This window comes from Spirosoma flavus (assembly GCF_054778555.1).
Window position 1 is genome coordinate 230,686 of sequence record NZ_BAAGZL010000006.1, and the last position, 172,223, is coordinate 402,908.

Here is a 172,223-nt window from a genome sequence, read left to right on the forward strand (position 1 = left end):
TTTTTCTTTGTGGACGCAACAAAGCTGTTTATGAGGCCATTGAGCAATTAGAAATGCCGTACCCCAGGCTGGTTTTTGGGTATCTTAAGGAAACGCCTATCCATTACCTCCACCTGGCCGATTTCGCCATCGGCAAACCCGGAGCGATGACCATTACTGAAGCCCTCATCACACAGACGCCCCTTATTGCCATTAAAAGCCGGGGAATGCGGCCCGTTCAGCGTGGCAACGAATCCTGGCTCACCGATCATCAGACGGGTATTCTCGTTGATGATGCAAAACAAATCGTACCAGCGATTAAAGAAATTTTACATTCTGCTACGTATCGACAAAGAGCCGCTGCCGAAACTCATCAGGCAGTTTTTGAAGTCGTTGATTTCCTTGGCACTCTAGTTAATTCAAGCGTCTCAAATAACGTAGCAATGTAATTGGCAATCAGAGCACTACGTAATAGTTTACCCAAATAGGAAATGACAAAGGCACCTACCCATAAAAAGATACCCAAAGGCCCCAGTGCCCGAGAAGCGAAGCGAATCATTCGAGCGGAACCTCAGAAAGGGTGGCTTGAGCTGGTGCTGCGATATGGCAAGAATTTCACGTATCAGGGTAGCCTGGTAACCAGCGACCCGGTAGTTGTTGAAACGCTGCTCATGCAACGAGTACATACGCAGCAGCGCTCTGGGGCCTATAAACTGGCATCCTGGCTAATTCCTGGTGCGCCAGGCGTATTATTTATGGATGGCGAGCAGTGGCATAAGCACGTTCATGCCGTTATGCCCGTTTTTACAAAAGCCCACATAGATGCTTATCCGGGTCTCATGCACGAAACTGTGGTCCAGTACATAACTCAGTGGCGGGATGGCCAAAAGCTGGAAGACTTGTACACGTGCATTACCAAACTGGGTTTACAAGTTGTGTTGCAGGTGGGCTACGGGCTAGACCCTGACAGTGAGCTAACCCAACGTTTTGGCCAGGAATTGATGGACTATAAACTCCAGACCATGACATCTCGAAACCGGCTTGAAGAGTTTGGTTTTTCGCTTGACCAACTCCAGCGAATTCCTGGTTTTGCCTGGCAGAGACTCATGCTGAAACGACGGGTCGATCGGCTAAATACGCATGTCCAGAACATCCTTGATGAACGACAACGCACTAATTATCAGGGACAGGACTGGATCAGTCTGCTTCACAAAGCGGGTTTTCCATTGAATCAGGTTACCGATGAATTGAACCACATTTATGGAGCATTCAATGCCATAGATTACGTTATTACCTGCGGATTGTATGAACTTAGCCGACAGCCTGAGTGGGTCCATACACTACGTACTGAATTGAAGGAAGTGCTAGCGGGTCGCTCCTATCCAACACGAGACGATTTTGCCAAACTGCCAAATACGATCAATTTCATGAAAGAAGTGTTTCGCTTTTACCCAGTCGGCACCGCCGTTCTGCGCAAAACCGGCAAGTCATTAGACGTAGCGGGTGCCGAATGGCCACAGCATCGGGAAGTCATGATTTTCTTACAAGCACTTCATTTTCACCCTGATTTTTGGAATAAACCGGAAATATTTGATCCCAGCCGTTGGGAAAAACCATTACGCGAGCCACGCGCTTACATCCCATTTCTCATGGGTCCCCGCCAGTGTATTGGTCGCCATCTGGCCGAGTTACATTTTGTTGTTACGTTGAATGCCATTCTACAGTATTTCACGCTTCAAATTCTCCAGACTGACATCGCACTTGTTCCTTATTTGATACCACGCTTTGCGCAACCTATGCCAACAATTGTGCATTCGCTAACGTAGTGCCGTATCAGATGGGCATCTATACGTCCAAATATGAAATTATCCTATCTATGTTGTACCCAAAAAAATGGGCTACGCTTATCTCAGCATAACCCATTCACAATAAGGTACCAGGAGCGGGAATCGAACCCGCACGGCCCGTAAGGACCACAGGATTTTAAGTCCGGCGCGTCTACCTGTTCCGCCATCCCGGCAATCCACGCCCGATCAAGCTGGACGTCTACAAAAAAAGCACCGGGGACGGTGCCTTTTCGTGGAGCGAAAGACGGGGTTCGAACCCGCGACCTCGACCTTGGCAAGGTCGCGCTCTACCAGCTGAGCTACTTTCGCGTTACCAATTCAACCTGTATCAGCGAATTGTGGATGCAAATTTAGGGCGTTTTTATGGTTTGTCAAGCCTTACGACTAAAAAAATTTACAGATAGCCCTCCTCGCGTTACGTTGTGGACTTATGAGTGCGTCAGAAAAATCAACAGTAAAAAATAACTGTTCAGGCAAATGCCTGATAACCACATCATAGTCATAGTTGAGCGATAGCTCGCCTTGGCTGCATCATGATATACCTTCCAGAACCACTGGAGAAAATAAATAACTGCAGGTGACAGAAACAGCAAATAGAGATAGAAGTAAAAGCTTCCTTCAAAATAAAAATAGAAGGCAATGAGTGATAATAGGTACGTAATGATGGCACATACGAACGTGCCGCGCACACCCAGCAGCAGACTGAATGTCCGGTCGCCACGCCGAGAGTCTTCCTCGTGTTGGTAAACCTGCGTAACTGGGTAAAGAGCCATCAGATTTAACGTACCTAGTAAACCACCAAAGAGTAAATTCGGCTGCGTGAAGGATGAGAGCGCTAAATTATTAATTGCGAGATAACTCATAATATACGTAATACCGCCCTGCAGCGCACTGATAAGCAACCAGCTCAGAATTGGGTATTTTTTTAAACGAACGCCATCGTAACTGTATGCTTTCGTAGTGAAACCATAAATGAGCAAGTAAACAACAAATGGCCAACCGACGAACGCTCCTAAGATCAACGCCACAATATCGAGTGCCCAGGAAACCCAGTATAGGGTTTTGGTTACCGGGGGTGGTGTTTCTAAACCACCAATGCTTCCCTCATCTTTGTCATAATAACTATTGTAAGCATTACTAGCTGGATAAAGTAACAAATGAATAATTAGTAGCGAAGCAATCGTACGCCCAATATCGGGTGAAGGCGACTGACTGACCGCAAACCAGAAAATAGGAAGCAGAAAAAAAGAGAATGGCACCCGAAGATGCAACCAAACCGTGCGTGCAGTCATGGCGTATATAGCTGAGGAGTGAGCAAATTACATAACTTTCGGAATAAGCCGTTGTTATACATAGTTACCGGTCTTCACTGATCGGCAACTATAAACTTATTGCCCAGAAAACCCACGAAATGCAGCATCCTTCGCGTAGTTTTATTAACAGTATCGGAACCGCCGTACCTGATTACGCATGCACGCAGGATCAGGCTGCCGAATTTATGATTGATGTGCTTCAGCTAGGCGAACAGGATAGTCGTCGAATTCGGGCACTTTATCGACATACGCGAATTGACAAACGGCACACGGTATTGCCCGATTATACGCGACCAAGAGAGGAGTTTACATTCTATTCGAATACGCCCGGACTTGAACCTTTTCCCACAGTCCGCCAACGGATGGAGGTTTATCGACAGGAAGCCGTTCCCCTTGCGCTACGTTCCATTCACGATTGTTTTAACCGGTATCCTGATTTCGACCCGCAAACCATTACGCACCTCATTACAGTGAGCTGTACAGGCTTGTACGCGCCAGGCCCAGATATTGAATTAATTGAAGCTTTAGGTTTACCCAGATCGACCCAACGACTTGCCATTAATTTCATGGGTTGTTACGGCGCCTTTAACGGATTAAAAACAGCCGACGCCATTGTCCGTGCTAATTCTGATGCTAAAGTGTTAGTTGTCTGCGTAGAGTTGTGCAGTATTCATTTTCAGAAGAAAACCGATACAGATTACTTATTGTCAAACGCCTTATTTGCCGATGGGTCTGCCGCCGTGTTGGTTGAGAGTCGGCCCCGGCGCGACCAGTCGTTTTCGCTACGTTCTTTTTATTGTGATCTGCTACCCGAAGGCAAAGAGGCTATGGCTTGGCAAGTGAGCGATTTCGGCTTTGAAATGACATTAACGGCTCAGGTACCCATATTTATTCAACAAGGTATTAAACAGTTGATGAATCGGTTACTAACTCAGAGTCACCTTTCAACCGACGATGTTGGCTATTACGCTCTCCATCCGGGTGGTCGACGTATTCTGGAAGTAATTGAAGATCAATTAGGTATCAATCCTTTCGACAATCGCTTCGCCTATGACGTGCTACGTCAAAATGGCAACATGTCGTCGGCAACAGTGCTATTTGTTCTGAAAGAAATTTGGAATGAATTAGCCGCTGGACAAACCGATTTTAAACCTGATCAACCAAATATTCTGAGTTGCGCATTTGGCCCCGGATTAACCCTTGAATCCATGATTCTGGAAGTGATGATGGCTAGTCAACCCCTGATCGAGCCCGTCAGGGTTGAATCGATTCAGACCAAAGCTATTTCAGAATTTTCCAATGCATGAGCCCAACTTTTGTGAGAAAGTAAAAGATTGAGGTACGTAGCACACCTAGTCCGTAAATCGAACTCCGGCGAAAGTTTATGGACGAAGCTTCTTCAAAGTATTTTGTGGGGCAGGTTACTTCAGCAATTTCGAAGTGCTTGAAAAAAATCTGGGCAATCATTTCATTGTCGAAAATGAAATCGTCGGAGTTGTGCGTAAAATCCAGACTACGTAGCACTTCACCCGAAAAAGCCCGGTAGCCCGTATGGTATTCTGAAAGTTTCTGATTCATCAGCAAGTTCTGTACGAATGTCAGAAACCGGTTTGCAATGTATTTATACATCGGCATCCCACCTTTCAGCGCCCCTTTGCCTAATATTCTGGATGCAAATACAACCGGATATAAGCCGTTTCCAATGATTGTAATCATGGCTGGTAGCAACATAGGCGTATATTGATAATCAGGGTGAAGCATCACCACAATGTCGGCACCGAGTTCGAGGGCTTTTGCGTAGCAAGTCTTCTGGTTTCCACCATAACCCCGATTTTGATCATGCCGAATTACGTGCCGAATACCCAACTGGCGGGCAATTTCGACCGTATTATCGGGGCTGGCGTCATCCACTAAAATAACTTCATCAACCAAATCAAGCGGAATTTCACGGTACGTCCGCTCCAGAGTCAGGGCTGCCCGGTAGGCGGGCATTACTACAACTACTTTTTTGTTGTTAAACATAGTTCAAAAGTAAGGAGTCGATAGCATTAGGCCAATAATTTTAGCCCTTTGGGTCAGTTCCTTCCAACGATTGGACGTAGATTTGCCAGTTAATCAAACCAATACCTGAGTAATCATTGTTTCTCAGGCAATTATTTCTGTATTATCTCAAACTTCAACTGACGTAATTACAGGTCAACATCCATGCCACTACGTTACCGATACGTATGTTGTTGTCTGTAATTCGTAAATATCATCATGCTGTCCAGCGAAACAGTTTTTTTTCTTGCATTTGCTACGTTCGTGCTCTTCATTATGGCGTTAGACCTTGGCGCCTTTTCGAGAAAAAGTCAGAGCCACGTAGTCGAATTTAAAGAAGCAGCCATCTGGAGTGCCATTTGGGTTGCTCTATCGATTGCCTTCTATTTCTTTCTTAAAAACTACGGCTACCTCGTTCACGGTATAGATACCTTTGCCCGGCTTCAGGAGGTCCGCACCAAATACGCAGAACATGTCCAATTAATACCCGGCAATTTTGCGGCCAGTTTAGCACGCTTCCAGAATAATATGTCGCTTGAATACATCACTGGCTACCTCGTCGAGTATTCGCTTTCCGCCGACAATATTTTCGTTTTCATATTGATTTTCAATTCGTTTGGCTTACAGCAACGCTATTATAAGAAGGTATTAGTCTGGGGAATTTTGGGGGCAATTGTCCTCCGATTTATTTTTATTTTCGTTGGTTCCGCCCTGATTCAGCGTTTCGAATGGATTCTATATTTATTCGGTGCGTTTCTGATATATACCGGCATTCAACTCTTTTTCCAGAAGGAAGAAGACGAAAAAATCGAACCATCCAAGCATCCAGTTGTTCGCTTTGCCAGCAAATACCTCAATATTTATCGACGTAACGTAACAGATAATTTCTTTGTCCGTCGGAAAGCGGATAACAAGCTGTTCGTAACTCCCTTATTTGTCATCGTGATTGTGGTGTCGTTCACCGACCTTGTTTTTGCGGTTGACTCTATACCAGCTATTTTTTCGATCACAAAAGACCCATACATCGTCTTTTTCTCGAACGTTTTCGCCATCATGGGACTTCGTTCGATGTTCTTCTTCCTGTCGAGCATCATGAGCAAATTCCGATTCCTGAAAGTCGGTTTAGCTGTGTTGTTGACCTTCATTGGCGCGAAAATGCTCACAGAACACTGGCTGGCGGAATATGGCTTTAAACCGGTTTACTCGCTCTACATCATCGTTGGTATCTTGGCTATCAGCGTTCTAGCATCCTGGCTCATTCCTGAAAAGAAGGCGGAAATGTAGTAGAGCGCGAGGGGCTTAGCATTAACGTAGCATAATACGTTGGCACTGAGCGTTCGAATGCGGCTCCATTTTCTGCTTGTAGACTGGTCGTCACTACGTTCACTGATAACGAACGTAGTGACCAAATTCCATGAACGTACCAGTCGTTACGTTGCTAGGTAAGATTAGCCGGTACGATTTCGTTTACATAGGATAGAATCGTAGATTCCACCCATGTTATCTGTCAACGTACTACGCACGTTTCGCCGTCGATTAACCAACCTAAGTAGCCGAAATCGTTCGCTGTTGCTCACCAGTTTACCTACCGGTCAGTTTCTGGACCTGCACGAAACCGATTTCCTGCTCAACAAGCCCTCATTTAGTCTCATTGCCGACCTGATTTCCCGTAAATCGTCGGTGCCTTTGTGCGAAGTTATTGACCCAAGGCAGGAACGTAGCAACGAAGTCAGTCGGAAACTTCGACGTATCGACCGGACAGCCCGATTTATTGAAGAAGAGCGCGGCACCGAAGATTTATACGTTGGATGGCCCTTCGTGAAAGGTAAATTTCTGGATGATACGGTCATTCATGGACCATTACTGTTTTTTCCTGTACAAATTGAGCAACAGGGTAAATTCTGGAAACTTGCCCGCCGAGGTGATGAGCTAGCCTTTCTGAATCCGACGCTGGCATTGGCGTATGGTCAGTTTAATCAGGTGAAGCTACCTGATGAAATCATAGAGAAAACGCTGGACGATTTCGACCGCGATCCGCTTGCCTTTCGTACACAACTCTACGAATGGCTTAAAACAACTCCGCTTGAAATCAATTTCAATCAGGATTTATTCACGGACAAACTTCTGTTTTTCAACAAACAGTCTAGCAAAGACCTCGCCCAACTCGAACGTACCGGAGAACTAAAACTCTATCCAGAAGCTGTTTTGGGCATTTTCCCCCAGGCCGGCTCATTTCTGGTGCCAGATTATGATAAGTTGATAGCAGAGCAGGAAGAAGCAAAGAGGGCAGAGAATGAAGATGCAGAAGGGTTTGAGCATGTAGTTGCTGATGAAGACTTTTCCACTATTCCTACCCTAAGCCCTATATCCCCTACCCCGCGCCCTCTACCTGAAAAATTCATCCATACACCTTTACCTATGGATGCGTCACAGGAAGCGGCTGTGCGGGCAGTAAAAGCCGGCAATTCATTAGTGGTTCAGGGCCCACCGGGTACAGGCAAGTCACAACTGATTGCGAACATCATGGCCGATGCAGCGGCTTCGGGAAAACGTGTGCTGTTGGTTTGTCAGAAACGTGCCGCCCTCGACGTAGTACAGGAGCGACTTCAGCAAGTAGGCATGGGCGCTTTTCTGGCTCTGATTCACGATTTTCAGGATGACCGGCGCGAGTTATACACCCAGATCGCAGGCCAGATTAACCAGATCGATACGTATCGCCAGCAGAATAATAGTTTAAATGCAGTGTTACTCGAACGCGATTTCGACGTAGAGAGCCGCCGAATTGACGATACAGTGAATGAATTACAGGCATTTAAAGACGCTCTTTTTGACACTAGTATCAGTGGCGTTTCGGCGAAAGAACTGTATTTGACCATTGATCCGTCCATAAAAGCAATTTCGCTGGAAGATAGTTATCCACACTTCCACTTAACTAATGTGGATAACTTTGTCCGACACCTTACGGATTATGCTGCTTATCAACAGCGTTTAGGAACAGACCACCTTTGGAATAACCGAGTGGATTTTGCGTCGTTTACAAACGCTGATTTAGTTAGAGTTGAACAAGCTATTACGCAATGGCAGCAGCTTCGCAATCGAGCAAACGAGCAAACGAGCCAGCTGTTAGGGCAGCCATCATCGCTTAATCGACTAACTGACTGGCAAGTACACGACTGGGATTTAACTGCGTTACTAACATTGCTTGAAGTACCCGATGCTTCTACACTTTGGGCCGTTGTCCAGTTATTACGTAAATCGCCAAATCATCCGGCGATGACTATAGATGAAGCAAAATTAGAACGACTTGCCGAAGCCTGGACCGATGCGTTGACACCACCCGGCCCCGAGCCGTCGTTGCTCACATCTGATTTACGTGCATTCAAAATGTTACTGACTGATGCACTTATAGCCCGCTCATCGTGGATAACCTGGAATTGGTGGCAACTAACCAACGCCGGGAAAGCGCAGTTACAGTCGGTGGCGTCAGCTAACGGCCTAACGTTATCTCAAATCGATTTGCAAATGCTGGAGCAACGTATCGAAAAACGTATTCGTCTGGAAGCCATTCGGCATGAGGTCAGTACGTTGCTATCTGGTTTACCGCTACCGGAAACGCCGGAAAGCCTACGTCTGCTACGTCAGGCGCAACATTTAACCGATCGTTTAAGTACTATAAATCCACTACAACAGCTGCCCGAACGTTGCTGGCAAACGCATGAGCAGTTCTCGGAATCGGTTAAAACGATGTTGGCGCTGGCACTCGACGTATCACAATTGCAAAGTGCTACGCAGACGTATCTGACGCCAGACCAGGTAAGCAACATCTGGGAGGATGACGGATTTGCTGTCAAGGCTCGTCAAATACTACGTCGCGATTTTGATTTGATGGTTGAATCAGATCGTTTGCTGGAAGGATTTTCGGACGTAGAGAAAACCGTTGTCGACCGGTTAAAACAGCAGGATTCTACAAACTGGGTCGATGTATTTCAAACAAGTCTCCGACAGGTTTGGCTCGACCATATCGAAAACACGTACCCCATGCTACGTAGCGTATCGTCGCTAAAAATGAGTCAATGGGAACAGACGTTACAGCAAAGCGTTGACCGAAAGCAATCGCTCAGTCGTGATATTCTTCTGGTAAAACTTCGTGAACAGACGTATCGAAACCTGACGCTCAATCGCCTGAACAACGTAGTGACGTATCGTGATTTGCTCCATCAGACCACTAAGAAACGTAACATCTGGCCAGTACGTAAGTTGATGGAATCGTTTGCGGATGAGGTATTTAAGCTAGTTCCATGCTGGCTGGCTTCTCCAGAATCGGTATCGGCCATGTTTCCGCTACGTGCGGATTTGTTCGATCTGGTCATTTTTGACGAAGCGTCGCAGTGTTTTGCCGAAAACGGAGTTCCTGCAATGGCTCGTGGAAAACAGGTCGTTATAACCGGCGATAATCAGCAATTGCGTCCGAGCGATCTGTACCGAACCCGTCTGGATGATACGGAGCAGGAAGAAGAAACGCCGGTCGCATTAGAAGTTGAATCGTTGCTGGAATTAGCCGCTCAACAATTGCCGCAAGTTTCGCTAACGGAACACTACCGTAGCCATTCACTTGACCTTATTACGTTCTCCAACGAGCATTTTTACGGCAGCAAACTTTCCTTGCTCCCCCATTTTGACGACATTAATCGAAACGAACCTGCCATCCGCTATCTGAACGTAAAAGGAATTTGGCAACAGAACACCAATCCTGTTGAGGCTGAAGCGATTCTTCAACTCCTCGACCAATTAACTACTGAAATGCCGGGTCGGTCGGTTGGCATTGTTACGTTCAACTACCCGCAGCAGCAGCTTATTCAGGATATGCTGGAGAGTAACATGGCAACTAAGTCTTTTTCAGAGGAAAGCTCTTCAGCAACACCGCCGAATTTGTTTGTCAAGAACATTGAAAACGTTCAGGGTGATGAGCGCGACGTGATTATTTTCTCGATTGGATACGCTCCTGATGAGCGAGGGAAAGTATCTACGCAATTTGGTAGTTTGAACGCACGGGGTGGCGAGAACCGTTTGAACGTAGCAATCACCCGCGCCCGTGAACGCGTGTATGTAGTTACGAGCCTATGGCCAGAACAATTGAACGTAGCGGAGACTGCTAATATTGGTCCCAAATTACTGAAATCGTATCTGACCTACGCGCTTAACGTAGCACAGCAGCAATTCCAGCCAACGCCACATTCCCAACAGATTTTGCCTTCGGATGCGTTGTTGAAAAACAAATTAGCGGCTCGGCATCCGAATTGGCGTCCTGAATTACCTTTCGCTGATTTAACTGTCAAAGTTGACGCTACGTATGAATCGCTTATTCTGACCGATGATGATGCTTATTATCAGCAATCACCAAAACAGGCTCATGCTTATTTGCCTACGGCTTTGCAATCTCGTAAGTGGATATTTGAGCGTAAGTGGAGCCGGGAATTTTGGCGAGCTATTGAATAACAAATACAAAAAAGCCTGGGGAAACCCAGGCTTTCTATTACTCTTTCATCATCTGTACGAACTGATCGAACAGGTAGTGCGAGTCGTGCGGCCCAGGCGAAGATTCGGGGTGATACTGTACCGAAAACGCTGGTTTATCTTTTCGGCGGATCCCTTCAATTGTTTTATCGTTGAGGTTAATGTGCGTTAGCTCAACGTTTGAGTGATCCATTACTTCATCAGCTTTCACCGCAAACCCGTGGTTCTGCGACGTTACTTCGCAGTGTCCTGTAATCAGATTTTTAACTGGATGGTTCAGCCCACGGTGCCCATTGTGCATTTTATAGGTCGAAATGCCACTTGCCAGCGACAGAATCTGGTGGCCGAGGCAAATCCCAAATAAAGGCTTATCGGTATCTAACGCCTGCTTAACTGTCTCCACAGCGTAAGGCATGGCGGCCGGGTCACCGGGGCCGTTAGCGATGAAATAACCGTTCGGTTTCCAGGCAGCTAATTCTTCATGTGGCGTTCGGGCTGGGAATACTTTGCAGAATACACCCCGCTGATTGAAGTTGCTCAGAATGCTACGTTTCACGCCCAAATCCAGCACTGCTACCCGCAAATTCGCTTCAGGATCGCCCTGCTCATAGGATTCTTTGGTAGAAACTTCCGACGACAGCTCCAGGCCAGCCATATCGGGCACTTTGTTCAATTCAGCTAGTAATACGGCTGGATCAAGAATTTCAGATGAAATGATACAGTTCATTACACCTTTCGAGCGAATGTAACGTACCAACTGCCGTGTATCGACACCATGAATCCCAACAATATTTGCCCGCTCGAAATACTCCTGTAAGGAACCGTCGGCCGTATAGCGAGAGTGAATGTTCGAGAAGAAATTGCATACCATCGCCCGGATTTTAACACTACCCGATTCTTGCTCGCCATTATTTAGGACGCCGTAATTACCAATATGTGATGTGGTATTGATAATAACTTGACCATAATAAGAAGGGTCGGTATAAATTTCCTGATAGCCGGTCATACCGGTGTTAAAGCAAATCTCACCTCCAGCCGTACCAATTTTCCCGAGTGCCAGACCTCGATAAACCGTTCCATCTTGTAAAACCAGTAATGCTTCAGGTTGCTTTGTATGTTTCATCTATTCGTTTTGGCTTGAAAGACTAAAAAAAAGGGCTAACCGGTGCGGTTAACCCATTTCTATATGACGTGTCAGTTGGTCACTTTATTATTCTTTACCACCTTTTAAACGGTCCTGCAACTCCGTTAGTTCGTCCCATTTGCCATCACGGGCTAGAGCCGCCTGCTCGTTCCAGGTTGTTGCATCATGTACGTTGAACCGAGGACCAGCTTCCGTCAACACTTGTTGAACAGTTTCGTCCTGTGCATCGGCCAACTGTGCAAAGGTAGTAATACCTGCGTTGTTGAGCAACTCTGCGATTTTCGGACCAATACCTTCAATCTTGGTCAGATCGTCGTTAGCTGACGTAGTAGCTGCAGGAGTTTCTTCTACTTCGGCAGATTCAACGGCTGGAGCAGCTTCTTCCGCAACCTCAGTCGTTGCAGCAGGTGCCTCAGTCGACGTAGCAACCTGACGTGCACCACTTCCGCGACGGCTCCGGCGCGTTTTCGTAGTAGCCGCTTCTTTCTCAGCTACAGCAGCAACTAGCAATTCGTTGAAGTCAACCAATTCAATCAGGCACGTATCAGCGTTGTCGCCCAAACGATTACCTAATTTAATGATACGTGTATAACCACCTGGACGGCTGGCAATTTTATCAGCTACCGTACCGAATAATTCTTTGATGGTTTCTTTGTTATGCAGCGACTGGAACACAACCCGACGATTCTGAAACGTATCATCTTTCGCCCGTGTCAGGATTGGCTCTACGAACTTGCGGAGTTCCTTCGCTTTGGCAACTGTCGTTTCGATACGCTTGTGCATAATCAGCGACGTAGCCAGGTTCTGGAGCATCGCTTCGCGGTGCGAATGTGTCCGACCTAAGTGATTATCTTTTTTACCGTGTCTCATTGTTATCTTGGCTTAGGGTTACAGGCATGGGGCTCGGGGTTGTCTGTCCCAATGCCCTAAGCCCTATTCCCATCGCGGCTTTTAGTCTTCGTCTAATCTGTACTTCGAGACGTCCATACCGAACGTCAGATTTTTTTCTGCCACCAGTTGCTCTAATTCGGTTAATGATTTCTTTCCGAAGTTGCGGAATTTCATCATATCCGAAATTTCTAACCGAACCAGGTCACCCAATGTCCGAACATCAGCCGACTTAAGACAGTTGTAGGCACGTACTGAAAGGTCGAGGTCGGCCAACGACGTTTTCAGCAGTTTGCGCATATGCAGTACTTCTTCGTCAACAACATTTTCTTCTTCCGGCTTGGTCGTTTCGAATGTCATCGTTTGATCTGAGAACAGCATGAAGTGCTGAATCAGGATATAAGCTGCACCTTTCAGTGCATCTTCCGGGTGGATCGAACCATCCGTTTCGATATCCAGCAACAGCCGTTCAAAGTCCGTCTTCTGCTCAACCCGCGTGTTTTCAACGCTATATTTCACGTTTTTGATCGGCGTATAAATAGCATCGATCGGGATATGACCAAACGGAAGTTCGTTGGCACGTGGTTCATCGGCAGGAACGTAGCCGCGACCTTTTTCAACGAAAATTTCCATTTCCAAATCCCGCGTATCGTCAATATGACAGATTTCCAGTTCAGGGTTCAGCACCTCAAACGATGGCGAGAATTTAGATATATCACCAGCTTTTAAAACTGATTGCTTCTTAATGTTGACGGTAATTTTGTTGTCAACCATGTCCGAAATCTTCTTGAACCGGATCATTTTCAGGTTCAGAATAATTTCAGTCACGTCTTCAACAACACCCTCGATGGAAGAAAATTCGTGTAACACACCGGGGAATTTTACGCTTGTAATAGCATAGCCTTCCAACGAGGAAAGCAAAATGCGACGTAGCGCATTCCCAATGGTTACACCGTATCCTTTTTCAAGGGGTTTAAATTCAAACACCCCGTGAAAGTCGTCAGCTTTCTCCACTACGACTTTGTCGGGCATCTGGAACGCTAATATTGACATACGTTTCGTATTTTTACAGCAGTTCTCTGCCTTGGCGTGAAGACTATAAACAAGTTTTCCGCTTATCGTTTACCGTTTCCTATTAGATATATCGAGTATCAATCGCAACCCGGAATGCTAAGAGAAAACGGTAATCAATAAACTATCTATTACTTCGAATACAATTCGACGATGGCCTGCTCGTTGAAGTTCTCCGGGATTTGATCGCGCTCAGGGTAGCTGATAAATTTACCCGTCAGTTGTTGCGCATCCCATTCAACCCAATTATACCGTTTCGTATTACGAGCTGCTACGCTGGTTGTAATTGCTTCCAGCGATTTCGATTTTTCCCGAACGCTGATCAGTTGACCTGGTTTGAGGGAATATGAAGGAATGTTAACTACTTCGCCATCAACAACAATGTGTTTGTGAGCTACTAGCTGGCGAGCAGAACGACGTGATGAAGCAATACCCAGACGATAAACGGTGTTATCTAAGCGGGCTTCGCATAATTTTAGCAGGTTTTCACCAGTGATACCTTCACGAACCTGTGCTCTGTGGAATAAAGCGCGGAACTGACGTTCCAGGATGCCGTAGGTATATTTTACTTTCTGCTTTTCTGTTAACTGGAGCGCATATTCGGACTGTTTCCGTTTGCGGCCCCGACCGTGCATACCCGGTCCGTAATTTTTTTTCTGGAGCGCTTTGCTCGGTCCCATCACGGGTTCGCCGAACTTCCGCGAAATTTTGGCTTTTGGCCCTGTGTAACGTGCCATTCTTTAATGAATGAATAATTGTGAAACATTGGACAGACACAACCAAATGTCGCCTGCCCCTATTCATGTCATCCGTGTTATACGCGACGACGTTTTGGCGGCCGGCATCCATTGTGCGGCAGCGGGGTAATATCACGGATAGTCGTTACTTCGATACCCGAGTTCTGAATGGTACGGATAGCCGATTCACGACCAGATCCTGGACCTTTCACAAACACCTCTGCTTTGCGCATTCCCAGGTCATGGGCAACAGTAGCACAGTTTTGTGCAGCCGTTTGAGCAGCATATGGTGTATTTTTCTTCGAGCCACGGAAGCCCATTTTACCAGCCGAAGCCCAGGAAATTACCTGACCATTCATGTTGGTAATTGAAATAATGATGTTATTGAACGTAGCCCGGATATGTACCTGGCCAGTAGGTTCAACAACTACCACCCGCTTTTTCGCTTTGTCTTTGCGTTTTGCTTGAGCCATTGTTTTAGGTAATCGTCAATGTGTCACCGGTTAACATTACTTGCCGTCTACTTATGAGATGACCACAAATGCTTCGTATGACGATGAGCGACCGATTAATTATTTCGTTACTTTTTTCTTGTTAGCAACAGTTTTACGTTTACCTTTCCGGGTACGTGAGTTGTTTTTCGTATGCTGACCGCGAACAGGCAACCCTTTCCGGTGACGCAGACCACGATAGCAACCGATGTCCATCAGACGTTTGATGCTCAACTGAACTTCCGAACGTAGCTGACCTTCAACTTTGTATTCGTTTGAGATGGCGTTACGAACAGCGCTGGCTTCTTCGTCTGACCATTCGCTGGCTTTTTTGTCGACACTAATACCTGCGTCGGTCAAGATTTTTTTCGCCCGGCTCCGGCCAATGCCAAAGATGTATGTCAGCGCGATTTCACCACGCTTCTTGTCTGGAATATCAACACCTGCAATACGTGCCATGCTTAGCCTTGTCTTTGTTTATAACGGGGATTCTTTTTGTTGATCACGTACAGCTTCCCTTTCCGCCGGATCACTTTGCAGTCTTCGCTGCGCTTCTTGATTGACGCTTTAACTTTCATGATAAAAGTTTACAGTTTACTGTCTCCAGTTTTCTGTTTACACTTCCCAGTTGATCTTTAATAACTGAAAACGGTAAACATTAAACAGAAAACTTATTTGTATCGATACACAATCCTGGCCTTACTTAAATCGTAAGGCGACATTTCCAATTTCACGCGATCTCCTGGTAGAATTTTAATGTAATTCATCCGCATTTTACCAGAGATGTGAGCAATTACTTCATGCTTGTTAGCGAGTTCAACCCGGAACATAGCATTCGATAATGCCTCCAAAATAATACCGTCTTGCTCTATAGAATTCTGCTTTGCCATATTCGCTTTATGCTACCACTAATTCCTGAGATTCAACCATCAGGCTCGTATTTGCGGTAACTGCTTCAATGTATTCGAAGGTGGTCAGAATTTCAGCTTTCCCTTTCCGGACTGCTACCGTATGCTCAAAGTGAGCCGATGGTTTTCTGTCTACAGTCCGAATTGTCCAGCCATCCCGTTCCTGTACTACTCCTTTTTTGCCAAAGTTGATCATGGGCTCAATCGCCAGAATCATTCCTTCCTGCAATTTTGGTCCCTGTCCTCTCTTACCGTAATTGGGTACTTCAGGTGCCTCATGTAAGTTCTGGCCCACGCCATGACCCACTAATTCCCGCACCACCGAATAACCAAACTTTTCGGTATATGTCTGGATTGCGTAACCAATATCACCCACCCGATTCCCTTCGATAGCTTTCTCTACACCAACGTACAGAGATTCTTTTGTCCGGGCTAATAGTCGACGTACTGCTGGTGCTACGTCGCCGATTGGATACGTATAAGCGCTATCGCTATGAAACCCATTCAGTTTAACACCGCAGTCAATCGAGACAATATCACCATCGCGGAGTTCGTAACGGCTTGGAATGCCATGCACAACCACATCATTAATGGAAATACAGAGTGAGGCAGGAAACTTGTTGTACCCTAAGAAAGAAGGAGAACCACCATTATCCTTAATAAACGTTTCGGCAACGGTATCTAGTTCCTTAGTGGTAACGCCTGGCCGGATAAGTTTAGCCACCTCAGCATGGGCTTTTCCAAGCACCTGCGCACTGGCTTTAATCAGAGCGATTTCTTCATCGCTTCTGAAATAAATCATCTTATCCTTTTTGTCAGAACCACTCATTTCGGTTAAGCTGCTACTGTTTCGTTGGTGCGTCCCTGCACTCTACCCGACTTCATCAACCCTTCGTAGCGACGCATTAACAGATAGCTTTCAACCTGTTGCAACGTATCAAGAACTACACCAACCATGATCAACAGCGATGTACCGCCGAAGAACTGTGCGAAACCACTGGTCATACCAAGTAGGTTTGCAATAGCAGGCAGAATAGCTACGATTGCCAGCATAACAGCACCAGGCAACGTAATACGGTCAAGTACCGTACCGATATATTCTGATGTCTGAATGCCAGGTTTTACGCCAGGGATGAATCCACCGCTACGTTTCATATCATCTGCTATTTGAACCGGGTTAACCGAAATAGCGGTGTAGAAGAACGTAAAGATGATGATCAGCAAGCCAAATAATACGTTATACTGCCAAGTCGTATAGCTCTGGAAAGCATTCTGAATGCTAGCGGCAAAATCGCTTTTCTCAGAAAACAACCCTGCTACGTAGGTCGGGATGAACATCAGCGCTTGCGCGAAAATGATAGGCATTACACCAGCTGCATTCAGTTTTAGAGGCAGATACTGCCGCTGACCGCCTACAACTTTGTTACCAATCACTTGCTTCGCATACTGAATTGGAATCCGACGAACGGCCTGTGTCAGTACAACTGCTCCCATTACTACGAAATATAGTGCTACTAACTCCAGAACGAAAAGCAGAATTCCGCTTGATCCACGCGACTGTTGTTCACCGATGATAGCGCCTGGAAGCCGGGAAACGATACCGATCATGATGATCATGGAGATACCATTTCCAATGCCTTTATCCGTGATACGTTCGCCCAGCCACATACAGAAGATGGTACCCGACGTCAGGATAAATACAGAAGCTATTGTAAATAAACCACGGTCGATCAGCAGAGCTTCCGCCGGAATCGTCGTGTTTACATACGTAATGGCTTGTACAGCTGTTACGCCGATTGTCAGCACACGCGTAATCTGGTTCAGTCGCTTACGGCCCGATTCACCTTCCTTTTGCATTTTCTGGAAGTAAGGTAAGGCTAACGTAAGGAGCTGAATAGCAATCGATGCCGAGATATACGGCATAATACCCAACGCAAAGATTGACGCTTTACTGAATGCTCCTCCTAAAAAGGTATCGAGCAAGCCAAGTAATCCTCCCGTGCTGATGTTTAACTTGTTTGGGTCAACGCCCGGCAATACAATTGCCGAACCAAGCCGAAACGCAGTGATAAACAACAGCGTGTTGAGGATTCGACTCCGCAACTCGTCAATTGCAAAAATATTCTTAAACGTGGTGATGAGTCGGTTCATAAAAATAGGTCAGCTGATGCCTTACTCACTACTTAATTCGCTGCTTCCTCGTTCGCTTCTTTTGTTGGCACAATTGCCTTACCGCCTGCTTTTTCAATAGCATCTTTCGCACTTGTCGAGAAAGCATGCGCATGAACTTCAATAGCAGACGTCAATTCGCCCCGGCTCAATACTTTCACCAGGTCTTTTTTACTCACCAAACCATGTTGACGCAGGAATTCCAGATCAACTACGGTTGCCTTGGTTTCATCAACCAGAGCCTGGATACTATCCAGATTTAGAGGTTTGTACTCGACGCGGTTAATATTTTTGAAGCCGAATTTTGGCACACGACGTTGAAGCGGCATCTGACCACCTTCGAAGTGTGTTTTACGACTGTAACCTGAGCGCGATTGCGCTCCTTTGTGACCACGCGTAGACGTACCGCCCATGCCTGATCCTTGCCCGCGTCCGACTCGCTTGCGCTCTCTGACGGAACCTTTTGCCGGTCTAAGGTTGCTTAAATTCATTGGTTTATTTGTAAAAAGTGATTCTTTTGGCTTCTCCTGGCAGCTCTAACGTAGCGTCAAAACGGCCCGAAAACCAAAAGAATCGCAAAGGTACTTAAATTTCTTCAACTTTCACCAGGTGCTGCACCTTATTAATCGCACCTTTCAGCGCATCGTTGTATTCCAACTCAATGCTGCGATTAATTTTGCCCAGGCCTAACGCCTTGATAGCATTCTTTTGCGCTAACGGCCGCTTAATGGTGCTGCGGACTTGCGTGATACGTACTCGTGCCATGTCAGTTGCTCCTTTATATTAACCGTTAAATACTTTAGCCAGGCTTACCTGACGCTGGAAAGCTACCTGATGCGGTAAACGCATTTTGAGCAGAGCGTCTAACGTAGCTTTTACTACGTTGTGTGGGTTCGACGAACCTTTCGATTTTGCAAGGATGTCGTGTACGCCAGCCGATTCAAGAACGGCACGCATAGCACCACCAGCAATCACACCCGTACCGGGAGCAGCTGGCTTCAGCAGTACAAAACCACCGCTGAATTTACCTTCCATTTCGTGGGGAACCGTGCGCTTCAGAAGCGGAATCTGTACCAGATTTTTCTTGGCATCTTCCACACCTTTAGCAATAGCGTCGGTTACTTCATTGGCTTTACCCAATCCGTACCCAACTACACCGTTTCCGTCGCCGACGACCACAATCGCCGAGAAACTGAACCGGCGACCACCTTTTACCACCTTCGCTACGCGGTTGATGGCTACAACCTTTTCTTTCAGGTCGGCTTCGTTGAATTTTGTCGGTCTTGCTGAATTGATGTTCATCGCTTAGAACTTAAGGCCACCCTCGCGGGCTGCATCGGCCAGTGCTTTTACTTTACCGTGATATAAGTAGCCGTTACGATCGAACACAGCCGCGCTGATGTTCTGAGCAACTGCTTTCTCGGCCAGGCGCTGGCCCACTTTTTTCGCCGTATCCAGGGTGTTTCCTTCAACTTCGCTTTTCAGCTCAACTGATGAAGCAGCGGCCAGCGTGCGGCCTGCTACGTCGTCGATAAGTTGTGCGTAAATCGCTTTGTTCGAACGGAAAACCGACAGGCGCGGACGCTCAGCCGTACCCGAAACTTTAGCCCGGATACCAAACTTAATCCGCTGTCTTCTTTCTTGTTTATTCGTTGCCATCTTATTTGATTCCGACCAAATAGGCGTTTTATTGTTCCAAGTTTCTAGTTCAACGTTTTAAGCCATGGCTTAAAACGTTGAACTAGAACCAAATTATTTCTTAGACGAAGTTTTACCTGCTTTCCGGCGAACTTGCTCACCAACGAAGCGGATACCTTTGCCTTTGTAAGGCTCAACTTTCCGCAACGAACGAATTTTAGCCGCTACGTCGCCAAGAAGTTGTTTATCAATACCTTCCAGATATACTTTAGGGTTTTGTCCTTTCTCGGTAACAGCCGTTACTTTAATTTCTTGCGGAACTGCTACATACACATTGTGCGAGTAGCCTAGTTGCAGTTCAAGAACGTTATTCGTAACAGCCGCTTTATAACCAACCCCAATGATTTCGAGGTTTAGTTTGTAGCCTTCGCTAACACCCGTTACCATGTTGTTCACCAGCGAACGGTATAGACCGTGCATGGCTTTATGACGCTTCTGATCAGTTGGGCGTGCTACCTGAATCTGTCCCTCTTCGATTGCTACCGAAATGTCCGGGTCAACCGACTGGGTCAGGGTGCCTTTAGGCCCTTTTACCGTCACGACGTTTTGATTGTCGACAGACAACGTTACGTTGCTGGGTAGGGCGATGGGTTTCTTACCTATACGTGACATCGTTCAATTCGGATTAATAGACGTAACACAATACCTCTCCACCCACGTTCAGCGTCTTCGCTTCCTTATCGGTCATTACCCCTTTCGATGTCGAAAGGATAGCAACGCCTAATCCATTCAGGATACGTGGCAGGTTGTCAGCACCCCGATACTGTCGCAGACCTGGGCGGCTGATACGTTGCAGATCAACGATAGCCGACTGCTTCGTTGTTGGATTGTACTTCAGAGCGATTTTGATAGAGCCCTGTGGAGTGCTATCGTCGAACTTGTAGTTCTGGATATACCCTTTATCGTACAAAACTTTGGTAATTTCTTTCTTTATGTTTGAAGCAGGGATTTCCACAACCCGGTGCCGAGCACGGATAGCGTTTCTGACACGTGTCAGGTAATCTGCTATTGGATCTGTATTCATTCTTAGCGTTGCGTTACTTGCAAACCCCTGCTTTTCAAAAGAGTTCGCAAAATTACGGAAACTGAATTACAAATAGAAATGGAATCTGGAATTACCAGCTTGCCTTGGTTACACCTGGGATTTTACCTGCCGATGCCATCTCACGGAACGTTACCCGCGAAATACCAAACTTGCGCATGTAGCCCCGAGGACGTCCCGTAAGTTTGCAACGATTGTGCAGACGTACTGGCGATGCATTTTTAGGCAGCTTGTCCAGGCCGATATAGTCACCGGCTTCTTTTAAAGCCTTACGTTTCGCAGCGTATTTGGCAACTAGCGCTTCACGCTTCCGTTCCCGTGCTTTGATTGATTCTTTTGCCATTGTCTTAGCCTTTGTGTCGGTTATTATTTACCACTTTTAGCAAACGGCATTCCCATTGCTTTCAGTAGCTCGTAGCTTTCGTTGTCGGTATTAGCGGTCGTTACGAACGTAATGTCCATACCTGAAATACGGGCTACTTTGTCGATGCTGATTTCTGGGAAGATAATCTGCTCCTGCACGCCGAACGTATAGTTACCACGTCCATCGAATCCTTTGTCGCTGATACCTTTGAAGTCACGAACTCGTGGCAGCGATACCGATGTCAACCGGTCCAGGAATTCATACATCCGCTCACCACGTAGCGTTACCTTCGCACCGATCGGCATTTTCTCCCGCAGTTTGAAGTTCGAAACAGCCTTTTTCGACAGCGTCGGAACGGCTTTCTGGCCCGTGATCATCGTCAATTCTTCGACGCCTACGTCAACCAGTTTCTTATCAGCGACAGCAGCTCCAATTCCTTTGTTGATGACAATTTTGCTCAGACGCGGCACTTGCATGATCGACTTATACTGAAACTTGTCCTTCAACTGAGGAACAACTTCGCTCAAATATTTTTCTTTCAGTCTTGGCGTTGCCATTTTCTTAGACCTTTATTATTTACGGACGTCAGGGATGAAATTGCCGGTCTTTTTCGAGAACCGTTGTAATTTACCCTTATCATTCAACTTACGACCCGTGCGGGTTGGTTCGCCGGTAGCAGGATCAACCAGTTTCAGATTGCTGATATGGATTGAACCCTCCGTTTTCACCAGACTCCCCTGCGGATTAGAGGCCGTTGGTTTCAGGTGTTTTGTAATCATTGCAACACCTTCTACACGAGCGCGGTCTTTTTCAACGATTACTTCCGTTACCACGCCACGCTGGCCTTTCGAGTTACCGCCAATCACCAGAACAGTATCACCTGTTTTGATGTGGAATTTATGTTTCGGTAGCGTTATTTTCTTTTCCATTGCTTAAAGTACCTCCGGGGCTAACGATACAATTTTCATGAATTGCTTTTCGCGCAATTCGCGGGCTACAGGCCCAAAAATCCGGGTACCACGTGGCTCATCGTTGTTGTTGAGCAACACGGCGGCATTGTCTTCAAAGCGAATGTACGACCCATCTTTCCGACGTACCTCTTTCTTTGTCCGAACAACAACGGCTTTCGAAACCGTACCTTTTTTCATGCTGCTGGACGACAGCGCCTGTTTCACCGTTACGACGATTTTATCACCGACCGATGCATACCGTTTGCCTGTACCGCCCAGAACGCGGATAACGAGTACTTCTTTCGCACCGCTGTTATCTGCTACACCTAATCTTGATTCTTGCTGTACCATGGCTTACTTCGCTTTTTCGATGATTTCGACTAACCGCCAACGTTTATTCTTGCTCAATGGGCGGGTTTCCATTACGCGAACGGTGTCGCCAATACCACACTCATTGTTTTCATCATGAACCGTAAGTTTCTTCGTTTTCGTCTGAAACTTGTGGTACAACGGGTGCTTCACTTTACGGTCGATAGATACCGTAATCGTTTTCTGCATTTTATTGCTGGTCACCCGTCCGATACGCTCTTTCCGAGCGTTACGTTCCGAAGCCGGAGTAGCTTCGCTCGTTGCGGGAGCGGCTGCTTTCGGCTGTTCTGTTGTAGCTGCTGCCGCTGGCGTTGCTGCTGCCTCTTCCTGCGGTGCTGGTGCTTGTTGCTCTTCCATCGTCGTTCTTATTAGGCTTGCCGCGATTTCGCTGTCAGTTCTGTGTGTAGGCGAGCAATCCGTTTACGGCTCTCGCGGATGCGCATTGGGTTCTCGATTGGAGATACAGCGTGCGCAAAGTTCAGTTTCTGCAGTCGGTCCTGCTCAGCACCTATTTCAGTACGTAGTTGGTCGGCCGACAATCCTTTTAAATCTTCTTTTTTCATCTTGTTCGTCGCTTAGGATCTTATTCCTCGCCTTGCTCCTGATAATCACGCCGAACCACAAACTTGGTCCGAACAGGCAGTTTCTGAGCTGCCAGACGTAGTGCTTCCATACCCGTTTCGAGCGGAACACCCGTTGCTTCGAACATAATCGTGCCGGGCTTTACAACGGCTACCCAATACTCGGGAGCACCTTTACCTTTACCCATCCGTACTTCGGCTGGCTTTTTCGTAATTGGCTTATCAGGGAAAATACGAATCCAAACCTGGCCTTCCCGTTTCATTGCACGGGTTACGGAAATACGAGCGGCTTCAATCTGACGGGCAGTGATACGTCCTGGCTCCAGCGATTTGATACCGAACGTACCGAAAGCGATTTCATGTCCGCGCGATGCGATACCTGGAATCCTTCCTTTATGTTGTTTGCGGAATCTTGTTCTTTTTGGCTGTAACATAGCTCTAAAAGTTGTAGTCGATAGTGGTTAGTCGATAGTCGATAGAACTGCTAAAGACCGTTAACTGACGACTGTTGACTAAAATTATCGTCTTGGTCCTCCACCGCGATTACCACCCTGGCCACCGCCACCGCGATTACCACCCTGGCCACCGCCACCGCGATTACCGCCCTGGCCACCACCGCCACGGTTGTTACCGCCACGGTCGTTACGATCACCCCGGCCACGACCACCACGGTCGTTACCTTCACGGTCGCCACGAGGTCCACGACGATCACCACGATCGTTCGAAGAAGCGCTACGTTCGCCAGCTTGCGCCTGGCTCATCATAGCTGCTGGAGACAGATCACGTTTGCCGTATACTTCACCTTTGAAAATCCACACCTTGATGCCGATTTTACCATATACGGTTTGTGCTTCCGAGATAGCGTAATCGATGTCGGCACGTAGCGTATGAAGGGGTACACGACCTTCTTTGTATTGCTCTGAACGGGCAATCTCAGCACCACCTAATCGACCAGAGACTTTCACTTTGATACCTTGAGCACCAACGCGAAGCGCCGACTGAATGGCTTGCTTCATTGCACGACGGAACGAAATCCGCGCTTGCAACTGCTGAGCGATAGCTTCGCCAACCAGTTTAGCGTCAACTTCAGGCCGTTTGATTTCGAAGATGTTGATTTGAACGTCTTTGCCCGTTACTTTCTTCAACTCTTCTTTGATCTTATCGACTTCGCCACCGCCTTTACCGATAACGATACCCGGACGAGCCGTGTGAATTGTCAACGTAACGCGCTTCAGCGTCCGTTCGATAACTACCCGAGCAATGGCTCCTTTCGGAATACGGGCTGCTACGTATTTTCGGATTTTCTCGTCTTCAACGAGTTTGTCCGAAAACTCTTTGCCGCCGTACCAGCTCGACTCCCAGCCCCGAACAATACCAAGTCGCAGGCCAACTGGATTTATTTTTTGTCCCATTTCTTTTTATTGTTCGTTTTCAGGGGTTTCTGCTTCTGCCGAAGTTAGTGCGGTTTGCGCTGCGCTATCAACCACGATGGTGATGTGGTTTGAGCGTTTCCGAATCCGGTGACCACGTCCCTGTGGAGCAGGGCGCAGGCGTTTCAGCATCGGACCGCCATCGACAAAAATTGTTTTTACGTAGAGGTTAGCGTCTTCGATACGCTCGTCCTCATTCTTTTGCTGCCAGTTAGCAACTGCCGATAGCAGAACTTTCTGCAGTATGGCGGCACCTGCCTGTGGCTGGTATTTCAACAAACCCAACGCCCGGCTAACGCGCTGACCACGAATCAGGTCGGCGATCAACCGCATCTTACGGGGCGACGTGGGCACATCTCTAAGTCTTGCTACTGCTTCCATTTAAAATGAGAGTTGTAGAGTTGTAGAGTTATAGGGTTGTATAGTTTGTGTTCGCCTAAGCCAACTTTATAACTTTAAAACCTTACAACTTTATAACTCAAGTTTATCGTTTGCCCTTGTCTTTCTTTGCGGTGTGCCCACGGAAGTTGCGCGTTGGCGAGAATTCGCCAAGTTTGTGACCTACCATGTTTTCCGTTACGTATACCGGGATGAACTTGTTTCCGTTGTGAACGGCGAAGGTGTGGCCTACAAAATCCGGCGAAATCATCGAACGACGCGACCAGGTTTTGATGACCGATTTCTTGCCCGAGTCATTTTGCGCCTGCACTTTGTTGTCTAGGCGAAAATCGATATATGGGCCTTTTTTAAGTGAACGTGCCATTTTTGTCTGTTACTTTTTGCGTCGGCTAATAATCATTTTCTCAGATGGCTTATTCCGGTTACGGGTCTTCTGACCTTTCGCGTACTGGCCATTGCGCGAACGTGGGTGACCACCCGACGCCCGGCCTTCACCACCACCCATCGGGTGATCGACTGGGTTCATAACAACACCACGAACGCGGGGGCGGATACCCAACCAACGATTCCGGCCTGCTTTACCCACTACTACGTTCATATGGTCGGGGTTCGAGACCGAACCAACCGTTGCCATGCCAGCGCTCAGTACACGACGGGTTTCACCAGAAGGCAAACGCAGGATTGCGTATTTGTCTTCACGGCCAACCAATTGTGCATACGTACCAGCCGAACGAGCCATCGAACCACCTTTACCAGGCGTCAGCTCAATGTTGTGGATGATTGTACCAAGTGGCATTTCTGACATTGGCAGTGCATTTCCTACGTCAGGCGTAGAACCGGTACCTGACTGGATTTTCTGACCAACTACGATACCTTGTGGGGCAATGATGTAGCGTTTTTCGCCATCAGCGTATTGCACCAACGAGATGCGGGCTGAACGGTTTGGATCGTATTCTACAGTCAAAACTTCGGCAGCTTGGCCGACTTTGTCGCGCTTAAAGTCAATAATACGGTAATGCCGCTTATGACCTCCTCCAATGTAGCGCATAGTGCGGTGACCTTCGTTGTTACGGCCACCGGTTTTTCTCAGGGGCTCCAGCAGACTTTTTTCTGGCTTGGAGGCTGTCAGTTCCGCGAAATCGGGTGCCACGCGAAAACGTGTACTCGGCGTAACTGGTCTTAGTTTTTTAACTCCCATGACTGAATTATTGTAGAGCAATGCTCGGTTTACAGGTCTGCGTAGATATCAATTACTTCGCCCTCTGCCACCGTTACGATTGCTTTTTTCGTGGTTGGGGTCTTGCCCGATACAACACGTCCGTTAATGTTTTTGCTACGTTTCTTTCCGTATACCCGGAACGTATTCACAGCTTCTACGTTAACGCCGTACATTTTCTCGACGGCTTTGCCGATTTCGAGTTTGTTTGCATTCAATGTAACCTCAAAAGCATACTTCCCTTGCTTGTTAAGGCCCGTCATTTTTTCAGTGACGATTGGTCGTTTCAGTACGCTCATGATTATTGTTGAAACAAAGTTTGAATGGTTGACAGCGCTTCTTCGCTGATGAGCAGTTGATCGGCATTCATCAGATCGTAGGTGTTAACCTGTGCAGCTGTCGTTACTTTCGCTTTCTGTACGTTCCGGCCCGACAATACTACGTTCGTATTTACGTCTGGCAGAATCAACAGCGTTTTGCGGCCCGTTACGTTCAGATCGTTCAGGAATTGAACGTAATCTTTCGTGCGAGGAGCATCAAAAGCGATGTTGTCGATAACCGAAATGTTGTTCGACTGCGCTTTTACGGCATAAGCCGACTGGCGAGCCAGCGATTTCACTTTTTTGTTCAGTTTGAAGCTATAGTCGCGGGGGCGAGGTCCGAAGATGGTACCACCACCAACAAATACGGGCGACTTTGCACTACCGGAACGAGCACCGCCCGTACCTTTTTGCTTCTTCAATTTGCGGGTCGAGTGTGCATTCTCTGCGCGCTCTTTCGCTTTGTGGGTTCCTTGACGCTGGTTAGCCAAGTACTGTTTCACGTCGAGGTAAATCGCGTGCTGGTTTGGCGTGATGCCGAAAACCTCATCCGAAAGGGTGACCTTCTTACCTGTGTCTTCGCCCTTGCTGTTATATACGATTACTTCCATGACCTACTTCTCGATAATAACGTATGAATTTTTGGCACCCGGAACTGAACCGCTAACGACGAGCAGGTTTTGCTCGGGCAGAATACGTAGCACACGCAGGTTTTGAACCTTTACGCGATTGCCACCCATCCGACCGGCCATACGAAGACCTTTGAACACGCGAGAGGGGAACGAACATGCGCCGATCGAACCTGGGTGACGACCCCGGTTATGCTGACCGTGCGTTTGACCGCCTACACCACCGAATCCGTGACGTTTCACAACGCCCTGGAAACCACGACCTTTTGCTGTTCCGACTACGTCAACGAAGTCAGCTTCAGTAAAGATGTCGGCTACCGTGAGGGTTTCGCCCAGATTCAGCTCTTGTTCGAATTCTTTGAATTCAACCAGTTTGCGTTTAGGCGTAGTACCGGCCTTTTTGAAGTGGCCCAACTCCGGCTTGTTGCTGTGCTTTTCTTTCTTTTCGCCATAACCCAGCTGCACAGCTTTGTAGCCATCTTTCTCGACGCTACGTACTTGAGTTACGACACAGGGACCCGTTTCAATCACTGTACATGCCAGAGCCTGCCCGTCCGCATTGTACACGCTGGTCATCCCGATTTTCTTGCCAATTAAACCAGACATTTGTGTTTGTTTAAAGTAAGCAGGTAAATTTTAGGTACTCATTCCAAACCCAGACCTGCTGTCTGAATCGGGCCGCAAAAGTAGGAAATCTTTCGGACGATTCCTATATCTGCTTTACAATCAGACTCGAAAACAACATAAAAAAAGGTCGGGCGCGCTGCACCTGACCTTTCACCGACAAATAATACCTCAACAAAGAGAAGGCTTATTTGCCAAAAGTCAGATGTGGTTTCCGCAGCAGCAGACCTTCACCCTCGTATGTCGTTAACTCGCGTTTCGAGTTTGGGAGTGCAAAATTAGAGAATTCCCGACAGAAATGAAAATTATTTTAAGAAGTTTTTTAGACTAATGGATTCGCTCAATAATAGTTGCTACGCCCATTCCGCCCCCGACACAAAGCGTAACCAAACCAACCTCTTTATCAGACCGTTCTAACTCGTCAATCAACGTAGCAGATAAGATAGCACCGGTTGCCCCTAACGGATGGCCCAAGGCAATAGAACCACCATTTACGTTCAATTTGCTGTGATCTACGCCGAACTCGTCCATAAATAGAATAGGTACGGCGGCAAAGGCTTCGTTAACTTCGAATAAATCAATATCGGAAATCTGCATACCAGCGCGTTTCAGCACTTTTTGCGTAGCGGGAATTGACCCTGTTAGCATAATGGTAGGCTCCGAACCAACCATAGCAAACGCTTTGATACGTGCCCGAGGTTTCAAACCCGCTTTTTCACCGAACTCTTTGTTACCAATTAATATAGCTGCCGCTCCATCAACAATCTGCGAGGAATTACCAGCGTGGTGAACGTGATTGATGGCTCCGAACTGAGCGTATTTCAACAGAGCGAGTCCATCCAAACTCATTTTGCCCATCGCTTCAAAAGCGGGTTTGAGTTTACCAAGACTTTCGACAGTAGTATCAGGACGAACACCTTCGTCGCGGTCGAGCAACGTAACGCCGAGTTCATCCAGCACAGGAACAAGTGTACGACCGAAACGATTATTTGCTTGTGAATCAACTGCCCGCCGATACGATTCAGCCGCGAAACGGTCTACGTCTAAACGCGAATAGCCATACTTAGTGGCAATGAGGTCGGCAGATATTCCTTGCGGTACGATATTATGTCGGGCGACAATCTGCGGATTCATAAACAAAGCGCCCCCATCCGAACCCATCGGTACCCGCGACATCGATTCTACTCCACCAGCCACAATTGCATCGACCTGCCCCGACATGATGTAGGCGCTAGCCATATTAATTGCTTCCAATCCAGAAGAACAGAAACGATTCAGTTGAACACCTGCCACCGATTCAGCATAACCCGCTTCGAGGGCCGCTGTACGGGCAATATCAGCTCCCTGTTCGCCAATAGGCGTAACGCAGCCCATTATTACGTCATCCACCAGCGACGTATCAAGTTCGTTACGTCCCTGAAGGGAACGTAGCACGCTGGTAAGTAGCTGAATGGGCTGTACGTCGTGGAGAGAGCCATCGCTTTTTCCGCGTCCCCTGGGGGTACGTACTGCATCATAAATCAAAGCCTCTTGCATAATCTAAATAGTCAGGATTTGCTTCTCAAAACATGAAAGAGTAAAACTACAGATAAAGATTCTCAGATAAATTTCTTTACTGAAATGCAAAAGCGGATGGCTGATAAGGCGCATCCGCTTTTTGAGTAACGTAGCTGATCGGCTGCATTACATTAATTCAAAACGCCCATTCGACCCGCCTGAAAATCGTTGAAGGCTTCAATCAATTCTTCACGGCTATTCATCACAAAGGGGCCATAAGCTGCTAAAGGCTCTAGAATGGGGTCGCCAGCCAGAATCAGTAGTTTAGCGCCTGTTGTGGTTGAAATTGATACGGAATCGCCATCGTCGTTCAACAAAGCGATTTGCCCCCTGTTCAGTTTTTCGCCAAACAACGTAGCAGAACCAGCCAGTACGTATATCATTGCGTTGTATTCAGCCGGAATTGAAAGTGTCTCGGTCTGACTTTCGGTTAAAGTCAAATCTGCTACTATGACTGGGCTAAACGTATTAGCCGGACCTTTGTTACCAGCCAGTTCACCTGCGATTACCCGTAACAAGCCGCCACCTGGCAACGTAACAGTCGGAATACGCGACGAAGCGATATCCTGATAGCGAGGAGGACTCATTTTGTCTTTAGCGGGTAGGTTGACCCACAGCTGCACAAAATCCAGTTGGCCGCCCCGACGCGAAAATTCCTTTTCGTGTTTCTCTTCGTGAATAATACCTGAGGCAGCTGTCATCCATTGAACGTCGCCCGCGAAGAGTTTGCCATAGTTACCCGCCGAATCCCGGTGTTCCAGCGCGCCTTCATAAACAATCGTAACGGTTTCGAAACCCCGGTGCGGATGTTCGTCGACACCTCTAGGCCGCTCAGATGGCTTCACCTGCATAGGACCGTGATGATCAAGCAGCAAAAACGGGTTAAACGGACGAGACTCTTGAGGATGAAAAGAATTCAAACCAATAAAACCGTCGCCTACACTGCTAGGCGTTGCGGTACGTATGTCAGAGATAGTGCGTTGTGCGTTCATAATTCATGTATCTACATGTAATTTCAAAACGAATCAACGTAGCAACAAGTTCATTTATAAATAATGCCCTGTATATCAATATAAAGTACAAAAGTCAGGAGTATTTAGAGCATCAGGAAAGTACCTGTTCTTTGGGGCAAAAAAACGTGGTACGTCCGCCTACAACTGATCGCTCAATACGTGTATTGCAACGAGGACAAAATTTATGCGCTTCTACGTCGTCATAAGGCGAATCGTCCCATTCGCGGACGTGGATGAGAAAGCTTATTGGAAAGTCGCGGTACGTTGCTTCGTAGCGAATAGCGGTTTCAAGGACGAGCCGAATCGCTGCGTGCAACTGGCTCATTTGCGCATCCGTCAACGTATCGGCTCGCTGTTCAGGATGTAAGTATGCCTGAAACAGTACTTCATCAACAATCCAGTTACCTAATCCTGCTATTACACTTTGGTCAAGTAAAACGGGTTTTATCAGTGCTTTCTTGCGACGAATACGATCCGTCAATTCCTCCAGCGAAATTTCCAGTCCGTCTTTGCCGATTTTCTTACGTTGCAAAAACGTATTAATATCGTCGATTAGACCGACTCGCTCAAACTTACGGGGACATAAAAAGCCGAGATTAAATCCATTAGCGAACTCAAATACAATTCGGGCAAATCGAGGGCGATGAAGTGAACTATGGTAATACTCCAAATCGCCGGTCATCCCAAAATGCATATGTACAATTACATCCGACTGGTCAGTTAATACAAACAGATTCTTACCAACTCGTTGTGTGCCCGTAAATTGGCGACCAACTAGCGTAGTGAGCAACGTAGCATAACTCGTGGTTAAGAGATTATTGTCCTCAACCTCAATATGGTTAATCGGCTGATAAAGAGAGGATGTCTCGAGGTATTGACGTCTAATTTCGACCTCAGGTAGTTCTGGCATCGGTGACAAATATTTGGAGCATAACTACGCGTGGATACAGGTTGTTATGCTACTAAATTTAATCTACCGGATGAATAGATTGTCATCTGTAAAATTTAAAAATTTATTTTATGGTCTATATTATTGATAATCAATGCCGATTTTTGGGCTACTTGAGGGGGTCAAAAAAAACCTTTTTTTAATCACATTAGTTCTTTGCTACAATACCACCGGTTTAACCAGCGTTCCGATAAATAGTGCAGGTTATCCTGCTCAGTTCATTCACTATTATAACGTTCAATGTAACAACCTCTACACAACCGCGAAAGCGGCTTCTTTTACAAGTTTGTGCATGTTAAATTGTTAAACTGAAAAATTGAAATGGAAAATAATTCGCAAAAACCAAAAACAAGTGGTGCTCTTCTAGCGGCTTTAATCATTATGACAGGTTTAGCCGGTGTATCGAGTTATCTGTATTTCGATCAGAAGAAGGTAGCAGAAAATCAAGAAGTAACGATTTCCGAACGTGTTGAAGAACTTTCAACGACACGCGTAAAATTAGATTCGATTTCTACAGCGCTAGACGCTAAAATTGCTGAAGTTCAGAAGCTGGGTGGTGATGTTACCGAACTCACCAAAATGAAAGAGCAACTGGAAACGGATAAAGCAGCTTTGAAACGGGGTAACCGGGTTTCCATCGCTAAATACGAAGCTAAAATCAAGCAGTATGAAGCGTTCCTGGTTGAAAAAGATACGCTTATTGCGAATCTTCAACGCGAGAACGTAACGCTGGCTACGAACGTAAAAACGTTGGACGAAGAAAATTCTACGTTAAAAGTGAAAGGCCAGCAATTCCGTGATTCGATCACAACGGTGGTATCGGACGTGCAAACGAAAAACGAGGACTTGTCCAATAAGGTTACTCGGGCTGCTGCTCTGAAAGCTCAGAATGTTAAAGTGTTTGCAGTTAATGCAAAAGGTAAAGTAAAAGAAGACGATTCATACAAAGCGAAACGTCTAGACAAAATCAAGCTGGTTTATACGCTGTTGGATAACCCGCTGACCAAAGAAGAGCCAAAAGATGTATTTGTTCGGGTTCTTGACCCATCAGGTGCTGTTGTTTCTGATATGGCTAACGGCTCAGGAACGTTTACGGTTGATGGTAATGAAACCATTTATACCACGAAGCAAACTGTAAACTATACCGCTAATGGACAAAACGTTGAACTGTTGTATAGCCGTGGTATTCCCTACAAACCAGGTAAATACACCGTAGAACTTTATTCAGAAGGTTTCCGGATCGGTTCTGGCGAGTTTGCAGTACGCTAATCCAATTGCATGAATCCTAAAAAGGGCGGCCTTTCCAACGAAGGGCCGCCCTTTTGTTTAGCTACGTAACACAAGCAGAAACCTGAAGACAATACCTTGGGTTACCGCCTACGTATTACTCTTTTAAACCCGTAAAATTGAGTAAATTCTGCCCATTGGACTGATAATTCAGACGTAGCAGTTTTCCCTGTTTCTCCATGCCATTGTTAGTAAATACCCGGTCCGTTTGCAACGTACCAATGTCCATATTTCCTGATCGTAAAACCAAGCCTTCATTCTGACGAATGACAGCAACATGACTAAGCGACAGATTAACTTTAGGAAAAGAATTCTTTGTATATATAATCGTTACGTTGCTGTCTGTTTCCGCCTTTATCTGAATATAAGCCAACTGCCCAGCCGGAACTGCTACGTTAGCAGGATCAAGAAAAAAATTTGTTTGATACGTACCAGTAATTTCCTTGGCTGCTGTTACAGGCGAAGGCTGTATATCACCTTCCTGCTGACAGGCAGACAACGTACCTAAAAAGGCACAAAACAGCAGTTGTTTTTTCATACTCCACTCTCGTTTTGCTGATTAGACCCGACTGATGTTGAAACAGTTGGAGCCTCCTCCGCTTTTTTCTCACTTTCATTGATATCAGGCTGAGCCTGGTCAACCCACACCTTCATGTCATTAAGATTCATGGGGCCAAACTGGGTCGTAAATGCTACGTCGGCGGCATCGCGTCCGTAAGCTACCGTAATTCGGTTACCACGGGGCTGTTCCTGCGTAGCATCGAACGTAAACCAGCGTCCATCAACATACGCTTCAAACCAGGCGTGCAAATCCATTGGATCGAGTTGATATAAATACCCAACGACCATGCGGGCCGGTATATTCAGTGATCGACAGAGCGAAATTCCTAGATGGGTAAAATCACGGCATACACCGACTCGTTTATTGGCCGTATCAACCGCCGACGTACTGGCATCACTAGTACCGTATTCGTATTTTACGTTGGTGTGTATCCACTTGCGAATGGCTTCGGCCTGGTCGTAGCCCGGCTCAGCACCTTCCGTAATTTGCTCTGCTAAATCGCCCAATTGGTCCGACTGGCAATAACGACTGGGCAACGTATAGTGTAGTACGTCGTCGGGAAGTTCCTGAACCGGCGTATACGGAGCGCCTGGAGAAACATCAATTAAATCGGCGGTTTGAACGGTAGCTGAAAAATGGATGGAAAAAGGACCTTCGGGAGCCAAAACGCGCTGACACAAATTTCCGTAGATATCGGTAAATTCGGTGACGTTGACGGCAGGCGTAATTTGATATTCTTCGCGGATAATCCACTGTCCAGCACCAGAGCGCGGACGTAGCATGAGTACTAAAGGAGTAGGACTTTGAACATCGAACGACAGTTCACAGCCAGCATTGAGTTGCATAATTTATGAGTTAATGAGGTGAATAAGGTTGTATTAATCCATTAACTCAACGAGTAACTATTGGTTGAAGTATTTGCCAATTTTAGCAAAAAAGCTCGTTATTTCTTCACAATAACAAACTCAACCCGACGGTTTTGCTGGCGTCCTTCTTCAGTATCGTTCGTAACAACGGGCTTAGTTTCGCCAAAACCTTTACTAGCTATACGGTCGGGTTCGATGCCTTTACTGATAAAATACTCCCGAACGGCATCAGCGCGGTCTTGTGAGAGTTTATTGTTGATTTCGTTCGAACCCGTATTATCCGTATGCCCACGCACCTCAATGGTCATCTTGGGTGCTTCGTTCAAGGTAGTTACCAAACGATCAAGTTCAGGACCCGATTCAGGTCTTAATTCCGATTTTCCGGTATCGAAGAAAATGTTGTTAAGACGTACTACGCTACCTGGTACAATGGGAACCATTTTAAGTTGTTTCCCAGAGATTTCCTGATAACCTTTTTGTTTGGTCAGGTCTATATTATCACCCTCGGCAATAAAATCTTTAGCGATAGCACGCATGGTGTATTTCTGCCCATAGGGTAGCACAATTTTATATTCACCCGTAACGGGATCTGACGTAGCTTCACCAACTTCGACACCGTCAGGTAAAGTTTGGTAGATGATACGTGCTTCAACTGGTTTACCCGTTACCTGATCAATTACTTTCCCACTAATCAGCGCTACCGGGTCAGGGCGTGTTACGTCGGTATTTTTTGCTACGTCATCGCCACTACCCAGTTTGCCCGGTTCGTTTGACGGACGGTCGTCAGTAAGTTTGACACGGACAATATCTCCTATGCCAATTGTATTTTTAAACGTAGTAAGATAGGCATAATCGCCCGAAGCTGCCAGCGTATAGTAAGCGTCGTAGCCATCTGTATTCACTTTTGGACCCAGATTAGTCGGTTTCGACCAATGTTTCCAGGTTTTGTCTACTCGTTTGCAAACGTAAATATCGTTACTCCCCATACCACCTTCCCGATCACTCGAAAAATACAACGTAGCACCATCAGGGGCCAGAAAAGGCGTAGTTTCAGTAAATTTTGTATTTACTTCAGGTCCGAGGCTCATAGGCTTAGTCCATGAACCATCTTTTTCACGGAAACTAACGTAGATATCGTCTTCTTTACTATTTTTCTTCTCACTGAAAGCCATCAGAAGTACTTTCCCATCGGCCGACATAAAGCCACAGTCAAACTGTCCCTTACACATATTGACATAGCCAGGAATGTCAATTTTCTGCGGTGGTGACCAGCCATTAGCCGTTTTTTTACTAAGCGAAAACCCGCGTGTTTCGTAGTTACCGTTGTTGTATTGCCCCTTAACAAGCATGGTGTTGCCATCCGGGGTAATACTATAAGCACAGTTATAATCTTCTTTATTCAGGGGGAAACCCATGCGCCGGGCAGGTCCCCATTTGCCGCTCGCTGCGTCAAGGTCAGAAAACCAGATATCCTGGCTGTTTTTAGGGCCATGTGTATTATTCGGGTGGCTAATACGGGCGAAATACAACGTTTTCCCATCAGGGGCAATAATAGGATTAACTTCGTTATATTCAGAATTGACCTGATTACCAAGATTTTCGACACTCGGCTTAGTCGTTACAACAGAGTCGGGCCGGGGTAAATTTGGACTTACCAAAGCACCTAACTCCGGCTGCTTTACGGCTGTCGTCGCATCAGGTTTAGACTGTGCTCCAACCGTCAGAGAAAGTAGCGAAAAAATCAGGCTGGCGGCTATGACACCATTCATTTTCATACGGTAAGGTAACAGCGCGTGGAGTTTTATGTATTAAACGAGGAAAGTGAGAGGTTTTGTATGATTTATGCCCCTGCTACGTAGTAAGCATTCAGTCACTATCAACATTCACGCCACTACGCGCAGTTTTGCGAAACTTAATAGTAATGTTTTCTCACCTACCCCTGCCGTTTCAAACTGTATGGTCGCCTTCCGGTCAGTGCCATTCGTATCTACTTGTTTCACCGTACCAAAGCCAAACTTAGCGTGCTCAACGCGCTGGCCAGCAGCCAGATCAGCCGTGCTAGTTGGCGCAAAATCAGGCGAGGGCATATGAGCTGCGGCTGTTTGTGGGTTTTGCGTGCGTCCTGTTCGTTGTGCCAGTGAACGTACAAACGACATAGAACCAGTTGACGTACTTTCGCTCCGGTCGCGTTCGGGTTTGTCAAAATCCAGACGGCTGGGGGCCGAACGTAGCTTTGAGAGCTTTAGATACCGTTGGTCCATTTCCATCAGGAAACGGCTTGGTTCACACATTTTCAGCCGGCCATAGTGATAGCGGGTTTCGGCGTAAGACATCGTCAGGCGTTTTTCGGCGCGGGTAATCGCTACGTAGAACAACCGTCGTTCTTCTTCCAGGTCGTTCCGACTTTCGAGCATCATCTGGCTAGGAAACAGGTCTTCCTCCATCCCAACAATATGAATATTCTTGAATTCCAAACCTTTAGCTGCGTGGATGGTCATCAGTGTTACTTTATCATTGTCGCCATCATCTTCTTTTTCGTCAGCCGTAGTCAGTAACGAAACCGACTGTAAAAACGCGCCAAGACTTTTATCTTCGTTATCCGGGTTATCAACAAATTCTTTAATGGCGTTTAGCAATTCCTGTACGTTCTCATAACGCGCCAGCCCTTCTACCGTTTTGTCTTCGTAAAGCTCCTTCAGCAAACCCGATGTCTTAGCAATGTGCGAAGCCACTTCAAAGGCGTCTTTTTGATCGAGCAAAAGTTTGAAACTCTTAATCAAATCGGCAAATCCCTCGATGGCAATAGCCGCTCGTCCCGTTACGTGCTTGTTGATTTCGGCAACGATTTCCCAGATAGAATCTTGGTTTTCAGCAGCAATTACACTGATTTTAGCTACAGTGGTGTCGCCAATACCTCGTTTGGGAAGGTTAATGATACGTTTAAAAGCTTCTTCGTCCTGCTGGTTTACAGTGAAACGCAGGTAAGCAATCAAATCCTTGATTTCCTTGCGCTGATAGAACGAAAGGCCACCGATAATCCGGTATTTGATACTCATTTTGCGCAAGGCTTCTTCAAAAGACCGCGATTGCGCGTTGGTTCGATACAGAATGGCAAAGTCATTGTTAGTCAGCGACTCATTCATTTTTGTCTCGAAAATCGCCGAAGCCACCAATCGACCTTCTTCGTTATCGGATGAAGCTTTAATAACCTCGATAAGCGGGCCGTCTTCATTATCCGTAAAGACGTGCTTCTCCAGTTGGTTTTTATTACGTGCAATAATCGAATTGGCCGCTTCGACAATGGTTTTGGTGGAACGGTAATTCTGCTCAAGCTTCACGATTTTGACGTTTTCCTTGCCGTAATCGCGCTGGAAATTCAGGATATTTTCGATGTTGGCACCCCGGAAGGCGTAGATACTCTGTGCATCGTCGCCTACCACGCAGATATTCTCGTGAACGGCCGCCAGCTTGCGGGTAATGAGGTACTGTGATACGTTGGTATCCTGAAACTCATCGACCATTACGTGCTGAAACTTGTGCTGGTACTTGTTCAGGATATCCAGATGATCGCGAAACAATACGTTCGTATTGAACAGCAAATCGTCGAAATCCATCGCATTGGCCGCAAAGCAACGCATGGCGTATTGCTTATAGAGTTTGCCAATGTGCGGCATACGGGCCGATTCGTCATCGGCCTGAATGATGGCGTTGTTGAGATAATCGTCCGGACCAATCAGCCGATTTTTCGCGCCAGAAATTCGCCCGAATACGTGGTTGACTCGATAAACCTTATCATCGAGCCCCATTTCTTTAATGATGCTACGTAGCAGCGATTTCGAATCGTCGGTATCGTAAATCGAGAAGTTGCTGCTATAGCCAATCGCTTTGGCTTCAATACGTAGTATTTTGGCAAACACCGAGTGGAACGTACCCATCCAGATGTTACGGGCTTCCATGCCCACCACTTTTTCAATACGGTGGCGCATTTCACCAGCGGCTTTGTTGGTGAACGTCAGGGCCAGAATGCGAAAGGGATCTACGCCGTTTTCAATCAGGTAAGCAATCCGATACGTTAAAACGCGGGTCTTTCCGGAACCGGCTCCCGCAATAATCATCAGCGGACCATTTCCGTGCATCACGGCCTCCCGCTGGGGTTCATTTAAACCAGAAATATAATCAACCATTCAGCTCGTCTCTATCCTTCTATAACACTCAAAAGTACAAAATAATTTGGTTAGAGATGGTCGAAAATAGAGTCAGGTGACTGGCAGTTGGGGTGACTTTAGCGATTAAATATGGTTAAATCATCGGTCCCAAATCGACACCCAACAGTTCGGAAAACGACGAAACTGTGGCTGCTCCACCATCGCCTTTACGGTAGCAGAGCCACTTATAGGTCTTGTAGTTATAAACGAAACCCTCCTGGATTCCGTAATCGTCTTCTTCAATCAATCGGATCACTTTACGTAAGTCACTACTCATGCTTCGGTTGTTGCAAACCTCAATAATGATACGGGTCTGTTCCGTTGACTGTTCATATAATATGACATCCGGAACCGGGTAGCCCGTCCCCTCGGCCAACGGTGTTTCAGGAAGCGGCTCTAGAACAATACTCTTTTGACGATAATACAGCAGGCCTAATTCGAAGGTCAGCTTACTGATAATGCGCTGATGGTCAAGTGGAGAGTTCGTGCCGTCATCATGAACTAAAAAAGGTGAAGAATCAGGTGTCTCGTGCATAGTTAGTTGAGCACTATATTGAGTGCGTAATGTAAAGAAAAACAACACTTTAAACCAGCGAAGCATATGAACGCCGACTTTTTCTACATTATTGTGCAACATTCATAAAATTCCTGCATCTTTCTTTCAGTTACAACCTAAACCACCCCGAGTTGCTGAATCTGTTGGACTCGAACCGAAACGCCGGACCTACGTACCCGGACCGCCATGCTGATCTGGTCAAACGCTGCCAACAGGGCGAGCGACGAGCGCAGTATGAGCTGTATCAGCAGTACGTTAAGGCGATGTATAACGTTTGCCTGCGGATTCTAAATCATGAAGCCGAAGCCGAAGACGTTCTACAGGAAGCTTTCATGGATGCCTTTACGCACATCGGATCGTTTCGGGGGCAGAGCACGTTTGGGGCGTGGCTCAAACAAATTGTAGTTAACCGGGCGATTAACCATTTGCGAGGCAGGCGGTTAGAGTTGGTAGATATGGAATCGCATCGGCTGGGCGAAGATGATGGGCCGGACTTTGCCGATACGGAGCCGTATGACGAAGAAGGGGTTCAGTTTGAAGTCGAACGGGTTCGACAGGCTATGCAAAAGCTTCCGGAGGGGTATCGGGTCGTGCTGTCGTTGTATCTGTTTGAAGGATACGATCATGAAGAAATCGGGAACGTATTACACATCAGCGAAACAACATCACGAACACAATATTTACGAGGAAAGAAACGATTACTTGAATTACTAAACTAATAACGAATGCATGAATCTATAAGTGAACGAATAAATCCTGTTTGCAGGATCAGCCGTTGCATCAATGATTTATGACTTCGCGTAGTAGATAGTACCTATGAAAAAAGATAATCTTGAACGCTTCGTCCGCGATAACCGGGAAGCATTCGACGACAAGGAGCCTTCTGGCAACCTCTGGCGAAAAATTGAAGCTGGACTGGACAATTCTGGTCACGATGGAGGGGCAGATGGTATGAATGGACCAACCAATCCAATCGTGCCTTTTCGGAAAATTCATACCAATGTAAGTCGTTCAGATCGACGGTCATCCGGTTGGCTGGGAAGTCGACAGATTGGCTGGCCTATCCTGGACTGGCGGATAGCGGCATCTATCGCCGTACTGTTACTGGCAGGGGCTTTTCTGTACATGAACCGACAATACGGCGTTACGCAGCAACCCGAAATTGTAGCGGCTTATCCGACGTATGCGAAAGAAGTGGTTCAATACACGAAACTTATCGACGACAAACGGGCGGAGTTGAAGCAAATGACTGAAGATAACCCCGCGCTGTATAAAGAATTCGCAACAGACCTCGACCGACTCGAAAATTCGTACCGTTCGCTCAAAGCCGATTTACCCCAAAACCCGAATCAGGAAGTCCTGATTCAGGCCATGATTCAGAATTTGCAACTTCAGATAAACCTGCTCAATGAGCAGCTACGTGTTATCCAACGCATAAAACAGCAAACCAATGAGACTACTCCTGTATAGCCTGTTGCTCTGCCTTTGCCCACTGCTTACGAAGGCAGAAGAGCAGATAGGCATCGGCGACATAGAAAAGAAAAAGACCATTATCAAGCTTTTTGATGTGGAGCCTAGCGATAATCTGGTTGTCGATAATCAGTTTGGTCAGGTAACCGTTGGCTTGTGGGATAAGTCTGAAATTCGGGTTCAGATTACAATTGTTGCCAATTCCGACTCTGAGGAAAAAGTGCAGAATTTTGTGGATGCCGTTTCCATAGAGGAAAAACGAACAGACAACCAGATCATGGTACGTACCAACTTCAACCAGAGTTCTATGTCGAACTGGAGTTTGGGTAAATGGAAAAACGGTGGCGAGCGAAATTTTGTAAAGATCAATTACGAAGTAATGATGCCTCGCCAAAATGCGCTTACCGTCCGCAATAAGTTTGGTAATACGCACATCCCTGCGTTTCAGGCTAAGCTCACTGTGTACAGCCGCTACGGCAATTTTAAAGCTGATGACCTGACCAGCCGCCAGAACGACATCGACGTAGCATACGGAAAAGCTGACATTGGCAATCTGGGCCAAGGGAAGGTAGACGTTAAATATGGCGACCTCGAATTAACAAAAGCGAACGTACTGGTGCTGACCAATAAATTTGGCAAAATGACCATCGGCGATGTGGGCAAGCTCGAAGCCGACATCAACTACTCCGGCGCCAAAATCGGTACGATACGGGAATCGGGTAACATTAAACTCGAATTTTCGGGCGGTTTTCAGATTGGCCAGCTTCCCAAAACTGCCGAAAACGTAGATATTCAGGCAGCTTACTCATCAGTAGCCCTACCGCTCGCTACGGATAACGACTGCGATTTCGACGTAAAGGTTAGCTACGGAAATTTCAACTATCCGACGAGCTCAACGATGCATTTTAAATCACAACCGGGCGAAAACGATAACCGAGGCCCACGTCTAACCAAACAATACGTTGGAAAAGTTGGTAGCGGCTCGGGCACGAAAGTGCGCGTTGTAGCGAAATTTGGAAATGTAAACTTCAGGTAGTCAGAACCGGGATTTAGCAGATTTAAGGATTAACGGGATTTTGTAAATAAGCGCTCCGAAGAAGCGAAAAGCAAAATCCCGTTAATCCTTAAATCAGCTAAATCCCGGTTCAGACAACATCTCAATTACCGCCTTATGCTGCGGGAAATCTTTCAATAATACGTTCTGATCACCCATTTCAAAGTCTGCAAAATCAAATCCGGGCGCTACGGTGCATCCCACTAATGAGAACGTAGCATCGATCAACGTAGCGTTTTTGGCGGGCATCGAGCCAAACCAACTCCCGGCTGGAACAACAGCCTGAAAAACTTCACCCTGCGCCAGATTACTGCCCAAACGTATCACCGTCAACGTAGCGTCGGGAGTAATAACGAAAACTTCCAGTGGCCTACCTGCATAGAAATGCCAAATTTCATCGGATTTGATGCGATGCAGTGCCGAATAATGGTGGCTCTCAAGCAGGAAGTAGATAGCTGTTCCAAATGAGCGATCCCCACCAAACCGAGCGGGCAAATCCGAAGCTGCCACTATTTCTGTCGCGCGATACGTCTCCGCAAAATAACCGCCCTCCGGATGAGGTTGGAGGTTAAGTGCATTTATGTAATCCGTTGAAGTCATAGGCTTTAACTAGAAATGAGTGAAAGCACGTAGTAAGCAGTCGCACTTTCACTCATTCACTGTTTCAATATCTAATTACGCGTTCGCTTTTACGACAATCGTGAATTCTTTGGCTTTGAGCGAAGCTCCACCAATCAGGCCGCCATCTACGTCGGGTTGCGCAAAAAGCTCAGCGGCATTTTTCTCATTGGCGCTACCACCGTATAAAATCGTGGTATCCTGCGCTACTTCGTCGCCGTATTGACTGGCAATGTGCTGACGAAGTTCAAAATGCATATCCTGCGCCTGCGCCGACGAAGCCGTTAAGCCCGTACCGATAGCCCAGATTGGTTCATAAGCAATCACTACGTTGGCAAACGACTCAGCGGAAAGATGAAACAGGCTTTCCGTGATCTGATCTTTCACGAAACCGATGTAGTCACCGTTTTCACGCAAATCGCGCGATTCACCACAGCAAAAAATTGGCTTCACGCCGTTTTCCAGGGCGATATTTACTTTTTCGGCTAATTGTGCGTTGGTTTCTTCAAAATATTGCCGCCGTTCACTGTGGCCAAGAATAACGTATTCAACCCCGATTGAACGTAGCATAGGCGCTGAAATTTCGCCAGTATACGCACCCGACGCTTTTTCATGGCAGTTCTGAGCTCCAATTGACATTCGCTCATAGGCCAGAACCGATTGTACCGCTAACGGTAAATATAAGGCTGGAGGACAAAGGACGACTTCAACCTCGCCCGTAACTTCGTCGTTAATCAACGCGATTACTTCCGACAGAAGCGTTTGAGCTTCTTCTGCCGTTTTATTCATTTTCCAGTTACCAGCAACAATTTTTTTACGCATGACAAATTAGTAAGGTGTTCAAAATCAATTTTTTAAGCTAACTTCGTTTGGACAGACAACGTTATTTCCGGGCGAAATTAGGGCTTTTCAGCCGAACGATTTTTGCTGTTGGACTAAAATTTGTCAGTACAATAGCTCAAAACCGATATTATTTTATAGAGTTCTGAAAGAGAGTTAATTACTAACCTAAACCTCTGCTTAGGGGACAACCTGAATTATCCGAACAAACCACAAACCTTAAATAAAAATCTTGTGTTATTCGGATAAAAAATACGTAATTTCAATGCTACAATCGCTGATGGAGGATGAAGACGCTGGTATGGGTAATCGGACTTTTATGTACTTTTCTGACGGCGCAGGCGGACAGTCCTAAAAAGACGCCTGATAAAGAACGTTACGGTTTTTTCATTGCCAACAACCGCAACTGGACGCGAATCCCGTTTCAGCTTCACTCAAATCTTATTATTGTACCCGTTCGGGTCAATGAATCGGATACGTTGCATTTCATTCTCGACACGGGCGTTAGCAACACTATTATTACTGACCCAACGGCCTTTCGTAAGCAGTTGTTAACAGTTGGACGAAAAGTTAAACTGTCTGGAGCTGGTGAGGGTGGTAGTTTGACAGCCTCGGTCGCCATTGAAAATAACTTAAACATGGGCGGATTGAGAGCCGCTCATCACAATCTGGTTATTCTGGATGAGGACGTATTGAAACTGTCGGAATACGTGGGCACACCGGTTCATGGTATTTTTGGCTACGAGATTTTCGCCAACTTCGTCGTGAACGTCGATTTTCAGCGTCGTGAACTTACGATTACCAAGCCCGATAAATACAAATATCGCAAAGGCAAGGGCGACCGCTATCCCATTACTATTCAGAACACAAAAGCCTATACCGACGCTTTTTCGGTGTTTGACGGCGAAAAAACGATGCCGCTACGTGTGGTGCTAGACACGGGAGCCGGTCATGCCCTACTTCTTGACCGATCACGTAGCACGGCGGCTATGCCTTTGCCTGCCAAAAACATTCGGGCACAATTGGGCCGGGGGTTGAATGGCATTATCAATGGTTGTATGGGACGTATCCAGAAGGTTCGGTTTGGCCGATACGAGCTTGATAACATTCTGGCTTCGTTTCCTGATAGTATGGCATTTGGCATGAAATTGATCGATATGCCTGAGCGTCAGGGGAATGTAGGCTGCGAATTGCTACGTCGATTTAATGTTACGTTTAACTACCCTGACCAGTACGTTGTGATGAAGCCCATCAAGCGACTCATGCGCGAAAGTTTTGAACACGACATGAGTGGCGTGGAGCTGAAGGCGAAGGGCGAACGGTATCGAAATTACTACGTTGATAAAGTCCTCGAAAATTCACCGGCTGCAATGGCTGGCCTGGAAGAGGGTGATGAAGTGATGTTCGTTAACAATAATTCCGTTAACGAAATGACAATCAGCGACATCTACAAAATTCTTCAAAAGGGCGAAGGCCGAGAAGTATCCATGTTGGTACGACGTAACGGTCGTCTCATCGTTGCCAGCTTCGTGCTCAAGCGGCTTATTTAGGATGAGGGGTAAGAACAGAGATACGTATCAACCACAATCCTATGCCGTTCAATCCATGCGTTCGAGTTTGAAACGGAACGTAGTACCTTTGTCAACCTTACTCATTACGGTAATTTTGGCTTTGTGAGCGTTGAGAATGTGTTTCACAATAGCCAGCCCCAACCCAGTGCCGCCCCGATCTTTGGAACGGCTTTTTTCGACCCGGTAGAACCGTTCAAAAATCCGACTTAAGTGTTCGGGAGGAATGCCGGGACCGTCGTCACGTACCGATACGACTACGTGTTTTTTATCTTCTTCAAGGCTGACCGTAACGCGCCCATTTTCGTTGCCATATTTCACCGCATTTTCAATTAAGTTGGTCATTACCTGATTGATACGTTGCGGATCAGCTTTTACCCATACAGGGCCGCCCGGCGTCGATTTGAGCTGGAGCGATGTGCGTTTGCTGCTGGAAATTTTCTCCAGTTGTTCGAAAACCTCCTGTGTTACGTGCGTGAGGTTAATACGTTCGAAACTCATTTTTACCTCACCAGTCTCCAGCTGCGATAGAGCCACCAGGTCTTTCACAAGTGCGTCGAGTCCATCGAGGCTGCGAGCGGCTTTCGCCAGAAATTTATCCCGTACGTGCTCATCGTCGATAGCCCCGTCGATGAGGGTATGAATGAATCCCTGCGCGGCAAAAATGGGTGTTTTTAATTCGTGTGATACGTCGGCCAGAAACTCCCGCCGAAACTGTTCCAGCCGTTTCAATTCATCAATTTCCTTCTGTTTCCGAGCGACATACACGAAAATCTCATCGTTCAGCTTCTTAAACGGATTGCTGTTTTTAATGATCGATTTACGGGTAATCGTAAAATCGCGGATGCGGAGTTTATGGATGGTTTTATACATTTTGTTCACCTCCCGAAAAACGAGGAGTTCAATGGCATAAAACACCAGAAAAAACGAAATAACGAACGACGAAATCCCCACAACAAACACCATCGTACTCGTAACGCCCTCCACAAACGTCAGAAACGTAATGGTAAGCGCCGAAATGAGGCTAGCCAGCAAAAGAGCAATAATGCGCGGACTGAGGGACATTTATTGTGAAGTTGTAATGTTATGAAGTTATAAAGTTATAGGGTTATCGAGTTGCAAAGTTGCGTATCCACGCCGGGGCCGACGCGCTCATAAACTTTACAACCCGATAACCCTATAACCGCTCCGGCGGCCCGGTTTATAACTTACTCCGTCCCGTCGGTAAACATATAGCCTACACCTTTGAGGGTTCGGATGTGAGTGTCGCCGATTTTCTCACGGAGCTTACGGATGTGTACGTCGACGGTACGTTCCAAAACATATATATCAGCGCCCCATATTTTCTGAAGCAGTTCTTCGCGACTACAAACTTTGTTGGGATGCTGAGCCAGAAAGAAAAGCAGTTCAAATTCTTTCTTGGGCAGGATTACCGACTTGCTGTTCTGCGTAACTGAGTAATTCTTACGGTTGATAATCAGATCGGCAATGGCAATTTGTTCGCCGGGATCGGCTTTCTGGGCTTCACGACGGAAGAGAGCGTTGATGCGGCTCATCAGCGCACGGGGCTTGATGGGCTTGGTCAGGTAATCGTCAGCTCCTACGTCGAAAGCAGCTACCTCTGAGTATTCTTCTGAACGAGCCGTCAGGTAGAGAATATAGGTTTGACGTAGTTCCGGGATTTCGCGGAGCTGCCGACCCGTTTCGATACCATCCATGAGCGGCATCATAATGTCGAGTAGCACCAGTTCGGGCAAATAGGTCCGGGCTATTTCTACAGCTTTACGACCATCTGTGGCGGTTTTCACATCGTACCCCTCTTTGATGAGGTTGTACTCGAGCAGTTCTACGATGTCAGCGTCGTCGTCGACGACTAAAATGCGATGTTGGGGTTGAGCAGCTTTAGCAGCACTCATACGAAGTGTAGTTGGTGAAAATATCTTGGCTTGTTAGTAAGTTGCCAGTACGTTGGTTGACACGAAGTTACGTGGCTTAGCCACAACGTTACCAATCGAGCATGCATCCTTAACAAAAACTTAACAACAATTCAGCAAAAAGAAGATTCTGTTTCATCCTGGAAATGAGTTTGTTCAGGTTTACATTTTTCCGAACAACAGGGCACCAAATCCGTTGTTTATACTTTCTGACCTGCCTTCGTTAAGGACCGTTTAAACTCTAAGATACAAGACTAAAATGAGTGTTTTGTTATAGTAATCACAAATGTTTAAACAGGTTCTTAATTCAGATTACAGCTAAAGATACTACCCTCATTACACACTCCTATGAACCGTCATTTACCAGAGGTTGAACTTCCTGCTTACGCAAAACTTGTCTGCGTGCTCCTTTCATTGGTCATTATTGTTTACGGGCTCCACGCGCTTGAGGGTCTGTTAGTACCTTTAGTCTTTGCCATCTTATTTTCGGTCTTACTATTTCCGCTGGCAAGGCGGCTCGAAAACTGGAAAGTACCGCGCGTTGTTGCCATTGTCATTTGTCTGTTACTGACCTTAACGGTGTTGACGGGGTTATTTTACGCCATTTCCATCCAGATCAGCAGTTTTGTTGAAGTAGTTCCAAAATTCACTCAACGTGGGAGAGAGTACATTAAAAGTTTACAAACGTTTGCCGACGAACGATTAAATATCGACCGCCAACGGCAAATTGATGAAGTAGGTAAATACCTGGATCAGGCAATTTCGGAAGCGGGGAACATCATTACTACTACGTTACTGACCACCACCAACATCATCAGCAACTTGTTGTTAATTCTGCTGTTTGCTTTTTTCTTTCTGCTCTACCGCGATTTTTTTCGATCCTTTTTTTACAAAGTCTTCAGCGACACGCGCCGGTCGGTTATCGATACGATTATGAGCGGTATTTATAACGTAGTGAAAGACTACATGGCTGGTTTGGTGCTGGTTATTCTGATCATCGGTACGCTAATGACCGTTGGGCTGCTGATTCTGGGAGTCGATTATGCGGTTTTCTTTGGCTTTTTTGGCGCCTGTTTGGTGTTGATACCCTATTTCGGGCTTTCGCTCGGTTCGCTGATTCCGGCGGCCTACACGCTCGTCACGCAGGACAATCCAATCAAAGCGCTGGGCGTTGTTGGCGTTTTTCTGTTTGTACAGGCGCTCGAAGGCAATTTCATTACGCCCTACATCATCGGGTCAAAAGTGAGTATCAACCCATTGGCGGTCATTATCGTGCTGATTATCTGGGAGAACGTCTGGGGACTGGCGGGTCTGGTGCTGGCTTTACCGATGACGGCCATTTTAAAAGTCATCTTCGACGCCTTAGATGATTTCAAGCCCTATGGTTTTCTGCTTGGTGAAGCCGAAAAACCGCGTCCGCCCATAAAAAACCTCCACGAGTTGGCCGAACAATTACCGAAACGGGTGAAAAAAGTAGGTAAAACGGAAGAGAAAACGTAGCGAGTTATGCGTAACGTAGTGCTACGTTGAAAAGATGGGTAAATGCATACGTTCAAGCCCTTTTGATGTATGCTAATCAGTGTGTTGAGTCAGTGTTACGTAGGCCATTAATTGAAGTGATGGCCTACGTAACACCGACTCAACACATTGCCAATCCTAACTCTTTCACAGCATGATACCTCAGGTTAATCGTCGGGATTTCCTGAAACAGAGTAGCGCGGCTGCGCTCAGTATGGCTCTGTTTCCCAGCATGAATCGCAAAGTCGCGCCCAGCGACAAAGTACGTGTGGCGCACATCGGCATAAACGGCATGGGAACGAATCACCTGAACTGGTTTGCCAAACTGCCCGAAGTCGACGTAGTCGGTTTGTGCGACCTCGACCAGACTCACCTCGACAAAGCCCTTTCTACGTTAAAAGGAATTCACCCCGACACTACCGCAAAAACCTACACCGATTTCCGCTACCTGCTCGACCGCAAAGACATCGACGCCATTACCTGTGCTACCCCCGACCACTGGCACGCGCAAGTAGCGATCATGGCGTTTCAGGCCGGCAAGGATGTTTATGGCGAAAAGCCGCTCTCCTACAGCGTTCGCGAAGGGCAGAAAATGCTGAAGGCACTTAACCGCTACGACCGGATTTTTCAGTTAGGAACCCAAATCCATGCGGGTGACAATTATCACCGGGTCGTCGAAATTATTCAGTCAGGCGCCATTGGTAAAGTGCATACGGTACGTCTCTGGAAAACCGGTTTTCCGCCTGTACTTGGCCCGGCTACTTACCAGACGCCACCCGCTACGTTAAACTGGGATATGTGGCAGGGTCCCGCGCCGGTTTCGCTCTACACACCCGAACGGTGTCATTTTACGTACCGCTATTTTCTGGATTATTCGGGCGGCATATTCCAGGATTTCTGGTGCCACATTGCCGACGTAGTGTGGTGGTCGATCAACCCAACTGGACTCAAGCGAATAACCGCCAAAGGCGAAGCGCCCGAAGGCATTGGCGACGCGCCAAAATGGATTGACATCGATTACGAATTCGATGGCTTAAAACTGCACTGGACCAGCACGCCACCCAACGTAGCCGGTGCCGAAAAGCGAGGTATCGGGGCTTTTTTCGAGGGCGATAAAGGTACGTTGTTATGCGACTATAACACCCGTGAAATTACGATCAACGGGGTGGTGATGAACGACGTAGCAGAGGTGCCCATTACGTTGGTGCGGTCGCCGGGGCACCAGCAGAATTTTATCGACTCCGTAAAATCGCGCAAGCAGCCCGAATCGAATCTGGCTTACGCCCGGCAAATGACGATGCCCATGCACCTCGGCCTGATTTCGTACCGGCTGGGCCAATCGCTGGAATGGAACCCACGCAAAGAAAAATTCAGGCATAATTCGGAAGCCAACGCCCTCCTCTCGCGGACGTATCGAAAGGAATGGAATTTGATGTAGTGATTATAAAAACGAATTAATTTTCAGGACACTTACCCTGCTACGTAGTTACTTCTTAAAAAGGCTGGTCCAGGCCGCTACCGTCCGCCGTAGCGGCCTGGACCAGACAAATCAACATAGTAACTATGAGCAATTCATCGAAAGACATCGACCAACGTAGCATTGATACCATCCGGCTCCTGTCGGTCGATGCGGTTCAAAAAGCGAATTCTGGTCACCCTGGTTTACCGCTCGGCGCTGCTCCAATGGCCTACGTATTGTGGTCGCGCTTTTTGCGCTTCAATCCCAAAGATACCCACTGGCCCGACCGCGACCGATTCATCTTATCGGCAGGACATGGCTCGGCCTTGTTATATAGCCTTCTGCATTTGTATGGCTATCCTCTCTCGCTCAATGATTTAAAGAAATTCCGGCAAATCGATTCGATAACGCCGGGCCACCCCGAGTCGCATTTGACAGAAGGCATCGAAGTAACGACGGGGCCGCTCGGGCAGGGATTTGCCAATGGCGTGGGCATGGCAATGGCCGAAGCGTTTCTGGCTGCTACGTATAATAAAGAAGGCCATAACATTGTTGATCACTACACGTATTCAATCGTCAGTGACGGCGACTTGATGGAAGGAATTGCGTCGGAAGCGGCTTCGCTGGCCGGGCACCTCAAGCTTGGGAAACTGATTTATCTCTACGACGATAACCTGATTTCGCTGGACGGCCCTACCAATCTGGCTTTCACCGAAGATCGTATGGCGCGCTTCGATGCATATGGCTGGCACACGCAGCACGTAGCCGATGGAAACGACCTCGACGCAATCGAAAAAGCCATTCGGGCCGCACAGGACGAAACTGAACGCCCATCCATTATTGCGGTACGTACCATTATCGGATATGGCAGTCCGCAGGAAGGTACCAGCAAAGTTCATGGTAGTCCGCTGGGTGAAGAAAATGTTCGCAAAACGAAAGAGTTTTTTGGCTTTGATCCCGACAAATCGTTTGTGGTTCCCGACGACGTAAAGGAACATCTGCACGAACTCGGCAAGCGCGGGGCCGAAACCCAGGCCGATTGGAAAAAGCGATTTGCTACGTACGCCGAACAGTTTCCGACCGAAGCCACTACGTTCAATCAGTCATTTTCGGGAAAATTACCAGACGATTGGGCTGACGATCTCCCAATATTTAAGCCGGAAGATGGCCCGCTCGCCACTCGGCAGGCATCGGGAAAAGCGCTGACGGCATTGAAACAGCGGGTTCCGTTTTTGTTTGGAGGCTCGGCCGATTTGGCGTCATCGAACGATATGCCCACGAAAGGCGACGTTAGTTTTCAGCCGGGGCACTACGAAAATTCGAACATCTGGTTTGGCGTGCGCGAACACGCGATGGGAGCCGCCATCAACGGTATGGCCCAACATGAAGGTGTGCACCCTTACTGCGGTACGTTCCTGAATTTCTCCGATTACATGCGTGGGGCCATTCGGCTGACTGCCCTGGCTGAATCACCCGCTACGTTCGTTTTCACACACGACAGTATCGGTTTGGGCGAAGACGGCCCTACGCACCAGCCTGTCGAGCAGGTGATTTCGCTACGTACCGTCCCGAACCTGACGGTGATACGTCCGGCCGATGCCAACGAAACTGTAGAAGCCTGGCGCGTAGCCATGCAGCAGCCCCGAAGCCCGGTTGCGCTGATTTTGAGTCGTCAGAAATTACCAGTTCTCGATCAGACCAAATACGGCTCGGCGAAAGGAGTCGAGAAAGGAGCTTATATCCTGAGTGAAGCCGACGGTGACCCCGAACTCATCCTAATTGCCACTGGCTCAGAGGTATCGCTCATACTGGAAGCTCAGACTGAGCTTAAAAAGCAAGGTATTGCCGCCCGCGTAGTCAGTATGCCTTCGTGGGAACTGTTTGATCAACAGAGCAAGGAATACAAGCACAACGTGTTACCGCCCAACATTCGAAAACGGCTGGCGGTAGAAGCCGGTTCGCCCATTGGCTGGCATCAGTACGTAACGGACGAAGGCTCGGTGATTGGCCTGAATCGGTTTGGTTTATCCGGCCCCGGCGAAGAGGTGATGGCGTACTTTGGTTTCACCGTTGAGAACGTAGTGAAACAAGCCAAAAACGTTTTGAAAGGCGTTGTCAGTGATTAGAGTTGTCAGAGCAACTTAACGTAAACAATGAATCAGCGAGCGGGCTTGTGGCTGCCGCTGGGGCTTCAGAAGACTAAGCTTGTCGAAGCCCCAGCGGCAGCCATGTACTCTTATCTCATAAAATAACGTACCATTTAGCAGGTAAAAACAGACCAGCAGATATCATTGCGCAATCGTTGGTCATCGAGGACGAGATCACGGATTTTTTCGGGAAGCTGATCTTGTTGCCACTGGCACTCCTGCTGCCGAGCTAGTTCTTTTTTGTCATCTGAAGTGGCAGCCATCACGGCTCGGATAGCATAGGCCGCAGCCCCTAGTTCGTGGGCAGCCACATGCGCTACTGCAACCGCCTGACCCGCCGACAAGGCCGCAAATTTCGCGGCACCATCTACTTCTCTGGCGGCTGCATTTGCAGCAAAAGCAGCCTTATGGGCCTGTTTCATAGGAATTTCTCCGTTTACCCAGGCCTGCGTTAGTTCAAGGGCGCGTCGTGGCCGATCATCATTGGGCCGCATTTCTTCAAAAAAATGCAGGACATGTCGCGCACATTCGGCCGCCCAGACTGCTAATAAGTGATGATCTTCGTCTAGTAACGTACCGCCCCGACGAATGGTAATAAATCGCTTGTCACGGATTTTAGGAAGTATCATATCAGCCTTATGTTTCGCTCATTTACCAACAGCCTAATCAAGCGAACGGTTTTGGTGAACACAGAAAAAACGGGCTGGAGTTTCTTTTCTCCTGGCCCGTTTCGTGTTCTTAATCTGTATGAACGTACCGTTACTGTTTCACAATCTTCTTGGATACCCGTTGCCCCTGCACCGTGCTACGTACGAAGTAAACACCACCCGGCAAGCTGGAAACCACAAATCGGGTGTTGTTGAAACCAGCTTTCGCATCCAAGGAATTGGTTTGCCTGGTATTTCCCTGATTATCAATCAGGTCAAACTTGACGCCCGGCTGATCGGCAGAACTGAAATATTTCAGCTCAATTACGTCTACTGTTGGGTTCGGATATGCCTGCAATGATAGCGTAGTAATATCTTCTCCTTCACCTAGTTGCGCAATACCCAGCTGTTCCTGTTTCTGCTTCAATACTTCATCCAGTTTAATTACGCCGTTCATCTGCTCGATTGGATGAGCCGTCATTGTAGCCCGCTGACCTGAGCGCGTGTAAAAACTACTCCGGATATGGAGCGCCATTTTTGAATCAGCGAAGTGTACAAACGGGTCGTCGACAGCTAGTACCTGAACCCGCTCAGGACTCCCTCCCTGCCCTTTAAACGTAAACAAGGCCACCGGTTCGCCCTTGGTGAACGTACCGTAATTGGTTTCCTGCGGATTTTTGCCAATGATGTAATACGCCCACTGAGAGTCGCCCGCAAAACCCTCGGGAGTCGTTAATTTATAGGGCTTTTTGTCCCAGTTGCCCCTTAAATCACGCAGATCCGTTAACTCAAAATTAGCGGGCACTTTTAGAGAGAATTGCGCCGTTGCACCCCGGTCATCGGCTTCGGGATTATTAGCGTTTGGCGTATCATAGTTCGGAACGATCCAGGCGGTAAACAGCCCTGTTGCCGGATCATGCGTTACCATAAACCGGACATCGCTGTTCGAGACCATTACGTTCGTTTGCGCCCAGGCCAACGTAGCACTGAGCCAGATAAGAATAAGTTGTATGTATTTCATAGTCAAAGTTTTTTAGCACGTACCGTTTCCGACCAGTGCTGTATTTATCTAGATCTTGTCACCAGAAAGGGAACACACTTGGGTGGCGGACAGCAGTCGCCATTTTCGACGATAATTGGGCAGCATCCACCAATCGGACAAGCGCCACTGGCTGAGGTTATTGTATAAACACCTGCCTGCGTCAGAGATAGTGAATTACCCGTTGCGACCAGATTTCCATTGAGGAACCAACGAACATCCTGATAACCACTTGGTACGTTCGCGACGACGATATTGTCCGCGCAAAGACGTATCGGAACACTCGTACAGGCCGATGCAGTATTGTTCGAAAGATTAACTTCCTGACTGCCCGTTGCGCTCACATTAGCCACATTGACCAGAACCCCCTCAGACTGCACCCGAACAGTTAATACCAACGTAGCAACTCCACCGGATGCCAGATTGCCCACAGTCCAAAGGCCCGTCGTTGCATCGAAACTGCCCTGAGAAGCCGTTGGTGTAGTAAGCAGCACTACCGAATTGTTACGGGTTAATGAATCCGTAACAACAACTCCCAGCGCATTGCCAGGGCCCAGATTCTGAACGGTTACCGTGAAACTAACAGTACCGTTAAGAGTCGTTACCGACTGACTCGCCTGTTTTGTAATCAGCAGATCGGCGGACGGAGGAGTTGCCGAAATCACCGTGAGGCTGACAAGCGCCGACGAACAAAGGGTTGGCTGAGCCCCGTCGCAAATCGTATACGTAAAACTGGCGGGTCCGCTGAATCCGGCGGCTGCTACGTAGTTCACTGTACCATCAGCGTTGACGGTAGCTGTACCCGAGCTTGGGGGACCTATCGTAACAGTAACGCTCGTTGCGCTCAAGGGTTGCCCGTTACGTGTATCGTTCGCCAATATAGGAATGGTGATCGACGTACCGGCCGTCAACGTCTGGCTATCCGGGTTGGCCAAAAGTGCCGAGCACTGCGCGGGTGGTCCTACCAGTGTCTGAAACTGCTCCAGTGGATTTTGATTTCCACTCGTTGGTTGCCCCGAGTTCGAATAAAAACTGTTGCCTACGTTGAGCGAGTAACGCTGGTAGGCAGCTGCGATGAATGGGCTTCCGGGTTCCAGCGGACTGATGGGACCAAAGCATCCATTACCCTTAAACGTAAACAGAGCAACCGGCGTGCCGCTGACAAATCGACCATAATTGGTTTCAACTGGTGCCTTCCCAATCACGTAATAATTGACAGTCGGGTCCAGGCCAAACCCGTCCCAGTTCTGCCCCGGATTCCCCGGTCCGAGTTTGAGGAAATCTGTCGTCCAGCTTCCGCGTATACTGACAATGTCTGAAATGACAAAGGCTGTTGGGACTTTGAGGGTAAATTGAGCAGTACCTCCCTTCTCCAGCGTGTCCGGATTATTCGCGTTCGGCAGATTATACTGAGGTACTACCCAGGCCGTATAGCGGGTGGTTGCCGGATCATAGGTTACCTGAAAGCCCACTGCATTGGGAGACAGTTGGGCGTAACCTATCCCAATGTTCAGCAGCAAAAAGCTCCAAATCAATACGCATACGAATTGTTTCATCGACATGGCGGTTTTCAACGGTTATAAATAGGTCAGCCCGGCGAACCAGACTGACCCCTGATCGATTACGGCAACTGTTCTCGAATCGAGAAGAAGGGCAACCGGAAGCTATTGCCCGGATGATTCTTGATCACGTTCGAGTAAATAAACTCAACATCATTACCCGTACCCTGGAAAACCACGAAACCGTCCATGTTTACGTCGCCCGACAGGTAGCCCTTTATCCGTACATAGGGTAATCCCAAACCATTGTTTGGCGAGTTAATGACCTGCTGATAAGGTGTGTTCACATCATTACTCGTTCCCTGGAAAATCACCAGATTATGCGGATAATTGGCAGCATTGTCGTTCAGGGCATTACCCGCCCACATCGCTACGCCCTGCTGCACGACCACCTGCGACTGATCGGCTGTGATCTGGGTGTAGCTGGTCGTTCCCGAGCTGGTATACGTAGGGGTATTGGGGTTCCGGAAGTCAACAGTAACTGCCGTTGGCGATAAGGCCAGCGCTGATTGGCTCATGACGGCCAGGTGGTTACGGTGCCGCACGGCTACGTAGTAATTACCCGTTAATGCCTGATTGAAGGTCAGCGATGAAACACCATCAATGTCCACTACGTCGCCATCACGCTGGAGCAGAGCCGCCCGGCTGTCAACGACGGTTGATACGCTGGTTGGCGAACGAAGTTCAACGAATACCCAGTCTACGATGGCATTGCTACCAGTAACGGCGCTTACACTGGCCGACAACGTACCAACCGGCGTAATGGGGTTAAACGAGCCATAGGGATGCGCAGCGGGTAACAAACCATTAAACCGTAGATCGTCGCGCATGAGCGCACCGGACGTAACACCAAAGAGCGCACCCTGTAGGAAAACCTGTGGCGACACCTGAACGACCGGCGAACGTATTACGGCGGCTGTTGTTACCGTTGCTACGTTGTTGGCCGGTGTGGCATCGCCCGCTGGTACGACGGTATTTACCGTGAACGTTTGCGGCTGACCAACTGTGGCTAAACCTGCTACCACCGGAATCGTAAGGGTTTCGCTGGTGAGCGTCGTTAGTGAAACCGATTTGACGCAGGTGACCAACTGTCCACTGACCGAACAGCTGAATCCGTTGGACGTAGTGAATCCAGGCGCGATTGATACGTTGGCAGGTAACGTAAGGGTTACGGATACAGGACCGGCGTAATTACCCGTTCCGACGTTGCTTACCGAAATGGGTAAGCTGCTGGCAACGGTCGCGGTAAGGCTAGGCGCTGGTCCAAATGCAACAACCAGATCCACGGCGCCATTCGGCGGGAAAACGGTTAAATAAGCCGTTGCCGTAGTACAGGCTGGCCCCGCTCCATTGTCGCAAACCTGATACAGGAACGAATCGGTACCGGTGAAACCGGCCGCAGGTGTATACGTAAAACTACCCCCGACGGTCAAGACCAATGACCCATTCGCAGGCCCCCGCACAGGCGCAGTAAATACAGCCTGGATATTTCCTTCCAGATCCTGATCGTTGGTCGATACGTTGCCTGTGACGGCAGTATTCGTAAACGTACTATATGCATCGTCATAAGCAAACGTCTGGTTTGTTGCCGGATTTGGGCGAACCGTCACCGTAACCGTAGCCTGATCGCAGAGCACAGGCGAGCCGTTATCACAAACCTGATACGTAAATGTTTCGACGCCCGTAAAGCTGTTCACCGGCGTATACGTAATCGACCCGTTGGCGTTGATCGATATATTACCATTTACCGGGAATGTTACCAGAATAGGTTGTCCCAGCGGCTGACCGTCTGGGTCGCTGTCGTTGGCTTTTACAAAAATGGTGACCGGCGTATTTGGCGTTGTAGTGGCCTGATCGTTCTGGGCGAGCGGAGCGTCGTTGACATTGGGCGAATTGTCGCGAACCTTGATCGAAACCAATGCCGTAGCGCATACGGCCCCTGTATTACAGACCTGATACGTAAAGGAATCGTTTCCGGTGAAGCTGCTGGCCGGTGTATACGTGTAATTTCCGGCCGCTGTCAGTACCAGCGTACCATTAGCAGGGCCCACCGTAGGCGTAGCGTTTACCGTGAGCGGCAGCCCCGCCGATTCCCGATCGTTGGTCAGTACGTTTCCGGTAACGGCTATATTTCTGACCGTCTGATTGAAGTCATTTGCTGGCAGCGGACGGCTGGGCGATACCGTAACCGTAACCAGATTGGTGGAGCACTGACCCGGCTGAGAAATATCACAGGCTGTATAGCTGAACGAATTGACGCCGAAGAACGCTGGAGCTGGCGTATACGTAACGGTTCCATTCGGGTTCACAACGGCTGTTCCGTTGGCGGGCTGACTGGCCAGGGTAACCGCTACGTTGGTAGCGCTGGCAGGCAGGCCATTACGTGTGTCATTGGCCAGCACCGATACGCTGACGGGCGTTCCCGATGCCGTAGTTATCTGGTCGGGGTTGGTAACGATTACGGTATTAACCGTCAGACTGACCGCTGCCGACGCACACTGACCGGGCTGAGCTATGTCGCAGATTGTATATGTATACGAAACCGGTCCTGAGAAGCCAGGCGTGGGATTATACGTAATGGTTCCATTCGCATTGACGACAACCGTTCCGGTAGCAGGCGGAGAACTAATGCTCACCGTTACGTTAGTTGTGCTGGCAGGCTGACCGTTACGTGTATCGTTGGCCAGTACCGTTGTCGTCACGCTTGTTCCGGCGTTGGTCGTTGACTGATCGGGGGTAGCGACAAGAACCGCGCCCACCGTGAGGCTGACCGCAGCCGACGAACAGATGGTTGTCTGACCCGGCGCACAAATGGTATACGTAAACGATGCAGGCCCCGAATAACCAGCGGGTGGCGTGTAGGTAATGGTTCCGTCTGCATTGGGTGTTGCCGTTCCCAGGGCGGGTGGCACACTAACTGTTACGGTAACCGTATTACTAACTGGCAGCCCATTTCGGGTATCATTGGCCAAAACCGACAGGCTGGCAGGAAGGTTGGCCGTCACGGTATAACTGTCCGGATTTGCCTGAAGTACGGCACACTGGGCAGGAGGTCCCGCAAGGCCCCGAAACTGTTCAAGCGGAGACTGGTTCCCCCCCGACGGCTGACCCGATCGAGAGTAAAAGCTGTTCGCTACGTTGAGTGACAAAGCGTTGTCGGCAGCGGCAATGAACGGATCGCCCGTTGGCAGTGGAATAATTTCACCAAAGCAGCCATTGCCCGCAAACGTGAACAACGCCACCGGCGTACCGGCCGTAAACCGACCATAGTTCACCTCGTTGGGTGCTTTACCGATAACGAAGTAATTGTAATTCGCATCGATTGTGTTAGGATACGTTTGGTTGGGATTGCCTGGCCCTAATCGAATCGGGTTCTTATCCCAGCTACCAGCCACATCCTGAATGTTGGTAATGGAAAACGATGCGGGCACCTTAATCGTAAACTGTGCCGTACCACCAAGTTCATCGTTAAGCGGATTGTAGGAGTTCGGTGTGGCATAGTTAGGGACCACCCAGGCCGTATATCGACCGGTGGTTACGTCGTAAGTCACCTGATAGTCGACGACGTTCGGTGACTGCTGAGCCAGAGCGAGATAATTTCCGAGCAGGAAACATCCCCACAACAAACACGTAAATAGTTGCTTCATTGGTTATAACTGTTTTGGATTGATACTACTTTAGTTTGGGTGATTGTGTAAAGTCTTTGTTTTCATGGTACCTGTTCGCGAATGATGAAGAACGGCACCTTCAGCACGTTGCCGGGATGGTTCTTCACCGTGTTTTGATAGATATATTCGACGTCGTTGCCTGTTCCCTGAAAAATCACCTGGCCGTCCATATTGATATCGCCCGACAGATACCCCTTTATTCGCACATAGGGCAGCCCCAACCCATTACTTGGCGAGTTGATAACCTGCTGGTAGAGTTGGTTGACGTCGTTACTGGATCCCTGGAAAATCACCAGGTTACGGGGCTGATTGGCGGCATTATCGCCGAAGGCATTACCCGCCCACATCGCTGCCCCCTGCTGCACCACCACCTGTGCCTGATCGCGTGTTGCCTGCGTATAGCTGGTTGTTCCTGTACTGGTATAGGCGGGGATGTTGATATTTCGAAAATCGACGGTAACGACTGTAGACGATAAAAGCAGCGCCGTTTGACTCATCACGCCCAGGTGATTGCGATGCTTCACCACTACGTAGTACTCACCCAGTGTACTCTGCGCGAAGCTCAATGAAGACACGCCGTCAACGTCCACAATGTCGCCATCCCGTTGCAGCAAGGCGGCCCGGCTATCCAACGTAACACGAGGATCGCTCTCAGAGCGGAGTTCAACGAACACCCAGTCCACAATGGCGTCATTGCCGGTAATGGCCGTCACACTAGGGGCCAACGTACCGACGGGCGTAATCGGATTCAGGGCCGTATACGGGTGCGTAGTCGGCAGATAACCACCTACACGCAAATCGTCGCGCATGAGCGTTCCCGACGTAACACCGAAGAGCGCTCCCTGTAAGTAGACCTGTGGCGATAGTCTAACCGTAGGCAGTGGCGGCTGAACCAGAATAGAAACCGTCGCTACGTCGCACAGACCAGCCGTGTTGCACACCTGATACGTAAAGCTGTTTGGTCCGGTGAAGCCCGCTGCCGGGGTGTAGGTATAGCTCCCCGTTGGGCTCATCACTACTGTGCCGCTCGCGGGCTGACCGGCTGTGTAACTTAGGGCTAGCGCCTGCGGATCATAGTCATTGACGGATACGTTCCCCGTTTTAGGCGCGTTGATTGGCGTTAGAACAAAATCATCGACACTTACCGGCGATAACGTAGTACCAGCTGGCGGAGTAGCCAATACGTTGAGAGTCACGGTTGCTGTTGCGCATAAGGCGGGCGTTGCGCGGTCGCAAATCCGGTAAGCGAAGCTGGTCACGCCGGTAAACGTACCGGGCGCTATGTAGGTTATCGATCCGTCGCCGTTGACGAACGCCGTTCCCTGGGCAGGCTGAGCCAGAAGGGTGGGATTGGTTAATTGCCCATTCAGCGACGTAGCACTGTTGGGATCGGTATCGTTTGCCAGTACGAACAACGTAACGGCCTGATTCTGATAAACTCTTACGTTATCATTCGTAGCAATCGGTTTTACATTACTACCATCTGGGTCGACCTCTACGTTGATACTCACACAGGCGCTACTACTCAACCCTGCCGAATTACTGGCACTGTAGCAGAAACTAGCCACACCCGTAAAGTCGGCGGATGGGGTAAACGTGTAGCTTCCATCCGGGTTTAGCGTTACCGTACCGCCCGCTGGTGTTCCTAGTAACGTAGCAGTTAACGGTAAACCTTGCAGGTCGCGATCATTCGTTAGTACGTTACCAGCCACCGCTACGTTAGGCCGAGTAGCTGCTACGTCCGGTAACGTTATCGGACTCAGCGCCGTAACCGTAATTGTTGCCGTGGCAGTGGCGCATACGGGTGTACTAAGCCGGTCGCAGATTTGATACGTGACGGTATAAGAACCCTGAGTCGTTCCTATTGCTACGTCTATTGAACCAGTCGCCGAGTTGAGCGTGATACCTGTTGGGTACGTACCGACTGGCGATAACGTAGCGTTACCACCCGCTCCCAACGTAGCTGGTTGTCCGTTCACTACGTCATTAGCGGCTACGTTGATGATAGCCGAGCCTCCGCTGCCGCTACCCACTGTTCCTGAATCAGGATTAGCCGTCACGCTTTGGGTAACAGTAATTGTGACAATCGTGGTCGCACAGGTTGTCGGAGTGAGTTGATCGCAAAGCTGATAACCAACCGTATACGTACCCGGCGACGTACCAATTGCTACACTAATCGAACCCGTCGTGGTATCCAGGGTGATTCCGTTAGGATACGTGCCAACAGCCGCAATAGTCGCATTGCCGCCGGTGCCCAGTACCGCCGGGTTGAGATTGACCTGATCGTTGGCCGCCACATTCAGGACAGCCACCCCGCCCGCGCCGGCAGATACTGTACCACTATCAGGCACCGGACTGATGCAGGAAGAAACCGTTACCGTTACCGTTGTTGGCAGCGACACACATCCCTGAGCCGACGTAGCGGTGACAGAATATTGAGCTGTACCCAGTCCGGCGGTGAAACTGGCTACGTTGCCGGTTATGCCGCTTACATTGGCCGAAAAGGCATAGCTAGTGCCGCCACCTGCTGTCAGGCTGATGGGTTGGCCGTAGCAGGTCGTGAGCGAATTGACCGCCAGCGTAGCGATCGGCAATGGATACACGGTCACATCGGTACTGGCCGTCGCCGTGCAGCCATTAGCATCGGTCACCAGCACCCGGTACGTTCCCGACTGGGCCGGTGTCGGGTTCAGCACTACCACCGGATTTGCCGTACCGAGGTTGCCGTCCGGCCCACTCCAGGCGTAGCTGACATTGCTGACCGGATTGGCCGTCAGGCTGATCGGCTGGCCGGTACAGTAGGTGGTACTACCGAGTATCGAGACAATCGGTGGAGACGGCACCGGGTTGATGGTGACGCTGGTAACCGGCGATTCGCAGCCGGTCGCGTTATCCCTTACTCTCAGTTGATAAACATCCGGTTGAAGGCCCGCCTGCGATGCCGAAGCCTGATACGAAACCCCGTTGTTGAAGCTATACTGCACGCCCGATGCCGGTGTCAATACCTCGATGGTGCCGGTCAGGGTGATGCAGGTTGGCTGGGAAACCCTGACCGTTGGTGCACTCGGCAGCGGATTGGTGGGCAGGGTTACACTAGATGCCGCCGTGCAGCCATTAGCATCGGTTACCACCACCGAATAACTGCCGCCACTCAGCCCCGTCAGATTGGGCGTGGTCTGGGCCAGCAGTCCCGTAGATGCACTCCACGAGTAGGCGTAGGAAGGTGTCCCGCCCGTTACCGTACTGGTGATGGTTCCGGTTGCCTGACCCGCACAAACCGGACCGCCCCCCGTCAGCGAAACTGTCAGTAACGGCGGTTGTGTGATGGTGGCTACCTGCGTCAGCGAACAGCCATTGGCATCGGTTACCACGACCGAGTAACTTCCAGCTACCGTAGTGAGTGTGCTGGCACCGGTCGTTTGTGTCGATGAGATGAGGCCGCTGGTATTGTAATAACTGATGGTATAGGGCGTTGTGCCGCCATTCGTCGTAACCGTGATGGTACCCTGTCCGCCAAAGCAGCGGGCATTGGACGTCTGCGTATTTACGGCTAGCGGATTGGGGGTCATGACCATCACGGTAGCCGTGTTGCTCAGACAGCCGCTGGCATCCGTAACGACCAGACTATAGGTATCGGCAGTACTGAATGTCGGGTTGGGCGAGGTCGAAATAACGCCGGCGGCACCCGAGCGATACCAGGCATAACTGACCGGTGGTGAGCCGCCCGTCACCTGCGTGGCAATCGCTACGGAAGGCATATTGTTTGCACAAACGATGCTGGTGTTGAGAATTTGCGCCAATGGCGTTGGTTTGACCGTCACATTCTGGCTGGCTACGGCGGTACAGCCATTGGCATCCGTCACCCGCACCTGATACGTACCCGAGTTGGCGGTCGTGCTGTTGGGAATAATCAGCGGATTACTACTTCCCAGATTGCCGCCTGGCCCGCTCCAGGCATAGGTAAGCCCTGTGGTAGGATTGGCCGTTAATGAAATAGGTTGTCCGGCGCACAGGGAGGTACTGCCCGAAATGGTTGGCTGGGGCAGGGCGTTTACCGTAACCGTGCCGGTGGCTACTGCCGAACAGCCCAATCCAGACGTGACCGTTACCGAATACGGATTTACACCCACAGTGGTTGGCGAAACAACTAAAAGCCCAGTCGTATTCGAATTACCGGGGCCAAATCGATAACTGTTCCCTCCTGTCGCGGTCAGTGTTACACTGGTGCCATTACAAATCGATGCGGATGAGAGTGTGGCCGTCACCGAGGCATTCACGGTAACCGTTGCGGTACTCGTCGTACAGGCGGGAGTGCCAATGGTTGAACAAAGCTGATAAACCAGGGTATAGGAGCCTGCTGCCGTACCGGTGGCTACATTGATGGCCCCCGTGCTTGTATTCAGTGTGATGCCGGGTGGATAGGTGCCTACGCTGGTTACTGTAGCGTTGGTACCCAGCACGGCCGACTGTCCATTGACTAGGTCATTGGCCGCTACATTATTGATTACTATGCCCGTACAAATTGTTCCGCTGTCGGGCGTGGGGACAACGCTGGGTACGACCGTCACACTTACCGTCGTGGTGGAGCAGGTGGAGGTCAGTCTATCGCAAATCTGGTAGGCTATGGTATAGGTTCCCGGTGTTGTACTCAACGCGACGCTGACCGCACCCGTCGTCGTATTTAGCGTAATGCCGGTGGCGTAGGTGCCTGACAGGAAAAGAGTCGCATTACCTCCACTACCCAGCGTGGCGGGCAGCCCGTTGACAAAATCATTGGCCGCTACATTGGCAACGGCCGTGCCACCAGTTCCGGCACTTGCCGTACCCGCATCCGGATTAGCCACGACGCTGGGCGTAACGGTAATGGTTACAGACGTAGTAGCACAGGTGGGTGTCGTAAGCCGGTCACAAATTTGATAGCCAACCGAATACGTACCGGGAACTGTGCCCTGAGCTACACTAATTGAGCCAGTTGCCGTATTCAATGTAATTCCTGGCGGGTACGTGCCTATTGTTGTCAACGTAGCATTACCGGGACCAGTCAACGTAGCGGGTACGCCGTTTACTACGTCGTTGGCTGCTACGTTGGCGACGGCCGTTCCACCTGTACCAGCGCTTACTGTGCCTGCATCAGGGTTAGCAATTACACTGGGGGTTACAGTCACATTGACTACGCCCGTCGTGCAAGTCGTCGTGCCGACTGTGCTACATAACGAGTAAACTAATGAGTAGGATCCGGGTGCCGTACCTTGCGCTACACTTACGCTACCGGTACTGGTGTTCAGACTGATACCTGCTGAGTTCGTGCTAACCAGACTGATACTGGAGTTTGCGGACGTAGCCGGAAGGCTGTTAACTAGATCATTAGCACGCACATTGGCTACCGCCGTACCACCTGTTCCGGCTGAAACTGTACCCGCATCCGGGCTGGCTGTTACACTAGGCGTAACGGTGATCGTCACCGACGTAGTAGCGCAGGTAGGTGTGGCAAGTCGATCACAAACCTGGTAAGCTACCGTGTATGTATTTGGCGTAGTACCGGCGGCCACACTTACGCTACCGGTCGTGGTGTTAAGGGTAATACCTGACGGATAAGTGCCTACTACGGACAGGGTAGCATTACCGGGACCAGTCAACGTAGCGGGTACGCCGTTTACTACATCATTGGTAGCTACGTTCGCCACGGCTGTGCCGCCCGTACCAGATGAAATTGTACCGGCATCAGGGTTAGCGACCACGCTGGGTGTAACGGTAATCGTTACCGACGTAGTGGCGCAGGTAGGTGTTGTTAGCCGATCACAGATTTGATACGCTATTGTGTACGAGCCGGGGGCCGTTCCCTGCGCAATGCTGACACTACCTGTAGCGGTGTTCAGGCTGATACCAGAAGGATAAGTACCTATTGTTGTCAACGTAGCATTTCCAGGTCCACTTAACGTAGCGGGTACGCCATTTACTACGTCGTTAGCCGCTACGTTAGCTACCGCCGTTCCGCCCGTTCCGGCTGAAACCGTACCCGCATCCGGATTAGCCACGACGCTGGGCGTAACGGTAATCGAGACGGATGTAGTGGCGCAAGTCGGTGTTGCAAGCCGGTCGCAGATCTGATAGCCAACCGTATATGTACCTGGAGCCGTGCCCTGAGCCACACTGATTGATCCAGTAGCCGCATTTAGCGTGATGCCTGGGGGATATGTACCGACGGTTGTTAACGTAGCATTGCCGGGTCCACTTAATGTAGCTCCTACCCCATTCACTACGTCGTTGGCCGCTACGTTGGCGACGGCCGTTCCACCACTACCGGCACTCACCGTTCCCGCATCGGGATTGGCGACTACGCTGGGCGTGACAGTGATAGTTACCGTCGTAGTGGCACAGGTGGGTGTGGTAAGCCGGTCACAAATCTGATAAGCAATGGTATAGGTACCGGGCGCTGTTCCCACGGCTACGCTCACTGAGCCGGTCGTTGTATTCAACGTGACTCCATTGGGATACACGCCAACGGTTGTCAACGTAGCATTCGTTGCCAGATTGGCAGCTACTCCATTCACTACGTCATTAGCCGCTACGTTGACGACGGCCGTTCCGCCAGTCCCTGCCGAAACCGTACCCGCATCGGGATTGGCGACTACACTAGCCGTAACCGTTAGGTTGACTACACCCGTTGTGCAGGTTGTCGTACCTAAGGTGCTGCATAAGGAGTAAACCAACGAATAGGTACCGGGGGCGGTGCCCTGCGCCACACTGACGCTGCCGGTGGCTGTATTGAAAACAAGGCTCGCCGAACTGCTACTGACCAGACTCAGACTGGAGTTGGCACTGCTAGCGGGTAAGCCATTGACCACATCGTTGGCCCGAACGTCGGCAACAGCGGTTCCACCGCTACCCGCACTCACCGTACCCGCATCGGGGTTGGCGACTACGCTGGGCGTAACGGTGACGGTAACCGTTGTGGTGGCGCAGGTCGGCGTGGCAAGGCGGTCGCAAATCTGGTAGCCGACGGTGTAGGTACCAGGTGTGGTTCCCTGTGCCACGCTGACACTACCTGTAGTGGTGTTCAGGCTGATACCAGAAGGATAAGTACCTATTGTTGTCAACGTAGCGTTTCCAGGTCCACTTAACGTAGCGGGTACGCCATTTACTACGTCGTTAGCCGCTACGTTAGCTACCGCCGTTCCGCCCGTTCCGGCCGAAACCGTACCCGCATCAGCAACAGGTGCGACGCTGGGGGTGACCGTTACGTTGGCGACACCCGTAGTGCAGGTAGTGGTGCCTAGAGTGCTACACAGCGAGTAAACTAATGAGTACGCTCCCGGTGGAGTACCCTGCGCTACGCTCACACTGCCGGTTGCAGTGTTAAGAACCAGGCTGGCCGAACTAGTGCCGACCAGACTCAGGCTGGAGTTCGCACTGGTAGCGGTTAATCCGTTGACCAGATCGTTGGCGCGTACGTTGGCGATGGCCGTTCCGCCCGTACCGGCTGAAACCGTTCCCGCGTCGACTATAGCGGTAATGCTGGGCGTGACGGTAATGGCTACCGTAGTGGTGGCGCAGACGGGCGTTGTAAGCTGATCGCAGAGTTGATAGACGAGGGTGTAATTACCCGGCGTGGTGCCAACGGCCACACTGATGCTGCCGGTTGTGGTATTGAGGGTAATACCCGGGGGATACGTACCGACTTGAGCCACTGTAGCATTTCCCCCTGCTCCTAACGTAGCGGCCACTGTATTAACAACGTCATTGGTCGCTACGTTGGCTACGGCTGTGCCACCGATTCCGGCACTCACCGTGCCCGCATCGGGTCTGGCGGTTACGCTTGAACTGACAAAGGCCGAGACAACCCCTGCATTATTCGTTACGCTTGCTTCGGGCGTTGTGGTCGTTACAAGTGCACTGAAGCTCAATGTCGTTCCGGCGGTAGCTACTCCCGGTGTTATCGGCACTATGATCGTCGAGCTGGCACCCGTAGCCAGGATTGCGGAGCTGGTACAGGTAACATTCGACCCTGTAGTGACGCAGGCAAATCCACCACTCGTGAACGATGCGGGCGTGACCACATTCGCCGGAACAATCAGGGTAGTCGTTATCGGGCCACTGGTTGCCGCCGAACCCGCATTGCCAATGATAATCGGCAGGTTACTGGTTTGGCCAACCAGTAATGAAGGCGTTGGCTGGGCTAAAGAAAGGGTCAGATCTGGTAATCCAATCACGGCAATTGTTGACGAGCACGTGCCGGTCGCCTGCGTAGATGAAACCGTTACGGTGCGGGTTCCAACGGAACCTGATCCGTCATAAGAAATAGGAATCTGTAAGGCGGTCTGACTGGCAACCAGCGTTAACGTGGCGGAAGTTGGAGACGCAGTAAATCCCGGACCAGCTACAGAAACGATAACCTGACCGTCGCGCGTGGTAGTGACGGGAATGGTTAAAACACCTGTTGATGGACTACCGGTCACAAACGTGCCCGTTACGGTGGCGTTGGCGCAGTTTCCGAAGGCAAAAGCACCTTCCTTGACCCGCCATAAAACCTGAGTGCTATTAGATGGGTACTTTGTCAGTGGATTAGTAATGTTGGCGCTGGCAGGACCGAAAGCCGCCGTATTCGCATCATTATTATTGTCCAGACCATCTCTGTCTGTATCCGTCGCTGACACGGTCAATCCAGCTTCACTAACGTCGGTTTTTGTATCGTTATCACTGTCTAAATCGAGGTAATCGGGCGTGTCGGCTCCGTCGGTATTAACAGGTGTTAGTCCCCCGGAAGCAGAGTAAGCGGTTGGGAGCCCCAACGCCGTGACGGTTGTGTTCGATGGGACATAGCTGTTTGTAGCCTGTGCCTCAACGTTATCCGGAATACCGTCGCCGTCCGAATCCAGATCAAGGGCATTCGCGATTCCATCGCTATCCGGATCGGCCAGAACGCCTTCTGTATCATCTAATATACCGTCGTTATCGTCATCTATATCGTTTGCATCCGGAATGCCATCACCGTCTGTATCAAGTACGGGCGTACATGTTGTTGTGGCATCGAATACAATGGCATTGCTGCCATCGAACGTGTATCCAGCACCCTGCGTTTCTAATTCTGTTCCATTTTTTGTGTAGGTTATATCAAAAGAAGATAAGCCCACAAAACTGAGCGCTACAGCATACCGGGGCGAGTCACCACTCGACTGTTCGGCAGTGCCCTCAAAACGGTAGGCATTGCCCTGATCAATTGTTGCGGTATTGGCGGGTACATTTAACTTAAAAGAATATATCGCCGACTTTGCTATGGAAATTCCTTCCAGACGGCTGACTGCCGTACCGCTCGTAATTTTGTCTATATCTCCCAGAGTAAATGTTCCCTGAAAAGGAACTGGCGTGTTTGTACCGGATGCAACGACGGTCCAGCGAACGGAAGCCTGCGAGTTGGCACCGTATAAGATGAACTGGGCCTGTGTACCAGTATTCGCAAAGTTGACGGGGCTCGTTGTGGAAACAGGAAGCGCATTTGTCGTTGTATAACTCAGCACCCTACCAACAATATCTACAGATTGGCCATTTATGGTAGCTACGTTACTATACCGGGCTGTTTTAGTGAGTCCCGAACCCGAGCTTGTCGGTGCCGAAAATGTAAAGACGGTAAATCCGTTTTGTCCCGGAATGGGGCAGGCAGCAACGCGAATTCCTACCGTCGCCGATGTTGTGAGGGTACAACTGTTGGCGTCGGTTACAGTTACGGAATAAGTGCCCGTCGAAAGGCCACTTACGTTCTGACTAGTAGCATTTGTGCTCCACCGATACGTATACGGCGTGCGACCACCCGCTACAGTAAGATTTATAGCCCCATCGGCAGCGGTGGAACTGCTGGCGTTGGTGACGATAGGGGTTGCCGTTAAGGTGCTGTATTGCACGAATGGAAAAAAGACCGGCGTACTCGACTGAACGCCAACGGCATTTGCGATTACAACCTGAACCTCATCAAAAGGCAGCGTTGTCGTAAACCCGAGCGCAACCTGTCCTGAACCTGCCAACTGTGGCATACTCATCAGTGTCGATGAGGTCGATGATTCCTGCAACGTACCGCCCAGATAGGTTCTGATAGTGGTTGACGCCTGTAGATTTGAACCCAGTGCCGTATTAGTGCCTATTACGTATCCAGCAATGGCCCCCGCCGGAACGGTCGTGCTGATTCCAACGGATATCTGGCCACCGCTACCCTGAAGATTCGACGCGTTTATCGACGCCGAATTGACCGTGGACGCATCAGCTACGTTTGCCGCACTGGTAACGCTGCCAACGCCAATAATACCCAAAAGACCGCCTACGCCACCCGTACGTGCCCCTACAACCGTAGCGCTGGGATAGTTGGTAACTGTCAGATTTCGGTAATTACAGGGATAAGTCTGTGCCTTTACAGCTATTGGGCAGACGATAGTAAGTAGTAGGGCCAAGGGAATGCTTACCCATATCAACCGCATCAAATAGTTGTGGTATACAGTGCATTCCATAAAATAACGTGAGCATCGCAATAGGGCTTAACTAGCGACAGATAATTGAGGTCAGATAAGCCTTTTTAGCGCTTTATTAGTATAAGTTTATCCAATTAGCTAACTATTCAATTTATTAGGGATTACAAAAATAAATAAAATGTTAACTGATTGCTTTTTATGATAACAAAGCCTATACGAAAAATATAGATTTGGTGACCAACGTCAAAAAAAGGTGACGAAAGGCAGCAGTAGAGAGGATTTGATACGTTCTTTCGAACGCTGACGGAAGCGTGAGCACCTTGTCAATTTTGATGCCAAATAGTAGCAACTTTGGCCCAACGAAACCTTTACAAAAGAACTTCAGTGAGCATTTATTTCAGTGTCAGGCTGTTATATAATTCGTCTGGCTTCGCTGATCGAAATGGGTAAGTAAATGGATAAACAGTCACGTTCGATAACTATTTTAGCCCTAAAACAACCCTGTTCTCAGGATAAGAAAGTTTAACGATTATTCACTAACAAGTGGTTAGTCTATGAATGCCTTAATTGTTGTAGATGCAGATGAATGTGCCAATGAGATAGCGTCGTTTGTGGAATCGCTAGGCTACAAAACAGTACGAAGTAACAACGCTTCTGCCACGATTGACCTGCTCAAAACCCAGTCGATCAATCTGATTATTTGTGAAACGCTGATAAACAAAGACGATACAATCGCCTTACTCCGGAGCATCTCTAACCTTCAAAGCTCCATTATTTTCATCAGCGACTGTCCCAGCGAGGAGACGTACTTACGGGCAGCGGAGTTTAATCACGCCCATTTTCTGGTGAGGCCGTTTCATGCCTTAACGTTACGTTCGATGATCGACTCGCTGGCCAGCCATACTACGACGTCTGCTACGTCAAAAGGAGTTAACGTTCGTAACTTCAACGGTCAGCGGCTTTCAGTATCATTTGATAAAATACTCTATATCAGCACCGACAAAAATTATTCGACCATTCATACGCAGCAAAACCATTACGTACTAAAGCAATCACTGGTCAAGCTCAGCAAAGCGTTAGATAGTCGTTTCGTGCAGGTTCACAAAGGATTTTGGGTCAATATCGACCGAATAACACAGGTGCATTTAAATCGAAATCAACTACATATAAATGAGTCAGTTATACCTATCGGAAAAACATATAAAAGTCAATTCGCAGCGCGGTGGCAGGACTACAGAAAGCCGCAGCCAGTTATCTGAAGTCTGGATAAGCCTGATTTGCGCAGAGATGACAATAAACAGTATATAAACTCCTACTAATCAGCAGCTAATATGACTTGTGTCATCATTGGCAGGGTTTCGATTGTGTTGTTTTGTCGTAGTACAAACACGAAACAATACTCTGAAGAAACACTCCAAAGCCATGAATACATTCGTCGTTGCTACTGATTTTTCTGCTAATGCCAACAAGGCGGTGCATTTTGCCTGGCGATTGGCACATACGCAAAACGCAAAGCTGGTTTTAGTAAACGCCTTCCATTTCTGGCCGACTAATCCGGCTGAAATGGGCGGCAATTTCCCCCTCGATGACAGCACCCTTTTCGATGACAGCCAGAAGCGACTTCATCAGCTGGCGAAGGAGTTACAACAACGTTACGACGATTCGATACCTATACAGTGCATCACCAAAGAGGGCTATGCCATTCCAGCTCTTCGTGAAGTCACAGAAACCGAAAAGGCCAATCTACTGATTATGTCTACCGTGGGTTCGGCTCCTCAGAGCGCCCAGCTATTGGGCAGCGTAGCAACGGAAATGGTAGGCGAAACGGCCGTGCCGATACTGCTCATTCCGCCTTCCGTCAGCTACGAAGAATTGAAGAATGTGGTATTAGGCATCGACCTTACCACACCACCCGACGCCCTCGTGTTCAGCACGGCGCTTGGGTGGGCTCGTCACCTTGGATGCGTGGTTAACGTACTATGTATCAACGACAATCCAGACGACCCCGTACTCAAAAACCGAGCCGTACATGTCCGCCAGCTGCTCGCCCATACACCGCATACGCTGACCATTTTGCCGGGCAAATATGTGTACAAAACCTTACTCGGCTTTGCGCACGCAAACATGGCTGACTTGCTGATGATGCTTCCACAAAGCCGCAACTGGTTTACGCGCCTGCTGAGCGAAGGAGAAACTCAACGCGTTGCCCGCCTGACCGACATTCCATTAATGGCAGTAGTTTGACGAACGTATAACTGACTGAAACCCTTCTTCAGGCAACGTGAATCATTGCCTGAAGAAGGGTTCTCAGATCGGATTAAACCGTCTGAGAAAATAATCGTTCAGCCGTTTTTTGCCGATTCAGATACGTATCAAAAGCCATGCAGATGTTACGTAGAAATGGACGTCCGCTGGTACGTATCACCAACGACGTATCGTCATGTTCAAGTAACCCATCGGCTGCGAAATCGGCTAACTGTTCGCTAAGTGTTTCCCATTCAGATGAACTCCAGTCGCTATGTTGCCAGGACGTTTGGAAACGGCACATGATGTTAAGGATTTGCTGGCGAATGAACGTATCACGGTCCGTAAGCAGGTGGCCCCGAAGAATCGGGAATCGACCCTGTTGAATCGCCTGAAGGTATTCAGCTACCGTCTTTTCGTTCTGCATAAAGGCGGTGCCAATGTCGCTGATGGCCGAGGCTCCAAGTCCAACTAGTACGTTGGTGCGGGTAGTGGTATATCCCATGAAATTGCGATGCAACTGCCCTGTTTTCATGGCTTTATGCAACGTATCGTGCGGCATCGCAAAATGATCCATGCCGATCTCATCATAGTTACCTTCCTGCAAAAGCGCGCGACCGATTTCGTATAATTCCCGCTTCTGATCGCCGGCTGGCAGATCTTCATCCCGGAAACCCCGCTGCCCATTGCCTTTTATCCAGGGTACATGGGCGTACGAATAAAACGCGATTCGGTCGGGACGTAGCAACTGTGTTTGGGCAATAGTATTCTGAATAGACGACGGCTTCTGAAACGGTAGCCCAAAAACCAGATCGTGGCTGATGGACGTGTATCCAATTGCCCGCGCCTGTTCCGTGACCCGCGCTACGTTAGCAAAGGGTTGAAATCGGTGAATCGCCTGCTGCACCACCGGATCGTAATCCTGAACGCCAAAACTCACCCGCCGGAATCCGAAATCATACAGCGTTTGCAGGTGTTCAGCCGTTGTGTTGTTCGGATGACCCTCCCAGCCAAAATCTGGCTTATCTACTACGTCGGCAAACCGGAAGATTCCACTCAGCAGTCGTCCTAATTCGCTAGGGGAGAAGAAACTGGGCGTTCCTCCGCCCAAATGCAGTTCGGCAATGCGCGGCCGTTCCTCCAGCCAGTTGACATACATTTCCCATTCCGCAAGTACGGCGTCGATATAGGAAGTTTCTACGCTGTGATTTTTGGTAATATGCTTGTTGCAGCCACAAAACGTACACAAGCTTTCGCAGAAAGGCAGGTGTATGTAAAGGCTGATTCCTTCCGCGTAGTTACTCTCGGCATAGGACGTAGTGAGCCGCTGCTGCCAGCCTGCTTCGGTAAAAGCGGCTGTATTCCAGAACGGTACGGTCGGGTAACTGGTGTAGCGGGGTCCGGCTACGTTGTATTTGGCAATGAGAGAGTTATTCATCCAAAATCCCAGATCGATTCATGATAGTGATCAGGTATGACAAATTTCCCCGTTCAACGATGCAGAGCTTATGACCAAAATCACCCGATGTACTGATTTACACTGGCTTAAGTGTAAGCAGCCAAGCGCATTTTTGAGGAAACATCAGTACGTATGATTACTGCTCAACCAACTCAGACAAGCTGTTACCATTGCGGTAATGACTGTTCCGGAGATGCTCTGTTTTTTGACGATAAACCGTTTTGTTGCTCGGGTTGCCAAACCGTGTATCAGGTCTTGAACAAGCACCAGCTCTGCCACTATTATGACTTGAATCCAACTCCCGGCGCAGCCAGTAAATCGAAGTCGCCCACCAATGAGCGCTTTGCTTTTCTTGATTTACCCGACATCGCGGCTAAGCTAATTGACTTTCAGAATGACAACGTAGCGCACGTAACGTTCTACGTACCAACCATTCACTGCTCATCGTGCCTGTGGTTACTCGAACACCTTTATCGTATAGATTCAGGTATCGAGCAGTCGCGCGTTGATTTCCTGAAGAAACAGGTTCATCTGGTTTTCAATCCTGCCAACGTATCGCTGCGGCACGTAGCGGAACTGCTCACCTCACTGGGCTATGAGCCGCTGATTAGCCTTAACGACGTAGTGAAGCAGGAGCAAAAACATACCGACAGGCCGTTGCTTTTCCGGCTGGCGGTGGCAGGCTTCTGTGCGGGTAACATCATGCTGTTCAGCTTTCCGGAATACCTCGGCCTGGATGATCTTTCCTTCAAGCACTGGTTCGGCGTAATCAACCTGATACTGGCTACTCCGGTGGTTTTCTATTCGGGGTCGGGTTTCTTTACGTCGGTCTGGAAAAGTCTTCGTCAGGGTATTATCAACATTGATGTTCCAATTCTTCTGGGAATTCTGGTAGCTTATTTTCGAGGGACGTACGAAGTATTTGCCCTGGCTGGAGCGGGTTATTACGACTCTGTAGCGGGCTTGATTTTCTTTCTGTTATGCGGGAAATGGTTTCAGCAGCGCACCTTCGATTTTCTTTCCTTCGAGCGTGATTACAAATCGTATTTTCCGCTGGCCGTTCAGCGAATTGTGGGCGAGCGAGAAGTGGTTACCGCTGTGGCTGATCTTCTGAAAGGCGACCGCATCCGGGTACGTCATGGTGAGTTAATTCCCGCCGATGGATTGCTGTATCGGGGCGATGGCCTGATTGATTATTCGTTTGTGACGGGCGAATCGGTGCCGGAGCCAAAAGAGCCGGGTGCTCTGCTCTACGCGGGCGGACGGCAAATGGGCGGACGTATCGATCTGGAGCTTGTCCGCGACGTATCACATAGCTACCTCACCCAGCTTTGGAACAACGATACGTTCCAGAAAGAGCAATCGAGCCGAATACGAACGTTTGCCGACGTAGTAGGTAAGTATTTCACGTTCAGCATTTTGACGCTTGCTACATTGATCGGTACGTACTGGTACGTCTGGGCAGGGCAGCCAACTACGGCGGTCAATGCGTTTACAGCAGTTCTGATCGTGGCCTGCCCATGTGTACTGTCGCTTTCCTATCCGGTAGCGTTGGGGCATGTGCTTCGGTTGTTGAGTAAGCATGGTTTCTACCTCAAAAACACCGACGTAATCGAACGGCTCACGCAGTGCGATACGGTCGTTTTCGACAAAACCGGTACCTTAACTACGCCTGCTTCCGAGACTATAACGGAATATTTTGGCCAGCCTCTTACCAGCATAGAGCGGGCCATGATTCGGGCTTTAGTAAGTCAGTCGTCGCATCCACTGAGCCGGAAACTGAGCCAATATCTGGCTGATGCATCACCTGTCGAGGTAGAAAATTTTACCGAATTACCTGGACAAGGTTTAGTTGGTTTGGTCGATGATCAGCTTGTGAAAATGGGACGTGGCGAGTTTGTGAAAGGCTACAAAGAAAAAGAAGGAACAACAATTCACATGAGCATCGACGGTACGTATCGCGGGCGATTTCAGTTCGCGGACCAGCTACGTCCGGGCATTAGCGATTTGCTAACGAACATTGTACAGCAGAAACTACGTCCCTATTTACTGTCTGGTGATACAAACGCCAGTCGCGATGAACTGAAGCCCTGGTTTTTGGATGACTCTATGCAGTTCGCCTGTAGCCCACAGGACAAACTTCAGTTTATCAGCAAATTACAGAAAGAAGGGCAGCGGGTACTGATGATTGGCGATGGTCTGAATGATGCCGGAGCTCTGAAACAGGCCGATGTCGGTATCGCCGTTACGGATGATACGCTTCAGTTTACGCCCGCCAGCGATGCCATTCTGGAAGCCAGTCACCTGAAGGATTTATCCCGTTTTATGGACTACAGTCGGTATGCGATGCGGCTTATCCGGTACAGTTTCGTTGTGTCGCTGCTGTACAATTTTGTTGGGCTAACGTTTGCCGCTACGGGTCACCTATCGCCGGTTGTTGCGGCTATTTTAATGCCACTCAGTTCAATAACAATGGTCCTGATCGCAACAGTAGGTATGCGGTGGTACAAATTGATTAAAAAGAACGTATAGCAATTTTTGTTTTGCTAAAAATTACACGCCAGTCCTTTACATATACGCTTCATCCCGCCCTGTCCGAAGCTGGATTACGCCCAGCTTATCCAGTAATCGAATCATCGGATAGGCCGGGTCGAATTCGTGCCAGCGAAAACCGCCGAAATTGGGTCGTCCGCCAAATTTATGGTGGTTGTTATGGTACGATTCACCCATCATCAGAAAATCAAACGGTAATAGATTTTTGGCGGTATCATTCACCACAAAATTGGTATAGCCGTAGCGGTGGGCGTACCAGTTGATGATGGCTCCGTGAACCGGGCCCATCAGAAAATGAATCGGCAGCAACAGGAACCACCAGAGCGAGGGTGCAAATGCTACGTAGATTGCCGTGTAGATCGCTATCCAGCCCAGACGTACCAGCCAGCGGTCGCCAAACCACTCCATCCATGCCCAGTTTGGCACCCCTTTCTTGAATTTGGCGGCAATACTGTCGCGGTTGTTGAGGATGTCGTTATAATACAGTCGGGTTTTCCACATCATGTCGAACAGGTTTTTGGAAAACTCCGGCGAGTGCGGGTCGTGCTCGGTATCGGCGTGAGCGTGGTGAAGTCGGTGCATAATCCCGTACGCTCTTGGACTTAAAAACGACGAGCCCTGACTAATAAACGTCAGTACATAAAAGAACTTTTCCCAACCCCGGCTCATCGTGAACATCTGGTGGGCAGCGTATCGGTGGAGAAAAAACGTTTGCATGAGCACCGATAAATACCAGTGCCCCAGAAAAAAGGCGACAATAAGCATATAGAAAAATGGTAGTTAAAGCGATCTGGCACGTAGCAACTGCCGATTAAATCAGATTGAGGCCCATGAGCTGGCCCAAAAAGGCTTGAAAACGCTGCTTCACCAGACTACATTCAATTGGCAGCGTAGCAATTGGCGAATTGACCGCCGACCTAGCTATAAAGTGCGTATCCGAACAGACCGACGCCATGAACGTACTGGCTGAACAGAACTGCCCCCGGCAAACTACCTCTCGCTGAAGCCTATGGATGCGAAGTTTCAACTGCTCAAGGCTTTTGGTGAAATCAACTTTGTGATCGTAAAGGCTGCGAAACCTGTCGGCCGGTAATTCATCCAGCAGATTTAATAAATGGTCGATTTCCTGTTCACTTTCGTTCAGTGTAGTCGCCCAGGATTGATGCTGAGCCCGGCAGGCTTGCAGGGATGCGGTGAAGTTTTCCATGAATTCGGCAATCAATTGACAGGGCAAAAGTGTCCTTCTCCTCGCTGAACAGCACTAACCACCGTCATGCTACGAGCTGATTAAGGTTAAGTGCCGCGCTCCGCCAATCAGGTCGCAGTATGACGAAACTCATCGGGCGCCAACCGACAAAGCCGGACTTTTGGCCTATCAAAAGTCAACTGTATGGCTATCCTCTTTTTCATGATCGGAATCAGTTTGCTGATGGCGCTGGGATTTCTGGCCGCCTTCATCTGGGCGATGCGAACCGGCCAGCAGGACGATTTATACACGCCGTCGCTCCGAATTCTGCTCGACGACAGCGACACCCCTGACACAGATTCTTCCATTTAACAATTCCGTTCATCGTTACTATGAATGTCCCAACCAACAAACCGGTCACGATCATCTCACCGGAACGCGAAACCCTCGGTCAGCCCCCCGGCCTAAAACCGACTCCCGGCCTGCTGCCCATCGAGCAATTTGCCTACGACAATCGCATCGTTCGAAACTTCGCGGTGGCCACCATCATCTGGGGAATTATCGGCATGCTCGTGGGCGTCATTGCCGCCAGCCAGTTATTTGCCCCGGCCGCAAACCTTGGTAATCAGTACACTACGTTCGGGCGAATCCGTCCCCTGCACACCAACGCAGTTATTTTCGCGTTCGTGGGAAACGCTATTTTCATGGGTGTTTATTACTCCCTGCAACGGCTCTGCAAAGCCCGCATGTTCTCCGATTTGCTGAGCAAAATTCACTTCTGGGGCTGGCAACTGATCATTCTGTCGGCAGTTGCTACGTTGCCGCTGGGCCTTACGACGTCCAAAGAATATGCTGAACTGGAATGGCCGATTGATATCGCCATTACGTTGATCTGGGTGGTTTTCGGCATCAATATGTTTGGCACCATCATCAAACGACGCGAACGACACCTCTACGTAGCAATCTGGTTTTACATCGCTACGTTCGTTACCATCGCCGTGCTGCACATCATCAATTCAGGAGAAATACCGGTTAGTTTTCTCAAAAGTTACTCGCTTTATGCGGGGGTGCAGGACGCGCTGGTGCAGTGGTGGTACGGGCATAATGCGGTGGCGTTCTTCCTGACAACGCCCTATCTGGGGATGATGTATTACTTTCTGCCCAAGATGGCGAACCGGCCTGTTTACTCGTATCGGTTGTCCATTCTGCACTTCTGGGCACTGATTTTCATCTATATCTGGGCGGGGCCACACCATTTGCTCTACAGTTCCTTACCCGATTGGGCACAGTCACTGGGCGTAGTATTTTCAATTATGCTGATTGCACCATCCTGGGGCGGGATGATCAACGGCTTGCTGACGCTACGGGGTGCCTGGGATAAAGTTCGTGAAGATGCCATTCTGAAATTCATGGTCGTCGGACTGACCGCCTACGGTATGGCTACGTTCGAAGGGCCGATGCTTTCGCTCAAGAACGTCAACGCCATCGCGCACTTCACCGACTGGATCGTGGCGCACGTACACGTAGGGGCGCTGGGCTGGAACGGCTTTCTGACGTTCGCCATGCTCTACTGGCTCCTTCCACGAATGTACCATACTCCTCTGTATTCCAAAAAGTTGCTGAATATCCACTTCTGGCTCGGTACGTTAGGAATCCTGTTTTATGCCATACCGATGTACATGTCGGGCTTTACGCAGGGCATGATGTGGAAAGAATTTACGCCAGAAGGAACGCTACGTTACGGCAATTTTCTCGAAACCACTCTCCGGCTGTTGCCCATGCACCAGATGCGGGCCATTGGCGGTACGCTTTATCTGATCGGGGCAATGTTGATGGGGTATAACCTTTTCAAAACGATGGCGGCCGGTTCGCTCACGGCCAATGAACCCGCCGAAGCGCCCTCATTAGCCAAAGCATTTGTGCCAATGGGAAGCGATACGTACTGGCACCGCTGGTTCGAACGCAAACCCGTTCCCCTACTCGTTGGCTCGCTGGTTGTTATTTTGATCGGGTCGCTGATTGAGCTGGTACCGACGTTTATGGTGCAGAGCAACGTACCAACCATTTCGGCGGTGCAGCCCTACACGGCGCTGGAAGTTGAAGGGCGCGATCTCTACATCCGCGAAGGCTGCGTGGGCTGCCATAGCCAGATGGTACGCCCGTTTCGGTCGGAAACCGAACGCTACGGCGAATATTCGAAAGCCGGTGAGTTCGTTTATGACCACCCGTTTCTATGGGGCAGCAAACGTACCGGCCCCGATTTGCACCGGGAAGGCGGCAAATATCCAGACTCGTGGCACTACCACCACATGCGCGATCCTTCGTCCATGTCGCCCGGCTCGATTATGCCTTCCTACCCCTGGCTGCTGACCCAAAAGCTGGACGTAACACGCACGGCCGATAAGCTGACGGCGCTACGTAAAGTCGGTGTTCCGTATGAAGATCAGGCCATTAGCTATGCCGGAGAAGACCTGAAAAAGCAGGCCGATGAAGTCAGTGCACGACTGGCGAAAGATGGCATCAAGGTACAACCTGACCGCGAAATCGTGGCGCTTATCGCCTACCTCCAACGGTTAGGAACCGACATCAAAAAGATGGAAACTTCTCAAAATTAGACAGCATGTTCAAGCAATTTATAGCCAAAATCCCCGGCGCGGACCTCTACATGGTCGGTTCGTTCCTGACGTTCTTCGCCTTTTTCGTACTGGTCGGTTTGTATCTGTGGCTGGCCGATAAAAAGCACATGGGGCAAATGAGCCGCCTGCCACTCGACGATTGATCCACCGTAACCTGCTTTAACTCATGACTATTTTTCTGACAACACTGGCTACCGACCCGGCCCGATCGATGTGGAGCCTCCAATCGGGCGAAGAACTGGCCCTGGTTATGCTGGCCATATTCCTGCTGGTTGGCATTGTGATGGTGGGATTTTTTGCTACGTATCTCTTATTACTGCTTCGAAAAATTCTCGGCGCAGAATCGGTAGCTAAACCTGTCGATACCAGAACGTTCTGGCAACGGATAGCTGGCCTGCACGCACTCGCGCAGGAGAAGGAACTGGAAATGGAACATACTTACGATGGTATTCGTGAACTTGACAACCCCACACCGCCCTGGTTCATGGGTTTGTTTTACGGCACGATTGGCTTCGGTCTTATTTATTTCTTCGTATTCCACGTCTTCCACGTAGGCGATCTGCAAACCGCCGAGTATACGAAGGAAGTGGCGCTGGCGGAGGAACAACGTAACGCCTACATCAAGAAAGTAGCCGGCTCCATCAACGAAAATACGGTTACGTTGACCACCGACGCCAAGGCGCTCGACGCGGGTAAAACTTTGTTTCTGCAAAACTGCGTGGCTTGCCACGGCCAGCAGGGGCAAGGTGGCGTTGGCCCCAACCTGACCGATGAATACTGGCTGCATGGAGGCTCGGTAAAAGCGATTTTTCACACCGTTACCGAAGGGATTCCCGAAAAAGGAATGATGTCATGGAAAAAGCAGCTCAACCCCTTACAGGTGCAGCAGGTAGCCAGCTTTATCCTGTCCTTACAGGGTTCAAAACCGGCCGATGCCAAACCACCGCAAGGCACCAAAGAAGTACCGGCGGTGGCAGCACCTACCGAAAAAGTAGCTGCGCGGTAACGTAGCACAACGTAGTATGAATCCCGAATTGAACGTAACAACGCCGATGGATGACTACCGCAACGGCGGTGCGATTCCGACCCATCTGCCCAATCAGAATGAAACCGGCGGACGTAAATGGTTGTACCCACGTGCTACGTCGGGGCGGTTCACGCGCTGGCGTGTCGGAGTCGCCATTGTTCTTATAACTGCCCTGCTGGCTGGCCCGTTTGTCTGGGTCGATGGGCATCCGCTTTTTCTGTTCAACGTAGTAGAACGGCGGTTTATCTTTTTTGGCGTTACGTTCTGGCCGCAGGATTTTTATTTAGTCGCCATCGGGCTCATTACGTTCGTGGTGTTCGTTGCCCTGTTTACGGTCGTTTTTGGCCGGGTGTTTTGTGGTTGGGCCTGTCCGCAGACCATTTTCATGGAGATGGTTTTTCGCCGGATCGAAACCTGGATCGAAGGCGATCATAATGCCCGAAAACGGCTCGACGCAGCACCTTGGACGGCCGGCAAAGTCCTGAAAAAGGTGGGCAAACACGGCGTGTTTCTGGCAATATCGTTCCTCATCGGCAATACGTTTCTGGTGTATATCATTGGTCGCGATGTGTGGCTAACACTCATCACCGACAGTCCATCCCGGCACCTGACTGGCTTAACGGCGATGGTAGCGTTTACAGGCGTTTTCTATGCCGTATTTGCCTACCTGCGCGAAATTGTCTGCACCACCATTTGCCCTTACGGTCGGTTGCAGAGCGTATTGCTGGACAAAAATTCGCTGATTGTTGCCTACGATTACAAACGCGGAGAGCCTCGCGGAAAACTGAAAAAGAATGAAATCACCCGCCATACTGGCCATTGCGTAGACTGTAAACTCTGCGTACAGGTGTGCCCCACAGGCATCGACATCCGCAACGGCACGCAGATGGAGTGCATCAACTGCACGGCCTGTATGGATGCCTGCGACGATGTAATGCTCAAAATCAACCAGCCACTGGGACTGATCCGCATGGATTCGCAACTGGGCATTGAAACGAGAAAACCGTTCCGATTTACCGGGCGAATTATGGCCTACACGGGCGTACTGACGGCACTGCTGGCCATACTAGGTTTCTTACTCATCAACCGTCCGGCTCTGGACGTAACGGTTCTTCGGGCGCCGGGGCAGTTGTTTCAGCGGGAAGCTGGTGGACGTATCGCCAACTTATATTCTGTGGAAGTCATCAACAAAACGTACCAGACTATGCCGATCCAATTCAGCTTAAATCGGCCTGACGCTCAGCTACGTTTCGTGCAGCCGCTGACGCAAGTCAAACCCGGCGAACTGACCAAAACTCTGTTTTTTATCAGCCTGCCCGAAACGGCAATTCATCAGGATAAAACAAACCTTACGATCACCGTCCGCATGGACACTACTGTAGTCGATCAACTTGAAACCACCTTTTTAGGACCTGTAAATCCGTAAAACTATGAACTGGGGAAAATCAATCGTCCTTGTTTTTGTGCTATTCGCCAGCTTCATCGGCATTATGGTGTTTCAAATGTGCCGGGAACGTATCGACTTAGTACGTGACGATTATTATCAGGATGAGATTGCCTATCAGCAACAGATCGACAGGGCGCTACGTACCGCCAAACTGAGTGAAAGCCCTCAGATTCAGATTAATCAGCAACGTAATCAACTCACCTTTACGCTTCCATCTGGCTGGGAACGGGGAAGATTGGTATTCTACCGGCCTAGTGATCGGCAGTTGGATCGGACAGTCTCTCTGAAGCCAAATCAACAGGTCGTTTCCATCACTGACCTTATTGATGGGCTGTGGCGGGTAAAATTAAACTGGCAGCAGGGTGGTGAGGAATTTTACTACGAACGGGTAATTACAAAACGCTGACGCATGGATTTAACCTGGATTCTGGCCGCACTCACTACAGGGCTGATTGGAAGTCTTCACTGCGTTGGCATGTGTGGCCCACTGGCGATGGCGTTGCCTGTTGGTCGCTTGCCTCAGTCGCAACGCAGCGTAAGTATTGGCCTGTATCACGTTGCGCGAATTACGGCTTACGCCGGAATAGGCGCTATAGCAGGCAGCATTGGCTACGTCCTGCTTCTTACCGGTTTTCAGCAAATTCTCTCGATAGGCGCAGGTTTGTTCTTACTGATCTGGACGCTAGTGCTACGTGGACGTAGTGGAGGTCTTGCTACTACGTCGCGAACGCGCTGGGTTGCCGCATCCATGACCAAACTCTTGCAACAACCATCATGGCGTACGTTTCCTGCGTTGGGATTTCTGAACGGCCTGTTGCCCTGCGGCTTTGTGTACGTTGCGCTGGCGGGGGCTATCACGACCGGCCATGCCGGATACAGCGCTATCTACATGATGTTGTTTGGCTTAGGAACTGTGCCAGCGCTGTTAGCGATTCGGCTGGTGCCTTCTTTGTTTCCGGTACGTTCCCGGCAGCGTCTGGTGCGGCTAATGCCGGTGATGACGGTGGCCTTGGGTCTGTTATTTATGATACGTGGTCTTTACCTGCCCGTTCATGCTGATACCGGCAGGCAACCCATTCCGATCTGTCATAGCGCATTACGTGCAGCGAAATAATCCTGTGCACCTGTCTTTTACAAAATGTCTACGCCAGTGCTTCAAACGCCGAAGCAATAATTAGTTCATCAATTGGTAGTTAACCCGTTTGGCCAGAAAAACAGCGTCGGTGATTCCCATCTGCCGCCAGAGTTCAACCCCTTCCTGAACGAACACAAACGTGGGCACAAACGTAACTTTAAAACTTTGAACTACTTCAGGGTGAGTAACTTCGTCGATTTTAAGCACACGCACAGACTCGCCGACGAGATTCTGCAATACGTTGGCAAAAGCAATCAGCGACGAACGTTGCTGGTTGCCCGCCGTGGCTGGCGGCATAAAGACAAGCAACACCGCTGTTCGGGCAGGAACGACAATTGGGTCAGGAAGTTTAGAATACATGGGAAGTTGATTTTTCATAACTGGAATCCGACAGAATAGCGAAATCAATAAAGAAGTAAATATGAGCGATTAGCTTGGCGGGGAAACTGACTTTAATCAGAAAGTATACTGATTATGACCAGTAGACTAATTTTAGCTTAACTTTCTGACAAAATTTATCACCCTTTTTACTCCCGCCATAAATTTACATGTATGCTTACTATCCTATCTACCAATGCACTAGCTAACCTTTTATTTGAGCGTGAAACCGATTTTCTGGGTATTTACGACGTTCAGAAAGATCGATTCATCCGGGTTAATAAAACAGGTATCCAACTGCTGGGCTACCCTTCCGAGCAAGCGTTGCTAGATCTACCCGGGCCATCATTTCTCAGCCAGCCTTTTAATGCCGAAGGACACAGTCAATCCATTGCTAATCTGGTACAGGCCAGTCATTACGATAATGAGATCGAAATGCTTCGGTTCGGAGGAGAGACATTTTGGGGACGTATTGAAGTCAATACGTTCGTCAATACAGTCGATCAGGGGCAGTTAGCGCTGGTACGAATCACAAACCTGGACCGGCTGCGACGTACCGAACGCGAACTTGAACACAGCATTCGACGTAACGAAGCTATTTTCGCCAACGCCACTATCGGCATTATTGTCTGCGATCAGAAAGGGCAAATTGTGTCGGCCAATCAATTGGCCCACCAACTGTTTGGCTACCCTCGTAATGAGTTAGAGACATTGATGATTGAGCAGTTGGTGCCGATGGGCGTAAGCCGCTATCATCAGAAATTGCGGGAGTCGTTCAACACCGATCCGCAGGTAAGATCGATGGGTCATAACCGCGACCTCCACGCCCAACGAAAAGATGGTTCGGTGTTTCCGGTCGAGATTAGTCTGAGCTATTTTCAGTTGGAAGACGAATTATACGTAGTGGCATACATCATCGACATTACGTTTAAGAAACAAACCGAGCGGCAACTTCTGGATCACCGCGACCATATTGAACGACTCAATGCCGATCTGGAGCAGAAAGTAGCCGATCGTACCCACGCACTCATGAACACGCTCGATCAGCTGGAGCAGTCGAAAGATGAGCTGGCTAAAGCGCTGGTAGCCGAGCGCGAAGTAGGTGAGCTGAAATCCCGATTTGTATCCATGGCTTCGCATGAGTTCCGTACTCCGCTGACGACTGTACTGAATTCGGCTACGCTCATTGAGAAGTACCCCAATGGAGAACAGCAGGAAAAGCGGCAGAAACACGTTTATCGCATCCGTGAGTCGGTGAAGCACCTCAATGATATTCTCGAAGAGTTCTTGTCGGTGGGCAAATTGGAAGAGGGTAAGATAGAAACTCATCCCGTAGACGTTGCAATTGCCCGATTGATCGGCGAAACCGTCGCTGAAATGCAAAGTATGCTAAAGCCAAAACAACAGATTCAAATGAACCTTTCCTGTCTGGGATTGGTGCGGCTTGACCGCTCTCTGCTACGTAAAATTCTGGTTAATCTGATCTCCAACGCCGTCAAATACTCCGGACCAGGTTCTGTTGTCGTTGTGAATTGTACCTGCCACGAAGGTCAGCTAGAGCTGTCGGTAACGGATCAGGGCGTCGGGATTTCGGCCGAAGATCAGCAGCATCTGTTCGAGCGGTTTTTCCGCGCTAAATCGGTGTCCAACATACCCGGAACCGGTCTGGGCCTACACATCGTCAGCCGCTACGTTGAACTGATGAAAGGGCAAGTTACGCTTGCCAGCGAGTTGAATAAAGGTACAACTGTAACAGTAAACATTCCCTATGAGAACTATTCTCTTAATTGAAGATAACGATGCCATTCGCGAGACGACGGCTGAGATTCTAGAGCTGGCCGGCTATGCGGTCCAAACGGCCGAAAATGGCAAAACTGGCATAGAAAAAGCATTAATCGACAAGCCCAATCTAGTTATATGCGACATCATGATGCCCGTGTTGGACGGCTACGGCGTTTTACATATTTTCAATAAAAATCCGCAGCTTTCGGACGTACCATTCATCTTCCTGACGGCCAAAACCGAACGTACCGATTTTCGGAAGGGAATGGAACTGGGGGCGGATGATTACTTAACTAAGCCTTTCGAGGAAAGCGAACTGTTGAGCGCCGTTGAAACCCGACTAAACCGGTTCAGTCACCTCAAGCCAGACTATGACCTCCAGCAGGATGGACTGAATCAATTTCTGGATGATGTTAAACAGGTAGGTAACCTGCAAAGTCTGTCGGCAGATCGCAAAAGTCATTTTGTTCGCAAAAAGCAGTACGTATATGCGGAAGGCGACGAACCGACAAGGCTTTATTTTCTACAGTCGGGCAAGGTCAAAACGGTACGTACGAATGCGGATGGCAAAGAATTCATTACGGGTCTTTACAATCCCGGCGATTTCTTCGGCTACTTTGCCTTGCTCGATAACAGTGACTACACCGATTCGGCGGTGACGCTGGAAGATTCTGAACTTATTTATATTCCCGACGAAGATTTTCGGCAGCTACTCCTGAGCAGCCCCGCGGTCAGTGGTCAGTTCATCAAATTATTGGCTGGCCGGGTGGCCGAGCGCGAAACTCAGCTTCTGGGCATGGCCTACAGTTCGCTTCGGCGACGCGTGGCTGATACGTTACTACGGTTAAACGACCAGCACCCCGACGAAATCATTCAGCTCACGCGCGACGATCTGGCTGCGATGATCGGTACGGCGACGGAGTCATTGATACGTACCCTCAGCGAATTTAAGCACGACGGTCTGATTGAGGTAGCGCCAGCAGGTGGTATCCGCGTGCTTCAGGCCGAAAAACTCCGCCGGGCCAACTGGTAAATTGGCTTCCTGACAATAATCAGGAATTGGCCAGAGTCTGCTCAGCCGTATCGTCAAAAGCGAAGGCTATTTTTATAGTCGAATCGCTTTTAATCAATTCATGAAAACTGCCCTTTTCGTGACAGACGGTACGGTTGATGCAGCCCTTTCGCTACGAAACTGGTTAACCAATAACGCTGGTCACTCTCTCCATCTGACCATTGTTTACTCCTATGATATTCCGGTCGGTGATCCTTTAACTAAGTCTGTTTGCGGATTGGCCAAAGCAGAAGCGTTAAACTCATTAAACCGCTGGAAAGCCATTCTTGGTAACAATCCAGGGAGTCAAATTACCTACAAACCATTCTTTGGTTCGCCGAAACAGGCTTTGGCAATGCATCTGCTCATCGGCAGCTTTAATTACTGGCTCACAGATGAGCAGTGGCCGCCTGACGACGTTACGTTGAGAACGGCATTCATCCAAGGTACCAAGCAGACCCGTCCGATTCTCCTCAGCGAAGAACGCGATTTTGTGTTGATAGGCTAACGAACGTTAAAGTTGGGGCGACAAGTAGTAGTAGATATGATGATTAATATCATATAAAATACTGACAATAATCAGGTTACCTAATGACGTTAATCAGGTATAGTATAATTTATGCCTGTTATTATTGCAATCAATCAGGCTTTTACAAGCAAAAAGCCAATTTGTACTAACCCATAAATATTGAGCATGTTCAACGAAATATGCTAGGCAAGCTGTTCTTCAAACGTATGGCTACCTGACACATTTCGTTGAACATGCGTTAACTATCCACATTACTAAACGGAATTTTGGCCATGAAAAATGCTGACATTGGAAAACAGAACGCCACTATCGCTGTATTTGCAGACTACCAATCTTTCGAAGATGTCATAAAAAAGCTCCAACAGGTAGGCTACAATATGAGTAAACTATCGGTTGTAGGCCAAGGGGATGCCACACCATCGAATACCTTAGGAAATTATCCAGCCGGCGCTTTATGGAAAGGCATCAAGAAACTGCCGCTTGCTTCTGCGTTCTTCAGTATTCCCGAATTTGGGCCTTTTTTCGTGGCTGGTCCTTTGTTAAATTCTTTACAGAATTCCTTAGTAACTTCTCTGGAAAACGATCTCGCCCCAAGTCGGACAAACGCTTTCGAAACGGCTCTGGTTAACGTAGGCATCCCCAGAAATTTCGCCTTTATCTGTGAGAGTCAGATCAAAACGGGTCATTACCTCCTGATCGCTCACGGAACGATGAAAGAGGTAGAACTAGCCAATTGGGTGTTTGGATTTACTTCGCCATGCCATTCGCCCCAGGAACTGGCTGCCGCATAAATTCAAAAAGTACAGCCAGCAGATACGTAGCAGACTAGCTAACCAATTCTTAACCAGGTTTCGGGCTGGAATCAACAACGTATCATTCAATCCCGGTTCATTTTTTTACCATATGGCAACCTTCCGCCCAACCAAATTCAGGGCGGTCGATCATCTGTTTTTGTTTGAATCTGACTGTTGGCTTCACCGCTGGTTTTCAAGCTGAGTAGCATCATAACCGAACTTGAGCCAAATCATACTACGTAATCGGTTGTTAGGGCAACTTTGAAAGCATAAGTTTTACCCTGGCTCACCATGAAAATTGCTTTTTTCAGTGCGTTGCCATTTGAGCAACCCTGGTTCGACCAATACCAGCGCCATCATCAGATTTCCTATTTTCCTGAACCGTTAACGCTTACAACCGTTCACCTGGCTAAGGGGCATCAAGCTGTTTGTGCGTTCGTCAACGACGAGTTGAGTCGCCCCGTCTTGGCTGCCCTGAAAAAACAGGGTATTGATGTGATCGGAATGCGGAGTCTGGATGTTGACAATGTCGATAAACTGGCTATAAGCAAGCTGGGAATGACGCTGCTGCAAGTACCCGGCTATTCGCCCTATTCGGTAGCTGAACAGGCCATTACTTTATTGCTGGGCCTGATTCGGCACCTGCCCAAAGCCCATCAACGAGTGCAGGCCGGCAATTTCTCCATCGACGGACTGACGGGCACAGACCTGCATGGTAAAACAGTTGGGGTAATCGGTACCGGACATATCGGGAAAGCATTTATCCGAATTATTCAGGGATTCGGCTGTAAAGCAATAGCTTACGATATACAGCCCGACCGGAAATTACTGGAAACAGGGGTGCAATACGTATCACTTTCCGAGCTGCTCCAGCAGTCAGATATTGTTTCGCTACATTGTCCTTTAACGTTATTAACCGAGCATCTGATTAATGATCAGACATTATCCCTATTTAAGCCAAATGCGTTTCTTATCAACACGAGCAGGGGGCAGCTGGTCGATACGTTATCGCTTCTGAATGCGCTCGACAACGGGCGATTGGCTGGCTATGCGGCCGACGTATACGAATATGAACAGCACTATTTTCACTACGATTTTTCGGGCAAAACTATTTGGGATGAAGTCTTAAACCGGCTGCGATCTCATGCTAAAGTACTACTGACGCCCCATCAGGGATTTTTCACCAAAGAGGCAATGACACAGATTGCGCGCGGTGTGCTGAATCAATTCAGCTTCTACGAAAATCAGCAGACGAGCCCGGTAACCAAAGCGTCAATGTGTTAGCCCAGCTTCGCTACGTTAGCTTTTGATTGAACCAAAATTGAGTACGATTTCCGTCCTGCCGCTATGTCAGATGATTTAGCAATAATTCTTTCTAAGGGACACGGCTCATTTCTGACTTTAACTGGGTCAGTTCACCCAGGAGCCGGGTACGGATAGCTAATTCGGGCTTACCAATCCGTTCGGCAAGATGGGCTACAGCCAGATTCAACGTATCGATTTCGGTTTCGCGGCCGTGGTTAATATCGACCAGCGTAGAGATAAGCTGCCCATCTGATCGCTGACTGATTTGTAATAATCGCTGCTCGATGTCCAGCCGATCTACCAGCACGCCAACCTCTCCGGCCACCGTCACGCACTCACGAATAATGTCGCGCGCTATAGCCAATGCCGATGGACTCCGATGAAATAGACCATTATCGACGCCAAGCAGCGGGCAGATGGCGTTGAAAACGCAGTTGGTAATGACTTTTTCCCAGATAGTCTGCTGAATAGCAGGCTCAACCCGGAACGGAAACTGAGCTGTAGTAAGCTGTTCAACAAGTGACGAAAGGCGGGATTCAGGCCCCCGAATCACACCGATAGGCGAAGCAGCAACGGGCCTATAACGAACGACATTTGGTGCCTGCACTTGACTGGTTGCCAGTACTACACAACGGTATACCTCCGGAAAACCGGCTTCCAGAAACGGTTCTTCGATTCCCAGTCCGTTCTGAAGCAAAACTAGAGAGGAGTCGCCGGTCTTACCGATTAATCGATGGGCCAATTCCTCATTGCCGAACGATTTATTAGTCAGCAAAACAAGGCCGTCCAAATGCTCGGTCTGCTCCAGAGAACGTATCAGAATAGATGCCGTTATGACCTCTCCCCCATCGAGTTCAACCCGAAGGTCAGTTTCCTCGATTTCCGGCGCAATGCCCCGCCGACCACGTAGCAGTATAACGTTTTTACCAGACTGTTTCAGCAACACGGCTAGTGTCATTCCGATGGCGCCAACGCCAATGATGTAGACTGGTTTTTGCATAAAAAATTCGACGAATGACGTGCGCAGCTTGGCTATGAAACGAATAGAAATTAATTAAATGGCTTCACCGCTTTAAACCGGAGCCGCTTATAGTCAGCAAACCAGTAGCCATCGCGAAAATTGGTTGCTCGAAGCTGGTGATTCACGGACGATAAAACAGCCTGGCGGTCCTGGTCTGAAAGGGCGTTCAAACTATCTGCACGAAACATAGCAAGCCAGTCGCTTATGCCGGTTTCTGGGTCATCCAGTGGGGTATCGCGATCAAAAAACTCCGCCAACGTAACAGAGAATCCAGCGCGCTCCAACAACGTAGCATACTGCCCAACGCTCGGAAAATAATTCAAATCGACTGGTTGGCTCATACCCAGCTCATCCAGCGCCCTGCTCAATGCGGTCAGAATGCGTGCTACGTTACCTCGCCCGCCCATCTCAGCAATGAAACGACCACCCGGTTTGAGCGCCTTAAACACATTCGCCAGGACCGCAGGCTGCTCTGCCTCGGCAATCCAGTGCAACGTAGCATTGCTAAATATGGCGTCATATGGCTGGTCAGCAGCAAATTCCCGGGCATCGCCCCATTGAAACAGAAGATGGGGAAACGATTGCCGGGCGTTAGCGATCATCGATGCCGATGCATCCAAACCAACAACTTCGGCACCGCTTTCGGCGATTTGGGCCGTGAGTTCGCCGGTACCGCAGCCGAGATCGAGGATGCGTTCGTTACGTTGGGGAGCCAGTATATTCAATACGTCGGCACCAAAGTGAAAAACAAAAGCGTGCTTCTGCTGGTAAAGGTCAGCATTCCACGAGCGATCAGATTGACTCATATAGAATTCGCAGATTAGTAGCTAGTTGCCGATAAAGTAACACTCTCTTTATTAAAAAACTTGTCTGTGTTTCAGACGGCTAGCTGTTGATGAACAAGTTCTCCAATCGTTTGCAAACCTTTGGCAACGCGCTCGTCAAAAGGCAGGCCGTAGCTAAGCCGCATGCAATTGCTATACTGCGGTTGAAGGCTAAATAAACTGCCGGGCATAATACTGATTTTGTACGGAGCTAGTTGCTCGGCCAGCACCAACGTATTGATCTTGGCATCTACTTCGACCCATAATGTGAAGCCGCCCTGTGGCTCGCTGATACGTGTGCCGCCGGGGAAGTAGGTACGTATCGTCTGCTGGTAGCGCTGGCAGTTGCTTTTGAGCCGCTGCCGAAGTCGGCGCAGGTGCAGTTCGTAGCGATCGTTGGCCAGAAACGTAGCAACGGCCTGCTGGGTGATACCGGGGGAGAAACCCGCCTGATAACGCTTCACCTGTAGCAACGTATCATAATAGCGTCCGGGTGCCACCCAGCCCACCCGATAGCCGGGAGCCAGCGTTTTACTCACCGATCCGCACCACAGCACAAGACCCTGCCGGTCGAAGGCTTTGCAGGGAAGCGGCCGGTCTGGCGCAAAATGCAGGTCGCCGTAAAGATCATCTTCGATGAGGGGAATCTGGTACGTTTCCAGTAGTTGTACCAGCCGTTGTTTATGGGCGTTCGGCATGCACGAGCCGAGCGGATTGCTGAAGTTAGGCATCAGCAAACAGGTCTGCACCCGACCTACCCTCAAATGCTCCTCCAGTACGTCTATATCAACACCCGTCAGGGCATCGGTGGGCAGTTCGAGTACTTTCAGACCAAGCGATAAAACCGTTTGCAGGATACCGAAATAGCAGGGACTTTCCACCGCAACCGTATCACCCGGCTTGGTAACGGTTTTCAGGCAAAGGGTCAATGCAGCCGTACAACCCTCCGTTGTGATAATCTCGTCGTCGGTAAGGCGGCCGCCCCAAAACAGCGTGTACCGGGCAATTTGCCGACGTAGTGCTGCATTACCCGCAATCAATTCGTACTCGATGCCGCCGTTTGGCAAATCGCGTTGAGCCTGCTGAAGTGACTTCGCTAACTTACTGACCGGCAACAGCGATGGAGCTGGTACACTCAACGAAAATGGAAGCCAGTTCGGTTGTCGCTGCTGGTGCATCAGTCTCAGCAATACTGATTCCTGATCCGATATACTGTTCGGCGGGGCTATTACCTGCGGAGTTGATCGACGGGGTACCTGCCCCATTCGTTCCAACAGAGTTCGGACGTAGTAACCCGATTGGGGGCGGGCCTCGACCAATCCTTCGGCTTCCAGACAATAATAGGCTTGTTGCACCGTGTTGATGCTGACGCCAAGTTCCTGACTGAGACTACGTACCGAAGGTAATTTATCACCCTCGGTTAACGTACCAAGGCGCAATTTGTCGCCAAGCTGGCGAGCGATCTGCTGGTATCGGGGAATCGCTACACGCATGTGCTACGTTGTCTATCGCAAATTCTGGTTGACAGAACAAAAGTAGCGGTCGCATCTGTACGTATCACCATACAGATTTTGCCAAAGTGAACCGTACAGTTCAGCGGTAGCAGCTATTCCCGAAAAAAGTAATCTGTAAGGCTATCGAATTGGAAAAGTGTATCTGTTTCCGTACAGACTGACGCCCTTGTTTTGTGGTATGCAATCCTCAACAATACCCTACTTGGATATCGACCAACTGCGAGCCGATACACCTGGCTGCCGCGAAAGCCTATTTATGAACAGTGCCGGAGCGTCGCTGATGCCTCAGCCCGTGGTGGCGGCCATGCAGGATTACCTTCAGCAGGAAGCTCAACTGGGCGGCTATGAAGTTGAACGGTTACGAACAAGCCAGATAACCCGATTCTATGACGAAACAGCCCGGCTATTGAATACCCAGCCTGGTAATATTGCCTACGCATATAGTGCTACCGACGCCTGCATTCAGGTGCTATCGGCCATTCCGTTTCGGGCCGGCGATACAATTTTGACCACTACCAACGATTACGTTTCCAATCAGTTGGCATTTCTGTCGATGCAGCAGCGCTTGGGGATTCGATTGCTACGTATCAATGACTTACCCAATGGCGACCTCGATTTGACTCATCTGGAAGAGCTAATTTGGACTCATCGGCCAGTGCTGGTTGCCATTACTCACATTCCGACTAATTCGGGGATTGTGCTGCCGGCCGAAGCGGTAGGTAAACTCTGCCAGCAATATGGCGTCTGGTATCTGCTCGATGCTGCCCAATCGGCAGGGCAGTTACCACTCGATGTCACCCGCCTTCAGCCCGACTTTCTGGTAGCAACAGGTCGTAAGTTTCTTCGTGGCCCACGGAACACCGGATTTCTATACGTGTCGGATAAAGCACTGGAAGCCAAACTATCACCCCTGTTTGTCGACCGGCGGGGGGCCACCTGGACAGGACCGGACACGTTTACCTTACAGACAAACGCCCGCCGGTTTGAACCACAGGAAATTTCGTTGCTGAGCGTTGGGTTAGCCGAAGCCATTGGTTACGTTAATCAGGTAGGTATAGAAGCGATTGCAGCGCAGAATCAGCGCCTGATGCATCGGCTCCGAACAGGGCTGGAAAAACTCGACGGGCTTACCATGATGGACTGGGGTTCGCAGCAAAGCAATATTCTGACGTTTCATACGGCCCACCAACCGCTGCCCGACCTGGAAGCCAGCTTACGACGCAGACGAGTGGTTTTTACCGTGCAGTATCCAAATTTTGCGCTGATCGACTTCCAGCGGAAGGGCGTGGACTGGGTGATTCGATTGTCGCCCCACTATTTCAATACGTTGGACGAAATAGATGAAGTAGTTGATCTAATCGCTCATTTTTTACGCTGATCTTTCTTATTTAGCAAAATATCCTGATTGATTTTGGGCAATAACTGACTGTAAGACATGCCGACCAATTACCTGCCAAGTGCCATCCGTGAATTCGAGTATTATAAATTGCTGGGCGACAAAACATTGGCGCAGCTTCCCGATGATGCGCTTTTCTGGCAATACAACGAGCAAAGCAACAGCGTTGCCATACTGGTGAATCACCTTTGGGGTAATATGCTAAGTCGGTGGACCGATTTCCTGACGGCCGATGGCGAAAAAGAATGGCGTGATCGGGAGGGCGAGTTTACCAATCAGGTGCAATCTCGAGACGAACTACTGCAAAAATGGCAGGAAGGCTGGAATCGTCTGCTATCGACTTTACGCTCGCTACAGGAAGACGATTTAACAAAGATCATCTACATCCGAAATCAGGGGCATACCGTGCAGGAAGCCATCAACCGACAGTTAGCGCACTACCCGTATCACATCGGGCAACTGGTTTTTCTGGGAAAAATGCTGGTAGAAGACTGGTCGTCGCTCTCTATTCCAAAAGGCGAATCCAGGCAATTCAACGCCAGCAAATTCGCTCAACCAAAACGTAGAGAACATTTTACGACGGAAATTCTTCGCGAGAACTCCCCTACTTCCGAATCAGACAGTCCCACGACGTAGCAATACGTTGGCAGAATCATTACCTACGATAAAGCACAGACAATCAGTCAATAATCACCAGAAGTAGGTCAGGCTCAGACGGGCGAAGAAAGGCGTTCCGGGCGTAAAATGAATTTCTTCGATTGGAGACGCTTCCCCTTTTAAGCGGCTCTCGGTGGCGAACTGGGTTTCTTTCCAGCGCGTATTGAGCAGGTTTTGCACCGACAGGCCGAGCGTATAATGCTTTCGTGCGTAGTTCACCTGCATATCCGTCACAAAGTAGCCTTTGGCGATAATGGAATTATCTTCATTGGCAGGACGATTAGCCATGTAACGATAACGTAGTGAGCCACTTAAACCATACGATGTTTGCAATGATAAACCACCTGTTGACGTAAATACGGGAGCCAGAGGCAGATAATTCTGGCCCGGACTATCCAGTCCGGTCTCAGCATCCAGCGAACGAGGATTGGCGGTGTTCAGATCAACGTCAGCATACAGGCTTTTTGTCAGTTGATACCGGGCCGATACATCTATCCCCATCCGGCGCGAACGGCCGCTTGGTTCTACTACGCCCTCATCGCCCACGTAGACAAATTCCTGTTTCATGTACAGATACCAGGCGGCTGCGTTGATGAGCATTTTGGGAAATGGCTTGACGATGACACCTAAATCGGCGCCATAAGCCCCCGGCAAAATTTCTCGCCCATACTGAGCCGTCACGACGCGCGCATCGTTGGAATGAAATCCTTTACCCGTATTTAAATAAAACTGAACCTTCGGATTGACGGTATAGTACAAACTCAGCTTTGGCGAGACAATGGCCTGTGCTACGTGTTTCGTTGGTGCGGCCGACGTGGCCAGCAAATCTTCGTATTGAGATCGGAAATAATCAACCCGAACGCCCGCGTTGACGGAGAAGCGACTGGACAGTTGAACAACCTCATCCGCATAAAGTGCTACGTTAATTTCGTTGACATTCCCGAACTGAATCTGATTCAGCGTCTCCACCCGATTTCGGGTGTGCGACAATTCCGTTCCGTTGGTAATATCCTGCCGATACTGAGCGCCCAACGTAGTGGTCCAACTGGTTTTGCCAATGCTGGTCTGAGTGGAGTAACTGCCGTTATAGCCGAACAGATTCCGGCGCTCTTTCTGCCGAATCTGATCGCCATTGACCGTATCGTTCAGAAAAAAAGTGAAGTTGGAATACAGCTCAAAGTTGTAATTGCTGTAGAAAAACTGGTTTTTGATAACGTGATTTTTGGGCGTCACCGTTACCAGTTGAGCGTTCAGGTTGGTACGACTGGTTTCTCCGCCTTCGGTCGGATCGATGGAACCGAACCAGCCAATCTGCCCCGACTCCACTGCCCGATCCGGTATCTGACCAGAGTGATTCCATTTGCTCCAGAACGTAGAGGCCGTCAGGGTCAGGTTAGTATTGGATGCAATGTGGCTGTGGTATTTACCCACTACGTTCACCCGTTTAAAATGCTGTGGATTATCGAAGTAAGAATTCAAATAGGAATACTCCGACGCTACGTAGGCCGACTGGTTCTTGTCCTTTCCTCGCTGCCCCAATAAATCAATCCCGGCAACGGCGCGATACGTATCAAATTGACCTGCTTCCAGCTTAACAAACGAACGATCGAGAGCTGTACGAGTCCGAAAATCGACCCAGCCTGCTGTCGCTAAATTGCCTTTATCCGTAGTGTAAGGTCCTTTTTTAAAATCGACGCCTTCGACCAGTTCAGGAATCACAAAGTGCAAATCAGCGTAGCCCTGCCCGTGCGCATGAGAGACCATATTGACCGGCATTCCATCGACAGTCAGGCGAATATCGGTGCCGTGATCAAGGTCAAAGCCGCGCAGAAAAATCTGTTCAGCTTTGCCACCGCCCGCGTGTTGGCCGATAAACAAGCCCGGAACAGAACGAAGAATTTCCTGCGAATTGGCGATAGGGCGCAATTTAATATCCAGGCTACTAATGAGTTGCTGGTCGTGAGCGCGTGTTGCCGATACGTTCACCTGCTCGAGTTGAACGGGTGCACTAACCAGAGAAATTTTAACAAATGTAGTCTGATCATCGCCAACAGTCGTTGTAACGAGTTGGTTTTGAAAGCCTACGTGAGAAAATTCAAGTTTATACGGAGCAGATACCAGGTTTGTAAAGCGAAACTGCCCCAGGTCATCTGTAAGCGCCAATTTACCGATTCCCGTCAACTGAACCGATACGTTACGTAGGGGCAAATTCGTCGATTGATCGTAGACGATACCGGCAATTGTGCCCAGGTGAGCAAATGCAAACTGGACTGATAATAGACCTGCCACCAACGTAGCAAGTATGTTTTTTACGTTCATTAGAAGCTAGAATACAGGAAGTTGGCTCGCCCGCTTCATTCGCCAGGTGAGTAGTAAAGCCGTCACGGCCAATACGCCCAATCCATACGGAGCAAAGGTAGATACGAATTCGATTCCCTTCGTCAAACTATTTGGCTGCCCTGTGATACGTTCGACCACCCAGGCAATAGCGGCTACGGCCGCCAGACCCGCCCCCGTCAACCGAACAAGTCTGTAAACTTGTGTACGACTCAGCAGCATCAGCCACGGAATTGTCAGTAAGATGATAAACAACTGCATCAGTTCGATGCCCAGATTAAATCCTAGAATACTCAACGCCATTGGGCCAGCGTCGAGTTGCAGATTGGCCAACGTACTGGCAAACGCCAGCCCATGAATCAGACCGAAACCAGCCGCAATCCAGGCTTCGCGACCCGGAAAAACTGGCCGGATGGCATGGATAGCCGACACCAAAATTGATATTGCGATCAGAATTTCGACGGGTTGCGAAGGGAGCCGCACCCAGCCCAGTGACCCCGCCAGCAACGTAACAGAATGACCCACCGTAAAGGCCGTTACAATCATCAATAGTCGCTTCAGGCTGTATTGCACCCCGCCAAACCGTCCCCAGCGATTTCCTCTTACCAGCAACGTAGCGGGCAACAGCAGCACCAATAAAAACAGTAAATGGTCGGTGCCCTCGGCAATGTGTTGCATGCCTAACTTCACCATCGCCGTGAAGCCGTTCCAGAAACTGCCCGGTCCGGCGGGGCCCGAAGCCAGATTGACCGACAGCGGGAGAATACGATTATTGACAATATCCAGACTGATTTCACCCACTTGTACCGGCTCGGTTTCAGCGAGTTGTCCGCGCTCCCAGTCCTGACGTACCGCCACCAGAATTTTGTGGGTCATGACCTGATGCAGCACTACGTCGTAGAAAAAAGTAAACGTCCGTACGTCTTCGTCCGGACTGGATAGGCCCGCTGGGGGAAGCATCTGCACCTGAGCCGTAAGTTCGCGGTATACGCCGTTAATCGGATTCTGGCTTTCGTGGACGGTCAGTTCGCCAACCGTTACGTTCCAGAAACGACCATCGGGACTTTGCGGACGGATGTGCGCTTTTAGGTACTCCCTAAGCTGCGGCCCCAATCGCGCGACCAGTCCCGCGGATGAATCATTTACCGCATGACCCCAGGCCGACTGCAACTCAACAAGCGGAATTTGCAGCTCGGCATCAATGCGATGGGCATGGACATTGAGCAGCACGACCGAGTTCGGCATGGGGTGGGCAGTGGCTAATTCAGGCTTCCCTATCGCCAATCCGAGTATGGTGACTATCAACAGCCATCGCGATAGACGGCTGTTGAATTGACTTACTTTATTCACTGAAAAAGACGTTAACATCATTTTTGTTTATGACTGACCCATCGAAGTTGGCGATGTACGCAGCGATTTAATTGCCGCCATAATCGGCGGTATGATCGCGCCAAACCGAGTGTGAGTGAGGAGTATTTCGGATGATAACTCCGCCCTGATACGAAAATTCAATCCATACACTCGGCCCGTCGATACGTACATAGTCACCTTGGGAAGCCATAGCGGTTGTGCCCGAGTAAGAGACATATGTATTCGCTAATTCCGACGTGTATTTAGTCAACACAGCGGCCGACGTAGCAGCATCTAAGTCATTCACGTAAAGGCGAATAGCGTTCAATACCAGCGCCTGTTTATCGCTGCTCAACGTACCGACCTGTAAACCTGATTTGGTTGCCGGAAATTTACCATCCTGACCTGGGCCCAATATTAAATCGTTAAAGCTACCGGAAAGCTTGGCGGTTGTTTGTTCGCTGGCACTCAGGCCCGTTAACAACGTAGCAAATGCGACCCGCTCTTGTTCAAAAGCCTGATACGTCCGGCTGCCCGCAGTAACAGCCGCCTGTGGCTCGGTGCCCCGGAAAGCGGGCGTAACACCGGTAACAGCTCCTGCGTTAAACGTAATGGGCTGGGTATAGTGGTGACCCGTGAACAAAATGGCCCATAAACTGCTGGTGCTGGGCGTTCCCAAAAACGAGACGTAATAATTACCGGCCCCATACGTAGAACCCCCACCAATTGTATAGAGATAATCGTCAGCAACCAGGTTTCCCAGCATCTCGTCGTACCCTTCGTTCGTACCACTCAGCGCCAGTACAGCGACCATCAGGTTGCGAAAAGCTAAAAGTTGCGCGTCACTAAGCGCACCCAGATTGATGCCGATTCGAGCCGACATGCCGGCGGGCAGATTCGACCATTTTTGCGCGTTGGCCTTCGAGTAGGTCAATTGTACAGTTGATACCTGGTTGGTGCTCAAGGTAGCCTTGAAGGCTTCGGCCAGACAAACGATCTGAGCCACACCGGTTGAATTACAAGTGGTTGTGGTGGCCGTTGCCGACAGCGTTGTTGTGATCGAACTGGAGCTGTTCGATGTTGAACCTGTCGAGCCAGTAGAGCCCGTTGTGGTAGAACCCGTTGTACTGGTTGCATCGACATCCGTTGATTTGCAGGATTCGATGAGGTTGCTGAAACCCAGTAGGATCAGCAGGAAAATTGTTACGTTTTTTCGTTTCATGATGTTTGCTGAATGCATTCTATTCAGCGCTTAATTGCTTATTTACCGAATACTTTAAACTGTTAATCGCTGTTGCACAGCCCGTTCGCAGTTGGGGTAAAGAGCCGAAATCTTGTGGTGAACGTACCGTTTATCGACCAACTATCCCTTCCAACGCAGCGCCTTCACAACCGGTGGACTTCGCTGACAAAACAAAGATCGGTAGTAAAAAACCGGCTTGGGGAAAGAAGTGGTTAACCCCATCAGGTTAGGGGTAATCAGCCTGATTTTGTGGTGAATCAGGTAAATTCTGGGGTTGAATCAGGCTGTTGACTTAGCCAGAAACCGAACGGCAGTACGTGAACGATTGGGTACGCCTTATTTCATGAATAGACTAAAAAAATCTTTTTCGTAACTACTCCCAATGGGAATTTCCTCTTCACCCATCAGAATCATACGGCCACGAATCGACTGAATTTTATCGATCGCGACAATGAAGGAGCGGTGAACGCGAATGAATTTATTCGCTGGCAGCTTTTCCAGCATGGCTTTCATCGTAAGCCGCAAGACTAAAGGATGCCCTTCTTCCAGATGAATTTTCAGGTAATTATCTAATCCCTCAATAAAAACAATGTCGGCAATTGTAACTTTTACCAGGCCATAATCCGCCCGAAAGAAAAGATGGGCTTGTTCAGCGCCCTGAATACCAGCGCTCTGCATTTGCTGGATGGCCCGCCAGCGCGTTTGGGCACGCTGCGTCGCTTTCGTAAAACGGTCGAAGGTATAGGGTTTCAGCAGATAATCTACAGCTTCCACTTCGTAGCTTTCCAGCGCATACTCGCTATAGGCCGTTGTGAAAATAACGAGGGTTTGCTGAGTGATGGATTTAAAAAAATCAAGTCCCGACTCCTTCGGCATATTGATGTCCAGAAAGATCAAATCGACAGGATTCGCTTCCAGATACAAGCGAGCTTCGCCAGTCCGGGTAAAGGTTTTAACCAAGTCTACGTAATCAATTCGGCTGCAAAAGGCCTCTATGACATCCAGGGCTGGACGTTCGTCGTCGAGTGCAATGGCTTTCATCAGGATAAAGTCAGGGTTAAGCTGACATGGAAATCGGTCGGATTGTTGTCAATAGTTAACTGATGAGCGTCGGGATAAAGTAGCCGTAACCGTTCTTTCGAGTTTTGTAAACCTATACCCGTTGAATTTTCAAACTGGATAATCTCTACCTTTTTGTTGGCAACATAGAGGCTTAAGCGATTTTCTTCAATATGAATCTGAATATCAATCTGCGATTCTTCATCAGGACTCACCCCATATTTAAAGGCGTTTTCAATGAACGAAAACAGCAACAAAGGCGCAATTTCTAAATGTCTCTCGTCGCCTTCCAGTTGGTAGTTTACCTGCACGGCATCGCGTAATCGAGCTTTTTGAAGGTCTATGTAATTGCCAATGTAATTAATCTCTTTAGATAGGGCCACTTTGTCACGGTGCGCATCGCGGATGATGTACCTCATGAACTCCGAGAGTTTGACAATGGTATCAGCCGTTCGTTCATCCTGACGAATGGCCAGCGCATAAATGCTATTGAGCGTATTGAATAAGAAATGCGGCTGAATCTGCGCTTTAAGCTGGCGAAGTTCGGCCTGTAACTGGTCATTCTCAACCTGATGGAGCCGACTGGCCGTCTGAACAGAAATGGAAATAAGCGAACTGACACTGCCCAGCAGAAAAAAAATGGCGAGCTTAACGGGAAGGAGCAACGTAAAAGGCGGTCGATGCCGATCAATGTTACGTTCCCCATCTGGTGGATAAGGTGAACCATCAAGCGCATGCGGTCCTCCCTGCCGATCAAATGGCCTGTGCTCATCAGGATGCGATTTACTACGTATATCTGAGGGAAAATCCAGCATCATTTCCTCCACAAAAATCTGGCGTGCCCAGGCAATTGGCGTATTTTCCCGTGGTAATTTGAAGAAAAACCATTGCTCGATGCGATACGGGAAATATACGGCTGCCAGTATGCAACTAACCGTAAGTAGCGCATATTTTCGGTACTGCTTCGTCAGAAACCAGCGAGGGACAAATACAGTATGGTTTAAATACGAGAACAGGACCAGCAGAATATAAGCCAGCCCATTTTGTACCAGATGCTCATGTGGTCTCAGTGGAGACCAGCTTACGCCATTATATACGGTATAAACAAGCGGCAGAATTACCAGGGCAATTCCGATCAATAGGTGGGTACTATGGGTTCTTAGCCAGACTATCATTCCAAAGAGCGATACGTTACAAAAGTACTACAACCCCTTACCAGACAGACATAAATGTGGTTGAACACCAATTTTTTGGGGTGAATAATCTTACAACTACTTACTTACGAAATGGATTAGCCATCGCTTTACGCTACGTTGCTACGTTCTGCATTATCGGAAAACCGACAAACCTGGCTACAATCCTGAGATGTGAGTAGCACACCCGAATACTGGTGCGGAAAGGCAAGGTTAATTGCTGATGTTTTCGGCAACAGAATTTTTTAAGATCGGCCGAGGTCATACCCTGAAACGGAATAGGCTTTTATGGCTCCTGACAAGAATGGGCTTCGAAAATCTATTGCATGTTTCCTTTACGTTTTAAAAGGAATTTAAAGTGACAGCAGAAGTCGTGGCCGGAATGCAGACAAACCGTCTGCAACAAACCTGGTTTATTGATAACCATTTGACCTTTAGTGAGTTTTACTACTACTCAACGTTATCTAATGAACTATGAATTTCCAGGAACTTATGCTCACCTACGGCTATCCTATGCTGTTCCTTGGCGTGCTGCTGGAAAGTGAAGCCTTTTTATTGGTTGGAGTTTATCTGGCCCATCGAGGTTATTTTTCCTTGCCAGTTGTCATTAGTTTAGCCGCTCTTTCGTCGTTTTGCATCACGCAATTCTGTTTTCTACTGGGGCATCGTTATGGCCCTGCCTTTATTCGCACGCGGCCTCGTTGGCAACTCCGTTACCAGCGAATTGAACGATTGATGAACCGCTATGGCACGGGGCTCGTAGTTGGATTCCGGGCGCTGTATGGTCTACGAGGAGCCATACCCGCTGCTGTTGGTCTGGCTGGTTTTTCCTCCGTTCGGTTTATGTTCTACAACGCACTGGGTGCCTTAGTTTGGGCAATAGGTGTGACTTTTTTAGGCAGCAATCTGGCTCAAGGATTCAATCAACTTTATGATCGACTTCAGCCTTCCGAAACAATGGCCCTTTCTGCAATAATGGGCATATTGGGTTTATGGTTTGTTTATCAGCTGATTAAGCGACACCGTTTGAAAAAGCAACAAATAGGCAAACCGGAGGCTGAGTATCAAACCATACCGCTTAATCAGCCATTACCCAGCACCAGTGACCTTAGCTATAATCTCGCTGCCAATGAGCTGTCAGGTGACGTGTTATCTCTTACAGACAACAATACTTCCACCCCTTTAAAATCATCAATAGATTAAGCCGCTGTACAAGGGATTGACAATGAACCTCCGGATGGTCGCGCCGTAATTCGTAAACCATCTCCTGATGGCAAATACAATAGACAGCGTAACTCTCTTTTTGCAACACAATGCTTGCATCAGGAACTGACCCATCCCCTGATGCAAGCAATTTATTCATTGATCTTGTGTCTGCATCGGTACATTACAGGCTTTAAATACTAGGAGCTTGATACTTATACGTCAATACGCCTTTCAAAGCCGATTGTAACTGTTTCGCCAGCGTATCCATGTAGGAAAACGCGAACCGTTGTCCAGAATCGCGATCTTTAGCAAATAGAATAGGTGTGCTTCGAGTTGATAGAGGTACGTTTTCGCCAGTTGCCTGCTCTAACACACGGCCTGTCAGCTCAACGATGCCCGCCGTAATCTTTAACTGCCCTTCAAAAACTAATCCTTTGGCCGAAAAGGCCGAGCTGTTTTGCGAACGTATCAATAACCGTTTTTCAGTACCGGTGAAGGAAAGAGATTGGTCCGTGAGTACAGCCGTTATTGCAGCATAGGCGGGCTTATCTGCCAAAAACGTTGACAATAGAATCGTGTTGGCTCCCACAAAAGGAGCAGGTTGAGCTTGGGTCCGCATACCGACCAAGCAGATCAATAGCAGAAAGAGGTGTTTTGATAAGGAGTAAAAATTGTGCATCATGATTATTAGGGGTTTATTGGTTTACAGGCGTAAGCCTTAACCGAAAAATACCGCCATTTGATCGCATTTTCAGGTTAAGGCTTACTACGTTAACTCATTATTTATTGATCGTTAGTCAACACCAGCGGCCTTTTTGGTCTTATCCTTGGCAACGGCTTTCAATTCCTTGGCATCGCTCTTTATCGCTTTCTTACGGGCATGTTTCATTTTCCGATCTGCTTTTGCATTCCGCGTTTTCGAGTCAGAAACGCCCGCGATTTCTATACCTTTACCCGTAGCTGCATTCGAGCGCAGCTCCCTGGCTTTGGCTACTTTCTTTTCAGCTTTATCCTCTTTCTTTTCAGCTTTAGCTACTTGAGCCGCCTGGCCGAAACTGGTCTGTGCCGCCGTTAGCATAGCGATAACCGAGGCACCTAAAATGATCTTTTTCATACCTGTTGATTGAATTTAGTGAAAGGATTATTTACTTAATTAACTGCTTGACAGCAGCTAAAATCTTGGTTGTCAGCAATAGGTTTAATTTAGCTTGGCGCCGGATGTATCCTAAGCGCCAAGCTGGTCGTGAATGGTAGATTGGGAATTAACGGGTTAAAACAGTTGCCTATTTCAAGCGTTGTGAACGAGTTGAGAACCAGCCTGCTGACTCGGCTCTTATCTTCGTTGGGGTAGCAGACGTTGTTATCTTACGGAGTAGGCTATACGATTGCCGTAATGAGCGCGTCTTACTGTCTTCTTTCCGGGGGCTAACCGGCGTTGGGTTATCATTCATTTTAGACTGGAGGAATCGGTAGGCCAGGTAGCAATAAGCCAGAATCATCCCTGTCTCTATCACCGTATTCAGAGGTTCACGCTCATAGCGGCCCACCCGCATGTCCTCATACCAGTCTATTAGTACCCAGCCGTAGCCGACACAAACCAGAAGACTGGCCAGAATGATACTAAACATTATGCTGTTATTTTTCATGATCGAATCTGTTTAGGTGAGTGCCCACTACTGGCCTAAGGCATGACGGTGCACTTTAAGTTTATCCAGCACAGGGTCGATACGACGGCGCGAAACTCGGATAACTGGCTGATCTGGCAGACTCAATTCAAGAGTCCTGGCATTAGAATAATCCAGAGTTTGTACAAAACCTGGATTAATTAAATCTGATTTATGAACCCGTACAAAGTCAGGTAACAACTGTTCGAACCAGATCAGGCTTTTGGTAGTCAGCAACGGTTTGTGCGCGTGCCGGTGCACCCAGGTGTAATTGCCGAACCCTTGTAAGCGAACAATGGTGTTTAACAGGATCGGGTTTTCACAACCGGGAATTTTAATAGATACGTCGAGTGAGTGGGCAGCAGAGGCCATAACAATAATGGATGATAAAAAGAGTGAACTACATACATGGATGCAGCCGCCTGATCCAACTAATACTAGCGCAGGGTACAAGCTAAGAAGATAAAATCTGTTCTGATCGGATTGATTCGATACATCTGTTCACAGCGAATGGTATTATATCAGAACTATACGGTTCTGTTCATTCCACCGGGAAGCACAAATGATCGACTGACTAGCAATAGCAGCGCGACAGAAAACTGAAGTAAAGAATAGGTCATAGCCGCCAAACGGCAAGCATTACTTGCAGTCGTCGGCGTTTAGATAGGTTGTAACTAAACAGAGCCACAGATGGCAAAGTAAGTACAAACGACATGCCTACAGACAATGCTATCGGGCGTTTGTAAGGCACAATGGCCTGTTGAGCTGAACGGATTTTACGATAAACGCTTTCCGTCGGTTTGGGCGATTGAACCGGTACGCTATGTACGTACGTATCATAGACATCACCAAAGCGATCGCCGGTGTCTCCCATGTCAAACTCCAGCACCGCACAAGTATATAATAGACTCACCAGGAGTACCGTCAATTGAATTCTTACCTGGCGGCTTGAGCCAATTAGTACCGCTCTTCGAATTTGTGCAACAAACCGAAAAATCAGACTATTGGCGGAAGCTATTGATATACTTAACATGGACAACTTAACGGTAGAGTAAACGTTAAACGAAACAGACTGACAAACAAACTTCCGGTCACAGATCAGTGAACAAAGCCAGAAGTAACACACCTCATCTTTCCAGAAACAGAAAATTCATTCTGTTTCACACGTGAAATTCACGTTCTGTCTATTAAATTCTTGTCAATCGAGAAGGAGGATGGATAGTTATTTTGCTGACAAAAGGCTTGCCAATGAAATTTCCTTCTGTGACCGACAGATCGAATTCCGTTTATTAATACAGAGAAAATTCTTCAAATAGACTCTTTATTGTATCCAACTGTATGTTTAAACGCCATTAATTTGAATAAAACAAACAAGCCCTGACATGATATTTTTTTAACTTGTGGGGCATAAATTCCACAGCTTTGAGGAAGGAAATAGGCAGCACAGACATATCAACGTTTATTAATATACGTCTTTAATCATATAATTAGAACTCGATTGGGAACTGCACTTTAGACACTAAAAAATTTATTATTAACACTTAATCACTAGCCTCCAATACAGCTTAAACAGATAAAGAATCCGACGGATTAAAACTCAGTGAAAACATTCTTAAATGCTAGCGAGTTAGTCAAGGCATTCACTATATATCACATCAACTCATGGGTAATCTATTGTATACAATTGCCGTCATCTTAGTCATTGTTTGGCTATTGGGCTTTTTAGGGGTTTTAGGAACTGGTATTGCCAGTAGTGGCCTCATCCATGTTCTATTGGTAATTGCGGTGATCGCTATCATTTTGCGATTAATTCAGGGGCGGAGCGTCTGATTGCCCTTTCACTAACAAAACAACAAAACCAATTTTATGGCACTTATCGCTAGTTGATACTGTGTTACTAAATTGGTTTTGTTGTATTAATTCTCCTGGTCTGACAGGGGTTTATGTAGGTGTTAACGTATTACCATTATCAACAAACTTGGCCAGATAAAAATCTGTATTGTTTGTGCCGGCGGCAGCTAAAGAAGCGCTGCCATCAAAGCTACCCACAACGTATATATTGTTACCATTCACGGCAATAGCACGGCCAATATCGGAGCTTAATGCTTCAAAGCTTCTTCCCTTTACGGCCAAACGTACTACCGTATCGACGTACTTTGCTACAAATATATCTGCGCCGTTGGATAGGTTTGCATTTACCAGTGCTACGCCTGCACTGGTACAACTACCATACGTTGAAGTTTGGGCTACAGGGGAAAATGATACGTAGCCAAAGACGTATTGAATAATAACTATCTGGGCAGAAGACAATATCCAGTTTTGCAACTCAGTGAAACTGGCAAGAACCTTACAATCTGGTGACGGGGAAATATAGCGTAAACGTAGCGCCGGCATCTGGAGCTCCCTGCGCCATTACGGCACCGTTATGGTTTTGCATTACTTTTCGAACAATGGCTAAACCCATACCCGAACCACTGTAGGGACTACTTATGCCATGTAGTCGCTCGAAGGCACCAAAGATGCGCTCCCGATAAGTTTCATCAAAACCAATGCCTGCATCCGACACCGCGAGTTGCCAGTAACCAGGATACAGTTTCCCCGAAAATTGTATGTCCTCCCCAAGCTCGGCACGTTTTCGAGACTGACAGCTAATCCTGATTGTGGGCGGCTCACCGACTTTAGCAAACTTGAGCGCATTCGAAACCAGATTGAGGAAAACCTGCCGTAGTTGTAGTTCATCGCCAAGCACCATTGGTAGCGGATCCAGCATTATAGTGGCCTTTGTTTCCTCCAGTCGATATTCCAGGTCGGTAAGTACCTCCTGAACAATCCGGTTCAGATCCTGCATAGCAAACGAAATCAGCTCACTTTGGGATAACCTCGCGTAGGCCAACAAGCTCTGAATAAGTCCCTGCATTCGATTCGCGGCCGAATGCATACGTTCCAGATAAGCTGTTCCATCGCCTAATTCTGTACCATACTGCTGGAGCAACAGATCACTGTAGGATTTAATCTTGCGCAGGGGCTCCTGAAGGTCATGAGATGCGACTGCTGCGAACTGATCCAGACTGGCATTCGAGTCACGGAGTTGCTGTTCGAGTTGTTTATGCTCCGTCACATTCATAAAAGTTAGGACAATTTTATCCGGTCCCTGTTGAACAGACGATACGTCGAACCACCCGTCAAAGCCATTCAAATCAGTATAGTGGAGGGTTGCCTGGGAGGGCGTACCCGTATCGGCCGTTTTGGCGTAGAGGGCAAAAAATCCGTTTTCAACATTACCGGGGAATACATCCAGTAAGGTGCGCCCTTCCAGCTCGGCTGGCGTTTTATTCAAACTTCGCTCAACAGCCCGATTCGCTTTATCCATGCGAAAGTCAACAATCTGGCCCGCTTCATCACGGATAGCGGTCATGGCCAGTATACTACTAATGGAAGCGTCCAGCGTCGTCTGGAGTAGTTCCCGTTGCTGCTTCAGGTCGGTTTGGACCTGTTCATACAAGGTTATATCGCTAATCACCAACATAAACCCGTCACCCATTACAGTTCCGGTCACATCCAGCCACTTCTTAAGATGAGTATAGTATCGAACCCGTCGAAAGCTTTGACCGGTTTCCAGGTGCTGCACATAAAAGGAAAATAATTCAGCCTGCGCAGGGTCATTAAAGCGTTCCCGAAAGGTCCGGGCGTGAATAATTTCGGCTGTTTGATCAAAAATGCGTTCGTAGGCAGCATTGAAAAATACAGTTCGAAAGTCGATTATAGCCCCTGGCTGACTGGCGGAATGGTCGCGAATGGCCTGGTAAGCAATGACACCATGCGGAGACGTATCCAGCAGTTGTTTCAGAAATGCGGTTTGTTGTTGCTGGTGCTGTTCTGCTTCTTTGAGTAGTGTTATATCGACAAACGTAATAGCAGTGTACTCACCATGCTTAACCGCTTTTACGTTAAACCAGCCCTTTACACCATCGGCATCATAAGGAATCTGGTCTAAATGAGCAGTTTGTCCAGTTTCATATACCTTCCGATAGACATCGACCAGTCCACCTCCTTCGGCAAAGTGATCGGTATAGCGTTTACCCAGCAAGTCTTCAGCGTTCTGCCCCAAGATCTTTGCGCCGGCTGTATTCAGAAAAGCGAATTGAAAATTCAGAAGTTGGCTCTGTTCATTTAGAACAGGCGCTAATACCAATACCCCAGTCTGACTATCCTGAGTGATCTGGTAAAGAAGCTGCCCCTGGTCTGGAAAAGTATTATTGGAAGAACCCATGTCTGGCACATTACGCTGAGTAAGAGGAAAATTTGAGTAGCAAAATAGAAAAAACTTTGCGGAACTGACAAGGCTTATTGATCGGATTAGTGGCATAACTGACTGTAAGGCCATCTAACTGATAGGTAAGCTATCTAACCGGTCGGAAATGACGTCGCTCAAACTCTCTCCCTGCGCTGGTACCGCACCATTGGGGCCGCTACGTAGTGAATTCACTACGTAGCGGCAAATCGTCACACCAGGTAGTACTACGTATGTATATCCATCTTAAAGAGATTTCACGCTGGCTATGGACTCTCTTATTCTGCTTTCAGGGTTTAGGGATTGCTAAATTAGCGGTGTTCAAGAGGTATTTCAGGGCTGCATTTTCTTCCAGCCGCAGGCTTTTTACAGTTGCATTATTCGTAGATAAATGAACTACATGACCAGACTTAATAACGACATTATCCTGAACGGTAGGCACCCGACTACAACTCCAGGTCGAGGCTTCATGCCAACTGCCCGAGCCTGCACTCCAGCAACGGTCGCCTGCCACGATCAGGATGTCATCCAGCCGCAGCTGGTCCCGACTCCCCGACGTTCCTACCCCCGTATAGTAGTACTGCCAGGCCAGCTGAACATAAGGCTGATTCAATAACAAAGCTGGCAGATCAATCGGTCCAATCATGCTGCTCTGGTTGGCCGTTTCACTACGTACATATTCTACCACCTGGTTTGATGCGTCGAGCAGGTCCACAAAGGGGCCGCTGTTGCCGATGCGGTAACGTAGCCGAATCCGATATTGCCGTGCTCCCGGCGTCACCGTCCCCCCTACCCAGCGCACACTGGCTTTGGAAACTCCGCTGGTGCGCAGAGCCAGCACAGCCGCCCCCAACGAGGTTGCCTGATAGCCCGGATTGGTTCCCCCTGTATTGATGAACGATAAGCCGTTGGCCTCCAGCCCGTTAATCCGGGTGCTGCTAGTGAGATTGTAGGCTCCCTTCACGGTGTCGGCTAGGGCATAAGTAGCCGACAAGGGCGGGTCGGCCTGGTTCATGCTGACCAACTGCATATGAGCTGGATACGTACCGGCCGGCGAACTGGCTGGCCATGCCTCAAACCGATAATCACCCGTACTAAGTACGTGTGGAGGTAGCGAAGTAGAATAATCGGGCTCGAAAGCGGCAACTAGTCTACGATCACTCGTTGGATTATAACTGAAAGCCGTATCTGTAGAAACGGTTACACTTCCCTCCTTCCAGCCCGTAAACTTAAAACCAGCTTTTGCTTTGGCTACGACCCGAATGGGATTGCCCTTAAAATAGATCCCTTTCCAGGGGTAGGGAGTGGCTGGAACGCCAACCGTTGTAGGCAATAAATCGATGGTGTTTACTTTAACGTATCCCGCAGCAGTATTCGACACGTCAACCGTCAGGCTGCTTGTGCCCGATAAGTTGAATTGGCTTAGTATATGGTTACGAGCGTGTATAGGACGTTCTCTAAAAAAAGTCCGGATTTCATTGGTATTGGTTAACCATGATGACAACGTAGTGCCTGATACCCAACGATTATAATGCTCGGCCATGTAGGGCCGATATTGCTCTTGCATAGTATTAAACAGAGCAATGGTACGTGTGCTGTCGAACGTAGTATTCAGCAGATCAGCGTAGCGGTTGATGAAGTACTTTTTATAGTCTGACAGAGCTAACAATTTTGGGAGGAAGGGATTAAAAGCCGATTGCATGGCCAGTTGAAGGGCATTTGCTGAGTAGCCATTCATAAAATCCAGGTCTTTCATCATCCAGCGAAAGCGGCCATCATGTCCTTTCGGCGCATTCGGTACATACGTACTGGTCCGCTTTCGCCAGCACATCTGATTATTCTGTGGCCAATCGAGGTTATTGGCAAATATTTCAGTGATTTGATAGTCGGTGAAATTCTCAATATCCATCTGCGTATTCACGTAACTATAACTGACCGAACTGGTCAGGTTGAAATAATCCACCAGAGCGCCATACCGTGTTAAATCGCCTTCATCGGCACTGTAGCCAAAGGCGATGGAAACGATGTCAACACTGTCGGTAGCTACCTGATAATTCCGGTTCAGATAATATTTGTCATACCGCTCGTAGAGGCTATAGACGCCATTAAATTCCCCATTAACAAACAGGACACTGGGTCGGTTAGCCTGCGTATCGAATGGCAAATGCTGAACCATGGTCTGCATATACGCGTCCGTTAGGTTGTTATACGACCAGTTGTTTCCGCCGTTACGTAGCAGTAAACGGTTATTGAATTGATTACTGGGTCGATTACTAAAAAAAGGATACCTGAAATCAGCATTGCTATACAGGCGTAAACTCTTAAGCGGAACCATTCGCGAACAGCCACCATGAATGCGCATGCCCACTGTCTGATTGATAATTGACGTATTAGCCAGAAAAAACTCTACGTTACCTGGTCGTTCCCAGGCATCACCCTCATTGGAATAATTACCAACTCCGTTTGCATAAATACCAGCCCCGTCGCAGGGCACTCCTGCATTCGGGTTATCCGTTCGCCAATTATCGAATATCGCACCTGGGGTATAAATCCCTGTATTATAGTCAAATAAATTACGTTGATCGGTAGCAATCGACACGACAGGAACACTGTATCTTGACGAAGCATTGGGAGTAACAAAATACGTTTGCGTAACAATGTCGCTAACCATCGAACCGTCTTTAACGGCAACGGCACGCACCACTGTTCCTTTAAAGACAGACGTAGTGGGGAAGTAATAAGGCGGATAAAACGTGGATGACTTTACTGAAATCCTGTTAGCATCCTTCGTTCGGTCGCGAATAAGAATGGGGCCCGAATAAGTATACGTCAGGGACGAGTCGGTCAGAAAAGAACCAAACGGCTGTCCAGGCGAGTGAGGAAAGCTGTTTTTATACTGGAACGTAGTACCCCCTAAATTGGCAGGATCAGGGTCAGAACCATCGAGCGTATAAAAAATCGTAGCGCCCGCGTCGTTCGGAGTGATTGCCAGATGAAAGCTATCGGCGTAAAAACCACCTGCTTGTGAAAATGTAGGCGTATTTAGCACAGAAAGATAACCGGTCTGACCATTATTTGAAGTTCCTGGTGTGATATTGCTTGCGGCAGATCCGTTTTTAAAGTACACCCATCCGTCTGATCCGTCGGGTTGCCGCCCCCAGGAAACGTCCGTTCGCTGCGGACCGAAGGTCACCTCGTCGACCTTAACGGCGTTCGAATTATAAATACCAATGGATTCACCATTGGCCGAGAGTTTAAAGTTTAGGTGCAGAGGTCCCCGTTCTACTGCCTCACTAGCCCATAGAACAATAAACCCATGGGCAGGTATAATCGTCTGCGGTGAACCGGTCGGTATTCTATATTTAGTGGGTGCAGTAAGATTGTCAGTAACGTAATACCCACCAATATCAACGGTGGTCGACGAAGGATTATAAATCTCAAACCAGTCCTCGTATGCCCCCGACGTATCAGTCAATGTCCGACTGTTGGCGGCCATAATTTCATTAATAAACAGGGACTGCGCCCAAGTGGGTAAACTCACCAAATACACGAAACAAAATAAAGTAATACAGTACAGCCTCTTCATGAAAGCGTGGGTAATTGAATGGTAATTGACTATTGTGTGAAGAGAGTAGCTGGTAATTCATGAGGAAGTAAATAAGGAGGTTAGGCTTCTACGGCTCATACTTTATAGAGCACTGAGCCTGGAAAAGTATGTTGAAAAGTACGTTAACGGCGTCCCTCGCCTGAGCTTTGTAAATAGCTACGGGAAATACTCAGGAAATCACTTTAGGGTCTGGCCTACCTACGTAGCGGATATTTGGTACTGCTCGATGTATTCGCCGTTAAATCATACATTCAGAAACCATAAGGACACAATTAGACGAGAAACTTCGCTTTCGTCACATAAGTCAATTAAGATCGTCATCTGATTGGCGTTGGTGTTGCGAATAACCATACTGCTTTGTTATTCCCTCCCGAGTGATTGGCGGTGCCTTTGGTAATTTCCAGAGTATTGCTGGGTGCTGAGTTACCAATGCCCACCTTAGCACCGGATGCGCTCATTATGAGTAAATTACCAGCAGCCAGAATGACGTTTACCCCTATAGCCGTGGAATTATCAACATTGCCCCCACTTATGCCTGTCTGAAATCCAATGAATGTGTTCTGGTTGCCCGCGAAGTTGGCTCCGCTTCATATATAAGTGTTGTTCTGCCCGGTAGTGTTGCCCACCTCTGATCCATCTCCAACTAAGCTGCTGTTCGGGCTCATTGTACTATTCACATCTGAATTATTGTCGATGAACAGATTGCAGGAGTCATCATTCAGTAAAGAGCAGGTTAGAACTCTACCTAGTATATCGTTAATTATCAGTAATTTAAAAAAGCAAATTCTTATAAGACATCATTACAAAATTTTCAAATAGGATTGTACATTTAGGTAATTATATCAAGCTTCCTCTTCTTTCTAACTTTTTCATGCAACACATCTACCCCCAGGTAAGCAAATTTACGTTTGCTTGCCTCTGTTCTTTGTTTATCTTTTTGGGCAACTCCACTCCGGTTTATGCCCAGACCCAGGTTGAGACGGCTCGCCAATACGTGGCCGCTAACCTTCAGCAACACAAGCTGAACCCTGCCGACATCAATGACTTGACGCTCTCCAGCGCTTACCTGTCGCCCACCACCGGCTGGTACCATGTGTATTTCAATCAGGCCTATCAGAATGTTGAGGTCTACAACCGCATGATGAACCTGGTGCTGTCGAAAGATCAGGTAGCCTACATGAATCATACCTTCATCGCTGGTATTGAGAGTTTAGCTAAAACCGGCAGCAAATATGCCACTATTACGCCCCTGACCGCCCTGCAGAAAGCTATGGCCGATGTGGGCTTAAGGTCAACCAACCTGGCGCCCATTCAGGAACTAACCACCACTAAATTAGCCGATGGCACCCTAAGCCGGGTGATGTACTCGCTGCCTGAGTTGTCAAGCGAGAAGATCGATGTGAAGCTCTACTGGCTGCCGGTCGAGGTAGTCAGCAAAGAAGAGTCAAGGGTTGAAAAGCTGGCGTTGAGCTGGAATGTACGTTTTATGCCTAACGACGGCAATAACAGTTGGAACATTCACATCGATGCCAGTTCGGGAGAAGTGCTCCGCAAAGTCGATGCAGTGATTCACTGTAACTTTGGCACCCCCAATCACTTACAGGCTCCTCATGAGTGCAAAGGCGTGAGTCTGCCCGGCGATGCTCAGTACTTTGGCCTCAAAAAAGCCACTAACGCGTTTACGGCCAACGGATATACGGTGTTTGACTACCCGATTGAAAGTCCCACTTTTGGTACACGTACCGAATCGGTGAACCCTTATACGCGGTTTGCTCCAACCGGTGCAGGACCAGGCACTACCAATGGTTGGCACAATGACGGGGTAACCAGCTATACGACTACGCGCGGCAATAATGTTTACGCCCAGGAAGACGTCAATAACGACAACCAGCCGGGAGCCAGTCCGCAGTCGGCAACACTGGATTTTACCTACCCCTATACGCAAGCCTTGAATACGGCGGCTGGCAATCGGAATGCGGCTATAACCAACCTATTCTACTGGAATAACCTGATTCACGACGTGCTCTGGAAATATGGCTTCGATGAGCCGAGCGGTAACTTTCAGAACAACAACCAGGGGCGTGGTGGCCAGGGCAACGATTATGTAATAGCTGACGCACAGGATGGTCGTGGTATTAACAATGCAAACTTTGCCACTCCGCCCGATGGTAGCAGGCCCCGCATGCAGATGTATCTGTGGAACACATCATCATCGTATCAGCCTGATGGCGATTTCGATAATGGTGTTATAGCTCATGAGTATGGGCATGGTTGGTCCAATCGCTTAACGGGAGGCCCTTCCAATGTGTCTTGCCTGGAAAATGCGGAGCAGGGGGGCGAAGGATGGAGTGATTACCTGGCTCTGATGCTGACCACCAACTGGGGTTCTCTAACTCCTACACTAACCAGTGCCAACATTCCCCGAGGTATTGGTACGTATGTTCTGGGTCAACCAACAACGGGAGACGGCATTCGCCCTTACCAGTATTCCTATGACATGGCTAATGTCAACGGACCCGTTACGTATGGTAAAGTGAATAGTGCCTTTGCAGCGACATTTCCCGAGCCTCACGGCATTGGTTCCATCTGGGCAACCATGCTCTGGGATATGACCTGGGCAATCATCATGCAGGATAGTTATATCGAACCCAATATTTATACCACGCCCAGCAGTGTAACAGCTATGCGCGGTAACTTAGCGGCCCTGAAGCTGGTTAATGAAGGATTACGGTTGCAGCCTTGTAGCCCGAGTTTTGTACAGGCCCGGGATGCTATTTTGCAGGCAGATCGCTTGCTGTTTGGAGGACGATACCAATGTGCTATCGGGCAGGCATTTGCCCGTCGTGGGTTAGGCACCAATGCCTCTACAGGTGCATCTAGTAATGACCGTGTAGTTACAGAAGATTTTACCTCTATCACCGGGTTGGCATTCACATCACCGCTTACTGCGACGAGTTGTTCCGGGACCTTGTTCAGTTACACGGCTACGGCAAGTGCCACCACCTCATTTCGCTGGACTCGACCTGCTATCGCCGGTATCAGTAATCCTACCGCCACAGTAAATTCAGACCAGATTAGCGAAACGCTGGTAAATACGACGAGTGGAGCCATTACCGTTCCCTATACGTTCACCATTACGGCTAATTCCACAGCCTGCTCTAATCAGCCTACATCGGTCACGCAGGTGGTTAATGTGGTTGTAAACCCTGTTCTAACTCCCACAGTAGCCTCTTATTCGATTTGCCAGAACGCAACGGTTCCTGCTGGCGAAGGGCTGGTAGCACCAACGGGTCTGACAAATACATTTAGCGGTGGGGTAACAGCCAGTTCTCCGACCTATGTGCGTAATGCGGATGGCGATGACAAGACAGTTTACATATCAGGTGGCAAAACGGTATACTTCCAGTCTTTCTCGTTTACGGCTCCTTCCAGCGGCAATCAAACATTCGAAATTATATCCTCCTCCTTTACTAATAATGACTCCTTTTTATCGCTGTACCAGACAAGCTTCAATCCTGCCAGCCCCGCTACTAACTTTTTGCACAGTGATGATGACAGTGGTGAAGGATTTCTATCCAAATTAACGCATAACCTCACTGCTGGTACAACCTATATCGTCGTCGTATCCCCTTATTCAACAAATGGGGTCGGAAACTATACGTTCCGATTAAGTCAGCCAATATTAGCAAGCCCTCCGCCCAATTGGTATACCGCACCTTCGGGAGGATCGCCCATATTTAGTGGTAATGTATTTAATCCGGTAGGGCTAACTGGTTCTGGCATTCCGAACACCGCAACGCCCGGCACTACTACTTTCTTCGTGTCTAATCCGGGGTCGGATGTGTGCCGAACTACCACCACATTCACCATTTTGAATAATGCAGCGCCAACTCCTTCGGCCAATACAACGATTACAGCTGGTAACTCTGTTTCTCTCACGGCTACCGGATGTACGGGTGCTGGATCAGTGCTGAAATGGTACCGTACTAGTGATAACGTAGAGGTAAGCATGCCTGTTTCGCCCACGGTTACGACGCAATACTACGCGCGCTGCCAGCAGAATTCGAGTTCAGGCACGTGTTTGAGTGATCCTAGTACGAACGTAACAGTCACGGTGGCACTGGCCGTGGCAATTACCCAGCAACCACCCAGTGGCACCGCCGTCTGTGTGGGGGCAACCGTTACCGCTACTGTATCGGTAACTGCCAGCAATCCCACCTACCAGTGGTATAAAGACGGGACTTCCTTAGGAGCCGCTCAGCAAAACGCTACGTTGACCCTGCCAAACGTAACAACGGCTCAGGCGGGTAGTTACTCCGTGGTGGTCACGAGTAACGCCAGTTCGGCTACGTCTACCGCTTTTAGTCTCACTGTCAATGCCCTGCCTACCGCCAGCCTTATTGCCAGCGGTAGCATCTCCTGCGCCCAGACCAGCGTTACGTTGACAGCAGGCGGAGGCTCCAGTTATGTTTTCAGTGGTACGGGCATTGTCAGCCAGAATGCTACGTCCGGCACAGCGCTGGTGAATGCTTCCGGCGCTTATTCGGTAACGGTCACTACGTCTAGTGGATGTTCCAGCAGCACGACAGCGACGGTGGAGCAAAATAGCAGCTCACCGCTGGTGAGTATCTCGCCAGCGAGTGCTACGTTAACCTGCACCACACCCGTAGTGAATCTGAGTGCGGTGGGCAGTGGTACGTATCGGTGGAACACGGGTGCCACTACGGCCAGTATTTCGGTGAGTGTAGCCACTACGTATTCGGTAACGCTCACCGGCGCCAACGGCTGTTCGAGTACCGCCAGCGTGAGTGTGAGCGCAGACCAGACCCCACCTTCGCTCTCGATCACCCCCTCGAGCGCTACCTTAACCTGCGCTAGTCCAGTGGTAAGCTTGAGTGCGGTAGGCAATGGTACGTACCGCTGGAGTACCGGCGCTACTACGGCCAGCCTATCGGTCAGTGTGGCCAATACGTATTCGGTGACAGCAACCGGCACCAACGGCTGTACGACTGTGGCTACTGTCATCGTCAGTGAAGACAAAACTCCTCCCCTGGTGAGCATCTCGCCAGCGAGTGCTACGTTGAGCTGCACCACACCCATGGTGAGTCTGAGCGCTCTAGGCAGCGGTACGTATCGCTGGAACACGGGTGCCACCACGGCCAGTATTTCAGTCAGTGCAGCGGGTACGTATTCGCTGACCCTAACCGGAGCGAACGGCTGCACGGCAACAGCCGGTGCCGCTGTCACCTACCAGAACTGTGCTCCTACGGTGGCGAATATTATTCCGTCACAATCGGCCACGGTAGGGAGTAGCTTTAGCTATACCATTCCGGCCACTACGTTCACCGATGCCGAAACGCCTAATAGCCTGACTCTGTCGGTGAGTGGCTTACCGGCCGGGCTGAGCTTTGTGTCGCCCAACACCATCACGGGTACACCCTCCACAACGGTGGGCTCACCCTTCACCGTGACCGTGGTGGCTACCGATCCGGGTGGCTTGTCTGTAGCGACGACCTTTACGCTGACGGTACAATCCCGTACGTTTGCCATCACCGGGGTGACCATGCTGGACTGTAATCACATTAGTTACTTCGAGCGACGCATCAATTTCACGGTCAGCTTTGAAGCTACCAACGGTCAGCCCATCAGCCTCTCGGTCGTCAATGAGACTACGGCTGTCGCCATCAGTGAGCCCTATCAGTTGAACCTGTTCACCGACAACCCGGTGATTGTCTTCAAGGCTCGTCAGCAAGGCACGCCGGGCGAAGCTACTTTTAGCTACAACTGGCTGGCTTTCTGCGCCAATGGCAATCCGCGGGTGGAGAACGCCATACCGCCCCAGTCGGCTACGGTAGGCCAGGCGTTTAGCTATACCATTCCGGCCAACACCTTCACCGACGCTGAAACACCCAACTCGCTGAGCTTGTCGGTGGTGGGTTTACCAGCGGGTCTGAGTTTTGTGGCACCGGCGACCATCGCCGGTACGGTGTCGGCCTCGGCTAGTGCGTTCTACAGTGTGACGGTGACGGCGACCGATCCGGCAGGTGGTTCGATTTCGACGATTCTGCCCTTCAGCGTGGTGAACCCAGGTGGTTGTGGAAGTATGTTCACTCTGAAGGCAGGCGACTGGAATGATCCGGCGGTTTGGTCGTGCGGTCGCATCCCGGTGCTAACTGACGTAGTGACGCTGAATCATGGAGTGAGTTTACCGGCCACCTATCAGGCGCAGGCCTTACGGGTGATTTATTCACCAACAGGCCGACTGCTATTTGGCGCTAGTAGTCGATTAAGGCTGGGTAGTAATTAAAGGTAGCGAAAGGTTAGTTTTCAAAGCCGGGCCCTAGGGCTCGGCTTTGTTGTATCTATAACAACCCTACCATTGGTAGTGCTGCCGCATTTGACTGAACATTGGGTTCAGCACAATCTAACCTATGGTCAGATTTTTGGGGAGCAGTTTCAACCCATCCTGCTCAAGCTTTTTCCCTATGTGGTGAGTTTCCTCATCCTGAGCATTTATTGGACGGGGCATCAGTACCGGTTTTATTTTATCAAGCTCATAACGCGGAAGCATCTATGGATCAACGGCATTTTCATTGCCCTTGGGCATCTTATTTACATACAGGAGTAAGTATTGTGCTGTTTTGCTGGTTCAGTTGTCGGACGGCTTTCTGACGACCCAAGCGCGTACCGGTGCCCTTGCCGAGATCGAAAATACAGTTTCTCAAAAACAGACGAAGAACGAACCATCCGATTAGACGTGTGGTAGGTTCTTTCTTTTCATAACAGACTTTATTAGTTCACCGCAGACTGTGAAGAAGATTTCAGGGGTAGGATTAGTTTTATCCTAAAAGAGCCTTCCTAGATAAAGTAATCGAAATCAATATGAAAGTCTCCTCCCTTTTCCTTCATAAAGTGAATGTTGCGTATTGTTTTATTGTGCTAGCCCTCGCTGGCCATGTCCGTGCTCAACAGATTATTCCTTTATATACAGGCTCTATTCCCAATGCTACGTCCTACGCGATGAAAGAATTGACGCAGGAAAAAGACGGCAGAGTCGTTTGGTACAGGAAAGTGTCAAAACCCACCCTAACCATTTTTTTGCCTCCTAAAGAGACCGCTAGTGGCACCGGAGTTGTTATTTTTCCTGGGGGTGGTTATTCGGGAGAAAGTTATGATGCAGAGGGGCTTAAAATAGCGGAATCCTTTATCAAGCATGGGGTAGCCGCTTTTATTGTCAAGTACCGTTTACCCAGCGACTCTATTATGGTTGATAAAAGTATAGGTCCGCTTCAGGATGCCCAACGTGCCATAAAAGTAGTGCGGGAGCGTGCTGCCGAATGGGGAATCAAACCCGACAAAATTGGCATTATGGGCTTTTCAGCGGGTGGGCATCTGGCGTCAACAGCCGGAACGAAATTCAACGAATCCCAGATCGAGAACACCAATAAGACCAGCCTGCGCCCCGATTTTATGGTTCTGATTTATCCGGTCATCTCTATGAATGAGACCCTGGGTCATAAAGGATCAAGAACGAGTTTGCTAGGACCTAAACCAACCGCGGAACAAATTGAGCGATTCTCGAATGAACTGCACGTAACAAACCAGATTCCACCTACTTATCTAACTCACTCCGGAGACGACACCGTCGTTGACGTGGATAATAGCATTGCGTTTTATGAAGCGCTACGTCATCACAACGTAGCGGCTGAACTGCATCTGTACCCAACGGGTAATCATGGATTTGTTTTAAAACTTCCCACCGAAGAGTGGATGCGCCCTCTCTTTACCTGGATGAAAAAAAACGACTGGCTAAAAGAATAAGCTCCCAGCAACCGGCCCTATCATGGGAGGCCAATTTGAGATTGTTAAGTATATTGAATAGATATAAGCCTACAGAACTATCTTCTGTCTTGGGAAACGGGCATTTTAGGAAATGAGATTACACGTCAAAATGGTTTTTTCTATTGCAGTAGTTCAACAATAAACGTACTCCCTTCACCTGCCAGACTCTCTACTCTCAAGGTTCCCTCATAGCCCTTGGTAATAATATCGTAGCTTAACGAAAGACCTAATCCGGTTCCCTGCCCGGTGGGCTTGGTAGTGAAAAAGGGCTGAAAAATCTTGGCCTTCACCGATTCTGAAATACCTGTGCCATTGTCCAATACCCGAATCTCCACCCTATTACCCGCTCGCCTGGTATTTACAGTTACTGTGGGCTGATAGTCAGAATCCTTACTTTGTCTGGCCCGCTCTGAAACGGCGTAAAAGGCATTATTGTAGAGATTGAGTAATACCCGTCCAATCTCCTGAGGAGCCACCGCCACCGGTTCCAGCGCCGGATCAAAATGGGTGACTAACTCACAGTTGAAGGCATTATCCTTTGCTCTCATGCCGTGGTAAGCAATCTTGAGGTATTCATCGGCCAGTGCGTTGAGATCAGTGGGTCGTTTTTCGCCGGATTCGGTGCGGGAATGTTCGAGCATGCCTTTGACGATGCTGCTGGCCCGCCCACCGTGGTGGTTAATCTTGTTAAGGTTGCTCGCCAGATCATTGGCAATAAAATTGGCTTCCTCCACATCTCCTTTAGCTAACTCCGATTTAAGTTCATCGACTAGTTCGACGCTGACTTCGGAGAAGTTGTTGACGAAATTTAAGGGGTTCTGAATCTCGTGAGCAATACCAGCGGTCAGCTCGCCCAAACTAGCCAGTTTTTCTTTTTGAATGAGTTGGGCTTGGGAAGCTTTCAGTTCAGCAGTACGGGCTTCGACCTGTTGTTCAAGCAGTTGGTTTTGGGTTGCTAGAAGCTGACGCTTCTCTTCTGTGATTTGCATTACCGCAGCGGCTTTAGCTCGATCTTCGGCTAAGATTTCCTTAATGCGTAGAACAATATAAACTAATAAAGAAAGGGGTAAAGACAGAAAGAAACCTGTACCTAAGGGTAAAATATAAGGGCTAAAGTCATTGGCACCCGATATGAGTAATAGAGCAATGCTCAGCGCAAAGCCAATTGTCAGAAATGCGCCTACAACTATCGCCCATTGAGCCCCTTGCAATTGTTTTCTTTTCCAGATAAGCAGCGAGAAAAAGAGTAAAAATTCGAAAATTGTGGCAATAGAACTGAATAAATTAGTATAAGTGTAAGCGGTTAGACCAGCACCTACTACCGAAATGCCAATGAGTAAACTAGTAATTAGCCAGGAGGGTGGATACTTTAATATACGCCATAGGGTGATGGGTAAGAAAGCAATAGCGATACATAAAAAGATATTTCCTAATCGATAAATGATCACTTCTACAATGAACGGAGGCTGAAAAACGGCATCCCCCAACGTAAACATACAGTAAAGAACAAGAAACGACTCGCCGATAGCGAGCAATTGAATGGTTTTCTTTTCATATAAATCCTGTAAGGCTAACAGCCAGTACAACGTAGTCAAGAGGAAGGATACAGCTAGCCAAAGGGTAGAATAAATTAAAAAAAATCGGGGATTGTTTTGCAGCCAATCAAACGTCTTTGGACCAACGATTCGAATTATTTTGCTCGTTCCATCCTCCAACTCGCCTTTCAACTGATTCTTTGAGAAGGGAGAGACATAATCGACAACATGAAGCGCTATCAGATGTTCATGGTCGGCAGTCAACTCGAGCGGAATGGCTGATTGATAATACGGATAGTGTTCACGATACGGTTTACTACCAGCACCTGTATGACCAAAGGACGTAATTAACCGCCCATCAACATACAAATCCATCGCTGCCCAACAGAAGCTAAAGGCCCCTATTTGCATATCCGAAACCGTAGAGTCTAGTCGAATAGCGAGCCGAAACCACCCTTCGGCCCGGCCTGTTTTGTCGGTATCTCGAACGGATAACGTGCTTGGCATGCGTTGAGACCAGTCTACGGTATTTAGACCCGGACTAGCCCAAACCGGATTGTGCCCTGCCTTGAACACCCATCCACGCATTGATGATAGATTAATGAGCTGATTGGAATCAAACATGCGCTCAGTCAGGGTGACAGTTGTATCCTGAGCCGGACAATACGTTAGGGTTAGGCAAGCGAGTACCAGGGCTAACAAGAATTTCATAATAAGCTATTGGGTGGATTGGATGCCACTACATTCTGACTTCATGAGGTGTCTCCTCTTATCAATCAGTCAAATCGGAATAAAGCGTAAAAACCCAGGACAGATTTATTTACACCTTTCTTAGCAAAGATATTTGGTCAAAGTTGGTAAAGGCTATCTCGTTTGAGACAAATCCTATCAATTTGGGTTCGATCTGATCGATTCCAGTTTGGACCAAAAAGTTGTGTAGGAAATAAGGTTATTAGAATGCTATAGAAAAACCAGGGCAGGGGTACTTAATAAATAGACCCGTCGTGTGTTTCAGACGAAACAGATTTTCGCAGTCAGGGCATTATTTTTTCAATGGCAAGTCGTCGTTTTCTGCCTTACATGCCGATTCTATATAGCCAAGTAGTCAACGTTTTATAGTGGTATCACCAACTCCTGAGGCATAGGATAAATTGGCGTACAGGCAAAGTCAGAAAAAGCCACTCATCAATCACGTTGTCCCAAACGAACTAGTTTTTGGCTCAAACGAACCAGTGTTTCCAGGCGAGCCAAAAGATATTTGACCTGTCCAAAGCGCAAGGCTACTAGCACTACCAGGACATCAGTCAAGTTCACTCTTATCTCCCCTAAAACATGACAACGTTCGTCTGTACTGCCACTCTTTATCTGTTCAGGTTAATTACCATCCAAAAGGGAACGCTGACCTACATTACGCCATAAAAAGCGCGAAACTGAGCAGATTTAGAGCATTAATACGACCATTTCAGTTATTCACCTTCCCCAAAAACTTATGCGTTTTTTCTACACCCATCGCCAGATCCGCTATTTCCCAGATAAGGTAGTTCTGCCTGCACTGCTCCTGCTTATACTGGCCTTCCAGCCCGCGCTGGCACAAACGATCCGCTACGTAACACTGGACCCAACTGCTTCATCTTGGACAAATACTATGGGCAATCTGCAACAGGCTATCGATGCCAGTAGCGCGGGTGATCAGATCTGGGTTGCCAGCGGTAATTATAAACCAGGATCACAAGGTAATACCGATCGTGCGATCAGCTTTACGTTGAAAAGTGGAGTGGCTATTTACGGAGGTTTTAATGGAGATGAAACATCTCTATCGCAACGTCAGATCTCGGGGCCTTCATCTACTACGTTATCTGGCGAATTGAAAGGTTCTAACAGCCCGCTCGAAAACAGCTACCACGTCATTCGGAATACTGTTGCATTGGCCGAAGGCACTACGTTAGATGGTTTTGTGATCAGAGGTGGTCGGGCCGATGGAGATGGTATCAACAGTTGGGGTGGCGGATTGGTCAACACTCCGCCTGCCAATCAAACTGCGGTTATTACGTTGCGTAACTGCTACTTTACAAGTAACTACAGCCGAACAACCGCCGGAGCCCTGTTGTCATTTGCCACTAGTAATGGCCTGGCTAGAGTAAAATGTTCTAATTGCACGTTTGATGCCAATTCGACGAAGTATGCAGGCGGAGCGATATTTATTGGCAGAAACGAATTTAATTCAGCTTATCTGGCAAATACGGGTCTCAATGAGGGAGTATTTGACGATTGTGTATTTAATAATAACCGAACCAATCAGGATGGACAAGGTGGGGCGGTTTTTCTGAACAGTCGTGGCGATCAGAATACCATCAGCAAGTTCAATCGTTGTTGGTTTACAAATAATCTGTCTACCAACGATGCGGGAGGCTCTACTAATAACAGTGAAGGAGGGGCCGTATATAACTTCGATGGATCGCCTACGTTCAGGAACTGTGGTTTTGTCGGTAATACTGCCAATCAGGGTGGAGTATTGAAGTCACAGGTGTATAGTACAAGCACGAGTGCGCTTGCCAGGCCAACATTTACAAACTGTAGCTTTACAAAGAACCGGGCTGTGGGTAGCTTTCCTGAAGGAGGGGCTTTTTACTTAGGAACCAAATCGCGCATCCTTCTGGAAAACTCGATTGTCTTCGACAATGGAGGTAGTAATACGATACACGTTTACGACACAGGTTTTTCGTCGCTGTCGGCAACGTCGTCGTTGTTCGATAATACCGTTACTACGTATAACAATAGCACGAACAACAATTCAACTACTACGACTAGTCCATTCAGTAGTACGTCAACGCTGGCTACTTTCCCGTGTTCACCTGTACTGAATGGGAGTTCTCCTGCCTTATCAACAACGGCGCTGATTGGTTTAAAGGATCTGGCGGGTAATACCCGGCAGGCAGGGCCGGCGGTAGATTTGGGCGCTGTTGAGTTTCAAAGTGCACAAATAGCGGCCTCCGCAGGAGAAATTAGGGCCAATGGTTTGACTGGTTTACAAGTCCTTTGCGTCGGTGCTAAGATTCCCGCCATTACCAACAGTGATGCTGGCCTGGCTCCTCGCGGATATAGTTGGCAAATGCGGTCTGGAGGTTCAGGCTCATTTACTACAATTAGTGGGGAAACCAGTCTTACACTGACGGTATCAACCTCAATTGCCAGTGGACAAATCATTGAATACCGGCGTGTAGCCAGTACATGTAATGAATCTGATCTGCCCTTATACAGCAACATATTGACGTTTGTAGCGTCCAGTACGGCTATTTCTCCAGGCAGCATCAGTGGCCCACCTTTAGTGCCCGCACCACAGGAAATACAGCTTTCGCTCACCAACGTATCATCCGGCTCGGCGCAGGCAGGACCCACTACGTATAGCTGGCAGCAGGGCGAAAGTAGTTGTTTTAACACCTATAACTGGACTACGCTTCCGAATACGAACACACTGACTATCTCATTGCCCACATTAAGCGCTGGGGCGACGCCTTCGGCTGAAAAGGAGTTTAAATTCCGACGTATCATCACGAATGCCTGTAGTGTTTCGGCAATCTCGAATGAGGTGACGGTAAAGGTGGTGAATACCGTCGGCAGCATCTCGGGTTCGGTATTCAGTCAGGATGGTAATACGCGCGTCGGTGGCGTTCTGATCACCGCTGTTCGCAATACGACCGGGCTGGCAGGTGGTCAGGCAGGCCCAAAATCGTATACAACACTAACAAGCTATGGCGCTCCTGGTGTGACGGTAGGTACCTACACGATTCCCGTGTATTGGGGGATGAGTAACACCACAGTACCAGCGTCAGTAACCGCTTCGTTATTTACAATTACGGCTAGCTTCCCGGGTCATACGTTCTCCGCAGCGCAAGACACGACGCTCAACCAGAACAACGCTAATCCCATTGTAAATTTCACCGATTATACTACCTATGGAATAACGGGTTCGGTTATCCAGTCCTGTACCAATTGCATTACCGGAACTTCTGGACCAGCGTCAGAGACGGGCTTAGTAGGTTGCCCAGTCGATAATGTAACTATGGAAGTTCAAAAAAGCGGTTACATTAACAGGAGTGTGAGTGGTTTTAAAGATGGTGAGTATGGGCGTTATGATCTGGTTGTACAGGACCCATCATCTCATACAGTATCGGCTGCTTATAAAAATCTGATTTTTCAGCCGGCTACACAGACAATCTCAGTAACGTCTGGGCAACGTTCTTATACACTGAACTTTACGTCGCAGACAGTCCGCACTATTACAGGGCGATTTACGGGAGGATGTAATGAATTTATTGGTGATGCCGAACTGGAATTCAGCGATGTATTGCCGAAAGCGGCTGACAGTACGGCCCGACTCGCCTGTTTTAAAAAGCGGGTAAAAACTCAAAATGGTTTTTACACTATAGCATTGCCGCCCCGAAAGTATAAGGTATCCGTAGTGAGTTTTACGAAAGCAAGTGGGGTTACTGTTGATGAAGACAAAGTAGTGAAGTTTATCAATGGGCCCAATGGTCTCAATCCCGATTCACTTACCCGCGACCTTACGACGCTAACGACAGCAACCAGCACAACACTCAACCTCAATTATCAGGTACCGCCAACGCTGTCGATTTTGGGTTTGCCTGCCGCCTGTAATCTACAAACACCAGTGGCCATTGAACAGGCTCGCCCTTATTCATTATCGATAGTGGCTTATCAGGCAGCTATTACGTCCAGTGGGAAAGTTTGTCTGGTACCAGATCCGCCTGTTTCCAGCACGACCACCAGTACATCGGCCAACACGGTGTCTGTAACGACAGCATTACGTACGGGTGAAGACGAAAATTTCACATTGAACCTGGTTAAATCGGTAGCGAGCTGGACGCTTACGCCTGGTTCGCCCAATGTTGTTGCACCCTACACCCGAACGATTAATGTAAAATACAAGGATGCGTACGGTCGTGATGCTACAGAGCTGCTCACTTCAATTATTGTGACAGGCATAAAATCAGATACGGCAACCTACACAACTGCATCGCCTGAAATACCGATGTTGGTATTACATGATCCACCAGGCGACAATAGCTTCAGTAAATGGAGTAAGAACTCGACGCAGGAGAGGGCCATTTCGTTTTATAGTGCTAAGGGCGGATCGGCAAACACCTGGCTGGAAGCCAAATTAGGTACCAAGTTTTCGACGGGTATTGGGGTAGAAATTGAGAATGAAGTCTGGGGAACGTTGGGAGGGAATGTATCCTCCTCCGTTCGCAATAATTCAAGTGGAGAAACCATTATGAAGACAACGATCCAGGACGAAATTTCTACGTCCGGGTCGCCCGACTTTATCGGTGATGCTGCTGACGTATTCATTGGAGCGGCTCTTAACTTCTTTTATACAACGGCAACGGTCATATCAGTCAACCCGACTTCGTGTAGTGTCGTATCGACGAGAGAGATTATTATGGCCCCGAATGGCATTAAAACGCAGTTCTATTATACGGATGACGATATCCGAAACCGACAGATTCCGAAGCTTCAGGATATTATAACCACCAACCCCACCAGCGTATCGGCGCAGGAAGCCCTTCGGCAGATAAGTGTGTGGCAGCAGCTTCTCAAACGCAATGAGGATAATAAGAAGCGAGCTGAGTTTGTGGAAAACAGAACATTCGGTAGCGGTGTCGAAATCAGCAGAACCGTAACCCGCTCTGTTTCTAAATCAACGGCAATTGAGTTTGCCATGGACATTGATGTGGGTGTTGCCGTTACGGCCGGTCTTGAGATTGGTGGTTCAGGAATTAGTGGTGGGTATTCCGTTAACTTTAAAATGGAGTCGGGAGGAAGCGACACTCAAACCCAGACAGAGGAAATCAGCACCGGTTATTTTCTGAAAGATGACGATGCCGGCGACAATGTGACGGTCGATGTTAAAACAGATCCGGCCTATGGTACGCCCGTTTTCTCGGTGCTGGGGGGCGAAACCAGTTGCCCGGCAGAACCCGGTACAGTCGCTCGTGATCGTGCCCAGTTCAACGCTCCTGTGACAAGAATTACGAATATTCCGGTAACTGGAACAGCGCAGTTCTCGCTTGTTGTGGGTAATAGTAGCCAGGTAACCACCGACGCCAGCCGGAATTATATAGTTCGTTTTGAGTCAAGTAGCAATCCGGGAGGAGCCAGAGTGCTTATCAACGGAAGTCCAGGTCCTGTATCTGTTCCAGTGAACCGTTTAGGCCAGACAATCTTAACTGTAGATGTTCAACGACCTGCGAATGCCAGCTCAACAGTCTATTCATTTGAGGGACTCCAGTTCAGGATCACTGATGGCTGCGACTCTGATCTGGGCGCTGATGGACGAGACATTGCCAAACCCATTCTATTGTCGGCTTTCTTCCAAAGCCCCTGTAGTTCGGCCAGCTTGGTTACACCCGAAACGGGCTGGATTTCGACTCGCGCCGACAATAATCGTATTCCGGTTCAGATTGGTGGCTACACGCAGGCTACACTCAGTAGTATTGCCTTACAATACCGCGAAACAGGTGGTGGCACCTGGACAGATGCCTTCAGTCTGAATGCCGGTCAACTCAGTAATAGCATTACACAAGCTTCCATGAATACTAGTGGTTTGGTCGATAATGGCTATTCGCTACGTCTCAGAATCGAATGCCCCACGGGCACTGGCGGTACGAATATTACGTATTCGACCCGAGTTGATGGCCTTATTGACCGGACACCGCCCGAACGATTCAGTAATACGTTGCCGGCGAATGATACGTACGTACCGGGCAGCGTGATCGGTATTACGTATAACGAACCACTAGCTTGTGGCCGACTCACGAATAGCAGCGCTACGGTCCGGCGGGCATCGAATGGTCAACAGATTCCGGTGTCAGTAGGATGCTCAAATAATCAGGTTGTGCTGTTGCCGTTGGCTAGCCTGTCGCCCTACGCGGGTGAGGTGATGAGTGTTACGTTAACGGGCGTGGCCGATCAATATGGCAACGTTCGTTCGACGCCAGATACCTGGAAATTTGCGGTGGGTAGCCCAATTGCCGCAACGGGAAACAATTCGCTCTCGGTGGCCATTAGCAACAGCCCAATTTCAGAAAGTGCAACTACGCCGATGCGGGTTGTTTTCCGGCTGCCGCAACAAACGACGAATAACGTATTGGTTAATTTCAGTATGGGCGGTACCGCTACGTTCGGCACCGACTATACCGCTACGTCGGCAGGCAGTCAACCCCTGTCGGCGAGTATAAACGGAGCGCTTGGCACCATCATGATTCCAAGTGGTGCTACGTCTGCTACGTTGCTCATTACGTCGATTAATGACGCCATTTACGAGCCTGACGAAACAGTGCTGATCAATCTTCTTGAAGGAGGAAATTACAGCATTAGTGCGGCTTCGTCGGTAACGGCAGTTATTCTGAATGACGACCCGCTGACCAATCCGGATATAATTACCAGCGTTCGCACCGGTAACTGGGAAGACCCTGCTACGTGGGATTTGATGCGATTGCCTTTGTTGACAGACCAAGTGATTATCAGCCAGAACCATACCGTTACGTTGTCGACAGCGGGATCAGCCAAAAAGATCGTCCCGCGAATTAACTCCCGACTGCGACTGCCGTTACCGTCATCAAAATTACGATTGATGCTCTAACGTAACGCGAGTTAGTAGGGTGATTAATTGCGGTTAGCCGATCAGGTTGAATCTATTTCAGAACTGATCGGCTAACCGCTTTATCTGATGGTAATGGCGGACCAACCTTTGCATAAACCAAAGGGCATGGCGGAATGCACCTCCATGCAGGGAGTGACCTTTACGATCTACCTGTATTATCTCTTCAATTAGTAATCAAATTACAGCGTAAGCTTTTTCTTTTATGACCATCTTAGTTGTCGACGACGAACTTGACATTAAAGAACTGTTTCTTCAGCGATTCCGCCGGGAAATTCGTACGCAAGCCATTCAGATTGCTTTTGCTCATTCGGCTCAGGAGGCACTAGATTACCTGGATAGACAAGGTAGTAAGGAAATACTCATTTTGTCGGATATCAATATGCCGGGTATGAGTGGACTGGAGTTACTTCGGCGTGTCCGGTCGCAGTATCCGCTACCTCCTCCCCCCGTCATCATGATGATTACAGCCTATGGCAATTCGCCTAACTACCAGCAGGCAATGGCCAATGGCGCCAATGATTTTCTGAGTAAGCCACTCGATTTCAATCTTCTGAGAGAAAAGCTCAAGCCATTTGTAGATGGACTATGATTAACCTTAAAAAGTGGCTATAATGACCGCTTTCGCTGTACTTGCTCTACGTATGGCCAGTGTAAGGAAGGCGCCTGATTATCCATTTCCTGATCCTGTTGACAATTAAATTGATGCTGAATTCCATGAAAAACGCTGTTTTAGGGCTTCTCCTTACCCTTCTAAGTGTTCAATTCATCTATGCACAATCTGCTGCTACCCGTTTGGCAGTTTCACTTGATAGTATTCAGTATCTGGTAAATGCACACCCCAAAGACGATACGACAAAAGTTAATTTATTGAATACCCTTGCTCGGTTTTGTTTTTATGACATACAACTTAAACGAGGGATTGTAAACGCCAAAGTGGCTCGTCAGATAGCCCAAAAAATCAACTACCGCAAAGGAGAAGGTCTGTACTTACGCGCCCTGGAAGTTCTTAATTCACAATCACCGCACTGGCTTTATTTTGAGAGCCAAACCCGTTGGTTTTATGAGCGCATTGGCGAAAAAGAAACCGTTAATCCTCTGGAAGTACCTGAAGGATTGCCATTGGATTTCAAAAAAATCAGCACCGAACTTTCTACGGCTCTTACCTATGCCCGGCAACAACAGGACAACGAATTAACAGCGATCTTCCTTCAGCTTATCAGTACATTGTATGCAGAATCAGGAAGGTATAAAGATTGCTTATCGTATGCAGATCAGGCTATTCAGCTCTACCAAAAGATTGGTCAGCCTATTCCTGGCTTTTTTGTTCTTACAACCAAAATGAGAGTTTTGGAAGAACTTAAGCAAGTAAAGGATGCCAATGCTGTAGAAAAACAAGTCATCAACATCATTGCCCAAACAAGGGATAGTCGAGATAAAGCACTGCTTTGTTTTCAGGCGGGACGCATGTTCAGGCACGCCCTTCAGAATAAATCCGGTTTAGCACTTGAGTACCTGTTCAAAGCAAATACCTTGCTTGAACAAGTGGGCGAAACGCAATTACGAGTGGAAGTTTTGAATACGATAGGCTATACATTTAATGCACTGGTTATGTACAGCAAAGCGGTTGATTACTACACCAAAGGGATCCCATTATTGGGGCACATCACAAATTATCCCTATACTGCTCTTAACATATTAATGAACCTCAGTTATGTAACGATTAAATTAAAGCAATTCAACCAGGCAAGTCGTTACATCAACCAGGTTAGTGAAATAGAAACTAAGTGGGGAATTAAAAATAATTTTTTTCATCATGAAACCCGTGGGGAAATACTTATGTATCAGGGGCGTCCTCAGGAAGCTATTCCTCATTTCCATTTGGCGAATGAAGCCTGGAAAGTGATGCGAAATACCCAACAGGAGCATCCTTTTGTGAATCTGTATATAGGGCAATGTTATTTAGCGTTGGGAAATTATAAAGAAAGCATCGTCTACGGCGAAAAGGCCTATAAAGGTTCATTCACATTCAATCGGCAGGAATTAGTCATAAAAACGAGTTTACTGTTGACCGAAGCCTACGATCGAACGGGGCAGCCGTTGAAAGCGTATGAATTCCTCAAAATACACCATGATCTTGTCAAGGCAAACGAAGCGCAAGACGTGGTTGGCCGTTCGTCAATGGCCGAAATAGAAAGTATTATTCAAAAAAGCGAGCAGGAAAAAGCGGCCCTCGAACGAGAAAAACTGATAAAAGAAGCCGAAAATCAAAACCAGCGGTGGTGGCTGATAACAGCGGTGGGAATTTTAATTTCTGTTTTTGTACTGATGCTGGTATTATATCGGAATAACCGGCAAAAGCAGAAAATCAACAGTCGGCTGCAAACACTGAACCATGAAATCGAGCAGCAAAAAGAAGAGATTGAAACCCAGCGCGATAATCTGGAAAATACGCTCAATGAACTGCAACTCACCCAAACTCAACTGATTCAGAAAGAAAAACTCGCCAGTTTAGGTGAATTGACAGCTGGAATCGCTCACGAAATCCAGAACCCACTGAACTTCGTCAACAACTTCTCCGAAGTAAGCACTGAACTCATTGACGAGTTGAAGGAGGGGCCGTTTCAAAAACTGCCCGACGACGAGAAACAATACGCCGAAGAAATTCTCGGCGATCTGACCAGCAATCTCAAAAAGATCAACCACCACGGCGGGCGGGCCAGCAGCATCGTCAAAGGCATGCTCGAACATTCCCGCACCGAATCCGGCGAAAAACGACCGACGGATCTGAATGCCCTGGCCGATGAATATCTCAAGATCGCCTACCACGGCATGAGAGCGAAGAACAAAGAGTTCAACTGTGAATTAGTTACTGATTTTGATCCGGCGCTGGAACCGGTGGCTGTGGCTCCTCAGGAGATTGGACGGGTCTTACTGAATCTCTACAATAATGCCTTCTATGCCCTTTCCGAAAAAGCAAAGAAAACCAGTGATGCTGACTACAAGCCGACGGTCACGGTTCGTACAAAGCAGGCATTCGATCAGGTGGTCATTCGCGTGTCGGACAACGGCACGGGCATTCCGAATGCGGTGAAGGCCAAGATCTTCCAGCCCTTTTTCACCACTAAGCCAACGGGCGAAGGAACCGGCTTGGGCTTATCGCTCAGTTATGACATTATCACCAAAGGACATACAGGAACCTTGCAGGTTATCAGTCAGGAAGGTCAGGGAACGGAATTCATTATTCAATTACCGCAGTAAGACAGCTATCACAACGTAGTATAATCCTGCAAATAAGCCTACGCTCAACGTATATACATAAACGTTCGATTAGGTTTATTCCCCTATTACAATCTCAATAAGGCCCTAACGTATCAAAGTAGCTTAGTCTCTACTGGAGAAATAAGCAAAAATTTACCCCTCCTGCACAGTTTGTCCTAAACGGGATAGGCTTTGTCTCAAACGAGATAGGTGCCCCTTTGGCTATTAGGCGACCTTTGATCTGTTCAAGATCAATGACATATCCTCATCCTTCTACCACAAATCTCCCTTACAAATGAATACGACATTACGTTTCAACCTCTTTACAAGTCTATCCATCACTTGTCTCTTCCTCGTCCATTGCCTACCATCGGTTGCCCAGGCCGTCTTGTCTGGTGCTATTCGCTCAGAGTCTGGGCAACCTATTCCATTTGCCAGTCTGGCGTTAGTTCATGCCCGTGATTCCAGTTTAGTAAAAGGAACCATCAGCCAGGAAAACGGCAACTTTGAATTTACCAACATTCGACCGGGGCAGTATCGGCTGACTGGTTCGGCGGTAGGCTATGCATCCACACGGTCAGAGGTTGTTCAGGTCGACAACAGCCCCGTTACGTTCCCTAATCTGACGTTACGTGAAACAGCCAAAACACTGGGCGAAGTAACCGTAGTTACCAAAAAACCTTTGTTTGAACAGCAGGTAGATCGACTCGTTGTTAATGTACAAAACAGTATTGTTTCGGCAGGTGGTACTGCGCTTGAGGTACTCGAACGCTCACCCGGCATTACGGTCAATCGTCAGAGTAATAGTCTGGTGATGAGTGGCAAAAGTGGTATTCTGGTGATGATGAACGGTAAACTCACGCGACTGCCGATCGCCACTGTCGTACAAATGCTGGAAGGGATGTCGGCTAATGACATTGACAAAATCGAGCTTATCACTACGCCCCCTTCCCGCTACGATGCCGAAGGTGATGCCGGAATCATCAACATTATTACGAAGAAAAACCTCAACTACGGCACCAACGGTACGTTGTCGGCAACGCTCGGATACGGCTATTACGAACGTCCAGCGGCTACGCTCAATCTCAATCACCGCGGTCAGAAGCTTAACCTATACGGTAATTATGCCTATTCTCGGAATCGAAGCTGGGGCCTCCAGCAATATGACCGAATTGTTCAACAACCGGGCGAAGTACTGGCGACCAACGCCGGGTCAGACCGGGTTCAGCTTATGACCAATCAAACCGCCAAGCTTGGTTTCGATTATACATTGACGCCCCAAACAACGCTAAATGGGCTGGTTTCGGGTTTCAGCAATGAGTACGCGATAACCAATGTGCCCAATAAAGCGACGACATTTATCAACAACGTATTGACAAAGCAATCCAATCTGGTCAACACGGAGCTGAATCAGTGGCAACATCTTTTGCTTAACCTGAACCTGCGCCACGTATTCAAAAACAAGCAGGAATGGAGCATCGACCTGGATCGGCTATATTACCACAACGATGACCCGAACAGCTACACCAGTACCAATCAGGATTTTACGACCAATAGTCAGCAAGAGGAACGTATCAGAATCAGCAAAAAAACACCGATTCAGATGTGGGTACTTAAAACGGATTTTGTCGCTCCACTTTCTACCAAAGGGAGTCTGGAAACCGGCTTGAAAGCGACAACGACACGTCTGGATAATGCCGTCGCCCTGGATCGACTGACGGACGGATTATGGCGACCTGATACGTTCTATAGCCAGCACTATCTGCTAGCCGAAGAAATTCTGGCGGGCTATGCCAGTCTGAAACAGCCCCTTGGTACCAAAACTACCATCCAGGCCGGGCTCCGCTACGAATACACGCATACCAACATTTACAAGCCCGAGGGACAGAATTTGGTCAACTGGCAGTATGGCAACTTGTTTCCCAGCGTGTTTTTATCGCATAAACTGGCGAAGAATCATGCCGCGAATCTAGCCTATAGTCGACGTATCACCCGCCCATCCTACAACGATATTGCGCCTTTTGTTAGCTTTATTGATCTGAGTACGTATTCATCGGGAAATCCACTCCTGCGCCCAACCATTTCGGATGCGATCCAGGGGAGCTATACGTATAAGGACAGCTACGTCTTTTCGCTGAAATATAGTTATGACCAGAACGTAATAGCTGGTTTTCAGCCACATGTCGATGCGACCACAAACCAGATTTTCTATTACGCCGAAAATATTGATCATCGTCAAACGCTCTCTCTGGCAGCCAGTCTACCCGTTCAGCTAACTCATTGGTGGAAAAGCCAGAATAACCTGACTGGCTTCTGGCAGAACGTAACGACACAATATCAGGGTACGCCGGTTAACCAAACGGTCTGGAATGCACAGTTTAATTCGTCGCACACCTTTACCCTACCGCACAAGTTTACGGCTGAGCTAACCGGATTCTACGTCAGTCCTTCTACGTTCGGACTTTATGAGTCCAGGTCTTACGGTCAGGTAACGATAGGATTACAAAAAGTTCTCCCGAAAGATCAGGGAACACTTCGACTAACCATGAGCGATGTTTTCTGGACCAATATTGGACGGTATAACAGTACGATTCCCGCGCTCAACATCAATACGAGCGTTACGTTCCGAAGCGAACCACGTGTGATACGTATCACCTATAATCGCAGTTTTGGTAGTAAAACCGTTAAGTCGGCTAAAAATAGGTCTACCGGTTCTGAGGAAGAACGAACCCGTTTATAAACTTCAGGTACTACGTTGATGACGTTAGCTAAATACACAAATGCTACGTACCTCCCATTCATAGTCTTTATTGAGCGACGATTTTTTGAATAAATCGATTCCCCGTACTAAACTTGATGAACCAATCAGCCGAATGGCTACTGACCCCAGGCTGATTGGTTCATTTCACACCTAAATCCATGAATCAACACCCCAGTGGATACTGCTACCGGCTGCTTGTCGTTATCCTGTTTATACTCGTTTCTGCCTTTGCGCACGGGCAGCATCCACTGCGGCAGCATCCACTACAATTCGAACATCTCGGTACTACGCAAGGCTTGTCGCACAATCGGCTTTTTTGCATTTATCAGGATCGAGAGGGCTTTATGTGGTTTGGAACAGATGATGGCCTGAATCGCTACGACGGGAACACGTTCACGGTATACAAACCCGACCCGGCCGATCCCAACAACCATATGGCTCTGAACACCGTCTGGGATATGCTGGAGTCGAAGTCGGGCGAAATCTGGTTTGTCACGCCGGGCGGAGGGCTGCACCGACTCAACAAGCAAACGGGCCGAATCAACTACTTTCGAATTGGCCCGGACCGATCGGAACGGTTTAAGCCATACGATATCTGCTACACGATTGCTGAAGATAAACAGGGGTTTCTCTGGATCGGCTCGGAAGGGGGGCTAGCCCGCTTCGACACCCGTACCAAACAATATCGGTTCTACGACATACCCGTTGCCAAGGGAATTGACGACCGCGTATGGTCGATTCAGGAAGATCGTTTCGGCACATTGTGGGTAGGGACTTCCACTGGATTATTCACAATGAATCCGCGTACTGGGCAGTTTAGTCCGTATTATTTTGGAATTAACCCCGACGAAAAGCAGCCCATTATCGAGTCAATGTATCTCGGTGCCGACAATAGTCTGTGGATAGCGACCCAACAGAAAGGACTTTATCGGTTATTGCCGGGCAAAAAACCATTGGCAGACCAGAGCAACGTAGCAACTACCTACGTACCAACCGGCCAGGTATACCTGAAAAATCTGGAAATATTGCCGCACGGTCTGGCCGAAGACGAACACCACAACCTGATGGTGGGAACATTTTTTGGGCTGATTCAGCTCGACCACAAAACCGGCGAGTCCACTACGTACCGACAAAACCCGAACGTAGTGGGCTCGTTGAGTCATGACGCCGTTTGGGCGTTGCTGGCCGACAATCGGGGCTCATTCTGGATCGGTACGGCAAACGGCATCGACCGGTATTCCATGCTGACGCCCCGGTTTGCCTTTTATCAGTCCATTCCAGATCACAACGCGACACCTCGTTTCGAGAACTATATTACTACGTTGTCATCCGACTCGCGAGGCAATATCTGGTTCAGTAACGCCACCCAACCTTACGTTAACGGTGTTTTTCGGCTGAATCTGTCGGACCGTCAGATTTACGTCAATTACACCTCGCAGTTGCTTACGGCTGGTGTGCTGGCATCGAAAAAAAATGTTACGCATCCACCCGTCGATAAGATTTCGACTGTCCATTGCGACCGAACTGGACGAATCTGGATGGGTACCCCGTCTGGCCTATATACCATGGATACGAAGGGTCAGTTTCGGTCGTACCCGGCGGGCTTTCCCATCACCAGTATTGAAGAAGACAATCAGGGGAAGCTCTGGGTAGGTGGCCTGTCAAATCTGGCTCGGTTCGACCCGACTAACGGCCGGTATGTATTTTACCGAATCGATAAGGATAGCCCCATCGGCAAAGGTGGCGGTCAGGTCAACGACATTCTGGTGAGCCGGGCCGGAGACGTCTGGGTAGCTGTCGGGGGCGTTGGCCCCTGCAAACTAGACCCACGTACGGGTCGGTTTATCAGCTATCATCCCCAACACGCCGAAAATGAGAAAATTCTCTACAGCCGGGACGTACCGGCGCTCTGCGAAACTCACGACGGAGCCATTTGGGTAGCGACGAATATTGGCGGGGTATTCCGTATCGGCCCAAAAAAGGACTCCATTTCTACCTTTACCATCCACGACGGGCTGCCAGATAACCATGTCGTTGGCCTCGTAACCGATCAGGCTGGGATGCTCTGGATAGCTACTGGTAAAGAATTGTGTCGACTGGACCCCGTTACGCGCAAACTTCGGGTATTCGATAACCACGATGGGCTGCTTAGTCAGACGTTCACCGGTGCCTGTACTCGCACACCTACGGGTGAGCTGGCCTTCGGTTGTACGAATGGATTTGTGGTGTTTCAGCCATCGGACATTGGCGACAATCCCTATCAACCGCCCGTACACATCACTCAAGTTCGAGTGCTGGATTCGACCCGCCTGTTTCCAACCTCACCCCTGACGCTCGCTTACCGCGACAACGTAATCACATTCAATTTCGTAGGGCTTAACTACGTAGCGCCGGAGAAGAACCGGTACGCTTACCAGCTCGAAGGCGTGAACAGCGAGTGGGTATATAGTGGAACACAGCGCACGGCGACCTATTCGTTTCTGGCTCCGGGCGACTATGTTTTCCGCGTAAAAGCGTCGAACAACGACGGGGTATGGAATGAGAAGGGAGCCTCAATTCGGCTGGAGGTTCTGCCGCCCTGGTGGCGCACCTGGTGGGCTTACACTTTGTATATTCTGCTGGCGGCTCTGGGAGTTAGGGCGCTGGTACGTTACCGGTCGCGGCAATTATTGCAGGCCAACCAACTGCTGGAACGTAAAGTAGCGCTACGTACGGAAGAGGTGATCCACCAGAAGCAGGAAATCGAAACCCAGCGCAACCATCTGGCCGATGCCTTGACCGATCTGAAAATCACACAGGATCGACTTATTCAGAAGGAGAAAATGGCTTCGCTGGGTGAACTTACAGCCGGTATCGCCCATGAGATCCAGAACCCGCTCAACTTCGTTACCAACTTTTCGGAAGTCAGTATCGATTTGATTCAGGAACTGAAAACGGAAGCTCAGACAGGACACACGGAGGATGTACTCGCAATCGTTGATGACCTGACGCTTAACCTCGAGAAAATTCAGCGACATGGTAACCGAGCCAGCGACATTGTGCAGGGGATGCTGGAACATAGTCGAGCCGGCACTGGCGAATGGCAATCAGTCAACCTCAACGCGCTGGCTGAAGAATACCTGAAACGAGCCTACCACGGTCAGCGAGCTAAGGAGAAGAATGCTACGTTCGATCGATTCAGCTGCGAATTGGTGACTGATTTCGACCCGACTGTAGGCGTCATAGAGGTGGCCCCCCAGGACATAGGACGTGTTCTCCTGAATCTGTACAACAATGCCTTTTACGCCGTTTCCCAGCAGGCAAAGAAAACCAGTGATCCCGATTACAAGCCAACGGTCACGGTTCGTACAAAGCAGGAATTCGATCACGTGGTAATACGAGTACGGGACAACGGCACAGGCATTCCGACTGCGGTAAAAGCCAAGATTTTTCAGCCGTTTTTTACCACCAAGCCAACCGGTGAGGGAACTGGGTTGGGTTTATCGCTGAGTTACGACATTATCACGAAAGGGCACGGTGGAACAATAGAGGTAGAAAGTGTGGAAGGCAAAGGAAGTGAGTTTGTCATAAAATTACCCATCAATATTTCCTCAAATGAAAAGTAATCTCCTTTCGTTTTTGCTTGTTTTCCTGTGCGTGAGGTATACACAGGCGCAGACGGGCGTTAATACATATTCTACCAAAATTGATAGTATCCAACAGCTATTAGATAAACGATCTGCTGTCGATACACTTCGAGTGATACAGCTCAATAATCTAGCTCATGTTTGCTTCAGAGACTTACAATTTAAACGAGGATTAGTGGCCACAAAAGAGGCTCGTACTTTAGCAAAAAAACTCAATTATGAGAAAGGAGAAGGGCTTTATTTACTGACCTTAAGAGACTTTAATGAAGATTCTTTTTTGTGGTTTTATTATAACTATAAAGCAATTTGGTTTTATGTAGACAGACACGAATATGCTCCTACAACTAGCCTAATCCCTGCTCCAGCATCTCAATCTACAAATGCTGAAAAAGCAATGAAAGCCTTACAAACAGCCTTGGCTTACTTTGAGCAAAATGCTGATGCGGAAATAACGGCAAATATTCTTCAGCTTATAAGCTACAATTATCGAATGATAGATAAAGATGGCGAAAGTATTCCTTATCTGGATAAAGCATTTGAAAAGTTTCAAGAGGCCAAACTACCCGCGACCGCTTATTATCTGTTAACTTATAAAAGTTTCTTTTTGGATAGAAGTGGCAAGAAACAGGAATCAAAATTAGCTCAACAAAAAGTAAATAAATTTATAGTTGCAAATCCGAATAATCGCGAAACGGCTTTAATCTATTCAGGGGTATCAAATTTTTATTTTGCAAAAAAGGATTTTCCATCCGCTTTTGAATTAAACTCAAAAGCCAATTTACTGCTGGAACGATTAGGTGAACAGCATCTCCGTATCCTTATCCTTGAACGATTAGGTGGCCTATACTTCTATACTTTAGACTTGCCCAATAAATCTCTGGAGTTCTTTCTCAAGGAAAAAATACTGGTAGAAGCAGTACATGATAAAGAAAATTTAGCAAGAATTTATCAAAAAGTGGCTTTTAACTTAATTAAATTAAAAAGATTTAAAGAGGCCATTCAATATATTGGCAAGGCCGAAAAAATAATAAATAATTCTCCGGACTCTTATAGAAATAAAAAAGACTTATCACAACACTATGATGCGCTCGGGCAGATTTTTATGGTGAGCCAGAAGTATCAAGAGGCTATATCAAATTTTAAGCAGGCTGTCAAAATTGACAGCATTTTGGGTTATACTGGCCTGTCTATTTACTTCAATATGTACATTGCCCAGTGTTATTGGGAAATGGGTAATTTTAAAGAGAGTATAAATTATGGCTTACGAAGTTATGAAGATGCCTCCAGCCATTATAACACATACCCGGACAGCAGATATGTTATACCAAGAGTATGTCGATTACTTTTTGAAAACTATGACAGTTTAAAAAAGCCATTGGAGGCTTACAAGTTTTTAAAGATTGAATATAAATACCGGAAAGACATTGAAGAACGAAATGCTGCTAATCGTTTGGCAGAAATGGAAATTCAATCTATCGTCCTGAAAAGTGAGCAAGAAAAAAATCGGCTTGAACAAGCACGATTGTTGAAAGAAAAAGAAAATCAAAATCAGCGCTGGTGGTTATTTAGTATCGCTGCTGCCTTATTTTCATCAGTGGTATTGATTGTTATATTTTATCGAAATAACCAACATAAACAAAAGGCAAATAATTTGTTGCATCGGCAAAAGGAAGAAATTGACCATCAGCGACATAAAGCCGAAAATGCTTTTGTCCAACTTCAATCTACACAAGCACAGCTCATTCAAAAAGAGAAACTCGCCAGCTTGGGTGAACTAACCGCCGGAATCGCCCATGAAATTCAAAACCCACTGAACTTCGTTAACAACTTCTCCGAAGTTTCTACTGAACTAATCGACGAGTTGAAGGAGGGGCCGTTTCAAAAACTGCCCGACGACGAGAAACTATACGCCGAAGAAATTCTCGGCGATCTGACCAGCAACCTTAAAAAGATTAGTCACCACGGCGGGCGGGCCAGCAGCATCGTCAAAGGTATGCTCGAACATTCTCGTACTGATTCAGGAGAGAAGCGACCCACTGACCTCAATGCGCTGGCCGATGAATATCTCAAGATTGCTTACCACGGCATGAGAGCAAAGAACAAAGAGTTCAACTGTGAGCTAGTCACCCATTTTGATCCAACTCTGGAACCGGTGACTGTGGCTCCTCAGGAGATTGGGCGAGTCTTACTGAATCTCTACAATAATGCTTTTTATGCCCTTTCCGAAAAAGCAAAGAAAACCAGTGATCCCGATTACAAGCCCACGGTCACGGTTAGTACAAAGCAGGAATTCGATCAGGTGGTCATTCGCGTGTCGGACAACGGCACGGGTATTTCCGAGTCGGTGAAGGCCAAGATTTTTCAGCCCTTTTTCACCACTAAACCAACGGGCGAAGGAACCGGCTTGGGCTTATCGCTCAGTTATGACATTATCACCAAAGGACATAAAGGAACACTTGGCGTGGAAAGCCAATCAGGAGCAGGAACGGAATTTATAATCCACTTGCCTGTCATAAGTTAGCGAGCTTTATAACTGAATTAGCTATAAAATACCTACTGTCCCAAACGGGGTAGTTTATGACCCAAACGAGATAGCGCTCCTTGTTTGGGCCTTTTAATTTTGGCTAATAAATAAGTCATCGCCAATTCGCATCTGCTACCATCCTTCTACCATGAAACCATGTTCTGCCTTCCTCTTTTTTATTCTTTCCTCGATAACAGTCCCGTTGGCATTGACCCAATCGGCCAAACAGATCGACCTTGGGCAAATCGAAACTATCGAGTCAAAAATTCTCAAGGAAAAACGTAAAAGCCGGATACACATCCCGGAAAGTTACCGGAATAGCACATACTTACGGCGATTATCTGATAGCTCGTAAATACACCGCCAACGCCGTCTCAGTTCACGAAAGCACTCTCGTTGAAAGACAAGGTTGCTACGTGAAAAAATCAACGGCATTACAGGCAAAAGCGGCTCCTAAACCGTCGTCTACCAGTAAATTGAGCAAATAGTGCGCTCCACCCGCATGCTTTTCAATTTTTGCCGCGATACGTATCGCAGCATAGCAGACCTATTGCCAAAACTGATTCCATCCTTACGTAGTGAAAGTTCAACGCATGTACTGAATCAGTTCAAAAGCTGATTTTCTAACCATCTTCCTAATCATTTAATACCATGAAAAAGTCCCTGCACTTACTCCTTGCCGGTCTCGTAATGACCACATTCGCAGCCTCATCTCAGCAACGTGAATCCGCTCCCACTGATCACTTTACCGGATTAGTCAACAGCATACGTAGCACTAAAGCTTCGCCTGGACCAGCTGATTATACGGATACGTATATCCATGAGAGTTACGGAAAATATAGCGTCCAGCCGGACAACAATTCATCGCTTTTGTCACTGTTGCCGACCCATAAATACTGGCTTGATTATAATTACGATGATACGTTCCAACTTTTAGAAACCGATAAAAGAGTCAATACAACGTATCAACATCCCCAACGCTTTCAACCCACCACCAATCTGGCTGGCGACATTGATAGCAATGCCACTACGTATCTGGAACCATCGGCCAATAAACCGCTTGCTTTTGCCCGACATACGTCCAGCAACCAACTAAGCGCAAGTCTGCTCCTAAAAATTGTAGGTGAATATGAATTTAATGGCCTGATCGCGCGGATCGAGCTTCGGGGCGAAAAAACACTTTACCTGATTATGTCTGGTCAGCCCGATTATGAGCTGGAGTTTATGGGCAATCAAGTATTTGCTAACAAACATCAGCCGAATTACTACGTCCATTTTGAGGTAGACGAGCAGGGTAACGTAGCAACTATCTCAACCATCCAGTCTAACGGTAATTTCACATTTACCCGTAGAGCGTCCGAGCCGATCTCCACAGTGAAGAGCTGATAAAAGAAACACCTATTTTCCCATGTCTACCAAGAAACGAACCGGGAGATTCTGGGTTTCCCGCACGGTATTACTGATTCTGCTAATCGCGGTCGGCTGGCTTATCAATCTGATCTGGTTTCGCCCTTTCACTATTCGGCACTTCTACGACCGCATATTCATTTCCATAATGCTACGTAGCCCCAAGACGGTCACCTACTATGGAAAGTAATGTTGGTAGCGAGGTATTCTTCTACCACAATTACCCGCTTAACCAGTTGGATGGGGTTCAGCTTAAGGTAGTCGACCTGCTGCTGAACAAGCACCAACTAAGGAACAAGAGCGACATGGATGCCTGTATCACCAAAGACCCTCACTCACCCGATAAATTCCGGATAAATGGTCCGTCGGCCAATTTTGAGCCGTTCTATTAGGCTTTTAACGTACAGACCGGCCAAAACCAGAAGTTAATCAGGCGCAGGTCTGGTAACTGGTAAAAGAAGAAATATCCTTAAGGCAGTAGTCCTTGCTCAGAGCGGTAATTAATCCGATTGGTGATTAGCTACCGCTCTGAGCATAACTCGAAATGGGACAACCTGTCTCAAACGTTATATCTTTTGTCCCAAACGGTATAGTTTCACTATGCTCGACTGCTTATCTTGGCGTAGCATACGCGCGTTCGCGAGATGGCTTCCCTGCTTCTATACACCCATGAGTCTTATTCGTTTACTCTTCCTCTTTTTACTAAGCTTTACGATTCACTCCAGCGGATTAGCTCAGCAAGCTGCTGGACTGCCTCAACGTATTCGCTTTGAGCACCTGACGGCGGCTGATGGATTACCCGAAAACTCGGTCACCTGCATGATTCAAGACCATCTGGGTTTTATTTGGATGGGCACTCTCAACGGTCTAGCGCGTTATGATGGGACGCAAATGGCCGTTTTTCAGTATAATCCCAAAAACAAGTATAGTTTTCGGGGTAGAAGCGTAGAAGCCCTTTATGAAGATCGTAATGGGGATGTATGGATTGGGGCAGAAATTTTGGTTCGCTTCGAACGATCCACAGGGCGCTTCATCGAATACCCTCGAAAAAACTTAGAGCCTCTTGGCTCGAAAAATTTTGTCCATTTCATCTATGGAGATCGCCGGGGCGACATCTGGACAATTAGCGGAGATGAGATGACGCTCAACCGACTCCATCCTCAAACAGCTACCTGGACTTATTTTCGGTCGGGCACCGGTCGGCGGAACCCCAAAGAGCCTAAGGGTTTAGCCAGCAATACGGTTTATTTAAGCAACACGAACGGCATTAATCACTTCGCTTTTCTAGAAACTCAATCTGGTACGATCTGGGTCACCACTAAGGGCGATGCTCAGAATACGCTGCACTTCTTTGATACGAAAACTGATCAATTTAACCAATTTATGCCTCGGGCAAGTCTTGCCATAGCCACTGACTTTCAGCGAATCACTGGAATTGCAGAGGACCAGCATGGTCAACTTTATCTATCTTCTTATGCATATGGTACGGGTATTTTTCGTCTAAATCCTAAAACCGGCCAGGTTACTCAGTTCAAACATGTCGCCCGAAATCCGTCCAGTCTTCGATCTGACTCAGTAACGCGGGTTCATATCGGTCGTGACGGGCTAGTGTGGGTGCCTACTTATCAGGGGCTAGACCGACTGGACCCCAAAACGGGGCAGTTTACGCATTTTCTATCTAGCTCTACCGGCCCTAACTCGCCCAATCCTGGCCTGCTTAAATTTCTTCACGAAACGCCAGAGGGTGATCTGTGGTTTAAGTCCAGCGAGGGACTTATCTATTACGATTACCGTCGCCAGCAGTTTGTGCGCTACCTGGAAACGAATGACCCAGATGGAATAGAGGCTGGCAATAACATCGTCTCGTTTCTGGCCGACCGAACAGGATTGGTTTGGATAGGGACGGCTAACAGTGGGGTTTATAAACAGAGTCGAATCCCTAAATTCACACCATTATCCATTGGAGTTGGTTCGACCTCTACGGAGGCAACTAATTCGATACAAACCCTTGAGCCGTATGCGATTTATGAGGCTCCCTCGGAGCCAGGCGTTCTTTGGATAGGCTCACCCAGGGGCTTAGATCGATTTGATCAAAAAACGGGCCGCCAGACAAGCTACCGCTATGATCCCCGAAACTCAACATCCATTGGTAAGGGAAATGTCTGGGCAATTGCCGAAGACAAAAAGGGCCGATTATGGGTTGGGACCTGGGAAGGAGGGCTGAATCTACTTGACCGGAAACGGGGAACATTTACCCATTTTAGCCATGATCATACCCGTTCCAACAGCCTGACAGATGGTGGGATTCGTTCTGTGTTTCCGGCTTCGGATGGCACCATTTGGGTTGGGACACTTGAAGGACTTAACCAGTTTGATCCTGACCGTCAAACCTTTACTCACTACTACAAGGCCGATTCGACCTATCCCACTGCATTATACGACCGCATTCAGCCATTGATGAACCTGAAGGATAAAGTAGCCTCTATCATGCACCCAGGCAACAACGTCAATAAAACGGTTGAGTTTACCCTGAATCAGTCGACCCGGTTACTAATCGTCGGTGCAGGTGAATGGGGGTCAACAGGTGCGCTCGATTACGGCTGGCTAGAAGACGAGCGGGGCAAACGACTCTGGGAAATGACGGATAAGCAGAGTGCAGGCGATGGCATGCCTGGGCGAAACCGGAATCAGATTGGGATTATTCATCTACAGGCGGGTAAATATCAGTTACGTTATCGCTCCAGTAATTCCTACGCGTATGGACACTGGGAGCCAGGCCCACCTTATCATCCTGAGTTATGGGGGATTCAGTGCTTTGCCGTGTCGGCTTCAGAAGGTGAATCCGTGAGTCAATTGGCTCGTCAACGGCAACTCAGAGGCTTGTCTAGTGATGCGGCCTTATCGCTCCGGGAAGACGCACAAAAGCGCCTTTGGATAGGTACCTTCATGGGTGGGTTACAGATGCTGAATCCGAAAACAGGTGAAACAAAAGCTTACTTAGCTGATGTCAAGGGAATGACAAACGCGATGAGTATTCAAAGCATTTTAGACGATGCCCGACCCAATTATTTTTGGGTAGCGGACTATGGAACGGGCCTGTGGCTATTGGACGACACCGGACAGGTACATAAACACTATACCCGGGCTAATGGCTTACCGAATAATACGGTATATTCTCTCCAATATGATACCAAAGGAAACCTGTGGGCAGGTACGGGAAATGGCTTAGTCCGGTTTAACCCAAAAACTGAGCAGTTCCGTTATTTCACTCAACGCAATGAATTGCCCAGCGTGGAAACGTATCGTATTTGTAAAACCCACACGAATCTATTCTATGTTGGCGGAAACCGGGGAATTGTAACGGTTGACCCGGCGCATATTGACGATGATACGCTTGCTCCCCCCGTAGTATTAACCGACCTGCTCATTAATGGTCAGCCCGCCACAATTGGCTCTGACGGTCAGCTACCCAGTCATATTCTGGTCACTAAAGAAATTACCCTACCTCACGACCAGACTGACCTTACCTTTCTATTTACCACCCTCAGCTATAGTCGGGGTAACGAATCACAATACGCGTTTAAACTGGCTCCCCTTGACACAGCCTGGGTGGCGATAGGAACAACCCGGCAGGCCAGATTCCTGGATTTACAACCCGGTACGTATACCTTTCAGGTCAAAGCCGCCAACGCTGACGGAGTATGGAATCAAAAAGGAACTAGTATACAGATAACAATACGTCCCCCTTGGTGGCGTACCTGGTGGGCCTATTTATTCTACGTATTAGTATTGGCCGGAGGAATCTGGTCATATATCCAATACCGTTCAAGGGTCCTGCGACTAGAAAACCAACGGCTGGAAGAGAAAGTGGCCGAACGGACGAACGAGGTTCAGCAACAGAAGGAAGAGATCGAAACCCAGCGCGATTATCTAGAAGAAACTTTAAATGAACTAAAAATCACGCAGACTCAACTCATCCAGAAAGAGAAACTCGCTAGTCTAGGTGAGTTAACAGCAGGTATTGCCCATGAAATTCAAAATCCCTTGAACTTCGTTAACAACTTCTCCGAAGTGTCCACTGAACTTATTGACGAATTGAAAGAGGGGCCGTTTCAGAAATTACCCGACGACGAAAAAGACTATGCCGACGAAATCCTCGGCGACCTAACCAGCAACCTCAAAAAGATCAACCATCACGGTGGGCGGGCCAGTAGCATCGTCAAAGGCATGCTCGAACATTCCCGTACTGATTCAGGAGAGAAGCGACCAACCGACCTCAATGCACTGGCCGATGAATATCTCAAAATTGCTTACCACGGATTAAGAGCTAAAGATAAAAATGCATCCACGGATCGATTCAACTGCGAGTTAATCACCAAGTTTGATCCGACACTGGAACTAGTAACGGTAGCCCCTCAGGAAATTGGACGTGTATTACTAAATCTCTACAACAATGCTTTCCACGCAGTTTCGGAGCGGTCAAAGCAAAACCATGATCCTGATTACAAGCCAAAAGTTGAAGTCTGTACAACACGTGAATCGAATTATGTGGTCATTTGGGTACGAGATAACGGCATTGGCATTCCAGAATCCATTAAAGCCAAAGTCTTCCAGCCCTTCTTCACCACTAAACCGACGGGCGAAGGAACCGGCCTAGGGCTTTCGTTGAGCTATGATATTATCACTAAGGGGCACGGAGGTAAATTACTAGTTGAAAGTACTCAGAATCAGGGAACAGAGTTCAGTGTTCATATTCCTGTTACGTAAAGCCTGGCCAGCTAACAAAATTTCCCGCTGTTGTTCATGAAATGATTGTCATATTCATAAACTCGATTATTTTTGTTACCCTCTCCCTAACCGTGACTTTACTACTTAATGACAACCAAAATTCTATTGGCCGATGATGAAACCGATTTGGAAGATCTTTTCCGTCAGCAGTTTCGCCAACAAATACAGACCAAAACCTACGAATTTCTTTTTGCTAAAAACGGCCAGGAAGCCTTAACCATCCTGGAACAACATCCTGATATTGCCGTTCTCCTTAGCGATATTAACATGCCCGGCGTCGACGGGTTGACCCTGCTTACCAAAGTGCCTCTTGTTAATCCCGTTCTCCGAACGATTATTATCACGGCCTATGGGGACATGAGTAATATTCGTACCGCCATGAACGAAGGGGCCTTTGACTTTCTGACGAAGCCCATCAAGTTTTCCGACCTCAAAAAAACGCTGGACAAAGCCATTCACTCAGCCGCTCAACAACGCGAAATGGTTGAATTAAAGGTGATGGACGATATGAAAACGCGTTTTTTTGCCAACATTACCCATGAGCTTCGTACTCCTCTTTCATTAATTGTTTCCCCTGTAGATAACCTACTCGAGACTGCCGAGCTACCTCCTGCCCACCAATACCAGTTAGCCACCGTGCAACGTAACGCCCGTCAGCTATTACGGTTGTTCAATCAATTACTGGACATTAACAAGCTCGAAGCCCAGCAAATGAACCTGGTCAACGAGGTTGGAGATCTGCCCGAATTTGTTGGGCAGATCGTTGATCTGTTTCGCCCCTCTACGGATATAAAACAATTGTCCTTAACGTATCAGACAGATCTGCCACCGGGCAACTACCTATTCGATGCGGATAAGTGGGAGAAGATTCTGTACAATCTGCTAGCGAATGCCATCAAATTTACGGAAACAGGAAGCATTCGTGTTAGCCTCTCCTGGTTTGGTTTGACGCCAACATCTACGACGGCTCAACTATTGGTTAGTGATACCGGGATTGGTATTGAGACCGAGCAACTTCCTCATATTTTCAACCGCTTTTACCAAACTAATCAGGCCCCCAATCGAACGCACATAGGCACGGGTATTGGCTTGGCATTAGTAAACGAGCTAGTGATTCGATTGGGGGGAACTATTCGGGTATATCCCCAGGAAGCAGGGCCAGGAATCAATTTTTTGGTAGAGCTTCCGGTACAACTGGCAACAGCGGAGCATGAGTCCACCCCACTGATACCGCCAGCCAAACCCCATTCTATCCAAGAAATTTCATATCCATCGCCTGATTCAACCGATGAACCTGAACTTGGTCAGCCCGAAGCTTCCCCTTTGCTGCTCATTGTCGAAGATAATTCCGAACTGCGGGAGTTTATGGCGACTGAATTAGTCACCACATTCAGGATTCGATCGGCAGCCAATGGGTATGATGGCTATTTAATCGCTAAAGACGAAATGCCTGACATCATCGTGACGGACTTGATGATGCCACGCATGAATGGCTATGAGCTGATCGAACAACTTAAGCTTAATCCTGAAACCGATCATATTCCCGTTGTACTATTAACCGCTAGTCATGATCCTACGAAGCGGTTGCAGGGATTGAGTTCAGGAGTTGATGATTATCTGACTAAACCTTTTAGCATGAGTGAATTACGTTTGCGTTTACGGAATATTCTGACTCGACAGGACAAACTGCGGGAAGCGTATCGACGGCAACTCACTCAAAATCAACCTGCTCAGGAAACGGAGCCACAGGAAACCGTTCAAGACCAGTTCCTGACTCGGTTGTATCAGTTATTAGAAGGACGACTTGATGATTCAACGTTGAGTGTTGAATGGCTGGCCGAAGAGTTAGCCATGAGCCGCCGGAAGCTGCACCGTAAACTTCAGAGCCTGCTGCAATTATCTCCCCATGACGTTATGCGCCAGTACCGGCTCCGGCGGGCCATTGATCTACTGCGGGCAGGGTACAATGTATCGGAAACAGCTTATAAAGTAGGCTTTGAATCACCCTCTTATTTTACTAAGCTTTTTAGAGAGTTCTATCATCAGACTCCTACCGATTATGTACAGCATTAATTGACGTACTGGTCCATGGATTTGCAACAAAACACTGGACAAATCTCTAAGCAACATTTTGATATTGACTGTTATAATAGTCGAAAGGGGAAAGATAGCCTAATGCTGAGTGCCTTCGTTGGCGATTGTACCAGATCTCTATGTACTCAAAGACTGCCTGTTTAGCCGTGGCTTGAGTTTGGAAATCATGCTGATAGACCAACTCCGACTTGAGACTTTTGAAAAAGCTCTCCGCCACAGCGTTATCCCAGCAGTTACCTTTCCCACTCATACTTTGCACAACCATTGGGTGTTTTTTCCGCAGTCTAGTAAAGCTATGACAGGCATACTGAACCCCTCGATCCGAATGAAAGATCAACTGGCGTTCAATTGGCCGGTTTTTAATCGCCATCTGCCAGGCTGGTATGGTTGTTTCAGCGGCCTTCATCGATTTACTTAAATCCCAGCCAATCACTTTCCGATCATACAAATCCATAATCATTGTTAGGTACAGCCAGCCTTCACCGGTTCGGATATATGTCAGATCCGAAACCCAAGCCTGGCCCGGTTTTATGGGTTTAAATTGGCGCTTCAAATGATTTTCTGCTAGTGGGTAGTTGTGTTTTGAATCTGTAGTAGTAGCTACATACTTTTTCTGAATGACGCTTTTCAGATTAGCCTGCTTCATTAGTCTGGCTACGCGGGGCCGAGATACCTTTATGCCTTTGGCCCTCAGCTCTCGTGTAATCTTTGGGCTACCATAACGCTTCTTACTGGCTGTAAATGAATCACTTATTAGTACGATAAGAGCTTCATTCTCCTTTGTTCTTTTGGTGGGACGTTAGGTTAGCCAATAATAATACCCACTGCGGCTTACATTCAGTACGTTACACATCGTCTCAACGGGAAATTCGGTTTGGTGCGCCTTTATAAATCCGAATATTTCCCGTCTCCCCTGGAGAAGATGCCGACCGCCTTTTTTAGAATATCACGCTCTAATTCAGCCTGTTTGAGTTCCTTTTTCAGCCGCACTATTTCTTGTTGTTCCTGGCTTACCTGAGTTCGGCTAACGGCTGGGGAGCCTTGAGCAACTACTCGTTCACTACCCCACCGGGTCAGAATTTGTGGGGTTATTCCCAACTTCTCAGCAGTCGCTTTCAGCGATCCTTTTGCCACTGATAGCTCCACAGCCGTCTTTTTGAATTCGTCGTCGTACTGTCTCTTTGTTTTCATGGTTCACTAAGTTAGATCACACTTAACTTAATGTCCAGTCAAAGGTAGCAGCTCCACTTGTTATGAGTGTACACCGAAAGGAGGGTTATATAAGATTTTTTGAAGTTTCGTTTTAAGACCATCTACAAAAACAAAAACAGCCAGATCAGCGATGGTCTGGCTGTTTCGATAATAAATGGGTAGGCCCTATGGCTGAACAAGTCGGATCACCTGACGTTCTGACGCTGTTCGTACCTCCAGCAACAACACGCCCACCGACCGATCAATCGGTAGACTTAGTCGCTCCTGCTCACCGGCACGCTCAATCCGCTCAATACCTAGCCGATGTCCTTGCAAATCCACTAACTCAGCCGTCAGAGATTGACCAGCTATACCACGGACCATTACCTCGACGCGTGAACCAATCACCGGATTGCCCAGTACCGATACCTGTAGACCTGTGCCAGCCTCTGCTACTCCCTGGCGAGCAGGGGTACTACAGACAGCTAGCCAGTTGTAGTCATAACTCGCCTGTGAACCACCCTGCTGAGCCCGTAAACGTAAGATCGAATTATCCGTGTACAATTCCAGAGTATATGGGCCTGTTGTGGTAGTAGGCAACAACTCATTGATAATCGAGAAGCTCACCGGACTGCCATCGGTTCCACTGTACTGGGGAGTAAACGTCACCGAACGACGACTCGGGCTTAGACTCACGCAGTTCAACGTCTGTACACTCGTGATGGCAAACCCACTCGGTGCATTGACTGGCAGCACCGTCAGCGAAAACTGGGTATTCACACTCAAGCCCGCCGGATCAGTAGCCGTCACGGTGATGGTGCTCACTCCACTGACACTGGGCACGCCCCCAATCTGAGTCGGCGCACTGAAACTCATGCCCGCCGGTAAACCACTCACGCTGAGCACCAGACTTTGGGGCGTCTCGTTGTCGGTAAACGTGAGCTGAGGAATGGTGTAGCCAAAGGCCTGACCGACTCGGGCGGTCTGATTCGTCAGCGGAATGTTCACCCGTGGGGCTGAATTGGGTTGGGGGGGAGTGCCACAACTCGCTAGCCAGTTGTAGCTGAAGGTAGTCTCACCCGCACTGCCCTCCTGCCTTGCCTTGAGCACAATCACCGGATTGTCGTTGTAGAGCTGCAACGAATACGGACCCGGAGCCGTGGTGGGCACCAATTCATTCACCACCCAGAAATTCACCACCTGCCCGTTAAGACCCGAATAACGAGGCTGGAAGCTGATCTGGTAGCGATTGTTAGCCACCTGCGTACAGGTGATCGGGCTTACCCCCGTGATAGCGAAGGGCGCACTGGCCGTCACCGAAGCAGGCTGGATGGTCAGCATAAAGCTGGTCGTAGCACTCAGCCCACCGGGGTCGACCGCCGTCAGCGATACCGTCGAGGTACCACTCATCGAAGGCGTACCCGAGATAAGCGTACCCGCCAGCGTCAACCCGACCGGCAATCCACTAGCCGTCAGCACCAGAGCATTGGGTGTCTGGGCATCACTGAAGGTAGTGCCCACGTTCAGGCTAAAGGGCTGCTCCTGAATGCCCGCCTGAGCCGAAATGGGATTCACCAGCGTTGGTGGCGTGTTCGTAGCGTTGGGCTCAACAACGGTCAGGACAAAGCTGGTGCTCACGCTGAGCCCCTGGGGATCACTAGCCGTCACGGTTATCGAACGAACACCCGCTACAGTGGGCACACCGCCAATCTGGGTGGGTGGCATGAAACCTAAGCCGGCTGGTAAGCCACTCACCGTCAATACCAGGCTCTGGGGCGACTCATTATCGGTGAACGTTACCTGCGGGATGGTATAGCCGAAGCCCTCGCCCACTCGAGCTATCTGATCTGTCAGGGGCTGATTCACGCGGGGTGGGGTGTTAGGTTGAGGTGAGCTACAAACCGCCAACCAATTGTAGGCGTAGGTCACTTCACCCGGCGTCCCGCCCTGCTGGGCTTTGAGGATAATCACCGGGTTATCGGTGTAGAGCTGAAGCGTGTAAGGCCCTGGAGCGGTCGTTGGAAACAACTCGTTGACTACCGAGAAGCTGATGGGCTGGCCGTTGGTGCCTGCATACTGAGGTGTGAAGCTGATCACGTAGCGGTTGCTGGCAATCTGCTGACAGGTATTGGTCGTCACAGCGCTGATGGCAAACGGTCCCGATGGAGCACTGGTGAGGCTCACCACCACCGAGGCCGTAGCCGAGCAGCCATTACCCGTGGTGCCGGTTACCGAATACGTAGTGGCTGTATTGACGAGGATAAAGTTGGTCGTGGCCCCGTTGCTCCACAGATAAGACGTAGCCCCACTAGCCGTCAACGTAGTGCTCTGGCCGGTAGCGATGGTCAGCGACGGATTGGCGGTAATACTCACCGTTGGTAGGGACGTATCCTGACCCACCTGAATCGAAGCCGTAGCTGAGCAGCCATTGCCGCTGGTCAGGGTCAGCGAATACGTGTTGGCTGTACTCACCGAGATGGTTGGTGTGGTGGCCCCCGTACTCCAGCGATATGTACCACTACCCACGGCACTCAGGCTAACGACTGGGTTGGCGCAAGTTAACGTAGCGCCGGTCGGCGTTCCGATGGAAGGCGCTATGCTGACCGTTGGCAGATTGGTATCTTGAGTGACCGTAGCTGATGCGGTGGTCGTGCAGCCATTGGTAGCCGTTAGGGTCACCGAGTAAGTCCCCGCCGACGTAGCACTGATGGCTTGTGTAGTAGCACCCGTGTTCCAGCGCAACGTACCGGTTCCTACAACACTCAGGCTGACGGTCGGCGTAGCACAGGTCAACGTAGCACTCGCCGGATTGATGCTCACGGTAGAAAGCGTGTTATCCTGAAATACCTGCACTGAGGCAGTGGCTGTACAGCCGTTGGTAGCGGTCAGGGTAACTGAATAGGTTCCGGCAGCAGACGCACTGATAACCGGGGTAGTGGCTGTGGTGTTCCACCGATACGTACCACTGCCCACTGCATTTAAACTCACGGTTGGACTAGCACAGGTCAACGTAGCACTGTTGGGGCTGATGCTCACCGTAGGCAACGTAATATCCTGACCAACAGTGGCCGACGCGCTCGCGGTGCAGCCATTGGTAGTGGTCAGGGTCACCGAATAAGTGTTGGCCGAGGTGGCACTGATAACCTGCGAGGTTTCCCCGGTGCTCCACCGATACGTACCATTGCCCACTGCGCTCAAACTCACAGTCGGCGTAGCGCAGGTTAACGTAACACCGGCCGGCGTTCCGGTCGAAGGAGTAATGCTCACCGTAGGAGCGGTATTGTCCTGACCAACCACCACACTGGCGCTGGTCGTACAACTGTTGGTACCCGTGAGGGTTACCGAATACGTATTAGCCGTACTCACCGAGATGGTTTGGGTGATCTCTCCTGTACTCCAGCGATATGTACCAGTGCCCACTGCACTCAGACTCAAAGTTGGAGTACTACAGGTCAACGTAGCAGAATTTGGGCTGATGCTCAGGCTAGGTAAGCTATTGTCCTGACTCACAATCACACTGGCACTGGCCGTACAGCCATTAGTTCCGATAAGTGTCACCGAATACGTATTGGCAGTGGTTACTGAAATAACTGACGTAGTGGCCCCCGTACTCCAGCGATACGTACCGGTGCTGCCCACCGCACTCAAACTCACGGTCGGATTAGCGCAGGTCAACGTAACACCGGCTGGCGTTCCAGTCGACGGGGTAATGCTCACGTTGGGCAACGTAATATCCTGAGAAACGGTAGCGTTGGCCGTAGTCGAGCAGCCGTTAGTACCCGTGAGGGTCACCGAATACGTAGTGGCCGCGGTCACCGAGATGACTTGGGTGGTTTCCCCGGTGCTCCACTGATACGTACCAGTACCGACTGCACTCAGATTAACAATTGGAGTACTACAGGTTAACGTAGTACTGTTGGGGGTAATACTCACCGTAGGTATCATGTTGTCCTGGGCGATACTCGTGCTTGCTTCAGCCGTACAGCCACTGGCCGAGGTAACCGTGACCGAGTAGGTGCCACTACTACTGACTGACCGCACCGCATCGGTGGAGTTATCCTCCCAGCGATAGGTAGCTCCTCCTGTAGCGGTCAGACTAAGGCTGGCGTTGGTGCAGGTTAAGGTAGTGCTGGCTGGTGTGAGAATGGTGGCCGTGGGCAGGGCATTCACTGTTACGTTAGTGGTGGCCGTTGCCGACTGGCCGTTACTGCTTACCGTTAAGGTAAACTCCTGAGGACCATTACCGGAAGCTAGCAGATTTTCACTAAAAGACGGGTTGGACGTAGTACCCGTGGTGGTGCTGATGCCATTGGTGAGCGTGTAGCTATAGCTGCCCGTTACGTTGCCCACCGTGGCCGTGAAGGCAACAGGGCTACCCGCGCAGACCACCGCTGGATTACTTTGGAAGGTGCTAATCGTTGGCATATTGTCGATGACCGTTACACTCACCGTGCCGGAGATGGTTTGGTTGGTGGGGACGGTGGCGTCACTTACCGTCACGGTGAAGGTCTGCACCCCGGCACTCAGGCCCGATATCGTAGCCGTGTTGCCGCTCGGTCCAATGATACCCGGTCCGCTGAAAACATAGTTATAAGGACCCGTGCCCCCCGTAACCACTGCCGACAAACTGGTGCTGGCCGTAGTGAGCAGGGTGGTGGGGCTAGCCGTGAAGTTGCTCAGCAGTAGGGGCGTAGCAGGGGCTGGACAGAAAGACAATCCGCCCCCAACGGTAGCCACATAGATCCGACTGCCCAGGGGAGATACACCATACACGTTATTATTGCCTATCCCGTTGGCGGTAGTCCGATTGGTAAAGTTGTTGCCCCCATCGGTGGAGATACTCAAGCCGCCATCGGTGGTGGTATAGACCACATTTCCAAGCACGTACACACCCGTCACGAAATTACTGCCCAGTCCGTTGGCGGTGGTCCGATTGGTAAAGCTGTTGCCCCCATCGGCGGAGATGCCCAACCCGCTACCCGTGGCGACATAGATAACATTGCCCACCGGCTGCACCACATACGTATCATTACTGATCAAACCGTTGGCGGTAGTACGGGTGGTGAAGCTGTTGCCCCCATCGGTGGAAATGCTTAATCCACCAGCCGTAGCGGCATACACTACATTGCTCACTACGTACACATCTCTGACGATATTACTGCCTAGCCCGTTGGCAGTGGTTTTGTTGGTGAAGCTGTTGCCCCCGTCACTGGAGATACTCAAGCCGCCGTCAGTGGTAGCATACACCATACTGCCCACCACGTATATACCCACCACGTTATTACTACCCAGGCCGTTGGCCGTGGTTTTGTTGGTAAAGGTGTTGCCCCCATCGGTGGAAATGCTCAACCCACCCCCCAACGTGGCAGCATAGACCACATTGCCCACTGCATGCACACGAATCACGAAATTACTGCCCAGCCCGTTGGCAGTGGTTTTGTTGGTGAAGCTGTTGCCCCCATCGGTGGAGATGCTCAACCCACCCTGAGTGGCGGCATAGACTATATTGCCCACCGCATACACACTAAACGAGTTATTACTGCCCAGCCCATTGGCTGTGGTTCGGGTTGTGTAGGTGTCACAGGTGGGGCCGTCGGGTGCCGGCTCGCTGACGGTCAGCAGGTAGAGGGCTTCCACCGCCGGGCATCCACCCGCTGCGGCCACCGTGTAGCGAACCTGGGTCGAGCCTACCGCCAGAGCACTCACCAGACCGGTGGCACTGACGCTGGCAATTGTCGGGTTATCACTCGACCATATTCCTCCCATAGTAGCATTGGCTAACTGGGTAGTAGCACCCACCAGCAGGTTGGGGTTGCCCGTTATGGGATTCAGGATGGGGGGCGTAGTCACCGTTACGTTGGTAATGGCCGTTGCCGACTGGCCGTTATTGCTCACCGTGAGGGTAAAATTTTGAGGCCCACTGCCCGAAGCCACCAGATTTTCACTAAAACTCGTGCTGGCCGAAGTGCCCGACGTGGTGCTTGTACCATTGGTGAGGGTATAGTCGTAGCTGCCCGTTAGCTCGCCCACCGTGGCGGTGAACGTGAGGGGATTACCCGCGCAGACAGTACTGGCCCCGCTGGTAAAACTGCTGAGGATAATGGGAGCCCTCAGTTTCACTATCCAGAAGTCTGACCGTCCCTGATGACCCGTTACATCTCCATCGTTAGAATAGGCATCTCCCACCACCACTAAATCCCTATCACCCGATGGCATTACGCCAAATGCTTCATCGTCGTCACTACCTCCCAAGGCTTTCTGCCACAACAGATTACCTTGGGCATCGAGCTTGGCTACCCAAGAGTCAGAATCCCCGTGATTACCCGTCACGTCCCCATCGGTGGAATAGACATTACCCGCCACGACATACCCCCCATCTCCTGTGGCCGTTAGGGCATATGATTCATCATAGTCACTACCGCCCAGGGTTTTCTGCCACAATAGACTGCCCTGAGCATCGAGTTTAACTACCCACATGTCATAATCCCCATGGTTGCCCGTTACGTCCCCATTGGTGGATTCGATAGTGCCCGCCACGACCAATCCCCCATCGCTTGAAGTCGCTATGGAACTGGCATAATCATATCCCGTACCGCCCAGGGTTTTCTGCCACAATAGATTGCCCTGAGCATCGAGCTTGACTACCCAAAAGTCTGCCCCTCCGTGTTGGCCTGTTACGTCCCCATTGGTGGAACTGGTATAGCCCACCACCACTAGCCCGCCATCGCTGGTGGTCGTTATACCAGAAGCGGCATCAGATCCCGTGCCGCCCAGGGTTTTCTGCCACAATAGATTGCCCTGAGCATCAAGCTTGACCACCCAAAAGTCTCTATTCCCCCGAGTACCTGTCACGTCTCCGTTGGTAGATTGGGTATAGCCAGCTACGACTACCCCCTCATCGCTGGTGGTCGTTAGGCCATAGGCTTGATCAATACCCGTGCCGCCCAGGGTTTTCTGCCACAATAGATTGCCTTGGGCATCGAGCTTGACCACCCAAAAGTCACTTGTTCCTTTATTGCCTGTTACGTCCCCATCGGTGGACTGGGTATAGCCGGCCACCACTACCCCCCCATCGCTGGTGGCCTTAATGGCCCAGGGTACTTCAGACTGGGTGCCGCCCAGGGTTTTCTGCCACAATAGATTGCCCTGAGCATCAAGCTTGACCACCCAAAAGTCTCCCCCTCCGTGTTGACCTGTTACGTCCCCATCGGTGGAACTGGTATAGCCAGCTATCACCATCCCCCCATCATTGGTGGATGTTAGGGCAGTGGCATAATCAGTCTGGGTACCGCCCAGGGTTTTCTGCCATAACAGCGTCTGGGCCTGGGCGCTTAAGCCACTCAACAGCCAGACAAGCCCAAGTAGACTCAACTGCAAGGCATAAAGAAGTTCAGGGGCTTTGTTGCCACCTTGCTGGCGAGTTGGTCGCCCTTCGGCCAGGGCCGGTTGATAACAGTAGTCGTGTTGCATACGTGAAAAGAAAAGTGAAACAGGTGATCGGTGAAAAAGCAAGCCTAATCCCGTGCTGGCTCATGGGGTAGTTGCCTACGATGTTGCGCACAGAAGCCGTAGATATCGTGTTCGCGTCACGCTTATATGCATGAATGTCAAGTTAATCATTTATTAGAAATAGATCTCAGTAATTTATTTATTGGAGAAATCAGAAACGTCGTGGTTTTGTGGGCCAAAGATCAGTGCTTGTCAGCAGGCGGACTGTCAATCCTGTCTCAACTGCTATCAATCCTGTCTCAACTTATCCATTTTGAGTCCCAAAACGACGTTTTTTTATGTTCCCTACTTCTGGCTAGCTCCCCGGTAGGGCATTCCCACTAGCGGTCAGCATTGAGTGCATAGACGAATAGAATTGGAAAAGAAGTCGTTTCTCAAGACGGATGTCTGCTGGTGTAATCATCGACTATCACCGAAATAGCATACAAAAAAGACTAGGTGGCTACTCACACGATCAAGGGCAGGAGCGATTGGCTGAGGGGTTATGCTGAACGGCCAGCAACGAGTGTATGACTTGGTAGGCTATGCACTCGTTGCCTCCAATGAGTTGAATAAGGCTACACTAGTTTAAGAATTGTCCATCTCACTAATTGCTCCAATACTGAAGCAAATACATGAACGATCGTTCGTCTCACATGGGAGGGTATTTTGAGAATGTACCTTTTGATTCCAGACTGATCTTTCAATAGGTGTCTAACTCAACCCGTGCATACTTGGCCTTATGAAAACCAACGATGAAACATATTCCACCATCCTCCTGATTTTGACGGATTACTCTCTTGAGGAGTTGACTCAGTTGTTGCAACATCCAACTCGTTAACTTGGATAGCAATGCCACCGAATCTGGCTTCCTCGGCCACGCATCTAAAGTTGTCAATATAGCAGACATCCGAAGGGTACAACTCCTTCTCCCCATCCAAGTAAACACCCTGACATCCGCCCCCGAAATTGGTATTCCAATATTTCACGGGTCGCCCTGCCTTGTCAGTGGTTCTTGCCGCGCAGGCTTTACACACATGCTTTGGGTATCGTGGATCGCGATGCTTGGGGCTTCCACATACAGGACAGTGATGTTGTGCTTCAAACTCCATTTTTACGTGCAAAAAATCTCTTTTGGTATCGATTGACAAGCCTCCTGAAATTATTACCCTCCTACATCACCTTACTATAAAGTCTCTTTTAACACCCGAATTAAGGAACAGACACATGAATGCTTGTTCGTACTCGGTGGGAGAGATTTGTTCGATTTAACCTATTACATATCCTGACAAATGCTACTTGGCGTCATGTCCAGTGAAATGTAGCAAGCCTAGCATCGGTTTGCTATCGTACACGCTACCGCATACGTATCGATGCCAATGGCAGTCAGGATGCAGTACATAATGGGTTCATTGAAGGATAAATACTTTCTAATTCACGTACCATTACGCTGCCTACTCAAGACCTAATCCAATCAATCATGCAACGCTCTGGTCATTACCCATCAGGTTAAGGTACATGCCCGTATAGCTGGCGACTCCTAGCATATTCAACATACGGTATAGAGAAGTTTCTTTCTAAAGTAAACGGGTAATGGTAAAAAGGTGAGTTGATGAATTCAATACTGATTTTTTTTTCGCCAAATGCGACGAGAGTGTTAAAGAATGCGACGAGAGTGTTAGCATTTAAAATCGGATTGAGAGTACTTAGCACCCAATTTTATGTACTAAAATAGCATCCTATAAACACGTAGAAAACTTATGCGAGATATAGTAACAATTATTTTCAACTTTTCAAAAATCGTATGAAAACTAAACTTTTACTTTTCCTGCTCCTAGTCACCATCAGGCAGATTGTGCTAGCCCAAGCTCCTACCATCAGTTCATTTTCGCCTACCAGTGGTGGAATTAACACCCAGGTCACCCTCTACGGTAGCAATTTTACGGGTACCACCAGCGTACGTTTCGGCGAAATATCGGCCCCCTTCACGGTCGTTTCAAGTACACAGCTGAACGTAACGGTGCCCCGGGTGGCCTCCACGCAGATTATTAACGTAACGAACGCCAGTGGTTACGGTCTATCGTCTTCGGCGTTCACGGTGACGCGGGCCAGTAATTTACTCACCTTTAACTTGATAGCAAATAACTTTGCCGGTGTGAACGTGAGTAGCAATGCCGCCCCGGCAGTGGCTGACATTGACGGCGACGGGCTACTGGACCTGCTGGTAGGACGCGCCGACGGAACGGTGATGCGCTACGAACAGACAACTCCCAATGGAACCGCCTTCACTAATCTAGGCACGTTAAAGACTAGCTCGAATGTTAACATTGACTCGGGGACCGAATCTACGGTATCTATTGTAGACCTTGAGGGCAACGGCAGGTTCAACCTTATCCTGGGGCGTGGCGACGGTACCGTAGACGAATATAAGCAGACAGGTGTCGGAGCGCCTACTTTTAATTTGGTAACGAACAACTTTGCGGGTATCAGTACCGATGCCAATACAGTTCCCAGCATGACTGATCTGAATGGCAATGGCCTTCTGGAGATTATCCTGGGAAAAGGTGACGGTATCATCAGTCATTCTGAACAGAATTTCATTTACAATACCGACGACTTCTATCGTATCAACACCAACTTCAATGACCTGCAACTGTCGGGCAACGACGCTCCGTTCTGTGTGGACATTGATGGTAACGGCCGGATTGATATTCTTGTCGGTGTAAATACGGGTAACATTTATCGGTTTGAGCAGTCTGACGTTGGGTCCTTTAATGTAAACCAGCTTACGAGCAATTTCAATAGCATTAATGCAGGTGCTAATGCCAAACCCTGCGTGACCGACATCGACGGCGACGGGTTGCTCGATCTGCTAGTAGGTAGGGGCGATGGTACTATTGACCGCTACGAGCAGGCGGGAATCGGCAACACTGCGCCTACTGACATAACCCTGAACCCGAGCAGCGTAGCGGAGAACGTAGCAGCGGGTACAACTGTGGGCACCCTTACCAGTACTGACGCCCAGGGTGGTTCGTTCACGTACGCACTTGCTGACGGCACGAACTATCCTGACAACGCGTCTTTCAGCATTAGCGGCAACAGCCTGTCCATCACCAGTTCGCCCAACTTCGAAGCCAAAAACAGCTATTCCATCAAGATACGGACCACAGACGGGGGTGGATTGACCTTTGACAAGGTATTGACTATCACGATTACCAATGTGACGGAGACGCCTACCGTAACCAGTTTCTCGCCCACGAGCGGTTTGGCAGGAACCAGCGTTAGTATCAACGGTTCGCACTTCAACGATGCCGGCAACGTAACGGTACGTTTTAACGGAGTGCCTGCCACGACCGTGAACGTACTTAGTAATAGTCAGTTAACAGCTATAGTGCCTAATGGAGCAGCCACGGGTACTATTTCAGTGCAGAATGCCGATGGAACAGGCACCAGTACCAACAGTTTTACCATAACGCCACAGGTGAGCAGCGTTGGCGTCCCGGCCAATTCTACCTACGGAATCGGTGCGGTATTGAATTTTCGCGTAGTATTTGACCAGCCAGTAACCGTAACCGGCACGCCCACCATTCCTCTGACAGTTGGCAGCACCGCCCGCACGGCCAGTTATGTAAGCGGTAGCGGCAGCACGACACTGGTATTTGCCTACACGGTAGTAAGTGGTGACCTCGACAATAACGGCGTAACTCTGGGTAGCGCTATTAGTCTCAACGGTGGTACTATTCGAAATAACACGATCAATGCAAACCTGAGCCTCAATAACGTAGCGTCGACTAACGGCGTGCTGGTGGATGGTGTGGCTCCAACGGTATCCATCACGAGTTCGGCCAGCAATCCCACCAGCACTTCCCCAATTACAGTGTCCATTACGTTCTCGGAAAGTGTGACGAATTTTATAGTGGGCGACATCTCGGTATCGAACGGTACAAAGGGGACGCTTTCGGGTAGTGGGGCTAATTATACGCTGCCCATTACACCTAGTGGCACCGGCACGGTAACTATTTCAGTGAGCGTGGCCGCCAACGTAGCTACTGATGGGGCTGGTAACGGAAACACAGCGTCGAATGCGTTCACGATTACGTACTCGCCACCACCTACCATCACGGGATTTGCTACGCTGGACAACACCATTTGCGTGGGTAGCCCGATTACGTTTACAGCCACCATCGGCAACGTAACGGGGAGTTATAATTACACCCTGACGAATGGTAGTGGTACGTCGCTGTCGGCTACTACGTCTGGTTCGACCTTCAGTCAGAGTTTGACGGCGGCTGGTTCGGGCTCACAAACATTCACGCTGCGGGTTATTGGCAATAGCCAGTTGGCTACGGCTACCACCAACGTAACGGTAAACAGCCTGCCTGGTGCAGGCTTGCTCAACAACGGTCCGTTGACCTGTGCTCAGGCGAGTGTAACACTGACGGCATCGGGAGGCACCAGTTATACCTTTGTCAACAGCAGTGGCACGGTGCTGGGTACCTCCGGGGCCACCACTACCCGAGTCGTCACGTCTCCCGGTACCTATTCGGTGACTGTGGCTAATTCAGCCGGATGTATCAGTACCACCAGCACAACGGTAAGCAGCAATACCACTGCCCCAACAGCTACTATTCAGACTCCCGCCAGCACCACCCTGACCTGTAACACGACAAGCATAAGTCTTACGGCAACCGGCGGAGGAACGTATCGGTGGGATGATAACACGGCCACTACCATACGTAGCGTCACTACTGGAGGCACCTACTCCGTTACCGTCACCGCTCCCAATGGATGTACCAATAGTGCATCAGTACAGGTATTCCAGAATAATTCAGCGCCTACGGTGAATATTACGCCATCCAGCGCTACGTTAACCTGCGCAAATGTCAGTACTACGCTGACGGCTAACGGCACGGGAACGTACCGTTGGAGCACAGGAGCAAATACACCAACAATCTCGGTAAGTCTGGCCAATACCTATTCGGTTACGCTGACAGGTGCCAACGGGTGTTCATCTACGGCCACGGCACAGATCTTTCTGAATAATACTACGCCTATGGTGAGTATCAGCCCAAGCTCTGCTACGTTAACCTGCGCCAGTCCAGCCGTGAGTTTGAGTGCGATGGGAACTGGTTCCTATCGCTGGAATACCGGAGAAACTACTCCAGTCATCAGCGTGAACACGGCGAATACCTACTCTGTTAGGTTGACGGGCGCCAATGGTTGTACCGCTGTAGCCTCCGCTCAGATTAGCCAGGATACGAATGTACCAGCCGTAAGTATTACGCCAGCCAGTGCTACGTTAACATGTACTACGCCCACGGTAAGTCTGAGTGCGCTTGGCAGTGGTACGTATCGGTGGAATACGGGTGCTACTACGTCCACTGTTAGTGCAACGGCCGCTGGTACCTACTCGGTTACGTTGACGGGTACGAACGGGTGTTCATCTACGGCTACGGCACAGGTAATTCAGGATAATTCCCTACCGACGCTAAGTATCAATCCAAGCAGTGCTACGTTGACCTGCGCGAATTTGAGTATTACGCTAACCGCTAATGGAACAGGTACGTACCGCTGGAACACGGGCGCTACTACGCAAAGTATTTCGGTCAACACGGCCAATACTTATTCGGTCACGCTTACGGGTGCCAACGGGTGTTCATCTACGGCCACGGCACAGGTCTTCCAGGATAATTCAGCGCCGACGGTGAGCATTACGCCAAGCAGCGCTACGTTGACCTGTGCGAATTCGACCGTTACCTTAACCGCTAATGGTGTAGGAACGTATCGCTGGAACACGGGCGCTACGTCGCAGACCATCAGCGTAGGCACAGCCAATACGTATTCGGTAACACTCACGGCAAGCAATGGATGTACAGCTACGGCCACGGCCCAAGTGGATCAGGATAGCAACGTACCCACAGTAAGTATTAACCCGAGTATCGGAACGCCGACCGGCGCTACGTTGACCTGTGCTACGTCGTCGGTGAGTCTGAGCGCGGTGGGCAGTGGTTCGTTCCGCTGGAACACCGGGGCTACTACGTCGGTGATCAGTGCTACGTCAGCCGCAACCTATTCCGTAACCCTCACAGGCAGTAATGGCTGCACGGCGACTGCGTCGATCCAGATCTTCCAGGATAATAGCCAGCCGACGGTGAGCATTACGCCAAGCAGCGCTACGTTGACCTGCGCTACACCGACGGTGAGTCTGAGCGCGGTGGGCAATGGTACGTATCGGTGGAGCACAGGCGCGACGACGGCCTCCATCAGTGCGACCTCGGCGGCCACGTATTCCGTTACGTTAACGGCGAGCAACGGCTGCACGGCGACCGCATCGGCGCAGGTAATCCAGGATGATTCAGCGCCTTCGGCGAGTATCAATCCGACCAGTGCTACATTGACCTGCGCGAATTCAAGTGCTATATTAACCGCTAACGGAACGGGAACCTACCACTGGAATACGGGAGCAATTTCACAGACGATCAGCGTTGGAACATCAGGAACGTACTCGGTGACGGTGACAGCCGCTAACGGTTGTTCGGCAACGGCGACTGCGCTGGTTAGTCAGGAGAATTCAGTACCGACGGTGAGCATTAACCCCGCGAGTGCTACGTTGAGCTGTGCGAATCCGGTGGTGAGTTTGAGTGCCGTTGGAACCGGTACGTATCGGTGGAATACGGGCGAGGTTACGTCCTCCATCAGTGCCACAACCGCTGGAACGTACTCCGTTACGTTGACGGCTACCAACGGATGCACGGCCATTGCTTCGGCACAAGTGGTTCAGAATGCCAACCTCCCTTCTGTAAGTATTAGTCCATCCACCGGATCGCCGGCAGGTGTTACGTTGAGTTGCGCCAGTTCGACTGTTACGTTAACCGCCAATGGAACAGGCACGTATCGCTGGAATACGGGGGCGACTTCCCAAACCATTAGCGTGGGGGCAGCGGGTACGTATTCGTTGACGGTAACTGCCGCTAATGGATGTTCGGCAACAGCGTCAATTCAGGTCTACCAGGATAACAGCTTGCCTACCCTGAACATTACGCCAAGTAGTGCTACGTTAACCTGTACGACTCCCGCGGTAAGTCTGAATGCGAATGGCAGTGGTACGTATCGATGGAATACGGGGGCTGTTACCTCGTCCATCAGTGTAACGGCTGCTGGCACCTACTCTGTTACGTTGACGGGCACTAACGGCTGTTCGGCTGTTGCATCAGCGCAGGTTGTGCAGGATAATGCCCTTCCTGCGGTATCGATTTCGGCAAATCCGTCGCTGACGATCACGAACGGTCAGAGTGCTACGCTGACGGCGAGTGGAGCCACTACGTATCAGTGGTCGACGGGGATAAATGGCAACTCCATTGTGGTCAATAACGCCGGGACGTATTCCGTTACGGGCACGGTTGGCAATTGCTCCGGTCAGGCGTCGGTTACGGTTAGTCAGGGTAGCCAGCCGACCGGAACGTTTGGTATCGCGGCCGTGACGACCAATACCTGTTCGCAGATTGCGGCTAATCGCTACGTGGTTAGTTTTACCCCTCAGTACGATGGGCTTAGTGGGCAACCGGTCAGTGTTTCGGTAGTGAATGAGATGTTCCCGACCACGGCACCTGGGCCATACACGCTACAGCTCTATACCGATAACCCGACGATTATCATCAAAGCACAACAGGCAGGCACGGCTGGGGAAATATCGTTCGCCTACAACTGGCTGACGAATTGTAGCAATCCGCAGCTTAACACGCCACCTCGCGTCAATCAACCCATTGGCGATCAGGTAGCGCGGGTGGGCGAAGGCTTTGGCTACACGATTCCGCAGACTACGTTTACTGACAATGAAACGCCCCAAAGTCTGGTCTTATCGGTTACTGGCTTACCGGTGGGATTAAGCTTTACACCACCAGCCCAGATCGGAGGTGTTCCTGCGGTGTCGGGTGTGAGCAGCGTTACCGTTACGGCGACCGATCCACAGGGACTCGCGGTAAGTACCAGTTTCCGACTGACGGTCGTCGAACAAACGGCGACCAATACTCCGCCTACTCTGGTCAATCCGGTGTCAAATCAGGTAGCTATCGTCCAGCAGCCGTACAGCCTGAATCTGGCTACGACGTTCACGGACGCCCAGACGCCGAATGCGCTCACGTTAACAGCCAGCGGATTACCGGCTGGACTGATGTTAACCGGTACTACGTTATCTGGCACGCCTTTACAAACCGGTACGTCTACCGTTACGTTAACAGCTGCCGATCCGGGCGGCCTCACAACGTCTACGAGCTTTGCCTTCACGGTGCAACCCACATCGGTAACGGCAACCGGGACGTTTGCGATCACAGGCGTTAATCCAATCACTTGTACGCAGGTAGCCAATAACCGATACGCCATCAGTTTTATGCCTCAGTATGCGGGCGTGAACGGCCAAACCATCAGCTTCCAGGTTGTCAACGAGATGGCTCCCACAACGGCACCGGGCCCGTATTCGCTCCAGCTCTACAACGACAATCCGACGATTGTGCTGAAGGCGAAACAGGATGGTAGCGCGGGTGAGTCTTCTTACAACTATAACTGGCTGGCCAGTTGCAGCAGCCCCCAACCTAACACACCACCACGGGTCAATCAGCCCCTGGCTAATCAGGAGGCTAAAGTCGGGGAAGGGTTTGGCTACACCATTCCGCAGCTTACGTTCACCGACAACGAGTCGCCCCAAAGTTTGGTCTTATCAGTTAGTGGCTTACCGGCCGGATTAAGTTTCAGTCCACCGACCCAGATCGGGGGCGTTCCCAGCGTGACGGGCGTGAGTACGGTGATCGTGACAGCTACTGACCCCCAAGGATTGAGTGTGAGTACGAGTTTTCTGCTGACCGTCAATCCGGCTAACACAACCAATGGATTTGCCATCACGGGCGTGCAGACACTAAGTTGTGTGAGTATCGGAGCCAACAAGCGTGCCGTTACGTTCACTCCGCAGTACAGCGGCCTAACGGGTGATCCGATTAGTTTTTCGGTAGTCAACGAGTTGTTGCCGACCATCGCTGCTGGCCCCTACCAACTTGAGCTGTATACGGATAATTCGGCGTTAGAATTGCGAGCCCAGCAAGGCAACGGCGCAGCCAGCTATACGTACAACTGGTTAGCAGCCTGTACCGTAGCAGGACGTCAGGGCGTAGAAGAATCCGGAAAAACCATGCAGGTTCGCGTTCTGGGCAATCCGATTGAAGGCGACTGGGTACGGGTACAAGTTAGTAATGTTGAAGGTCAGAAAGTCGATTTGAATCTGGTGAATCAGCAAGGGCAGGTTGTTGGCAAGCATCAGATTGTCGAGGCTGGTCATACCGATATTGTTGATTTACCGATACGTGGTCAGTCGGGTATTCTGATTCTGAGCGTTCAGACGAAACAGGATCGCCAGCAATTGAAGGTGATTATCCGATAAGAAAAAAAAATCCTGTATTCTTCTACTTTGCTGGGCTAGATTGGAATGACAGAAGAATACAGGATTTTTTAAAGAATTGATGTCGATGATCTTTATTAGGATAGCGAGATTCTTTCTGCGACGAATAATGATCGCCACCAACTTGTTCAGACTCATCACCACTTGAATTTATAGCATAAAAATCTTATAATCAGAGCGTATTTGTGAGATTAGGACAGTGACTATTAACTTTATGAAGGAGCTAGTTGCTTTGCATATGGATGCAAATAATGGACGAAACGGCCCCATAACGGCGTGACTGTGAAGCGGCCAAGTAACTAAGTAGGGAAATTACAAACTTGGCGGCCTGCCTCAGCCCACTTTTCACCGTCAGCGTGCCGCCCTGCGCCTTGGTGACAATCGTATAACAGGTCATTTCGGGTTGAGATGCAACCAGGCTATGGCGCGGCTTGTTAACGTAACCTGTTATTCCTCGTCGGTCAACGATTTACTGGTAACCATGTAGTACAAGTCCGACTCGGTTAGTTTAGAAAAAGACCCCATTGTTCCCTGATGCACCGGTGCGACCTGATAAATGGGATTGTCGCTCGACTCGGTCGACAGCTTCTGAATGACGTACGTTCGCAGCTGGTCAGCGCCGATGGTTAAATCGATCTCGAACAACAGGGGATCTTCCGTGATAATGGTTATGCGGCTCACACACGCATTGGTGTTGGACATGACGGGCGTATGCTCTCGATAAGCCGTTGACAGGTATCGCAGGATTGGGCTTTGGTTTTCCATAGTGAGGCCAATATAGGCAGTAAAGTCTTGGGCGGGTACCAGCGGGTACCAAACGGAAGCAGAATGCTTTGATAAGCCACTATTTCAGAGCATGATCGTGAAGAAAATAGCTAAAAACCCAAGGGGTAGAGGTAGGCAGCGTTGAATGCAAGATCACTTCTTTTTCGTTCCAAACTGCTTACGATAAGCTATTGGTGTCATTCTGAATTCTTTTCTGAATAAGCGAATAAAAGCGCTCTCGTTCTCAAAGCCACATTGGGGAACGATGTTGCCGACGGTGGCATTTGATTTCTTTAATAGTAAAGAGGCTTGCTTTAATCGTAGTCGCGTGAGGTATTGCAGAGGTGTCAGTTCATAGACGCTACGGAAGCAACGGATGAAATGATAGGGGGAGAGGTGTGCTACCTCAGCCAGTTGAGCGATGGTGATTTTTTCAGCTGGATGTTTGGTCATGTACGCCAAGGCGCGTTTCAGTTTTTATGCAGGTATTTTTGAGTGGCCTCGTGCGTGGCCGGTATTTTTTTGTCTGTTTGGTACTGAGGTGACTCAAACCAAGGCTTCTTTGGCCGCGTGGCAGGATAGCCATTTTTTTCGCGGAAGGCTTTGCGCTCGGGGGTGAAGTCCCACCAATTGAGTGTACTGTTTGGGTGGTTGGCAAAATGGATAACAAGCCGAAACTGATCTTCAACACATGGATCGATCCATACCCCTTTCTCCAATTCGAATTGATCGGTGAGCTTTGCTCCATCCTCACTCTTCAACTCGTGTAGGGAATAATAGCCCATCCAGATCAAGTCATGTGCGAAGCGTATCCCGATGGAGGGAAGACTTTGAAACTCAGATAAGGCAAACAGCTCCATCGCCCTGATCGTTGACGTATCAAGCAGCGTCTGCAATACCTCTATTCTGTGCAAGTGCATTTCACTCTTTTTGATTTTCAGCGCGCGCAGCTTTTTCACTTCTGCGGGTGTTACTTCCAGTGGATTGAGTGGCTCCTTAGTCATGTTCTGCAAAAGTTAGCAGGTAATTATTGTTGTCGCAGAGCGAAAATTCAGTAGCCCCATAAAACGTTTTCTCCAGGCCGGTGAGCACGGTTATGTGATCTTTGATAGATTCATAATACTGACGGATGTTATCCAAACTAATGTACAACAAAAGCGATCCTCCCTCGGTGCGACTCACCATCGGATGCTTGCCTTCAATGCTGGCAAAGCTCTGAAACATGAACGTGACACTTCCGTTCGTCACCATGGCAAATACCCTTTCGCCTTCGGGAGTAGTCACTTCATCAGTTAATATAAAGCCGAGTTGGGTGTAAAAGGTGATGGTTTCTTGTAGGTCATTGACGAAGATGTTTGGCGAGATGGATTTCATACATTGAATGAGTTGTTAGTTTGTTCAAAAGTAGGGTAAAGGTGAAACCGGAAATGTGCTGAAATTGCCAAAGTGGAGAAAACGTAAAGGAACAAATGAGCGTTTTATTGAGACTTAGATTTAGAGGGAAATACGAACTGATCCAAAAACGCACGGGCAAAGACCGAGGCTCGCAGATCTTTCTGCAGACGCGAATTGCTCCGGAAAATATCATACTTGGCATAAAAAGGCCGATTCAGATCCGGCGAGTTAGCCAGAAAGATCAGCGGCAGATCTTTCTGGGGAATTTTCACCAGCAAGGAGGAATTGCCCGTCCAAAGGCCCGTATGCCATAGGGCCTTAATGTCTTTGTAACTTCGAATGAACCACCCTAGTCCATAGGGCAGCGTTTTGCCTTTTGGTGATCGGAACGGGGTAAAGACTTGTTCCCAGGTGGCAGCCCGTAAAAACCGACCCTCATCAATGGCGATGGAATAGGTTGCTAGGTCGTTAACGCTAGAGAGCAAACCCGCCGATGGGCCAAAGTACGACGGATAGGTGGTAGGCACGATCCGCCCCTTCACCCGATCATACGCTTTAGCCAAGAGCTGGCTGTAAGCGATCCTATCGTAGTCAGTCAGGGAAAATTTGACCGTATCGGACAGATTAGGTGCTGTATGGGTCAGTCCCAACGGCCGGATGATCTGCTCAACCAGCAGTTGACCGAAGCTTCGACCCGATTCCTGTTCGATAGGCCAGATCAGCTGCCCGTAGTAGTCGCCGTTATAGCCAAAACTGTAGCCAGGCTTAAAGCCGTTGAATGAATTGCCTTGGGCGGTATGGGTCAACAAGTGTTTCAGCTTGATGCGGTTATCATTGCCCCAACGGGCACCCAGGTTAATCCCATAGTTGGTGACGGGATCATCCAGGTTGATCTTGCCCGCTTCCACCAATTGCATCAGAATGATCGAGCCGAATGTTTTAGTGACCGATGCGAGGTAATAGACAGTGTGTGCCGTAGGCACTATCTTCTGGTCTATATCCGCATATCCTAAGCCGCGATACCAGATGAGTTTTTTGCCCTGCACAATACCGACGGAAAGCGAAGGGATCTGGTAGCGTTGTCGTAAGGTTTCCAGCTTGGCGGCAAAGCCACTCGTATCGGCGGCTATCGCTGTTGCTTTATTGGATTGAGCTTGGCCCCAAAGAGAAGGTAAGAGCAACAGTAAGAAAAGAAGTTTCATCATTCGTGTTTTTGAGCAAAAAAACGAATCGGCAATGAGCTAAACCACTCAAATCCTGATTTGAGTGTTCTTATTGAGTCTTGTAAGCCCTGCTGCTATGGTCAGACTATTTGAGGAGCAGATTTCGATCTGCTTCTTTTATAATGGAGGAATATGTGAGATACGAATTATAGAACAGCAACCCGTTGGCTTATTCACCACCCGATAGAAACAGGATTTATTTTTGCTTATTTAGCCGACTCAAAAGCGAGTAGCTGTTTATGGCCAGCCAAGATAAGGTAGAATTAGTCGCTCATAATCCTGATTGGCATATACTGGCTAAAGTGGAAAGCCATCTATTAGCCCATGTATTGGGCGACCTGTTGATCACGGTTCATCACATCGGATCAACCGCCATCCCCACTATAGCGGCTAAACCGATCTTGCATTTGATTCCGGTCGTGAAAAGCTTGGCGGAATTTGATCAGCACCGAATAACAATGGAAGCCTTGGGCTATCAGTGGCGGGGAGAGTACGGACTAGTGGGGCGTCGCTACTACACAAAAGCCGATGCGACTACGGGGCGCAAATTGATTCATCTTCATTGTTATCAAGTAAGTTCACCTGAGATTGATCGTCATGTTGCCTTTCGAGACTATCTGCTCGAGCGGTCCGATTTAGCCCATGCCTATTTTCAGGAGAAAGCTCGTTGTCAGCGGTTTCATGGGCAAAACTCGCAGACTTATACCCAGTGCAAAAGTGAGTGAATCAAACGGGTGGAAGCCGAAGCGTTAGCTCATTTTGCTCAGCGCTAAGTGCTCACCCATTAAAGCGGCTATGTCTCAATGGGAAGCATTTTTTGAGATTTTCAAGTAATAGCTATCATGCTGTTCAACGATGATACTGAGTTGAGCCAAATCCTGTAAGCGTTCTATTCCTTCTTCTCCAGTAATTGGTGAACTAGCTTCTCTAACCGTTCAATTTTCTTATGCTGCTCGTCAATTTCCTGCTTATGCTGCGTTTCTAACTGATTAATTCGGGCTTCTTGATGCTGATTGGCCTTTTCTAACTGAATACTATACAAGGTCAATTCCTCCACTTTTTCCAGTAGTGTCGCGTTCATCTTCACCAAATCAACACCCTCGTTAACCACTTCTTCGGCCGAGGGAATATTGGGCAAATGGCCATGCTGGGCAATGTAAGTAGCTACTGAGGCCAGGGGGCGTAGGGGGTAAGTATGTAAAAAGACTTTATCACTCCACTCATTGGCGGTATTTATCCGCAGCTGATACCGAGCCTTGACCACATCACCCTGCTCGTTGACAGTCAGGAATTGATCGGTAGTCAGGCTCGTCTTGCTTTGGCTAGTGAGTTTAGACAGCCGCAGTCCGCTGTTATCCGTTTCATCGGCGACCACTTCCAGCTTGCTTTTTGGGGCTGAGGTGCCAATACCTACATTGACACCTCAGCCCAAGATCATTGAGTTGCTGGCTGCCACTCGTGAGTTAGACCCAATAGCAATGCCATTGAAGATGCCTTCATCAGCCTGGCTATTATAGCCTGTAAGCTTCCCTGAAATTAGGACAGTCATGGATTAGACTCGAAAAGAGCTAATTTTAACTGACACATGAAAAAAAAGAAGTTTACCGAAACACAAA

The 172,223-nt window shown here is 48.8% G+C and carries 126 protein-coding genes, 2 tRNA genes and 1 pseudogene (1 of these 129 running past the window's edge); 48 read left to right on the forward strand and 81 right to left on the reverse strand.

Going from position 1 to position 172,223, the window contains the following annotated elements; genetic code table 11:
* Positions 1–428, forward strand: the end of a protein-coding gene (locus tag ACYVF1_RS26390) for a glycosyltransferase (protein WP_461084616.1). Its footprint begins 736 nt before the window's first position; 428 of the gene's 1,164 nt are visible here — the last part of the coding sequence; its start codon lies beyond the left edge, outside the window; it ends in the stop codon at positions 426–428.
* A gap of 42 nt (positions 429–470) precedes the next feature.
* Complete coding sequence (locus ACYVF1_RS26395) at positions 471–1,805, forward strand: cytochrome P450 (protein ID WP_461084618.1); 1,335 nt, start codon at positions 471–473, stop codon at positions 1,803–1,805.
* Between the two features lie 108 nt (positions 1,806–1,913).
* Here the strand turns inward: ACYVF1_RS26395 and ACYVF1_RS26400 are convergent.
* From ACYVF1_RS26400 to ACYVF1_RS26410, 3 genes are all read right to left on the reverse strand, one after another.
* Positions 1,914–1,999 (reverse strand) — tRNA-Leu (locus ACYVF1_RS26400).
* A gap of 60 nt (positions 2,000–2,059) precedes the next feature.
* Positions 2,060–2,135 (reverse strand) — tRNA-Gly (locus tag ACYVF1_RS26405).
* Between the two features lie 119 nt (positions 2,136–2,254).
* On the reverse strand, positions 2,255–3,118 hold the full coding sequence (locus tag ACYVF1_RS26410; RefSeq protein WP_461084620.1) for a UbiA family prenyltransferase: 864 nt from the start codon (positions 3,116–3,118) through the stop codon (positions 2,255–2,257).
* Between the two features lie 119 nt (positions 3,119–3,237).
* On the opposite strand from ACYVF1_RS26410, the gene ACYVF1_RS26415 reads away from it, so the two are divergent.
* Positions 3,238–4,446 (forward strand): type III polyketide synthase, encoded by a 1,209-nt coding sequence (locus ACYVF1_RS26415; RefSeq protein WP_461084622.1) that lies wholly within the window; start codon positions 3,238–3,240, stop codon positions 4,444–4,446.
* On the opposite strand, the gene ACYVF1_RS26420 is transcribed toward ACYVF1_RS26415, so the two are convergent.
* On the reverse strand, positions 4,421–5,161 hold the full coding sequence (locus ACYVF1_RS26420; RefSeq protein ID WP_461084624.1) for a glycosyltransferase family 2 protein: 741 nt from the start codon (positions 5,159–5,161) through the stop codon (positions 4,421–4,423). The genes ACYVF1_RS26415 and ACYVF1_RS26420 overlap by 26 nt on opposite strands.
* Positions 5,162–5,398: 237 nt before the next feature.
* Between ACYVF1_RS26420 and ACYVF1_RS26425 the strand changes: the two genes are divergently transcribed.
* A complete protein-coding gene (locus tag ACYVF1_RS26425) occupies positions 5,399–6,463 on the forward strand; it encodes a TerC/Alx family metal homeostasis membrane protein (protein WP_461084626.1) in 1,065 nt (354 codons plus the stop codon).
* Positions 6,464–6,676: 213 nt separating this feature from the next.
* The gene (locus ACYVF1_RS26430) at positions 6,677–10,675 is read left to right on the forward strand and encodes an AAA domain-containing protein (RefSeq protein ID WP_461084628.1); all 3,999 of its coding nucleotides are present in this window, start codon (positions 6,677–6,679) and stop codon (positions 10,673–10,675) included.
* Positions 10,676–10,712: 37 nt separating this feature from the next.
* Here the strand turns inward: ACYVF1_RS26430 and carA are convergent, their stop codons facing one another.
* The 33 genes from carA to ACYVF1_RS26595 form a co-directional block, all read right to left on the reverse strand.
* Complete coding sequence (gene carA / locus ACYVF1_RS26435) at positions 10,713–11,816, reverse strand: glutamine-hydrolyzing carbamoyl-phosphate synthase small subunit (protein ID WP_461084630.1); 1,104 nt, start codon at positions 11,814–11,816, stop codon at positions 10,713–10,715.
* 87 nt (positions 11,817–11,903) lie between these two features.
* Positions 11,904–12,707: a 50S ribosomal protein L17 gene (gene rplQ / locus ACYVF1_RS26440; RefSeq protein ID WP_461084632.1), complete on the reverse strand. Its 804-nt coding sequence runs from the start codon at positions 12,705–12,707 to the stop codon at positions 11,904–11,906.
* An 81-nt stretch (positions 12,708–12,788) separates the two neighbouring features.
* Positions 12,789–13,778 carry a DNA-directed RNA polymerase subunit alpha gene (locus tag ACYVF1_RS26445; RefSeq protein ID WP_190888464.1) on the reverse strand — a complete coding sequence of 330 codons (990 nt, stop codon included), beginning with the start codon at positions 13,776–13,778 and terminating at the stop codon, positions 12,789–12,791.
* A gap of 149 nt (positions 13,779–13,927) precedes the next feature.
* Positions 13,928–14,533, reverse strand: a complete 606-nt coding sequence (rpsD, locus tag ACYVF1_RS26450; RefSeq protein ID WP_190888463.1) for a 30S ribosomal protein S4 — start codon at positions 14,531–14,533, stop codon at positions 13,928–13,930.
* Between the two features lie 77 nt (positions 14,534–14,610).
* The gene (rpsK, locus tag ACYVF1_RS26455) at positions 14,611–15,006 is read right to left on the reverse strand and encodes a 30S ribosomal protein S11 (protein WP_461084635.1); all 396 of its coding nucleotides are present in this window, start codon (positions 15,004–15,006) and stop codon (positions 14,611–14,613) included.
* Between the two features lie 99 nt (positions 15,007–15,105).
* Entirely contained in the window at positions 15,106–15,483 is a 378-nt protein-coding gene (gene rpsM / locus ACYVF1_RS26460; RefSeq protein ID WP_012930220.1) for a 30S ribosomal protein S13, read from the reverse strand.
* Between the two features lie 2 nt (positions 15,484–15,485).
* The gene (gene ykgO / locus ACYVF1_RS26465) at positions 15,486–15,602 is read right to left on the reverse strand and encodes a type B 50S ribosomal protein L36 (RefSeq protein ID WP_018618719.1); all 117 of its coding nucleotides are present in this window, start codon (positions 15,600–15,602) and stop codon (positions 15,486–15,488) included.
* Between the two features lie 93 nt (positions 15,603–15,695).
* The gene (infA, locus tag ACYVF1_RS26470; protein WP_018618718.1) at positions 15,696–15,914 is read right to left on the reverse strand and encodes a translation initiation factor IF-1; all 219 of its coding nucleotides are present in this window, start codon (positions 15,912–15,914) and stop codon (positions 15,696–15,698) included.
* Positions 15,915–15,921: 7 nt separating this feature from the next.
* Positions 15,922–16,761 carry a type I methionyl aminopeptidase gene (gene map, locus ACYVF1_RS26475; RefSeq protein ID WP_461084637.1) on the reverse strand — a complete coding sequence of 280 codons (840 nt, stop codon included), beginning with the start codon at positions 16,759–16,761 and terminating at the stop codon, positions 15,922–15,924.
* 5 nt (positions 16,762–16,766) lie between these two features.
* A complete protein-coding gene (secY, locus tag ACYVF1_RS26480; RefSeq protein ID WP_461084639.1) occupies positions 16,767–18,083 on the reverse strand; it encodes a preprotein translocase subunit SecY in 1,317 nt (438 codons plus the stop codon).
* A gap of 32 nt (positions 18,084–18,115) precedes the next feature.
* Entirely contained in the window at positions 18,116–18,592 is a 477-nt protein-coding gene (gene rplO, locus ACYVF1_RS26485; RefSeq protein WP_461084641.1) for a 50S ribosomal protein L15, read from the reverse strand.
* A gap of 94 nt (positions 18,593–18,686) precedes the next feature.
* Positions 18,687–18,866 carry a 50S ribosomal protein L30 gene (gene rpmD, locus ACYVF1_RS26490; protein ID WP_461084643.1) on the reverse strand — a complete coding sequence of 60 codons (180 nt, stop codon included), beginning with the start codon at positions 18,864–18,866 and terminating at the stop codon, positions 18,687–18,689.
* A gap of 18 nt (positions 18,867–18,884) precedes the next feature.
* On the reverse strand, positions 18,885–19,403 hold the full coding sequence (rpsE, locus tag ACYVF1_RS26495) for a 30S ribosomal protein S5 (RefSeq protein ID WP_020603982.1): 519 nt from the start codon (positions 19,401–19,403) through the stop codon (positions 18,885–18,887).
* 3 nt (positions 19,404–19,406) lie between these two features.
* Positions 19,407–19,760, reverse strand: a complete 354-nt coding sequence (gene rplR, locus ACYVF1_RS26500) for a 50S ribosomal protein L18 (protein WP_461084645.1) — start codon at positions 19,758–19,760, stop codon at positions 19,407–19,409.
* Positions 19,761–19,853: 93 nt separating this feature from the next.
* Positions 19,854–20,411 (reverse strand): 50S ribosomal protein L6, encoded by a 558-nt coding sequence (gene rplF, locus ACYVF1_RS26505; RefSeq protein ID WP_461084647.1) that lies wholly within the window; start codon positions 20,409–20,411, stop codon positions 19,854–19,856.
* Between the two features lie 13 nt (positions 20,412–20,424).
* Positions 20,425–20,823: a 30S ribosomal protein S8 gene (rpsH, locus tag ACYVF1_RS26510; RefSeq protein ID WP_190888456.1), complete on the reverse strand. Its 399-nt coding sequence runs from the start codon at positions 20,821–20,823 to the stop codon at positions 20,425–20,427.
* Positions 20,824–20,914: 91 nt separating this feature from the next.
* On the reverse strand, positions 20,915–21,184 hold the full coding sequence (gene rpsN / locus ACYVF1_RS26515) for a 30S ribosomal protein S14 (protein ID WP_020600943.1): 270 nt from the start codon (positions 21,182–21,184) through the stop codon (positions 20,915–20,917).
* Positions 21,185–21,207: 23 nt separating this feature from the next.
* Positions 21,208–21,762: a 50S ribosomal protein L5 gene (rplE, locus tag ACYVF1_RS26520; protein ID WP_461084649.1), complete on the reverse strand. Its 555-nt coding sequence runs from the start codon at positions 21,760–21,762 to the stop codon at positions 21,208–21,210.
* 15 nt (positions 21,763–21,777) lie between these two features.
* A complete protein-coding gene (rplX, locus tag ACYVF1_RS26525; protein WP_461084651.1) occupies positions 21,778–22,134 on the reverse strand; it encodes a 50S ribosomal protein L24 in 357 nt (118 codons plus the stop codon).
* Positions 22,135–22,137: 3 nt separating this feature from the next.
* Positions 22,138–22,506: a 50S ribosomal protein L14 gene (rplN, locus tag ACYVF1_RS26530; protein WP_018618706.1), complete on the reverse strand. Its 369-nt coding sequence runs from the start codon at positions 22,504–22,506 to the stop codon at positions 22,138–22,140.
* Between the two features lie 3 nt (positions 22,507–22,509).
* Complete coding sequence (gene rpsQ, locus ACYVF1_RS26535; RefSeq protein ID WP_461084653.1) at positions 22,510–22,881, reverse strand: 30S ribosomal protein S17; 372 nt, start codon at positions 22,879–22,881, stop codon at positions 22,510–22,512.
* A gap of 11 nt (positions 22,882–22,892) precedes the next feature.
* The gene (gene rpmC, locus ACYVF1_RS26540; protein WP_190888452.1) at positions 22,893–23,087 is read right to left on the reverse strand and encodes a 50S ribosomal protein L29; all 195 of its coding nucleotides are present in this window, start codon (positions 23,085–23,087) and stop codon (positions 22,893–22,895) included.
* Between the two features lie 20 nt (positions 23,088–23,107).
* Entirely contained in the window at positions 23,108–23,539 is a 432-nt protein-coding gene (gene rplP, locus ACYVF1_RS26545) for a 50S ribosomal protein L16 (protein ID WP_461084656.1), read from the reverse strand.
* A gap of 84 nt (positions 23,540–23,623) precedes the next feature.
* Entirely contained in the window at positions 23,624–24,517 is an 894-nt protein-coding gene (gene rpsC / locus ACYVF1_RS26550) for a 30S ribosomal protein S3 (RefSeq protein ID WP_461084658.1), read from the reverse strand.
* 6 nt (positions 24,518–24,523) lie between these two features.
* Positions 24,524–24,916, reverse strand: coding sequence for a 50S ribosomal protein L22 (gene rplV / locus ACYVF1_RS26555; RefSeq protein WP_461084660.1), 393 nt, complete (start codon positions 24,914–24,916; stop codon positions 24,524–24,526).
* Positions 24,917–25,019: 103 nt separating this feature from the next.
* Positions 25,020–25,298: a 30S ribosomal protein S19 gene (rpsS, locus tag ACYVF1_RS26560; protein WP_012930238.1), complete on the reverse strand. Its 279-nt coding sequence runs from the start codon at positions 25,296–25,298 to the stop codon at positions 25,020–25,022.
* Between the two features lie 9 nt (positions 25,299–25,307).
* Complete coding sequence (gene rplB, locus ACYVF1_RS26565; protein ID WP_461084662.1) at positions 25,308–26,132, reverse strand: 50S ribosomal protein L2; 825 nt, start codon at positions 26,130–26,132, stop codon at positions 25,308–25,310.
* A 29-nt stretch (positions 26,133–26,161) separates the two neighbouring features.
* On the reverse strand, positions 26,162–26,449 hold the full coding sequence (gene rplW, locus ACYVF1_RS26570) for a 50S ribosomal protein L23 (protein ID WP_461084664.1): 288 nt from the start codon (positions 26,447–26,449) through the stop codon (positions 26,162–26,164).
* A gap of 2 nt (positions 26,450–26,451) precedes the next feature.
* Positions 26,452–27,081, reverse strand: coding sequence for a 50S ribosomal protein L4 (gene rplD, locus ACYVF1_RS26575; RefSeq protein WP_461084666.1), 630 nt, complete (start codon positions 27,079–27,081; stop codon positions 26,452–26,454).
* A 3-nt stretch (positions 27,082–27,084) separates the two neighbouring features.
* Positions 27,085–27,705 (reverse strand): 50S ribosomal protein L3, encoded by a 621-nt coding sequence (gene rplC, locus ACYVF1_RS26580; protein ID WP_461084668.1) that lies wholly within the window; start codon positions 27,703–27,705, stop codon positions 27,085–27,087.
* Positions 27,706–28,050: 345 nt separating this feature from the next.
* Positions 28,051–29,259 (reverse strand): acetyl-CoA C-acetyltransferase, encoded by a 1,209-nt coding sequence (locus ACYVF1_RS26585; protein WP_461084670.1) that lies wholly within the window; start codon positions 29,257–29,259, stop codon positions 28,051–28,053.
* 152 nt (positions 29,260–29,411) lie between these two features.
* A complete protein-coding gene (locus ACYVF1_RS26590; protein ID WP_461084672.1) occupies positions 29,412–30,272 on the reverse strand; it encodes a pirin family protein in 861 nt (286 codons plus the stop codon).
* Between the two features lie 112 nt (positions 30,273–30,384).
* Positions 30,385–31,203 (reverse strand): Fpg/Nei family DNA glycosylase, encoded by an 819-nt coding sequence (locus ACYVF1_RS26595; protein WP_461084674.1) that lies wholly within the window; start codon positions 31,201–31,203, stop codon positions 30,385–30,387.
* Positions 31,204–31,563: 360 nt separating this feature from the next.
* Between ACYVF1_RS26595 and ACYVF1_RS26600 the strand changes: the two genes are divergently transcribed.
* Positions 31,564–32,511 (forward strand): hypothetical protein, encoded by a 948-nt coding sequence (locus tag ACYVF1_RS26600; RefSeq protein WP_461084676.1) that lies wholly within the window; start codon positions 31,564–31,566, stop codon positions 32,509–32,511.
* A 115-nt stretch (positions 32,512–32,626) separates the two neighbouring features.
* On the opposite strand, the gene ACYVF1_RS26605 is transcribed toward ACYVF1_RS26600, so the two are convergent.
* The 5 genes from ACYVF1_RS26605 to ACYVF1_RS26625 all read right to left on the reverse strand — a co-directional run bounded on the left by ACYVF1_RS26605 (position 32,627) and on the right by ACYVF1_RS26625 (position 38,697).
* The gene (locus ACYVF1_RS26605; RefSeq protein ID WP_461084678.1) at positions 32,627–33,067 is read right to left on the reverse strand and encodes a hypothetical protein; all 441 of its coding nucleotides are present in this window, start codon (positions 33,065–33,067) and stop codon (positions 32,627–32,629) included.
* Positions 33,064–33,936, reverse strand: a complete 873-nt coding sequence (locus tag ACYVF1_RS26610) for a transglutaminase domain-containing protein (protein WP_461084680.1) — start codon at positions 33,934–33,936, stop codon at positions 33,064–33,066. Before ACYVF1_RS26610 ends, ACYVF1_RS26605 begins: the two co-directional genes overlap by 4 nt.
* Before the next feature lie 98 nt (positions 33,937–34,034).
* Positions 34,035–35,732 carry an OmpA family protein gene (locus ACYVF1_RS26615; protein ID WP_461084682.1) on the reverse strand — a complete coding sequence of 566 codons (1,698 nt, stop codon included), beginning with the start codon at positions 35,730–35,732 and terminating at the stop codon, positions 34,035–34,037.
* Positions 35,733–35,840: 108 nt separating this feature from the next.
* Complete coding sequence (locus tag ACYVF1_RS26620) at positions 35,841–38,141, reverse strand: ATP-dependent helicase (RefSeq protein WP_461084684.1); 2,301 nt, start codon at positions 38,139–38,141, stop codon at positions 35,841–35,843.
* A gap of 115 nt (positions 38,142–38,256) precedes the next feature.
* Complete coding sequence (locus ACYVF1_RS26625; protein ID WP_461084686.1) at positions 38,257–38,697, reverse strand: hypothetical protein; 441 nt, start codon at positions 38,695–38,697, stop codon at positions 38,257–38,259.
* A gap of 164 nt (positions 38,698–38,861) precedes the next feature.
* Here ACYVF1_RS26625 and ACYVF1_RS26630 point away from each other — a divergent pair, with 164 nt between their 5' ends.
* The 3 genes from ACYVF1_RS26630 (at position 38,862) to ACYVF1_RS26640 (ending at position 41,224) form a co-directional block, all read left to right on the forward strand.
* Positions 38,862–39,437, forward strand: a complete 576-nt coding sequence (locus ACYVF1_RS26630) for an RNA polymerase sigma factor (protein WP_461084853.1) — start codon at positions 38,862–38,864, stop codon at positions 39,435–39,437.
* 97 nt (positions 39,438–39,534) lie between these two features.
* The gene (locus ACYVF1_RS26635) at positions 39,535–40,188 is read left to right on the forward strand and encodes a hypothetical protein (protein WP_461084688.1); all 654 of its coding nucleotides are present in this window, start codon (positions 39,535–39,537) and stop codon (positions 40,186–40,188) included.
* Entirely contained in the window at positions 40,169–41,224 is a 1,056-nt protein-coding gene (locus tag ACYVF1_RS26640) for a hypothetical protein (RefSeq protein WP_461084690.1), read from the forward strand. The genes ACYVF1_RS26635 and ACYVF1_RS26640 overlap by 20 nt, the downstream gene beginning before the upstream one ends.
* Positions 41,225–41,317: 93 nt before the next feature.
* On the opposite strand, the gene ACYVF1_RS26645 is transcribed toward ACYVF1_RS26640, so the two are convergent.
* Complete coding sequence (locus tag ACYVF1_RS26645) at positions 41,318–41,842, reverse strand: cupin domain-containing protein (RefSeq protein WP_461084692.1); 525 nt, start codon at positions 41,840–41,842, stop codon at positions 41,318–41,320.
* 75 nt (positions 41,843–41,917) lie between these two features.
* The gene (gene tpiA / locus ACYVF1_RS26650) at positions 41,918–42,682 is read right to left on the reverse strand and encodes a triose-phosphate isomerase (protein ID WP_461084694.1); all 765 of its coding nucleotides are present in this window, start codon (positions 42,680–42,682) and stop codon (positions 41,918–41,920) included.
* A gap of 305 nt (positions 42,683–42,987) precedes the next feature.
* Between tpiA and ACYVF1_RS26655 the strand changes: the two genes are divergently transcribed.
* A complete protein-coding gene (locus ACYVF1_RS26655) occupies positions 42,988–44,250 on the forward strand; it encodes a pepsin/retropepsin-like aspartic protease family protein (RefSeq protein ID WP_461084696.1) in 1,263 nt (420 codons plus the stop codon).
* 48 nt (positions 44,251–44,298) lie between these two features.
* On the opposite strand, the gene ACYVF1_RS26660 is transcribed toward ACYVF1_RS26655, so the two are convergent.
* On the reverse strand, positions 44,299–45,333 hold the full coding sequence (locus ACYVF1_RS26660) for a sensor histidine kinase (protein WP_461084698.1): 1,035 nt from the start codon (positions 45,331–45,333) through the stop codon (positions 44,299–44,301).
* Between the two features lie 143 nt (positions 45,334–45,476).
* Positions 45,477–46,184: a response regulator transcription factor gene (locus ACYVF1_RS26665; protein WP_461084700.1), complete on the reverse strand. Its 708-nt coding sequence runs from the start codon at positions 46,182–46,184 to the stop codon at positions 45,477–45,479.
* A gap of 366 nt (positions 46,185–46,550) precedes the next feature.
* Between ACYVF1_RS26665 and ACYVF1_RS26670 the strand changes: the two genes are divergently transcribed.
* The 3 genes from ACYVF1_RS26670 to tkt all read left to right on the forward strand — a co-directional run bounded on the left by ACYVF1_RS26670 (position 46,551) and on the right by tkt (position 51,305).
* Positions 46,551–47,702 (forward strand): AI-2E family transporter, encoded by a 1,152-nt coding sequence (locus ACYVF1_RS26670; protein WP_461084702.1) that lies wholly within the window; start codon positions 46,551–46,553, stop codon positions 47,700–47,702.
* 172 nt (positions 47,703–47,874) lie between these two features.
* Positions 47,875–49,158, forward strand: a complete 1,284-nt coding sequence (locus ACYVF1_RS26675) for a Gfo/Idh/MocA family protein (RefSeq protein ID WP_461084704.1) — start codon at positions 47,875–47,877, stop codon at positions 49,156–49,158.
* A gap of 125 nt (positions 49,159–49,283) precedes the next feature.
* Positions 49,284–51,305 (forward strand): transketolase, encoded by a 2,022-nt coding sequence (gene tkt, locus ACYVF1_RS26680; RefSeq protein ID WP_461084706.1) that lies wholly within the window; start codon positions 49,284–49,286, stop codon positions 51,303–51,305.
* Between the two features lie 134 nt (positions 51,306–51,439).
* Here tkt and ACYVF1_RS26685 read toward each other — a convergent pair whose 3' ends face one another.
* From ACYVF1_RS26685 to ACYVF1_RS26705, 5 genes are all read right to left on the reverse strand, one after another.
* A complete protein-coding gene (locus tag ACYVF1_RS26685) occupies positions 51,440–51,955 on the reverse strand; it encodes a putative immunity protein (RefSeq protein WP_461084708.1) in 516 nt (171 codons plus the stop codon).
* 130 nt (positions 51,956–52,085) lie between these two features.
* On the reverse strand, positions 52,086–52,994 hold the full coding sequence (locus ACYVF1_RS26690; RefSeq protein WP_461084710.1) for a T9SS type A sorting domain-containing protein: 909 nt from the start codon (positions 52,992–52,994) through the stop codon (positions 52,086–52,088).
* 44 nt (positions 52,995–53,038) lie between these two features.
* Complete coding sequence (locus ACYVF1_RS26695; RefSeq protein ID WP_461084712.1) at positions 53,039–54,568, reverse strand: Ig-like domain-containing protein; 1,530 nt, start codon at positions 54,566–54,568, stop codon at positions 53,039–53,041.
* Between the two features lie 65 nt (positions 54,569–54,633).
* The gene (locus tag ACYVF1_RS26700) at positions 54,634–58,218 is read right to left on the reverse strand and encodes an Ig-like domain-containing protein (protein ID WP_461084714.1); all 3,585 of its coding nucleotides are present in this window, start codon (positions 58,216–58,218) and stop codon (positions 54,634–54,636) included.
* 62 nt (positions 58,219–58,280) lie between these two features.
* Entirely contained in the window at positions 58,281–68,675 is a 10,395-nt protein-coding gene (locus tag ACYVF1_RS26705; RefSeq protein WP_461084716.1) for an Ig-like domain-containing protein, read from the reverse strand.
* A 572-nt stretch (positions 68,676–69,247) separates the two neighbouring features.
* On the opposite strand from ACYVF1_RS26705, the gene ACYVF1_RS26710 reads away from it, so the two are divergent.
* On the forward strand, positions 69,248–69,952 hold the full coding sequence (locus tag ACYVF1_RS26710; protein ID WP_461084718.1) for a LytR/AlgR family response regulator transcription factor: 705 nt from the start codon (positions 69,248–69,250) through the stop codon (positions 69,950–69,952).
* A 163-nt stretch (positions 69,953–70,115) separates the two neighbouring features.
* Complete coding sequence (locus ACYVF1_RS26715; RefSeq protein WP_461084720.1) at positions 70,116–70,937, forward strand: universal stress protein; 822 nt, start codon at positions 70,116–70,118, stop codon at positions 70,935–70,937.
* 73 nt (positions 70,938–71,010) lie between these two features.
* Here ACYVF1_RS26715 and hemN read toward each other — a convergent pair whose 3' ends face one another.
* A complete protein-coding gene (gene hemN / locus ACYVF1_RS26720; protein WP_461084722.1) occupies positions 71,011–72,375 on the reverse strand; it encodes an oxygen-independent coproporphyrinogen III oxidase in 1,365 nt (454 codons plus the stop codon).
* A 153-nt stretch (positions 72,376–72,528) separates the two neighbouring features.
* On the opposite strand from hemN, the gene ACYVF1_RS26725 reads away from it, so the two are divergent.
* A complete protein-coding gene (locus ACYVF1_RS26725) occupies positions 72,529–74,928 on the forward strand; it encodes a heavy metal translocating P-type ATPase (RefSeq protein WP_461084724.1) in 2,400 nt (799 codons plus the stop codon).
* A gap of 36 nt (positions 74,929–74,964) precedes the next feature.
* Here the strand turns inward: ACYVF1_RS26725 and ACYVF1_RS26730 are convergent, their stop codons facing one another.
* Both ACYVF1_RS26730 and ACYVF1_RS26735 read right to left on the reverse strand, forming a co-directional pair.
* Positions 74,965–75,714 (reverse strand): acyl-CoA desaturase, encoded by a 750-nt coding sequence (locus ACYVF1_RS26730; RefSeq protein ID WP_461084726.1) that lies wholly within the window; start codon positions 75,712–75,714, stop codon positions 74,965–74,967.
* 46 nt (positions 75,715–75,760) lie between these two features.
* A complete protein-coding gene (locus tag ACYVF1_RS26735) occupies positions 75,761–76,156 on the reverse strand; it encodes a hypothetical protein (RefSeq protein ID WP_461084728.1) in 396 nt (131 codons plus the stop codon).
* A gap of 183 nt (positions 76,157–76,339) precedes the next feature.
* Here ACYVF1_RS26735 and ccoS point away from each other — a divergent pair, with 183 nt between their 5' ends.
* Genes ccoS through ACYVF1_RS26770 form a run of 7 tightly spaced genes read left to right on the forward strand, consistent with a single transcriptional unit; the run spans position 76,340 to position 82,359 of the window.
* Positions 76,340–76,507: a cbb3-type cytochrome oxidase assembly protein CcoS gene (gene ccoS / locus ACYVF1_RS26740; RefSeq protein ID WP_461084730.1), complete on the forward strand. Its 168-nt coding sequence runs from the start codon at positions 76,340–76,342 to the stop codon at positions 76,505–76,507.
* 20 nt (positions 76,508–76,527) lie between these two features.
* A complete protein-coding gene (gene ccoN, locus ACYVF1_RS26745) occupies positions 76,528–78,750 on the forward strand; it encodes a cytochrome-c oxidase, cbb3-type subunit I (RefSeq protein ID WP_461084732.1) in 2,223 nt (740 codons plus the stop codon).
* Positions 78,751–78,755: 5 nt separating this feature from the next.
* Positions 78,756–78,914, forward strand: a complete 159-nt coding sequence (locus ACYVF1_RS26750; protein ID WP_461084734.1) for a hypothetical protein — start codon at positions 78,756–78,758, stop codon at positions 78,912–78,914.
* 23 nt (positions 78,915–78,937) lie between these two features.
* The gene (locus ACYVF1_RS26755; RefSeq protein WP_461084736.1) at positions 78,938–79,777 is read left to right on the forward strand and encodes a cbb3-type cytochrome c oxidase N-terminal domain-containing protein; all 840 of its coding nucleotides are present in this window, start codon (positions 78,938–78,940) and stop codon (positions 79,775–79,777) included.
* Positions 79,778–79,793: 16 nt separating this feature from the next.
* Positions 79,794–81,224 carry a cytochrome c oxidase accessory protein CcoG gene (ccoG, locus tag ACYVF1_RS26760; protein WP_461084737.1) on the forward strand — a complete coding sequence of 477 codons (1,431 nt, stop codon included), beginning with the start codon at positions 79,794–79,796 and terminating at the stop codon, positions 81,222–81,224.
* A gap of 4 nt (positions 81,225–81,228) precedes the next feature.
* Complete coding sequence (locus ACYVF1_RS26765) at positions 81,229–81,651, forward strand: FixH family protein (RefSeq protein WP_461084739.1); 423 nt, start codon at positions 81,229–81,231, stop codon at positions 81,649–81,651.
* Positions 81,652–81,654: 3 nt separating this feature from the next.
* Positions 81,655–82,359: a sulfite exporter TauE/SafE family protein gene (locus tag ACYVF1_RS26770; RefSeq protein ID WP_461084741.1), complete on the forward strand. Its 705-nt coding sequence runs from the start codon at positions 81,655–81,657 to the stop codon at positions 82,357–82,359.
* Between the two features lie 60 nt (positions 82,360–82,419).
* Here ACYVF1_RS26770 and ACYVF1_RS26775 read toward each other — a convergent pair whose 3' ends face one another.
* Positions 82,420–82,758, reverse strand: coding sequence for a thioredoxin family protein (locus ACYVF1_RS26775; RefSeq protein ID WP_461084743.1), 339 nt, complete (start codon positions 82,756–82,758; stop codon positions 82,420–82,422).
* A 174-nt stretch (positions 82,759–82,932) separates the two neighbouring features.
* Between ACYVF1_RS26775 and ACYVF1_RS26780 the strand changes: the two genes are divergently transcribed.
* From ACYVF1_RS26780 to ACYVF1_RS26800, 5 genes are all read left to right on the forward strand, one after another.
* Complete coding sequence (locus ACYVF1_RS26780) at positions 82,933–84,549, forward strand: sensor histidine kinase (protein WP_461084745.1); 1,617 nt, start codon at positions 82,933–82,935, stop codon at positions 84,547–84,549.
* The gene (locus ACYVF1_RS26785; protein WP_461084747.1) at positions 84,527–85,573 is read left to right on the forward strand and encodes a response regulator; all 1,047 of its coding nucleotides are present in this window, start codon (positions 84,527–84,529) and stop codon (positions 85,571–85,573) included. The genes ACYVF1_RS26780 and ACYVF1_RS26785 overlap by 23 nt, the downstream gene beginning before the upstream one ends.
* A gap of 100 nt (positions 85,574–85,673) precedes the next feature.
* Positions 85,674–86,099 carry a hypothetical protein gene (locus ACYVF1_RS26790; protein ID WP_461084749.1) on the forward strand — a complete coding sequence of 142 codons (426 nt, stop codon included), beginning with the start codon at positions 85,674–85,676 and terminating at the stop codon, positions 86,097–86,099.
* A gap of 293 nt (positions 86,100–86,392) precedes the next feature.
* Positions 86,393–86,911 (forward strand): DUF1269 domain-containing protein, encoded by a 519-nt coding sequence (locus tag ACYVF1_RS26795; protein ID WP_461084751.1) that lies wholly within the window; start codon positions 86,393–86,395, stop codon positions 86,909–86,911.
* Positions 86,912–87,205: 294 nt separating this feature from the next.
* Positions 87,206–88,198: a 2-hydroxyacid dehydrogenase gene (locus ACYVF1_RS26800; protein ID WP_461084753.1), complete on the forward strand. Its 993-nt coding sequence runs from the start codon at positions 87,206–87,208 to the stop codon at positions 88,196–88,198.
* A 91-nt stretch (positions 88,199–88,289) separates the two neighbouring features.
* Here ACYVF1_RS26800 and ACYVF1_RS26805 read toward each other — a convergent pair whose 3' ends face one another.
* The 3 genes from ACYVF1_RS26805 to ACYVF1_RS26815 form a co-directional block, all read right to left on the reverse strand.
* Positions 88,290–89,219: a ketopantoate reductase family protein gene (locus ACYVF1_RS26805; protein ID WP_461084755.1), complete on the reverse strand. Its 930-nt coding sequence runs from the start codon at positions 89,217–89,219 to the stop codon at positions 88,290–88,292.
* Between the two features lie 50 nt (positions 89,220–89,269).
* Positions 89,270–90,046, reverse strand: a complete 777-nt coding sequence (locus ACYVF1_RS26810) for a methyltransferase domain-containing protein (RefSeq protein ID WP_461084757.1) — start codon at positions 90,044–90,046, stop codon at positions 89,270–89,272.
* A 71-nt stretch (positions 90,047–90,117) separates the two neighbouring features.
* Positions 90,118–91,557 (reverse strand): aminotransferase-like domain-containing protein, encoded by a 1,440-nt coding sequence (locus ACYVF1_RS26815; protein ID WP_461084759.1) that lies wholly within the window; start codon positions 91,555–91,557, stop codon positions 90,118–90,120.
* A 199-nt stretch (positions 91,558–91,756) separates the two neighbouring features.
* Here ACYVF1_RS26815 and ACYVF1_RS26820 point away from each other — a divergent pair, with 199 nt between their 5' ends.
* Entirely contained in the window at positions 91,757–92,956 is a 1,200-nt protein-coding gene (locus ACYVF1_RS26820) for an aminotransferase class V-fold PLP-dependent enzyme (RefSeq protein WP_461084761.1), read from the forward strand.
* A gap of 57 nt (positions 92,957–93,013) precedes the next feature.
* On the forward strand, positions 93,014–93,610 hold the full coding sequence (locus ACYVF1_RS26825) for a DUF1572 family protein (protein ID WP_461084763.1): 597 nt from the start codon (positions 93,014–93,016) through the stop codon (positions 93,608–93,610).
* Positions 93,611–93,664: 54 nt separating this feature from the next.
* On the opposite strand, the gene ACYVF1_RS26830 is transcribed toward ACYVF1_RS26825, so the two are convergent.
* The 5 genes from ACYVF1_RS26830 to ACYVF1_RS26850 all read right to left on the reverse strand — a co-directional run bounded on the left by ACYVF1_RS26830 (position 93,665) and on the right by ACYVF1_RS26850 (position 100,759).
* On the reverse strand, positions 93,665–95,950 hold the full coding sequence (locus ACYVF1_RS26830; RefSeq protein ID WP_461084765.1) for a TonB-dependent receptor: 2,286 nt from the start codon (positions 95,948–95,950) through the stop codon (positions 93,665–93,667).
* 6 nt (positions 95,951–95,956) lie between these two features.
* Positions 95,957–97,318 (reverse strand): HupE/UreJ family protein, encoded by a 1,362-nt coding sequence (locus ACYVF1_RS26835; protein ID WP_461084767.1) that lies wholly within the window; start codon positions 97,316–97,318, stop codon positions 95,957–95,959.
* 67 nt (positions 97,319–97,385) lie between these two features.
* Positions 97,386–98,540 carry a DUF3500 domain-containing protein gene (locus tag ACYVF1_RS26840; protein ID WP_461084769.1) on the reverse strand — a complete coding sequence of 385 codons (1,155 nt, stop codon included), beginning with the start codon at positions 98,538–98,540 and terminating at the stop codon, positions 97,386–97,388.
* Positions 98,541–98,897: 357 nt separating this feature from the next.
* The gene (locus ACYVF1_RS26845; RefSeq protein ID WP_461084771.1) at positions 98,898–99,602 is read right to left on the reverse strand and encodes a LytR/AlgR family response regulator transcription factor; all 705 of its coding nucleotides are present in this window, start codon (positions 99,600–99,602) and stop codon (positions 98,898–98,900) included.
* On the reverse strand, positions 99,602–100,759 hold the full coding sequence (locus ACYVF1_RS26850) for a sensor histidine kinase (RefSeq protein ID WP_461084773.1): 1,158 nt from the start codon (positions 100,757–100,759) through the stop codon (positions 99,602–99,604). The genes ACYVF1_RS26845 and ACYVF1_RS26850 overlap by 1 nt, the downstream gene beginning before the upstream one ends.
* A 528-nt stretch (positions 100,760–101,287) precedes the next feature.
* Here ACYVF1_RS26850 and ACYVF1_RS26855 point away from each other — a divergent pair.
* On the forward strand, positions 101,288–102,016 hold the full coding sequence (locus tag ACYVF1_RS26855; protein ID WP_461084775.1) for a DedA family protein: 729 nt from the start codon (positions 101,288–101,290) through the stop codon (positions 102,014–102,016).
* A gap of 193 nt (positions 102,017–102,209) precedes the next feature.
* Here the strand turns inward: ACYVF1_RS26855 and ACYVF1_RS26860 are convergent, their stop codons facing one another.
* The 5 genes from ACYVF1_RS26860 to ACYVF1_RS26880 form a co-directional block, all read right to left on the reverse strand.
* Positions 102,210–102,701, reverse strand: a complete 492-nt coding sequence (locus ACYVF1_RS26860; protein ID WP_461084777.1) for a hypothetical protein — start codon at positions 102,699–102,701, stop codon at positions 102,210–102,212.
* A 111-nt stretch (positions 102,702–102,812) separates the two neighbouring features.
* Positions 102,813–103,133, reverse strand: coding sequence for a hypothetical protein (locus ACYVF1_RS26865; protein WP_461084779.1), 321 nt, complete (start codon positions 103,131–103,133; stop codon positions 102,813–102,815).
* A 169-nt stretch (positions 103,134–103,302) separates the two neighbouring features.
* Positions 103,303–103,665: a hypothetical protein gene (locus tag ACYVF1_RS26870; protein WP_461084781.1), complete on the reverse strand. Its 363-nt coding sequence runs from the start codon at positions 103,663–103,665 to the stop codon at positions 103,303–103,305.
* A gap of 27 nt (positions 103,666–103,692) precedes the next feature.
* Positions 103,693–104,055: a LytTR family transcriptional regulator DNA-binding domain-containing protein gene (locus tag ACYVF1_RS26875; RefSeq protein ID WP_461084783.1), complete on the reverse strand. Its 363-nt coding sequence runs from the start codon at positions 104,053–104,055 to the stop codon at positions 103,693–103,695.
* 244 nt (positions 104,056–104,299) lie between these two features.
* Entirely contained in the window at positions 104,300–104,716 is a 417-nt protein-coding gene (locus tag ACYVF1_RS26880; RefSeq protein WP_461084785.1) for a hypothetical protein, read from the reverse strand.
* 629 nt (positions 104,717–105,345) lie between these two features.
* On the opposite strand from ACYVF1_RS26880, the gene ACYVF1_RS26885 reads away from it, so the two are divergent.
* Positions 105,346–105,513 (forward strand): lmo0937 family membrane protein, encoded by a 168-nt coding sequence (locus tag ACYVF1_RS26885; protein WP_461084787.1) that lies wholly within the window; start codon positions 105,346–105,348, stop codon positions 105,511–105,513.
* Positions 105,514–105,624: 111 nt separating this feature from the next.
* Here ACYVF1_RS26885 and ACYVF1_RS26890 read toward each other — a convergent pair whose 3' ends face one another.
* The 4 genes from ACYVF1_RS26890 to ACYVF1_RS26905 all read right to left on the reverse strand — a co-directional run bounded on the left by ACYVF1_RS26890 (position 105,625) and on the right by ACYVF1_RS26905 (position 111,560).
* The gene (locus tag ACYVF1_RS26890) at positions 105,625–106,008 is read right to left on the reverse strand and encodes a hypothetical protein (protein ID WP_461084789.1); all 384 of its coding nucleotides are present in this window, start codon (positions 106,006–106,008) and stop codon (positions 105,625–105,627) included.
* Between the two features lie 22 nt (positions 106,009–106,030).
* Entirely contained in the window at positions 106,031–107,953 is a 1,923-nt protein-coding gene (locus tag ACYVF1_RS26895) for a PAS domain-containing sensor histidine kinase (RefSeq protein ID WP_461084791.1), read from the reverse strand.
* A 114-nt stretch (positions 107,954–108,067) separates the two neighbouring features.
* Positions 108,068–108,190 (reverse strand): hypothetical protein, encoded by a 123-nt coding sequence (locus tag ACYVF1_RS26900; RefSeq protein ID WP_461084793.1) that lies wholly within the window; start codon positions 108,188–108,190, stop codon positions 108,068–108,070.
* Positions 108,191–108,263: 73 nt separating this feature from the next.
* Positions 108,264–111,560: a CotH kinase family protein gene (locus ACYVF1_RS26905; protein ID WP_461084795.1), complete on the reverse strand. Its 3,297-nt coding sequence runs from the start codon at positions 111,558–111,560 to the stop codon at positions 108,264–108,266.
* An 892-nt stretch (positions 111,561–112,452) separates the two neighbouring features.
* Here ACYVF1_RS26905 and ACYVF1_RS26910 point away from each other — a divergent pair.
* The 3 genes from ACYVF1_RS26910 (at position 112,453) to ACYVF1_RS26920 (ending at position 119,402) form a co-directional block, all read left to right on the forward strand.
* The gene (locus ACYVF1_RS26910; protein ID WP_461084797.1) at positions 112,453–117,888 is read left to right on the forward strand and encodes a M36 family metallopeptidase; all 5,436 of its coding nucleotides are present in this window, start codon (positions 112,453–112,455) and stop codon (positions 117,886–117,888) included.
* 183 nt (positions 117,889–118,071) lie between these two features.
* Complete coding sequence (locus ACYVF1_RS26915) at positions 118,072–118,209, forward strand: TMEM175 family protein (protein WP_461084855.1); 138 nt, start codon at positions 118,072–118,074, stop codon at positions 118,207–118,209.
* Between the two features lie 254 nt (positions 118,210–118,463).
* Positions 118,464–119,402, forward strand: a complete 939-nt coding sequence (locus tag ACYVF1_RS26920; protein WP_461084799.1) for an alpha/beta hydrolase — start codon at positions 118,464–118,466, stop codon at positions 119,400–119,402.
* Positions 119,403–119,542: 140 nt separating this feature from the next.
* Here the strand turns inward: ACYVF1_RS26920 and ACYVF1_RS26925 are convergent, their stop codons facing one another.
* Positions 119,543–121,669 (reverse strand): sensor histidine kinase, encoded by a 2,127-nt coding sequence (locus ACYVF1_RS26925; RefSeq protein ID WP_461084801.1) that lies wholly within the window; start codon positions 121,667–121,669, stop codon positions 119,543–119,545.
* 778 nt (positions 121,670–122,447) lie between these two features.
* Between ACYVF1_RS26925 and ACYVF1_RS26930 the strand changes: the two genes are divergently transcribed.
* From ACYVF1_RS26930 to ACYVF1_RS26980, 11 genes are all read left to right on the forward strand, one after another.
* Positions 122,448–128,621, forward strand: a complete 6,174-nt coding sequence (locus tag ACYVF1_RS26930; protein WP_461084803.1) for an Ig-like domain-containing protein — start codon at positions 122,448–122,450, stop codon at positions 128,619–128,621.
* Positions 128,622–128,844: 223 nt separating this feature from the next.
* The gene (locus ACYVF1_RS26935; protein ID WP_461084805.1) at positions 128,845–129,231 is read left to right on the forward strand and encodes a response regulator; all 387 of its coding nucleotides are present in this window, start codon (positions 128,845–128,847) and stop codon (positions 129,229–129,231) included.
* A 125-nt stretch (positions 129,232–129,356) separates the two neighbouring features.
* Positions 129,357–131,900, forward strand: coding sequence for a tetratricopeptide repeat-containing sensor histidine kinase (locus tag ACYVF1_RS26940; protein ID WP_461084807.1), 2,544 nt, complete (start codon positions 129,357–129,359; stop codon positions 131,898–131,900).
* Positions 131,901–132,195: 295 nt separating this feature from the next.
* The gene (locus ACYVF1_RS26945) at positions 132,196–134,640 is read left to right on the forward strand and encodes a TonB-dependent receptor (RefSeq protein WP_461084809.1); all 2,445 of its coding nucleotides are present in this window, start codon (positions 132,196–132,198) and stop codon (positions 134,638–134,640) included.
* Positions 134,641–134,819: 179 nt separating this feature from the next.
* The gene (locus tag ACYVF1_RS26950) at positions 134,820–138,266 is read left to right on the forward strand and encodes a two-component regulator propeller domain-containing protein (RefSeq protein ID WP_461084811.1); all 3,447 of its coding nucleotides are present in this window, start codon (positions 134,820–134,822) and stop codon (positions 138,264–138,266) included.
* A complete protein-coding gene (locus ACYVF1_RS26955; protein ID WP_461084813.1) occupies positions 138,256–140,808 on the forward strand; it encodes a tetratricopeptide repeat-containing sensor histidine kinase in 2,553 nt (850 codons plus the stop codon). The genes ACYVF1_RS26950 and ACYVF1_RS26955 overlap by 11 nt, the downstream gene beginning before the upstream one ends.
* 654 nt (positions 140,809–141,462) lie before the next feature.
* Positions 141,463–142,197 carry a hypothetical protein gene (locus ACYVF1_RS26960; protein WP_461084815.1) on the forward strand — a complete coding sequence of 245 codons (735 nt, stop codon included), beginning with the start codon at positions 141,463–141,465 and terminating at the stop codon, positions 142,195–142,197.
* Positions 142,198–142,219: 22 nt separating this feature from the next.
* Entirely contained in the window at positions 142,220–142,408 is a 189-nt protein-coding gene (locus tag ACYVF1_RS26965) for a hypothetical protein (RefSeq protein WP_461084817.1), read from the forward strand.
* Entirely contained in the window at positions 142,398–142,610 is a 213-nt protein-coding gene (locus ACYVF1_RS26970; protein WP_461084818.1) for a hypothetical protein, read from the forward strand. The genes ACYVF1_RS26965 and ACYVF1_RS26970 overlap by 11 nt, the downstream gene beginning before the upstream one ends.
* Before the next feature lie 277 nt (positions 142,611–142,887).
* Positions 142,888–146,985, forward strand: a complete 4,098-nt coding sequence (locus ACYVF1_RS26975; protein WP_461084820.1) for a sensor histidine kinase — start codon at positions 142,888–142,890, stop codon at positions 146,983–146,985.
* A gap of 108 nt (positions 146,986–147,093) precedes the next feature.
* On the forward strand, positions 147,094–149,079 hold the full coding sequence (locus ACYVF1_RS26980; protein WP_461084822.1) for a hybrid sensor histidine kinase/response regulator transcription factor: 1,986 nt from the start codon (positions 147,094–147,096) through the stop codon (positions 149,077–149,079).
* A gap of 46 nt (positions 149,080–149,125) precedes the next feature.
* Here ACYVF1_RS26980 and ACYVF1_RS26985 read toward each other — a convergent pair.
* Positions 149,126–150,291, reverse strand: a pseudogene (locus tag ACYVF1_RS26985) (IS3 family transposase).
* A 186-nt stretch (positions 150,292–150,477) separates the two neighbouring features.
* Complete coding sequence (locus ACYVF1_RS26990; protein WP_461084824.1) at positions 150,478–157,761, reverse strand: putative Ig domain-containing protein; 7,284 nt, start codon at positions 157,759–157,761, stop codon at positions 150,478–150,480.
* A gap of 1,822 nt (positions 157,762–159,583) precedes the next feature.
* Here ACYVF1_RS26990 and ACYVF1_RS26995 point away from each other — a divergent pair.
* Complete coding sequence (locus ACYVF1_RS26995; protein ID WP_461084826.1) at positions 159,584–167,206, forward strand: putative Ig domain-containing protein; 7,623 nt, start codon at positions 159,584–159,586, stop codon at positions 167,204–167,206.
* 465 nt (positions 167,207–167,671) lie between these two features.
* On the opposite strand, the gene ACYVF1_RS27000 is transcribed toward ACYVF1_RS26995, so the two are convergent.
* The 5 genes from ACYVF1_RS27000 to ACYVF1_RS27020 all read right to left on the reverse strand — a co-directional run bounded on the left by ACYVF1_RS27000 (position 167,672) and on the right by ACYVF1_RS27020 (position 170,565).
* Positions 167,672–167,989, reverse strand: coding sequence for a hypothetical protein (locus ACYVF1_RS27000; RefSeq protein WP_461084827.1), 318 nt, complete (start codon positions 167,987–167,989; stop codon positions 167,672–167,674).
* Between the two features lie 153 nt (positions 167,990–168,142).
* Positions 168,143–168,442, reverse strand: a complete 300-nt coding sequence (locus ACYVF1_RS27005; protein WP_461084829.1) for a helix-turn-helix domain-containing protein — start codon at positions 168,440–168,442, stop codon at positions 168,143–168,145.
* Between the two features lie 17 nt (positions 168,443–168,459).
* On the reverse strand, positions 168,460–168,993 hold the full coding sequence (locus ACYVF1_RS27010) for a helix-hairpin-helix domain-containing protein (protein ID WP_461084831.1): 534 nt from the start codon (positions 168,991–168,993) through the stop codon (positions 168,460–168,462).
* A complete protein-coding gene (locus ACYVF1_RS27015; RefSeq protein ID WP_461084833.1) occupies positions 168,986–169,363 on the reverse strand; it encodes a VOC family protein in 378 nt (125 codons plus the stop codon). The genes ACYVF1_RS27010 and ACYVF1_RS27015 overlap by 8 nt, the downstream gene beginning before the upstream one ends.
* A 104-nt stretch (positions 169,364–169,467) precedes the next feature.
* On the reverse strand, positions 169,468–170,565 hold the full coding sequence (locus ACYVF1_RS27020) for a serine hydrolase domain-containing protein (RefSeq protein ID WP_461084835.1): 1,098 nt from the start codon (positions 170,563–170,565) through the stop codon (positions 169,468–169,470).
* A 281-nt stretch (positions 170,566–170,846) separates the two neighbouring features.
* Here ACYVF1_RS27020 and ACYVF1_RS27025 point away from each other — a divergent pair, with 281 nt between their 5' ends.
* A complete protein-coding gene (locus tag ACYVF1_RS27025) occupies positions 170,847–171,332 on the forward strand; it encodes a GrpB family protein (RefSeq protein ID WP_461084837.1) in 486 nt (161 codons plus the stop codon).
* Positions 171,333–171,496: 164 nt separating this feature from the next.
* On the opposite strand, the gene ACYVF1_RS27030 is transcribed toward ACYVF1_RS27025, so the two are convergent.
* Positions 171,497–171,982: a hypothetical protein gene (locus ACYVF1_RS27030; RefSeq protein ID WP_461084839.1), complete on the reverse strand. Its 486-nt coding sequence runs from the start codon at positions 171,980–171,982 to the stop codon at positions 171,497–171,499.
* Between the last annotated feature and the right edge of the window lie 241 nt (positions 171,983–172,223).

Bases quoted from the DNA above. Each gene is read 5' to 3' on its own strand.
- ACYVF1_RS26960 (WP_461084815.1), top strand. From the start codon at position 141,463: ATGAAAAAGTCCCTGCACTTACTCCTTGCCGGTCTCGTAATGACCACA.
- tkt (WP_461084706.1), top strand. From the start codon at position 49,284: ATGAGCAATTCATCGAAAGACATCGACCAACGTAGCATTGATACCATC.
- rplX (WP_461084651.1), bottom strand. From the start codon at position 22,134: ATGGAAAAGAAAATAACGCTACCGAAACATAAATTCCACATCAAAACA.
- ACYVF1_RS26430 (WP_461084628.1), top strand. From the start codon at position 6,677: ATGTTATCTGTCAACGTACTACGCACGTTTCGCCGTCGATTAACCAAC.
- ACYVF1_RS26935 (WP_461084805.1), top strand. From the start codon at position 128,845: ATGACCATCTTAGTTGTCGACGACGAACTTGACATTAAAGAACTGTTT.
- ykgO (WP_018618719.1), bottom strand. From the start codon at position 15,602: ATGAAAGTTAAAGCGTCAATCAAGAAGCGCAGCGAAGACTGCAAAGTG.
- ACYVF1_RS26765 (WP_461084739.1), top strand. From the start codon at position 81,229: ATGAACTGGGGAAAATCAATCGTCCTTGTTTTTGTGCTATTCGCCAGC.
- ACYVF1_RS26725 (WP_461084724.1), top strand. From the start codon at position 72,529: ATGATTACTGCTCAACCAACTCAGACAAGCTGTTACCATTGCGGTAAT.
- rplV (WP_461084660.1), bottom strand. From the start codon at position 24,916: ATGGAAGCAGTAGCAAGACTTAGAGATGTGCCCACGTCGCCCCGTAAG.
- rpsK (WP_461084635.1), bottom strand. From the start codon at position 15,006: ATGGCTCAAGCAAAACGCAAAGACAAAGCGAAAAAGCGGGTGGTAGTT.
- ACYVF1_RS26615 (WP_461084682.1), bottom strand. From the start codon at position 35,732: ATGAAAATGAATGGTGTCATAGCCGCCAGCCTGATTTTTTCGCTACTT.
- ACYVF1_RS26860 (WP_461084777.1), bottom strand. From the start codon at position 102,701: ATGATGCACAATTTTTACTCCTTATCAAAACACCTCTTTCTGCTATTG.
- ACYVF1_RS26785 (WP_461084747.1), top strand. From the start codon at position 84,527: ATGAGAACTATTCTCTTAATTGAAGATAACGATGCCATTCGCGAGACG.
- ACYVF1_RS26950 (WP_461084811.1), top strand. From the start codon at position 134,820: ATGAATCAACACCCCAGTGGATACTGCTACCGGCTGCTTGTCGTTATC.
- ACYVF1_RS26875 (WP_461084783.1), bottom strand. From the start codon at position 104,055: ATGGCCTCTGCTGCCCACTCACTCGACGTATCTATTAAAATTCCCGGT.
- ACYVF1_RS26870 (WP_461084781.1), bottom strand. From the start codon at position 103,665: ATGAAAAATAACAGCATAATGTTTAGTATCATTCTGGCCAGTCTTCTG.
- ACYVF1_RS26585 (WP_461084670.1), bottom strand. From the start codon at position 29,259: ATGCAAGAGGCTTTGATTTATGATGCAGTACGTACCCCCAGGGGACGC.
- rplR (WP_461084645.1), bottom strand. From the start codon at position 19,760: ATGGCAACGAATAAACAAGAAAGAAGACAGCGGATTAAGTTTGGTATC.
- ACYVF1_RS26685 (WP_461084708.1), bottom strand. From the start codon at position 51,955: ATGATACTTCCTAAAATCCGTGACAAGCGATTTATTACCATTCGTCGG.
- ACYVF1_RS26855 (WP_461084775.1), top strand. From the start codon at position 101,288: ATGAATTTCCAGGAACTTATGCTCACCTACGGCTATCCTATGCTGTTC.
- ACYVF1_RS26940 (WP_461084807.1), top strand. From the start codon at position 129,357: ATGAAAAACGCTGTTTTAGGGCTTCTCCTTACCCTTCTAAGTGTTCAA.
- rpsM (WP_012930220.1), bottom strand. From the start codon at position 15,483: ATGGCACGTATTGCAGGTGTTGATATTCCAGACAAGAAGCGTGGTGAA.
- ACYVF1_RS26445 (WP_190888464.1), bottom strand. From the start codon at position 13,778: ATGTCAATATTAGCGTTCCAGATGCCCGACAAAGTCGTAGTGGAGAAA.
- ACYVF1_RS26820 (WP_461084761.1), top strand. From the start codon at position 91,757: ATGCAATCCTCAACAATACCCTACTTGGATATCGACCAACTGCGAGCC.
- ACYVF1_RS26735 (WP_461084728.1), bottom strand. From the start codon at position 76,156: ATGGAAAACTTCACCGCATCCCTGCAAGCCTGCCGGGCTCAGCATCAA.
- ACYVF1_RS26825 (WP_461084763.1), top strand. From the start codon at position 93,014: ATGCCGACCAATTACCTGCCAAGTGCCATCCGTGAATTCGAGTATTAT.
- ACYVF1_RS27005 (WP_461084829.1), bottom strand. From the start codon at position 168,442: ATGACCAAACATCCAGCTGAAAAAATCACCATCGCTCAACTGGCTGAG.
- ACYVF1_RS26955 (WP_461084813.1), top strand. From the start codon at position 138,256: ATGAAAAGTAATCTCCTTTCGTTTTTGCTTGTTTTCCTGTGCGTGAGG.
- ACYVF1_RS26670 (WP_461084702.1), top strand. From the start codon at position 46,551: ATGAACCGTCATTTACCAGAGGTTGAACTTCCTGCTTACGCAAAACTT.
- ACYVF1_RS26795 (WP_461084751.1), top strand. From the start codon at position 86,393: ATGAAAAATGCTGACATTGGAAAACAGAACGCCACTATCGCTGTATTT.
- ACYVF1_RS26620 (WP_461084684.1), bottom strand. From the start codon at position 38,141: ATGGTTGATTATATTTCTGGTTTAAATGAACCCCAGCGGGAGGCCGTG.
- rplO (WP_461084641.1), bottom strand. From the start codon at position 18,592: ATGAATTTAAGCAACCTTAGACCGGCAAAAGGTTCCGTCAGAGAGCGC.
- ACYVF1_RS26715 (WP_461084720.1), top strand. From the start codon at position 70,116: ATGAATACATTCGTCGTTGCTACTGATTTTTCTGCTAATGCCAACAAG.
- infA (WP_018618718.1), bottom strand. From the start codon at position 15,914: ATGGCAAAGCAGAATTCTATAGAGCAAGACGGTATTATTTTGGAGGCA.
- rpsS (WP_012930238.1), bottom strand. From the start codon at position 25,298: ATGGCACGTTCACTTAAAAAAGGCCCATATATCGATTTTCGCCTAGAC.
- rpsE (WP_020603982.1), bottom strand. From the start codon at position 19,403: ATGAACATCAATTCAGCAAGACCGACAAAATTCAACGAAGCCGACCTG.
- ACYVF1_RS26815 (WP_461084759.1), bottom strand. From the start codon at position 91,557: ATGCGTGTAGCGATTCCCCGATACCAGCAGATCGCTCGCCAGCTTGGC.
- carA (WP_461084630.1), bottom strand. From the start codon at position 11,816: ATGAAACATACAAAGCAACCTGAAGCATTACTGGTTTTACAAGATGGA.
- ACYVF1_RS26885 (WP_461084787.1), top strand. From the start codon at position 105,346: ATGGGTAATCTATTGTATACAATTGCCGTCATCTTAGTCATTGTTTGG.
- ACYVF1_RS26865 (WP_461084779.1), bottom strand. From the start codon at position 103,133: ATGAAAAAGATCATTTTAGGTGCCTCGGTTATCGCTATGCTAACGGCG.
- ACYVF1_RS27000 (WP_461084827.1), bottom strand. From the start codon at position 167,989: ATGGAAAACCAAAGCCCAATCCTGCGATACCTGTCAACGGCTTATCGA.
- rplC (WP_461084668.1), bottom strand. From the start codon at position 27,705: ATGTCTGGTTTAATTGGCAAGAAAATCGGGATGACCAGCGTGTACAAT.
- ACYVF1_RS26810 (WP_461084757.1), bottom strand. From the start codon at position 90,046: ATGAGTCAATCTGATCGCTCGTGGAATGCTGACCTTTACCAGCAGAAG.
- ACYVF1_RS26415 (WP_461084622.1), top strand. From the start codon at position 3,238: ATGCAGCATCCTTCGCGTAGTTTTATTAACAGTATCGGAACCGCCGTA.
- ACYVF1_RS26830 (WP_461084765.1), bottom strand. From the start codon at position 95,950: ATGAACGTAAAAAACATACTTGCTACGTTGGTGGCAGGTCTATTATCA.
- ACYVF1_RS26780 (WP_461084745.1), top strand. From the start codon at position 82,933: ATGCTTACTATCCTATCTACCAATGCACTAGCTAACCTTTTATTTGAG.
- ACYVF1_RS26845 (WP_461084771.1), bottom strand. From the start codon at position 99,602: ATGAAAGCCATTGCACTCGACGACGAACGTCCAGCCCTGGATGTCATA.
- ACYVF1_RS26420 (WP_461084624.1), bottom strand. From the start codon at position 5,161: ATGTTTAACAACAAAAAAGTAGTTGTAGTAATGCCCGCCTACCGGGCA.
- ACYVF1_RS26600 (WP_461084676.1), top strand. From the start codon at position 31,564: ATGGAAAATAATTCGCAAAAACCAAAAACAAGTGGTGCTCTTCTAGCG.
- tpiA (WP_461084694.1), bottom strand. From the start codon at position 42,682: ATGCGTAAAAAAATTGTTGCTGGTAACTGGAAAATGAATAAAACGGCA.
- rpsQ (WP_461084653.1), bottom strand. From the start codon at position 22,881: ATGGAAGAGCAACAAGCACCAGCACCGCAGGAAGAGGCAGCAGCAACG.
- rpmC (WP_190888452.1), bottom strand. From the start codon at position 23,087: ATGAAAAAAGAAGATTTAAAAGGATTGTCGGCCGACCAACTACGTACT.
- ACYVF1_RS26645 (WP_461084692.1), bottom strand. From the start codon at position 41,842: ATGACTTCAACGGATTACATAAATGCACTTAACCTCCAACCTCATCCG.
- ACYVF1_RS26730 (WP_461084726.1), bottom strand. From the start codon at position 75,714: ATGCTTATTGTCGCCTTTTTTCTGGGGCACTGGTATTTATCGGTGCTC.
- ACYVF1_RS26910 (WP_461084797.1), top strand. From the start codon at position 112,453: ATGCAACACATCTACCCCCAGGTAAGCAAATTTACGTTTGCTTGCCTC.
- rplB (WP_461084662.1), bottom strand. From the start codon at position 26,132: ATGGGAGTTAAAAAACTAAGACCAGTTACGCCGAGTACACGTTTTCGC.
- ACYVF1_RS26905 (WP_461084795.1), bottom strand. From the start codon at position 111,560: ATGAAGAGGCTGTACTGTATTACTTTATTTTGTTTCGTGTATTTGGTG.
- rplW (WP_461084664.1), bottom strand. From the start codon at position 26,449: ATGAGCGTACTGAAACGACCAATCGTCACTGAAAAAATGACGGGCCTT.
- ACYVF1_RS26970 (WP_461084818.1), top strand. From the start codon at position 142,398: ATGGAAAGTAATGTTGGTAGCGAGGTATTCTTCTACCACAATTACCCG.
- ACYVF1_RS26925 (WP_461084801.1), bottom strand. From the start codon at position 121,669: ATGAAATTCTTGTTAGCCCTGGTACTCGCTTGCCTAACCCTAACGTAT.
- ACYVF1_RS26805 (WP_461084755.1), bottom strand. From the start codon at position 89,219: ATGCAAAAACCAGTCTACATCATTGGCGTTGGCGCCATCGGAATGACA.
- ACYVF1_RS26945 (WP_461084809.1), top strand. From the start codon at position 132,196: ATGAATACGACATTACGTTTCAACCTCTTTACAAGTCTATCCATCACT.
- ACYVF1_RS26660 (WP_461084698.1), bottom strand. From the start codon at position 45,333: ATGTCCCTCAGTCCGCGCATTATTGCTCTTTTGCTGGCTAGCCTCATT.
- ACYVF1_RS26995 (WP_461084826.1), top strand. From the start codon at position 159,584: ATGAAAACTAAACTTTTACTTTTCCTGCTCCTAGTCACCATCAGGCAG.
- ACYVF1_RS27015 (WP_461084833.1), bottom strand. From the start codon at position 169,363: ATGAAATCCATCTCGCCAAACATCTTCGTCAATGACCTACAAGAAACC.
- ACYVF1_RS26895 (WP_461084791.1), bottom strand. From the start codon at position 107,953: ATGGGTTCTTCCAATAATACTTTTCCAGACCAGGGGCAGCTTCTTTAC.
- ACYVF1_RS26635 (WP_461084688.1), top strand. From the start codon at position 39,535: ATGAAAAAAGATAATCTTGAACGCTTCGTCCGCGATAACCGGGAAGCA.
- ACYVF1_RS26790 (WP_461084749.1), top strand. From the start codon at position 85,674: ATGAAAACTGCCCTTTTCGTGACAGACGGTACGGTTGATGCAGCCCTT.
- ACYVF1_RS26690 (WP_461084710.1), bottom strand. From the start codon at position 52,994: ATGAAATACATACAACTTATTCTTATCTGGCTCAGTGCTACGTTGGCC.
- ACYVF1_RS26840 (WP_461084769.1), bottom strand. From the start codon at position 98,540: ATGAAACGAAAAAACGTAACAATTTTCCTGCTGATCCTACTGGGTTTC.
- rpmD (WP_461084643.1), bottom strand. From the start codon at position 18,866: ATGGCACGAGTACGTATCACGCAAGTCCGCAGCACCATTAAGCGGCCG.
- rpsN (WP_020600943.1), bottom strand. From the start codon at position 21,184: ATGGCAAAAGAATCAATCAAAGCACGGGAACGGAAGCGTGAAGCGCTA.
- rplE (WP_461084649.1), bottom strand. From the start codon at position 21,762: ATGGCAACGCCAAGACTGAAAGAAAAATATTTGAGCGAAGTTGTTCCT.
- ACYVF1_RS27010 (WP_461084831.1), bottom strand. From the start codon at position 168,993: ATGACTAAGGAGCCACTCAATCCACTGGAAGTAACACCCGCAGAAGTG.
- ACYVF1_RS26695 (WP_461084712.1), bottom strand. From the start codon at position 54,568: ATGAAACAATTCGTATGCGTATTGATTTGGAGCTTTTTGCTGCTGAAC.
- ACYVF1_RS26655 (WP_461084696.1), top strand. From the start codon at position 42,988: ATGAAGACGCTGGTATGGGTAATCGGACTTTTATGTACTTTTCTGACG.
- ACYVF1_RS26700 (WP_461084714.1), bottom strand. From the start codon at position 58,218: ATGAAGCAACTATTTACGTGTTTGTTGTGGGGATGTTTCCTGCTCGGA.
- ACYVF1_RS26770 (WP_461084741.1), top strand. From the start codon at position 81,655: ATGGATTTAACCTGGATTCTGGCCGCACTCACTACAGGGCTGATTGGA.
- ACYVF1_RS26710 (WP_461084718.1), top strand. From the start codon at position 69,248: ATGAATGCCTTAATTGTTGTAGATGCAGATGAATGTGCCAATGAGATA.
- ACYVF1_RS26990 (WP_461084824.1), bottom strand. From the start codon at position 157,761: ATGCAACACGACTACTGTTATCAACCGGCCCTGGCCGAAGGGCGACCA.
- rpsD (WP_190888463.1), bottom strand. From the start codon at position 14,533: ATGGCACGTTACACAGGGCCAAAAGCCAAAATTTCGCGGAAGTTCGGC.
- ACYVF1_RS26665 (WP_461084700.1), bottom strand. From the start codon at position 46,184: ATGAGTGCTGCTAAAGCTGCTCAACCCCAACATCGCATTTTAGTCGTC.
- ACYVF1_RS26625 (WP_461084686.1), bottom strand. From the start codon at position 38,697: ATGCACGAGACACCTGATTCTTCACCTTTTTTAGTTCATGATGACGGC.
- ACYVF1_RS26610 (WP_461084680.1), bottom strand. From the start codon at position 33,936: ATGCAACTCAATGCTGGCTGTGAACTGTCGTTCGATGTTCAAAGTCCT.
- rpsC (WP_461084658.1), bottom strand. From the start codon at position 24,517: ATGGGACAAAAAATAAATCCAGTTGGCCTGCGACTTGGTATTGTTCGG.
- rplQ (WP_461084632.1), bottom strand. From the start codon at position 12,707: ATGAGACACGGTAAAAAAGATAATCACTTAGGTCGGACACATTCGCAC.
- rplN (WP_018618706.1), bottom strand. From the start codon at position 22,506: ATGGTACAGCAAGAATCAAGATTAGGTGTAGCAGATAACAGCGGTGCG.
- ACYVF1_RS26975 (WP_461084820.1), top strand. From the start codon at position 142,888: ATGAGTCTTATTCGTTTACTCTTCCTCTTTTTACTAAGCTTTACGATT.
- ACYVF1_RS26965 (WP_461084817.1), top strand. From the start codon at position 142,220: ATGTCTACCAAGAAACGAACCGGGAGATTCTGGGTTTCCCGCACGGTA.
- rplD (WP_461084666.1), bottom strand. From the start codon at position 27,081: ATGGAAGTAATCGTATATAACAGCAAGGGCGAAGACACAGGTAAGAAG.
- ACYVF1_RS26920 (WP_461084799.1), top strand. From the start codon at position 118,464: ATGAAAGTCTCCTCCCTTTTCCTTCATAAAGTGAATGTTGCGTATTGT.
- rplP (WP_461084656.1), bottom strand. From the start codon at position 23,539: ATGTTACAGCCAAAAAGAACAAGATTCCGCAAACAACATAAAGGAAGG.
- ACYVF1_RS26605 (WP_461084678.1), bottom strand. From the start codon at position 33,067: ATGAAAAAACAACTGCTGTTTTGTGCCTTTTTAGGTACGTTGTCTGCC.
- ACYVF1_RS26410 (WP_461084620.1), bottom strand. From the start codon at position 3,118: ATGACTGCACGCACGGTTTGGTTGCATCTTCGGGTGCCATTCTCTTTT.
- ACYVF1_RS26675 (WP_461084704.1), top strand. From the start codon at position 47,875: ATGATACCTCAGGTTAATCGTCGGGATTTCCTGAAACAGAGTAGCGCG.
- hemN (WP_461084722.1), bottom strand. From the start codon at position 72,375: ATGAATAACTCTCTCATTGCCAAATACAACGTAGCCGGACCCCGCTAC.
- ACYVF1_RS26980 (WP_461084822.1), top strand. From the start codon at position 147,094: ATGACAACCAAAATTCTATTGGCCGATGATGAAACCGATTTGGAAGAT.
- ACYVF1_RS26425 (WP_461084626.1), top strand. From the start codon at position 5,399: ATGCTGTCCAGCGAAACAGTTTTTTTTCTTGCATTTGCTACGTTCGTG.
- ACYVF1_RS26640 (WP_461084690.1), top strand. From the start codon at position 40,169: ATGAGACTACTCCTGTATAGCCTGTTGCTCTGCCTTTGCCCACTGCTT.
- ACYVF1_RS26800 (WP_461084753.1), top strand. From the start codon at position 87,206: ATGAAAATTGCTTTTTTCAGTGCGTTGCCATTTGAGCAACCCTGGTTC.
- ACYVF1_RS26775 (WP_461084743.1), bottom strand. From the start codon at position 82,758: ATGAAAAATCAACTTCCCATGTATTCTAAACTTCCTGACCCAATTGTC.
- rpsH (WP_190888456.1), bottom strand. From the start codon at position 20,823: ATGAATACAGATCCAATAGCAGATTACCTGACACGTGTCAGAAACGCT.
- secY (WP_461084639.1), bottom strand. From the start codon at position 18,083: ATGAACCGACTCATCACCACGTTTAAGAATATTTTTGCAATTGACGAG.
- ccoG (WP_461084737.1), top strand. From the start codon at position 79,794: ATGAATCCCGAATTGAACGTAACAACGCCGATGGATGACTACCGCAAC.
- ACYVF1_RS26880 (WP_461084785.1), bottom strand. From the start codon at position 104,716: ATGTTAAGTATATCAATAGCTTCCGCCAATAGTCTGATTTTTCGGTTT.
- ACYVF1_RS26930 (WP_461084803.1), top strand. From the start codon at position 122,448: ATGCGTTTTTTCTACACCCATCGCCAGATCCGCTATTTCCCAGATAAG.
- ACYVF1_RS27025 (WP_461084837.1), top strand. From the start codon at position 170,847: ATGGCCAGCCAAGATAAGGTAGAATTAGTCGCTCATAATCCTGATTGG.
- ccoS (WP_461084730.1), top strand. From the start codon at position 76,340: ATGGCTATCCTCTTTTTCATGATCGGAATCAGTTTGCTGATGGCGCTG.
- map (WP_461084637.1), bottom strand. From the start codon at position 16,761: ATGAGTGGTTCTGACAAAAAGGATAAGATGATTTATTTCAGAAGCGAT.
- ACYVF1_RS26755 (WP_461084736.1), top strand. From the start codon at position 78,938: ATGACTATTTTTCTGACAACACTGGCTACCGACCCGGCCCGATCGATG.
- ACYVF1_RS26750 (WP_461084734.1), top strand. From the start codon at position 78,756: ATGTTCAAGCAATTTATAGCCAAAATCCCCGGCGCGGACCTCTACATG.
- rplF (WP_461084647.1), bottom strand. From the start codon at position 20,411: ATGTCACGTATAGGTAAGAAACCCATCGCCCTACCCAGCAACGTAACG.
- ACYVF1_RS26595 (WP_461084674.1), bottom strand. From the start codon at position 31,203: ATGCCAGAACTACCTGAGGTCGAAATTAGACGTCAATACCTCGAGACA.
- ACYVF1_RS26395 (WP_461084618.1), top strand. From the start codon at position 471: ATGACAAAGGCACCTACCCATAAAAAGATACCCAAAGGCCCCAGTGCC.
- ccoN (WP_461084732.1), top strand. From the start codon at position 76,528: ATGAATGTCCCAACCAACAAACCGGTCACGATCATCTCACCGGAACGC.
- ACYVF1_RS26590 (WP_461084672.1), bottom strand. From the start codon at position 30,272: ATGAACGCACAACGCACTATCTCTGACATACGTACCGCAACGCCTAGC.